This window comes from Halopiger thermotolerans, from assembly GCF_054654555.1.
Map to the genome: position 1 here is coordinate 1 of NZ_BAAIEU010000004.1, position 222358 is coordinate 222358.

Annotated in this window: 212 protein-coding genes and 1 pseudogene (1 of these 213 cut by a window edge); 109 read left to right on the plus strand and 104 right to left on the minus strand. The window is 67.7% G+C overall.

Going from position 1 to position 222358, the window contains the following annotated elements; genetic code table 11:
* Nucleotides 1-185: 185 nt before the first annotated feature.
* Nucleotides 186-1358: an ISH3 family transposase gene (locus ACYQ26_RS07665; RefSeq protein ID WP_459806326.1), complete on the minus strand. Its 1173-nt coding sequence runs from the start codon at nucleotides 1356-1358 to the stop codon at nucleotides 186-188.
* Nucleotides 1359-1432: 74 nt separating this feature from the next.
* Between ACYQ26_RS07665 and ACYQ26_RS07670 the strand changes: the two are divergent.
* Together ACYQ26_RS07670 and ACYQ26_RS07675 are read left to right on the plus strand one after the other, a co-directional pair.
* Nucleotides 1433-1639, plus strand: a pseudogene (locus ACYQ26_RS07670) (ATP-binding protein); the annotation flags it as partial.
* Between the two features lie 62 nt (nucleotides 1640-1701).
* The gene (locus ACYQ26_RS07675) at nucleotides 1702-2823 is read left to right on the plus strand and encodes a tRNA (guanine(26)-N(2))-dimethyltransferase (RefSeq protein WP_459808299.1); all 1122 of its coding nucleotides are present in this window, start codon (nucleotides 1702-1704) and stop codon (nucleotides 2821-2823) included.
* A gap of 97 nt (nucleotides 2824-2920) precedes the next feature.
* Here ACYQ26_RS07675 and ACYQ26_RS07680 read toward each other — a convergent pair whose 3' ends face one another.
* Nucleotides 2921-3220: a hypothetical protein gene (locus ACYQ26_RS07680; protein WP_459808300.1), complete on the minus strand. Its 300-nt coding sequence runs from the start codon at nucleotides 3218-3220 to the stop codon at nucleotides 2921-2923.
* Between the two features lie 109 nt (nucleotides 3221-3329).
* Nucleotides 3330-3530 (minus strand): hypothetical protein, encoded by a 201-nt coding sequence (locus ACYQ26_RS07685; RefSeq protein ID WP_459808301.1) that lies wholly within the window; start codon nucleotides 3528-3530, stop codon nucleotides 3330-3332.
* A gap of 146 nt (nucleotides 3531-3676) precedes the next feature.
* Between ACYQ26_RS07685 and ACYQ26_RS07690 the strand changes: the two genes are divergently transcribed.
* Nucleotides 3677-5080, plus strand: a complete 1404-nt coding sequence (locus tag ACYQ26_RS07690; protein WP_459808302.1) for a YihY/virulence factor BrkB family protein — start codon at nucleotides 3677-3679, stop codon at nucleotides 5078-5080.
* 269 nt (nucleotides 5081-5349) lie between these two features.
* On the opposite strand, the gene glnA is transcribed toward ACYQ26_RS07690, so the two are convergent.
* A complete protein-coding gene (gene glnA / locus ACYQ26_RS07695; protein WP_459808303.1) occupies nucleotides 5350-6705 on the minus strand; it encodes a type I glutamate--ammonia ligase in 1356 nt (451 codons plus the stop codon).
* 126 nt (nucleotides 6706-6831) lie between these two features.
* Here glnA and lrp (ACYQ26_RS07700) point away from each other — a divergent pair, with 126 nt between their 5' ends.
* Complete coding sequence (gene lrp / locus ACYQ26_RS07700; protein WP_459808305.1) at nucleotides 6832-7293, plus strand: HTH-type transcriptional regulator Lrp; 462 nt, start codon at nucleotides 6832-6834, stop codon at nucleotides 7291-7293.
* Nucleotides 7294-7344: 51 nt separating this feature from the next.
* On the opposite strand, the gene ACYQ26_RS07705 is transcribed toward lrp (ACYQ26_RS07700), so the two are convergent.
* The 4 genes from ACYQ26_RS07705 to thsB form a co-directional block, all read right to left on the minus strand.
* Nucleotides 7345-9264 (minus strand): ABC transporter ATP-binding protein, encoded by a 1920-nt coding sequence (locus tag ACYQ26_RS07705; protein ID WP_459808306.1) that lies wholly within the window; start codon nucleotides 9262-9264, stop codon nucleotides 7345-7347.
* 187 nt (nucleotides 9265-9451) lie between these two features.
* Nucleotides 9452-10606 (minus strand): sodium:calcium antiporter, encoded by a 1155-nt coding sequence (locus tag ACYQ26_RS07710; RefSeq protein ID WP_459808307.1) that lies wholly within the window; start codon nucleotides 10604-10606, stop codon nucleotides 9452-9454.
* A 139-nt stretch (nucleotides 10607-10745) separates the two neighbouring features.
* The gene (locus ACYQ26_RS07715; RefSeq protein ID WP_459808308.1) at nucleotides 10746-10889 is read right to left on the minus strand and encodes a hypothetical protein; all 144 of its coding nucleotides are present in this window, start codon (nucleotides 10887-10889) and stop codon (nucleotides 10746-10748) included.
* 321 nt (nucleotides 10890-11210) lie between these two features.
* Nucleotides 11211-12869, minus strand: a complete 1659-nt coding sequence (thsB, locus tag ACYQ26_RS07720; protein ID WP_459810721.1) for a thermosome subunit beta — start codon at nucleotides 12867-12869, stop codon at nucleotides 11211-11213.
* A gap of 311 nt (nucleotides 12870-13180) precedes the next feature.
* On the opposite strand from thsB, the gene ACYQ26_RS07725 reads away from it, so the two are divergent.
* The 9 genes from ACYQ26_RS07725 to ACYQ26_RS07765 all read left to right on the plus strand — a co-directional run bounded on the left by ACYQ26_RS07725 (nucleotide 13181) and on the right by ACYQ26_RS07765 (nucleotide 23796).
* Entirely contained in the window at nucleotides 13181-14116 is a 936-nt protein-coding gene (locus ACYQ26_RS07725; protein ID WP_459808309.1) for an NAD-dependent epimerase/dehydratase family protein, read from the plus strand.
* A gap of 108 nt (nucleotides 14117-14224) precedes the next feature.
* The gene (locus ACYQ26_RS07730; RefSeq protein WP_459808310.1) at nucleotides 14225-15418 is read left to right on the plus strand and encodes a lysylphosphatidylglycerol synthase transmembrane domain-containing protein; all 1194 of its coding nucleotides are present in this window, start codon (nucleotides 14225-14227) and stop codon (nucleotides 15416-15418) included.
* 23 nt (nucleotides 15419-15441) lie between these two features.
* Nucleotides 15442-16614, plus strand: coding sequence for an alpha-1 4-glucan-protein synthase (locus tag ACYQ26_RS07735; protein ID WP_459808311.1), 1173 nt, complete (start codon nucleotides 15442-15444; stop codon nucleotides 16612-16614).
* Between the two features lie 38 nt (nucleotides 16615-16652).
* Nucleotides 16653-17813 carry an extracellular solute-binding protein gene (locus tag ACYQ26_RS07740; RefSeq protein ID WP_459808312.1) on the plus strand — a complete coding sequence of 387 codons (1161 nt, stop codon included), beginning with the start codon at nucleotides 16653-16655 and terminating at the stop codon, nucleotides 17811-17813.
* Nucleotides 17810-19420: an ABC transporter permease gene (locus ACYQ26_RS07745; protein WP_459808313.1), complete on the plus strand. Its 1611-nt coding sequence runs from the start codon at nucleotides 17810-17812 to the stop codon at nucleotides 19418-19420. The genes ACYQ26_RS07740 and ACYQ26_RS07745 overlap by 4 nt, the downstream gene beginning before the upstream one ends.
* Nucleotides 19421-19472: 52 nt before the next feature.
* On the plus strand, nucleotides 19473-21521 hold the full coding sequence (locus ACYQ26_RS07750) for a DUF7846 domain-containing protein (RefSeq protein WP_459808314.1): 2049 nt from the start codon (nucleotides 19473-19475) through the stop codon (nucleotides 21519-21521).
* Between the two features lie 23 nt (nucleotides 21522-21544).
* A complete protein-coding gene (locus ACYQ26_RS07755; protein WP_459808315.1) occupies nucleotides 21545-22087 on the plus strand; it encodes a gluconate 2-dehydrogenase subunit 3 family protein in 543 nt (180 codons plus the stop codon).
* A gap of 92 nt (nucleotides 22088-22179) precedes the next feature.
* Nucleotides 22180-23226: a pentapeptide repeat-containing protein gene (locus tag ACYQ26_RS07760; protein WP_459808316.1), complete on the plus strand. Its 1047-nt coding sequence runs from the start codon at nucleotides 22180-22182 to the stop codon at nucleotides 23224-23226.
* A 93-nt stretch (nucleotides 23227-23319) separates the two neighbouring features.
* The gene (locus ACYQ26_RS07765; RefSeq protein ID WP_459808317.1) at nucleotides 23320-23796 is read left to right on the plus strand and encodes a DoxX family membrane protein; all 477 of its coding nucleotides are present in this window, start codon (nucleotides 23320-23322) and stop codon (nucleotides 23794-23796) included.
* A 44-nt stretch (nucleotides 23797-23840) separates the two neighbouring features.
* On the opposite strand, the gene ACYQ26_RS07770 is transcribed toward ACYQ26_RS07765, so the two are convergent.
* From ACYQ26_RS07770 to ACYQ26_RS07785, 4 genes are all read right to left on the minus strand, one after another.
* Entirely contained in the window at nucleotides 23841-24488 is a 648-nt protein-coding gene (locus ACYQ26_RS07770; protein ID WP_459810722.1) for a dolichyl-phosphate hexose transferase, read from the minus strand.
* 156 nt (nucleotides 24489-24644) lie between these two features.
* Complete coding sequence (locus ACYQ26_RS07775) at nucleotides 24645-26279, minus strand: GMC family oxidoreductase (protein ID WP_459808318.1); 1635 nt, start codon at nucleotides 26277-26279, stop codon at nucleotides 24645-24647.
* Between the two features lie 185 nt (nucleotides 26280-26464).
* Nucleotides 26465-27187: an SOS response-associated peptidase gene (locus ACYQ26_RS07780; protein WP_459808319.1), complete on the minus strand. Its 723-nt coding sequence runs from the start codon at nucleotides 27185-27187 to the stop codon at nucleotides 26465-26467.
* A 76-nt stretch (nucleotides 27188-27263) separates the two neighbouring features.
* Nucleotides 27264-27743, minus strand: a complete 480-nt coding sequence (locus ACYQ26_RS07785; protein ID WP_459808320.1) for an RNA-binding protein — start codon at nucleotides 27741-27743, stop codon at nucleotides 27264-27266.
* A 123-nt stretch (nucleotides 27744-27866) separates the two neighbouring features.
* On the opposite strand from ACYQ26_RS07785, the gene ACYQ26_RS07790 reads away from it, so the two are divergent.
* Nucleotides 27867-28175, plus strand: coding sequence for a DUF7562 family protein (locus ACYQ26_RS07790; RefSeq protein WP_459808321.1), 309 nt, complete (start codon nucleotides 27867-27869; stop codon nucleotides 28173-28175).
* A gap of 3 nt (nucleotides 28176-28178) precedes the next feature.
* Here ACYQ26_RS07790 and ACYQ26_RS07795 read toward each other — a convergent pair whose 3' ends face one another.
* Together ACYQ26_RS07795 and ACYQ26_RS07800 are read right to left on the minus strand one after the other, a co-directional pair.
* Entirely contained in the window at nucleotides 28179-28976 is a 798-nt protein-coding gene (locus ACYQ26_RS07795) for an ABC transporter permease subunit (RefSeq protein WP_459808322.1), read from the minus strand.
* A complete protein-coding gene (locus ACYQ26_RS07800; RefSeq protein WP_459808323.1) occupies nucleotides 28973-29887 on the minus strand; it encodes an ABC transporter ATP-binding protein in 915 nt (304 codons plus the stop codon). Before ACYQ26_RS07800 ends, ACYQ26_RS07795 begins: the two co-directional genes overlap by 4 nt.
* A 104-nt stretch (nucleotides 29888-29991) precedes the next feature.
* Between ACYQ26_RS07800 and ACYQ26_RS07805 the strand changes: the two genes are divergently transcribed.
* The gene (locus ACYQ26_RS07805; RefSeq protein ID WP_459808324.1) at nucleotides 29992-31290 is read left to right on the plus strand and encodes an RNB domain-containing ribonuclease; all 1299 of its coding nucleotides are present in this window, start codon (nucleotides 29992-29994) and stop codon (nucleotides 31288-31290) included.
* A gap of 33 nt (nucleotides 31291-31323) precedes the next feature.
* Here the strand turns inward: ACYQ26_RS07805 and ACYQ26_RS07810 are convergent, their stop codons facing one another.
* The 5 genes from ACYQ26_RS07810 to rtcA all read right to left on the minus strand — a co-directional run bounded on the left by ACYQ26_RS07810 (nucleotide 31324) and on the right by rtcA (nucleotide 37392).
* Complete coding sequence (locus ACYQ26_RS07810) at nucleotides 31324-31848, minus strand: GNAT family N-acetyltransferase (protein ID WP_459808325.1); 525 nt, start codon at nucleotides 31846-31848, stop codon at nucleotides 31324-31326.
* Between the two features lie 181 nt (nucleotides 31849-32029).
* Nucleotides 32030-33547 carry a dihydrolipoyl dehydrogenase family protein gene (locus ACYQ26_RS07815; protein WP_459808326.1) on the minus strand — a complete coding sequence of 506 codons (1518 nt, stop codon included), beginning with the start codon at nucleotides 33545-33547 and terminating at the stop codon, nucleotides 32030-32032.
* Between the two features lie 163 nt (nucleotides 33548-33710).
* Entirely contained in the window at nucleotides 33711-35060 is a 1350-nt protein-coding gene (locus tag ACYQ26_RS07820; RefSeq protein ID WP_459808327.1) for a hypothetical protein, read from the minus strand.
* A 122-nt stretch (nucleotides 35061-35182) separates the two neighbouring features.
* Nucleotides 35183-36136, minus strand: a complete 954-nt coding sequence (gene kdgK1, locus ACYQ26_RS07825) for a bifunctional 2-dehydro-3-deoxygluconokinase/2-dehydro-3-deoxygalactonokinase (protein ID WP_459810723.1) — start codon at nucleotides 36134-36136, stop codon at nucleotides 35183-35185.
* 122 nt (nucleotides 36137-36258) lie between these two features.
* Nucleotides 36259-37392: an RNA 3'-terminal phosphate cyclase gene (gene rtcA / locus ACYQ26_RS07830; protein WP_459808328.1), complete on the minus strand. Its 1134-nt coding sequence runs from the start codon at nucleotides 37390-37392 to the stop codon at nucleotides 36259-36261.
* 97 nt (nucleotides 37393-37489) lie between these two features.
* Here rtcA and ACYQ26_RS07835 point away from each other — a divergent pair, with 97 nt between their 5' ends.
* Together ACYQ26_RS07835 and ACYQ26_RS07840 are read left to right on the plus strand one after the other, a co-directional pair.
* Nucleotides 37490-38422 (plus strand): HFX_2341 family transcriptional regulator, encoded by a 933-nt coding sequence (locus ACYQ26_RS07835; RefSeq protein ID WP_459808329.1) that lies wholly within the window; start codon nucleotides 37490-37492, stop codon nucleotides 38420-38422.
* Nucleotides 38423-38732: 310 nt separating this feature from the next.
* Entirely contained in the window at nucleotides 38733-41414 is a 2682-nt protein-coding gene (locus ACYQ26_RS07840; RefSeq protein WP_459808331.1) for a valine--tRNA ligase, read from the plus strand.
* Nucleotides 41415-41429: 15 nt separating this feature from the next.
* Here the strand turns inward: ACYQ26_RS07840 and ACYQ26_RS07845 are convergent, their stop codons facing one another.
* Entirely contained in the window at nucleotides 41430-43592 is a 2163-nt protein-coding gene (locus ACYQ26_RS07845) for a sensor histidine kinase (protein WP_459808332.1), read from the minus strand.
* Between the two features lie 124 nt (nucleotides 43593-43716).
* Nucleotides 43717-44427 carry a DUF1405 domain-containing protein gene (locus tag ACYQ26_RS07850; protein ID WP_459808333.1) on the minus strand — a complete coding sequence of 237 codons (711 nt, stop codon included), beginning with the start codon at nucleotides 44425-44427 and terminating at the stop codon, nucleotides 43717-43719.
* A gap of 122 nt (nucleotides 44428-44549) precedes the next feature.
* On the opposite strand from ACYQ26_RS07850, the gene ACYQ26_RS07855 reads away from it, so the two are divergent.
* The 5 genes from ACYQ26_RS07855 (at nucleotide 44550) to ACYQ26_RS07875 (ending at nucleotide 49022) form a co-directional block, all read left to right on the plus strand.
* Complete coding sequence (locus tag ACYQ26_RS07855; protein ID WP_459808334.1) at nucleotides 44550-45365, plus strand: acetoacetate decarboxylase family protein; 816 nt, start codon at nucleotides 44550-44552, stop codon at nucleotides 45363-45365.
* A gap of 85 nt (nucleotides 45366-45450) precedes the next feature.
* A complete protein-coding gene (gene pdxS / locus ACYQ26_RS07860; protein WP_459808335.1) occupies nucleotides 45451-46368 on the plus strand; it encodes a pyridoxal 5'-phosphate synthase lyase subunit PdxS in 918 nt (305 codons plus the stop codon).
* Nucleotides 46369-46589: 221 nt separating this feature from the next.
* Nucleotides 46590-46733, plus strand: a complete 144-nt coding sequence (locus tag ACYQ26_RS07865; RefSeq protein ID WP_459808336.1) for a rubrerythrin-like domain-containing protein — start codon at nucleotides 46590-46592, stop codon at nucleotides 46731-46733.
* Nucleotides 46734-46757: 24 nt separating this feature from the next.
* Entirely contained in the window at nucleotides 46758-48071 is a 1314-nt protein-coding gene (gdhB, locus tag ACYQ26_RS07870; RefSeq protein WP_459808337.1) for a glutamate dehydrogenase GdhB, read from the plus strand.
* 168 nt (nucleotides 48072-48239) lie between these two features.
* Nucleotides 48240-49022: a hypothetical protein gene (locus ACYQ26_RS07875; protein ID WP_459808338.1), complete on the plus strand. Its 783-nt coding sequence runs from the start codon at nucleotides 48240-48242 to the stop codon at nucleotides 49020-49022.
* A 10-nt stretch (nucleotides 49023-49032) separates the two neighbouring features.
* On the opposite strand, the gene ACYQ26_RS07880 is transcribed toward ACYQ26_RS07875, so the two are convergent.
* The 4 genes from ACYQ26_RS07880 to ACYQ26_RS07895 all read right to left on the minus strand — a co-directional run bounded on the left by ACYQ26_RS07880 (nucleotide 49033) and on the right by ACYQ26_RS07895 (nucleotide 52394).
* The gene (locus ACYQ26_RS07880) at nucleotides 49033-49386 is read right to left on the minus strand and encodes a hypothetical protein (protein WP_459808339.1); all 354 of its coding nucleotides are present in this window, start codon (nucleotides 49384-49386) and stop codon (nucleotides 49033-49035) included.
* A gap of 24 nt (nucleotides 49387-49410) precedes the next feature.
* A complete protein-coding gene (locus tag ACYQ26_RS07885) occupies nucleotides 49411-50292 on the minus strand; it encodes a homoserine kinase (RefSeq protein ID WP_459808340.1) in 882 nt (293 codons plus the stop codon).
* A 58-nt stretch (nucleotides 50293-50350) separates the two neighbouring features.
* Nucleotides 50351-51622, minus strand: a complete 1272-nt coding sequence (locus ACYQ26_RS07890) for an MFS transporter (RefSeq protein WP_459808341.1) — start codon at nucleotides 51620-51622, stop codon at nucleotides 50351-50353.
* A gap of 157 nt (nucleotides 51623-51779) precedes the next feature.
* Nucleotides 51780-52394, minus strand: coding sequence for a DUF6149 family protein (locus ACYQ26_RS07895; protein WP_459808342.1), 615 nt, complete (start codon nucleotides 52392-52394; stop codon nucleotides 51780-51782).
* Between the two features lie 272 nt (nucleotides 52395-52666).
* Between ACYQ26_RS07895 and ACYQ26_RS07900 the strand changes: the two genes are divergently transcribed.
* Both ACYQ26_RS07900 and nrfD read left to right on the plus strand, forming a co-directional pair.
* Nucleotides 52667-53911: an NAD(P)/FAD-dependent oxidoreductase gene (locus ACYQ26_RS07900; RefSeq protein WP_459808343.1), complete on the plus strand. Its 1245-nt coding sequence runs from the start codon at nucleotides 52667-52669 to the stop codon at nucleotides 53909-53911.
* A gap of 356 nt (nucleotides 53912-54267) precedes the next feature.
* Nucleotides 54268-55608: an NrfD/PsrC family molybdoenzyme membrane anchor subunit gene (nrfD, locus tag ACYQ26_RS07905; protein ID WP_459808344.1), complete on the plus strand. Its 1341-nt coding sequence runs from the start codon at nucleotides 54268-54270 to the stop codon at nucleotides 55606-55608.
* Between the two features lie 92 nt (nucleotides 55609-55700).
* Here nrfD and ACYQ26_RS07910 read toward each other — a convergent pair whose 3' ends face one another.
* Nucleotides 55701-55850, minus strand: coding sequence for a DUF7557 family protein (locus ACYQ26_RS07910; protein ID WP_459808345.1), 150 nt, complete (start codon nucleotides 55848-55850; stop codon nucleotides 55701-55703).
* 356 nt (nucleotides 55851-56206) lie between these two features.
* Here ACYQ26_RS07910 and ACYQ26_RS07915 point away from each other — a divergent pair, with 356 nt between their 5' ends.
* The 3 genes from ACYQ26_RS07915 (at nucleotide 56207) to ACYQ26_RS07925 (ending at nucleotide 58530) form a co-directional block, all read left to right on the plus strand.
* The gene (locus ACYQ26_RS07915; RefSeq protein WP_459808346.1) at nucleotides 56207-56446 is read left to right on the plus strand and encodes a hypothetical protein; all 240 of its coding nucleotides are present in this window, start codon (nucleotides 56207-56209) and stop codon (nucleotides 56444-56446) included.
* 185 nt (nucleotides 56447-56631) lie between these two features.
* Entirely contained in the window at nucleotides 56632-57123 is a 492-nt protein-coding gene (locus tag ACYQ26_RS07920) for a chemotaxis protein CheD (protein ID WP_459808347.1), read from the plus strand.
* Between the two features lie 288 nt (nucleotides 57124-57411).
* Nucleotides 57412-58530, plus strand: coding sequence for an aminotransferase class V-fold PLP-dependent enzyme (locus ACYQ26_RS07925; RefSeq protein WP_459810724.1), 1119 nt, complete (start codon nucleotides 57412-57414; stop codon nucleotides 58528-58530).
* A gap of 29 nt (nucleotides 58531-58559) precedes the next feature.
* Here the strand turns inward: ACYQ26_RS07925 and ACYQ26_RS07930 are convergent, their stop codons facing one another.
* Both ACYQ26_RS07930 and ACYQ26_RS07935 read right to left on the minus strand, forming a co-directional pair.
* A complete protein-coding gene (locus ACYQ26_RS07930) occupies nucleotides 58560-58724 on the minus strand; it encodes a hypothetical protein (RefSeq protein ID WP_459808348.1) in 165 nt (54 codons plus the stop codon).
* Nucleotides 58725-58780: 56 nt separating this feature from the next.
* Complete coding sequence (locus ACYQ26_RS07935) at nucleotides 58781-59311, minus strand: hypothetical protein (RefSeq protein ID WP_459808349.1); 531 nt, start codon at nucleotides 59309-59311, stop codon at nucleotides 58781-58783.
* Nucleotides 59312-59499: 188 nt separating this feature from the next.
* Here ACYQ26_RS07935 and uvrA point away from each other — a divergent pair, with 188 nt between their 5' ends.
* Nucleotides 59500-62466 carry an excinuclease ABC subunit UvrA gene (uvrA, locus tag ACYQ26_RS07940; RefSeq protein ID WP_459808350.1) on the plus strand — a complete coding sequence of 989 codons (2967 nt, stop codon included), beginning with the start codon at nucleotides 59500-59502 and terminating at the stop codon, nucleotides 62464-62466.
* 126 nt (nucleotides 62467-62592) lie between these two features.
* Here uvrA and ACYQ26_RS07945 read toward each other — a convergent pair whose 3' ends face one another.
* The 3 genes from ACYQ26_RS07945 to ACYQ26_RS07955 form a co-directional block, all read right to left on the minus strand.
* Nucleotides 62593-63195: an OsmC family protein gene (locus ACYQ26_RS07945; RefSeq protein WP_459808351.1), complete on the minus strand. Its 603-nt coding sequence runs from the start codon at nucleotides 63193-63195 to the stop codon at nucleotides 62593-62595.
* Between the two features lie 220 nt (nucleotides 63196-63415).
* Complete coding sequence (locus ACYQ26_RS07950; protein ID WP_459808352.1) at nucleotides 63416-64234, minus strand: helix-turn-helix transcriptional regulator; 819 nt, start codon at nucleotides 64232-64234, stop codon at nucleotides 63416-63418.
* Nucleotides 64235-64336: 102 nt separating this feature from the next.
* A complete protein-coding gene (locus ACYQ26_RS07955; protein ID WP_459808353.1) occupies nucleotides 64337-64510 on the minus strand; it encodes a DUF1059 domain-containing protein in 174 nt (57 codons plus the stop codon).
* 179 nt (nucleotides 64511-64689) lie between these two features.
* On the opposite strand from ACYQ26_RS07955, the gene ACYQ26_RS07960 reads away from it, so the two are divergent.
* Nucleotides 64690-65724: a beta propeller repeat protein gene (locus tag ACYQ26_RS07960; protein WP_459808354.1), complete on the plus strand. Its 1035-nt coding sequence runs from the start codon at nucleotides 64690-64692 to the stop codon at nucleotides 65722-65724.
* Between the two features lie 4 nt (nucleotides 65725-65728).
* Here the strand turns inward: ACYQ26_RS07960 and ACYQ26_RS07965 are convergent, their stop codons facing one another.
* Entirely contained in the window at nucleotides 65729-66262 is a 534-nt protein-coding gene (locus tag ACYQ26_RS07965) for a hypothetical protein (protein WP_459808355.1), read from the minus strand.
* Nucleotides 66263-66493: 231 nt separating this feature from the next.
* Between ACYQ26_RS07965 and ACYQ26_RS07970 the strand changes: the two genes are divergently transcribed.
* From ACYQ26_RS07970 to ACYQ26_RS07980, 3 genes are all read left to right on the plus strand, one after another.
* The gene (locus ACYQ26_RS07970) at nucleotides 66494-66808 is read left to right on the plus strand and encodes a 30S ribosomal protein S24e (protein ID WP_459808356.1); all 315 of its coding nucleotides are present in this window, start codon (nucleotides 66494-66496) and stop codon (nucleotides 66806-66808) included.
* Nucleotide 66809: 1 nt separating this feature from the next.
* The gene (locus ACYQ26_RS07975; RefSeq protein ID WP_120243761.1) at nucleotides 66810-66944 is read left to right on the plus strand and encodes a 30S ribosomal protein S27ae; all 135 of its coding nucleotides are present in this window, start codon (nucleotides 66810-66812) and stop codon (nucleotides 66942-66944) included.
* A 78-nt stretch (nucleotides 66945-67022) separates the two neighbouring features.
* Nucleotides 67023-68696: a bifunctional N(6)-L-threonylcarbamoyladenine synthase/serine/threonine protein kinase gene (locus tag ACYQ26_RS07980; RefSeq protein WP_459808358.1), complete on the plus strand. Its 1674-nt coding sequence runs from the start codon at nucleotides 67023-67025 to the stop codon at nucleotides 68694-68696.
* Nucleotides 68697-68702: 6 nt separating this feature from the next.
* Here the strand turns inward: ACYQ26_RS07980 and ACYQ26_RS07985 are convergent, their stop codons facing one another.
* Complete coding sequence (locus ACYQ26_RS07985) at nucleotides 68703-68936, minus strand: YgaP family membrane protein (protein ID WP_459808359.1); 234 nt, start codon at nucleotides 68934-68936, stop codon at nucleotides 68703-68705.
* 123 nt (nucleotides 68937-69059) lie between these two features.
* Between ACYQ26_RS07985 and ACYQ26_RS07990 the strand changes: the two genes are divergently transcribed.
* From ACYQ26_RS07990 to ACYQ26_RS08010, 5 genes are all read left to right on the plus strand, one after another.
* The gene (locus ACYQ26_RS07990; RefSeq protein ID WP_459806279.1) at nucleotides 69060-70232 is read left to right on the plus strand and encodes an ISH3 family transposase; all 1173 of its coding nucleotides are present in this window, start codon (nucleotides 69060-69062) and stop codon (nucleotides 70230-70232) included.
* A gap of 265 nt (nucleotides 70233-70497) precedes the next feature.
* Nucleotides 70498-71154 carry a helix-turn-helix domain-containing protein gene (locus ACYQ26_RS07995; RefSeq protein WP_459808360.1) on the plus strand — a complete coding sequence of 219 codons (657 nt, stop codon included), beginning with the start codon at nucleotides 70498-70500 and terminating at the stop codon, nucleotides 71152-71154.
* A 286-nt stretch (nucleotides 71155-71440) separates the two neighbouring features.
* Nucleotides 71441-72226 carry a YqcI/YcgG family protein gene (locus ACYQ26_RS08000; protein ID WP_459808361.1) on the plus strand — a complete coding sequence of 262 codons (786 nt, stop codon included), beginning with the start codon at nucleotides 71441-71443 and terminating at the stop codon, nucleotides 72224-72226.
* Between the two features lie 19 nt (nucleotides 72227-72245).
* Entirely contained in the window at nucleotides 72246-73184 is a 939-nt protein-coding gene (locus ACYQ26_RS08005) for a DMT family transporter (protein ID WP_459808363.1), read from the plus strand.
* A gap of 93 nt (nucleotides 73185-73277) precedes the next feature.
* Nucleotides 73278-74036, plus strand: a complete 759-nt coding sequence (locus tag ACYQ26_RS08010) for an MOSC domain-containing protein (RefSeq protein WP_459810725.1) — start codon at nucleotides 73278-73280, stop codon at nucleotides 74034-74036.
* Nucleotides 74037-74040: 4 nt separating this feature from the next.
* Here ACYQ26_RS08010 and ACYQ26_RS08015 read toward each other — a convergent pair whose 3' ends face one another.
* A complete protein-coding gene (locus ACYQ26_RS08015; protein ID WP_459808364.1) occupies nucleotides 74041-74820 on the minus strand; it encodes a helix-turn-helix transcriptional regulator in 780 nt (259 codons plus the stop codon).
* A gap of 100 nt (nucleotides 74821-74920) precedes the next feature.
* Nucleotides 74921-75625, minus strand: a complete 705-nt coding sequence (locus tag ACYQ26_RS08020; RefSeq protein ID WP_459808365.1) for a YqjF family protein — start codon at nucleotides 75623-75625, stop codon at nucleotides 74921-74923.
* A gap of 157 nt (nucleotides 75626-75782) precedes the next feature.
* On the opposite strand from ACYQ26_RS08020, the gene ACYQ26_RS08025 reads away from it, so the two are divergent.
* The gene (locus ACYQ26_RS08025) at nucleotides 75783-76061 is read left to right on the plus strand and encodes a DUF5808 domain-containing protein (RefSeq protein WP_459808366.1); all 279 of its coding nucleotides are present in this window, start codon (nucleotides 75783-75785) and stop codon (nucleotides 76059-76061) included.
* A gap of 10 nt (nucleotides 76062-76071) precedes the next feature.
* On the opposite strand, the gene ACYQ26_RS08030 is transcribed toward ACYQ26_RS08025, so the two are convergent.
* Complete coding sequence (locus ACYQ26_RS08030) at nucleotides 76072-77154, minus strand: Gfo/Idh/MocA family protein (protein ID WP_459808367.1); 1083 nt, start codon at nucleotides 77152-77154, stop codon at nucleotides 76072-76074.
* Between the two features lie 133 nt (nucleotides 77155-77287).
* On the opposite strand from ACYQ26_RS08030, the gene ACYQ26_RS08035 reads away from it, so the two are divergent.
* Nucleotides 77288-77836, plus strand: a complete 549-nt coding sequence (locus tag ACYQ26_RS08035) for an XTP/dITP diphosphatase (protein WP_459808368.1) — start codon at nucleotides 77288-77290, stop codon at nucleotides 77834-77836.
* A gap of 36 nt (nucleotides 77837-77872) precedes the next feature.
* Here ACYQ26_RS08035 and ACYQ26_RS08040 read toward each other — a convergent pair whose 3' ends face one another.
* The 9 genes from ACYQ26_RS08040 to ACYQ26_RS08080 all read right to left on the minus strand — a co-directional run bounded on the left by ACYQ26_RS08040 (nucleotide 77873) and on the right by ACYQ26_RS08080 (nucleotide 88603).
* Nucleotides 77873-78367: a DUF7384 family protein gene (locus ACYQ26_RS08040; RefSeq protein WP_459808369.1), complete on the minus strand. Its 495-nt coding sequence runs from the start codon at nucleotides 78365-78367 to the stop codon at nucleotides 77873-77875.
* Nucleotides 78360-78542 (minus strand): hypothetical protein, encoded by a 183-nt coding sequence (locus ACYQ26_RS08045; RefSeq protein WP_459808370.1) that lies wholly within the window; start codon nucleotides 78540-78542, stop codon nucleotides 78360-78362. The genes ACYQ26_RS08040 and ACYQ26_RS08045 overlap by 8 nt, the downstream gene beginning before the upstream one ends.
* Nucleotides 78543-78620: 78 nt before the next feature.
* Nucleotides 78621-79895, minus strand: coding sequence for an ABC transporter substrate-binding protein (locus tag ACYQ26_RS08050; protein ID WP_459808371.1), 1275 nt, complete (start codon nucleotides 79893-79895; stop codon nucleotides 78621-78623).
* A gap of 195 nt (nucleotides 79896-80090) precedes the next feature.
* Nucleotides 80091-82763 carry a DNA mismatch repair protein MutS gene (gene mutS / locus ACYQ26_RS08055; protein WP_459808372.1) on the minus strand — a complete coding sequence of 891 codons (2673 nt, stop codon included), beginning with the start codon at nucleotides 82761-82763 and terminating at the stop codon, nucleotides 80091-80093.
* A 100-nt stretch (nucleotides 82764-82863) separates the two neighbouring features.
* Complete coding sequence (locus ACYQ26_RS08060) at nucleotides 82864-84375, minus strand: globin-coupled sensor protein (RefSeq protein ID WP_459808373.1); 1512 nt, start codon at nucleotides 84373-84375, stop codon at nucleotides 82864-82866.
* 338 nt (nucleotides 84376-84713) lie between these two features.
* The gene (locus ACYQ26_RS08065; RefSeq protein ID WP_459808374.1) at nucleotides 84714-85040 is read right to left on the minus strand and encodes a tRNA-binding protein; all 327 of its coding nucleotides are present in this window, start codon (nucleotides 85038-85040) and stop codon (nucleotides 84714-84716) included.
* Between the two features lie 90 nt (nucleotides 85041-85130).
* On the minus strand, nucleotides 85131-86114 hold the full coding sequence (locus ACYQ26_RS08070; RefSeq protein ID WP_459808375.1) for an LLM class flavin-dependent oxidoreductase: 984 nt from the start codon (nucleotides 86112-86114) through the stop codon (nucleotides 85131-85133).
* Nucleotides 86111-87484, minus strand: a complete 1374-nt coding sequence (gene thiD / locus ACYQ26_RS08075) for a bifunctional hydroxymethylpyrimidine kinase/phosphomethylpyrimidine kinase (RefSeq protein WP_459808376.1) — start codon at nucleotides 87482-87484, stop codon at nucleotides 86111-86113. Before thiD ends, ACYQ26_RS08070 begins: the two co-directional genes overlap by 4 nt.
* Nucleotides 87485-87592: 108 nt before the next feature.
* Nucleotides 87593-88603, minus strand: coding sequence for an AIR synthase family protein (locus tag ACYQ26_RS08080; protein WP_459808377.1), 1011 nt, complete (start codon nucleotides 88601-88603; stop codon nucleotides 87593-87595).
* A 125-nt stretch (nucleotides 88604-88728) separates the two neighbouring features.
* Between ACYQ26_RS08080 and ACYQ26_RS08085 the strand changes: the two genes are divergently transcribed.
* From ACYQ26_RS08085 to mutL, 4 genes are all read left to right on the plus strand, one after another.
* On the plus strand, nucleotides 88729-89235 hold the full coding sequence (locus tag ACYQ26_RS08085) for an SHOCT domain-containing protein (RefSeq protein WP_459808378.1): 507 nt from the start codon (nucleotides 88729-88731) through the stop codon (nucleotides 89233-89235).
* A gap of 149 nt (nucleotides 89236-89384) precedes the next feature.
* Nucleotides 89385-90494, plus strand: coding sequence for a putative sulfate/molybdate transporter (locus tag ACYQ26_RS08090; protein ID WP_459808379.1), 1110 nt, complete (start codon nucleotides 89385-89387; stop codon nucleotides 90492-90494).
* Between the two features lie 114 nt (nucleotides 90495-90608).
* On the plus strand, nucleotides 90609-91496 hold the full coding sequence (locus ACYQ26_RS08095; RefSeq protein ID WP_459808380.1) for a dihydrodipicolinate synthase family protein: 888 nt from the start codon (nucleotides 90609-90611) through the stop codon (nucleotides 91494-91496).
* The gene (gene mutL, locus ACYQ26_RS08100; RefSeq protein ID WP_459808381.1) at nucleotides 91493-93781 is read left to right on the plus strand and encodes a DNA mismatch repair endonuclease MutL; all 2289 of its coding nucleotides are present in this window, start codon (nucleotides 91493-91495) and stop codon (nucleotides 93779-93781) included. The genes ACYQ26_RS08095 and mutL overlap by 4 nt, the downstream gene beginning before the upstream one ends.
* A gap of 12 nt (nucleotides 93782-93793) precedes the next feature.
* Here mutL and ACYQ26_RS08105 read toward each other — a convergent pair whose 3' ends face one another.
* The 3 genes from ACYQ26_RS08105 to ACYQ26_RS08115 all read right to left on the minus strand — a co-directional run bounded on the left by ACYQ26_RS08105 (nucleotide 93794) and on the right by ACYQ26_RS08115 (nucleotide 96324).
* Nucleotides 93794-94402: a DUF6517 family protein gene (locus ACYQ26_RS08105; protein ID WP_459808382.1), complete on the minus strand. Its 609-nt coding sequence runs from the start codon at nucleotides 94400-94402 to the stop codon at nucleotides 93794-93796.
* Nucleotides 94403-94480: 78 nt separating this feature from the next.
* Complete coding sequence (locus ACYQ26_RS08110) at nucleotides 94481-96046, minus strand: sodium:solute symporter family protein (RefSeq protein ID WP_459808383.1); 1566 nt, start codon at nucleotides 96044-96046, stop codon at nucleotides 94481-94483.
* Nucleotides 96043-96324: a DUF3311 domain-containing protein gene (locus ACYQ26_RS08115; RefSeq protein ID WP_459808384.1), complete on the minus strand. Its 282-nt coding sequence runs from the start codon at nucleotides 96322-96324 to the stop codon at nucleotides 96043-96045. Before ACYQ26_RS08115 ends, ACYQ26_RS08110 begins: the two co-directional genes overlap by 4 nt.
* Nucleotides 96325-96539: 215 nt before the next feature.
* On the opposite strand from ACYQ26_RS08115, the gene ACYQ26_RS08120 reads away from it, so the two are divergent.
* The 3 genes from ACYQ26_RS08120 to ACYQ26_RS08130 all read left to right on the plus strand — a co-directional run bounded on the left by ACYQ26_RS08120 (nucleotide 96540) and on the right by ACYQ26_RS08130 (nucleotide 99517).
* Entirely contained in the window at nucleotides 96540-97400 is an 861-nt protein-coding gene (locus ACYQ26_RS08120; protein WP_459810726.1) for an ArsR/SmtB family transcription factor, read from the plus strand.
* Nucleotides 97401-97511: 111 nt separating this feature from the next.
* A complete protein-coding gene (gene dnaG, locus ACYQ26_RS08125; RefSeq protein WP_459808385.1) occupies nucleotides 97512-99038 on the plus strand; it encodes a DNA primase DnaG in 1527 nt (508 codons plus the stop codon).
* A 182-nt stretch (nucleotides 99039-99220) separates the two neighbouring features.
* Nucleotides 99221-99517, plus strand: a complete 297-nt coding sequence (locus ACYQ26_RS08130) for a hypothetical protein (protein ID WP_459808386.1) — start codon at nucleotides 99221-99223, stop codon at nucleotides 99515-99517.
* Here ACYQ26_RS08130 and ACYQ26_RS08135 read toward each other — a convergent pair.
* Both ACYQ26_RS08135 and ACYQ26_RS08140 read right to left on the minus strand, forming a co-directional pair.
* Nucleotides 99500-100579: a hypothetical protein gene (locus tag ACYQ26_RS08135; protein ID WP_459808387.1), complete on the minus strand. Its 1080-nt coding sequence runs from the start codon at nucleotides 100577-100579 to the stop codon at nucleotides 99500-99502. The two genes, ACYQ26_RS08130 and ACYQ26_RS08135, sit on opposite strands and share 18 nt — an antisense overlap.
* A gap of 77 nt (nucleotides 100580-100656) precedes the next feature.
* Complete coding sequence (locus ACYQ26_RS08140) at nucleotides 100657-102000, minus strand: DUF92 domain-containing protein (protein WP_459808388.1); 1344 nt, start codon at nucleotides 101998-102000, stop codon at nucleotides 100657-100659.
* Nucleotides 102001-102163: 163 nt separating this feature from the next.
* Here ACYQ26_RS08140 and ACYQ26_RS08145 point away from each other — a divergent pair, with 163 nt between their 5' ends.
* Nucleotides 102164-102775 carry an undecaprenyl diphosphate synthase family protein gene (locus ACYQ26_RS08145; protein ID WP_459808389.1) on the plus strand — a complete coding sequence of 204 codons (612 nt, stop codon included), beginning with the start codon at nucleotides 102164-102166 and terminating at the stop codon, nucleotides 102773-102775.
* A 24-nt stretch (nucleotides 102776-102799) separates the two neighbouring features.
* Here ACYQ26_RS08145 and ACYQ26_RS08150 read toward each other — a convergent pair whose 3' ends face one another.
* The gene (locus ACYQ26_RS08150) at nucleotides 102800-103138 is read right to left on the minus strand and encodes a hypothetical protein (protein WP_459808390.1); all 339 of its coding nucleotides are present in this window, start codon (nucleotides 103136-103138) and stop codon (nucleotides 102800-102802) included.
* Nucleotides 103139-103250: 112 nt separating this feature from the next.
* A complete protein-coding gene (uppS, locus tag ACYQ26_RS08155) occupies nucleotides 103251-104192 on the minus strand; it encodes a polyprenyl diphosphate synthase (RefSeq protein ID WP_459808391.1) in 942 nt (313 codons plus the stop codon).
* A 198-nt stretch (nucleotides 104193-104390) separates the two neighbouring features.
* Between uppS and ACYQ26_RS08160 the strand changes: the two genes are divergently transcribed.
* From ACYQ26_RS08160 to ACYQ26_RS08195, 8 genes are all read left to right on the plus strand, one after another.
* Nucleotides 104391-104798: a DUF5778 family protein gene (locus ACYQ26_RS08160; protein WP_459808392.1), complete on the plus strand. Its 408-nt coding sequence runs from the start codon at nucleotides 104391-104393 to the stop codon at nucleotides 104796-104798.
* Between the two features lie 183 nt (nucleotides 104799-104981).
* Entirely contained in the window at nucleotides 104982-105980 is a 999-nt protein-coding gene (locus ACYQ26_RS08165; protein WP_459808393.1) for a transcription initiation factor IIB, read from the plus strand.
* Between the two features lie 86 nt (nucleotides 105981-106066).
* Complete coding sequence (locus ACYQ26_RS08170; RefSeq protein WP_459808394.1) at nucleotides 106067-106735, plus strand: precorrin-2 dehydrogenase/sirohydrochlorin ferrochelatase family protein; 669 nt, start codon at nucleotides 106067-106069, stop codon at nucleotides 106733-106735.
* Nucleotides 106735-108066 (plus strand): glutamyl-tRNA reductase, encoded by a 1332-nt coding sequence (gene hemA, locus ACYQ26_RS08175; protein ID WP_459810727.1) that lies wholly within the window; start codon nucleotides 106735-106737, stop codon nucleotides 108064-108066. Before ACYQ26_RS08170 ends, hemA begins: the two co-directional genes overlap by 1 nt.
* Before the next feature lie 326 nt (nucleotides 108067-108392).
* Nucleotides 108393-109706, plus strand: a complete 1314-nt coding sequence (locus ACYQ26_RS08180; protein WP_459808395.1) for an NRAMP family divalent metal transporter — start codon at nucleotides 108393-108395, stop codon at nucleotides 109704-109706.
* A 289-nt stretch (nucleotides 109707-109995) separates the two neighbouring features.
* Nucleotides 109996-110280 (plus strand): 4a-hydroxytetrahydrobiopterin dehydratase, encoded by a 285-nt coding sequence (locus ACYQ26_RS08185; RefSeq protein ID WP_459808396.1) that lies wholly within the window; start codon nucleotides 109996-109998, stop codon nucleotides 110278-110280.
* Between the two features lie 100 nt (nucleotides 110281-110380).
* Nucleotides 110381-110764: an LWR-salt protein gene (gene lwrS, locus ACYQ26_RS08190; RefSeq protein ID WP_459808397.1), complete on the plus strand. Its 384-nt coding sequence runs from the start codon at nucleotides 110381-110383 to the stop codon at nucleotides 110762-110764.
* A 153-nt stretch (nucleotides 110765-110917) separates the two neighbouring features.
* Nucleotides 110918-111547: an HAD family hydrolase gene (locus tag ACYQ26_RS08195; protein WP_459808398.1), complete on the plus strand. Its 630-nt coding sequence runs from the start codon at nucleotides 110918-110920 to the stop codon at nucleotides 111545-111547.
* A 39-nt stretch (nucleotides 111548-111586) separates the two neighbouring features.
* On the opposite strand, the gene ACYQ26_RS08200 is transcribed toward ACYQ26_RS08195, so the two are convergent.
* Both ACYQ26_RS08200 and ACYQ26_RS08205 read right to left on the minus strand, forming a co-directional pair.
* On the minus strand, nucleotides 111587-112261 hold the full coding sequence (locus ACYQ26_RS08200; protein ID WP_459808399.1) for a helix-turn-helix domain-containing protein: 675 nt from the start codon (nucleotides 112259-112261) through the stop codon (nucleotides 111587-111589).
* A 104-nt stretch (nucleotides 112262-112365) separates the two neighbouring features.
* Nucleotides 112366-114228 carry a molybdopterin biosynthesis protein gene (locus ACYQ26_RS08205; protein ID WP_459808400.1) on the minus strand — a complete coding sequence of 621 codons (1863 nt, stop codon included), beginning with the start codon at nucleotides 114226-114228 and terminating at the stop codon, nucleotides 112366-112368.
* A gap of 140 nt (nucleotides 114229-114368) precedes the next feature.
* On the opposite strand from ACYQ26_RS08205, the gene ACYQ26_RS08210 reads away from it, so the two are divergent.
* Together ACYQ26_RS08210 and ACYQ26_RS08215 are read left to right on the plus strand one after the other, a co-directional pair.
* Complete coding sequence (locus tag ACYQ26_RS08210; RefSeq protein ID WP_459810728.1) at nucleotides 114369-115826, plus strand: MATE family efflux transporter; 1458 nt, start codon at nucleotides 114369-114371, stop codon at nucleotides 115824-115826.
* Nucleotides 115827-115903: 77 nt separating this feature from the next.
* Nucleotides 115904-116227 carry a hypothetical protein gene (locus tag ACYQ26_RS08215; protein ID WP_459808401.1) on the plus strand — a complete coding sequence of 108 codons (324 nt, stop codon included), beginning with the start codon at nucleotides 115904-115906 and terminating at the stop codon, nucleotides 116225-116227.
* Between the two features lie 15 nt (nucleotides 116228-116242).
* On the opposite strand, the gene ACYQ26_RS08220 is transcribed toward ACYQ26_RS08215, so the two are convergent.
* Nucleotides 116243-117904 carry a potassium channel family protein gene (locus ACYQ26_RS08220; protein ID WP_459808402.1) on the minus strand — a complete coding sequence of 554 codons (1662 nt, stop codon included), beginning with the start codon at nucleotides 117902-117904 and terminating at the stop codon, nucleotides 116243-116245.
* Nucleotides 117905-118057: 153 nt separating this feature from the next.
* On the opposite strand from ACYQ26_RS08220, the gene ACYQ26_RS08225 reads away from it, so the two are divergent.
* Complete coding sequence (locus tag ACYQ26_RS08225; RefSeq protein ID WP_459808403.1) at nucleotides 118058-118690, plus strand: DedA family protein; 633 nt, start codon at nucleotides 118058-118060, stop codon at nucleotides 118688-118690.
* 18 nt (nucleotides 118691-118708) lie between these two features.
* On the opposite strand, the gene ACYQ26_RS08230 is transcribed toward ACYQ26_RS08225, so the two are convergent.
* On the minus strand, nucleotides 118709-120010 hold the full coding sequence (locus tag ACYQ26_RS08230; RefSeq protein WP_459808404.1) for a molybdopterin molybdotransferase MoeA: 1302 nt from the start codon (nucleotides 120008-120010) through the stop codon (nucleotides 118709-118711).
* A 137-nt stretch (nucleotides 120011-120147) separates the two neighbouring features.
* Here ACYQ26_RS08230 and ACYQ26_RS08235 point away from each other — a divergent pair, with 137 nt between their 5' ends.
* The 8 genes from ACYQ26_RS08235 (at nucleotide 120148) to ACYQ26_RS08270 (ending at nucleotide 127137) form a co-directional block, all read left to right on the plus strand.
* Nucleotides 120148-120618: an Hsp20/alpha crystallin family protein gene (locus ACYQ26_RS08235; protein ID WP_459808405.1), complete on the plus strand. Its 471-nt coding sequence runs from the start codon at nucleotides 120148-120150 to the stop codon at nucleotides 120616-120618.
* Between the two features lie 66 nt (nucleotides 120619-120684).
* A complete protein-coding gene (locus ACYQ26_RS08240) occupies nucleotides 120685-122367 on the plus strand; it encodes an ABC1 kinase family protein (RefSeq protein WP_459808406.1) in 1683 nt (560 codons plus the stop codon).
* 108 nt (nucleotides 122368-122475) lie between these two features.
* Entirely contained in the window at nucleotides 122476-122853 is a 378-nt protein-coding gene (locus tag ACYQ26_RS08245; protein WP_459808407.1) for a hypothetical protein, read from the plus strand.
* 143 nt (nucleotides 122854-122996) lie between these two features.
* Complete coding sequence (locus tag ACYQ26_RS08250) at nucleotides 122997-124073, plus strand: enolase-like domain-containing protein (protein ID WP_459808408.1); 1077 nt, start codon at nucleotides 122997-122999, stop codon at nucleotides 124071-124073.
* A gap of 117 nt (nucleotides 124074-124190) precedes the next feature.
* Nucleotides 124191-125102, plus strand: a complete 912-nt coding sequence (locus ACYQ26_RS08255; protein WP_459808409.1) for a hypothetical protein — start codon at nucleotides 124191-124193, stop codon at nucleotides 125100-125102.
* Nucleotides 125103-125251: 149 nt separating this feature from the next.
* Nucleotides 125252-125626, plus strand: a complete 375-nt coding sequence (locus ACYQ26_RS08260; protein ID WP_459808410.1) for a translation initiation factor IF-5A — start codon at nucleotides 125252-125254, stop codon at nucleotides 125624-125626.
* Nucleotides 125626-126492: an agmatinase gene (gene speB, locus ACYQ26_RS08265; RefSeq protein ID WP_459808411.1), complete on the plus strand. Its 867-nt coding sequence runs from the start codon at nucleotides 125626-125628 to the stop codon at nucleotides 126490-126492. Before ACYQ26_RS08260 ends, speB begins: the two co-directional genes overlap by 1 nt.
* Nucleotides 126493-126717: 225 nt before the next feature.
* The gene (locus ACYQ26_RS08270) at nucleotides 126718-127137 is read left to right on the plus strand and encodes a DUF7344 domain-containing protein (protein WP_459808412.1); all 420 of its coding nucleotides are present in this window, start codon (nucleotides 126718-126720) and stop codon (nucleotides 127135-127137) included.
* 27 nt (nucleotides 127138-127164) lie between these two features.
* Here ACYQ26_RS08270 and ACYQ26_RS08275 read toward each other — a convergent pair whose 3' ends face one another.
* Entirely contained in the window at nucleotides 127165-128106 is a 942-nt protein-coding gene (locus ACYQ26_RS08275; protein ID WP_459808413.1) for an acetamidase/formamidase family protein, read from the minus strand.
* Nucleotides 128107-128270: 164 nt separating this feature from the next.
* On the opposite strand from ACYQ26_RS08275, the gene ACYQ26_RS08280 reads away from it, so the two are divergent.
* The 3 genes from ACYQ26_RS08280 to ACYQ26_RS08290 all read left to right on the plus strand — a co-directional run bounded on the left by ACYQ26_RS08280 (nucleotide 128271) and on the right by ACYQ26_RS08290 (nucleotide 131858).
* Complete coding sequence (locus tag ACYQ26_RS08280) at nucleotides 128271-129038, plus strand: Nif3-like dinuclear metal center hexameric protein (RefSeq protein ID WP_459810729.1); 768 nt, start codon at nucleotides 128271-128273, stop codon at nucleotides 129036-129038.
* A gap of 390 nt (nucleotides 129039-129428) precedes the next feature.
* A complete protein-coding gene (locus tag ACYQ26_RS08285) occupies nucleotides 129429-130580 on the plus strand; it encodes a hypothetical protein (protein ID WP_459808414.1) in 1152 nt (383 codons plus the stop codon).
* A 192-nt stretch (nucleotides 130581-130772) separates the two neighbouring features.
* Nucleotides 130773-131858 (plus strand): deoxyhypusine synthase, encoded by a 1086-nt coding sequence (locus ACYQ26_RS08290; RefSeq protein WP_459808415.1) that lies wholly within the window; start codon nucleotides 130773-130775, stop codon nucleotides 131856-131858.
* Nucleotides 131859-132383: 525 nt separating this feature from the next.
* Here the strand turns inward: ACYQ26_RS08290 and ACYQ26_RS08295 are convergent.
* The gene (locus ACYQ26_RS08295; RefSeq protein WP_459808416.1) at nucleotides 132384-133277 is read right to left on the minus strand and encodes an MBL fold metallo-hydrolase; all 894 of its coding nucleotides are present in this window, start codon (nucleotides 133275-133277) and stop codon (nucleotides 132384-132386) included.
* Nucleotides 133278-133435: 158 nt separating this feature from the next.
* Between ACYQ26_RS08295 and ACYQ26_RS08300 the strand changes: the two genes are divergently transcribed.
* Nucleotides 133436-134569 carry an NAD(P)/FAD-dependent oxidoreductase gene (locus ACYQ26_RS08300; RefSeq protein ID WP_459808417.1) on the plus strand — a complete coding sequence of 378 codons (1134 nt, stop codon included), beginning with the start codon at nucleotides 133436-133438 and terminating at the stop codon, nucleotides 134567-134569.
* Nucleotides 134570-134650: 81 nt separating this feature from the next.
* Nucleotides 134651-135265: an HAD family hydrolase gene (locus tag ACYQ26_RS08305; RefSeq protein WP_459808418.1), complete on the plus strand. Its 615-nt coding sequence runs from the start codon at nucleotides 134651-134653 to the stop codon at nucleotides 135263-135265.
* Nucleotides 135266-135322: 57 nt separating this feature from the next.
* Here the strand turns inward: ACYQ26_RS08305 and ACYQ26_RS08310 are convergent, their stop codons facing one another.
* The gene (locus ACYQ26_RS08310; RefSeq protein WP_459808419.1) at nucleotides 135323-135706 is read right to left on the minus strand and encodes a pyridoxamine 5'-phosphate oxidase family protein; all 384 of its coding nucleotides are present in this window, start codon (nucleotides 135704-135706) and stop codon (nucleotides 135323-135325) included.
* 174 nt (nucleotides 135707-135880) lie between these two features.
* On the opposite strand from ACYQ26_RS08310, the gene ACYQ26_RS08315 reads away from it, so the two are divergent.
* Nucleotides 135881-138235, plus strand: coding sequence for a sensor histidine kinase (locus ACYQ26_RS08315; RefSeq protein ID WP_459808420.1), 2355 nt, complete (start codon nucleotides 135881-135883; stop codon nucleotides 138233-138235).
* Between the two features lie 18 nt (nucleotides 138236-138253).
* Here the strand turns inward: ACYQ26_RS08315 and ACYQ26_RS08320 are convergent, their stop codons facing one another.
* On the minus strand, nucleotides 138254-138976 hold the full coding sequence (locus ACYQ26_RS08320; RefSeq protein WP_459808421.1) for a glycosyltransferase: 723 nt from the start codon (nucleotides 138974-138976) through the stop codon (nucleotides 138254-138256).
* A gap of 322 nt (nucleotides 138977-139298) precedes the next feature.
* Here ACYQ26_RS08320 and ACYQ26_RS08325 point away from each other — a divergent pair, with 322 nt between their 5' ends.
* Together ACYQ26_RS08325 and ACYQ26_RS08330 are read left to right on the plus strand one after the other, a co-directional pair.
* Entirely contained in the window at nucleotides 139299-139541 is a 243-nt protein-coding gene (locus ACYQ26_RS08325) for a hypothetical protein (RefSeq protein WP_459808422.1), read from the plus strand.
* 764 nt (nucleotides 139542-140305) lie between these two features.
* Complete coding sequence (locus ACYQ26_RS08330; RefSeq protein ID WP_459808423.1) at nucleotides 140306-143137, plus strand: glycoside hydrolase family 31 protein; 2832 nt, start codon at nucleotides 140306-140308, stop codon at nucleotides 143135-143137.
* A 169-nt stretch (nucleotides 143138-143306) separates the two neighbouring features.
* On the opposite strand, the gene ACYQ26_RS08335 is transcribed toward ACYQ26_RS08330, so the two are convergent.
* On the minus strand, nucleotides 143307-144344 hold the full coding sequence (locus ACYQ26_RS08335) for an LEA/WHy family protein (RefSeq protein WP_459808424.1): 1038 nt from the start codon (nucleotides 144342-144344) through the stop codon (nucleotides 143307-143309).
* Between the two features lie 141 nt (nucleotides 144345-144485).
* Here ACYQ26_RS08335 and ACYQ26_RS08340 point away from each other — a divergent pair, with 141 nt between their 5' ends.
* The 4 genes from ACYQ26_RS08340 to ACYQ26_RS08355 all read left to right on the plus strand — a co-directional run bounded on the left by ACYQ26_RS08340 (nucleotide 144486) and on the right by ACYQ26_RS08355 (nucleotide 148603).
* Complete coding sequence (locus ACYQ26_RS08340; protein ID WP_459808425.1) at nucleotides 144486-144920, plus strand: DUF2085 domain-containing protein; 435 nt, start codon at nucleotides 144486-144488, stop codon at nucleotides 144918-144920.
* Nucleotides 144921-144966: 46 nt separating this feature from the next.
* Nucleotides 144967-145404 carry an NINE protein gene (locus tag ACYQ26_RS08345; protein ID WP_459808426.1) on the plus strand — a complete coding sequence of 146 codons (438 nt, stop codon included), beginning with the start codon at nucleotides 144967-144969 and terminating at the stop codon, nucleotides 145402-145404.
* A gap of 331 nt (nucleotides 145405-145735) precedes the next feature.
* Complete coding sequence (locus tag ACYQ26_RS08350) at nucleotides 145736-147076, plus strand: FAD-dependent oxidoreductase (protein WP_459808427.1); 1341 nt, start codon at nucleotides 145736-145738, stop codon at nucleotides 147074-147076.
* A gap of 192 nt (nucleotides 147077-147268) precedes the next feature.
* Nucleotides 147269-148603, plus strand: coding sequence for a sodium:calcium antiporter (locus tag ACYQ26_RS08355; RefSeq protein ID WP_459808428.1), 1335 nt, complete (start codon nucleotides 147269-147271; stop codon nucleotides 148601-148603).
* 343 nt (nucleotides 148604-148946) lie between these two features.
* Here the strand turns inward: ACYQ26_RS08355 and ACYQ26_RS08360 are convergent, their stop codons facing one another.
* From ACYQ26_RS08360 to ACYQ26_RS08390, 7 genes are all read right to left on the minus strand, one after another.
* Complete coding sequence (locus tag ACYQ26_RS08360) at nucleotides 148947-150293, minus strand: hemolysin family protein (RefSeq protein ID WP_459808429.1); 1347 nt, start codon at nucleotides 150291-150293, stop codon at nucleotides 148947-148949.
* A 5-nt stretch (nucleotides 150294-150298) separates the two neighbouring features.
* Nucleotides 150299-152422 (minus strand): dipeptide ABC transporter ATP-binding protein, encoded by a 2124-nt coding sequence (locus ACYQ26_RS08365; RefSeq protein ID WP_459808430.1) that lies wholly within the window; start codon nucleotides 152420-152422, stop codon nucleotides 150299-150301.
* The gene (locus ACYQ26_RS08370) at nucleotides 152419-153339 is read right to left on the minus strand and encodes an ABC transporter permease (RefSeq protein ID WP_459808431.1); all 921 of its coding nucleotides are present in this window, start codon (nucleotides 153337-153339) and stop codon (nucleotides 152419-152421) included. The genes ACYQ26_RS08365 and ACYQ26_RS08370 overlap by 4 nt, the downstream gene beginning before the upstream one ends.
* Nucleotides 153336-154331 carry an ABC transporter permease gene (locus tag ACYQ26_RS08375; RefSeq protein WP_459808433.1) on the minus strand — a complete coding sequence of 332 codons (996 nt, stop codon included), beginning with the start codon at nucleotides 154329-154331 and terminating at the stop codon, nucleotides 153336-153338. Before ACYQ26_RS08375 ends, ACYQ26_RS08370 begins: the two co-directional genes overlap by 4 nt.
* A gap of 238 nt (nucleotides 154332-154569) precedes the next feature.
* Nucleotides 154570-156486, minus strand: a complete 1917-nt coding sequence (locus ACYQ26_RS08380; RefSeq protein ID WP_459808434.1) for an ABC transporter substrate-binding protein — start codon at nucleotides 156484-156486, stop codon at nucleotides 154570-154572.
* A 118-nt stretch (nucleotides 156487-156604) separates the two neighbouring features.
* Nucleotides 156605-157255, minus strand: a complete 651-nt coding sequence (locus tag ACYQ26_RS08385) for a helix-turn-helix domain-containing protein (protein WP_459808435.1) — start codon at nucleotides 157253-157255, stop codon at nucleotides 156605-156607.
* Between the two features lie 141 nt (nucleotides 157256-157396).
* Nucleotides 157397-158905 (minus strand): SLC13 family permease, encoded by a 1509-nt coding sequence (locus tag ACYQ26_RS08390; RefSeq protein ID WP_459808436.1) that lies wholly within the window; start codon nucleotides 158903-158905, stop codon nucleotides 157397-157399.
* 261 nt (nucleotides 158906-159166) lie between these two features.
* On the opposite strand from ACYQ26_RS08390, the gene ACYQ26_RS08395 reads away from it, so the two are divergent.
* Nucleotides 159167-159682 carry a DUF2391 family protein gene (locus tag ACYQ26_RS08395; protein ID WP_459808437.1) on the plus strand — a complete coding sequence of 172 codons (516 nt, stop codon included), beginning with the start codon at nucleotides 159167-159169 and terminating at the stop codon, nucleotides 159680-159682.
* On the opposite strand, the gene ACYQ26_RS08400 is transcribed toward ACYQ26_RS08395, so the two are convergent.
* Entirely contained in the window at nucleotides 159679-160506 is an 828-nt protein-coding gene (locus ACYQ26_RS08400; protein ID WP_459808438.1) for a GNAT family N-acetyltransferase, read from the minus strand. The two genes, ACYQ26_RS08395 and ACYQ26_RS08400, sit on opposite strands and share 4 nt — an antisense overlap.
* A gap of 222 nt (nucleotides 160507-160728) precedes the next feature.
* Between ACYQ26_RS08400 and ACYQ26_RS08405 the strand changes: the two genes are divergently transcribed.
* Nucleotides 160729-160959 (plus strand): DUF7860 family protein, encoded by a 231-nt coding sequence (locus ACYQ26_RS08405; protein ID WP_459808439.1) that lies wholly within the window; start codon nucleotides 160729-160731, stop codon nucleotides 160957-160959.
* Between the two features lie 89 nt (nucleotides 160960-161048).
* Here the strand turns inward: ACYQ26_RS08405 and lrp (ACYQ26_RS08410) are convergent, their stop codons facing one another.
* Nucleotides 161049-161510, minus strand: a complete 462-nt coding sequence (gene lrp, locus ACYQ26_RS08410; RefSeq protein WP_459808440.1) for an HTH-type transcriptional regulator Lrp — start codon at nucleotides 161508-161510, stop codon at nucleotides 161049-161051.
* 271 nt (nucleotides 161511-161781) lie between these two features.
* Here lrp (ACYQ26_RS08410) and hpt point away from each other — a divergent pair, with 271 nt between their 5' ends.
* Both hpt and ACYQ26_RS08420 read left to right on the plus strand, forming a co-directional pair.
* Nucleotides 161782-162336: a hypoxanthine/guanine phosphoribosyltransferase gene (gene hpt / locus ACYQ26_RS08415; protein ID WP_459808442.1), complete on the plus strand. Its 555-nt coding sequence runs from the start codon at nucleotides 161782-161784 to the stop codon at nucleotides 162334-162336.
* Between the two features lie 170 nt (nucleotides 162337-162506).
* Nucleotides 162507-163910 (plus strand): uracil-xanthine permease family protein, encoded by a 1404-nt coding sequence (locus ACYQ26_RS08420; RefSeq protein WP_459808443.1) that lies wholly within the window; start codon nucleotides 162507-162509, stop codon nucleotides 163908-163910.
* A 62-nt stretch (nucleotides 163911-163972) separates the two neighbouring features.
* Here the strand turns inward: ACYQ26_RS08420 and ACYQ26_RS08425 are convergent, their stop codons facing one another.
* The 3 genes from ACYQ26_RS08425 to ACYQ26_RS08435 form a co-directional block, all read right to left on the minus strand.
* Nucleotides 163973-164800: an SDR family NAD(P)-dependent oxidoreductase gene (locus ACYQ26_RS08425; RefSeq protein WP_459808444.1), complete on the minus strand. Its 828-nt coding sequence runs from the start codon at nucleotides 164798-164800 to the stop codon at nucleotides 163973-163975.
* Nucleotides 164801-164952: 152 nt separating this feature from the next.
* Nucleotides 164953-166443: an aldehyde dehydrogenase family protein gene (locus ACYQ26_RS08430; protein WP_459808445.1), complete on the minus strand. Its 1491-nt coding sequence runs from the start codon at nucleotides 166441-166443 to the stop codon at nucleotides 164953-164955.
* A gap of 161 nt (nucleotides 166444-166604) precedes the next feature.
* Complete coding sequence (locus tag ACYQ26_RS08435; RefSeq protein WP_459808446.1) at nucleotides 166605-167417, minus strand: helix-turn-helix transcriptional regulator; 813 nt, start codon at nucleotides 167415-167417, stop codon at nucleotides 166605-166607.
* 223 nt (nucleotides 167418-167640) lie between these two features.
* On the opposite strand from ACYQ26_RS08435, the gene ACYQ26_RS08440 reads away from it, so the two are divergent.
* Both ACYQ26_RS08440 and ACYQ26_RS08445 read left to right on the plus strand, forming a co-directional pair.
* A complete protein-coding gene (locus ACYQ26_RS08440; RefSeq protein WP_459808448.1) occupies nucleotides 167641-168639 on the plus strand; it encodes a DMT family transporter in 999 nt (332 codons plus the stop codon).
* Nucleotides 168640-168814: 175 nt separating this feature from the next.
* A complete protein-coding gene (locus ACYQ26_RS08445) occupies nucleotides 168815-169894 on the plus strand; it encodes a Vms1/Ankzf1 family peptidyl-tRNA hydrolase (RefSeq protein ID WP_459808449.1) in 1080 nt (359 codons plus the stop codon).
* Nucleotides 169895-170035: 141 nt separating this feature from the next.
* On the opposite strand, the gene rdfA is transcribed toward ACYQ26_RS08445, so the two are convergent.
* The 4 genes from rdfA to ACYQ26_RS08465 form a co-directional block, all read right to left on the minus strand.
* Complete coding sequence (rdfA, locus tag ACYQ26_RS08450) at nucleotides 170036-170683, minus strand: rod-determining factor RdfA (protein WP_459808450.1); 648 nt, start codon at nucleotides 170681-170683, stop codon at nucleotides 170036-170038.
* 285 nt (nucleotides 170684-170968) lie between these two features.
* Nucleotides 170969-172327 (minus strand): glycerate kinase type-2 family protein, encoded by a 1359-nt coding sequence (locus ACYQ26_RS08455; protein WP_459808451.1) that lies wholly within the window; start codon nucleotides 172325-172327, stop codon nucleotides 170969-170971.
* Between the two features lie 113 nt (nucleotides 172328-172440).
* Nucleotides 172441-173616 (minus strand): MFS transporter, encoded by a 1176-nt coding sequence (locus ACYQ26_RS08460; protein WP_459808452.1) that lies wholly within the window; start codon nucleotides 173614-173616, stop codon nucleotides 172441-172443.
* 110 nt (nucleotides 173617-173726) lie between these two features.
* The gene (locus ACYQ26_RS08465; protein ID WP_459808453.1) at nucleotides 173727-175982 is read right to left on the minus strand and encodes an NADP-dependent malic enzyme; all 2256 of its coding nucleotides are present in this window, start codon (nucleotides 175980-175982) and stop codon (nucleotides 173727-173729) included.
* A gap of 198 nt (nucleotides 175983-176180) precedes the next feature.
* Between ACYQ26_RS08465 and ACYQ26_RS08470 the strand changes: the two genes are divergently transcribed.
* The 3 genes from ACYQ26_RS08470 (at nucleotide 176181) to ACYQ26_RS08480 (ending at nucleotide 179991) form a co-directional block, all read left to right on the plus strand.
* The gene (locus ACYQ26_RS08470) at nucleotides 176181-176738 is read left to right on the plus strand and encodes a hypothetical protein (RefSeq protein ID WP_459808454.1); all 558 of its coding nucleotides are present in this window, start codon (nucleotides 176181-176183) and stop codon (nucleotides 176736-176738) included.
* Nucleotides 176739-176966: 228 nt separating this feature from the next.
* Nucleotides 176967-178118, plus strand: a complete 1152-nt coding sequence (locus tag ACYQ26_RS08475) for an acyl-CoA dehydrogenase family protein (protein ID WP_459808455.1) — start codon at nucleotides 176967-176969, stop codon at nucleotides 178116-178118.
* A 151-nt stretch (nucleotides 178119-178269) separates the two neighbouring features.
* Nucleotides 178270-179991, plus strand: a complete 1722-nt coding sequence (locus ACYQ26_RS08480) for an acyl-CoA mutase large subunit family protein (RefSeq protein WP_459808456.1) — start codon at nucleotides 178270-178272, stop codon at nucleotides 179989-179991.
* Nucleotides 179992-180049: 58 nt separating this feature from the next.
* On the opposite strand, the gene ACYQ26_RS08485 is transcribed toward ACYQ26_RS08480, so the two are convergent.
* Nucleotides 180050-180484, minus strand: coding sequence for a universal stress protein (locus ACYQ26_RS08485; RefSeq protein ID WP_459808457.1), 435 nt, complete (start codon nucleotides 180482-180484; stop codon nucleotides 180050-180052).
* A gap of 149 nt (nucleotides 180485-180633) precedes the next feature.
* On the opposite strand from ACYQ26_RS08485, the gene ACYQ26_RS08490 reads away from it, so the two are divergent.
* The 5 genes from ACYQ26_RS08490 to ACYQ26_RS08510 all read left to right on the plus strand — a co-directional run bounded on the left by ACYQ26_RS08490 (nucleotide 180634) and on the right by ACYQ26_RS08510 (nucleotide 184880).
* Nucleotides 180634-181434 carry an alpha/beta fold hydrolase gene (locus ACYQ26_RS08490; protein ID WP_459808459.1) on the plus strand — a complete coding sequence of 267 codons (801 nt, stop codon included), beginning with the start codon at nucleotides 180634-180636 and terminating at the stop codon, nucleotides 181432-181434.
* Nucleotides 181435-181536: 102 nt separating this feature from the next.
* Nucleotides 181537-182325 carry an SDR family oxidoreductase gene (locus ACYQ26_RS08495; protein WP_459808460.1) on the plus strand — a complete coding sequence of 263 codons (789 nt, stop codon included), beginning with the start codon at nucleotides 181537-181539 and terminating at the stop codon, nucleotides 182323-182325.
* Nucleotides 182325-182717, plus strand: coding sequence for a cupin domain-containing protein (locus ACYQ26_RS08500; RefSeq protein WP_459808461.1), 393 nt, complete (start codon nucleotides 182325-182327; stop codon nucleotides 182715-182717). The genes ACYQ26_RS08495 and ACYQ26_RS08500 overlap by 1 nt, the downstream gene beginning before the upstream one ends.
* Entirely contained in the window at nucleotides 182714-183547 is an 834-nt protein-coding gene (locus ACYQ26_RS08505; RefSeq protein ID WP_459808462.1) for a fumarylacetoacetate hydrolase family protein, read from the plus strand. The genes ACYQ26_RS08500 and ACYQ26_RS08505 overlap by 4 nt, the downstream gene beginning before the upstream one ends.
* 112 nt (nucleotides 183548-183659) lie before the next feature.
* Nucleotides 183660-184880 carry a threonine synthase gene (locus ACYQ26_RS08510; protein WP_459808463.1) on the plus strand — a complete coding sequence of 407 codons (1221 nt, stop codon included), beginning with the start codon at nucleotides 183660-183662 and terminating at the stop codon, nucleotides 184878-184880.
* A 42-nt stretch (nucleotides 184881-184922) separates the two neighbouring features.
* Here the strand turns inward: ACYQ26_RS08510 and ACYQ26_RS08515 are convergent, their stop codons facing one another.
* From ACYQ26_RS08515 to ACYQ26_RS08525, 3 genes are all read right to left on the minus strand, one after another.
* Nucleotides 184923-185570 carry a metallophosphoesterase family protein gene (locus ACYQ26_RS08515; RefSeq protein WP_459808464.1) on the minus strand — a complete coding sequence of 216 codons (648 nt, stop codon included), beginning with the start codon at nucleotides 185568-185570 and terminating at the stop codon, nucleotides 184923-184925.
* A 152-nt stretch (nucleotides 185571-185722) separates the two neighbouring features.
* On the minus strand, nucleotides 185723-185860 hold the full coding sequence (locus ACYQ26_RS08520; protein ID WP_013879705.1) for a hypothetical protein: 138 nt from the start codon (nucleotides 185858-185860) through the stop codon (nucleotides 185723-185725).
* Nucleotides 185861-186153: 293 nt separating this feature from the next.
* The gene (locus tag ACYQ26_RS08525; protein ID WP_459808465.1) at nucleotides 186154-186651 is read right to left on the minus strand and encodes a hypothetical protein; all 498 of its coding nucleotides are present in this window, start codon (nucleotides 186649-186651) and stop codon (nucleotides 186154-186156) included.
* A gap of 178 nt (nucleotides 186652-186829) precedes the next feature.
* Here ACYQ26_RS08525 and ACYQ26_RS08530 point away from each other — a divergent pair, with 178 nt between their 5' ends.
* Both ACYQ26_RS08530 and ACYQ26_RS08535 read left to right on the plus strand, forming a co-directional pair.
* Nucleotides 186830-187570 (plus strand): sugar phosphate isomerase/epimerase family protein, encoded by a 741-nt coding sequence (locus ACYQ26_RS08530; RefSeq protein WP_459808466.1) that lies wholly within the window; start codon nucleotides 186830-186832, stop codon nucleotides 187568-187570.
* Between the two features lie 169 nt (nucleotides 187571-187739).
* Nucleotides 187740-187955: a hypothetical protein gene (locus ACYQ26_RS08535; protein WP_459808467.1), complete on the plus strand. Its 216-nt coding sequence runs from the start codon at nucleotides 187740-187742 to the stop codon at nucleotides 187953-187955.
* A 3-nt stretch (nucleotides 187956-187958) separates the two neighbouring features.
* Here the strand turns inward: ACYQ26_RS08535 and ACYQ26_RS08540 are convergent, their stop codons facing one another.
* The 4 genes from ACYQ26_RS08540 to ACYQ26_RS08555 all read right to left on the minus strand — a co-directional run bounded on the left by ACYQ26_RS08540 (nucleotide 187959) and on the right by ACYQ26_RS08555 (nucleotide 192465).
* Entirely contained in the window at nucleotides 187959-189650 is a 1692-nt protein-coding gene (locus ACYQ26_RS08540; RefSeq protein ID WP_459808468.1) for a spermidine synthase, read from the minus strand.
* A 198-nt stretch (nucleotides 189651-189848) separates the two neighbouring features.
* A complete protein-coding gene (locus tag ACYQ26_RS08545) occupies nucleotides 189849-191048 on the minus strand; it encodes a redox-regulated ATPase YchF (protein ID WP_459808469.1) in 1200 nt (399 codons plus the stop codon).
* A gap of 146 nt (nucleotides 191049-191194) precedes the next feature.
* Nucleotides 191195-192169, minus strand: coding sequence for an ArsA family ATPase (locus ACYQ26_RS08550; protein ID WP_459808470.1), 975 nt, complete (start codon nucleotides 192167-192169; stop codon nucleotides 191195-191197).
* Nucleotides 192169-192465, minus strand: a complete 297-nt coding sequence (locus ACYQ26_RS08555) for a DUF7990 family protein (protein WP_459808472.1) — start codon at nucleotides 192463-192465, stop codon at nucleotides 192169-192171. Before ACYQ26_RS08555 ends, ACYQ26_RS08550 begins: the two co-directional genes overlap by 1 nt.
* A 73-nt stretch (nucleotides 192466-192538) precedes the next feature.
* Between ACYQ26_RS08555 and ACYQ26_RS08560 the strand changes: the two genes are divergently transcribed.
* Nucleotides 192539-193786, plus strand: a complete 1248-nt coding sequence (locus ACYQ26_RS08560; protein WP_459808473.1) for a CobW family GTP-binding protein — start codon at nucleotides 192539-192541, stop codon at nucleotides 193784-193786.
* 18 nt (nucleotides 193787-193804) lie between these two features.
* On the opposite strand, the gene ACYQ26_RS08565 is transcribed toward ACYQ26_RS08560, so the two are convergent.
* Nucleotides 193805-194014, minus strand: coding sequence for a hypothetical protein (locus ACYQ26_RS08565; protein WP_459808474.1), 210 nt, complete (start codon nucleotides 194012-194014; stop codon nucleotides 193805-193807).
* An 81-nt stretch (nucleotides 194015-194095) separates the two neighbouring features.
* A complete protein-coding gene (locus ACYQ26_RS08570; RefSeq protein WP_459808475.1) occupies nucleotides 194096-194416 on the minus strand; it encodes a hypothetical protein in 321 nt (106 codons plus the stop codon).
* A 109-nt stretch (nucleotides 194417-194525) separates the two neighbouring features.
* On the opposite strand from ACYQ26_RS08570, the gene ACYQ26_RS08575 reads away from it, so the two are divergent.
* Entirely contained in the window at nucleotides 194526-194750 is a 225-nt protein-coding gene (locus ACYQ26_RS08575; protein ID WP_459808476.1) for a DUF8107 family protein, read from the plus strand.
* Nucleotides 194751-194771: 21 nt separating this feature from the next.
* Here ACYQ26_RS08575 and ACYQ26_RS08580 read toward each other — a convergent pair whose 3' ends face one another.
* Nucleotides 194772-194999 (minus strand): DUF8007 family protein, encoded by a 228-nt coding sequence (locus ACYQ26_RS08580; RefSeq protein ID WP_459808477.1) that lies wholly within the window; start codon nucleotides 194997-194999, stop codon nucleotides 194772-194774.
* A gap of 178 nt (nucleotides 195000-195177) precedes the next feature.
* Here ACYQ26_RS08580 and ACYQ26_RS08585 point away from each other — a divergent pair, with 178 nt between their 5' ends.
* Nucleotides 195178-195786: a DUF8052 family protein gene (locus tag ACYQ26_RS08585; RefSeq protein WP_459808478.1), complete on the plus strand. Its 609-nt coding sequence runs from the start codon at nucleotides 195178-195180 to the stop codon at nucleotides 195784-195786.
* Nucleotides 195787-195927: 141 nt separating this feature from the next.
* On the opposite strand, the gene ACYQ26_RS08590 is transcribed toward ACYQ26_RS08585, so the two are convergent.
* From ACYQ26_RS08590 to ACYQ26_RS08605, 4 genes are all read right to left on the minus strand, one after another.
* Nucleotides 195928-197766, minus strand: coding sequence for a carbon starvation CstA family protein (locus tag ACYQ26_RS08590; protein ID WP_459808479.1), 1839 nt, complete (start codon nucleotides 197764-197766; stop codon nucleotides 195928-195930).
* Between the two features lie 385 nt (nucleotides 197767-198151).
* Nucleotides 198152-198430, minus strand: coding sequence for a hypothetical protein (locus ACYQ26_RS08595; RefSeq protein ID WP_459808480.1), 279 nt, complete (start codon nucleotides 198428-198430; stop codon nucleotides 198152-198154).
* Nucleotides 198431-198536: 106 nt separating this feature from the next.
* Nucleotides 198537-199676: a pyridoxal-phosphate-dependent aminotransferase family protein gene (locus ACYQ26_RS08600; protein WP_459808481.1), complete on the minus strand. Its 1140-nt coding sequence runs from the start codon at nucleotides 199674-199676 to the stop codon at nucleotides 198537-198539.
* A 57-nt stretch (nucleotides 199677-199733) separates the two neighbouring features.
* The gene (locus ACYQ26_RS08605; RefSeq protein ID WP_459808482.1) at nucleotides 199734-200453 is read right to left on the minus strand and encodes a class I SAM-dependent methyltransferase; all 720 of its coding nucleotides are present in this window, start codon (nucleotides 200451-200453) and stop codon (nucleotides 199734-199736) included.
* Between the two features lie 192 nt (nucleotides 200454-200645).
* Between ACYQ26_RS08605 and ACYQ26_RS08610 the strand changes: the two genes are divergently transcribed.
* Nucleotides 200646-203549 carry an MEDS domain-containing protein gene (locus tag ACYQ26_RS08610; protein ID WP_459808483.1) on the plus strand — a complete coding sequence of 968 codons (2904 nt, stop codon included), beginning with the start codon at nucleotides 200646-200648 and terminating at the stop codon, nucleotides 203547-203549.
* 51 nt (nucleotides 203550-203600) lie between these two features.
* Here ACYQ26_RS08610 and ACYQ26_RS08615 read toward each other — a convergent pair whose 3' ends face one another.
* Nucleotides 203601-204377 (minus strand): NAD(P)H-hydrate dehydratase, encoded by a 777-nt coding sequence (locus ACYQ26_RS08615; protein ID WP_459808484.1) that lies wholly within the window; start codon nucleotides 204375-204377, stop codon nucleotides 203601-203603.
* Between the two features lie 177 nt (nucleotides 204378-204554).
* Between ACYQ26_RS08615 and ACYQ26_RS08620 the strand changes: the two genes are divergently transcribed.
* The 3 genes from ACYQ26_RS08620 (at nucleotide 204555) to ACYQ26_RS08630 (ending at nucleotide 206399) form a co-directional block, all read left to right on the plus strand.
* Entirely contained in the window at nucleotides 204555-205193 is a 639-nt protein-coding gene (locus tag ACYQ26_RS08620; RefSeq protein WP_459808485.1) for a phosphoribosyltransferase, read from the plus strand.
* Between the two features lie 149 nt (nucleotides 205194-205342).
* Nucleotides 205343-206008, plus strand: coding sequence for an ERCC4 domain-containing protein (locus tag ACYQ26_RS08625; protein ID WP_459810730.1), 666 nt, complete (start codon nucleotides 205343-205345; stop codon nucleotides 206006-206008).
* 79 nt (nucleotides 206009-206087) lie between these two features.
* Nucleotides 206088-206399 carry a hypothetical protein gene (locus tag ACYQ26_RS08630; RefSeq protein WP_459808486.1) on the plus strand — a complete coding sequence of 104 codons (312 nt, stop codon included), beginning with the start codon at nucleotides 206088-206090 and terminating at the stop codon, nucleotides 206397-206399.
* Between the two features lie 93 nt (nucleotides 206400-206492).
* Here the strand turns inward: ACYQ26_RS08630 and ACYQ26_RS08635 are convergent, their stop codons facing one another.
* From ACYQ26_RS08635 to ACYQ26_RS08645, 3 genes are all read right to left on the minus strand, one after another.
* On the minus strand, nucleotides 206493-206699 hold the full coding sequence (locus tag ACYQ26_RS08635) for a DUF2196 domain-containing protein (protein WP_459808487.1): 207 nt from the start codon (nucleotides 206697-206699) through the stop codon (nucleotides 206493-206495).
* A gap of 103 nt (nucleotides 206700-206802) precedes the next feature.
* Nucleotides 206803-207219, minus strand: coding sequence for a peptide-methionine (R)-S-oxide reductase MsrB (gene msrB / locus ACYQ26_RS08640; protein ID WP_459808488.1), 417 nt, complete (start codon nucleotides 207217-207219; stop codon nucleotides 206803-206805).
* 69 nt (nucleotides 207220-207288) lie between these two features.
* Nucleotides 207289-207447, minus strand: a complete 159-nt coding sequence (locus ACYQ26_RS08645) for a hypothetical protein (RefSeq protein ID WP_459808489.1) — start codon at nucleotides 207445-207447, stop codon at nucleotides 207289-207291.
* Nucleotides 207448-207925: 478 nt separating this feature from the next.
* Here ACYQ26_RS08645 and ACYQ26_RS08650 point away from each other — a divergent pair, with 478 nt between their 5' ends.
* From ACYQ26_RS08650 to ACYQ26_RS08665, 4 genes are all read left to right on the plus strand, one after another.
* Nucleotides 207926-209197: an ornithine cyclodeaminase, nickel-pincer nucleotide-dependent gene (locus ACYQ26_RS08650; RefSeq protein ID WP_459808490.1), complete on the plus strand. Its 1272-nt coding sequence runs from the start codon at nucleotides 207926-207928 to the stop codon at nucleotides 209195-209197.
* A 68-nt stretch (nucleotides 209198-209265) separates the two neighbouring features.
* Nucleotides 209266-210897, plus strand: a complete 1632-nt coding sequence (locus tag ACYQ26_RS08655) for a bacterio-opsin activator domain-containing protein (RefSeq protein WP_459808491.1) — start codon at nucleotides 209266-209268, stop codon at nucleotides 210895-210897.
* An 84-nt stretch (nucleotides 210898-210981) separates the two neighbouring features.
* On the plus strand, nucleotides 210982-211992 hold the full coding sequence (locus ACYQ26_RS08660) for a phytoene/squalene synthase family protein (protein ID WP_459808492.1): 1011 nt from the start codon (nucleotides 210982-210984) through the stop codon (nucleotides 211990-211992).
* 98 nt (nucleotides 211993-212090) lie between these two features.
* On the plus strand, nucleotides 212091-212252 hold the full coding sequence (locus ACYQ26_RS08665; RefSeq protein ID WP_459808494.1) for a hypothetical protein: 162 nt from the start codon (nucleotides 212091-212093) through the stop codon (nucleotides 212250-212252).
* Nucleotides 212253-212281: 29 nt separating this feature from the next.
* Here the strand turns inward: ACYQ26_RS08665 and cruF are convergent, their stop codons facing one another.
* From cruF to ACYQ26_RS08680, 3 genes are read right to left on the minus strand one after another with little or no spacing between them, the layout of a single operon-like run.
* On the minus strand, nucleotides 212282-213184 hold the full coding sequence (gene cruF / locus ACYQ26_RS08670; RefSeq protein WP_459808495.1) for a bisanhydrobacterioruberin hydratase: 903 nt from the start codon (nucleotides 213182-213184) through the stop codon (nucleotides 212282-212284).
* The gene (locus ACYQ26_RS08675) at nucleotides 213177-214121 is read right to left on the minus strand and encodes a prenyltransferase (protein ID WP_459808496.1); all 945 of its coding nucleotides are present in this window, start codon (nucleotides 214119-214121) and stop codon (nucleotides 213177-213179) included. Before ACYQ26_RS08675 ends, cruF begins: the two co-directional genes overlap by 8 nt.
* Before the next feature lie 21 nt (nucleotides 214122-214142).
* On the minus strand, nucleotides 214143-215630 hold the full coding sequence (locus ACYQ26_RS08680) for a phytoene desaturase family protein (RefSeq protein WP_459808498.1): 1488 nt from the start codon (nucleotides 215628-215630) through the stop codon (nucleotides 214143-214145).
* A 260-nt stretch (nucleotides 215631-215890) separates the two neighbouring features.
* Here ACYQ26_RS08680 and ACYQ26_RS08685 point away from each other — a divergent pair, with 260 nt between their 5' ends.
* Together ACYQ26_RS08685 and ACYQ26_RS08690 are read left to right on the plus strand one after the other, a co-directional pair.
* Nucleotides 215891-217786 (plus strand): formate/nitrite transporter family protein, encoded by a 1896-nt coding sequence (locus ACYQ26_RS08685; protein ID WP_459808499.1) that lies wholly within the window; start codon nucleotides 215891-215893, stop codon nucleotides 217784-217786.
* A gap of 137 nt (nucleotides 217787-217923) precedes the next feature.
* Complete coding sequence (locus ACYQ26_RS08690) at nucleotides 217924-218631, plus strand: SDR family oxidoreductase (protein ID WP_459808500.1); 708 nt, start codon at nucleotides 217924-217926, stop codon at nucleotides 218629-218631.
* Nucleotides 218632-219052: 421 nt separating this feature from the next.
* Here ACYQ26_RS08690 and ACYQ26_RS08695 read toward each other — a convergent pair whose 3' ends face one another.
* On the minus strand, nucleotides 219053-219337 hold the full coding sequence (locus tag ACYQ26_RS08695; RefSeq protein ID WP_120243635.1) for a translation initiation factor aIF-1A: 285 nt from the start codon (nucleotides 219335-219337) through the stop codon (nucleotides 219053-219055).
* A 121-nt stretch (nucleotides 219338-219458) separates the two neighbouring features.
* Entirely contained in the window at nucleotides 219459-219974 is a 516-nt protein-coding gene (locus ACYQ26_RS08700; protein WP_459808501.1) for a hypothetical protein, read from the minus strand.
* A gap of 143 nt (nucleotides 219975-220117) precedes the next feature.
* Between ACYQ26_RS08700 and ACYQ26_RS08705 the strand changes: the two genes are divergently transcribed.
* The gene (locus ACYQ26_RS08705) at nucleotides 220118-220318 is read left to right on the plus strand and encodes a hypothetical protein (protein WP_459808502.1); all 201 of its coding nucleotides are present in this window, start codon (nucleotides 220118-220120) and stop codon (nucleotides 220316-220318) included.
* A gap of 56 nt (nucleotides 220319-220374) precedes the next feature.
* Complete coding sequence (locus tag ACYQ26_RS08710) at nucleotides 220375-220962, plus strand: nucleoside-triphosphatase (RefSeq protein ID WP_459808504.1); 588 nt, start codon at nucleotides 220375-220377, stop codon at nucleotides 220960-220962.
* A gap of 19 nt (nucleotides 220963-220981) precedes the next feature.
* Here ACYQ26_RS08710 and ACYQ26_RS08715 read toward each other — a convergent pair whose 3' ends face one another.
* The 3 genes from ACYQ26_RS08715 to ACYQ26_RS08725 form a co-directional block, all read right to left on the minus strand.
* Nucleotides 220982-221191 carry a hypothetical protein gene (locus tag ACYQ26_RS08715; RefSeq protein WP_459808505.1) on the minus strand — a complete coding sequence of 70 codons (210 nt, stop codon included), beginning with the start codon at nucleotides 221189-221191 and terminating at the stop codon, nucleotides 220982-220984.
* Between the two features lie 136 nt (nucleotides 221192-221327).
* A complete protein-coding gene (locus tag ACYQ26_RS08720) occupies nucleotides 221328-221780 on the minus strand; it encodes a DUF8009 family protein (RefSeq protein ID WP_459808506.1) in 453 nt (150 codons plus the stop codon).
* Nucleotides 221781-221806: 26 nt separating this feature from the next.
* Nucleotides 221807-222358, minus strand: the 3' portion of a protein-coding gene (locus tag ACYQ26_RS08725) for an adenosylcobinamide amidohydrolase (protein WP_459808507.1). 315 nt of this gene lie beyond the right edge of the window; 552 of the gene's 867 nt are visible here — the last part of the coding sequence; its start codon lies off the right edge, out of view; its stop codon occupies nucleotides 221807-221809.

Sequence of the window (222358 nt, forward strand, 5' to 3'; positions counted from 1 at the left end):
TTCCCGAACGTCGCTTCGTGAACTGTGCTGAGTCATGGACGAACAGAGTGAATGCCGGTGTGGTAACTGAGTGAACAGGAAGTAGAATCCACGCATGAGGAGAAGTGAAGTAAGAAGGCTGAGATACGCTGTTCTAGGCGAATGCTGTTGCTCACCAGGAGCTTGCCCAAGGCCGCGGGCTGGCGTCAGCCCGCGGCCGGCGCGTATGCTTCTGGCACACCTGTTCCGTTCATTTCGATCTCCCAAGTCCGCTCTAGCTCTTCCTCTAATGCATGTCTGATCCAGTCAGAGAACGTCTTGAACGTGAATTCCTCGGGCAGGTCGCGCCCGCCCCGCTGGGGGCGGGCGACGACCGCCCATCGAAGCACAAGCCAGAGGTTCTCCAACAGGAATCCAACCAGGACGAACGCGAAGCGGATGATTGGGTCTTGTGTCGTCGTTACCACTCGTGCTTGGCGAAATACACGGTAGCTCGTTTCGATCGCTGACCGTTTCCGATAGAGCCGTTCGACTTGTTTCGGCGTGCGATCGGCCAGATCGCACGCCACATAGCCTCGCACGACCTCGCCACTTTTCCCGCGATCTCCGGCGTGATATGACACAGCGACCGCGAGCGGGAATTCCAGTTCCCGCTCGCGGCCTTTGTACATCCGATAGGTTGTCATGTACGAGCAGTGCGTATCCAGCTTCTTCCTCATGCGCTTGCCCTTCTTTTGGACGGGAACGACAGTCGCAGCAACCTCCCGTGAGCGGCGCAGAATACGTTCGTTGTAGAAGCCGCGATCAGCCAACAGAAGCTCTATCTCGAAGGGATAGGCCTCGACGCGGTCGAGGACGCGCTCGACCGCGTCGGCCTCTTTCTCATCACTACGGACGTACGTCATCGCCAACGTCACTGGCTTTCCGTTCGAGACGAGATACGCCGTGCAGTACCGGTGGCACGTCGTTGTTCCGTCTTTCGCGTGCATGCGACAGAGTTCACCTTCTTCATCGGCGTACGTTCCGTGGTAGGGGTTATCGACGAAGTCAATGGAGACGATCCTCGACCGATCAGGGTCGAGGATCGTCATCGCTAACTCTCTGAGAAGGCGGTTAGCAACCCGCTCAAGCCACTCCCGGTTGAGCGTATGTAGCCAGTCCATGACAGTATCGTCACAGACAGCGTTGTCGTTGTCCTTGCACGTCTCCCAGATGGACGTCTGATTGACTGCTGCAAGAATGACAACAGCCCAGATATCGCCGGGATCGAGGGGCGAGCCCTCGATCCCTGGCAAGGGGAGCTGGCAGATGACGTCTTCCGCTAAATCTTTCACGTCCGAATCCGAAAGAACACCGTCTGGCTGAGGGATACTGAACACATTCACTCAACCAGACATCTTCCTCATGAGACCAACGCTTTAGCTCCAGCTCTCACACCAGTCGGGAAGTACCGATCTTCGAGGTGTTTCAGCGCCTACACGGTCGCGAGGAGTACGAGGGGACGGGGCTCGGACTCGCGCTGTGCCAGCGGATCGCCGAGCGCCACGGCGGCGACATCCGGGTCGAGTCGGAGCCGGGCGAGGGGTCGACGTTCTCGGTGACGCTGCCGGCCGCCGAACCCGACGGCTCGAACGCGCAGCTCCGCGAAACGAGCAGTTAGGGCGACTCGAGGCGGCCGACCGAGATCACGACGTTTTTCGACCGGCGCCGTCCAGGGGGAGTATGCGCGTCACCGAGGGCGGAATCGACCTCGAGGTCCCCGGCGAGCAGACCGAGGGCGTCGAGGAGTCGGTCTTCTACAATCCGCGCCAGGAGCTGAACCGGGATCTGACGATCGCGACGTTGCGGGCCTACCGCGAGCGCGAGCCCCGCGCCGAAACGTACCTGGACGCGATGACGGCCAGCGGCGTCCGCGGCGTCCGGGCGGCCGCCGACGGCTGGGACGTCACCTGCTGCGACGTCGACGCGGAAGCCGTCGACCTCGCCCGCGAGAACCTCGAGCGCAACGACTGCGCCGCTCGAGCGCGGGTCGAACACCGCGACGTCAACGCCCTCATGCACGACGAGGTCTTCGACGTGATCGACCTCGACCCCTACGGGACGCCGATGCCCTTCGCCGACGCCGCCTTCGCCAACGGCCGGGATCTGGTCTGCGTCACCGCGACCGACACCGCGCCGCTGTGCGGCGCGCACTTCAACAGCGGCGTCCGCTCGTACTCGGCGGTCCCGCGAAACACCGACTACCACGCCGAGATGGGCGTCCGGATCCTCATCTCGGCGCTCGCGCGCAGTGCGGCCCGGTTCGACGTCGGCGTCCAACCGCTACTGACCCACGCGACGAGCCACTACGTCCGGACCTACCTCGAACTCGAGCACAAGGCGACGTCCGCGGACGCGTCGATCGACGAGTTAGGCTACCTCTACCACTGCGAGGACTGTATGTACCGCGAGGCCGATCCCGGACTGATCGCCGACCCGATCGAGACCTGTCCCCACTGCGACGGCGACCGGATCCTCGCCGCCGGCCCGGTCTGGCTCGGCCCCGTCCGCGACCGGGAGTTCGTCGCCGCGGTCCGCGAGGAAATTCCCGACGACTTCGGCACCGCCGACAAGGGACGCGAACTCTGCGAGACGCTCGAGGCGGAACTCGACGAGCCGACCCACTACGACCAGCACAAGCTCTGTCGCAACTGGGGGTTGCCCGCCAACGCGATGGACGACTTCCTCGCGGATCTGCGCGCGGCGGGCTACGAGGCCTCGAGAGCGCACTACGGCGGGACGACGTTCAAGACCGACGCGAGCGTCGGGGAGATTCGGGCGGCGACCGAAGGCGGGCTCGAGTAACTCGAAGCGAGTTCGGCGGCGGCGCTCCGATACCGAACTGCCCGTGCGTTCCCGGTCACCGTGACGCGGCCGACCTGATTTCCGGGCCAACACTCCGCTAGTCGGCGGGATCGGTAGGGCTCTCGACTCCGTGGCGTCCGTACGCGTACGCGATCCACAGGAGGGTCCCGGGAAGGACGACGAATTTGACCCCATCGAAGACCAGCACGTAGTAGGTCACCGTCTGTCCGGGCGTGGCGAACTGCGGGAGCCATCCCGGCAGTCCCGAGCCGCCGATGTCGGCGAACGCTCCCGTCAACACTCGGTCGCCGAGCAGTACGACGGTCAACAGGAGTACGAACGCGGCCACCGGACGCCGGAGGTGCGGATCGTTGCGCAGCGAGTGAAGCAGGGACACGGTACCAACGTCTCGTTTGAGTGTGGCATATTCTTTCGGTGACCGCCGTAAACCGGCGATGGACGGTACGCGACGTTCGCACCCGCTGAGCGGCTGGATCGTCGTCAATCTAGGTGTCCTCGGCGTACAACCGCACGAGTCGACACTCGGGGCAGCAGACGCCCTGCAGCTTCGCCCGCTCTTTGAGGCCGAGTTTTCCCAGCAGTCCGTCGCGCTCGCCGGTCGCGATCGAGAGCCGCATGCTTTCGCCGTCGCGAACCGGCACCGGTTCCATCGTCACGCCGCAGTCGGGACAGCGTCGCTGCTCCATAGGTCCCGATCGACGTGACAGCGAAAAGTAGTTTCGGCGCGGCGTCGACTTCGCGAACCGACGCGTCGACGCCGTTCGCAGCCGCCTTTAGTGAGCAGGCTTGTGCCACACGGCCGCATACCTCGGTACCGATCGTAGTCCGGCCCGTGATCAACCGCAGCGAAGGGCTCGAGGTCGCACGGCGGATGACGACGCTCGCTCAAACCCAGCAGCTGACGCTGCTGGCGGCCGGCGTCGCCTTCTACGGATTCATCTCGCTCGTCCCGCTCCTGTTACTCGCGCTCGGCATCGCCGCGTCGATCGGGGGACAAGCGCTCGCGGTGCGGCTCACGGTCGCCGCGAGCGACGTGTTGACGCCGGCAGCGCGGGAGCTGGTCGCTGAGACGGTGCTGGACGAGACGGGCCGCCAGAGCGCGACGGTCGTCGGCGCGTTCGGCCTGCTGTGGGGCGCAAGTCGCGTCCTTCGCGGTCTCGATCGGGCCTTCTCGCAGGTCTACGGCACCGTCGGCGAGAAGTCGGTCATCGATACGATCTGGGACGCGACGATCGTCTTCCTCGTCATCGCGGTCGGGCTCGGGCTGGTCGGCGCCCTCGAGTTCGCGATTCGGTTCGCGCCGCTGGTCGGCCTCGAGTACCTCGGCTCGGTCTTTCTCGTGTTGGGATTGATCGCGACCTTTCTGCCGCTGTACGTCGTGTTTCCGGACGCCGACGTGGACGTGTGGGAAGCCCTGCCGGGGACGGTCGTCGCCGCGGTCGGCTGGTTCGTCCTGAGTCGGACGTTCTCGATCTACGCCTCCGTCGCGACGGATTACGTGGTTTACGGCGCCCTGGGAGCGGTCTTTCTCGTGCTCATCTGGCTATACCTCGGCTCGATCATCCTCTTGTTCGGCGCCATCTGTAACGCCGTCCTCGCCGACCGTGAAGTGGATCGGCAGCTACAAAGTCCCGGCCGTCGACAGATCCTGACAGAAGCGATGACTGACGACGCCACGGGTGCCGACGAGGGGGACGCGGACGCGACTGCGGGCGACGGCAACGGAACCGCCGGCGACGACTCCCGCCCTCGCGACCGCGACCTCGACTCGGACAGCGATCGTTCGAGCGCAGATTCGGGTACGGTCACGAGCACCACCGGGACCGAACCGCGAGACGCACGCAGCGCTCGCACGCGGGACCGTGCCGACGACCCCGAAGCGCTCCGCGAGGAGATCGAGCGCCTGCGCGACCGCGTCGAGGAGTTCGAGGACGACGTCGAGCGCCGAACCGTCGAGAAGGAGTCGCTCGAGAGCGAACTCAAACGCTACGTCCGGCGCCGCGTTCGCCGCGGTCACGCCCACGGCTGGGGGCCCTACCTCGTCCTGCTGTACGGGACGGCGATGGCCATCGCGGCGTTTTACTTCCTCGACGGTCCCTGGGCGATCCTCGCGATGTTCGTCGTCTGGACGTCGACGCTCGGCGTCTACGTCCTGATGGTGCTGTTCGGCGCCGGCCTGTCCCTGCTCGGCGTACCGGGTCGCCTCCGGAACTGGATCAGCGAACGACGGTCCTGAGGCCGCTTCGAGCCGTCTGCGTTCCCTCCTCCCGGATCCGCCGCTTCTCTCCCGTCCCGCTCGGTCGAACGCCTCGACCGTCCGGTACGCGTCGTTGCGTCAGTCGCTTTCGGTAGTGTCGTCGGGACAGCGCTGCTGCTGCGGTGCAGTGGGGATGATCGCCATACCAAAACCGCCAAACGAATCGACCCGACGCAAAATCGGAGCCCGGAGAGAACGGGGTCGGTCCCGGTATCAGCCGCGAGTCACGGAGTCGCGGCGCGGCCGCCTCAGAACTTCTCGAGGTAGCGGTCGAGTTCCCACTGGGAGACGTCGACGAGGTACTCCTCGAACTCCTGGCGCTTGGCTTCGACGAACTTGGGCGCGACGTGCTCGCCCAGCGCGTTGTAGATCGCCTCGTCGTTCTCGAGGGCGTCGACGGCCTGGCCGAGGTTCGACGGGAGCGTGTCGATGCCGTACTCCTCGCGCTTCTGCTCGTCGAACTCGTAGATGTTCTCCCGAACCGGGTCGGGGCACTCGAGGCCCTGCTCGATGCCGTCCAGTCCGGCGTGGATCATGACCGCGAGCGCGAGGTAGGGGTTACACGACGGGTCCGGCGAGCGCAGTTCGATCCGCGAGGCCGCGGGGACGCGAGCCGCGGGTTTGCGGATCAGCGCCGAGCGGTTGCGGTCCGACCAGGCGACGTAGACCGGCGCCTCGTAGCCCGGCACCAGGCGCTTGTAGCTGTTCACGGTAGGGTTCGCGACCGCCGTGATCGCCGGCGCGTGCTCGAGGATGCCGGCGGTGAAGGCGTGAGCCTCCTCCGAGAGGTTGAACTCGTCGTCCTCGTCGTGGAACGCGTTCTCGCCGTCCTCGGTGAACAAGGAGAGGTGCGTGTGCATGCCCGAGCCGTTGATGCGCGGAATCGGCTTCGGCATGAAGGTGGCGTGGTAGTCGTGCTGGGCGGCGATGGCGCGGACGACGGTGCGGAAGGTCGCGACGTTGTCGGCGGTCGCGAGCGCGTCGTCGTAGGTGAAGTTGATTTCGTGTTGGCCCTCCGCGACCTCGTGGTGGCTAGCTTCGATCTCGAAGCCCATCTCCTCGAGGCCGTAGATGATGTCGCGGCGGACGTCGCTGGCGAGGTCCTTGGGCGCGACGTCGAAGTAGCCGCCGGCGTCGTTCGTCTCGGTCGTCGCGCGGCCCTCCTCGTCCTCCTCGAACAGGAAGAACTCGGGTTCGGGCGCCGCGTTGACGGTGTAGCCCATCTCCTCGGCGCGCTCGAGGGCGTTCTTGAGGACCCGTCGCGGGTCGCCCTCGAACGGTTCATCCGTCGAGGTGTCGTAGACGTCGCAGATCATCCGGGCCGCGGCGCTGTCCTCGTCGTTGCGCCACGGCAGAATCGCGAAGGTGTCCGGATCGGGAACCAGACGCATGTCCGACTCCTGAATGCGGACGAAGCCCTCGATCGAGGAGCCGTCGAAGTAGATCCCCTCGGTGAAGGCCTTCTCGGCCTGTCGCGCCGGCACGGCGACGTTCTTGACTGTGCCCAGAATGTCGGTAAACTGCAGTCGGAGGAAGTCGACGTCCTGCTCCTCGATCTCGTCGAGTACGGCTTGTTCAGCCTCGCTGATGTTTCCGCTTGTCATCTTTCCAGTCGTCCTTCCCAAGAATCTCCGATACTAAAACCCTGCTGCTCCGAGCAAATATCCCCTCACCGCACTGAAACTGTATATTCGTAAATTTCTAAAGGCTAGGCTGAGTTGTTTGATGTGATGACCTACGAAAATCTCGATGCAAAACTAGTGAATGCCCTCCTCGGGGACGGCCGCGCGAGCCTCCGGAGCCTCGCCGAGGACCTGGACGTCTCCGTCACGACGGTCTCGAACCACCTCTCCGATCTCGAGGAGGAGGGCGTCATCGAGGGGTACACGCCGCGGCTCGACTACGACGCGCTCGGCTACGACGTCACGGCCGTCATCCAGCTGCAGGTCGAGGGTAACGCCTTACCCGACATCACCGACACGCTGCGGGACCACCGCCAGATGACCAGCGTCTACGAGGTCACGGGCGACTACGACGTCATCGCGATTGGCAAGTTCCAGGACACCGACGAGATGAACGACCACATCAAGCAGTTGCTGACCGATCCCGACATCAAGTCCTCGAACACCAGCGTCGTGCTCAACGCCGTCAGCGAAAACGAACAGTTCGAGCTCGACGTCGACGACACCTGATTACTGATCGTCCGCTCGTCCGCTCGAGTTCCGCACGATCGTCCGACCGTCTCAATCGTCGACGAGCGCCTCGGCGGCCGCCTCTCGGTCACCCGCTTGTGCGCGCCACAGCGTCGCGTACTGGCCGTCCGCCTCGAGCAGTTCCTCATGGGTCCCCCGCTCGACGATCTCGCCGTCCGCCATCACGAGGATGGTGTCGGCGTCCTTGACCGTCGACAGCCGGTGGGCGATCGCCAGCGTCGTCCGATCCTCGGTGAGTCGATCGATCGACCGCTGGATCAGCAGTTCGGTCTCCGTGTCGACCGCGCTGGTCGCCTCGTCCAGAATGAGCACCGCCGGATCGTCGAGGACGGTCCGCGCGAGCGCGATCCGCTGGCGCTGCCCGCCGGAGAGTTTGACGCCGCGCTCGCCAACGCGGGTGTCGTAACCCTCCTCGAGGTCCGCGATGAACTCGTGGGCCTGCGCGGCCTTCGCGGCCTCCCGGACGGCCTCGTCGGAGGCGTCAAACTGCCCGTAGCGGATGTTGTCCGCGATGGTGCCGTCGAAGAGGAACGTGTCCTGGCTGACGTAGCCGACCGCCGACCGGAGGTCCGCGAGCCTGACGTCCCGGACGTCGTGGCCGTCGATCTTCACCGACCCCTCCTGGACGTCGTAGAGCCGGAGCAGCAGTTTCAGCACCGTCGACTTGCCGGCGCCGGTCGGGCCGACCAGCGCGACCGTCTCGCCCGGCGCGGCCTCGAAGGAGACGTCCTCGATGACCGTCTCCGCGAAGGCCGTCCCGTCCTCGCTCGTGGCCCGCACCTCGCTGTCGGCGTAGCTAAAGGAGACGTTCTCGTATTCCACGCGGCCCTCGACGGGGTCGATGTCCGCGGGGTCCTCGGGGTCGTCGACGTGGACCGGGATGTCCATCAGCCCGAAGATGCGCTCGCTCGAGGCCTTGGCGTTCTCGTACTGGTCGACGATGCTCGAGACCTCCGCGAGCGGGTCGACGATCCGTTGGGTAAGGGTGAGGAAGATGACGAACTCCCCGACCGACAGCTCGCCGGTGAACGGCCCCGGCGCGGTGCCGACCGTCAGCCAGTAGCCGCCGACGAAGAAAGTCGCGGCGAAGGCGACGCCGGCAAGCAGTTCCATCCCCGGCCGGTAGAAGTAGCTCAGTTTGAGGACGTCCATCGTCCGCTCGAACAGGTTCTTCGAGGAGTCGCGCACCCGTTCGCGCTCGTAGGCCTCGCTCGAGGACGTCTTGGTCAGCGCCATGCCCGCGATGGCGTTCTCGAGGCGGGTGTTGAGCCGCCCGACCGCCGAGCGCTCGCGGACGTACCGCGGCTCGACGGCGCGCATGAACCAGATCGTAAAGGCGACCATCGCCGGCACCGCGAACAGCGTGACGACGGCCAGTTGCCAGTTCAGGTAGAAGAGCACGCCCGCGATGCCGCCGACCATCACGATGAGCCGCGCGGAGTTCATCAGCGCGTCGTCGAGGAATCGCTCCAGATTCTGCGTGTCGTTGTTGAGGACGGCCATGACCTCGCCAGTCTGTTTCTCGTCGAAGAAGGACATGTCCAGGCGCTGCATCTTCCGGAAGGAGTCGACCCGGACGGTGTGCATCACGTCGTGGGCGAACAGGTTGGCGGTGACGCCGTAGATCCAGGTCAGAACCGCCGTCGCGAGGAACGAGGCGACGATCGCGGCGACGGCGAACCGGAACTGCGGGATCGACTCGTCCGGCAACCAGGCGTTGGGGACGACCGGCAGTTCGAACGGGCCCGTCCCGACGAAGATCGCGTCGATGGCGGCCCCGAGCACTAACGGCGGCACGAGACTCGCCATGCGGGCGAGAAAGTTCGCGACCATCCCGATCGCGAAGTAGCCGAGTCGGCCCGGGGCGTACTCGCGGAACAACCTCGTCAGCGGTCGCTCGACGTCCTCGCGGTAGGCGTCGAACGGCGTCTCGTCGGTGTCGGCGCTCACGCCCCTGCGGTATCGGTTCAACCCATAAATTAGTAGCGTTGGCGGGAACGCGGGCCGCTTTTCGGCGCCCGTTGCGGACGGCGGATCGGGGCGATGTTCGGCTGGGGCGAACGGAGACGACCCGAGAAGCGAGAGGCGGCGGCGAAATCCGGCGACGGCCTCGAGCCCCGGACTCGCGCGCACCGGGTCACGCGGCGTAGTTGAACACCCAGTAGCCGGCGTACAGTGCGAGCAACAGTACGCCGCCGGCGCGGGTGACGCGGCTGCGAGCTAGCATCGCCGTCGCGACGAGCAGGCACGCGCCGAAGAACGGCCAGTGGACGGTCATCACCGCGCCGCCGGTGTCGACGGGGTGCAACAGCGCTATCAGGCCGACGTTCGCGGTCATGTAGAAGACCGTACTCCCGACGACGTTGCCGACGGCGAGGTGCGGCCGACCCTGCCGGACGGGCTCGAGGGTCAGCGCCAACTCCTCGATCGAGGCGATGAAGCTCAGGACCGTCGCGCCGAAGGCCAGCCCCGAGATGCCAAAGGCGACGAACAGGCGCTCGGCGCTGCCGACCGTGATGAACGAGCCCAGGGTCATCCCGACGGTCGCGAGGACGGCGACGCCGACCGTGACCCGACCGCTGTAGCCCTCGAGGTCGGGGACGAACTCGTCGAGGTCAAGGTCGAGATCGAGGTCTCGATCCGCGTCCGACTCCAGCGCCGACTCGCCCCGCTCGCCGTCGGCGACCGCCGGCGTCTCGCGGCCCGCGTGCGGGCCGTGTCCGTCCCCGTTGGTCACCAATGCGTCACCGGACGACTCGTTGCTCTCGGACTCGAGGTCGTCGTCGACGTCGATCGCTTCCTCGACCTCGCCGGAGAGCAGGTAGGTCGTCTCCGAGCGGCGCTCGTGCCAGAAGATGTACGCGAGCAGCGGAACGAACAGCGCCAGCAGCACCGCCCCGTACTCGGGGCCGATCGTCCCGCCCAGCGACATCGCGAACGCCGGGAGCGGAGCGAGCAACAGCATGGCGAGATAGACCCGCGGCACCTCCATCTCGAAGGGGACGAACACCCCCGCGAGGCCGAGCGCGACCGCGAGGACGAACAGCGACTCGCCGAAGACCGTCCCCAGCGCGAGGTCAGACAGCGAGACGACGGCGGCGGTCACCCCCAGCGCGGCGTTCTCGAGGTCGATCCCGGCCAGGATTACCGCGAGGAAAAAGCCCGAAATTCCGAGGGAGACGGCGCTCTGGGCGACCGCCTCGATGAACACCTCGACGCACCAGATGACCAGCACGACACCGACGAGAAAGGCGGCGCCAAAGAGCGCGATCTCGAGGCCCGGTGCGACCATGCCTCCACAAACGACGTCCGTCTACTTAGTTTTCCGACCGGTACGCGGTCGATCGTCGGTCTCGAGTACGTCGCTCGCCCGCTTCCTGTCGTGGTATCGTCGGGTTACCATACTGCGGCTCGCGACGCCCCGCATGCGATCACTGTCTGTACGCCAACAGCGCGACTCCGAGGACCAGAAACAGCAGCCCCCACCACAGCGAGTCCCCGGGGAGGACTTTGAGAACGAGCGTCACGATGCCGGAGGAGAGCAGGGACCAACCGAGGGTCGTTCGGTATGCCATGTGCGCCCTACGCCGTCCAGCCCAATAGGTCGTTTGAACGTCAGATCCGACGTGAGTCCGGCTGTGTGACGTTTCCAGACTGTTTCCTGAGACGAGCGACGGATCGACGTTTCCGATGACCCCCTCTCAGCCTCGACGCTATCCCGTCGGCGCAAAGACTCGGCGGTTCGGGAGTGGCGCCGTAATACAACGCGTGCGTCAGGAGAACGGAAACGGGAGCGAGAGCAAAGCGTCAGGACGTCGAGCCCCGTGGTGAGCGAGCGGTGCGATCTGCGAACGGCGAGTCGGCGTGGGGTAGGTGGCGCGTGCGACGGAGACGGCTTACATCATGCCGCCCATGCCGCCGCCCATGCCGCCCATGCCGCCGGCACCGCCGGGGCCGCCGGCTTCTTCGTCCTCGCCCTTGTCGGTCGAGAGGTCGCCGGCGGAGATGATGTCGTCGATCTTGAGGACCAGGTTCGCGGCCTCGGCGGCGGAGGTGACGGCCTGCTCCTTGGCGTGGGCCGGTTCGACGACGCCGGCCTCGTAGGTGTCTTCGACGTCGCCCGTGAAGACGTTCAGACCGGCTTCGATGTCGCCGTCCTCGTGGGCCGCGCGGAGGTCGACGAGCGTGTCGATGGAGTCGAGGCCGGCGTTCTCGGCGAGCACGCGCGGGACGAGCTCGAGCGAGTCGGCGAAGGCCTCAACGGCCAGCTGCTCGCGGCCGGAGACGGAGTCGGCGTAGTCGCGCAGGCGGCTGGCGAGTTCGACTTCGATGGCGCCGCCGCCCGCGAGGACGCGGCCGTCGGAGACGGTCTGGGCGACGACGTCGAGCGCGTCGTTGACGCCGCGCTCGAGTTCGTCGACGACGTGGTCGGTCGAGCCGCGCAGCAGGAGGGTGACGCCGTGGGCGTCCTCGCCCTCGATGTAGAACATCTCGTCCTCCTCGTCGCGGGTGACGTCACCGTGGCCGAGGTCCTCGGCGGTGGCGCTGTCGAGGTCGGAGACGACCGTCGCGCCGACGACCTCCTGCAGGAACTCGAGGTCGGACTTCTTGGCGCGGCGGACGGCGAGGATGCCCTCCTTGGCGAGGTAGTGCTGAGCCAGGTCGTCGATGCCCTTCTGGCAGAAGACGACGTCGGCGCCGAGGTCGGCGATCTGGTCGACCTTCTCGCGGAGCTGCTCCTCCTCGCGGTCGAGGAACTTCTGGAGCTGGTCGGGGTCCGTGACGGAGACTTCGGTGTCGACGTCGGTCTCCTCGACCTCGATGGGCTCGTTCAGCAGCAGGATGTCAGCGTCGGTGGCCTCGGTGGGCATGTTGTCGTGGACGGGGTCCTTGTCCACGATGCCGCCCTCGAGGAGGTCGGACTCGCCGGCGCTGCGGCCGGTCTGGGTCTCGATGTTGAGGAACTCGAGGTCGACGACGTTGTTGCCGTCCTCGTCCTCGACGGTGACCTGCTTGACCGCGTCGATGATGAGCTGGGAGAGGTGCTCCTTGTTGACCTCGGTGCCCTTGCCGGTCATCGAGGTCTCGGCGACCGAGCGCAGGAGCTCCTCGTCGTCGGTGTCGACGTCCTGCGCGATGTCGTCGATCTCCTCGCGGGCCTGCTCGGAGGCCATGTGGAAGCCCTTGATGATCGCCGTCGGGTGGATGTCCTGCTCGAGGAGGTCCTCGGCGTTCTTGAGGAGTTCGCCGGCGATCGCGACGGCCGTCGTGGTACCGTCGCCAGCCTCGTCCTCCTGCGTTTCGGCGACCTCGATGATCATCTCGGCCGTCGGGTTGTCGATGTCCATCTCCTGGAGGATGGTGACCCCGTCGTTGGTGATGGTTACCGAGCCCATCGAGTCGACGAGCATCTTGTCCATCCCCTTCGGGCCGAGGGTCGAGCGGACGGCTTCAGCGACCGCACGTGCGGCGCTGATGTTGTAGTCCTGCGCGTCTTTGTCCTTGACGCGCTGGGAGTCCTCGCTCATCACGATCATCGGCTGTCCCTGCTGCATTCGCTGGCTCATAGTCGGTCGAACCATTGATTGTGATTCTACATAAGTGTACCGTTCTCTCGAGACGAGTGTCCTCGCCGAAGCGTGCGATTGGAACCCGAAAACCACCGGAAAGCGTGCTGGTGTGCCCGAGATAGTGGGACGTGATACCACTCGAACAACTCCTGCAGGAGCCGGGGTTTCCCGCCATATTTAAGTATATTCGATTTGCGCGACGGGGTCGACGCCGCTCGAGCGACGCGACGGCGACGACGGCTCGACGCGTCGGCGTCAAAGCGAACAATTAACCTTCTCTCGCCGAACCCACCGGTATGACCGGTTTAGACGGCCGCGTTCTCGTGACGGGAGGAGCTGGGTTCATCGGCTCCCACCTCACCGAGCGCCTGCTCGCGGACGGCGCCGACGTGACGATCGTGGACGACCTCTCGAACGGCGCCGCCGAGCGCGTCCCCGATGACGCCGAACTCGTCGAGGCCGATCTGACGTCGATGTCGGCCGACGCGCTCGCGGCCCGCCTCTCGGACGTCGACCTCGTCTTCCACCTCGCAGCGTCGAAACGCGTCGACACCGACCGTCCACACGGCCAGTTCGAGGACAACACGCGGATGACCCGCACGCTGCTCGAGGCGATGGCAGACGCGAGTGTGACCGATATCGCCTACACTTCTTCCTCGACGGTCTACGGCGAGGCGCCGCGGCCGACGCCCGAGGACTACGCGCCGCTCGAGCCGATCAGCGCCTACGGCGCGAGCAAGCTGGCCGACGAGGGACTCCTTTCAGCGCGCACGCACAGCCACGACCTGACGGTGTGGAACTTCCGGTTCGCCAACGTCGTCGGCCCGCGCCTGCGCGGCGCGGTGATCCCCGACTTCATCGAGAAACTGCGAGACGATCCGGAGACGCTGACGATCCTCGGCAACGGCCGTCAGGAGAAGTCCTACCTCCACGTCGAGGACTGTCTGGACGCAATGTTGCACGTCGTCGAGCACGCCGACGCCGCGATGAACACCTACAACCTCGGCACGCGCACGACCACCTCCGTTGATCGGATCGCGGCCATCGTCGCCGACGAGATGGGCCTCGAGCCCGAGTTCGAGTACACCGGCGGCGAGCGGGGCTGGACCGGCGACGTGCCGAAGATGCGCCTCTCGATCGAGAAGCTCGCAGCGCTCGGCTGGGAGCCGTCGCTCTCGAGCGACGAGGCGGTGCGGCGGGCGACGCGGGAGATTCTTGCGGAACTGCGCTGACGTCCCGCCGTCGTTTTCTGTCGCCGGAATGTCTTTCGAGCACGCTCGAGGACCCCGTCCGATCGAGTTTTAGGTGGGCTTAAATATCTGGATGCGAAGCACTCGCGTATGCACGACGGCGGCGATGGGGAGACGTCGCGAGCGTCGGACGAGCGGTCGACGAGCGCCGCCGACGGCAGCGGGGACTTTCGAGCCGCGCTGACTCGCCGCCGGCTGACGGTCGCCGGGACGGTACTGGTCGCCCTCGCGCTCGTCGTCGCGGCCCGGCGACTCGACCTCGAGGCGGTCGTCGCCGACGTCGCGACCGCCGACCCGCGGCTGCTCGCCCTCGCGGTCGCCGTCTACGCCGTCTCGTGGCCGCTCCGGGGTCGCCGGTACGGCGACGTCCTGAGCGCGACGGGCCACCGTGCCGGGACGGGGCTGCTCACGGCGGCCGTCTTCGTCAGCCAGACGGCCAACCTCGCGATTCCGGCGCGGGCCGGCGACGCCACCCGCGCGTACGTGGTCAACGCTCGAGAGAACGTTCCGTACACGGCGGGGTTCGCTGCGCTGGCCGTCGAGCGCCTCTTCGATCTGGCGACGATCGCCGTGCTGGCCGGCGGGGCGACGGCATGGCTCGCGATCGGCGGGGACGTCGGGCCGCTCGAGATCGCCGCCGAGGCCGGCGGCGCGCGGGTCGCGTTCGTCGGCGCCGCCGCGGTGAGTACGGCCACCGCCGGCGTCGGCCTCGTCGTCGCGACGACCGCCCGCTCGCGCTACGGCTCGCGGATCGCCGCGCGGCTGCGGGCCCGCGTCGACGGGGCGCCGCGACTCGAGGGGGCGCTCGAGGCGGCGCTCCGCTTCGCGGGCGATGTCGGCGTCGTCGCGCGTCGCCCGCGGGTGCTCGCCGCCGTCGCCGGGACGAGCCTGCTCGTCTGGATGCTCGACGTGCTCACGGCCGTCATCGTCCTCGCGGCGCTGGACAGCGGCCTCGCGGTCGGCCCGCTGCTCGCGGTCGGCACGCTCGCGGTCAGCGTCGGGAACCTCGCGAAGGTGCTGCCGCTCTCGCAGGGCGGGGTCGGCCTCTACGAGGCCGCGTTTACGGCGCTGGTCGTCGGGCTGACGCCCGTCGGCGCGAGCGCGGCGCTGGCCGCCGCAGTCGTCGACCACGCGCTGAAAAACGGCGTCACGCTGGTCGGGGGCGGCGCGGCGGTCGCCGGGCTCGGAATCTCGATCTCGGACGCGACGGCTGCGGAGGCAGCCGCCACCGAGGCGACGGCCGACGACCGTCCGATCTCGAGCGAGGACCGACGGACTTTTTAGGTGTGCCTAAAAATCGGAGAGCAATGAGTCAGGACATCTGCGTCGTCGTACCGACGATCCGGGAGTACGAGTGCATGCGCTCGTACTTCGAGAACGCGCGCGAACACGGGTTCGACCTCTCGCGGCTGCACGTCGTGCTCGTGACCGAGGACTTCTGCGAGACCGACGCCATGGAGCGGCTGCTCGAGGAGGAGGGCGTCTCCGGCGAGGTCTTCGACGGGAGCCGCCGCGAGGAGTGGTACGCCGAGCACGGAATCGAGGAGTACGGCCACGTCGTTCCGGCGGCGAGTCACGCCGAGACGAGCTTCGGCCTGCTGTACATGTGGGCCCACGACGAGTTCGAGTACGGTTTCTTCATCGACGACGACACCCTTCCGCACCCCGAGGAGGACTTCTTCGGCACGCACATGGAGAACCTCGCCTTCGAGGGCGAGATCGAGGAGGTCTCCTCCGACGAGCAGTGGGTCAACGTCCTCTACCAGAACGCCGACGAGCACGGCCTCTACCCGCGGGGCTACCCCTACTCGGCGATGGGCGAAACCGTCGAGACGGACACGACCGAGATCGAGGGCGGACAGGTCGTCGCCTCGCAGGGCCTGTGGACCAACGTCCCCGACCTCGACGCCGTCCGCATCCTCATGGACGGCGACCTCGAGGGCCAGGCCCAGACCCGCACCTCGACGGACGACTTCGGCGACGACTTCGTCGCCGCGCGAGGCAACTACCTCACCGTCTGCTCGATGAACCTCGCCTTCCGGCGCGAGGTGATCCCCGCCTTCTACCAGCTTCCGATGGACGACAACGAATGGGACGTCGGCCGGTTCGACGACATCTGGTCGGGCGTCTTCCTGAAGCGCGCCTGCGACGTGCTCGGCAAGCGCATCTACAACGGCGCGCCGCTGTGCGAGCACAACAAGGCGCCCCGCAGCACCTTCGACGACCTCAACAACGAGGTGCCCGGCCTCGAGCTCAACGAACACCTCTGGCGGATAATCGACGACGCCGGGAGCGACGCCGACTCCTACGAGGCGGTCTTCGAGGCGATGGCTCGAGCACTCGTCGACGGCGACTGGTCGGACTACAACAACGGTGCGTTCTTTAATTACGTGGGCGAACACATGCTCGACTGGCTCGAGTGCCTGTCGGCGCTGTCGGCGCAGGCCGACGAACCCGTTCGGGTCGCAGCCGACCGTTAATCGTCACCTATAAGTTTTTAGGTTAGCCTAAACCAAATATGGACGACAGTGGTAACAACGCGATTTCGCGTCGGAAAGCGCTACAGATCGGATCGGCGCTCGGCGCGACCGCGGTCGCGGGCTGTTTGGATCGATTCAACGGCGGCGGAGAAAGCGCCGAGATTCCGGAGCTCTCGACGTTCCGCGGCTCCGGTGCGCTGGCCGAGGGTCGCCCCGCCCCGGGCGGGACGTCGATCGAGGAACTCCCCGATCTCTCCGGCGAACTCTCGCTCTACATCGGCGGCGGGGAAGGGGGCATCTACTACGAGTTCGTGAACATGCTCCAGGAAATTTACCCCGACTTCGAGGTCTATCCCAACGCCGACACGTCCTCGTCGCTGGCCCAGACGATCGTCGAAGAGGTCGACTCCGGCGCCGCACAGGCCGACGTCTTCTGGTCGATCGACGCCAGTTCGCTCGGGTTCGTCGCGGACAACGACGCCTACGAACCGCTGTCGGACGAGGCGGTCGGACCGGTCGCCAACGGCCAGTTCGTCGGCGACGACAACGCCTGGGCGGGCGTCGCCGGACGCGCCCGTGCGGTTCCCTACAATACGAACGAGCTCTCGGCGTCCGATATTCCCAGCACCGTTCAGGACTTCCCCGGGACCGAGGCCCTCCAGGGAACGATGGGCTGGGCGCCGACCTACGGCGCGTTCAAGTCGTTCGTGACCGCCATGCGCCTGATCCAGGGCGAGGACGCGACTCGCCAGTGGCTGGTCGACATGAAGGAGGCCGGGACCGAGCGATACGGTAACGAGTACGCCGTCTCGCAGAACGTCGCCAACGGCTCGCTCGCGGCCGGGTTCGCCAACCACTACTACGCGATGCGCGTCAAGAACCAGCAGCCCGACGCGCCGATTGATCTGGCCTTCACCGAAGGCGACGCCGGTGCCCTGATCAACGTCGCCGGTGCGCAGAAGGTCAAGGGCACGCAGCGGGGCGACCTCGTCGACAACTTCGTCCGCCACCTGCTGTCCGCGGAGGCCCAGGAGTACTTCACGACGGTCAGTTTCGCCTACCCGATGATCGAGGGCGTCGATCCCGTCGGCGGCCTCCCGTCGATCGCCGACCTGAACCCGCCGGAGATCGACCTCGCGGAACTGTCCGACCTCGAGCCGACCCTCGAACTGATGGAGGACGCCGGCGTCTCGGGATGACCCTCCGGAAGCGGCTCTCGAGGACGCTCGAGCGGGCCGCCGACGGCGACGACGCCGCCGGCGTCGGCCTCACGCTGCTCGCCGCGGCTCTCGCCGCCGTCCTCGTCCTTCCGCTCCTGTGGCTCGTCGTCGACGCCGCCGCCCTCGGCGGCCGGGCGCTCGAGCTCGCGGTCGCCCCTCAGACCCTCGAGGTGCTCGTCCGGAGCGTCGCGCTCGTGGCGGTCGTCACCGGCGCGAGCATCCTCGTCGGCGTGCCGCTCGCGCTGTTGACGGTACAGGGGTCGATCCCGTTTCCGCGATTCTGGACCGTCCTCGCCGCGCTCCCGCTCGCGGTGCCGAGCTACCTAGGCGCGTTCGCGTTCGTCTCCGCGTTCGGCCCGAACGGCGAGTTCGCCGATCTGCTGGCGCCGCTGGGGGTCGATTCGGTTCCCTCTATCTACGGATTCACCGGCGCCGCGTTCGTGCTGACCCTCTACACCTACCCGTACGTCTTCCTCACGACGCGGGCCTCGCTGCTCTCGCTCGACGGCTCGCTCGTCGAGGCGGCGCGGACGCTCAACGCCGGCCGCTGGGAGGCGTTCCGGCGGATCACGCTGCCCCAGATCCTGCCGGGGATCACCGCCGGCGCCCTGCTCGTGGCGCTGTACGCGCTGGCGGACTTCGGGACGCCCAACATCATGCGCGTCGAGGTGTTCACGCAGTTCATCTACGCCCGGTACAACGCCTTCGCCCGGGACTACGCCGCCCTGCTGTCGCTGCAACTGTTGACCGTGACGGCGGTCATCCTCGCCCTCGAGTCGCGCATCGGTGCCGACGAGTCCGGCGCCTACGAGAGCAGCGGCCACCGCGGCACCGCCGACCTCGCGCTCGGCCGGTGGCGGTACGCGGCGCTCGTGTTGCCCGCGGCGATCGCCCTGTTGGCGATCGCCCTGCCGATCGCCATCTTCGGGGTGTGGCTGGTCACGGGCGGTCCCGGCTACCAGATCGGTCGGCTCACCTTCGACTGGGAGTACGGATTCAACTCGGCGTACGTCGCCCTGCTGGCGGCGATCGCCTCGGTGCTGGTCGCCCTGCCGATCGCGATCGGGTCGGCGACGACCGACTCGCGGCTGGCGGCGCTGGCCGACCGCGCGCCCTACGTCGGCTACGCGACGCCCGGGATCGTGCTGGCGATCGCCCTGCTGAGTTTCACCCTCGACGTGCTGCCGGCGATCTACAAGACCGTGCCGCTGCTGGTGTTCGCCTACGTCGTCCGCTTTATGCCTCAGGCGATCGGCTCGATTCGAACGTCGACCCTGCAGGTGGACCAGCGGCTCGTGGAGGCGGCCCGCACGCTCGGGCGCTCGCGCCTGAACACGTTCCGGTCGGTAACGCTGCCGCTGATCCTGCCGGGCGTGGTGACCGGCGCCGCGCTCGTCTTCCTCACGACGATGAAGGAGTTGCCCGCGACGCTGATGCTTCGTCCGCTGGGGTTCGAGACGCTCGTCACCTTCATCTGGCGGGTCGAGGAGGCCGGACTGTACGGGCAGGCGGCGGTGCCGGCGCTCGTGCTGGTCGGCATCTCCGGCCTGTCGATGGCCGTCATGTTGACGCAGGAGGGACGGTGAGTCGATCGTGATCCGCGGCCGCACCCGGACCGAACGCACCGCAGAACGGACCGTGAACCGTCGGACCTGGCACGCCGCGGTCGCCGTCGTCGCCCTCGTCGGCGCCGTCGCCGTCTGGCTGCTCGCGACGGAAACGTTCCGGTACCACTCGCTCAACCACGACGAGGGCGTCTACCTCCAGCAGGCGGCGATGCTGCTGGACGGCCAACTATTCCTGCACCCGCCCGTCGAGGACGCCTTCCGCCCGTGGTTCTTCGTCGAGGACGGCGATCGACTCTACCCGAAGTACGCGCCCGTCCCCGCGGCGATCTTCGCGATCGGCGAACTGGTCTGGAGCTACCGGATCACGCTGCCGGCGATCGCCGCCGCGATCCTCGCGCTGGTGGCGCTGGTCGTCCGGGAGGCGTTCGACCGGCGAACCGGTATCGCGGCGGCCCTCGCCGTGCTCTGTTCGCCGCTGTTCCTGATCGACACGGCCGTCTTCCTTCCCTACGCGCCGACGACGATGCTCAACCTGGCGTTCGCCTACTGTTACCTCCGGGCCGACCGGGCGGACGACCGCCGCTGGGCCGCCGGCGCCGGCGCGGCGATCGGGCTGGCTTTCTTCGCGCGGCCCTACACCGCCGTCCTGTTCGCCGCGCCCTTTATCGTCCACGCCTGCTGGACCATCTGGCGCGATCCTCGAGCGGCCCTACCTCGCCAGTTCGCGACGGCGGCGCTCGGGCTCGCCGGGGTCGCGCTCGCGCTCGCCTACAACGCCGTCGTGACCGGCTCGCCGCTGGTGTTCCCCTACCAGGCGTTCGCCCCGCTGGACGGGCCCGGGTTCGGCCACCGGCAGCTCCTCGGCCACGAGGCCGACTACACCGTCGAACTGGCGCTGCGCTCGAACGCGCTGGTCCTGCGGACGTTCGCCGCCGAGTGGATCGCAGGCGGGCTCCTCGGTGCGGCGGTCGCCGCGGTCGGGTTCGCCGCGACCGTTCGGCGCGGACTCTCGCCCCAGCAGGCCGTCCTCGCTGGCGTCGCCCCGAGCGTCGTCGTCGGCAACGTCTTCTTCTGGGGCAACTTCAACATCCTCGGCGCCCTCGAGGTCGCCGACGACGGGTTGATCGCGACCCACGGGCCGTACTACCACTTCGACCTGCTGGTACCGTTCGCGGCATTCGCGGCCGTCGGCGCGCTGGCACTGGTCGATGCGCTCCGGCGAACGACCGAGCGACGACTGACGCCGCGGGCCGCCCGCGCAACGCTCGCTGTGGTGCTGCTCGTGAGCGCCCTTGCCGTCGGCAGCGTGACGGCGGCGAGCGTCGACGAGCAGGTCGACCGGAACGCGGCGGCGACCGACACCTACGAGCGGGTCTACGAGCCGCTCGAGGACGCGCCGGACGAGCGGTCGGTCGTCTTCCTCCCGACGCCGTACGGCGACTGGCTCAACCATCCGTTCCAGGCGGTCCGCAACGATCCCGACTTCGACGGACAGCGGGTGTACGCGCTGGACGAGCGACCGTTCGCCGTCGCCGACGCCTACCCCAACCGGTCGCTGTATCGGTTCGCGTACCGGGGGGCGTGGTCGCCGCACGCCGGCTCTCCCCAAGAGTCGCGGCTGCAGCCCGTCGAACACGTCACCGGCGACGCGGTGCGGTTGAACGCGACCGTCGCCGTCCCGGACGCGGCGTCGGGAATCACCGTCACCGTCACCACGGACGACGGCAGCGAAACGGCCGTCGCCCCGAACGCCTCGGGATCGACGAGTCTGCTGCTGACGGTCACGAACGATACCGTAGATGTACGGGGCGCGGACAGGGACCTCAACGCCTCGCTTCCCGTCGACGACCGCGAGGACGTCACGCTGACCGCGTTCGTCGACCGCGGCCCCGGGGGCAGTTACAGCTACCGGTTCGAGTTACCGGTTCGCACGGACGGCGACGCGGCCGAGGCGTTGACGCCCCGCGTCGAACGGTGTACCGCGATCCGCGACTGCGGCGGCGCGGCGGCGTACATCCCGGGCGAGTCGCCGAACGGCGTCGACGTCCGGACCGATCTCGTCGCGCTCGAGGCGAACGGCGATGGGACCGGCAATCGGACCGGAACTGCCAACGACTAAACCGCACTCACTCTACTATGGCCATGGAACTCACGCGACGGGACGCGATCGCGGCGCTCGGCGCCGCCGGTATCGCGGGCGGCGGCGCCCTCGCACTGTCGCGCTCGTCGTCCGACGACTCGTCGAACCGTTCGATCGCGGACGGCCACCTCGAGACGATGGTCGCCGCCGCCGAGGTGCTGTATCCCTCGACCGTCGACGGCGTCACCGAGTTCGTCGAGGCCTACGTCAGCGGTCGTGCGGCGGTCGATTCGGCGTGGGCCGGTGAGGTCGCCGACGCCGCCGCGTACCTCGAGGAGTACGCCGACGCGTGGTACGACGATTCGTTCGCGGCCCTTTCTCCGGACGAGCGCGACGCGGCGCTGCGGCGGATGGGCGCGGACGCGGCCTCGTCGAACCCCGACGGCGGCTCCGTCGAGCGGGTCCGCTACTACGTCGTCAACGAGTTGCTGTTCGCGCTGTACGCGTCGCCGACCGGCGGCGAACTGGTCGGCCTCGAGAACCCGCAGGGGTATCCGGGCGGGACGGACAGCTACCAGCGGGGGCCGTCCGGCTCGGCGGAGTGACGGTTCGTCGGTGAGTCGTCGATCGAACCCCGTCGCTGCGTATTTCAGGCACTACCGTTAGGGGCCGCCGCCCCGCCACGGACGCCATAGCGATGACGCCGCCGACGGACCGATGCGGACACGTCACGACCAGCAGCGGCGTCGGCGACGCCGGCGCGATCTGTTGCTACCGGCCGACGTGGAACGAGACCGACCGCTGCATCTGGCACACCGAGACCGTCGTCCCGACCCCGGCCTACGAGGAGCACGCGCCGGCCGCCGGCGAACGCCTCGACGGCGCGAACTTCCGCGAGGCGACGCTGAGCGGGACGTCCTTCCTCGCGGGCTGCTCGCTCGTCGAAGCGGACTTCACGGACGCGGTGCTGGACGGTGCCGACCTCTCCGGCGCGGACCTTCGCCGCGCCACGTTCCGCGACGTCGACGCCCACGGCACCTCCTTTCGCGGGGCGAACCTCCACGACGCGGCGTTCGTCTTCACCGACCTCCGGGACGCCGACTTCCGCGAGGCCCGGCTCTACCGCGCGGGCCTGACCGACGTCCGGCTCAACCTCGAGACCGAGTTCGGCGACCGATCGGTCTACGAGGACGAACTCGCCACGGCGTCGGGGGACGACGCGACGTCTCGGGCGGACTCCGTGCAGTGGGTGTATCGGGAGCTCCAGCGCCTCTACGCCGAGAACGCGTTCCCCGAGCTGGTCCACACGTACTATCTGCGCGAGAAGGACTTCCGGCGCCGGCGCGCCTGGCAGACCGGGAACTACCTGCAGGCGATCAAGCTTGCAGGCTCGCGGTGGGTCATGCGTTACGGGACGAGTCCGTGGCGGGTCGTCGCGACCTCGCTGCTGCTGATCGTCGTCTGTGCGATGTTGTACCCGCTGACGGGCGGCGTCCAGGAGGTCGGGACCGACAGCGCCGTCACGTACGCGATCGACGATCCCGCCGACACGCCGGGTCGCCTCATCGTCCGGGCGTTCCTCAAAAGCCTCTACTTCAGCGTCGTCACCTTCGCGACGCTGGGCTACGGCGACATCCAGCCGGTGGGCCAGTGGGCCCGCGCCATCGCGAGCATCGAGACGCTGCTCGGCTCGCTGTTGATGGCGCTGCTCGTGTTCGTCCTCACGCAGAGCGTGGAATCCTAACGCGGAACTGGCCCGCTCTCCATCTGTTCCACGGCCTACTCGGCGTTCGAGTCGCCCACCCCTTCTAAGTGCGTCTCGAGCGTACGTTCCTGTATGCTTGAGTCCCTCCGCCAGCGATCGGTGACCGACGGCGAAGCGACTGAGCGGTCCCCGACGAACAGTGAGGGTCCGGCTTCGAAACCGCTCTCTCGGACGACGGCTGTCCGGCTGGGTCGGCTGCTGTACGGCGGCGTGCTCGCGACGATGGCGGTCGACGGGCTGATGAACACCGAGGAGCGCGCCGAGTACGCGGCGGCGAAGGGGATCCCGATGCCCGGCCTCGCGAACATCGGGGCACATACGCTTTTGCTCGTCGGCGGAGTCGGCATCGCCCTCTGGCGGATTCCGGCGGTTGCGGCGAGCGCGGCCGCCGCGTTCTTCCTGGGTGTGACGCCGGCGATGCACGACTTCTGGACCGTCGACGACCCCGAGCAACAGCAACAGGAGATGATCAACTTCCTCAAGAACACGGCGCTGCTCGGGGGTGCGCTGGTGTTTCTCGGCGTTGCGAACGAACGTGAGCGCGAGTAGCGCAGGCCGCGAATCTGCGCTCCTGCCACCCGCACCGCCGACGCCTAGCGGAACCGCTCTTCGAGACAGACTTTGACGATCGATTTCGCGATCTCCGCGCCGCCCTGGATCGGGTCGAGCTTCGTCTCGCCGGCGCGCTCGCGGTACTCGATCGGGTGCTCGCGGACGTCGTAGCCCCGCATCAACGGCCGGATCAGCAGTTCAGCCGAGAGGCCGGTGTTCTCGGTCCACTCGATGGACTCGACGACGTCGCGGCGGTAGGCCCGCATCCCGGTCGTCGTGTCGTGGACGCGGGTGCCCATCAGGACGCTGGCGACGGCGGCGAAGGCGTGGTTGCCGAAGCGGTTGAACGCCGGCATCGCGTCGGCGCCGTGGTAGAGCCGGTCGCCGCTGACGACGTCGTACCCCTCGTTGATCAGCTCGAGGAACTCCGGAAGCTGTTCCATCGGGTAGGTGTCGTCGCAGTCGGTGGTCACGACGATCGGTCGGTCGGGCTCTAGGATCGCCGCGCGGACGGCGACGCCGTACCCCTGCGGGCGCTGCTCGATGACGGTCGCGCCGTGCTCGCGGGCGATCTCGGGCGTCCGATCCGAGGAGCCGTCGACGCAGACGACTTCGGCCTGTCCGTCGGTAACTTCGTCGATGTCCGAGAGTACCTTGCCGATCGCTTCCTCCTCGTTGTAGGTCCCCATCACGACGCTTACGTCCTCGAAGGTGTACTCGTCGCGATCGCCGTCGGTCTCTCCGTCTGCCGCCTCTGATTCGGTCCGTTTCCCGCTACTCATTGGCGGTACTCTCCGTCGGCCGCACTTATTTCTTTAGGTTCGCCTAAAAAATAGTCGCGGCGGTTACAGGTGCTCGTGAACGTGATCGGCCGCCTTCAGCGCGAGCGCCGCGATCGTCAGCGTCGGGTTCATCGCCCCGCCGGTCGGGAAGACGCTGCTCGAGGCGATCCAGCAGTTCTCGAGGTCGTGGGTCCTGAGTCGGGCGTTCACCACGCTCTCCGCGGGGTCCGCCCCCATCCGCGTCGTGCCCATGTGGTGGTAGGCCGGACCCGTGTTGTCGGGGCCGACCTGCCAGGTGATCTCGGCGCCCAGTTCCTCGAGGATCCGCTCCTGGATCTCGTTGACCCGCTCGATCGTTCGCAGCGCCCGATCGCCCACGTTCCAGTGGACGTCCGGCACCGGGTTCCCGCGGTCGTCGGTCGTCGACCGGTCGAGGCCGACGTAGCTGTCCTCGCGGGGGAGTTGCTCGATCAGCCCGCCCATCCCGATGTGGTTGCCGTATTCCGAGCGCAGGCGCTCGAGCAGGTCGTCGCCCCAGTCCTCGCCGGTCAGGGCCATCTCGACGGGCGAGGGGCCGTCGTAGTTGAAGAACTCAAGTTTGAACGGCGCCTGTTCCGCGTCGGCGTCGTCGTAGAACTGGTGGGACTCGCTGGTGAGAAAGCCGACGTGGTTCTGCCGGGTCCGTTCGTCGAGCACGCCGCCCATGCCGGCAAAGAGGTGGTCCATGAAGAACTTCCCGACGAGGCCGCTCGAGTTCGCGAGGCCGTCGGGGTAGTGGCTCGATTCCGACAGCAACAGCAAGCGCGGCGTCTCGACGCCGCCGCAGGCGACGACGAAGGCGTCGGCTTCCTGCCGGTGCTCCTCGTCTTCGGGCGTCGCGTAAACGGCCGCCTCGATCCGGTCGGGACCGTGCTCGAGTCGCTGGACCGGCGCGCGGTCGATCACCGTCGCCCCTTCCTCCTCGGCGCGCTCGACGTGGACCGTCGCGTCGTACTTCGCGCCGGCGGGACAGACCGGCTGACAGGTGCCGTAGCCGACGCAGGCGCTGCGGCCGTCGTAAGCCTCCGAGTTGCGCGCGTTCGGGACCGAGTGCATCGCGATCCCCAGCTCCTCGCAGGCCTCGGCGAACAGCGAGTCGCTGTATGAGGGCTCGAACGCGGGCATCGGGTGCGGTTCCTCGCGGGGCGGTGCGAAGGGGTTGTCGCTGGCGCCGGCGACGCCGAGTTCGCGCTCCGCCTCGGCGTAGTAGGGCCGCAAATCATCGTAGTCGATCGGCCAGTCGGCACCGACGCCGCGGGCGCTGGCGGAGTTGAAGTCGTCCTCGTGGAGGCGCATCACCATCCCCTGCCAGTGGAGCGTCGACCCGCCGACGCCCTTCACGCGGGCGTGATTCAGCGGGTAGAACCACTCGCCCGACGCCGCGTGGGCGTCCCGCTCGGGGTCGCCGTCCCAGACGTCCGGCCGGTCGTAGGCGGGTCTGATCGCTCGCTCCTGTCGCGCGAGCCGGTCCTCGGGATCGAACCGCGGGCCGGCCTCGAGGACGACGACCTCGCGACCCGCGGCGGCGAGCCTGGACGCGACGATTCCGCCGGCAGGGCCGGCGCCGATGACGCAGACGTCGGCGCCGTCGACCGGGGTCCGATCGACGCCGCTGGCGACCGGTTCGGCGCTCTCCGCGGGCGGTCTGTCCGCGTTCACGGCGTCCGCCTCCGCTGAACGATCGCGCCGTTCGGACGGGCGAGCACCGCGGTCGCGTCGCACCGTCTCCGTTCCATGCGCGAGGATTAGGTAGACCTAATCCTTATACTCGTTGGAACTGGAAGGCGGGTCCCGACGGGTCGCGCACATCGCCGCTGACCGGGACAAAATGCGGCCGGTACCGGTCAGGCCGTCTCGAGGGGCTCGAGCAGCGACGGCTCGTCGTTCGACGGATCGTTGACCGCCGTCGAGACCGGGTACGCCCGCATCTCGTCGGCCGGATAGGGCTCGAGCAAGCCCGCGGCCTTCGGATCGTCGGCGGTCAGCCACTCCCGCTCGCGGTCGGGTTCGAGGATGACGGCCATTCGGTGGTGGAGATCGGCCACGAGGTCGTTCGGCTCCGCGGTCAGGATGGTGAAGGTCTCGAGCGCGCCGTCGTCCTCGCTGTCGTCCTCGAGGCCGCCGCCGAAGGCGTCGAGGCCGGCCTGGGTCGTCCCGTCGTCGGGCTCCCAGCGCTCCCACAGGCCGGCCATCGCGAACGGCCGGTCGTCCTCGAGGGCGACCCGGTAGGGCTGTTTGCCGTCGCTCGTCTCCACCCATTCGTAGAAACCGTCCGCAGGAACCAAGCACCTGCGCTGCTCGTAGGCCTCGCGAAAACTCGGTTTCTCGTCGACGGTTTCGGCCCGCGCGTTGATCATCCCGCCGCTGTCGTCGTCGGCCCACGACGGCACGAGCCCCCACTCGAGTTGCTGGACCGTCTCGGGCGCATCGTCGGTGATGACGGGCAGTTCCTGGCCCGGTGCCGCGTTGTACCGAGGTTCGAACTCGCCGACCGAGTCGTCGACGGTGACGTCGAATCGGTCCTCGAACGCGTCGCGCTCGAGCGTCAGGGTATACCGTCCGCACATGTCCGTCAGTAGGGCGCCCGTCGTGAAACGTGTACTCGTTCGTCGGCCTCGACGGGGCGGCCCGGAGCGACCCGGATCAGCCGGTGAACTCGTAGAGTTCGTCGCCGACGTGGTGCAGCGAGTCGACGACCTTCCCCTCGTCGCCGACCATGTCGTCGCCCGGAACGCGGGCGCGGCCGATCGCCAGCACCTTCCCGTGGGACTCCTCGGCGATGATCACCAGATCGTCCGGCTCGATGTCGTCGGTCGCCTCCGTGATGCCGGGGCGCATCACGTCCGCGCCGTCGCTGACGAACGAGATCGCGCCGGCGTCGACCGTCACGAGCCGCTTGTCGGGCTCGTAGGCGTTGGCGCCTCGCACCGTCAGGAACGGCTCCTCGTCGAAGTACGCGACCTGCGGTTCGCCGTCGATGAGAACGACTTCCCAGTCGGTGTCCTCGAACTCGACGCGCTCGTAGGCGTCCCCCTCGGGCTCGACGCCGAGCTGGTCGGCGAGTGCGTCCTCGAGCGCCGAGACGGCGTCGCTCCGCAGGTGGTGGCGAGACTTGACCTCCATATCCGGGCCAACGGCCGGTCGGGAGATAAAAGACCCGTTCCGGCGACCGGTCGGACGGCCGGATACTCGCCCGCGAGCGAACGTGCGGCAATTGCTAAGTGACCGCACGGCGATGGTCCGACCATGTGGCCCTGGTCCTCTCGGAAGCAATCGACGACGGTCACGTGCCTCGCCTGCGGCGACGAGGTCACCCGGTCGATGGCCCGGGAATACGACAAGTATGGCAACCGCTGGGACCGCGAGGACAAGGAGTTCGAGTACCTCTGCAAGTCCTGCGATCGGGAGCTCTGTCACCATCCGCGGAACGAACTCGAGGACCTCCTAGTCGACCTCGAGGCCGGCGAGCGTGACCAGACGGCCTTTCTCGCAGGGTATATCGCGGCGGTCGAGGAACGGTACGGGCCGCTCGAGGAGCAGCGCGAGGAGAGTTGACGACTAGAGATCGCTCGTTTTGAACCGCCAGTAGCCGACCGCCGGCGCGAGGACGCACCAGCCGAGGAGGACGAGAGCGCCGAACGCCGACAGCGTGCGGTCGCCGCTCCCCCCGAGGGCGAGGCCCAGCGCTCGCTCGTACGCGACGCTCGGCGAGAGCGCGCCGACGTAGGGGTGCCACCACGGCCGTTGACTCGGCATCTCGAGGCCGTTGACGAGGAAGACGGTCGCGTCGGGGACGAACCGCCAGGCGAAGACGAACAGCATGAAGACGAGGAACGCGCCGATCGAGGCCCACGTCTGGTCCCGCGTCAGCGCCGAGAGGCAGGTCGCGATCGCGACGTAGGCGAGCCCGAGGACGGCCGCGGCGACGAGGTAGCCGCCCAGTTCCACGGCGGCCAGTTCGACCGAAAAAGCGAGCGTGACCAGCGCGGCCGCGAGGACGCCGACGACGAGCGAGACGGCGAGTACGACGTACCGCCCGAGATAGGTCCCGACGACGACGTCACGCCGGTCGTGGGGCAAGCCGAGCAACAGTGCGAGCTGGCCGTCCTCGCGTCGCTTGACGATCGCTGCGTAGGACAGCATGAGCGCAACGGCCGGCACGAGGACGATGCTGACGCCGCTGAGCAGCCCGACGAGGTTCGCCGGCTCCGCGTAGCCGGCCCGGGCCTGATCGACGTGCAGGTAGGCGATCAGCGCGAAGACGAGCGCGAACAGCGCGGCGTTCGAGTACAGCTGCCGGCTCCGGATCGCGTCGCCGACCTCCTTGCGCGCGATCAGCAGCCAGCCGCGGGTCATCGCGATCCCTCCGTGTAGGAGACGAACAGGTCCTCGAGCGACGCCTCGCCGGTCGTAAAGTCCCGGATCGTCCCGCCGGCGGTCCGGATCTCGTCGAGGACGGTCAGCTTCGCGTCCCGCGCGCAGGCGACCACGAGATTCCCGTCGCGAGCGACCACGGAGGAGACGCCCTCGAGGTCGTCGAGGGCGGGCGCGACAGTCTCGGGGTCCTCGCCGTCGGCCAGTTCGACCGTCAGTTCCGCGTCGGCGTTGGCCGCCGCGCGCAGCCCGTCGATCGTGTCGACGGCGACGAGTTCGCCCGCCCGGAGGATGCCGACGCGGTCGGCGACCGCCTCGACCTGCTCTAAGATGTGACTCGAGAAGAAGACGGCCGCGCCGCGGTCGCGTTCCGCGGCGACGATCTCGCGCATCCGGCGGACGCCGTGGGGGTCCAGTCCCGTCGACGGCTCGTCGAGGATCAGCAGGTCCGGTTCTCCGACGAGCGCCATCGCGAGCGCGAGCCGCTGGGCCATCCCCTTCGAGTAGTCGCTCGCGAGCCGGTCGCCGGCGCCCTCGAGGCCGACCCGCTCGAGCAGCGCGTCGGGGTCGTCGTCGGCCTCGTTGGCCTCGATCGCGTACTCGAGGTGTTGCCGGCCGGTCATCGTCTCGAAGGGCGCGAACCCCTCGGGGAGGATGCCGACGCGCTTTCGGACGGCGACGGGGTCGTCGGTGACGTCGCGACCGAGCACTTCGACGGTGCCGGCGGAGGGGTGCGCGTAGTGCAACAGGATATTGATCGTCGTCGACTTCCCCGCGCCGTTCGGGCCGAGGAAGCCGAACACCTCGCCGGGTTCGATCTCGAGGTCGATACCGCGGAGGGCGGCGACGTCGCCGTAGCGCTTGGCGACGCCGCGGAGGGCGATTGCGGACATCGTTTGCAATCGTGTTGTATCGGTAATAGGTTTTCCCATTAACAGGTTCGCGTCGGTTTCGCCGTCCCGACACGTCTTTGACCTTCACGTCCGTAGCCCACTCCATGAGCAACGACGCACAGGCCGAGGCCGGTACGGCCGAAGGCCAGGGCCCCGTCGAAATCTCCGAGGACCTCGCGCGCCACCTCGAGAACAAGCGCGAGGAGCTCTTCGAGAAGTTCGAGATCCGCGACGAGTTTCCCGCCGAGGTCCTCGAGGAGGCCGAAGCCCGAACCGACGACGTCCAGAACGAGATTCAGGAGGAGGTCGACGAACGAAAGGACCTCCGCGACCTGACGACTTGGACGACCGACCCGATCGACGCACAGGACTTCGACGACGCCCTCTCGATCGAGGAGCGCGACGACGAGTACGTCCTCTGGGTCCACATCGCCGACGTGACCCACTACGTCAACCCCGACACGGCGATGTGGGACGAGGCCGTCGAGCGTGGCAACACGGTCTATCTGCCGGGCTACACCATCCACATGCTGCCGCCCGTCCTCGCGGAGACCGTCTGCTCGCTGGTCCCCGAGGAGGACCGGCTGGCCCACACCGTCGAGATGCACCTCGACAAGGAGAACCTCTCCTACGAGAACATCGAGATCTACAAGTCGGTCATTCGATCCGACGAGCGGCTCACCTACACGCAGGCCGAGAACCGCCTCGAGGACCCCGACGCGCCCCTACACGAGGAGAACAAGCTCGTCTACGAACTCGCCGACCGGATGCACGAGCAGCGCAAGGAGGACGGCTCGCTCGTCCTGAACCCCTCGCGGGATCGGGCCCACACCATCATCGAGGAGTGCATGCTGAAGGCCAACAAGGCCGTCACGCACGAACTCATGTGGAACCGCGGCGTCGAGGCGATGTACCGCGTCCACCCCCAGCCCAGCCCCGACGAGTGGTCCGAGGCCCTCCGGGAGATTCAGGACTTGGACGGCGTCTCCATCCCCGGCGACTCGTGGGACGACCCGCGGAAGGCGGTCAACGCGACGCTCGAGGAGGCGCCGGGCCGCCAACTCGACAAGATCCAGTGGGCGGTGATGAAGGTGATGCCCCGTGCGAAGTACATGAACGATCCCTTCGGCGGCCACCACGCGCTGAACTTCGAGATCTACGGCCACTTCACCAGCCCGATCCGCCGACTCAGCGACCTGATCAACCACTGGATCGTCTACCAGAACGACGTCCCCGAGAACCTCGTGGAACTCTGTGACCGCGCCAGCGACAAGCAGAAGGACGCCGAGCAGTGCGAACGCGAGTACAAGCAGTTCCTCCAGGAGGTCGGCCTCGATCCGATGGCGGTCAACAACCGCGGGATCGAAGTGGTCGACGACGAGGAAGCCGAGAAGACGCTGTAGCCACGAACGTATCGTTCGCGGTCGGTCTCTCCATCACAGCGATTTTTCGTAGACGTACTCCTCGAGTTCCTCGCCCAGCCCAGTCTCGCGCGCTGCGAGTCGGGCGAAACCCGACGATTCGGCGAAGGAGCGCCCGACGTCGTTGTCCGCGAGCACCGCCAGCCGCACGCGATCGAACGAGCCCGCGAGGCGCGCCTCGAGGCGCTCGAGCAGCGTCGTGCCGACGCCCTCGCCCCACGCGTCGGGACGGACGTAGAACCGGGCCAGGTACGCGACCGAGTCGTCCTCGGGCCAGGGGACGGCGTGGGCGAAGCCGCGACACTCCTCGGGGCCGCCGCCGGACTCGTCGGGTTCGACGACGAGGAACTCGGCGTCGTCGCGCCCGATCACGTCGGCGATCGAGGACTCGAGGTCGCCGAGCGCGTACCACTCGTCGACGACCTCGTCGACCGTCCCGGGGCCGAGGATGTCGTCGTAGGCGGCGTGCCAGCTCGCCCGCGCCGCTTCGTGGATGGCCCACGCGTCGTCGGTGGTCGCCCGCCGGACCGCGTCAGTCACGGGCGGGTCTACCACCGCACCGACAAAAAGAACGCGGCCGGAAAGTGATCGTTTTAACGGGTGCTGATACGTTTAACGGAGTACTACAGAATCTCGTGGTTGTTTCTGCACGGTGTATGACAGGCGTCCCGACGGTGTGGCTGCGCCGCGAGAACGAACGACCGCAGCCGTTGGACCGCCGCTACAGCGACGGGTCGCGGCCGTCGGTGTCGCCGACGCACTGCTGGCGATCCTCAAGTTCGGAACAGGCCTCCCGAAAGAGGCCGTCCAGAATCTCGGGCGTCGTCGGGTGGTACGCCCGCTTGGGCAGGTCGCGGACGTCCAGCCCCATCTCGACGGCGACCTGCATCGTCTTGGCCATCACGTCGGCGTGGAGGTGCAGTCCCTGGTAGCCCAGCACGGCGCCGGTCTCGGCGCTGACGACCAGCGTCGCGCGCCCCTCGGGGTGGCCTTTGCTCTTGAAGACGCCGTCCGAGGACGCCTCGCGGGTGACGACGAACGCGTCCATCCCCGACTCGGCGGCCGTCGCCGGCGTGTGGCCGATGCGGACGAACGGGTAGACCCCCAGCCCCGAGAAGATCACGTGATGTGGGACGTTGGCGTACGGCTCGCATTCCTCGCCGCGAGCGTGGTGGACGATGTTCTCGCCGGCCGCAAAGCCCTGTTCCTTGGCGACGTGCAAAATCGGTTCACGGCCGTTGGCGTCGCCGACGACGAAGACACGCTCGTCGCTCGCGGTCTGCATCGTCGACCCGACCCATCCCTCGCCCGGCTCGAGGCGTGTGTTCTCGAGCCCCAGCCCCTCGAGGTTGGGGCGCCGACCGGTGAAACAGTAGAGTTCGTCAGCCTCGATCGCTCGCTCCGTCCCGTCCTTCCGTTCGACGACCATCCGGACGCCACCGTCCTCGGTCGGTTCGACGCGTTTCTCGTCTGTCTCGGTCAGCACCTCGATCCCGAAGTGGTCGCGGTAGAGGTCGAGCAGCGCGTCGCCGTAGGCGTCGTCCATGTCCTCGAGGGGCCGCCGGTCGTGCTCGATCACCGTCAGGTCGACGCCGCCGACCTCGCGCAGGTAGGGGCCGAACTCGAGGCTGACGTAGCCGTGGCCCATCACGATCCCCGAGTCGGGGAACGCGGTCGCGTCGAGGACGTCCGCGCTGGTCTGGAACGACACGTCCTCGATCCCCGGCAGGTCGGGGACGTTGACCACCGACCCCGTCGCGACGACGACGTAGTCGGGCTCGAGCCGCCGGCCGCTCCCCTCGAGTTCGAGCACGCGGTCGTCGACGAACCGCGCGGTGTCGTGGACGAACTCGACGCCCTCGCGCTCGGCCAGGTCGTGGACGTGGTTCCGGCGGTGTGCGGCGAACGTCGAGACGTGTTCGTCCTTCCGCGCGACGACGGCTTCGGGATCGACCGCGGGCGCGTCCTCGAGGCGGTCGTCGTGGCGCGCCTGGTAGCGGTGCTGGCCGGCCGAGAGGACGTCCTTCGAGGGCATACAGCCCCGCAGAATGCAGAGGCCGCCGCCGGGGTCGCCGTCGTCGATCAGCGTGAGTTCGAGGCCGTCGGCCGCGTCGGTTCCGTCCGCGCGCTCGTCCCCGTCCCCGTCCGTCCCCTCGAGTTCGGCGGCCCGATCGAGGAGTTCGTCGGCGGCGGCGACGCCGGCGCTCCCGTAGGCGCCGACGATGGCTACGTGGACCATAGGCTCGCTATGCTGTCGACGCAAAAATGCGTTCGTCCGCCGTTCCAGTGCTCGAGAACGGGGCAGGGCGGACTGGCGAAATCGCCGAAAGAAGGAGAACCGTCGAATGCGATTCGAACTCGGATTCGGCGCTCGGGCTCAGCCCTCGCTCGAGGGCTGGCGATCAGTCCTGCAGCCGTGCGAGCAGTCCGGCGATCGACAGCGCGACCGTCGCGACGCCGACGCCGAAGCCGGGGAGGCTGTCGCCGCCGCTCTCACCGCCGTCGCTGCCGCTTTCGCTGTCGGTCGTCTCGCCGTCGCTCGAGTCGGTTCCGTCGTCCGTGGTCCCGTCGTCCGAATCGGTCTCTCCGTCGGTCTCGTTGCTCGTGTTCGACCCGTCGTCGGTCGAGTCGTCAGTACTCGAGTCGGTTCCGTCGTCGGTCGTGTTCGACCCACCGTCGTCCGAGCCCGAGCCGTCGATCGTCGCCGTCCGCTCGGAGAAGTGGTTGAACGCGATGTAGACCGTCGCCTCGCCGTTCGCCTCAGCCTGCTGGGCGACCATGTACTTCGAACTGTCGGCGTTCTGCGTCGCCGCCTCGAGTTCGCTCTTCGAGTCGGCCTCGACGGCCGCCTCGCCGTCGACGGTCACGTTGATGTCCTCGAGGCTCCCGACGGCCTCCTCGGAGACGGTCGTGATGACGACCGTCCCCTGGCTGTGAGCGCGTTCGACGGTCATCTGGACCTCGCTCTCCGCGGCCTGCGTGACGTTGGCACTGATCTGCTCGCCGTAGGCGACCGCGCTCGTCGCGGTCTCGCCGTCGCGGTCCTCGACGTGGACCTCGGCGGCGGCCTTACCGTCGGCGATCAGCGACTCCTCGTACTCGGCGCTCTCGTCGCGCTCGCCGTCCTCGTAGGAACGGAAGGTCAGCGCTGCGTCGCTCGCGAGTTCGGCGGTGACGTCGCCCTCCTCGTTGACGGTCACGTTGCCGTCGCCGACGACGAGGAAGACGCCCTCGCGGCTACCGGTTTCGACGCGGACCTTGTCGCCGTCCTGTTCGGCCTTGGCGTCGGCGCCGAGCTCGGCCTGGACGTACTGGCTCTCGCCGCCGCTGCGGACGACCAGCGAGCCGCGCCGGTTGTCGTGGGCCGACAGCGTCGCGCCGCTATCGGCCTGCACCCGGGCGTTCGTCTCCGTCTTTGCGGCCAGCGACAGCCCCGCACCGCGCAGGTCCGTCATCGCCTCGAGGGAGACGTCGGCGCCGAGGCCGGCGGTCGCGTCGGCATCGCTCTGGGACTGGACCGCCACCGAGGAGAACGCCTCCTCGCCGTCGATCGTGTAGTTGGCGATGGCGTCGCCGTCGACCGCGAAGTCGACGTGGGTCCCCGCGTAGGCCTTACCCTCGGCGGTCGTACTCGATTCCGTTCCGCTGTCGGTCGTCGCTGCGCCCGCTGCACCGACGCCCGCGGCCAGTCCGATCGTACTCGCGGCCACGAGCAGTGCAACGAGCACTGTGGCTCCACGGTTCGCGTTCATTGCGTCCGGAGAATGCGAGAGGGACGTAAAGCGACTTGTGGCAAATCCGTCCAAATGACGGGTGCGCCCCCGTATACGGCGGGCCGATCTAATAATTCAGCTCACACGAGAGCACCGACCCGCTACCGCGAAATCGCCTTCGCACCCTCTTTGACGACCGTCTCGACCTCTTCCTCGGTGACGAGCGCGACGTCGCCCGGAATCGTCCGCTTGAGCGCGGCTGCCGCCGCGGCGTAGTCCAAGGCCGTCGGCACGTCGTCGCCCTCGAGTCGGCGGGCGATGAAGGTCCCGGTGAAGGCGTCGCCGGTGCCGATCGGCGAGACGGTGTCGGTCTCGTAGGCGTCCTGCTCGTGGACGACGTTGTCGTGCCAGCCGATCGCCCCATCGGCGCCGCGGGTGACGATGACCGTCTCGAAGTCGTACTGCGAGCCGAGCTGGTGGGCGATCTGTCGCGGATCGCCCTCGAGGCCGAGGACGTTCTGCGCGTCGCGGGCGGCGATGACGAGCACGTCGATCCCGGGGAACAGCTGCGTCAGCACCTCCTCGGCCTCCGCGGGCGACCAGAGCTTGGCGCGGTAGTTGAAGTCGAAGGCGGTCGTCGTCCCGCCCTCCTTGGCCGCTTTCAGCAGGTTCGTCGTCGTCTCGCGCAGCGTCGGCGAGAGCGCGGGCGTGATGCCGGTCGTGAAGAAGACCGTGGCGTTCTTGATCGCGTCGAGGTCGAACTCGCGGGTCTTCGCGGTCGTGACTGCGGCGTTTTGCCGGTCGTAGATGACGTTCGTCCCGCGGGGTTCGCCGGCCTGTTCCATGTAGTAGGTCCCCACTCGTCCCTGCGGGCTCCAGGCGACGTCGGTCTCGATGCCGTACTGGCGGAGCTTGCCGACGACCTGCCGACCCAGCGGGTTCTCGGGGAGCTTCGAGAGCCACGTCGCCGACGTGCCGAGCCGCTGGGCGGCGATCGCGACGTTGCTCTCGGCGCCGCCGACGTGGACCTCGAACTCGTCCGCGTCCTCGAGGCGCTCGCTGTCGGGCGGGGAGAGCCGCAGCATGGTCTCCCCGAACGAGACGAGATCGCTCACGGTACATCCCTCCATCGGGCGTGCGGATCGATCGGCGTCATAGGTCGGTCAACGGACGGGGCCGGTATAAGTCGTGTCGTTGTCACTCGAGGTTGCGCCGCCGCGACGTCTTGCGGGGACGGTTAGCGGCTCGCGGGCGGGTCGATGGAGGGGACGGCGGTCACCGTCGCGGGGCGGGCGTCGGTCGTCCCGCCGTCGCCGCCGTCGTCCTCGTCGAGATCGATCGACGCCCCGAAGTCCTCGAGCAACTCGCGACTCGCCGCGACGTGATCGGTTACTTCAGGCACGCGGACGCGTCCGCCCGCGATAGCGAGGAAGACGAGCAACTGGTCGGCCATGTGGCGATCCACCGGCGCCGCGTCATCGCGCTCGAGAAAGCGGTTCGCGGCGTCCGCCGCGTCCTCGCCGACGCGCTCGGCTGGTTTGCCGCGCTCGCCCAGCGCGGCAAAACCCGCGATGCCGGTGCCGTGGTCGAGCCGAACGACGAGCGCCGAGCCGGGGCTGGAGCTCGCCGCGGTGGTTTCGCACCGCTCCGCGGGCTCGATCTCATCGACTGCGAGCCGCTCGAGCGCTCCCTCGACCTGCCGGAACGCCACGTCCCTGTCGGCCAGCGACTCGGACTCCGTCGAATAGATCCGCAGGGCCTCGAGCGGCCCGCGCTCGGCGAGTTCGATCGGCTCGAGTTCGGAGGGGCCGAGGTGCAAGGTCGCGCGCCCGCCGCCGTCGGGATAGAACCCGCGGCGGTCGACCTCGCAGGCCGCGGTGAGCCCGTATCGGCGCAACAGTGGGAGCTTGACGCGCCGGAAGTAGTCCAGCGGCGGCGACCACTTCACGTCGGTTCCGCCGGTGGCGGTCACCCGCAGCGGCGACTCGAGGATCGTCGCGAGCGGCAGCAGGGCGTCGAACAGCAGCGTGACGCTGCCGGCGGTGCCGATGTCGACGGCGTACTCGCCGCCCTCGAGCTGCGGGTGTCGCCGGGCGTTCGAACGCGAGTCGGCTCCCGTCGAGAGCCCCGGATCGAACTCGACCGTCTCCGCGCCCACTTCCGCGCCCGAAACGTCGGCGTCGCAAATCTCGGCCATCGTCTCGAGCACCGCCAGATGCTGGTGGCGGAGGCCAGGCGTCGATCGATCGCCGCGGACGTGCTCGAGGCGGATGGCCTCGTTTTTCAGGACTGCGAGGCCGAGCGCCGTGCGGAGGAACTGCCCGCCCGCGCTCGAGCCGTCGAGTTCGCGGTCGACGTCGGTGGCCGTCATGCGAGGGGCTTGGGGCTCGAGTCCCGTAGCCGTTGTTCGTCGCCGCCGCGCTCGCTCGATCAATACTGTTAGGAGTCGGACGGCCCAATCCGGGCGTATGCAAACCCACATCGTCCCGGTCGGCTTCGACTACGACCGGCTGATCGCGCCGCTGGTGCGCGATCAGATCGACGTCGAGCGCGTCATCCTGCTCGAGGGGGCCGTCGGCAGCGAAGCCAACGTGGAGTACTCCCGGCGGCTCTCGGAGAAACTCGAGACGGACTTCCAGAACCTGCTGGGCGCGAGCACCGAGCGGTTCGTTCTGGAGGACGTCTACGACTACGACGAGGCCTTCGAGCAGGCCTACGACCTCATCACCGCCGAACTGGATCGGGGCAACGAGGTCTGGGTCAACATCGCCGCGATGCCTCGCACCGTCAGCTTCGCGTTCGCGACCGCCGCCAACTCGCTGATGGTCGAGCGCGAGGACGACCGCGAGCAGATCCACACCTACTACACCGCCCCCGAGAAGTACCTCGAGACCGAACTGGCCGAGGAACTGCGCGAGCAGATCGACCTGCTCGAGGACCTCGAGGCCGAACGTGAGCAAGCGGGGGGCAGCGAGGTCGCGGACGAGCGCATCGGGGATCGGCTCGAGAGCGCCCGCGACCTCCTCTCGGAGTTCGACGAGCGCGGGACGACGATCGGCGCGAAGGAGATCGACGGCAGCCACATCGTCGAACTGCCGGTCGCGTCCTTCTCGAACGTCAAACCCTTCGAGGAGCTCATCCTCTACAAGCTGGGTGAGGACGGCGAGTTCGATTCCGTCTCCGAACTGGCCGAATCGCTCGCCCGCGAACTCAACGAGGAGTACACCGACAGCTTCCGCTCGAAGGTGATCTACAACGTCGACCGCCTCGGGCCGGGCGGAAAGGGCTACATCGAGCGCGAGGAACACGGGAAATCCTACCGGACCCGGCTCTCCCGGATCGGCGAACTGTGGGTGCGCGCTCACTCCGATTCGGAAGCCGCGCTCGAGAGCGAGGAGTGATCGGTGCGGCCGGAGTGGAGACGACTCGCGCACGGCTCACGGCTTCGAGCGAACGCGAAACAGCTAACAGGGCCGGCTCGAGTATACTCGTGTATGTCCGCGCCAGTCGCGGTTCCGGCCGATCCGTTCGACGGCCCGCGCGACGCCGTTTTCGTAGGGGCCCCGTAGCCCCGCATACCAACCCCGTTTCGACGGATGTATTGTGGCGGACCAGAATTCACCGAGCAACGACCGGTATCACCATGGACAGTAGTCAATCCGACGCCGCGATCATGACGACGCATCGACGCCCGATTCGGGCGGTGAGAGCATGAGTATGGATCCGCAGCAGGAAGACGCAGACGCGAGCGACGACGGACCGAGCCTCGAGGGCGAGTACGACCCCGAAGCGGTCGAGACTCGCTGGCAGCAGCGCTGGGTCGACGAGGAGGTCTACGCCTACGAGAGCGACCCCGAACGGGACCCCAACACCCTCTACGCGATCGACACGCCGCCGCCGACGGTCTCGGGGAGCCTGCACATGGGTCACCTCTACGGCTCGACGCTACAGGACTTCGCCGCGCGATTCCAGCGGATGCACGACGGCGACGTCCTCTTCCCGTTCGGCTACGACGACAACGGGATCGCCAGCGAGCGGCTGACGGAGCGCGAACTGGACATCCGCCACCAGGACTACGAGCGCCGGGAGTTCCAGCAGCTCTGTCGCGAGGTCTGTCAGGAGTACGAGGCCGAGTTCACCGAGCAGATGCAGTCGCTGGGCACCTCGATCGACTGGACGAGCACCTACAAGACGATCGAACCGCGCGTCCAGCGCATCTCCCAGCTGTCCTTCCTCGACCTCTACGAGAAGGGACGGGAGTACCGCAAGAAGGCGCCCGCGATCTGGTGTCCCGACTGCGAGACGGCCATCTCGCAAGTCGAGATGGAGGACGACGAACGGGGCTCGCACTTCAACGACATCGCATTCGAGGTCGTCAGCGACGGGACGGACCGCGACGAGTTCGTCATCTCCACGACCCGACCCGAACTCATCCCCGCCTGCGTCTCCGTCTTCGTCCACCCCGACGACGACGAGAATCAAGATCTGGTCGGCGAGACCGCCCGCATCCCGATCTTCGGCCACGAGGTGCCGATCATCGCCGACGAGCGCGTGGACATGGAGAAGGGCAGCGGGATCGTCATGTGCTGTACCTTCGGCGACCAGAAGGACATCGAGTGGTACCAGGCCCACGACCTGCCGCTGCGGGTCGCCATCGACGAGTCCGCGACGATGACTGACCTCGCCGGCGACTACGAGGGCATGTCCACCGAAGAAGCCCGCGAGGCCATCGTCGAGGACCTCGACGAGGAAGGCTACCTGCGGGACCGCTGGGAAATCTCCCACACCGTCCAGGTCCACGAGCGCTGCGAGACGCCCGTCGAGTTCCGCGTCTCCAAGCAGTGGTACGTCGAACTCCTCGACCACAAGGAGGAGTACCTCGAGGCCGGCCGGGAGATGGACTGGTACCCCGAGAAGATGTTCACCCGGTACAAACACTGGATCGAGGGCCTCGAGTGGGACTGGCTGATCTCCCGCCAGCGCGACTCGGGGATTCCGTTCCCGGTCTGGTACTGCGCGGACTGCGACCACGAGATCATGGCCGCACGCGAGGATCTGCCGGTCGATCCGCTCTCGGACGAGCCGCCGGTCGATGCCTGTCCGGAATGTGGCCACGACGAGTTCGTCGCCGAGGACGACGTCTTCGACACGTGGGCGACCTCCTCGCTGACTCCCCTCATCAACGCTGGCTGGGACTGGGACGAAGAGAACGAGGAGTTCACGATGGAGAAGCCGGAACTGTACCCGTTCGATCTGCGCCCGCAGGGCCACGACATCATCTCGTTCTGGCTGTTCCACACCGTCGTCAAGTGCTACGAGCACACCGGCGAGGTGCCCTTCGACGCGACGATGATCAACGGCCACGTCTTAGACGAGAACCGCGAGAAGATGTCCAAGTCGAAGGGCAACGTCGTCGACCCCGACGATGTACTCGCGGACTACCCCGTCGACGCCGTCCGCTTCTGGGCCGCAAGCGCCGCGGTCGGCGACGACTTCCCGTACCAAGAGAAGGATCTGCGCGCCGGCGAGAAGCTCCTGCGCAAGCTCTGGAACGCCTCGAAGCTCACCGACACGCTCGCGCCGCGTGATCCCGACGAACCCGAAGAGCTTGAGCCGATCGACCGCTGGCTGCTCGCCGAACTCGACGACGCCATCGAGGAACTCACCGCCCAGCTCGATGAGTACGAGTTCGCGAAGGCACGCGACCGCCTGCGCACGTTCTTCTGGAACACCTTCTGCGACGACTACCTCGAGATCGCCAAGGGCCGCGAGGACAACCCCTCGACGCAGTACGCGCTGCGGACGGCCCACCGAACCTTCCTCGAACTGTGGGCACCGTTCCTCCCCCACGCGACCGAGGAGATCTGGCAGGCCGTCTACAGCGACGACCCCGCGAACCTCGAGGCCAACAGCATCCACGTCCGCGATTGGCCCGAGCCGCAGGGGTACGATGCCGACCTCGAGGCCGGCGAGACCGCGATGGAGGTCATCTCCGCGCTCCGTCGGTACAAAAGCGAGAACCAGCTGCCGCTGAACGCCGACCTCGAGTCCGTGTCCGTGTACGGGCCGATCGAGGGCTTCGAGGACGCGATCCAGAACGTGATGCACGTCCAGGAGCTGACGGTGCTCGAGGACGAGCCCGAAGTGACGACCGAGGTCGCCTCGATCGACCTCGACTACTCGACGCTCGGGCCGAAGTTCGGCTCGAAGGTCGGTGAGATCGATTCGGGGATCGAGAGCGGCGACTACGAGATCGATGACGAAGCGGGCGTGCTTCGCGTTGCCGGCGAGGAACTCGAGGCCGACCTCTTCGAGGTTGAGTACGAGCGTACCTACTCCGGTGCAGGCGAGATGATCGAGACCGAGTCGGCGGTCGTCATCCTCGAGGACTGACTCGCAGTCGTCTAGTTATTTTCCCGCGTCGTCGGCCGTCTCGGCCGCCGGAAGCGTAAACGAGAACGTTGTTCCCTCGCTGGGTTCCGAGTCGACCCGAATCTCGCCACCGTGGCGTTCGACGATGCGCCGACAGAGCGCGAGTCCGATTCCGGTCCCGGGGTGTTCCTCGCGGCTGTGGAGCCGCTGAAAGACTTCGAAGATACGATCCTGATCGGCGGGGTCGATGCCGATCCCCTCGTCGCAGACCGACACCTCCCACATGTCTCCTGATCGCTCGGCGCTGACCACCACCTGCGGCGGGTCGTCCCCGCTGTACTGGACGGCGTTGGTGAGCAGGTTCTGGAACACCTGCCGCAACTGACTGGCGTCGCCGTCAACGCGCGGCAGGTCCTCGACGATGATATCGGCGTCGCTTTCGTCGATCCGAACCTCGAGGTCTTCGCAGACGTCCGCGAGCACGTCGTTCAGGTCAACCGGTTCGAAGGGGTCGCCCTGCGTTTCGACCCGCGAGTACTCGAGGAGGCCGTCGATCATCTCGCGCATACGCTCGGCGCCGTCGACCGCGTAGTCGATGAACTCCGCGGCGTCCTCGTCGAGGTCGTCCGCGTACCGGCGCTCGAGCAGTTGCAGGTAGCTCGTCACCATTCGCAGGGGCTCCTGTAAGTCGTGGGAGGCGGCGTAGGCGAACTGCTCTAACCGTTCGTTCGAGGCCTCGAGTTTTTGCTCGTACTGCTTGCGCTCGGTGATATCGCGGAAGTAGACCGACAGGCCTGACTCGGATGGATAGACGGCAAACTCCAGCCAGGCGTCGAACGTCGCGGCTTCGATTTCGAAGCTGACCGGCTCCTGGGTCTCCATCGCCTGTTGATACTGCTCTCGGAAGAACGGCTCGACCGCGTCTGGAATCGTCTCCCAGACTGGCCGGCCGAGCAGTTCCTCCCGCGAGCGGTCCATGATCGCGGTCGCCTGGTCGTTGAGGTGGGTGTACCGCCACTCTTCGTCGAGCGCGTAGAACGCGTCCGAGATGCGCCCGAGGATCTCGCTCAACTCCGTCTCGAGTTCCGCCTTCCGCTGCTCGAGTTGGCGCTCGCGGGCCTTGAGCTCGGTCACGTCCTTCGCCGCGGTGACGATCCGCTCGATCTCACCGTCGGGACCGAAAATCGGCGCCGTGTTCACCCGGAAGTGGAGCCGCTCGCCGCTCGGCGGTTCGAAGACGAGTTCCTCGTCGAAGATCGGCTCGCCGGTCTCCAGCACGCGGGCGGACGTCGTCTCGCTCGAGTCGAGCAGATTTCTATCCTCGTCGTAGATCTTCCACCCGCCGGTGTCGACGGGGTTCTCGCGGAACTCCGCCTCGGTGAGCCCGAACGCCTCCTGCGCGCGCCGGTTCGCGCGGATCGTCTCCCGGTCGGCGGTCTGGACGGCGATCGCGATCGGCGCCGTCTCGAGCAGCTTTTCGGTCTGATCGTACTCCCGGCGGAGCTTCCGTTCGCGCTCCTTGCGGTCGGTGATGTCGTCGATCGTGAGGACGACGAGGTCGTCACCGTCGTCCCCCGCCAGCGGCGCGGCGGTGATCGACCGCCACCGCCGTTCGCCGTCGGCGCCGTCGACCTGACACTCGTAGTCGGCGACCGGCTCGCCGGCGGCGACGGCCCGCGCCCACGGTCGCTCGCCGCGCGGGATCGGCTCGCCGGCGGCGTCGTAGAGCGTCCACGCGTCGACGGCGGCGGCCTCGCGGTCCCCGTCCGGGCGCGGAAGCCGTTCGAACAGCCGTCCGTTCGTTCGCACGATCGTCCCGTCGGCCGCGACGACGGCGATCCCGACCGGCACGGTCTGGAGGATCCGCTCGGCGAGCGCGCCGTCGTCTCGTCGCCGTCGTCGATCTGCACGGTCGGCGGCCGGCGTCCCGTCCCGGGGCGTCCGTTCGCCTCGGCCGTCAGTCGGCCGCCCCGTCGTACGCGTCACGGGCCACCAGACGCGCGTCCCGTCGATCCGCTTCGTTCGAAGCTCGCCGCGCTCGGTCAGTTCGCCCAGCTTGGTCCGGACCGCGCGAGTGCGACACGCGAGCCGCTCGGCGACTTCCCCGGCCGTGATCGGCGCGTCGGGACTGTCTGATTCGGCGAGGGCGCACCGGACGTCCTCGAGCGTCACGTCCGGAGCGGGACCGGGAACTCCCATGGGACCCACCTAGACGCAGATCAATAAACGTGTGGCGCTCGGCCGGGCCCCGCGTCGGACGCCGACGGACCCCCGGCGGCGTCTCCGTTCGTCGTCGCCGTCGTGCGATTCGTGGTCGGACGCGTTACGAACGCGAGGCCGCCGCGGCCCCGTTCTCGATGCGGAGCGCGAGCTTCTCGGCGCGGATCGCGAGCGCGAGAAAGAGCGCGAGCAGCGTGAACGTCACCTCGCCGGCCGCGATGACGCCGAGCGCGTCCGCGCCGAGAAACATCGGCGTCTCGCGCGCGACGGGGATGAGCGTGTGGTGGGGCTCGCCGACGATCGGCACGAAGTAGTCGACGATCAGGTTGCTCCCATACCAGACGAGCGCGACGGCGACGGCCCACACGGGGAAGTCGGTGATCCGGTGGAGGACCAGCGCCTGGACGACCATCGCGAGGTGGCTCCAGAAGAGGAACTGGTACATCAGCGGGTGCAGGTAGCCGTAGGAATCGGCGAACGCGAGCAGCGTGTACGGCGTCCACAGCCCGAGAATGATGTTTCCGAAGAAGGCCAGCGCCGTGAGCCACGGCTGCTCGCGGCCCAGCTTCCAGCAGGCGATCGCCAGCGCGATCAGCAGCGTCGCCATCGGGCTGTCGGGCACCCACGGCCACATCGCGGCCGGCGTGGTCGCGAACTGCCCGGAGTAGTACCAGAAGCCGAAGGCCGTCCCCGCGAGGTTGATCGCGACGACCAGCCACGCGAATCGAAGCCCCAGGTCCTCGAGCGTCTTCGGTACGGGTGCGAGATACGTCGGCAGCGACTCGCGGTCCGGCAGCCCGGTCGACGTGCCCATTGTGTTCGTCCGGCGCGACGAACGGGGGGAGCAAAACGGTAGCGGTATCGGCGTCCGAACCCGGTACCGAGCCCCCGCGAACTATCGGGCTGGGCGTCGTCCGTCGGCCCGTTCCCTACTCTATGTCCGCCGATCCGCCATCCGTATTCGCCGATCCGCCACGCTCCGACCGCGACCGATCGCGCGTCCGCCTCTCGACCGGCCAGACGGTCTCGCTGCCGCTCGAGCTCTCGTTCGCGATGGGCGGGGTCGTCGTCCCCGCCCGCCGCCGGCGGCTCGAGGCGGTGCTGCCCGCAGGCCTCGAGCCGCTGACGATCGCGCCGGGAATCGGCTGCGTCGCGCTCGTCGGCATTCGGTATCGGCAGGTCGGCCGCGGCGACGGCGATGACGGCGCCGGCCTCGAGCCCTACGACGAGTTCGCCGTCATCGTCCCGGCGGTCCGCGGCGCCCGCACGTCCGTCCCGCTCGCGCAGGTCCTCGAGGACGAGGGCGAACTCGGCGGCTACGTCCACTGGCTCCCCGTCACGACCGACGCGTCGGTCGCGCTCGGCCGCGAGATCTGGGGGTATCCGAAGGAGCGGATCGCCCTCACGGTCGCCGACGGGCCGCGCGGGATTCGAGCCGCCGTCAGCGGGCGGGGTGGCGGCGACGGTACCGAAACCGGCGATGAACTGGCAGTTCGACTCGAGGTACCCCGCCCGCTGATCGGCGGTCGACGGCGCGACTGGACGCTTCGGAGCTACGCTACGAAGGACGGAACCCTCCGTCGCGCGCGGGCCCGAATCCGGGGCGAGATTACGATCGGGTCGCCCGTCGGCGCGAGCCTGTCGGTCGCGCCCGAACTGGCGTCCGAGGTGGGACTGTGGCAGCGTCCGCTCGCCCGCCTGTACGGCGCGGACGTTCGCGCGCGGCTGGAAGCGGGTGGTCCGATCGAGTGAGTTGACCGTCAGCCCGTCCGCCGAGTTGGGCGGTCAGATAGCCGTAAAGGACACGCGTAAGTGTGATCGATCCTAACGCCGCAGTATGTCAGATACCACCACTGACGCCGATCTCGAGGAACTGCGCCGCGGGACCGACCTCGTCAAGCGCGGCTTCGCCCGGATGCAGAAGGGCGGCGTCATCATGGACGTCGTCAACAAGGAGCAGGCCCGGATCGCCGAGGACGCCGGCGCGGTCGCCGTCATGGCGCTGGAAGCGGTGCCGGCGGACATCCGCAAGCGCGGGGGCGTCGCTCGGATGGCCGACCCCGCGGACGTCGAGGAGATCGTCGAGGAAGTCTCGATCCCGGTGATGGGCAAGGCCCGCATCGGCCACACGAAGGAGGCCCAGATCCTGGAGGCCGTCGGCGTGGACATGATCGACGAGTCCGAGGTGCTCACCCCGGCCGACGACGCCTACCACATCGACAAGCGCGAGTTCACCGCGCCGTTCGTCTGCGGCGCCCGGAACCTCGGCGAGGCGCTGCGCCGCATCGACGAGGGTGCGGCGATGATCCGCACGAAGGGCGAGGCCGGCACCGGTGACGTCAACCAGGCGGTCCACCACCAGCGCAACATCAAGGGCGCGATCCGGAAAATCGAGGGGATGACCCGAGAGGAGCGCGAGGCGTTCGCCCGCGAGATCGAGGCGCCCGCCGAACTGGTCCACGAGACCGCCGAGATGGGCCGCCTGCCGGTCGTCAACTTCGCCGCCGGCGGCATCGCGACGCCCGCCGACGCGGCGCTGATGATGCACCACGGCTGCGACGGCATCTTCGTCGGCAGCGGCATCTTCGGCGCGGAGAACCCGCCCGCGATGGCCGAGGCGATCGTCGAGGCGACGAACAACTGGGACGACCCCGAGCGGCTGGCCGAGATCTCGAAGAACCTCGGCAAGGGGATGAAAGGCGACGCGAACGCCGACCTCCCCGAGGAGGAGCGACTGCAGGGCCGCGGCGTCTAAGCCGGCACGCGTTCGTCTCCCTTCTGCGATCGCTCTCTGAATCGCCTTCGAATCGCTTTGTCCCGACGTCTCGAGACGTATTTTTCTCGTTCGTCACGGATTGTGAGAGCGCGCTGTGCCGGCGAAATTACGGCCTCTCAATGCCACCTTAATCCATATAAGGTACATTATGTCACATAATAGAATAAATACTATAAATATCCGTATCGTAGTCGGCGGTGATGTTCGACGCAACAGCGGGTTCCAAGACGGACTCCACGTACGAGTGTCTCCGGTGTGGGAAGCTCATCACGGCCAGCAAACATCCGGGGAACTGCCCGGAGTGCGGGGCGGGGATCCAGAACCGGGCGAATTCTCTCGAGTAAGCGTACCTATCGATATCGATCTACATGGCTTCGAACGCAACAGCGGCAGACGTACCTGCAGGGACGGAAGACGAGGAACCAGTCGACGAAGAATCGGCGCAGAAAACGGCGCTTCGGCAACTCGAGCACGCCGCGGCGCACCTCGAACTCGATCCGAACGTCGTCGAACGGCTGAAACACCCGGCGCACGTCCACGAGGTCAACGTGCCGATCGAGCGCGACGACGGCTCGCTCGAGGTTTACACGGGCTATCGAGTCCAGCACGATAGCGTGCGCGGGCCGTTCAAGGGGGGCCTTCGCTACCATCCCGAGGTCACGCGCGAGGAGTGCATCGGCCTCTCGATGTGGATGACCTGGAAGTGCGCGGTGATGGACATCCCCTTCGGCGGCGCGAAGGGCGGCATCGTCGTCGATCCGAAGGACCTGAGCGAGGCCGAAACCGAGCGACTCACCCGCCGGTTCACCGAGGAGATTCGCGACGCGATCGGGCCGAACAAGGACATCCCCGCTCCGGACATGGGGACGGACCCGCAGACGATGTCGTGGCTGATGGACGCCTACAGCATGCAGGAGGGGGAGACGATCCCCGGCGTCGTCACCGGCAAACCGCCCGTCGTCGGCGGCAGCGAGGGCCGCGAGGAGGCCCCCGGCCGCAGCGTCGCGATCGTCACCCGCGAGGCCTGCGACTACTACGACCGGCCCCTTGAGGAGACGACGGTCGCCGTCCAGGGGTTCGGCAGCGTCGGCGCGAACGCCGCGCGCCTGCTCGACGAGTGGGGCGCGACGGTCGTCGCGATCAGCGACGTCAACGGCGCCGCCTACGACCCGGACGGCATCCCCGTCCAGGAGATTCCGTCCCACGACGAGGAGCCGGAGGCGGTCACCGAGTATGCGAACGAGCGCGCTGACCGGATCATCACCAACGACGAGCTCCTGCAGCTCGACGTGGACGTGCTGATCCCGGCCGCGGTCGGCAACGTGATCACCGAGGCGAACGCCGACGACGTCCGGGCGTCGCTCGTCGTCGAGGGCGCGAACGGGCCGACGACCAGCGCCGCGGACGCGATCCTGACCGAGCGCGGCGTGCCCGTGATCCCCGACATCCTGGCGAACGCCGGCGGCGTCACGGTGAGCTACTTCGAGTGGCTCCAGGACATCAACCGCCGCTCGTGGTCGCTCGAGCGCGTCCACAACGAACTCGAGGCCGAGATGGAAGCGGCCTGGAACGCGGTTCGGACGGAGGTCGACGAGCGCGGCGTGACCTGGCGTGACGCGACGTACATCGTCGCGCTCGATCGGATCGGCAGCGCCCACGAGGCCCGCGGGCTCTGGCCCTGACGCGGTCGCTACTGGCCGATTGCTTTCTCGCTCGCGACCGGCCCGACGGCGTCGTCCGTCGAGAGCCGCGACTGCGGACACGCTGCGGTCGCCGGGCTCGGTACCGCGGACGCGGGACCCGGGAGCGGTAGGCGCGGTCGTTTTCTCCCCGCGAAGCGTATCCTCCCTATGAATAGCGCAGCGTCGGCGTCTCCCCTCGAGCAGTTGTTCGATCTCCTCGAACCGACCACCGAGCGGTTGCTCCGGGACGCCGACGGTGCGTCGGACGAGACGCTGTCGGCGACGGCGGCCGAACTGCTGGACGTCGTCACGGCACTCGAGGACGTCCTCGGGACGATCGACCTCGAGCGGCTCCCGGCGGCCGTCGACACGGCCGCGCTGGCGGATCTGGTCGATCCAGCGGGGATTCCGGCCGCGATCCTGGAGCGCGACCCTGACCTCGCGCTGGATCTCAGCACGCTCCGGCGCGCCGTGGTCCTGCGCGAACTGTGGAACAGCGTCGACCTCCTCGCGTTCCGCAGTGAGACGCAACAACTCAGGGACGAACTCGCAGACGTCGTCGACCTCGGGGCGCTCGAGGGCGCCGGCGGCGGGTCGCAGGCGATGGCCGACCTCGAAGCGTTCGTCGACGAGATCACGCCCGACGCGCGGAACGTCGCGATCCAGCAGCAGGCGACCGAGGGCCTCGAGCCGGCGCGGACCGCGGCCCTCGAGGCACACACGGCGCTCGCGGAACTCTACGAGTCCAACCAGCGCGGGACGGGCTACGCCGGTCGGCGGCCGGTATCAAAGAACCCGACGGCGGTATCGACGGTGCCGTACGGCCCGCTTCCTGCCGGCGTCTCGACCCGCGTTTCGACGGTGCCGGCGAACGTCCGGGGGACCAGCGTCGACGCGCTCCCGCGCGTTTACGCGCGTCGCTGGCCGAGCGGACGATCGACCCGCCGCTAACCCGCCGTCGTCACTCCCACCACGTCCGCAGCGGCGGTACTAGTCCGAACCGAATCGCCGCGAGCAGACCGAGGTACGAACTTACCGCCCCGACGCACAGCGATACCGCGACCGTCGGCGCGAGGTGTGCGCCGACTGCGGCGCCGCCGACCGCGAGCGCGAGCGACGCGAGTTGGACGGGCCACCGGTCCCAGTATCGCCTGATCCGATCGGGGTCACGAGCGGCGATCAGCTCGAACGCGATCGTCGCGGCGGCACCGCCGGTCAAATAGGAAATCGATAGCGACGCATCGACGAACAGCCCGATCGCGGCGAACGCAAGCAGGGCGATCAGCGCGAGCGCGGCGTCGGTTCGGGCACCCATCGATCCGCCTCGAGGCGCCCTCGGTCACTCCCGGTACAAGCGTGCGCCCTCGCCGATACGGGTCTGGTAGGCTCGGCTGTCGATCCCGACCGCGTCGAAGGCCTCGAGCATCGCCGACGCGACCGCCCGTTGATCCCGCCGGTGACAGACCGCCAGCACGCCCGGGCCGGCCCCGCTGACGGTGACGCCGGTGGCGCCCGCATCGAGGGCGGCGGTGCGAACCTGTTCGTAGCCGTCGATCAGGGCCGTCCGTTCGGGGGTGACGATCGCGTCCTCCATCCCGCGGCCCACGAGTTCGGGGTCGTCGCGGGTCATCCCGACGGTCAGCGTGGCGGCGTTCCCGACGGTGTCGACGACGTCCTCGAGGGCCGCGTCGTCGGGGACGACCTCGCGGGCGTCCCGGGTCGAGACGGTCGTCTCGGGGAGGCAGGCGACGACGGGGATCTGCGCGTCGACCTGCGTGACCCCGTCGTCGGTCGCGATGGTAAAGCCGCCCAGCAGCGAGGGGGCGACGTTGTCCGCGTGGGCCTCGCCGGAGACGAGCGCCTCGCCCTTCGCGGCGACGGGGACGAGCTCCTCGCGGGAGCGGCCGCGATCGTAGAGCTCGTTGAGCGCGACGGCCGCGGCGGCCGCGCTCGCCGCCGAGGAGCCCAGGCCCGAGGAGGGACGGACCCCCTTATCGATGTGGATACGGGCCGGCGCGTCGAGCGCCTCGGCGACCGCGCCGACGGTGTTTTTCGCCGGATCCTCCGGAATGTACTCGCTGCCGGCGCCGGTGACCGTGATCGTCGTTTCCGGCGCGCGTTCGACCCGAACGACGTCGGCGGGCGTACCGAGAGCGACGCCGAAGACGTCGAAGCCACTCCCGAGGTTCGCGCTCGTCGCTGGTGCCCGCACGGTGAGCATGGCGAGTGCTTGCCACAGTGCAGGCAAAAAGGTAGCGAACGACGGCGGCGAGCCCCCGTCAGTCGTCCGCTTTCGCGTCGACCGTCCGCTCCGGATCGACGAACCGGTCGAGGCCGGCGAGCAGCCCCGCCGAGAGGACGGTTCCGGCGAGCGCGAAGCCGGCGATCGTCAGGAAGAAGCCGGTCACGGAGAACGCGTCGAGGACGAACCCGCCGACGGCGATGCTCGCCGAGCCGATGCCGAACTCTCCGAGATAGGTGTAGCCGTAAGAAAGGCCGCGCGTGTCGGCTGGCGTGTAGACGGCGACGGCGTCCTGGTAGAACGGCTGGATCGCGAACAGGAAGAAGCCGAAGACGGCACAGAGCGCGACGATCGCGCCCAGCCCCATCTCCACGACGGGGACGAACGCGAGCGCGAGCACCACGAAGACGGCGAAAAGCGCCGCGAGCCCGCGCTCGGGGTCGACGCGATCGGTCAGCTTCCCGCCGGCGTACTGGCCCCCCATGCCGACGACCAGGAGGCCGACGTAGATGTAGCGGCTCGGCTCGATCCCCTCGAGGTCGGCCGGGATCGGCAGCCCCTCGATCGCGGGCAGACCGTGGAGGATCTCGGGGAGGTAGGTGAGCATCCCGCGGTAGTACAGCCCCTCGAAGGCGACGATGACGAAGACCAGCGCGAATGCGCTCGCGAACAGCGTCCGGGAGTTCGCGAGGAAATCGGACAGGGACAGGGCCTCGTCAGCGCTGGCGTCGACGTCGGCGTCGCCGTCGACGGCCGCGGTCGGATCGAACTCGGCCGTGAGTCCGTACAGCGCCGCGAGCAGTCCGGGGACCGCGAGGATCGCCGCGACGAGTCGCCACTCGAGGAAGATCAGCAGCGTCGCGGCGACGAACGGGCCCAGCGCGATGCCGACGTTGCCGGCGATGCCGTGCCAGGCGAAGACCGTTCCCCGTGCTTCGACGCCGGTGCTGATCAGCGAGAGGCCGGCGGGGTGGTAAACGCTCGCGGCGACGCCCCACAGCAGCAGGCCGACGGCGACGGCGTAGATCGAGGTCCCGACCGACAGGAGGAGGAAGGCGAGGCTCATCCCGCCGAGACAGGACAGAATGAGCCGCTTGGGACCGTACCGGTCGGCGAGGATGCCGCCGGGCAGGGCGCCGGCGCCGAAGGGCGCGTAGCCGAGCGCGACGATGAGGCCGAGCAGGGCGACGTCGACGTTGAACTCGTTCAGCCAGACGACCAGAAAGATCGGGATCGACGTTTCGAACCAGTGGACCAGCGCGTGCCCGGCCATCGTAAAGCCGGCTATCGAACGATCGTTCGCGTCCATTCCTCTGTGAAACCCCGGTTCTCCGGGTACTTAGCCGCTTGGGAGGCGCCGAAATCGGCCGGATCGTCGCGAGGAATCGCCGTCGGGAGCGTCGTCGGCCGCAGAATCGGATCAGAACTGGGCAGTGTCGCGACGCGACCGTCCGACGAGACGCCGTCTATGCGGCCGTCCGATCGTCCTCGGAATCGGCGTCGTCCTCGCCGACGCCGACCGCCTGCGAAACGTCGACGTCCGCGGGTTCGTCCTGTCCGCCGACGACGAGTTCGCCCTCGTCGTTCTCGACGTAGACGTCGTCGGCGAACCCGCCCTCGGCGTGGGGGTGCTCGGGGTCCTCGAGTTTCTCGGGCGTCGACGGCGCCTCGGGTAGCCCCTCCGGCGGCGCGAACTGGCCGAGCGGGTCGTCGATCGTAACGTCCCACCGCTCGAAGAACTCGCGGTAGCGCTCGTAGTGGTCCTCGAGTTCGTCGGCCGGGAACTCCATCATCTCCGTCCAGCCGTGGTTGTAGAAGTCGAAGTTGGCCTGAATGTGGGTAATCTCGCGGGCCTCGGCCTCGGAGTAGCCGTCCTTGAGCGCGCGCAGATAGGTGTCGACCGTCGCGTCGAACAGGCCGTCGAGGTGCTCCTTGCGCTCGTCGGCGTGGTCCGGATCCGCCTTCCCGAGGAAGACCTTCGTGTGGAGGCGGACGAGTCCCGATTTGGCGACCGAGCGGACGACAGGGGTCTCGAGTGCCTTTCGGGAGGCGAAGTGGCGCGCGTTCTGGCGAAGTTTCATACCCCGCCGTAAGGCGGGCGGCATAAAGAGCGGTTCGGACAACAGCGTAGGGACGGCGGCGATTCGAGCGCGCTCGCCTCGAGTCCCGTGACCGATCTCTGAGATACCGGCAACATTTCCGAATACAAATCGTCCCCCGATACGGTCCGTATAATCATAAGATTACGGGAACGGATTCGGTCGAACCGGACAATCGTTCGGACCGTTCAGCCGGCCAGTCAAAATAGACGAGATAGCAACCCACTTTAACCCGCATTACGAACGGTCCGGATATGACAGAGTACGTCATCATCGGTGACGGGATCTCTGGCAGTTCGGCTGCCGAGACCCTCCGGGAGGAAGATCCGGACGCGAAGATTACCGTCATCACCGATGAGGGGGAAGCACTGTATAACCGCATTCTGATCAAGGAACACGCGAAAGGGAAGCTTCCCGAGGCGCCGATCTCCATCCACGACGAGGACTGGTACGACGAGCGCGACATCGAACTCTCTCTGAATACCCACGTTACGTCCGTCGACACCGACGCGAAGACCGTCCACACCCACGAGGGCGAGGCGATCGGCTACGACAAACTCCTGATCGCGACCGGCGGGACGCCGACCCAGCTGCCGGTCGAGAACAGCGACGCCGAGGGCGTCCACCACTTCTGGACCTTCCAGGACGCACGGCGCATCCGCGAGGCCGCCGAGAACTCCGAGAAGGCGGTCATCGTCGGCGCCGGCCTGCTCGGCATCGACTTCGCGGCGGTCTGTGGCGCGCAGGGCATCGAGGGCAAGTACCTGATGCGCGGCGACCGCTGGTGGCGCTACGCGCTCTCCGGCGACGGCGCGGAGATCATGCACAACGGCATGCGCGAGAAGGGCGTCGAGCCCGTCTTCGACAGCGGCGTCGACCGCTTCGAGGTCGACGACGACGGCCACGTCGAAGCCGCGATCGATCCGAACGGCGACCGCTACGAGTGCGACTGGGCGGGCGTCGCCATCGGCCTGACGTTCAACACCGAGTTCCTGCGCGGCAGCGGCATTGAGCAGGACGACGGCATCGTCGTCGACGAGTACATGCAGACCAACCTCGAGGACGTCTACGCGGCCGGCGACATCACCCGCTTCTACGACGTGCTGCTCGGCGAGCAGGCCCAGAACGGCTCCTGGGGCTCGGCGAAGGAGCAGGGTCGCGTCGCCGCGGTCAACATGGCCGCCGACGCCGAGGAGGAGGAGTTCGAGTGGGTCTCCTCCTACTCCATCACGCACTTCGATTTCCCCTTCCTCTCCTTCGGCCACCCGACGCTTGGCGACGACCACGCCGAGCGCAAGTACAGCGACACCGAGTGGCGCCGCATCGCCTTCAAGGACGGCAAGATCGTCGGCGGCGTCCTCATCGGCGACCTCTCGCCCCAGAGCAAGTTCAAACAGCTGATGCGCGAACAGCGCGAGGTCGCCGATCAGAAGGAGGTCCTGCTCGAGAAGCAGGTCGACCTCGACGAGCTCGCGCCGGCGCAGGAACAGCAACAGTAACAGTAATACCAGAACCCGCCCGGCCGGCTCGGACTCCGACCGGCCGTCTTTTCGCCGCCTCCTGCACCGGTGCCGGCTCGACCCCGGAACGGACGTCGCCTATCCCGTCACCGATGTCGACGTTCGCGGCGAACCGAATCGCTTGCCGCTAGGCTCGCTCCATCACCGACGTCACGAGCGCACTGTTTTCCGTTGCGACGGGCGCCCCTTCAGAGCGATCGGGCCGGCTGGATCGGATCCGTGACGGACGATCCAGTACGGATCGGTGTCCCGGTTCCGCAGCGCCTATCGAATGCTTGCAAAAGTAACCGCCGAAACGATGTGACTGGCCGAGGTACTATGGGAGACCCTCGCATATGAGTACGAAAACGCCGAGTAGAGCGGACATCGTTCGTCCGATCCAGCGTCCGTCGGTGAAGTACCTCGTCGTAGCCGGGATCGCCGCCCTCGCGTTCGTCGTCTTTCTCATCGGCTGGGCCTACCAGCTCGAGGAAGGAATGGCCGTGACCGGGCTCTCGGACTGGGGGACCGGCGGCGGCGTCACGTGGGGAGTGTACATCGGCGCGTTCATCTGGTGGGTCGGGATCGCCCACGGCGGAATCATCCTCTCGGCGGCCGTCCGGCTGCTCGGGATGGAGCGGTACATGCCGATCGCTCGCCTCGCCGAATTGATGACGATCGGCGGCCTCTCGGCGGCCGGCTTTTACATCATCGTCCACCTCGGGCGCCCCGATCGGATGGTGACGAGCGTCGTCGGACACTACCACATCACGGTCAACAACTCGCCGCTGGTGTGGGACGTGACCGTCATCACGGCCTACTTCGTGCTGACGGCGACCTACCTCTCGCTGACGCTGCGGTACGATATCAGCCGACTGCGCGACGACCTGCCGGACGCCTTCGAACCGATCTACAAGATCCTGACGATCGGCTACACCGAGCGCGAGGACGAGATCGTCCAGCGGATGGTCTGGTGGCTCGCGCTGGCGGTCATCATCATGGCCCCGCTCCTGCTCCACGGCGGCGTCATCCCGTGGCTGTTCGCGCTCCTCCCGACCTATCCGCGCTGGTTCGGCGGCGTGCAGGGGCCGCAGTTCCTCATGATCGCGCTGACGTCGGCGATCAGCGGCGTGATCCTCATCTCCTACTCGTTCCGCCGCGCCTACGACTGGGAGCACATCATCACCGACGACATCTTCCGGGGACTGCTCATGTGGCTCGGCTTCTTCTGTCTCCTGTTCCTCTGGCTGCAGCTCCAGCAGATCACGACCGGGACGTTCTCGCCGCCCGTCAGTCTCTATCACACGTGGCACGCGGCGCTGTCCACGCCGGCCTACATCCTCTCGATGCTGCTGGTCGCCGGCACCCTCGCGTACATCTTCGCCCAGACGATCCGGCCGTCCCTGTTTTCCAAAGGGCGCGCCATCGTCGCCGCCATCGCGGTCCTCGCCGCGACCCTGACCGAGAAGGTCCTGTTCGTCGTTGAGGGGTTCCTGCACCCGGTGTTCGACATCTACGCCGCGACGCCCGGATGGTACGTGCCGAGCCTGATCGAACTCGCCTCGATTACCGGCACGATCGGCATGGTGACGCTGTTCTTCCTGCTCATCTCCAAGGTCGTTCCGGTGGTCGAACTCCACGCGGTCGAACACCTGCGAGCGGAGCACGACCACGAGGATACGGTGATGGAAGACTGATGGGAGGCTGAACCGCTACCGGTTCGCCGGCGGCGATTCCGCCGCTCCCGGCTCGAGTTTTCGGCGGTCTCGAGGATCGAGGATGCTGCGCCTTACTCCGAGTAGCCTTCCTGCAGGAACGTCCCTTCGGTCTCGTACATCGAGACCAACTCCTCGACGAACTCCTCGGGGGACTGTCCCTCCTCGCAGTGGCTCTCGAGTCGGTTCATGAGATCGTCGCTGAGTTCGAGTGTTCGAGTCATGGGTGTAACGTGTGGCGTGTGGTGGTCGGTTCGGCCTCCCGAGCGGGTCGCCCGGTCCGCCGCGTCGCGACGCGAGGCTACCGCCGTCGGCGGCGACGGTGGCGGCGGTAGCGGTGGCGGTGGCGGTGTCGATAGCGGTTGCACCCTCGGCGTCCGCCGGTCGGGAAGCCGCGTTTCACCTCCACGTCGGACGCGGGGTTAGTACTATCCCTCTGCAGGAACCGCACCCGTCGATCCGAACTCGGACTCGAGCGGCGGCTCCGACCGCGACCGACGCCGGCGGCCCGTCGGTCGACGGCGCCGGCCGGCAGCGGACGGGCCAGCGTTTACCCTCGACCTCCTCGTAGCCGTCGGGTATGACGGCACCGTTAACGGACGACGACGTCGGAAAGACGGTCGTCGACGCGGAGGGCAAAGAGCTCGGCATCGTAGCGAAAGTCGAAGGGTCCCGGGCCTACGTCGACCCGAACCCGTCGGTCGCCGAACACGTGCTGGCGTCGCTCGGCAAGGAAGGCGAGGACGAGGAGGACTACGTCGTCACCGAGGACATGCTCGAGTCGGTCGACGACGAGGTCGTCCTGCGCGGGGAACTCTGACCGGTCGGTCGCCGGCGGACGAAATCGACGGCGGTAGCAGCGTGCTCGATTTCACCGACGGCTATCACTGAACCCAACCGTTTACCCGGCGGCGCGGGGGTAACGGCCGGAAAGGCTACCACAGAGCAGCGGCCAGTATGCACTCAAGGGGCGGTCGGGGACGGGGCCGGAACCGAGGTGATTCCGTGGTCGACAGTGAATACGAGTGCATACCCGTCGGAGTCGCAGAGTACGCCGTCACCGGCGAGATCCGACCGCTGAAAACGAGCGGCGTGGGATCGTGCGTAGCGGTCGCGCTCCACGACCCCGAGCGCGGGGTCAGCGGCCTCCTGCACTTCATGCTTCCCGCGGCCGACTCGCGGGACCGCCCGGAACCCGACGCCAAGTTCGCCGACACCGGACTCGAGGCGATGCTCGACGACTTCGAGCGGGCCGGCGGCGTCGCCGACCGCTCGTGGGCGAAACTCGTCGGCGGGGCGACGATGATCGAGTTCAGCGGCCCAGGCCGAGCGATCGGCGATCAGAACGTGACCGCCGCGAAGGCGCTGCTCGAGTCCTACGGGATTCCGGTCCGCGCGGTCGAGGTCGGCGGCAGCGCCGGCCGATCGATCACGTTCGATCCGGGGAGCGGCGACGTCGTGATCAGGACCGCGGGCGGTACTATCGTTCGAAAGTAGCAGCGGCCGGGGGCAGAGCATGCGGACGTCCGCGTCGCATCGGCCGACGCGTCTTGGACCGAGTAGACAAGGTTTTGCTCGTTCGACCCGTGCCGTCTCGTGGAGCCAGGATCCCTGTCACACGCTCCATGGCTCCATTCCCCGGTTTATCACCCATTCTTCGTTCCTCGATCCCGATCTCGACCGTCCGGTACCCGTCAGGCTCGTTCGCAACTGTCGGGTGCCGTCCGCATCCGTGGAACGCCGCCAGAACGAACTCCCTCGAGCGCGAACCACGGCCCGATGGCGCTGGATCCGACGGCACTCCGCGAGACGATCCCCGGCATCGAGTCGGGCGTCTACTGCAACTGGGGCGCGAGCGGGCCGAGTCCCCGCCGCGTCGTCGAGGCGGCCGAATCGACCCTCGAACACCACGAGTACGCGGCCCCTGGCGAGGAGGGGATGTACCCCGCGGCCCTCGACGCCTACGACGAGGCGCGGGCGGCCGTCGCCGACCTGCTCGGCGCCGCGCCGGACGAGATCGCGCTGACCGAGAGCACGACCGACGGCATCAACCGAATCGCCGGCGCGGTCTCGAGCGACTGGGACGCGGACGACGTCGTCGTCCGCACCGACCTCGAGCACGCCGCGGGCGTCCTCCCGTGGCGGCGCCTCGAGCGCCAGCGCGGGATCGACGTCCGCGTCCTCGAGACCGAAGCGGGGCGACTCGACCTCGAAGACGTGAAGGCGGCCGCGGCCGACGCGTCGCTGTTCTGCGTGAGTTCGCTGACCTGGACCCACGGCACCCGGCTGCCGGTCGGGGAGATCGTCGACATCGCCCACGACGCGGGCGCGACGGTGCTGGTCGACGCCGTGCAGGCGCCCGGCCAGCGGCCCGTCGACGTCGCCGAGTGGGGCGCCGACTTCGTCGTCGGCGCGGGCCACAAGTGGCTGCTGGCCCCCTTCGGCTCCGGCTTCCTGTACGTCGACGAAGATGTCGCGTCGGCGCTCGTCCCGCCCGCAATCGGCTACCGCAGCGTCGAGGACCCCGAGGCGGCCGAGTATCAGTACGCGGCCGGCGCGCGGCGGTTCGAGGTCGCTACCGCGAGTCCAGCCCCGCACGCCGGCCTGGTCGAGGCGATCGACTGCCTCGAGGCCGTCGGCCTCGAGACGGTTCGGGATCGGATCGAAGGGCTCACGGAGCGTCTCAAGGACGGGATTCCGGACGAGCGCCTGTTGAGTCCCCGCGAGTTCGAATCGGGGCTGGTGACCGTCGACGTCGACGACCCCGAAGCGACCGTCGAGCGACTCGCCGAGCGCGATATCACCGTCCGTTCGCTGCCCTATCCGGACGCCGTGCGGGTCTCCGTCCACGCGGTCAACACGCCCGCAGACGTGGACGCGGTGCTCGAGGCGCTGTCGCCGTAGGTGTACGTCACTCGAGGATGGGAACGGGGTTAAGACGGATGCTGGTGGCGCAACTTCTCGGCGATCTGTCCCGGAACCTCGGTGCCGCAGTCCTTGCACTTCCAGGTCGGATAGACGCCCCCGCCTTCCTTGACGATGTCCTGGCGGAACTGGAGGGTCGCGCCGCAGAGGCATCTGTGGGTGGTCTGGGACATACGCGCACAGTACCGGACGAACGTATAAAACGTCTCCTGCGACCCGATGCGTTTCGTTACTCGGGTTCCGCTTCGGAGGTCTCCGATTCGTCCGATTCGGTGGCCTCGGCGGCCGCTTCGGCCAGCGTCTGCCGCTCGTCGAAGTACGCCGGCGCGTCCCGCTCGAGTTCGAACTCGACGACGCGGCTCATCGCCGCCCGCCCGTCGTCGGCCTCGGACTGCAACTCCTCGGCGAGTTCGGTGTAATCCGCGGCCAACTCCTGAAACGCCTGCATCCGCGCCTGCTTCGCCTCGACGACGGTCTGTTTCTCCTCGAGCGCCGCCGCCATCTCCTCGACGTCGTCGACGTCGACCTCGTCCGGGCCCGGCTCCGCCGTTGAGGTCGGGGTCGCCGTCCCCTCTGTGTTCGCGCTCTGGCCGTCCTCGAGCCGCGAGCGGATGTCCGCGACGGTTTCCTCGATCTCGTCCAGTAGCTCGTCGGCTTCCTCGCCCATGGTTTCGACCTGTCCCGAGAGGAGGCCGGCCTGGGTCCGACAGTACTCGACGAACTCGTCGACCGACAGATCGGGCTCGGTCTCGTCGCTCATGGCCGACCGTTCGTGCTTCCGTCCGAAGACGCTTTGGGCGTCTTGCAGTCCCGACTGCGGTAGGTGCTAGCAGCTACCGTCCGCTGCGGGTTTCAGACTCGTTAAGTTCCTCGGGCCACTGATACACCTACAATGAATCGGGTATCGAGTCGCGCGACCAGTTACTCACGACCTATCGCAAGCGAGACATGAGCAAGGACTACATCGAAGTCCGCGGTGCGGAGGAACACAACCTCAAGGACCTCGACGTGGAGATTCCCCGCGAGGAGTTCACCGTCGTCACCGGCCTCTCGGGCTCGGGCAAGTCCTCGCTCGCGTTCGAGACGGTCTACGCCGAAGGGCAACGGCGGTACATTGAGAGCCTCTCGGCCTACGCCCGGAACTTCTTGGGCCAGATGGACAAGCCCCAGGTCGAGACCGTCGAGGGGCTCTCCCCGGCGATCTCGATCGACCAGAAGAACGCCGCGAACAACCCGCGATCGACCGTCGGGACCGTCACCGAACTGCACGACTACCTGCGGCTGCTCTACGCCCGCGTCGGCACCCCCCACTGTCCGGAGTGCGGCCGCGAGGTCGGCGAGCAGAGCGCCCAGAACATGGTCGAGCGCATCCTCGAGCTCCCCGAGGGGACGAAGGCCAAGCTCGCGGCGCCGGTCGTCCGCGACCAGAAGGGCGCGTTCGAGGACCTGTTCGAGGAACTCGTGTCGGAGGGGTACGCCCGCGTCGAGATCGACGGCGAGGAACACGACCTCACGTTGGACGATCCCGATCTGGACGAGAACTTCGACCACACGATCGACGTCATCGTCGACCGCGTGAAGGTCTCGACGGAGAACCGCCCGCGGATCATCGACAGCGTCGAGACGGCGCTGGACGAGGCGGAGGGCGTCCTGAAGGTCATCCTCCCGGACCCGCCGGAGGAAGCCGCGGCGGACCTCGGCGAGGAGGCCCGCCGGACCGGCGCGCTCGGCGACGAGAGCGACGACGACGACGATCGGTTCGTCGTCGAGTTCTCGAAGGACCTCGCGTGCACCCACTGCGGCATCGACGTTCCGGAGATCGAGACCCGCTCCTTTTCGTTTAACTCGCCCCACGGCGCCTGTCCCGAGTGCGAGGGGCTGGGCGAGACCAAGGAGGTCGACGAGGACCTCGTCATTCAGGACGAGTCCAAGCCGCTGAAGGAGGTCTTCGAACCCTGGAGCTACAACCGCTCGTACTACCGCACGCGACTCGACGCCGTCGCCGAGCACTTCGACGTCTCGCTGTCGACGCCGTTCGAGGAGTTGGACGACGATATCCAGCAGGCGTTCCTCTACGGCACCGACGAGGAGGTGCTGTTCGAGCGCAACACGAAAAACGGCACCCGGCGCAAGCAGAAGCGCTTCGAGGGCGTCATCCCCAACCTCGAGCGCCGCTACGTCGAGACCGACTCCGACTCGACCCGCGAACACATCGAGGACTACATGTCGGTCACGGAGTGTCCGGCCTGCGACGGCACCCGCCTCAAGCCCGCCAGCCGCGCGGTGCTGGTCGACGGCACCTCGATCACGGAGATCAACGCGATGAGCATCGGCGACGCCTTAGCGCACTTCGAGTCGCTCGAGGCGGACCTGACCGAGCGCGAGAAGGTCATCGCCGAGGAGATTTTGAAGGAGATCCGCGCGCGACTCGGTTTCATGGTCGAAGTCGGCCTCGAGTACCTGACGCTCGACCGCGAGGCCTCGACCCTCTCGGGCGGCGAGAGCCAGCGCATCCGGCTCGCCACGCAGATCGGCTCCGGCCTCGTCGGCGTGCTGTACGTCCTCGACGAGCCCTCGATCGGGCTCCACCAGCGCGATAACGACCGCCTGCTGGACACGCTCGAGGAACTGCGCGACCTCGGGAACACCCTGCTGGTCGTCGAACACGACGAGGAGACGATGCGCCGCGCGGACAACGTCATCGATATGGGCCCCGGCCCCGGCAAGCGCGGCGGCGAGGTCGTCGTCAACGGCCCCGTCGATGAGGTCAAAGCCTGCGAGGACTCGATCACGGGCGACTACCTCTCCGGACGCAAGCAGATCCCCGTCCCCGAGGAACGGCGCGACCCCGACGGGGCCCTGACGATCCTCGGCGCCCGCCAGCACAACCTCAAGGAGCTGGACGTCGACATCCCGCTGGGTTGCTTTACGGCCATCACCGGCGTCTCCGGCTCCGGGAAGTCGACGCTCATGCACGAGGTCCTCTACAAGGGACTGGCCCGCGAGATGAACGACAACACGAGCGTCATTCCGGGCGACTACGACGGCCTCGAGGGCCTCGAGGAGATCGAGACCGTGCGCCTGATCGACCAGTCGCCGATCGGCCGCACGCCCCGCTCCAATCCCGCCACGTACACCGGCGTCTTCGACCACATCCGCGAACTGTTCGCTCAGACGAAGCTCTCGAAACAGCGCGGCTACGAGAAGGGCCGCTTCTCCTTCAACGTCAAGGGCGGCCGCTGCGAGGAGTGCGGCGGGCAGGGCACCGTCAAGATCGAGATGAACTTCCTCTCGGACGTGTACGTCCCCTGCGAGGAGTGCGACGGCGCCCGCTACAACGACGCCACCCTCGACGTCACCTACAAGGGCAAGACCATCGCGGACGTCCTCGAGATGTCCGTCGAGGAGGCCTACGAGTTCTTCGAGTCCTCGAGCCAGATCCGCCGGCGCCTCAAGCTCCTGAAGGACGTCGGGCTCGACTACATGAAGCTCGGCCAGCCCTCCACGACGCTCTCCGGTGGAGAGGCCCAGCGCATCAAGCTCGCCGAGGAGCTGGGGAAGAAAGACTCCGGCGAAACCCTCTATCTGCTCGACGAGCCCACGACCGGGCTCCACAGCGAGGACGAGCGCAAGCTCATCGACGTGCTCCACCGGCTGACAGACAACGGCAACACCGTCGTCGTCATCGAGCACGAACTCGACCTCGTGAAGAACGCCGACCACATCATCGACCTCGGCCCCGAGGGCGGCGAGAACGGCGGCGAGGTCGTCGCCACCGGCACCCCCGAGGAGGTCGCGCGACTCGACGACTCCCACACCGGCCGCTACCTGCGGGACCTGCTCCCGAAGGTGGACATCGAGGGCCCGCGCGGCGAGCGCGTCGAGCCGGTGACGGCGTCGATGGACGACGACTGACGACTCGAGCCCGATTCTCGCTTCTGCTCACGGTCCTGTTTTCGATCTACCGCCGCGCGGAACGGTGAGACACGGCGACTTCGGACGGTGCTCGAGGGCCGAGAAAAGGCGGTTCGTCGCCGCCGGTCAGTCGTCGCCCGCCGCTTTGACCGGCGTCTCTACCGAGAGTTGCACGTCCTGTCCGAGCGCGACGAGCGCGTAGACGGGCGCTCGGCGCGCCCACTCGTCGACGCGGTCCTCGTCGACGCCCTCGCCCTCGATCTCGATCTCCGCGGTCGTGTTCTCGAAGACGCCGTCGATCGCCTCGAGGTCTGCGAGTCCGAACAGGACGGCGGGGTCGAAATCGGTCCGGACGCGCGTCCGGAGGCGTTCGACGTCAACGCCGTTCGCCACGGCGTTGATCGTGATGCCGACGTTGATGCAGGCGGCCAGCGCCGAGAGCGCGACCTCGATCGGCTCCATCCGGTCCGTGCTGCCGGTCCAGCCGCCGGCGTCGAGTACCTCCTTCCACCCGCCGTACGGGATGGTGTACTCGCGGGTCTCGCGCGCGATCTCCTCGCCGCCGAGTTCGTAGCTGTCGATCTTCGCCAGGCTGTGCGCGCAGGTTCCCTCGTAGGTCGCCGCCGCCCCGAGTCCGAGCTGGACCGCGTCGGGATCGTCGGCCGCGTGGTCGGCGAACGCCGCGAACGTCTCGAGGTCGACGCCGTGTGTGTTCTGGTCTGGTGTCATGGGTCGTCTCTCCTCCCCACGAGAGCCGAGGCGCTCGCGGGTTAGCTAGCTATCTGACGCCGACTCGGCGCGCGCTGCCGGTCGCGCAGCCGGTGACCGGCGGTCGGACGTTGCCGTTCGACCGATGTTAGAGCGGATGGTGAAGACGGCGCAGAGCCGTTCCGAGACGTACAGCGTGCGGGCGGAACAGATCGAGTGCCTCGAGCGCGTCCCGAACGGCTCACGGTAGTTCGACCGTCAGCGGTCGCGCCTCGAGCCGCGCGGCCTCGTACCTTGATTCCGCCCACTCGCGGGCCGGCGGTGCGTCGGTGTCGACCAGCACGCAGACCGTCCCGCTGTCCCGCTCGTAACAGCTCACGGCGATCCGGTCGTCGAAGATCCCGATCCCGTACGGCGGTAAGTCGTCGTGGACGAACACCGCGAGGTTGCCGCTCTCGAACGGTTCCGAACAGTGGTCCGGGTACGTCTCGATGATGTACGCGGCGAGGTCGGGCGGATCGATGATCTCCGTCTCCATGCCGTCGACGATCCGCCGCCGGAGCACGTCCTTGCAGGGTTCGAACAGGGCGATATCGGTGCCGACGAACCGGAACGCGGTCGTCCGCCGGAGCAGCGACTCAAACCGGTTCACCGGGGCGTACGGGTCCGCGGGTCGGGCGACCGTCACGGTCGCGTCGGCGCACATCTCGAGCGTGAACCCGTGGTCCTCGCCCGGCAGCCGGTGCCAGACGTCGCGGAGCGCGCGCTCGGTTTCGACGCGAGCGATCACCTCCTCCATCGCGGTCGCGACGGCCGCCCCGAGCTGCGTCGCCTCGTACCGGTACCCCTCTCTGCGGATCCAGTTGCGGTCCTCGAACTCGCGGAGCGTGCGCCGGATCGTCGACGACGAGACGCCCGCCAGCTCCCGGAGTTCGGACCGGCTCCGCGGTCGCGCCGCGAGCGCGACGAGCGCCGCGACGCGGTGTTCGGAGCGCACGAGGTAGGCGATGTCGTCGATCGGCGACCCCGCGGAAGCACGGCTATTGGTAGCAGGGTCCATGAGAGGACTACTCGCAGCGCCGCTATAACTATTCGTTCGCTCGAGCGCGACGGTCGCGGTCCCCGGAAAATTGCCGAACGCGAATCGACGCGAACCGCGTCCCTAGACGGTTTGCATGTGCTCGCGCCGCAGGTCGTCGTCCGTGTACTCCTGTCCGTGAACCTCCTTCATGTGATTTCGAGCCAGTTCGACCGCTTCGTCCTCGTCCTCCGACTGGATGATGAATCGGCAATCGGCGGCCGCGTTCTCACAGTCGAGTCGGTGTGCTTGTGCCATGTGTCCTCGCCTCACGGTAGCTACGGGGTCGGGCGAGAGGTAGCTATCTGCTGCCGGAACGGCGGTGACTGGCGCTCGAGCGGCCGCTGCACGCCGGTCGCCCGCTGCGCGACGCTCGCGGTCGCGGCCCCGGACGCATTGGACCCACTTCGTTTGTACGAGCAGCCCGTAGCTCCGCTATGGCGATAGCGTACGTTGCACTCCGTGACCGCCTGCTCGTCTGTCGCGGCTCGGGAGCGGAAACCGACGACTGGACCGCGGAGTCGACCCTCGAGGGTCGCTCCCTCGAGTGCGTCGCAGCCTCCCCCGACGCGCCGGAGCGCGTCTTCGTCGGAACCTTTGAAGACGGCCTCCACCGCTCGAGCGACGGCGGCGAGACGTTCGAGCGCCTCGAGACGGACGCATTCGTCAGCGCGGCCGTCACGTCGCTGGCGATCAGTCCGCACGACCCCGACGTGATCTACGCCGGGACCGAGCCGAGCCGCGTCTACCGCAGCGCGGACGGCGGCGACTCCTGGACGCACCTCGAGGGCCTGACCGACCTCCCCTCCGAGCCGGAGTGGTACTTCCCGCCGCGGCCGCACACCCACCACGTGCGCTGGCTCGAGGTCGACCCGTTCGACCCCGACCGGCTCTACGTCGGGATCGAAGCGGGTGCGTTCATCTACAGCGCGGACGGCGGCGAGACGTGGCACGAACGTCCCGAGGGGTCGCGGCGGGACAACCACAGCATGGCGACCCACCCCGAGCGCGAGGGCCGTCTTTACGCGGCCGCCGGCGACGGCTACGCTGAGAGCGACGACGGTGGCGAGTCCTGGCGGCGGCCTCAGGACGGCCTCGAGCACACGTACTGCTGGAGCGTCGTCCCCCATCCCGCCGATCCGGATCGGGTACTCGTTTCGAGCGCGAGCGGCGCCTCAGCGGCCCACACGGCCGAGCGAGCCGAATCGTACGTCTACCGGCGGACGGCCGGCGAGGGGTGGCACCGTCTCGACGACCGCGGGATTCCGATGGGCGAGGGAGTCGTCCGAACGGTTTTCGACGCCCCTGCACTCGGCACGGACGAGACGGGCGACGGCGTCGTCTACGGCGTCAACAACCAGGGGCTGTTCGCCACCTCGAATTTCGGGGATCGGTGGCGCCCGGTCGGCATCGACTGGCCCGACGCGCTCGAGACGCAGGCGCCGCGCGGACTCGCCGTCGTGAACAAATAGGGCGTCAGTTGTGGATCGGCGTCCGGTCCGCGAGCCGACGCGGGACGGCGCCGCTGATCGTCGCGAAGGTCGCGCCCACGAGCAGGCCGTAGACGAGGTGGCCGCCGGCGAAGACGGCCGCGCCGAGCAACTCCGCCGCGAGTCCCGGGAGCGGGAGGAACGGCAGCGGGAGCGTCGCTACTCCGGCCTGGGCCACCGCAGCCGGGAGGATGAGCCCACCCGCAACGAGGCCGACTCCCGTTCCGAACGCGACGCCGGCGACGACGTATTCGTCGAACGACGTGACGAACTGCTCGATTGAGCGGCGCGAGACGACGACGGCGAACGCGATCCCGAACACCATGCTCACTGAGAGGTGGACGATCCACCCCGCGGCGACCGTCGCCGATCCGAGCAATGCGCCGAGGAGCTCGAACACGTCCGGGCCGAGCAGGAGCACGAGCCCCATGCCGACGCCGCCGACGAGCCCCGACAGCAGCCCGCCGATTACGATCTCGATGCCGGTGAGCCGTCGACTGTGTTTGGTTGTCTCTACCATGATTAGTGTTGCTCGCTCGAGAGGAATAACTCTAATTTCAGGCGCGGAGACGATTAACTACCATCGGTTTCGGCGGCGCTCGAGGGTCGCGGTCGTAGCGGAGGGCGAAAGGGCGGGGGCGACCCACGGCGATCGCAACCGTCGACGCCCGGAGCGAACTCGAGACGTCGGTGGCGGCTTCGAAATCCTTTTAGGCGCTACACGGGGATAGTAGGGTAACTGAGTGATATCATGGACGTCGACATCGTTTCCGAAGAGGACAACCCCATGTTGCACCGTACCGACGTGACCTTCGAACTGACCCACGACGACGCCACCCCCGAGCGCCTGCAGGTTCGGGACAGCCTCGCGGCGAAGCTGAACAAGAACGCCGACGAGGTCGTCATCCGCAACCTCAACACGAAGTTCGGCATGCGAAAGACCGTCGGCGAGGCCAAGGTCTACGAGTCCGCGGACTTCGCCCGCGAGGTCGAGCAGGACCACATGCTCGAGCGCAACAAGATCGGCGTCGAGGAAGAGGCGGACGTTGAAGCGGAGGAAGCATAAAATGGCGCGCTACGAACTCTACAACGACGACGGCAGCACGGACCGCGAGCAGTGCCCCCGGTGTGGCGACTCCTTCCTCGCCGACCACGGCGACCGCAAGCACTGCGGCAAGTGCAGCTACACCGAGTGGGAGTAACGCCCTCGAGGAGATTCTAATTCTCGCTCGCAGTCGATCGCGACGGTTCTGCGGGCGGGAGCGCAGTGATCAAGACACGTGAGTTCTACTACCCGCATTCTCGGAATCGAGGGCACCGCCTGGGCCGCCAGCGCGGCGGTGTTCGATTCCGCGACCGACGACGTATTCATCGAGAGCGACGCCTACCAGCCCGACAGCGGCGGCATCCATCCCCGGGAAGCCGCCGAGCACATGCACGACGCGATCCCGCAGGTCGTCGAACGGGCCCTCGAGCACGCCCGCGACACGTACGACGGCCCCGCGGACGAACCGCCGGTCGACGCCGTCGCCTTCTCTCGCGGCCCCGGGCTCGGCCCCTGTCTCCGGACCGTCGGTACGGCCGCCCGCGCGCTGAGCCAGAGCCTCGAGGTGCCTCTTGTAGGGGTGAACCACATGGTCGCCCACCTCGAGATCGGCCGCCACACCGCCGACTTCGAGTCGCCGGTCTGTCTGAACGCCAGCGGCGCGAACGCGCACCTGCTCGCGTATCGGAACGGCCGCTACCGCGTGCTCGGGGAGACGATGGACACCGGCGTCGGCAACGCGATCGACAAGTTCACGCGCCACGTCGGCTGGTCCCACCCCGGCGGACCGAAGGTCGAGGAGGCCGCGAAAGACGGCGAGTACGTGGATCTCCCCTACGTCGTCAAGGGGATGGACTTCTCCTTCTCGGGGATCATGAGCGCCGCCAAGCAGCGGTACGACGACGGCGTGCCGGTCGAGGACATCTGTTACTCGCTACAGGAGAACATCTTCGGCATGCTGACCGAGGTCGCCGAGCGCGCGCTCTCGCTGACCGGCAGCGACGAACTCGTGCTGGGCGGGGGCGTCGGGCAGAACGCCCGCCTGCGCGAGATGCTCGAGGAGATGTGCGACCAGCGCGGCGCCGCGTTCCACGCGCCCGAGCCCCGATTCCTGCGGGACAACGCCGGCATGATCGCCGTGTTGGGTGCGAAGATGTACGACGCCGGCGACACGATCGCGCTCGAGGACTCGACGGTCGACCCCAATTTCCGGCCGGATCAGGTACCGGTCACGTGGCGCGCGGACGAACCCGAGTTGGCAGCCGGACGCGGTGCCGGCGAGAGCGAACGACGGGTGCAGGGTGCCGAGGCTCTGGTCGACCTCGAGCCCGACGCCGGCCGCGTCACCAAACGCCGTGAGTCGAAGACCTACCGGCACCCGCAACTCGACGACCGGCTCCGACGCGAGCGGACGACCCTCGAGGCCCGCCTCACGAGCCTCGCCCGGCGCGAGGGCGTGCCGACGCCGGTGCTCTCGGACGTCGATCCGCAGGAGGCTCGACTGGAACTCGAGTACGTCGGCGATCGAGACCTCCGCGAGTCCCTGACCGTCGAGCGAGTTCGCGACGTGGGACGACACCTCGCGCGGTTGCACAACGCTGGGTTCGTGCACGGGGACCCCACGACTCGTAACGTGCGCGTTGATGGCGACCGAACCTACCTCATCGACTTCGGCCTCGGCTACCACACCGACCACGTCGAGGACTACGCGATGGACGTCCACGTCTTCGACCAGAGCCTCGTCGGCACCGCCGACGACCCCGAGCCGCTGCGCGAGGCGGTGCTCGAGGGCTACCGCGAGGTCGGCGACGAACGGGTCCTGGAGCGCCTCGAGGACGTCGAGGGACGGGGTCGGTACGTCCAAGATGAAGGCAAAGACGACGTCGAGGCCGACAGCGTGGACGCCTGACCCCGATCAGTTCACGTCACAGGCGTCGCCGCTCGTCGTATCGACGCCGAGCAGGTAGTTGCCGCCGCAGAACCCGGTCGCGACGTTGACGAGCAATCCGAGGCCAGCGATCCCCGCGATCGCGGCGCGTTCGGTCGCATCGTCCAAGTACGCCGCCGCTGCGGTGACGAGCAGCCAGACGCCGAGGACGCCGCGAGCGATGCGATCCAGTCCGCCGACGTTTCGAGTCGGTCGCTTCATCTCCATCCTCGAGTGGGACCGCCGACGGAGTAGCTGTGATGCCGAATATCGGTACTTCCCGACTGGTGTGAGAGCTGGAGCTAAAGCGTTGGTCTCATGAGGAAGATGTCTGGTTGAGTGAATGTGTTCAGTATCCCTCAGCCAGACGGTGTTCTTTCGGATTCGGACGTGAAAGATTTAGCGGAAGACGTCATCTGCCAGCTCCCCTTGCCAGGGATCGAGGGCTCGCCCCTCGATCCCGGCGATATCTGGGCTGTTGTCATTCTTGCAGCAGTCAATCAGACGTCCATCTGGGAGACGTGCAAGGACAACGACAACGCTGTCTGTGACGATACTGTCATGGACTGGCTACATACGCTCAACCGGGAGTGGCTTGAGCGGGTTGCTAACCGCCTTCTCAGAGAGTTAGCGATGACGATCCTCGACCCTGATCGGTCGAGGATCGTCTCCATTGACTTCGTCGATAACCCCTACCACGGAACGTACGCCGATGAAGAAGGTGAACTCTGTCGCATGCACGCGAAAGACGGAACAACGACGTGCCACCGGTACTGCACGGCGTATCTCGTCTCGAACGGAAAGCCAGTGACGTTGGCGATGACGTACGTCCGTAGTGATGAGAAAGAGGCCGACGCGGTCGAGCGCGTCCTCGACCGCGTCGAGGCCTATCCCTTCGAGATAGAGCTTCTGTTGGCTGATCGCGGCTTCTACAACGAACGTATTCTGCGCCGCTCACGGGAGGTTGCTGCGACTGTCGTTCCCGTCCAAAAGAAGGGCAAGCGCATGAGGAAGAAGCTGGATACGCACTGCTCGTACATGACAACCTATCGGATGTACAAAGGCCGCGAGCGGGAACTGGAATTCCCGCTCGCGGTCGCTGTGTCATATCACGCCGGAGATCGCGGGAAAAGTGGCGAGGTCGTGCGAGGCTATGTGGCGTGCGATCTGGCCGATCGCACGCCGAAACAAGTCGAACGGCTCTATCGGAAACGGTCAGCGATCGAAACGAGCTACCGTGTATTTCGCCAAGCACGAGTGGTAACGACGACACAAGACCCAATCATCCGCTTCGCGTTCGTCCTGGTTGGATTCCTGTTGGAGAACCTCTGGCTTGTGCTTCGATGGGCGGTCGTCGCCCGCCCCCAGCGGGGCGGGCGCGACCTGCCCGAGGAATTCACGTTCAAGACGTTCTCTGACTGGATCAGACATGCATTAGAGGAAGAGCTAGAGCGGAGTTGGGAGATCGAGATGAACGGAACAGGTGTGCCAGAAGCATACGCGCCGGCCGCGGGCTGAGGTCAGCCCGCGGCCTTGGGCAAGCTCCGGGTGAGCAACAGCATTCGCCTAGAACAGCGTATCTCAGCCTTCTTACTTCACTTCTCCTCATGCGTGGATTCTACTTCCTGTTCACTCAGTTACCACACCGGCATTCACTCCGTTCGTCCATGACTCAGCACAGTTCACGAAGCGACGTTCGGGAAGTACCGAATATTTCTGCGGCATTTATGTACTCGTTCGCCGAGACGTTTCACTGCACTGTCGAGTGCGACCGACACGAGCCATGAAGCGCGTTCGAATCACGTTACGTCCCGCCGAGGAGTACTCGCCGCCGATCTACGAACTGCTCGCCGGCGGCGCGAACTACCTCGAGCGAGCCCGCATCGTCAACTGGAACGTCTCGGAGCCGCCCACGACGTTCCTCCTGCGGCTCCGCGGCGACTACGAGCGATTCGAGGGAGTCCTCGAGGACCACGAGAGCGCCCGCGAGTACGAGATCCTGCCGCTGTCGGACCGGGAGTGTCACTGCTTCCTCGAGGGCGAGGTCTCCGCGGCCGCGCGGACGTTATTCGAGAACTTCACCCGCGGGACGCTCATGACCGTGCCGCCGATCGAGTGCAACCGGGACGGCAGCAACACGTTCACCATCATCGGCTCGGAGGGGGACATCCAGGCCGCGGTCGAGGACGTCCCGAGCGGCGTCGGCGTGACGGTCGACGCCGTCGGCGGGACCGCAGTCGCGCCCGAGCGGGTGACTGACCGCCTCGCGCCGCGACAGCGGGCGGCGGTCGAAGCCGCGCTCGAGTGCGGCTACTACGACGTTCCCCGCCGCGCCACGATCGAGGACATCGCCGACGAACTGGGTTGTGCGACTGCGACAGCGGGGGAACATCTCCAGAAGGCCGAAGCGGCGGTGATGGGGGCTCTGTTCGACGGCTAACGGATCGGGACCGTTCGACGGCCGGAGCGGACGGGGGCTACGGATCGCACCGCTGACTCGCCGCCGCGACGACGTCGAGACTCGCTTCGTTTCGACGGTTGCGATCGCCGCGAACGGTGGATACGTGCTTCCAGGTCGTGCGTTCCGGCGCGTCACCGTACGAGTAGTGACTGAGCTTCGAACGCTGCCCACTGCCTGGGCACCGCTCACCCGATAGCTCGAACTTCATTTAGCGGGTTGCCACCACGAGATAATATAACCTACACATAATTACTACTCGAACCTGATGTCGGACTTGACACGACTGTTTGAACAGGACGAAATCCAAACGCGATCAACGGATGGCACCCTTCCCGAATGGGCAGCGCGTCACTATCGAGAATTTCGCGACTCCATGTTTGCAGAATTCCACGGGGAGACGCCGTTCCCGTGCTATTTCGGCGTCGATTCTGAAGAAGAAGGGTGGCCACTGTACACGTTCTGTGACTCCATGACTGACGAGGAGTCGCTCTTCGCACTTTGCGACACGATTTTAGAGTATTTAAACATCTATCAGGACTACAGCGAACGGGCCTCGTTAGTGGTGTTCTTTAAACCTAGCGAGGAGCAGCTGACCGAAGAAGAGTACAACGAAATTTTTTGGGATATCCTCCAGTTCCTCCACGACAACGATTCCGAACCGTGGCCTGACGAGATCCCGACCGACCCGGATACACCGAAGTGGGAGTTTTGCTTCGGCGGGGAACCGATTTTTCCGACGTGCCGCGCTCCGTTTTACGAAAAGCGGAAGAGTCGGTTGAACCCCCACGGGTTAGAGATCACCGTTCAACCGCGCGCGATCTTCGAAGGAATCACGGCCGACACGGAGGCGGGTCAGCGGGCCCGTCGAATAATCCGCGAGCGCCTCGAAGAATACGACGACGTCCCCCCGCATCCCGATATCGGCAATTGGGGTGAAAAAGGCGATAGAGAGTGGAAACAATATATGTTACCGGAGCGTAACGACGAGAGCCATACCGACTGCCCGTTTGAGGTTCGAACTCCCCAGGTGACTTCCACAAATTCTCGATAACATACGCACCGATCCAATAATGTCTAAATACAAGAATATAGCGCTATTTCTCGTCCTTTCTATCATCTGGGGCGGATCGTACATCTCGATTAAGGCTGGCCTCGCGTACTTACCCCCGGCGACTTTCGCTGCTATCCGATACGATATCGCTAGTATCATCATGATCGGATACGTTGCGTTCAAATACGACTACTGGTACCCCAGAACGAAACCCGATTTCGTAGTGGTCGCTATCGGAAGTATCTTGATTATAGCGGCGTACAATTACCTCATCTTCATCGGCGAACAGAGCATCCCCGGAGCAGTAGCAGGAATCCTCGTGGGGCTCAATCCGATTTTTGCGACGATACTCTCGCGCGTTCTGTTACCCGACGAACGGCTCGATACTATCGGGGTCGTCGGACTGCTACTCGGGTTCGCTGGCGTCGCTCTCATCGCCCGTCCGACGCCGTCAACCCTCTTTTCGAGCGATATTATCGGAAAGACGTTCGTACTAGGAGCCGCAGCCTGCCTCGGCGGCGGTAGTGTTCTCACGCAACTCCCGGCTGATAAACAGCCGGTTCTGACGATGGAAGCGTGGTCAATGGGGTTCGGTGCAATGTTGCTCCATATTGCTGCCTTCATCCGTCCCGGAGACTCCCTCCGAATGGTCGACTGGACGTCCGGCGCCGTAGTCAATTTACTCTACCTGGCGGTCCTTTCGAGCGCGGTCGCGTATTTCATTTATTTCGATCTACTCGACCGCCTCGGACCGATAGAAATCAATCTCGTCGCGTACGCGGCCGCAGCATTCGGTGCGGTCATCGGATGGATCGTGCTTCAGGAACAGTTGGATATACTCACTCTCGTTGGATTAGGAACGATCTTCGGCGGATTCCTACTGGTGAAACGTCGCGAAGTCCGGGAGGAGCTACTCTACGCATCCTGGATACCGGTAAACGACCCGAACAAAAATTAACTCGAGAGGATCAGCAATACCGAAATGACCGAAATAACCCCGAAAGTTGACCGGATACGGGTGCACCCGATAAAGTAACTAGATCAGGTTGACATCACGCAGGCGAAGATCACGGCGAACGGATCGCTCACGTACGATCGAGAATACGCCCTCTTTGACGAAAACGATCGGTACGTGAACGGAAAGCGCGAACCGAAGATTCATCAAATCGAATCGGAGTTTGACCCCGCAACCAGTACGCTCACGGTATACGAGGTAACTAACGCGGAGCGATCCCGATACGATTTAACTAATCCAGCGGAGCGGACTGAGCTCGAAAACGTGTTGAGTGATTTCTTTGACTACTCGGTACGGATAAAACGTGACTCGGAAGGTGGATTCCCCGACGATACCGTTGCGTCCGGACCGACCGTCATCAGTCGATCAACGCTCGAAACGGTCTCGTCGTGGTTCGACGGAATCGATATCGACGAAATGCGCCGTAGACTGCGTCCGAATATCGAAATACGCGGCGTACCACCGTTTTGGGAGGATAAACTATATGCTGACAAATCACACGCCGTTCGATTCGCGATCGGCGGTGCGGAATTGTGCGGTTCGAATCCCTGCTCTCGATGTGTCGTTCCTACCAGAGATCCGGACACCGGCGAAGAGTACCCGGAATTCAAGAAAATATTCGTCCGACGAAGGAAGGAAACGCTACCGGAATGGGCCACCGAAGACTGGTTCGATCACTATTTCCGACTGATGGTTAATACGGCTGTTCCGCAGTCGGAGTGGAAGAAATCCATCGAGGTGGGGGACTCGGTTCGAATACTCGAGCGAACGGAAGGGAGCGTTCAATCGACCTGATCTCTTACGGCTCGATTTCGGACAGTTCGTTTGCTACCGAGCGGTATTCGCCGTACAACTCTTCCGCCCATTCACGGGTGGACGTAGCTTCGGATTCCAGCAGCGCTCGGATGCGTCCTTCGTCGTCGTACGCCGTAAGCGACACCTGATTATCGAAAAGGAAAATGCCGACGGGAATATCAGACTCGTAGGCGTAACAGTTGATGCCGTTTTGTCTCCACAACAGATTATGATCCGAGTCGATATAGTGACACGACTCACAGATCTCCTTCGATAAAATGAGTTCGTCGACTGCTTTTTCCGCTTTCGGAGTGTCGAAATACTGACCCAGGAACACCGTCGAAATCGTCGGGAGGATCGCCCGTACGCGAGTAGCATCATGTAAGGAGTCGACGAGGGCGTTCAACGGATTGTGTGGTTGGTGGGGTTCCGGCGTCGTAACCACGGCGCCCTCGAGCGTCTCAGCGGTAATTCCCGGTAGTTCGCCCGTCCATTCGAAGAACGGAGCGACGCTTTGTACCTGGCGAACTGAATCGACTGCAGCAGCGAACTTATCGAGGATCAGTCCGCCGACGAGCGTCGTTTCGTACCCCGCGTCAGTTCGCCGAACCCATCCCTTTTCTTCTAATTCGCTCACGTTCCGCTGAATCGTCGTTCGTGGAACGTCGAGTTGGTCCCTCAGATCTCTGATCTCCATCGGGTGCTCCCGGAGCGCCTTTAACACGTGGTACCGATGGATCGACCCGCTTAAAAACTCGATCGTCTCCCAACACTTCGGTGGCATTTAGTTATTTTACTAAACACCAGTACTAATTCCTGTTGGTGCCCGATCGGAGTAATCCGTAACTAGCCTCCGATAGCGTATCCATCGTTGTCCTCTCACGCTACGGATCGCACCGCTGACTCGCCGCCGCGACGACGTCGAGGCCCGGACTGTAGTAGTACGCGGGCTCGGACTCGGGCGGCGCGAACCCGTTCGCCGCGAGCAGCGTGTTCCGCTCGACGGTCGCGGTCGCCGGGTACAGCGTCCACGGCTCGTGGTCGACGTCGGTGTACCGAAGCGAGCCGTCCGGCGCCTCCGCGTAGAAGCGGTAGCGCTCGACGAGGAACTCGGCTAACGGGTCCTCGGGCGCCGCGAACGGCTCGCCCGTCGGCCGGTAGGTGGCCTCGTAGACGGCCGGCCGATCGCCGGGGTGTCGCCGTCGGCTCTCGAACCGCACGCCGTCGGCGGTCCGCTCGAGCGCGATTCGGGCGTAGTAGTACGGCAGATGGTGAAGGAAGCGCGCCCCGAGCACGCTCGCGATCCCGTCCGCGTCGAGGCTGAAGAAGTAGACCGCCGGCTCGCCGTCGCTGTCGTCGCGGGTGACGTACGTCCGGACGTTGATCTCCGGGAGCCGGACGCCGGCGCGCGCCGGCAGGCCGCGCGGGCGAACGGCGACGTTCGTAAACGGAATGACCGAGAGCCAGCCGCTTCCCTCGTGCGTGTCGACCGCCAACTCGTCCGGGAGGTGCGCCTCGAGCAGCTCGGCGTCGACCGGCCAGTTCTCGAACAGCAGGTGACGCCACCCCATCTCGAGCGGGAGGACCATACGAACCGGTTAGTACGCCGACGGGAAGCGTGTTTCCATCGCGGCACCAGCGAGTTTGACGCACTGCGCTCGAGGCCCCGAAACCGAACGGCGGCCCGCTTTCGCCTGCCGAGACGAGCACGCAATACTCTTGACAGGGGAGAACGTATCACCGCGCATGGCAGACAAACCGAGCTCCGGAGAGATCCTCGGAGTCCCGTACAACTTCGAACGGCCGAGCATCAGTCGCATGCTCTCGGCGCACTGGCAGCCCGGCGAAGGGATGCTCGTCGAGAAGCCGTTCGGCATCGGCTACACCCTGAACCTGGCCAACTGGCGGTCCTGGATCGTCGTCGCCGTCGCCGGCGCGCTCCTCTGGCAGGAACAGCAGGGCGCCGGCAGCGTCGACGAGGACCGCGAGGACGAGCCCGTCGAAGTCATCGTCGACGACGAGTAAGAGTAACGCGTCAGTCGACGGTAACCGGCACCGACGTTCCCTTCTCCGCGGACCGGTAGATCGCGTCGATCACGCGCTGGACGGTCAGCGCCTGCTCGATCGTGTTGAGCGCGGGTGGCTCGCCCGCGGCGACGGCCTCGAGGAACCGCTTGTCGCTGCCCTCCCAGCCGGTGTGGTCGAGCGCGCCCTCGGTGAGCGTCGCGTCCATGTTGTGGTCGGTCCCTTGCGTTCCGCTCCGGAAGATCGTCAGGTCCTCGCCGCCGAGCTCGAGTTCGGCGCCGGCCTCGGTGCCACGGACGACGAAGTCGTTCGTCTCGGCCTGGTTGGCGGCCCAGGTCACCTCGAGCGAGATCGTCCTGTCGCCGGCACAGCGGATCATCGCCGTCGCCGAGTCCTCGACGTCGAAGATCGCTTCGTCGGTCGCCTCGTACCAGTCGCCGGGGTCGACGTAGTCCTCGCGGTCGCCGAACTCGGTCCGCGTGACGGCGAAGACCTCCTCGACGGGCGGGTACTCCATCAGGTAGAGCGCGAAGTCGATGGCGTGGACGCCGATGTCGACGACGGCGCCGCCGCCGGAGAGCTCCGCGTTGGTGAACCACGAGCCGACGCCCGGAATGCCCCGCCGGCGGACGTAGTTCGCGTCGACGTGGGTGATATCGCCGAAGTACCCCTCGAGCTGGTAGTCTTTGAACACCGCGGCGGCGGTCGAGACGCGGTTGTGGAAGTTGACCATACAGAACCCCGGGGCGTCGACCGCGGCCGACGCGATTCGCTCGGCGCTCGCCAAGTCGTCCGCGAGGGGCTTCTCGCAGAGGACGTCGTAGCCGTGCTCCAGGGCGGCGACGACGGCCGGCTCGTGGAAGGCGTTTGGCGTCGAGACGGCGACGGCGTCGAGGGCCTCCGCCTCGTACATCGCTTCGAACTCCTCGTAGGTCGTCGCGTCGTACGCCCGCGCGAACTCCTCGCGCGTTTCGGCGACGACGTCCGCTCCTGCGACGACCTCGTGGCCGAACTCCTCGGCGTTGGTCGCGTGGGTCTGTCCCATGAATCCGAGTCCGACGACGCCGAGTCGGACGGGCGGTGACGTGCTCACCGGTGGGGATTTCTCGCGCGGCTCCGAAAACGTTCGCGTTGCGGCGCACCGCCGCCGCGGGCGACCGCCTGCGGTGGGCGCTCCGTCCGATCGACGGCTATATTCCCTCGGAGCACCCCGCCTCGCACAAGCCATGCTCGTTCGGTTCGTCACCGGCAACGAAGGCAAGGTCCGCGAGGCGCAGGAATACCTCGAGGGGATCACCGCCGTCAACCAGGTCGAGTACGACTACACCGAGGTCCAGAGCGACTCGCTTTCCGAGATCGCCGCCCGCGGCGCGCGCGAGGCCTACGAGGAACTGGGCGGCACGGAACCCGTCGTCGTCGACGACACCGGCCTCTTCGTCGACGCGCTCGAGGGGTTCCCCGGGCCGTACTCGGCCTACGTCGAGGACACCGTCGGCGTCGAGCGCCTCTGGAACCTCGTCAGCCAGGAGGAGAACCGCCGGGCGCAGTTCCGGACGGTCGTCGCCTTCGCGGACGGCGAACGGACGGAGACCTTCGAGGGGTCCGTGCGGGGGACGATCGTGGCCCCCCGCGGCGAGGGCGGGTTCGGCTACGATCCGATCTTCGAGTACGACGGGCGGACGTTCGCCGAAATGGGCGCCGAGGAGAAGAACGCGATCTCTCACCGCGGCCGCGCGCTCGAGGCGTTTTCGGAGTGGCTGGCGGAGTACCACTGACGCTGCGGCAGACCGCCGGCCGTCGGGCTCCCCGATTCAACGACGCGGATCCCGATCCGGCCCCGGATACTCGCCGCCTTCGACGGCTTCGTAGAGGCTCTCGGGATCGAACAGCTGCGCGAACGCGTCCGGCGGGCGGACGCTCACCGAGAGATGGGGCTGCATCGAGAGGCCGGCCGTCGCGGACCCGAGTCCCTCGTCGTAGGACAACAGGTGCGCCGCGCTCCCCCGGTAGGCGGACGCCAGCGCCGGGTGATCCTCGGGCGGGTGATCGACCGCGACCCGCTCGGCCTCGAGACGGGCCCGGTGGTCGGCCGCCAGGTCGGCGTCGGCCAGATCGGTCACGAGCCGCTCGGTCCGCTCGAGCAGGTGATCGCTCGCCACGAGGTCGATCCAGTCGTGGCGGCGGACGTGATCCAGCGCCGCGCGGGCGTCGCCGTCGACGAACAGGTCCGCCGCGAGCACGTCGGCGTCGGCGACGACGCGGGCGGGGTTCGGCCGGTCCGATTCGCGCTCGGCGGGCTCAGTCATCGTCGTCCTCCCGGTCTCGGGCTCGGTCGTCGCCCTTGAACGAGCCGTCGCCGTTCGTCTCGTCCGCGTCCTCGTTCGGCGGGTCGTCGCTCACCGCTCGCGCTCGGATCCGCTCGAGATCGACGTCGTAGCTCGCGGCGCGCTCGAAGAGGTCGCCCCAGCTCGTCGCTGTCATCGCCGGGTGTTGGAGCCGCGGGCAGAAAAGCGGCGTCTCTCGCCGCGGCGACGGCGATGGACTCCGCGCGGGCGACGCCTACGAGGAGAACGCGCTCAGGAGGTCGGCGGCGTGATCGTCGGGGCTGAAGTTCCCGAGGTAGGCGTCGATGGCGTTCTCCGCCTCGCCTCGTAGCTCCGGCCGGACTGCGGCCCCGTGGGCGATCGACGGCGGCTGTCCCTTGGCGTTTCGGAAGTCCTCGATCTGCTGCTGGAGGAACGGCGGGAACTGACTCTCGTCGACGTCGACTCGCGGCGGAATCGACCCCTTCAGGGGGTTGAACCGCTCCTGGGCGTCCGTCGAGCCGACGTAGCTGAGGAACGTCTTGGTGACCTCGGGCGTCGGGTTGTCCGCCGGGTAGGTAAAGGAGTCCATGTTGAGCGCGTACAATCCCTCGGTACCTGGGAACGGAACGTGGTTCCAGTCGTCCTCGTACTCGAACCCGTCGGCGTTCCGGTAGGCGCCGGCGGCCCAGTCGCCCTGGTGGATGAAGGCCGCGTCGCCGTTTATCACGCGCTCGTTGGCCGTCGTGAAGTCGATCGAGAAGTGGTCGTCCGGGAAGAACTCGCTGTAGTCGGCCAGCACCGCGAGGGAGTCCCGAACCGCCTGCTCGTCGTCGAACTCCCCGTTGATGAGCCGATCGTACGCCTCGGGCCCGGCCTGCGCGAGGAAGATCGTCTCCCAGAGCTGGAAGGTAGTGAACAGTTCGTTCGTCCCGTTCGCGAACGGCGTCGCGTCGGTGTTGTCCGCGACCGCCTGGAAGGCGTCGACGAGGTCCTCGGGTCCCTCGAGCGATTCGGGATCGACGCCCGCCTCCTCGACGACCGCGACGTTGTAGAACAGGTTGTTGATCCGGTGGATGTTCAGCGGCACCGCCACGTAGGTCCCGTCCGGCCGAGCGGCCGCCTGCGGGCCTTCGCGGTAGTTCTCTTTCATGTCGTCGTCCCAGACGTCGCCCTCGATGTCGCCTAAGTCCCCCGAGAACTGCAGGAGGTTGGCGCCGGGCCACTCCTGCCAGGTGCTCGGCGGATCGCCGTCCTGGAGGAGCGTCGTGACGACGCTCTCTAAGTTGTCGCGGGCACCGCCCTGGACGTCCTGCACGCCGAAGTCGACGTCGGGGTGGGCCTCCTGAAACCCTTCGACGAGCGCCCGGATGGCCGCCTGTCCGTCGCCTTCGGCCCAGCCGTGAAGCATTTTGAACTCCTGCTCCTCGGATAGCTGATCGAGACACCCGGCCGCACCGGCGAGTCCCGCCGCACCTGCCGCCTTCAGGAAGGACCGTCGTGGCCGCCCCCCGCTGTGTTTCCGTCCCATGGGTGAACAGTAACTATCACCTGCGTTATCATGCGGCCGTCTTAAGTGCTCTGGCAGCCCGGTTTCGGGCCGAACGGTGATCGGTATCGCGTTCGGTAATCGAAAACTACCGCTATGGCTGCGCTTCGGTTGCTCTGGGTTGCTATTGGTCTCCGATTTCAACCCTGCCCCGACCTCGAGCACGCCCCATTCCGTTCAGTCCTCGAGGCGCCGCTGGAGTTCCTGCACTTTTGACACTAACTCGATCGGCGGCGTCGTGTTCACGTCGATCGACTCGAGGTCCTCGAGGACGTCCTTGGCCTCCGGATCGACCGTCTCCTCGGTCGACGCGCCGGAGTCGTCGCCCGATTCGGGGCTTCCACCGTCCGCGCTCGCGGACCCCCGGAACTGCCCGCTCGAGAGGTCGAACACAGTCTGGACGGGCTCGCTGGAGCCGCCGCCCTTGGCTTCGATGGCCTTCTCCTCGCGCAGGCGCTCGAGGACCGTCCGCGCCCGGTCGACGACGGGGTCGGGAACGCCGGCCAAGTCGGCGACGTGGATGCCGTAGGAGCGGTCGGTGGGCCCGTCCCGCACCGTCCGGAGGAAGGTGACCTCGCCGTCGCTCTCGTCGGCCGCGACGTGGACGTTCGCGACGCGGGGGAGTTCCTCGGCCAGCCCGGTGAGTTCGTGGTAGTGGGTCGCAAAGAGCGTCTTGGCCTGGACCTCGTTGTGGAGGTACTCGGTGGCCGCCCAGGCGATCGAGATGCCGTCGTAGGTCGCCGTCCCGCGGCCGACTTCGTCCAGAATGACGAGCGACTCCTCGGTCGCGGTGTGGAGGATGTTCGAGAGCTCGCTCATCTCGACCATGAACGTCGAGCGGCCCTGCGCGAGTTCGTCCAGCGCGCCCACGCGGGTGAAGATCCCGTCGACGAGGCCGATCTCCGCTTCCTTGGCCGGGACGAAGCTCCCGATCTGCGCCAGCAGGACGATACAGGCGACCTGTCGCATATAGGTCGACTTCCCGGACATGTTGGGCCCCGTCACGACCAGGAAACCGCGATCCTCGTCCATCTCGACGTCGTTCGGCACGAACTCCGTGGTCTGCTCGACGACCGGGTGCCGGCCCTGATCGATCGCGAGGCGGTCGCCCCGGTGCAGATCCGGCTGCACCCAGCGGTTCTCGGCCGCGTGGGTCGCCAGACTCGCCAGCGCGTCGACGGTCGCCAGCGCCCGGCCCACGTCCTGCAAGAGTTCGGCCCGTTCGGCGACCTCCTCGCGCAGTTCCTCGAACAGTTCGTACTCTAAGTCGCCGCGTCGTTCCTCCAGCCGCAGGATCTCGCGTTCTTTCTCCTCGAGTTCCTCGGTGGTGAACCGCTTGGAGTTTTTGAGCGTCTTGATCTCCTCGTAGTGTTCGGGGACGCCGTCGGCTGCGGACTTGCCGACCTGGATGTAGTAGCCGTCGGTCTTGTTCCGGTCGACGGTCACGTGCGACAAGTTGTACTGGCGCTTCTCGCGCTCGGCGAGGGTATCGAGCCACTCCTGCACTTCCTCGTGGCGCTCGATCACCTCGTCGAGTTCCGGATCGTAGCCCCTCGTGAGGAGCCCGCCCTGAGTTACGGTCGACGGCGGGTCCTCGGCCAGCGCCTCCGCGAGCGTTTCCCGGAGGTCCGCGGCGGCCTCACGATCCGGCCGGTCGACGATCTCGGCGAGCGGCGAGTCGGCCAGATCCGGGTTCGACCGAATCGTCTCCGCGAGTTCCGGGAGGACGGCCAGCGTGTCTCGGACCGAGAGCAGGTCGCGAGCGTCGGCGCTGCCGTGGGTCGCCTTCGAGGCCAGCCGCGCTAGGTCGTAGGCCTCGCCGAGAACGTCCTGGATCTCGTCGCGGGCCAGCGCCGCTGTCGAGAGGGCGGCGACGCTCTCCTGGCGGCGCTCGAGCGTCTCGAGCGACCGCCGGGGCCGCTGGAGCCACTCCTTCAGGAGGCGGCCGCCGGCACTGGTCTCGGTGTGGTCGATCGTCCGGAACAGCGAGCCGTCGCGCTCGCCCTGCATGGTTTCGGTGAGCTCGAGGTTGCGCTGGGTGGTCGCGTCCAGCGTGACGTGGTCGTCGCCGTGGTGGGCCTGGATGCGGGTCATCGAGGCGAGCACCCCCGCGCCGGTCTCCTCGACGTAGGAGAGGACGGCCCCGGCGGCCGCGATGGCCGACTCGCCGACCGCCAGCCGCTCGACCGTTTCGGTACCGAACTGCTCGCGGACCGCGTGGTCGGCGCGCTTGGGGGCGAACGCCTCGGTCTCGTGGAGGGTCAGCGTCGCGTCGATGCGCTCACGAACCGTGTTCAGCAGGTCGTCGTCCGTCCGGGCGTTCGGTCCCGGCAGCACCTCGACGGGGTCGAACCGGTACAGTTCGGTCAACACGTCGTCGCCGTCGTCGGCTTCGGCGACGAGGAACCGGCCCGTCGTGACGTCCGCGAACGCGAGTCCATAGTCAGCGTCGCTCGCGGACGACCCCGATCCCGAGCCGTCGACGACCGCCGCGAGGTACTGCGCGTCGGCGTCGGTCGTCTCGAGCAGCGTGCCCGGCGTCACCACCCGCACGATCTCGCGGGCGTGGCCGGAGTCGGTCTCGTACTGGTCGGCGACGGCGACTCGGTAGCCACGCTCGACCAGGGCCTTGAGGTAGGGCGTCAGATCGTCGACCGGCACGCCGGCCATCGGATAGGAGGAGCCGTGAGAGGACTTCTGGGAGACCTTGAGATCGAGTTCGTCGGCGACGATCTCGGCGTCCTCGTCGAAGAACTCGTAGAAGTCGCCACACTGCATCGCCAGCAGATCCGCGTCGGTGTCTTCCTTGAGCGAGAGGAACTCCCCGACGATACCCGTCGCCTCTGTCATATACGCTCGAGGGTGTTCCGACGGGTAAAGTGCTACGGGTTCGGGTTCCGAACGGAGTCGCACCACCTGTTGGCGCTCGGTCCGTCTCGAGCGACCGGTCTCAGACGTCCGCGTTCTCCTGAACGTCCGCGAGCCGGTCGACTGCCTCTGTCACGGCCTGCACCTGCCGTTCGACGTCCTCGTTGACCGCGGCCAGCGATTCGACCTCGTCCGTGACCCGCTCGGCGTTCTCCATGACCTCGTCGGCCATGCCGGCGATCTCCTCGGTGCTCGCGGCCTGATCGTCCGTCGCGGTCGCGACCTCGTCGACGCCCGAGGCCGCCTCGCTGACGGCGGTCTCGATCTCTCCGAGGTTCTCGACCGTCTCCTCGACGAGGTCCACGCCGTCGTCGATCTCCGCGTTGGCTTCCTCGAGGCTCTCGACGGTCTCCTGGGTGTCCGCCTGGATCTGGTTGACCATCCGCTCGATGTTGGTCGCCTCCTCCTGGGACTCCTCGGCGAGGTTCTTGACTTCGTCCGCGACGACGGCGAACCCGTCGCCGGCCTCGCCGGCGGTCGCGGCCTCGATCGAGGCGTTCAGCGCGAGCAGGTTCGTCTGGTCGGCGATGTCGTTGATCACCTCGACGATCTCGTCGATCCGCTGGACGCCCTCGCGGAGCTGTTCGACGTCTTCGGTGACCTCGCCGGCCGCGTCCTGGACGCCCTCCATCTTGTCGATGGCCCGTTCGGCGGTCTCGGTCGTGTCGCCCGCGATCTCCTCCGCGCGCTCGGCGGTCGCGCTGACCTCCTCGGTGTTTGAGGCGATCTCCTCGACCGTCGCACTGAGATTCGACATCTCGCTGGCGATCTCGGCCGTCGACGACGACTGCTCGGTCGCGACGTCGTCGATCGCCCCCGTTCCCTCGCCGATCCGCTCCGTGAAGTCCTCGAGTTCCTCGACGGCGTCCTCGAGGTCCGCGCGGACCGACTCCCGCCGCTGGGTCATCGAGGCGAGTTGCTCCATGAAGTCGTCGACCTTCGAACCGATGACGAACTGCTGGTCCAGCACCGCCAGCCGGAGCGTCGAGAGGGTCCGCTCGACGGTTTCGTCGACGGCGGCCTCGACGGCCGCCGCGGTGTCCGTCTCCGCGTCCCCCGCATCGTCCTCGGCGGCCGTCTCCGCGTCCGGCGCGTACTCCGCCGCCACCTCGTCGCCGATCTCCTCGAGTAGCCGTTCGTAGTACACCATGTACGAGCCGACGTACTCGTTGAGCCCCGGCTCGACGAACAGGTCCGCGGGCGCGAACTCGGCCCGGCGCTCGAAGAAGGCGGGCCCGTAGTCGCCGTCGCCGAACGCCTCGAGGTACTGGCGGTGTTCCCGCTTGAACTCGGCCCCGCTGAGATCGGACTCGGCGAGCGCGTTGTCCAGCTTCCGCCGGGAGCGAACGTTCTCGTAGTACTCCTCGGCGAGGTCGTCGCTGACCCGCTCGAAGAGGTGTGCCTGTTCCTCGAGGCGGCGCTCGTCCTCGGGGCCGAAGCCGACGAACTCCTTCACTCGGTCGACGCTCGCCCGGTCGAACGACGTGCGCTGCGGCGCGCCGGCGTCGCCCCTCGCCTGCCCGTGCTGTGACATGGTCCAGAGAGGGCGCCTCGGTGCCATAAGTATTCTTGCCGGAGAATTATCCGATATCGGAACTCCGGTTCGATATCCCGCCGTTCGGTACCGTACGGCGAGAAAAACGTTCCGACTCGTTCGACTTCCCGAGACGTGTCGATAAATGATCAGTACTTGCCACCCCGAACGCGATCCAGGCGGTTCGCGATCTATCGACCCGAGTATGTCACGACCGGCCCGATCGGCTCGGACGTCGCCGCTCTCGAGGCAGCGGGACGACTCGAGCATCGGAGTCGGGAGTCGGCGATCGGTAACGCGGCGGCGGGCGACGCCGGCGAACCGCCGACCCGTCGCGGTTAGAACAACACCCCGCCCAGCGGCACGTCCTGCTCTGGTTCCACGAGGACCGGGAACTCGTCCTCGTCCGGGACGCCGACCGTCAGCGCCTCGGATTTGAAGCCGGCGATCCGGACCGAGCCGAGGTTCGTCGCGCACAGCACCTGCCGCCCCTCGAGTTCCTCGGGGTCGTAGTGGTGGTCCAGTTGCGCGGCGGACTGCACCTCGCCGTGCTCGCCGAGGTCGATCCGCAGCTTGGTCATCTTCGGCTTGTTCGCCTCCTCGAACGATTCCGCCTCGAGCACCTCGCCGACGCGGATTTCGACGTCGAACGGACTGTCGACCATGGCAGGTCGTGGCGTGGACGTACTCCCGAATAAGGGATGGGGTTTCGGAGCGGCATGGAAATCGTCCCGGCGCCGGATTCGAACGCCGCGCTACCGGAGTTGCAGTTCGTCGGCCAGCAGCGCCAGACTGTCGGCCTCGGGATCGGCTGCGTCGGGAACCACGAGCATGACCTCCTCGATGCCGGCGTCGGCGTACTCGGCCAGCGACTCGCGCACGTCGGCCGGCGTCCCGGTCGACGCCGTCTCGAGGTAGCCAGCGAGGAAGAACTCCCGCGGTTCCTCGGGCTCGCCCGGGAGGAACTCGGTGCGGAACTGCTCGCGCTTCTTCTCGGCCTCGTCGGTCGTCTCGCCGACGAACGCGAACAGTTCGGCGGATTTCGTGATCTCGTCGTACCGCCGGTCGTCGGCGCAGTGCTCGCGCAGGACCTCGAGTTTCCCTTCGAATCCTTCGGGCTCGAGCGTGCCGTAGTTCCAGCCGTCGGCCAGTTCGGCGGCGTAGGGGAGGGTGACGTCCTCGCCCCCGCCGCCGATCCAGATCGGCGGGTGCGGGTCTTGGACGGGCTGGGGTTCGCAGAACGCGCGCTCGAGGTCGACCTCGAGGTACTCGCCCTCGTGGCTGTAGGTGTCGTTCGTCCACAGCCCCTGCAGAATCTCAACGGTCTCGCCGAGCCGGTGGATGCGCTCGGCCGGCGGCTCGCGGAACTCGTAGCCGAAGCGGTCGTACTCGTCGGCGTACCAGCCCGCACCCAGGCCGAGCTCGAGTCGGCCGTCGCTGATCCGGTCGACCGTCGCGGCCATCTTCGCCAGCAGTGCGGGGTGGCGGTAGGTCTGGCAGGTGACCAGCGTCCCGAGGCGCATCTCGTCGGTCGCCTCGGCGACGGCGCTGAGGGTCGTCCAGCACTCGTGGGTCCCCCGCCGCCGGTCGCCGATCCACGCCTGGAAGTGGTCCTCGAGCCACGCCGCGTCGTAGCCGAGCCGTTCGGCCTCGAGGGCGGTCCCGCGGACCGTCGCGACGTCGGTACCGTACTGGGGGAGCACGAGGCCGACGTCCAACTCGAGGGCGCTCGCGCTCATCGCCCGTCACCCGCCGAAACTGCGGCGTGCAGCGCCAGCGTGCGCTCGATGAGCGCCTTCAGGTCCTCGGCGACGACCGTCACCGTCGCCTCCTTGCCGACGGCGCCGCGGTCGATCGCGGCGGCCGGCGGCTCGTCGCGGTCCTCGAACGCCTGCTGTGCGCCCCACTGCATCGTCTCTCCCTCGACGGCCGCGGTCTCCGTCGGCTCGTCCGACCGATCGTACTCGGCCACGTCCCACTCGAGGTCCTCGAGCGCGGCCTCGACGTCCTCGTCGAACCGGCAGTTGACGGCGAACCGGAGGTTAGGGAAGAACTCGCGGGCCGAAAGCAGGAACCGGGCGACGTGGCTCGAGGCGCCGAACCGCACCCCGCGGTTCGGCCGGACGCCCGACAGCGTCCGGGTCATCCGGCCCTCGACGGCCGCCGTCTCGTCGACGGCCTCGGCGTAGGGCGTCGCGCCGACGACGTTCATCCCCACCTCGGGGACCAGCGCGGAGACGTCGGCGTCGACGAACTCCTCGACGATCGCCTCGACTTCCTCGGCGGTGGCCTCGCGCGCGGCCTCGTTGCGCAGCGGCGCCATGTGATTGACCGCGCCGTGGCCCTCGCCGACGTCGTAGTAGTACCGCACCGCTCGCGCGAGGAAGTCCGTCGCGCCGCCGACGGCGTCCGAGAGCGGCTGCCCGTTTGCGAGCCTGGAGGCGATTGCGGCCGCCAGCGCGCAGCCGGAGCCGTGGGTCGCGTCCGTGCCGATCCGCGGGTGCTCGAAGGCCCGCACTTCGTCGGCGGTGACGAGCACGTCCCGAACTCGCTCGCCGGGGACGTGCCCGCCCTTTACGAGGACGGCGTCGACGCCGGTCTCGAGGATCTCCCGGCCGGCCTCGCGGGCGGTCTCCTCGTCGACGACCTCGATCCCGGTCAGCACCTCGGCCTCGTCGGCGTTTGGCGTCGCGACGGTCGCTTCCGAGAGGAGGTCCTCGTAGGCGCGCTCGGCCTCGGGCTCGAGCAGTCGATCGCCGGAGGTCGCGACCATGACGGGGTCGACGACCAGCGGGAACTCGAACTCGCTCGCCTTCTCGGCGACGAGTTCGACGATTTCGGTCGTCGCGAGCATGCCAGTCTTCGCCGCGGCGACGTCGAAGTCGCCGGTGACGGCCTCGAACTGGGCCTCGACCTCCGCGGTCGGCAGGACGAACGAACTCTCGACGCCGCGGGTGTGCTGGGCGGTGACGGCCGTGATCGCCGACGTGCCGAAGACGCCGTGGGCGGCCATCGTCGCGAGGTCGGCCTGGATCCCGGCACCGCCGCCGGAGTCGCTGCCCGCGATCGTCAGCGCGACGGGACGCGTATCGGGTGCTGGCGTTCTCATATCCGGTAGTATTTCTCGGTTATACAAATCGATGGTGGTGTACTGGGCGGACGCTCGTCGGACGCTCGACTCGAGCGGTGCGACCACGCCAACGCCTATCAGTCTTCGCTACTCGCTCGCAAGGTCGGCGTAGACGCCCCAGGAGTCGTCGCCGGCCGGGCGCTCGATCCGCTCGCCCGCCGCGTCGACCACGCCGGTTCCCGACTCGACGCGCCCGATCTCGGCGACGACGGTGTCCCGTTCCTCGAGCGCCCGCCGCACGTCGTCGACGCCGTCCGGATCGACCGCGACGAGCAAGGAGCCGCAACTGGTCGTCGCCCAGGGATCGATCTCGAGGGCCGCACAGACCTCGCGGACGCCGGGGCGCATCGGGACGGCCTCGCGATCGACGACGAACCGGGCGTCCGCACCGTCGGCCATCTCGTTCAACGCGCCGGCGAGGCCGCCCTCCGTCACGTCGTGCATCGCCCGCACGGGGCCCGCGGCGGCCACCGTGAGGGCGTCCCGGACGCAGTGGACCTCTGCGAGGCGTTCCTGTGCGTCGGCGAGCGCGTCGTCGGAGACGTCGATCGCATCGGGAAAGAGGGTACTTAGCAGGCCGACCGCCTCGACGGCGGGACCGGTCGTCAGCAGGAGCCGGTCGCCAACGCGTGCGCCGTCGGGGCGGACGATCTCGTCGAACTCGCCGACGCCCATCGCCGTCGCTGCGCCGATCCAGGGATACGAGGGATCGGAGTAGCGCGCGGTGTGGCCGGTGACCACCGAGACGCCGAGATCCGCACACTCCTCGTGGATCGTCTCCCAGACCGTCGCGAACTCGTCGTCGGTCATCGCCTCGGGGAGGGTGAAACAGATCGAGAGGTGCGACGGCGCCACGCCGCTGACGGCCACGTCCGCGAGGATCAGATCGAGGGCGAACCGCGCCGCCCGCTCGAGGCCCAGCGGCGGGAGGATCGAGATGGGATCGGTCGCGGTGACCAGGGCTTGGCCGCCGATCTCGAGGACGCCGAAGTCGACGCCGTGTTGGGGACCGAGCGCGACGTCGTCGCGATCCGCGCCGAGGTTGGACGCGACGTACCGTTCGAAGAACGTCCGATCGATTTTGCCGAGGTCGCTCACGCTCGGCCCGTCGCAGGGAGCGGTCTTAGCGGTGGTGATCCGTCGCCTCGAGACGTCGGAACAGATGACGCCGCCGCGGTCGGCACCGCGGTACGTTTAATTCGCCGCCGCACCAACGGTCGGATATGGTCTCTCGTCGCTGGCTGTACTTCGGCGGGTTCGTCGCGTCCGCGGTACTGCTGGTCGGCGTCGGCGCGTTCGCCGTGCTGGATGCGCTGTCGGTACTCACCGGCAGCGTCCCCTACGGCGAGGAGTTCGTCCTGCTGGCGATGATCGGCGAAGCCGCCGAGTGGATCGCGGCCGCGGTCGTGCTCGGACTGCTCGCGGTCCTGTTTCTCGCGGCGACCGTCGTCTCCGTCCTGCGCAGCGCCTCGCTCCCCCGGAGCGACCGGCTCGTCGCGCTCGTCGAACGCCTCGAGCGCGAGTACCCCGTCCTGCGGCAGTTCGACGTCGCGGAGAAGGTCGAACCGACGACGGCGGAACGGCGCGAGCAACTGACGGAGCGGTACGTCGACGGCGAGATCAGCGAAGCGGAGTTCGAGCGGGAGATGGAGCGGCTGATGGACGACGATCCCTCGGCCGAGACCTCGCCATCGGACGCCACGACGGTCGAAATCGAGGATCGGTCGTAGCGGCGTCGGTTCGTTCGCTATTCGGCGGACCGTGCACTGTCTCGAATCGTCCCCCGACGCCGTAACCGGTCGTGGTATCATTTTTCGCTCGAGAAACTTCGAACGGTTACGCAAAACGATCAAAAAGATCGCTCACGAAGCGGAGGTAGATGGCATACTCGTTCCGGGCGGTGGGCCGATCCGACCTCGAGTTTTCCCTGGGGGAACTGACGGGCGCGCTAGGGGATTCGATTACGGTGCTCCCGCTGCTGGTGGCGCTGGCCGCGACGACGAGCGTCTCGCTGCCCCACGTGCTGGTCGGCTTCGGGGTCTTCCAGATCGTCTGGGGGATCTACTACGGGATGCCGCTGTCCGTCGAGCCGATGAAGGCGCTGGTCGGGCTGGCCATCGTCGGCTCCCTCTCCTATCCCGAACTCGCCGCGGCCGGCCTCCTCGCGGGCGGCGTGCTACTGACGGTCGGCCAACTCGGCCTCGTCGGACGGGTTCAGCGGGTCGTCGGCGAGCCGGTCATCCGCGGCGTCCAGTTCGCCGTCGCCCTCCTGTTGCTCGAGTCGGCACTCGACCTCTCGCTCGGGAGCCCGGTCGTCGCGGGGGCCGGTCTCGCGGTCGTCGGCCTGCTCGCGATCGCGGGCTACCGCCAGTCCAGCGTGCTGGTCGTCCTCGCGCTCGGCGCCGCCGCGGCGGTCGCCGCGGCCGGCGTGCCGATGCCTCAAGCGCCCGAACTCGCCCTCTTTCCCGCGGGAACGCCCAGCGTCACGGCCGCGGCGCTTGAGGGGACCGTCGCCCAACTGGGGATGACCGTCGGGAACGCGGCGATCGCGACCGCCCTGCTCTGTGGCGACCTCTACGATCGGGACGTCTCGGCCGACGACCTCTCGACGAGCATGGGCGTGACCTGCCTCGCGGCGATCCCGCTGGGCGGTGTGCCGATGTGTCACGGCAGCGGCGGCCTCGCGGGCAAGTACGCCTTCGGCGCGCGGACCGGCGGGGCGAACGTCCTGCTCGGGATCGGCTACGTCGCGCTCGCGCTGGTCGCGACCGGCGCGCTGCTCGCCGCCTTCCCGACGGCACTGCTCGGGGTTCTGTTGGCCGTCGTCGCGCTCGAACTCGGCCGCGCGGCGTTCGAGCCCGTCGACTGGGACGACCTGTGGGCGCTCGCTTTGGTCGTCGGCGTCGGCGCGGTCGGCCTCGCAGTCAACGTCGGCGTCGCATTTGTCCTCGGTGCCGTCGCGTTCTGGCTGGTTTCCCGGGCGTCGTAGCTCGACGGTGCTCGAGCCCGGCTCGGACGGCTCCGTCCGAGTTTCGAGACGCTCTCCGAACCCGGACTGTCCCGGAGTGAATACGTTTTTGCGACCGCCGAGAGATGATCCGATATGGATCTCCAGCAGGACCTCGCGGGAATCACCTGTCCGGTCGCGACGCCGTTCGACGACGCGAACGAAATCGACGACGACGCCTTCACCGACCTCCTCGACCACCTCGTTTCGGGCGGCATCGACGCCGTCTTCCCGAACGGGACGACCGGCGAGTTCGCCAGCCTCTCGCCCGACGAACGGCGCCGCGTCCTCGAGCTCACGGTCGACCAGATCGACGGCGACGTGCCGGTCGTCGCCGGCGCGGGCGCGACCAGCGTCGCCGAGACGCTCGAGTACGTCGACGAGGCGGCGGAACTGGGCGCCGACGCCGCGGTCGTCGTCCCGCCGTACTTCCACGCGGCGAACGCGCCGGCCGGCAACGAGCGGTTCTTCGAGGCCGTCGCGGACGAGGCGTCGCTGCCGCTGCTGTTGTACAACATCCCGGCCTGCACCGGCGGCGAGATCGCCGTCGAAACCGTCGCGGCGGTCGCCGAGCACGAGAACGTGATCGGCCTGAAGGACTCGAGCGGCGACCTCGAGTACTTCCTCGCGGCGATGCGGGCGACGCCCGACGACTTCCTGCTGCTGCAGGGGTACGACGCCCTCCTGCTGCCGTCGCTGCGGATGGGCGCCGACGGCGGGGTGAACGCCCTGTCGAACGCCGTTCCGGAGGCCTACAGCGAACTGTACGAGACCGCCGAGAGCGAGCGCGGCGCGACGCTGCAGGACGCGATCGCGGACCTGTTCGAGGCCTGCGGAACCTACGGGTTCGCCCCGGCGACGAAGGCGGCCCTCGAGGATCGCGACGTAATCCCCAGCGACGCCGTCCGCCCGCCGCTGGTGACGGTGCCCGAGGACGGCCGCGAAGCGATCGAAGACGCGGTCGAGGGCGTGCTCGAGGCATGAGCGACGACGCTCGATCCGCGGACGCGGCGGACGTGGACGAGGCGGCGACGACCATCCGCCGCCTCGACGAGGACACCGTCGCCCGCATCGCCGCCGGCGAGGTCGTCGAACGACCCGCCAGCGCCGTCAAGGAACTCGTCGAGAACAGCCTCGACGCCGACGCGGACCGCGTCGACGTCACCGTCGAGGAGGGCGGCACCGAACTGATCCGGGTCGCCGACGACGGCCGCGGGATGAGCGAGGCGGACCTGCGCGCGGCCGTCCGCGAGCATACGACCAGCAAGATCGACGGCCTCGAGGACCTCGAGTCGGGCGTCCGAACCCTGGGATTCCGCGGCGAGGCCTTGCACACCATCGGCTCGGTCTCGCGGATGACGATCTGCTCGCGCCCGCGGGGCGCCGACGGCGCGGGGACGGAACTGGTCTACGAGGGCGGCGAGGTGACATCGGTCGAGCCCGTCGGCTGCCCCGAGGGGACCACCGTCGAGGTCGAGGACCTGTTCTACAACACGCCCGCCCGCCGGAAGTTCCTCAAGACGACGGCCACGGAGTTCGCCCACGTCAACCGCGTCGTCACCCGCTACGCGCTGGCGAACCCGGACGTCGCGGTCTCGCTGACCCACGACGACCGCGAGGTCTTCGCCACGACGGGGCAGGGCGACCTACAGGCCGCCGTCCTCTCGGTGTACGGTCGCGAGGTCGCGTCCTCGATGATCCGCGTCGAGGCCGACGAAGACGAACTGCCGCCGGGACCGGTCGACGCGGTCTCGGGACTTGTCTCCCACCCCGAAACCAACCGCTCGAGCCGCGAGTACCTCGCGACCTACGTCAACGGCCGCGCGGTCACCGCCGACGCGATCCGGGAGGGGATCATGGGCGCCTACGGCACGCAACTGGGCGGCGACCGCTACCCCTTCGTCGTCCTCTTTCTCGAGGTGCCCGGCGACGCCGTCGACGTGAACGTCCACCCGCGCAAGCGGGAGGTGCGGTTCGACGACGACGACGCGGTCCGCCGGCAGATCGACGCCGCGGTGGAGTCGGCGCTGCTCGAGCACGGCCTGCTCCGCTCGCGGGCGCCGCGGGGCCGGTCGGCGCCCGGCGAGGCGCGGATCAAACCGAGCGGCGGAGGCGATGGGCGGAGTCCCACGAGCAGTTCGGGAACGCAGCGATCGCTCGAGGGCGGCAGTTCGGCCGCGACCGACACCGGCTCCGACGGCGCCGCGAGCAGCGACTCGACGGGCACTGCCGAGTCGGGTGCCGAGCGCTCGAGCGTGTCCGAATCGGCGGGTGATGCGACGACGGTTTCGGACTCGCTCTCAGCGCCCGACAGCGGCGCGGAACCGGCGAGCGAGGAAGCGTCGCTCGCTGCGCGTTCGGACGGCTCGTCGCCGAGCGAGCGGTCGAACCGACCGGAGCGTACCGGCATCGAGGCCGGCGCGGCGTCGACGCCGACGTCTGATTCCGCGGACGAGTCGCCGTCGACGGAATCCGCGTCGAGTAGCCGCTCAAGTTCGCCCGAGTCGGACCGGAAGACGGGGTCGGGCGACGGTGCGGCCGCGACCGTCGACCGCACCGATCCTGACCGTTCGGACCGCAATTCGGGCCGCAAGTTCGACGGCCCGACCGAACAGCAAACGCTGACGGGGGAGGCCGCGACCGGCGACGGGACCGACTTCGACTCGCTGCCGCCGCTGCGGGTGCTCGGCCAGTTCGACGACACCTACCTCGTCTGCGAGACCCCCGACGGGCTCGCGCTGGTCGACCAGCACGCCGCCGACGAGCGGGTTAACTACGAACACCTGCGGGACGCCTTCGCCGACGACCCCGCCGCGCAGGCGCTGGCCTCACCCGTCGAACTCGAGTTGACTGCTGCCGAGGCCGAGGCCTTCGAGGGATACGAGGACGCCCTCGAGCGACTGGGCTTCTACGCCGACCGCGTCGACGACCGGACGATCGCCGTGACGACCGTGCCGGCGGTGCTCGAGGAGACCCTGGAACCCGAAAATCTGCGGGACGTTCTCACCTCCTTCATCGAGGGCGACCGCGAGGCTGGCGCGGAGACGGTCGACGCGCTGGCCGACGAGTTCCTCGGGGATCTGGCCTGCTACCCATCGCTGACGGGGAACACGTCGCTGACGGAGGGGTCGGTGGTCGACCTGCTCTCGAAGTTAGACGACTGCGAGAACCCCTACGCCTGTCCGCACGGCCGGCCGGTGATCGTCCGGATCGACGAGGACGAAATCGAGGAGCGGTTCGAGCGCGACTATCCGGGCCATCAGGGCTGAGTCTGCAGTCGGTTACTCGTCGTTCTCCGCTTGGCTTTCGCCGTCGCCCTCGAGATCGATCGTCTCGATCAACTCCGCGATCGTGTCGCGGTCGCGCTCCGGAGCGACGGCGTCCTCCGGGACGTCCACGGCGCCGTCCTCGAGCGGGAGGATGCCGCCGGCGACGCCGAAGTTCGCCTCGGTCGGCCAGACGGCGACGTTGGCTTCGGCGGCGATGCGGTCGTCCCCCTCGAGCGGATAGCTCACGTCGAGGACGTACCACTTGCCCGCTTCGCCGTTCGGCGCCTCGAACTCGAGGGTGTCGCGGGTGTCCTCAACGACCAGCCCCTCGTCCTCGACCGTATCGACGAACTGGTTTTTCGCCTTGGGCGCGGCCTTCTCGAAGACGGCCGACGGCGAGACGCCGATCGTCGACAGCGACGGCGAAACTGAGAGGTCGACGACGAACAGCGATCGCAGCGGGATCGCGCTCGCGGCGCGGTCGGCCAGCGCGGTCGGCTCGAGGGGTTCGTACAGCGTCGTTTCGGCGGTGATCGACGCGACCATCACGCTCGACTCGCCGGTTTTGGTTCCGGCGGGTCGCCACGCGTCGGCCAGCGACGACGGCAGATCAGCGGTCATCGCCGTCGGGTACGCGGGCGGTCCTTTTCGGTGTGTTGCTCTCCGGCGCCGGCTGCGAACGGAACCGGGCGGGAGCGGTTACTCCGCCCGCAGCCCGTCGAAGTAGATCGCCCGCCGCTCGTCGGCCGCCGGCGTCGTCACCAGCGAGACGCCGACGGTGAGGACGAGCCCGAGCGCCATGCCGACGAGGCCGGCCGTCCAGCCCAGGTACGTGCCGCGGAACACCATCGTGACGACGGCGATCAGCCCGGGCGAGAGGGCGCCGACGACCGGCACGACCGCGAGGGACTCGAGCGCGCCGACGATCGCCCCGACGAACAGGTTGCCGAGGTAGAACGCCTGGCTGCCGAGGATGCCGGCGGTGATGCCGGTGCGGGTCGTCCCCGGCCAGTAGAGCGCGACGATAACGGGCAAGGCGAGCTGTGCGAAGCCGCCGAAGGCCGCGTCGCCGATGTCAAAGAGCGGCGCGGGGCTGAGCAGGCTCGCGACGAACGCGCCGCTCGCGAAGACGACGACGCCGGCGCGGGCCAGCAGGTCCTCGCGACGGTCCGAAATCGTTCGGTCGACGAACGGCCGGTAGAGGTCCCGCGTGAAGTACGACGAGCCCGACAGCAGCATCGAGTCCGAGGAGGACATCATCGCGGCCATCGCGCCGGCGATGACGAGCGCGGCGAACCAGACCGGCGTATACTCGGAAAGCACCGCGGGGAGGACGTTGCCGTCCTCCGGCACCGAGATGCCGAGCCCGCGAGCCCACGCGCCGAGCATGAACGAGGGGACAAAGAGGAGGACACAGAGGATCGGCCACAGCGTAAACGATCGCTTGAGTACCGTGCGCGAGCCCGCGGCGAAGAACCGCTGGTTCACCTGCGGGAACATCGCGACGCCGAAGCCGATCGTGATCGCCGTCGAGAGCATCCACCGGGGCGTGTAGTAGTCGCTGCCTAAGGAGAGGAAATGCGCGGCGTCGTCGCTCGAGGCAAGTGCCGCCGTCGCCGCGCCGGGACCGCCGACTTCGGCCAGCACCCATAGCAGGGCGACCCAGGTCGTCACCAGCATAAAGGCGCCCTGCAGGGTGTCCGTCCAGGCGATCCCGCGCATCCCCGCGACGACGACGTAGAGGATCATGAACGCGGTGATCAGCCCCGCGCCGGCCGCGTAGGGGACCGCGCCGTCGGTCAGCGCCTCGAGCGCCGTCCCGGCGCCGACCTGCTGGAGCATGACGTACGGAAAGAGCCACAGCAGGCTGACGCCGGCGACGAGGCCCCGCAGGCGTTTCGAGGCGAAGCGATCGCCCAGCATCTCGCCGAGGGTGACGTAGCCTCGCTGGCGGCCTAGCAGCCACTGCTTGTAGCCGACGACGTACCAGAGGATCGCGAAGATGATCCCGTCCATCAGGCCCATCACGAGGATCCACTCGGGGCCCCGCGCGTAGGCGACGTTCGGGCCGGCGAAGAAGGTGAACGCCGACAGCAGGGTCGCGAACGTCGTAAAGAGGAGCACGACGGTGCCCAGCGTCCGGCTCGCGAGGTAGAAGTCCTCGGCCGTGCGGTCGGTCAGCCGGTAGGCGACCAGCCCGACGGCCAGCGCCAGCAGGAGGTAGCCGACGATGATGCCGAGCTGCAGCGGCAGCGTGGCCGTCACGGCGCATCACCGCCGGACGGCGGGCGAGCGTCATCGCGGGTCGCTTGCGGGCTACTCGAGGCGTCCGACCGCGACCGCGGCTCGATTCCCAGCCCCCACGCCCGCTGGGAAAAGTACCAGAAGATCAGCGACGCGAGCCCCATCCAGCCGACGTGCCACCAGAGCCACACCGGGAGGCCGGCGACGGTCGCGTCGTTTCCCCAGAGGAACCACGGGATCGCGAGCGCACAGAGGCCAACTGCGACCGCGAGCCAGCCGATGAGTTCGAGTCCACGCATATCGGCGCTCGGTATTCGACGTGGGTAATTGTTTCGTTCGACACCCAATATTGAAGACGTTCGTTCTTCAAGCGCGCGGATAGTCGACCGTCGATCCTCCGTTGCAGTCGGCGACGGCATCCCGGCGCCGGCCGGCGGTTCCGGTAGCTAAAAGATCCCTTTCAGGTAGGAAAAGGAGTATAAGTGTCGGAGAGAGAATGCTATCCGACCCTGATATGGCCCGTCTGTTCCCCTTCCGCTCGGAGACGTCGACAGAGGAGGGCCACCCCCGAATCGTCGAACTCGAGGGGGAGGACGCCGACGCGGTGTTCAGCGCGCTCTCGTCGACGACCGCTCGCCGGATCTACGCGCAACTTGACGAGGAGCCGGGGACGCCCAGCGACGTCGCCGACGCCGTCGACTCCTCGATTCAGAACGTTCGCTACCACCTCGAGAAGCTGGAAGACGCCGGCCTTGTCGAGGTCGTCGACACCTGGTACTCCTCGCGGGGCAACGAGATGAGCGTCTACGCGGCGACGGACGGGCCGCTGATCGTCACGAGCGACGAGTCGACGGCCTCGAAGCTCAAAGCGGCGCTGTCGCGGCTGCTCGGCGGGATCGGCGCGCTCGCCGGCGGCAGCCTGCTCGTCCAGTACGGGCTGACGCGGCGGTTCGGAGCGGCCGGCGATGCTGGGGGCACCGGTGGCGCCGGTGGCGCGTCGCCGTCGGAGACCGAGCAGAGCGCCGACGGCGAGACGCGGGACGGCGGCAACGGCGCGGACGAATCGACCGTGGACGCCGACGGGTCGGACGGCGCCGACGGTATGTCGATCGCCGAGGAATCGCCCGACGGCGGGTCCGGCGGCGCCGAAAACGCCGCCGGGACGAGCGGCGACTCGGCGCCCGACGTCAACGAAACGTACGACGCCGCGCCGGACGGCGGCAACGAGGCCCTCGAGAACGCGGCCGACGGCGGGGCCGAGGCGGCGGACGCCGTCCTGCAAACGGTGCCGCCGGGTTTGCTCTTTTTCCTCGGCGGACTCGCGGTGTTGCTCGCGGTTACCATCTACTGGTACTGGTATCGCCCCGCGTACTAGTCGGACGGTTCGCATGTCAACAGCTATTTGCCCGTCACGACCCACATTCGTACCAAACGGTCTCTGCACGCCTCTCGCGTCACCGCCTCCCCGGCCGGGGACAGATCTCCAATGGAAGACACCTCGAAATACCTCATTCACGCGGACGTTACGGCTGACGGGGTCGTCGAGCGGAGCGACGTCGTCGGCGCCGTCTTCGGGCAGACCGAGGGTCTGCTGGGCGACGAACTCGATCTCCGCGATCTCCGCCAGTCGAAGAAAGTCGGTCGCATCGACGTCGAAATAACCAGCACCGCCGGCCAGTCGCACGGCCACCTCACCATCGCGACCAGCCTCGACAAGGTCGAGACCGCGACGCTCGCCGCCGCCCTCGAGACGATCACCCGGATCGGCCCCTGCCGCGCCGACCTCGAGGTGACCGAGATCGAGGACGTCCGGGCCGCGAAGCGCAAGGAGGTCGTCGACCGCGCGAAGGAACTGCTGCACACGGCCTTCGACGACAGCGTGATGACCTCCGAGGAGATCCTCGCGGAGGTCCGCCAGCACGTCCGCGTCGAGGACATCACCGAGTACGAGGGGCTGCCCGCCGGGCCGCGGGTCGCCGAGAGCGACGCGATCATCGTCGTCGAGGGGCGCGCGGACGTCGTGACGCTGCTCAAGTACGGCGTCAAAAACGCCATCGCGGTCGAGGGGACGAACGTCCCCGACGCCGTCGCGGAGCTTACCCGCCACCGCACGGTCACCGCCTTCCTCGACGGCGACCGCGGCGGCGACCTCATCCTCGAGGAGCTCTCGCAGGTCGGCGACATCGACTACGTCGCCTTCGCCCCCGCCGGGGAGTCGGTCGAGGAGCTCGACCACCACCAGCTGTTCGCCGCGCTGCGGAACAAGGTTCCCTACGAGACGGTTTCGGGGTTGAACGAGCCTCGCGAGGCCGTCGCCGCGACCGACGGGAGTACGACGCCGGCGCCGGCGCCGGACGCGACCGACACGGCCGACGAGACGACCGACGAAACGAACGGCGGCGACGCGAGCGACGCCCTCCCGCACTCGCCCGCGATCGACGGGACGCGGTCGGCCCGCGAGTACGAGTCGACCGGCTCCGATCCGACGCAGTCGCTCGAGTCGGGCGCGGTGAGCGACGCGCAATCGGCAGCGGACGCGAGCGGCGGCGCCGAGCTCGAGGGCGAGACGCAGCCGGCGCCCGCACACGGTCGGGAACCCACGGAGACTGCCGACTCGGCGGCGGAGGCCGGGGCCGAAGCCGAGACCGAGTCCCAGTCCGAGACGGACGATGCGGACGCGACCGACCTCGAACCCGAACCGACGACCGTCTACGAGCACGCCACTGACGTCATCCGGGAGAACTCCGGCCGCGTTCGATTCCTCGATGCGGACGGCGCGGCGATCGACGACGCCGACGCCGGCGAGGCCTACGACGCCCTCGAGAGCCTCGAGACGGTTCCGACGACGGTCGTCCTGGACGGCATCCTTTCCCAACGACTGCTCGATCTGGCGGCCGACCGCGGCGTCGATCGGATCGTCGCGGACGCGCTGGGCCAGTTTACCAAGCGACCGACCGACGTTCGGATCCACGCGATCGACGACGTCGCTGAGGAACCGCCGACCGACAACTGATCGGCCGTACCGGCGGTCGTCGACGCGGCCTCTCGAGATCGATCGAATAAAACCGAGTGCGGATCGCGGCGTCGCGGGGAACCGCACATATTCGCAGCGTTTTGCCCCTTGCCGTGTGCATTCGTGGCGCAGAGCGTCCGGAGGCCGGGATATTGATATGCGAGCCACAGCAAGGTGCGGTAATGAGTCCACCACCGGCCGCCGCGCTCGCACTCCTCGGTATCTGGGTGCTCGCAGTATTCTTCGTGACGAACGAGGCGGGGTACGCGCAACTGCGCTCCGACGCCGACGGCGTCGTTACCGTTCCCGAGTCCGGGCACGAATCCGACTCCGCGACTCCCGAGGCCGACGCGGACGCTCGAGCAGACGCCAACTGGAACGACTCGAGCGACGAGACCGCGCCTGACCCGGTCTCGGATGCCGGTCAGAAGCAGGACTCGAATCCGTCGCCTACCGTTCGATCACCGGCCGACGACTGATCGGCCGTCGAACGCCGCCTCGAGTCCGGCCGCAGCCAGCTGCGCCTCGAGCAGCGCGCCGGTCGCGACGTCGGCATCGATGGCGATACCCGGCCCGCGCCGCTCGACGCGGACCGAACCGATCCCGTCGGCGTCGGTCGCGAGCCCCTCGACTCTCTCGCGAACGGTTGCGACCGATAATTCTTCGTCGCCGACGAGTCCGTACGTGACCTCGCTCTGACCGGCGTCGGGGTCGATCGAAACCGAGGCGCCCAGCGCCGTCGCGCGCTCGAGGATCGGTGTGAGCGATCGGGAGTGGCGGCCGTCGGCGAGCACCGACCGAATTTTCGCCCGCGTGTCGGCGTCGAGCGCCGCGGTTACGGTCAGATCACCGGTTTCGTTTCCGTCTCCGTCGAGGACCGCCCCGACGGCGGCCGCGGGCGAACCGTTGCGGGCCGATGCGGGCCCTCGAACGGCTGCGGCCCGGTTCGACCGCTGAACGACGGTATCGACGCGGGCAAGTCCGTTCGCGGACGGCGAGCCACCGTCCGAGCGGCCGGCGATCGGCCGTCCCTGTCGCCCCGTCTCGTACCCGACGACGACCGCGGAGTCGGTCACGCCGACGGCGAACGGACCGTCGCGGGTCGCGTAGCGGTCGACGCCCTTTCGCTCGCCGACCGCGGCGAAGCCGCGGCGTCGCAGGATCGATCCGACGGCGTCGGCGGCGATCGATCCGGTCGCGACGACCGTTCCCCCGACGAGGCCGCCGTCGGCGACGCGGCCGGTGCCGGTAACTGACGCGACATCCGCGAGCGAGAGCGCGCCGAACCCGTACCCGTGCCCGAGTCCGAGCCGCCGATTGAACGTCTCGACGACGGGGCTGATCGTCGCGGGCTGGCCCGCAGATTGGATTGCAGTTCGATTCGCCTCGAGCGCCACTGTCGCCGCCCCGCGCGTACTCTCGCCGTCTCTCGCGTCCGCGTCGGCGGACCGCGCCGCTGCGCCGCCGGCGGCGCCGAACAGCGCTGTCCCGCCGGCGACGAGTCCCGCCGCCGATCGAAGAAGCGACCGTCTCGAATCCATACCCCGTCTCCGAGGGGGCGCTATAAAAACGGGGTTCGGCGTTTTCCGAACCGGAAAACGAGCCGAGAGGCCTCGGGTCAGCCGAACACGGCAAAGGAGAGCACCAGCAGCGCACAGACGATCGCGCCGGACAGCGTCGCGAGGAAGTTCACGCCCTGATTGCCCAGCAGCGTCCCCTCGAGGGTCGCCCCGAGGAGGCTGTCGACGGTCATGCCGACGAAGCCCGCGGCGACGATGATCGCCGCGCCGGCGACCCCGACCTCGGGGAACAGGACGTACGAGATGCCGGCGACGACGGCTGCGCCCGCGAGGCCGGCGAGTTCGCCCTGCCAGGTGACGCCGCCGTCCGTGCCGGGTTCGACCGGTTCGAGGGTGGTGATCAGCCGCGGCGTCTCGAAGACGCTGCCGATCTCGCTCGAGAGGGTGTCGCTCATCGCGGCCGCGAGCGAACCGGTAAAGGCGAACAGGAACACGACGGGTTCGGGATCGCCGGGCAACAGCCCCTCGGAGCTGGCGGCGTAGCCGAGCACGGCGGCGATCGCGACGGCCGCGTTGCCGAGCACGTTCCCGCTGCCGCGCGCACCGTCGTTGTCCTCCGCGACGCCCAGTTCCGCCTTGCGCTCGTAGCGGAACTTCGTCGAGAGGCCGCCGATCGCGAAGAAGGAGACGAGCACGACGAACCAGCCGTAATCGCCCAGCACGATCGTCAGCAGACAGAGGAGCACGCCGGTGAGCATCCCCGCGACGGAGGCGGTATCGAGCGCGTACGCGAGGTAGCCGACGCCGACGGTCACCGCCAGCGCGGCCGCGATCTCGACCGTCCCGAGGGCCGGCTCGAGCTCCGCGAGCAGCCACAGCAGGAAGCCGACCGCGAGCATGACGACGGGATCGTCGTACAGCAGGAGCACGTCCCGCAGCAGGGCGCCGAGCAACGCGCCGCTGGCCGCGAGAAAGACCATCGTCGGCAGCGCCGCCTCGAGCGACGGGCCGAGTGCCGTCCCGTCGATAGCGGCTGTCGCGACCTGTCCGACGACCGCGGCGACCGTCGCGACGACCGCGAAGACCGTCACGCGGGCGACGTCGTGGTCGGTGCGTAGGCGAGCGACCCGCTCGCCGAGGTTCCCGTAGCCCAGCAGGAAGACGGTGCCGACGAAGACTTCGGTCGGCATCGAGGCCCGCACGCTGATCAGTCCGAGCGCGACGATCGCGAGGACGAACGTGATGAGGCCGTAGAGGCGGCCGTCCTCGTAGTCGCCCGGATAGGCGAGGAGATCGAACAGCGGACCGTCGGTGACGGCGGCGGACCCCAGGAGGACGACCGCAGCGATCGCCGCCGCGACCTGCGGACCGAAGAGCGGAACGACGAGCGCGAGCGTACACAGGGCCGCGAAGACGCCGGCTCGCCGGACGGGTGCTGTCACGATACCGGAGTCTTTCTGTCGGGTTTACTTGAAGGTTCCCGAACTCGCCGCAGCGGACGTTTCGACCGTGTCAGTAGGTCTCGAGCGAAACGCGACCTTCGAATCCCGTCACGATGCGACCCAACCCGTAACCGGTATGGTTTCGGACCGGAAAGCGGGACGCGTGGGACTGTACGAACGGTACCTCGCCCTCCGAATCCGCCGCCACGACGCCGCCCCGCCCGAGCACGTCGCCCTCGTCATCACCGAGCGCGACCTCCTCGAGGAGGGGGCCTACGAGACGCTCACCGACTTCTTCGAGTGGGCGTTCGCGTACGCCTCTCGGGTGACGGTCTACGTGAGCGTCCTCGACGCCGACGCGATTCCGACGCTGCGGCGCGAACTCGAGTCGATCGACGGCCCGGACGGCCGCGAGGTCGCGGTTCGGGGCCCCGATGACCGGACGCCGGCGGACGCGCCGATCCAGATCGGGATCGGCCTCGGCGGGAAACACGAGTTCACGAGCGCCGTGCAGACGCTCGCGGAGAGCGTCGACGCCGGCGAACTCGAGCCCGCGGCGATCGACGACGAACGGGTCGAGGAACACCTCGTCTTTCCGTCGGAACCCGATCTCGTCATCAAGACCGGCGCCGAACGGCTCTCGGATTTCATGATCTGGCAGTCGGTCTACTCCGAACTCTACTTCACCGACGTCAACTGGCGGGACTTCCGCGAGCGGGACTTCCTGCGGGCGGTGCGGGAGTTCTGCAATCGGTCGCGGCGGTTCGGCCGCTGATCGGTTCCGGGTCGGCGGCGACCGCTACCAGTCGTCTCGAGTCGATCCAGTGTCGTCGTGACCCCAGCCGCTGTCTCTGTTTCTGTCCCTGTCCCACCCGGTCGCGTCCGCGTCTCGTCGCTGGTCGTCCGCCCCGTCCGCGCCCTCGTCGATATCGACGTCGTCGTAGATGTCGATGTGATGGACTGCACCGGGCGAGAGCAATCGATTGCCCTCAACCTCGAGCCAGCCGTTCGGGTGGATCAGGACGGGGCCTTCATAGAGCACGTCGTCCTCGTCCGTCCCGTCGTAGATGACGACGTCCTCGTACGCCTGCGTTGCCCGACCCTGTCGCGTCGGCGTGAACAGTGTCGACGGATCCATTACCGGATGTGGTTCGGCTATTGACAAAATAGTCGGGGGCGCTGCCGGCAGCGCTTCGATCGAAAACTCGTCGAGTCGGAACGGCGATACCGGACGAATTGAACTGCCGGTTTTAGTCAGCTACCGGCTCGTTACCCTCGAGGTCCTCGCCGACGCGGAGTTCGTCCTCCGGCGGACGTTCGTTCGTCGGCAGGGAGTCGCGGAACCGCTCGACGATCGAGCGGGCTTCGGTGAGCTCGGCCTCGCTGACCGCGCCGAGCAGGGCCAGCGCCCGCCGGGCGCGGGTCCGCCGCCACGATTCCTTGCGGTGTTCGTAGGTCCGGATCCCGCGGAGGAAGTCGGCCTTCGAGAACTCCGGCCAGTAGGGCGTACAGAAGAAGACGGCCGCCTCGTTGCCGTTGGCGTGCCACGGCAGGAAGTTCGAGGTCCGCTCCTCGCCGGCGGGCCGAATGATCAGATCGACGTCGCGAACCGGCCGGTCGTACAGCCGCCGTTCGATCGTCTCGACGTCGATCTCTGCGGGCTCTAAGTCGCCGGCGTCGACGTCGCGGGCGACGCCGCGGGCGGCCTCGAGCAGTCGCGACCGGCCGCCGTAGGCGAGCGCGATGTTGAGGACGAACCGATCGTAGTCGCGGGTGCGCCGTTCGGCGTAGTCGACGGCCTCCTGCACTCGTTCGGGAAGCATCTCGATTTCGCCGATCGCGCGGATGCTGACCTCGTTCTCGTGGACGCGGTCGGCGTCGGCGAACTCCCGCAGCTTTTCACAGAGGAGATCGAACAGTGCCTCCTTCTGCTCGGCCGGTCGATCGAAGTTCTCAGTCGAGAACGTGTAAAGTGTCAGTTCCTCGACGCCGATCTCCTGGCACCACTCGAGGACCTGTTCGGTCGTCTCGGCGCCCGCACGGTGGCCCTCGTGGGGCTCGTCGCCGTTCTGCCGAGCGTATCGTCGGTTGCCGTCCTGAATCACCGCGATGTGTGTCGGCGCGCCGGAGATCTCTCTGGCCAGCAGGCGCTCGTAGGCCGCGTCGACGCGCTGACGGAGCCACCGCTTCATCGGTCGATTTGAAGGGACCGATGACTATGTGTCTTGTGTGTTACTCCACGGCAGGAAACGGGTCCGTCTGCTGAGGTCTCCCGTCGAATGGTACCGCGTCACGACCGATCGAACCGTCCGAAAAGACCCGCCAAACGACCCGTTCGCCGCTCGACGGAATCGTGACGGCTATCTGTCCGGCGGCTCTCGGTGCGGCTAATGGCTGACGCGATCGACGACGACCTCTACCAGCGCACCAAGGCACTGCTCGAGCCGGGCGACATCGAACTCAACGCCGCCGTGGTCCACACCGACTACAGCGGCCAGGAAGACGTCCAGATGATGCAGGCGACGATCGACATCGGCGACATCGTCGCCGAACACGCGGGGTACGATCCGAAGGACTGCTACGTCTACTCGGGCAACGACGACCCCGACTTCTCCTCGAACCAGCACCAGGGACTGACCCTGGAGGACGAGGAGTTCGTCTGGGAGTGCCAGCAGCTGCTGCGCGAGGGCAGCTTCGACATCGTCATCTACTACGAGGCCAGCGCCGACCACGCGGCGATCCTCGAGGACATCCGCGAGCTGGGGTACGACGTGACGGGCGTCGAGGGCTCGGAGTAGCGACGTAGCGACCGTTCCGCGGTCGGATCCGTACGATTCGGCCCGGTATCCACACCGATTACGGCCTCGGAACCAAGTATCGGAAGCCGGTTCTCACGCTGTGGGAATCCACCCGTCGTACATAGGGTTACTCTGGCAACCGTTGACTAGCAGCGCCGCTCGACGGTCCCTGCGCACGTACCCATGACTAAACAGATCGCCACCGCGACCGACGGTCGACCGCCGCAGGAAGTAGCGTCCGACGTCTCGACCGGCGAGACCGAATCGGCCGAAACGTCGGTCCAAGCCACGTGTCCGGAGTGTAGCGGCCGGATCCACCACGACGCCGAACACGGCGAACGTGCGTGTACGGAGTGTGGGCTGGTGCTCGACGACGACGAACTCGACTACGGACCCGAGTGGCGGACCGGCGACGACGGGGACGCCGACGAGCGACGGCGCGTCGGCGCACCGCTCACCGAGCGGCGACACGACAGGGGGCTCAGTACGACGATCGGCTGGCGCAACGAGGACGCGTACGGCAACGAACTCTCCGCGCGCAAGCGGGCGCAGCTCCGACGGCTTCGGACGTGGGACGAGCGGTTCACCGCGAAGACCGCCCAGGAGCGGAACCTGAAACACGCCTTCGGCGAACTCGAGCGCATGGCGTCGGCGCTGGACCTGCCGGAGCCGTGTCGCGAGACCGCGGCCGTCCTCTACCGCCGCGCCGTCGACGAGGAACTGCTGCCCGGCCGCTCGATCGAGGCGGTGGCGACCGCCTGCCTCTACGCGGCGGCCCGCCAGCACGGGACGCCGCGGACGTGGCCCACCTTCGAGTCGGTCAGCCGCGTCGAGATCGGCCGCGTCCAGCGCGCGTACCGGTACCTCTCGCGGGAACTCGGCCTCGAGATCGCCCCCGCCGATCCGCTGCAGTACCTCGGGCAGTTCGCGTCGGCGCTGTCGATCAGCGACGAGGCCGAACACGTCGCCCGCGAGATCCTCGAGACCGCGAAGGGCGAGGGGATCCACGTCGGAAAGAGCCCGGCCGGACTGGCGGCGTCGGCGATCTACGCCGCGGCGCGGTTGACGAACGAACGGGTCACCCAGAAGACCATCGACGAAGCGACCGGTGTCAGCGAGTTCACGATCCGGAACCGGTACCAGGAGTTGCTCGACGCGTACGGTCCACACGCCGAGTGCTAGGTCGAGACCCGCAGTCGTCGGTAACGCGTCCGAATGCCAACACTGAAGACGACCACCGCCCGACGGTCGACAACCTCACTCGCTCGATGATTCCACTCCTCCACGATTTCACCGACGAAACGGTGCTCGTCGTCGGCGGCGGCCCCGTCGGCGCGCGAAAGGCCCGCCGGTTCGCCCGCGAAGCCGCGGTCGTCGTGATCAGTCCCGACTTCGCGGACCGGGAGTTCGGCGGCGCCGAACTGATCCGGGCCGCGCCCGCCCCCGACGAGATCGAGGGCTGGCTCGAGCGGGTCGACCCCGCGCTGGCCGTCGCCGCGACCGACGACGCGGCCGTCAACGACGCCCTCGAGGCGGCGGCTCGCGACCGGGGAATCCTCGTCAACCGCGCGGATCGGGCCGGCGGGCGCGACGCGGGCAGCGTCGTCGTTCCCGCGACCGTCCGCGAGGACCCGGTCGTCGTCTCGATCTCGACCGGCGGGACGGCGCCAGCGCTGAGCAAGTACCTCCGACGGGAACTCGAGGAGACGCTGGACGGCGCCGGCGACGTCGCGGCGTTCTGCGACGAGCTGCGGTCGGAGCTCAAATCGCGGGACGTCTCGCCGAGCCGGCGTCGAGAGATCGTCACGGATGCCGTCAATTCTCCGGACGTTTGGACAGCTTTACGTAGCGGTACTTCCAATACTCGTCAAGTGATTGAGGACGTGCTGAGCGAGGAACTATCTTCGTATCCATCTTCGGGAGGTGAGCGCGCGTGATCCCGTCGGGGGTCGTCACGGGCGCGCGGGTGACCCACGAGAGCGGCACCGTCGACGACCTCGCGGCGGCCAGTCCGGACGAGCAGGCGGCCGCCGTGTCGCAACTGTGCGCCGTCCCCGATGTCGAGGAGGCCTACGTCCTCTCGACGTGTAACCGGGTCGAGGCCTACGTCGTCAGCCCCGACGCCGCGGTCGGCCGGGCCGCGCTCGAGGAATTTTTCGCCGCGGTCGACGACGACGCCGTCGTCCACACCGACCACGACGAGAGCCTGCGGCACCTGCTGCGGGTCGCGGCCGGCCTCGAGTCGGTCGTCCTCGGCGAGGACCAGATCATCGGTCAGGTCCGGACGGCCTACGAGGACGCCCGCGACGCCGGCGGCATCGGCTCGATGCTCGAGCCGGCCGTCACGAAGGCGATCCACGTCGGCGAGCGCGCCCGCACGGAAACCGAGATCAACGAGGGCGTCGTCTCGCTGGGGTCGGCCGCGACGAGACTCGCCGCCGCCGAGATCGCGCTCGAGGGCGCGAGCGGACTGGTCGTCGGCGCCGGCGAGATGGGCCAACTCGCCGCCCGCAGCCTCGTGGACGCGGGCGTCGACGAGCTGGTCATCGCGAACCGGACCGTCTCGCGCGCCGACCACCTCGCCGCGGAACTCGAGGTCGACGCCGCGCTCGAGGCGGTGCCGCTGGAGGCCCTCGAGACGGTCGCGACCGACGCCGACGTCGTCGTCGCGGCGACCGGGAGCGAGGAGCCGGTGCTGGAACCGCACCACCTCGAGCCCGAGACCGACGGCGGCACGGCAACCGACCGCGTCGTCGTCGACCTCGGCCAACCCCGGGACGTTGATCCGACCGCCGACGACCTCCCCGCCGTGGCCGTCTACGATCTGGACGACCTCGAGTCGATCACCCAGGAGACCCGCGAGCAGCGCGCCGACGCCGCCCGCGAGGTCGAGGCGATGATCGACCGGGAGTACGACCTACTCTGTGACCAGTACAAGCGCGCCCGCGCCGACGAGGTCATCGCCGCGATGTACGAGTCCGCCGAGCGGATGAAAGAGCGCGAACTCGAAACGGCGCTCTCGCGGCTCGACGAGGACCTCTCGGCGGAGCAACGCGAGGTCGTCGAATCGATGGCCGACGCCCTGGTCAGCCAGCTGCTCGCGCCGCCGACCAAGAGCCTGCGACAGGCCGCCGCCGAGGACGACTGGAGCACGATCAACACCGCGCTCCAGCTGTTCGATCCCGACTTCGAGGACTCGGGGCCGCCGTCGCTGCTGGCCAACGCCGAACGCTCCGATCTGCGGATCGGAACCGCCGACGACGATTAACCGGTTTCTGCGGCCGACCGTCCACGACTCACGCCGTCGAATCCCCGCCTCGAGCGTGGAGTCTCCCTCGACTCGAGTTCGATCCGCCGACGGCGGATTCGCTACGCTACCGTGACCCACATTCTATCGAAACGATTACGGGTTCTACTGCTGAACATCTTCCTGCGGTTGTCGCTCTCGTGCGGTTTACCCGACTATAGACGTCGTGTTCGTGGTGATCATACCGATGACACGTACGTACGAAAGCGGTACGGCGCACGAGTTCAGTGGCACAGTGACGGACGATCGGTACGACGCCGACTCCCGGGTCCGGGAGGTGGTCTCGCATGAGTAGCCCGACGAGATCGCGCCCCCGGCTGGCCGGCGACCGGTTCGTCCCGATCGCGGACTTCTTCGATCGGTTCGGGCTCGCGTTCGTGATGGTCGCCAGCTACTTCGGCTCGGGATCGGTCTTCATCATGAGTTCCGCCGGAGTCCAGTTCGGCTACGCGATGGCGTGGCTGATCGGACTGGCCATCCTCCTGGGCATCATGGCGCAGGACATGAGCGCCAGAGTCGGCATCTTCGGCGACTCGCTCGGGCAGTTCACGCGGCGCAAGCTCGGTCAACGGGGCGCGACGGCGCTGCTGGCGTTCGTCTCGATCGGGTGTCTCCTCTGGGGGCTCGAGCTGACCGCCGCCGTCGGACTCGGCACCTCCATCCTGCTCGAGAGCGTCGGGATTTCGATCGGGTGGATGCCCCTCGCGGTCCTGACGGGGGTCCTGTCGGCGGTCGTCGGCCTGCTGCGCTACGACCTCATCGAGTACCTGATGGCCGGGATGATGATCCTGCTGTTCGTCGGGTTCGCGGTGGTCGCGGTCGCCGGCGATCCGGACCCGATCGCCGTCGCGGCGGGCGCCGTCCCGAACGGGACGTTCCTCGAGCCGGGCGGACTGGCGCTCACCGCCGGGATCCTCGGTACGACGGCGCTCTGGCCTAACTTCTTCCTCGAGTCGCTGTTCGTCGACGAGAAGGGGTGGACCAGCGCCGCCGACCTCCGGGACGTGCGCACCGACCTCGTCATGGGGTACGTGCTCGGCGGACTGGCCTCGCTCGCGATCCTCGTCGCCACCGCGGCGGTGCTCCGGCCCGCCGGTGTCACCGAACTCGAGTCGTTCATCACGCCGGGGCGGGCGCTGACCGACGTCCTCGGCACGTGGGCGATGGTGCTGTTCCTCGGCGGGACGCTCGTGGCCGCGTTCAACAGCATCATCCCGATCCTCTGGTGTCCCGCGTACATCCTCCACGAGGCTCGAGGGAAGGAGATCCGCTCGTCCGATCCGCAGGAAGCGCGGCGATCGTTCCGCGTCGCCTTCGCGGGCCTCTGTCTGCTGAGCGGGCTCTCGCCACTGATCCACGTCGGCCTCGGCCTGAGCGTGATCGATATGATCATCCTGTTCCCCGCCTGGAACGGCGTGTTCGGCCTGCCGATCGCCGCCGTCCTGCTGTTCTGGGCGGTCAACGACAGGGAGACGATGGGCGAGCACGTCAACTCGCGGAAGCAAAACGTCGCGAACGCGGTGCTGGTCGCCCTGTCGGTGATCCTCGCCGCGAGTTCCCTGCAGGACGTCGTCGGCGCGATCCTCGGCGGCGGCATCTGACCAGCGTCGCGGCGGGATCGATTCCCGGTTCGCGGCGGTACCGAGCCCGCTCTCGGGTCGTCGCTGACTTCGGACCGCCGCGAAAGACGCGTTTCTCGACGTCGTTCACGGCCGTTTCTCGTTCTCGGTCCGTCCTCGGACCGCACCGCTCGCAGCGGCGTTCGCGGCTTTCGATCCTCGTTTCAGCACGCTTTTCCCGGACTCGCCGGCTGAACGCAGCGAACCGGCGGAATTACCGGCCGTCGCGACCGGCACAACCATTATTTGAGTGGCCTTCGTTCGGTCGGCCATGGGCGACCTACTGTCCGACGACGAGATCGAGGCGGGACTTCCCGACGACTGGACGCGCGAGGGCGACGAGATCGTTCGCACCTACGAGTTCGACGAGTACCTCCGCGGCGTCAACTTCGCCCAGATGGTCGGCGAGATCGCCGAGTCGCAGTTCCACCACCCGGAGATCGTCATCCGCTACAAGGAAGTCGAGGTGCGGCTCACCTCCCACGAGGAGGGCGGCATCACCGAAGACGACCTCGAGATGGCGGAACTGATCGAATCCGAGCGGAACGCCGAGTAATCGGGCGCTCGGCGTCCGCGAGCCGACGATCGGGACGCCCGCGCACGCTCACGCACCCGCTCGACTCGCGTTCACGTTTCGCGTTCACCCCCACGCACCCATGGACGGCGCATACGTCTTCTCGGTCGACGTTCGCCTCGAGCCCGCTCGGCCGGGGATCCGCCTCGAGCCGAGCAGCGCAGCGACGACCGTCACGGTCTTCCGCGAGGCGCCGGCGCCGGGCACCGAGGGGTGGCTGTTCTTCCGGAATACGCTGTGGCGCGGCGAGGTCGCCGACGAGGAGTACGCGCGCCAGCTCGCCGAGGAGTGGCTCGACCAGCCCGTCGAATCGGTGTCGTTCCGGGAACTGCAGGTCGACGAGGAGTATTTCGACGCGCTGAAGGCCGAAATCGCGGCCGACCTCGAGGCGTTCAACGCCGATTCCGTCTCGGAGGTGCTCTCGAAGTATCTCGGCTCGAGCATTCGCGTGACGGATTCGTCCTGACCGCTCTCGATTTGCCGTTCGTTCCTGTCACTTCTATCACGCTCGTTTACCTCTCGTTCGCCTCTGATCGCCCCCGCTCCCGTTGGCGCTCCCGTTCTCGAGGGGGTCACGACCGGTACGCATTTACTCGCGAATCACGTACTGCTGTGTCCGATGGTCTCCGAGTACGACTTCTGGTTGCTCGATCTCGACGGCACCCTGGTCGACGTCGAGTGGTCCTACACCCGGGACGTGTTCGACCGGGTCGGCGACCGGCTGGGGCGGGAGTTCACCGATCGGGAAGCCGAGATCCTCTGGAACGGCCTGACCGGCTCGCGGAACCGACAGCTCCGGGAGTGGGGCATCGACCCCGAGGCGTTCTGGGAGGTGTTCCACGACGAGGAGGATCCCGAGGTCCGAGCCGAACAGACCTACCTCCACGATGACGCCGCGTTCGTCGGCGACCTCGAGGCGCCGGTCGGCCTCGTCACGCACTGTCAGGAGTTTCTCGCCGAGCCGGTGCTGGACAACGTCGGCATCCGGGACTGGTTCGACGCGCGGCTGTGCTGTACGGAGGAGACGGGCTGGAAGCCCGATCCGGAACCCGTCCGGTCGGTCATGCGCGACCTCGGCGTCGCGCACAACGGGCACCAGGGCGTGCTCGCGGGCGACGGCGCCTGCGACGTCGGCGCGGCCTGGAACGCCGGCCTCGACGCGATCCACGTCGAGCGACTCGGCCACGACCGGCGCGGCCGGTGCGTCCTCGGAGACTACCGCGTGCGGTCGTTCGACGAACTGTTCTGAGCGGTCCTCGCTTCTCGGCTTCTCGACCTCTCGCTTCGGTTACGAACCGTCCACCAGCGACGCCTCTCCGTTCGACTGGAGTTGCTCGTCGACCAGCGTCTCGTAGGCCCGGCGGAACCGCTCGGAGAGCGCCTGGTGGGAGATCCCCAGTTCGTCCGCCAGCTCGGCCATCGAGATGGCGCGCGGAATCTCGAAGTAGCCGTACTCGAGCGCGGCCTCGAGGGCTTCCCGCTGTTGGGGCGTGAGCCGGCTGCTGGCCTCCGCGTGCGTCGCGACGTCGCTCACGTCGGTGAGCCGCCGGAGGTCCGCGTTGACGCCGCGGTCGACGAGCCGATCGTAGGCGTCACAGAGGGTGTTTCGGTCGGCGAACCGGGCGCGGACCTGCCACCAGCCGTTCGAGCCCCGCGCCTCGAGCAGCGAGCCGCCGTCCGCGAGCAGCGCGTCGCACAGTCGTTCGGGTCCCGCCCCCGCGACGAAGTCGACGTCGAACAGGTGGCGGGCCGGCGTCTCGACGAGCAGTTCGTACGTCTCGACCTCGGGATCGGAATCGAACGCCGTCTCGGCGCGCGAGCGGCCGACGCCGGCGACCCAGATACTGGGCGGCGTCTTCGAGACGGCCGACTCGAGTTCGAACGCGGCGTCGGGCGCCTGCTCGAACGCCGTCTCGAGGAGCGTGTCCGCGGCCGGCAGCCGAAGCTCGGCTATGGTAGCCATCGAGCGTCGTACACCGTCGCGGACTAAAAACCGCTGTTGTGCGGCCGCTGACTGTCGGATTCGTTGATCCGTCGTGTCAGCCAGTCGCAATTCGCCCCGCCCGATCACCGGGTCGACACGTCGTCTGCGTCCGCGAGCACCCGCTCGAGGTCGTCGACGCCGCCCTTGTCGATCCGGTCCGGGTTCGCCACGACGCGCACCGACTGCGTGCCGACCGGAACGAAGGCGAGATCGAGCCGCTCGGCCGTCTCGCGCAGCCCGAGGCCGGCGTCGGCGTCGCCGGCGATCACCTTCCGGGCGGGGCTCTCGTGGGCGCGCAGCCCGAGGTCGAAGCCCTCGATGGCGTCGACGATCTCGCGCCGGTCGACGCCGCGATCCTCGGCCAGCTCGGCGACGGCCGCGCCGAGGCTCGTGCGCAGCCCGGAGTCGGTCGTCCGGTTGACGAAGCGAAGGTCGCGGTCGACCAGATCGGCGAGGTCCTCGATCTCCTGCGGGTTGCCGGCGCGCGTGATCAGTCCCCAGTCGCGCTCCCAGCGGCCGAGTTCGACCGCGTCGACCTCGCGGTCGACCGGCCCGGCGACGACGGCGACGTCGGGCACGCCCTCGCGGAGCCGCCGCAGCGCGGGCCGGGAGCCGACCGAGAGGTAGCGCGGGTTCTCGAGGCGGTCTAACAGCCGGTTCAGCGTCGGGTCGTCCTCGCCGACGCCGAGCAGGGTCGGCGCCCGGACGTCCGGCGAGAACAGCTGGACGTCGACGGATTCGCCTGCCTCGAGGTAGTCGGTCTCGGGCGGAACCTCGACGACGCCGTCGGCTTCGGCGAGGCTGGTGGTCGCGCCGGAGCCCTTGTCGACGGGATAGACGAGGGTGTCGCCATCGCCGTCCGTAACGAGGCCGACCGGCATCAGCCGCATTCGGCCCTCGCCGTAGCGCTCCTCGCGGGCCATCCGCCCCGTCACGGTCGCGGCCTTGGGTTCCGGAATGCCGGCCGCCTCGCGGATCGCCGGCGCGACGAAGGTCCGGAAGACCATCATCGCGGAGACGGGGTAGCCCGGGAGGCCGACGTACGCCGAATCCTGCAGGCGGCCCACGAGCATCGGTTTCCCGGGCTTGACGGCGACCCCGTGGAGCAGCAGTTCGCCCTGTTCCTCGATGACCCGGTAGATGACGTCGACGGCGCTCGCGCTGGTCGACCCCGAGGAGAGCACGAGGTCGCATTCCTCGGCGGCCTCACGGAGGATCCGTTCCATCTCGTCTTGCTCATCGCCGGCGTGGGGGTAGAGCACTGCCTCGCCGCCGGCGTCCTCGACCCCCGCGGCGATCGTGTAGCTGTTGACGTCGTAGATCTCCCCGCGGTCGCTGTCGACGTCATCGCCCGGCCGGACGAGTTCGTCGCCCGTCGAGACGATGCCGACCGTCGGGCGGCCGCGGACCGGCACCTCGTCGACGCCAAGCGCCGAGAGCAGGCCGATGTCCCGCGGCGTGATCCGCGTCCCGGGCCCGAGCGCGCGCTCGCCGGCCGCGACGTCAGCGCCGGCGAACATGACGTTGTCGCCGGGTGCGACGGACGTTCGGACCAGCACGTCGTCGCCGTCGGTGTCAGTTCGTTCCACCGGCACCATCGCGTCCGCCCCGTCGGGCATCACCGCCCCCGTCGAGATTTCGGCCGCTTGCCCCTCCTCGAGTTCCACCTCGGGCTCCTCGCCGGCGTGTACCTCGCCGACGAGTTCGAGGCAGGCGGGGTCGGCCTCGTCGGCGCCGAACGTGTCCCGGGCCCGGAGGGCGTAGCCGTCGAGGGTCGCCCGGTCGAATCCGGGCACGTCGAGTTCGGCGTCCAGCCGCGCGACGAGGACGCGCCCGCGGGCGTCCTCGAGGGGGACGCGTTCGACGCCGGCCGTCAGCGACAGCGAGTCGATCGCCTCGCGCGCCTCCGCCGGGGAGGCGAGATCGCGAAACTCCTTGCGGTCCATACCGGCCCTTCGGGGCCGGAGGCTAAAAACGTCGGTCGAACCGCTCGCGGTCGGAGCCGTGCAAATATTCCGGGAGGTGAAGATCTTTGTCGGGGGATCGCGAACGGCCCGGCGTGGCTTTTCGCTGGCGCTGGAGCGACGTGCCGAACCCGTTCCGGTGGCTCCTGCTGGCCGTCGGCTACGCGCTTGCGCGGGCCGGGATCGTCGACGCCGAGCGCGTCGAGCGGACGACCGATCTCGCCTGGCCGCGGATCGTGACCGGGATCGCCCGGATGTCCAAGTCCGCGGCGGACGTCGCGATGGTCGGGATGGCCCTCGGACCGACGGCGATCGGCGGCGTCGGCCTCGCGACGCCCTACTGGGGGATCGGCTTCGCGTTCGGCGGCGGGATCGCCGGCGCGACCATCGGCCTCGTCTCCCAGCGGTACGGCGCCGGCGCCGACGAGGACCTCTCGCGGGCGGTAACGACGAGTGCCCTGATCGTCGCGGCGCTCGCGGTGCCGCTGGCGCTCCTATTCCGCACGATGCCGGAACGACTGATCGCGCTCGTCGGCGACGACCCCGACTCGATCGCCTACGGGACCCGCTACCTCCGGACCGTCGCCGTCGGCCTGCCGTTCGCGGCGCTGAACCTCATCGGCAGCCGGACTCTCGTGGGGGCTGACGACGCCTGGACGCCGATGGTCCTTCGCGCCGGCGGTGCCATCGTCAACGTCGCGATCAACGCGGTCCTGATATTCGCGTTCGGGATGGGCGTCGTCGGCGCGGCGATCGGAACTGCAGTCGCGAACGTGCTCGTGCTCGCAGCCTTTACCGTCGGGCTCACTACCGGTCGACTACCGCTGATCGGCGAGTTCCCGGTGACGGTCGACCTCGCGGCGCCTCGCGCGACGCTCGAGGAGGTCGGGAACGTCCTCAGCATCGGGACGCCGCTGGCGTTCACGAACATCGCCCGGCGGGCCGCCCAGTTTCCCATGCTCGCGCTCGTGGCGCTGTTCGGGCCGAACGTACTGGCCGCGTACATCGTCGCCCGGCGCGTCCGCGGGCTGATGAACACGCCCGGCTGGGGGTTCTCGCTGGCCTCCTCGAGCCTGGTCGGCCAGGAACTGGGCACCGGCGACGAGGTCGACGCCGACACCTACGGCCGCGAGGTGCTCTGGTTCGGTACCGCCGTCTACGTCGTTACCGGCGCGTTCGTGCTGGTCTTCGCCGAGCAGGTCGGCCGCATCTTCGTGGACGATCCGTCGATCCTGCCCACTGTGACGTCGTTCATCGCCGTCGCCTGCGTCAGCGTCGTCTTCCTCGGGATCAGCAGCGGTGCGACCGGCCCGCTGCGGGCCAGCGGCGACACGAGCTGGCCCTTCTACGGGCAGGTGCTCGGCCGCTACGTCTTCGCGATTCCCGTCACCGCGCTCGGCGTCTACGCCGTGCCGCTGCCGTACCTCGAGGCCGTGACGCCGCTGGGGATCGGGACCCTCTACGCCGCGTTGATCCTCGAGACGCTCGTGCCCGCCGCCGTCACCTACTACCGGTTCGAGGCGGGCCACTGGAAGGCGATCAGCCGGACCTACCGTCCCGAGTCGTCGCCGGGCGACTAGCCCGTCCCCCGTCGGCCGCAGTTTATAAATGAACGACGATGAGTGATTTTTTAGGACCGAGCGTCGAACCGCATGGTATGGCTACCCATGGCTTTCAGGACGGGGGGACAGCGGGCGCGTCGCTACCCGAGGCGGTGCCGTTCGATCTGCCGCATCTGACTCGGCTGAGCTGGGAACTCGGCTCGCGGGTCGTCGACGACGAGGAGGCGACGCTCCACAGCGAGTGGGAGCCGGCGGGTAGCATGTGGCGGCTGTCGATCTTTCGGGTGACGAGCAACACCGTCGTCATCCGCGTCCGAACGCCCGTCGGGCGGGAGCAATTCTACGGCGCCGCGCAGTTGGATCTCGAGTCGGCGCTGCCGGCCCTCGAGTCGGACTCGCAGTGGCGGCGACTCGAGTAGCGGCGCCGCTCGGCGTCACGAGGCGTCGACGGTCCGCTCGAACTCCCGGATCGTCGCGTCGCTGCCGGCGACGATGACGTCGTCGTCGGCGTCGACGGTCGCGTGTTCGTCGGTCCGTATCGTTCCGTCGCGCACGATGCCGACGACCGTCCAGCCCCGTTCGGTGTCCCGCCGGAAGTCGAGCAGCGAGTCGCCGACGAACGGCGCGGCGTCGGTGCGGACGATCCGAATCTGGCTCGTCGGATCGACGACGCGCTCGCCGTGGACCTCCGCCGCGACCAGCCGCGCCGACGTCTGCTGGACGGAGAGCACGTAATCGGCCCCCGCTTTGAACGCCGGCGTCACCTTTCCGGTCTCGGTCACGCGAGCGAGTATCTCCACGTCGTCCGAGAGCGACCGCGCCGTCGCGATCGTCAACAGCGCGCTCGCGTCGTCGTCGACGGTCACGATCAACGCGCTCGCCTCGCCGAGGTCGGCCGCCCGGAGCGTTCCCGGTTCAGTGATATCGCCGACGATATCGGGCTCGAAGACCGCGTTCGCGGTCCAGTCGACGGTCGTCACCGAAACGTCGTCGGGGAGCGCGTCGACGGCGGCCGCGCCGCCTTCGCCGGCGCCAGCGACGAGGATCCGTTCGTGTCTCGCCGGGGACGACGGCCGGACGCCGGCTACCTCGCTCGAGACGTCGTCGATCACTCCAGCGGGTCCGGCGACGACCAACACGGTGTTGGGCGTCAGTCGAGTGTCGCTCGACGGCGACAGGCGGAGCACGCCGTCGAACCAGCCGCCGACTAGGGTGAGTTCCGGGTGGTCCGCGACCGGTGACTCTCCGAGGCGAACGCCGTGCAGCGGACTCTCGCGCCGAACGAGGATCTCTCGAACCGTGATCGACTCCTCGTCGTCGGTGTTCTCGAGCGCGACCGGCGTGGTCGCCTTCTCGGCGAGCCGGCGCCCGATGAGCGCGTGCGGCGCGACGGCTCTGTCGACGCCGATCTCGGTCAGCGCCGCGTCGTGGCGCGTCGACTCCGTGAAGCTGATCGTCCGCAGATCCGGGTTGGCCTCCAGCGCCGTTAGCAGGATGCTCGCCGTCCGTTCCTCGGCGTCGGTGATCAGCAGGGACGCGTCCCGGATCATCGCCCGCTCGAGGTCCGCCAGGTCTTCGGGGTCGCCGTGGATCGCCTGATAGCCGTCGTCGGAGAGCCGCTTCGCCTCCTCCTCGTCGGACTCGATGAGGACGTAGTCGGTGTCGAGCTCCTCGAGTTCCTCGAGCAGGACGTCGGTGTCGCGGCGGTACTCCGCGACGACGACGTGGTCGTCCTTGGCCGTCAGCCGGTCGTCCAGGTGCAGCGGCGTGCGCTCGAACAGCGGGATGACCAGCACCCGGAGGGCGACGAACCCGATCAGGACGCCGGTCACCTGAATCCAGATCATCAGCAGGTTCATCGCCGGCGTCGTCCACGGCGCGTCCGCGCCGAATCCGGTCGTCGTCATCGTCTCGGTGACCGTCTGCACCGACCGGAAGATCGACTGTGGCCGGTTCTCGAGCCGGGCCATGCCGAGGTTGTACACCACCGCGTAGAAGACCACGACCGAGACGACGCCGACGGCGTAGAGGAGCACCAGCCGGTGCCGGCGCGTCAGGTCCGACGGGTGCAGTCCCTCGAGTTCGAGGTCGCGCATGCGGCCGTCCGTCGTACTACCGGGCCGGTCCCTCTAAGTGCTCGGTCGGAATTCCCAACCCCACACTCGCGGACGCGGCGTCGTGCCGGCCGCCACGACCCGCCCCGAATGCGCCGACCGAACAGTGATACCCGCCCCGTTCGTAGCCCGGCCATGGCCGAGCTCGGAACGACCGCACTGCGGTTCATCCAGCTGTACGGCCCGCTCGCCCTGCTGCTGTTCACCTTCCTCGAGACGTCGATGCTGTTCCCCCTGTTCCCGAGCGAGGTCGTCGTACCGGCCGCGGCCGCGCTGTTGATCGCCGATCCGCTCTCCTTTCTCGTCTTCGTCGGGGCGGCGACCGCCGGCGGGACGGTCGGCGCCTTCGTCCCGTTCTACGCGTTTCGCGGCCCCGGCTCGAGCGGCCTCGAGCGGTTCCGGGAGTGGATCAACGTCTCGAAGGACGCGACCGAGCGCGGACGGCGGTGGTTCCGCCGCTGGGGGACGTCGTCGGTCTTCTGGGGACGATTTCTCCCGGCGCTGCGGTCGGTCGTCTCGATCCCCGCGGGACTCGCGGGCATGGGGACGATCCGCTTCGGCGCCTACACGGCGGTCGGCACCGCGCTGTTCTACGCGGCCGTCGGGGCGGTCGTCTACTACGGACGGCAGCGATCGCTGTTCGCGGCCGCGGCCGCCGTCGCCACCGACCGGCCGGCGCTCACCGCGGCGGTCGCGGTCGGCGCTCTCGCCGTCGGCGCCGTGATATTCGGGGAGTATAGACGGCGCGAACGCGGCTCTCAGGGATAGCCTATTCCCATCCCGACGTTACGGGTTGACTTCCCAGTCCTCGACGGCGACCGTCTCGCCCTCCGGGATCCCCTCGCGGCCGTCGTCGACGACCACCCAGCCGTCGGCCAGCGCGACGCTCGAGAGCACGCCCGAACCGCTGGCCCGCGTCGGCGTCGCCGCGAACCGCGGTTCGCCCTCGTCGATCTCGTCGGGGTCGCGCTCCTCGAGTTGCACCCGCGCGAACGTCCGGGTTCCAGGTTCGCTCGGAATCTTACGCTCGAGGACCGCCTGCGTCGTCGGGTGGGGATCGGGCTCGGTGCCCTCGAGCCAGCGCAGCGTCGGCCGGAGGAACTGGACGGCGTTGACGATGCAGGCGACGGGGTAGCCCGGCAGCGCGAGCACCGGCGTCTCCTCGACGATGCCGAGACAGACCGGGTGGCCGGGTTTGAGCCCGACGCCGTGGACGAGCACCTCGCCCAGGTCGTCGATCACCTCCGGCAGCAGGTCGCGTTCGCCGACCGAGGAGCCGCCGGTCGTGACGACGACGTCCTTCGTCAGGTCGCGCTGGATGGCCACCCGCAGCGAGTCGGGATCGTCGGTAACGACGTCCCGATAGGTCGCCCGCGCGCCCCACCGCTCGGCCAGTCTCGAGACGGTCAGCCCGTTCGTCTCGACGACCTCGCCGGGGCCGGGATCGCCCTCGACGAGTTCCTCGCCGGTCGGGATCACGCCCACCGTCGGCCGCTCGGCGACCGCGACGCGGTCGTACCCGGCCGACCGAATGAGGCCGAGATCCGACGGGCGGAGCCGGTGGCCCGCCTCGTAGAGGCGCTGGCCCTCCGCGACGTCCTCGCCGATCGGCGCGACGTTCTCGCCCTCCGCGACGGCGTCGCCGACCTCGAGTTCGCCGGCCGACTCGAGTTCTTCGACCTCCTCGATCATCACGACGGCGTCGGCGCCCTCGGGCAGCGCGCTGCCGGTGTGGACGCGCGCGGCGGCGCCGGGCTCGACCGACGCGTCGGCGCCGATTCCCTCGGCGATACGCAACACCTCGGGCGAGCGGTCGCTCGCGCCGAACGTGTCCGCGGCCCGGACGGCGTAGCCGTCCATCGCCGCCCGCCGGTAGTGGGGGACGTTCCGCGCGGACTCGAGGGGCGCGGCGAGGGTGCGCCCGTCCGCGCGCTCGACGTCGACGGTCTCCGTGCCGGTCGCACACGGCTGGTCGTCGTCTGCGGGCCGACGCTCCGCGATCGCTTCCCTGAGAATCCGGCGCGCCTCGTCGACCGGCGTCCGTACCTTGAACCCGGCCTCGGTGCGCTCGCTGTCGGCTCCCTTCATACTCTGAACCGGGGTGTCGGAGGGCAAAAGCGTAGGGGGGACTCCGCCGTCGCCATCGCGGCGTGACCGATTGGGACGTGCTATCGCACCACTGCGGTACCGCGGCCTTTTTCGTATCGGCGTTCGAACCAGTAAGCATGTCAGCGCTCCGCGACGCGTTGCGGGATCTCTCCGACGACGTCTTCTTCGATCTGCTCGAGAGCGACGACCGGTACCTGCTGGTCCTCGACGTGCCGGGCGTCACCGCCGACTCGATCGACGTCGCGATCGAGGGGGGCCGCCTCTCCATCGACGCCCAGCGGCGGAAGGACCTCCCGGACGACTACCGCTATCTCGAGGAGAACCGATCGCTCTTCTTCGACGTCGAACTGCCGCTTCCCGACGACGCGGTCGAAGCGGACCTCGACGCCGCCGTCGACCGGGGCGTGCTCGAACTCTCGATTCCGAAGCGGACCGGGGACGGCGAGACGACGATCGACGTCGTGGAGGGGACGATCCGCGACGGCGAGGACGAGAGCGAGAGCGAAGACGAGGACGAGGACGCTGAGAACGCAGGCGCCGACCCCGACGCAGACCCTGAACCCGAATCCGACCCCGAACCGAGGTGACCGAGACTGGTATCGCTTCGCGCGTACCGGCGGTTCGTCGTCGTCGCCTGGCAGTTCCTCCCGCTGTTGCTCGCGTACGCCCGCGATCGCCACCGCTTCATCCTGTTCGGTTCCGGCCGGCGGGTCGACCCCGAGACCCACCGCGAGCGCGCGGAGGTGCTGCTCGAGTCGCTGCTGACCCTCGGGCCGACGTTCATCAAACTCGGCCAACTGCTGTCGACCCGGCCGGACATCCTGCCCCCCGAGTACATCGACGTCCTCTCGGCCCTGCAAGACGAGGTGCCGCCGGCCGAGTGGAGCGAAGCGAAGCGGGTCCTCGAGGCGGAACTCGGCCCCGTCGAGGACCGGTTCCTCGAGTTCGACACCGACCCGATCAGCGGCGCCAGCCTCGGGCAGGTCTACCGGGCGCGGATCGATCCCGACGCCGCGGAGTGGGACGGGAGCGACGGCGGGCCGGCGACCGTGCCGGACGGCGGCGACGGCCAGCCGGGACAGGAGGTCGCGGTGAAGATCCGCCGCCCCGACATCGAACCCCTCGTCGAGGCCGACCTACGGGTGATCCGCTGGTCGCTGCCGCTCGTGATGTTCTTCGTCGACGAGTCGCGGTCGTTCTCGCTCGAGAACCTCGCCGACGAGTTCTCGCGGACGATCCGCGAGGAGATGAACTACGAGCGCGAGGCGGAGATGCTGACCGAGATCCGCTCGAACTTCGCCGGCGACGACCGCTTTCGCATCCCCGCGGTCGCCGAGAGCCACTCCGGCCCGCGCGTGCTCACGATGGAGTACATCGAGGGGACGAAGATCAACGACCTCGAGGAACTCGAGCGCCGGGGGATCGACCGGACGCGGGTCGCGGAGAATCTGGAGCGGGCGTACCTGCAGATGATCATGGACGACGGCGTCTTCCACGCCGATCCCCACCCCGGAAACCTGGCGGTGACCGACGAGGAACAGATCGTCTTCTACGACTTCGGCATGTCGGGCCGGGTCGACCCGTTCATCCAGGAGAAGATCATCGAGTTCTACGTCGCCGTCGCCAACCGGGACATCGACGGCATCCTCGACGCCCTGATCGAGATGGGGACGCTCTCCCCCGACGCCGATCGGGGCGTGATGGCCGAGGTGATGGAACTGGCCATTCAGGACGCCCGCGGCGAGACGCTCGACCAGTACCGCGTCCGCGGCATCGTCGGCCAGATCGAGGACTCGATCTACGAGTTCCCCTTCCGGCTGCCCAAGAACCTCGCGCTGGTGTTGCGGGTCGCGACCGTCGTCGAGGGGGTCTGTGTCACGCTCGACCAGGAGTTCGACTTCATCTCGACCGCCACGGACTACCTCACCGAGGAGGGCTACCGCGAGGAGTCGATCCGGCGCTACGTCCGCGAGTCCGCCGAGCAGATCCGCCAGTCGGGCGAGTCGTTGACCCGACTGGCCCCCAAAGCCGAGAAGACGCTCGATCGACTCGACCGGGACGACCTCTACGTCCGCATCGGCGTCGAGGACTCCGACGACGTCTTCGCCAAGTTCGCGAAGCGGCTGATCTACGGCATGCTGCTGACGATGTCGCTGTTCTCGATGGGCGTCCTCTACGCCCTCGAGGCGCCCAGGGCGTCGGTCGTGGCGGCCGTCTTCTCGGTCGTCGTCATCGTCCAACTCTACCGGTCCTTCCGCAAACCCAGATCGACCCGCGCGCGTCCGCAGTTCACGCGGCAGAACCTGCGACAGCGACGCCAGCAGCGCGAGGAGTGACCGCTGGTCGCCTGCCCCGTGGTTTCGCTCCGGTGCTCGCCGCTGCAATGGTCTTGTTTAAATTCTCGACGAGACAGGCTTTAAGTACTGTATATGCCATCGAAGTGTATGAATCGGCGTCGTTTTCTCGCCATTGCTGCGACCGGATCTTTGGCAGGTTGTACAGAACTGTACGGAAGCGAGGAGAATGGCCGCCTCGATCTCACCGTCCAAAACGAGCGTCCCGAACCGGTGACCGTTCAAGTGGTAGTTGCCGGTGAGGACGGAACGACCTACGAGGAGGAGTCGGATCGACTCGAAAACAGCGTCAGTCGTGCCTTCGAAGTCATCGTCGGGAGAGATGGACGACACGAAGTAACTGTTTCTGGCGACGATTTCCGCGGGGAACTCGCCTGGAATGCCGGAACGTGCAGGCTCTTCGACGGGAGTGTCCGCGTGACAGACGAAGCTGTTGCGGTCGCTGGCGAGTGTGTCGATCAACGGTAACGCTTTCGTAGGTCCAATCCGTGGCAGCGTTCAGTCATCGTGTTGCGTTCACGCTTTGTATTCAGCACGCAATCCCTGTCAAATCTTGACTGATTCAACAGAGTTGCTGCAACCTACTTTTCCCTGGCATCCGATGTGGACGTATGGAGTACGATCAAATCGCGGACCTCTCCCTCGAGATCGACGCCGTCGAAACGAAGCGCCTCGAGCGCGAGACCTCGAGCGACTTCACCCGCGTCACGACCGAATTCACACTTTCCGGTCCCAGTCTCGACGACGGTGGAACGACCGTCGGCCGCGGCGAAGACGTCACCTACGAGACCGCCGACCACGACCGGCTGGCCGAGGCCGGGCTGCCCGACCTCGCCGGCGAATACACAATCGCATCGTTCTCGGAGCGTCTCGCCGACCTCGACCTCTTTCCCGGCGGTGCGCCCGACCGCGAGGTCTTCCGGAACTACCGGCGCTGGGGCCTCGAGAGCGCGGCGCTGGACCTCGCACTCCGCCAGAACGGGATCGACCTCGCGAGCGCGTTCGACCGCTCGCTCGAGCCGGTCCGGTTCGTCGCGAGCACCCGGTTGGGCGATCCGCCGACCGTCGACCGCCTCGAGCGACTGCGCGCGGCGAACCCCGACCTCGAGTTCAAGCTGGATCCGACGCCGGAGTGGGACGCGGCGCTCGTCGAGGACATCGTCGACGCCGTCGGTCGGGACGCCGTCCGGATCCTCGATCTGAAGGGCCACTACGAGGGGACCGAGGTCGACACCCCGCCGGAGCCGGCACTGTACGAACTCGTCCTCGAGGCGTTCCCCGAGGCGGTGATCGAGGATCCAGCCCTGACCGACGAGACGCGGCATCTGTTCGAGGATTCCGCCGTCCGCGAACGAGTCTCCTGGGACGCGCCGATCCACGGCCTCGCGGATGTCGAGGCGCTACCGTGGGAACCGGAGTGGCTAAACGTCAAACCGTCCCGGTTCGGCTCGCTCGAATCGCTCCTCGAGACGATCGCCTACTGCCGGGAGCGCGATATCGCGATGTACGGCGGCGGCCAGTTCGAACTCGGGGTCGGTCGCGGACAGCTTCAGCTGCTGGCCGCGCTGTACTACCCGGACTCGCCGAACGACGTCGCGCCGGGCGCGTACAATGACCCCGACGTCGCCGACGGACTGCCAGGGAGTCCGCTCGAGCCGCCGGCCGACGCGGACGGGTTCCGGTGGTAGCGGTCGATCCGAGCACCTCCGGTGAGAGCGGTCACACCGTGTCCTGGATTCGTTCTCGAACGCGAAACGCGGCGGGAATACTGATAGTCCCGCGCTCGAAATTCGCGCTCGATCCGGATGAACGGAGTGACGATCCTCGTCACGGCGCTGGTGGTCTTTCACGTCGTCGTCATCGCCGTGGCCGCGATCGTGACCGAACGCCGAAAGCGGACGTTCCGACACCGGTTTCACGTGCCGATTCGGCCGATCGGCGCAGCGTGGCTGGCGGCGTTTTTCGGCTGCGTGCTACTGGCGCTCGTCGGCGACCCGCCGTTCGATCCGTCGTGGAGTCGCGGCGAGCTGCGAGCCGCCTGGGGATGGGGACTGTTGCTCGTCGGCGGAATCACCGTCGGTTTCGCGGCGATCGTCGCCGGACTGTACGTCTGCCGGCGCATCCTGCGACTTCGTACCGGAGGGATCGAACCGCCCGGCGACGTCGTCGTAACCGGACGTGCGCTCCCGGCCGACGGGACCGAGCCGGAACCCAGTCCCGTCTTCGAACGACCGGCCGTCTGCTGGACGTGGCTGCTCGAGGCGAAGGACCGATTCGGGGTCGACAGCGATTGGACGCATGAGCGGGCAGGGTCGGGCGGTGTCCCGCTCCGCGTCGAGTCCGACGCCGCCGACGTCGCCGTGACGGTCGATCCCGCCGATGCACGCGTCACCGTTCCGCGCTCGGATTCGACCGTTCGGTCGCCGGACGCGCCGGCGCCCGGCCGACTCGACCGAGTGGCGGATACCGACATCGGCGGCTCCGAACACCGGTACAGCGAGGGGACGGTCGCACCGGGAGGAACCGTCACGGTCGTCGGCGAGGCCGACGCCGACGGCCGCATCGTCGACGACGCCCGCGAGCCGTGGCTCGTCGGCGGCGACCGATCGACGGTCCGTCGCCGGCTCCGGCGCCGCGTGGCCGCCTCCGTCGCTGGCGGTGCGGTCTGTCTCGGAATCTCGCTGCGTCTGTACTTGTCGTGGCTGCACCTGTATTGAGTCGGCGCGCCGCGTCGAAGTCCACCTCGGGCCGACCGCAGTGCCCGCTCGAGACGAGCGACGCGAAAACGGAGCGGCCTGTTAACGGACCGCTTACGGCCGGAGCGTATTCCAAACGGTTTATGGCCGTCGGTTGATTACGCCGGGACATGGCGAAACAGCAGACCGAAGTTCGCGACCTCCAGGAAGGCAGCTACGTGATGATCGAGGACACGCCGTGTAAGATCAACTCCTACTCCACGGCCAAGCCCGGCAAACACGGCAGCGCCAAGGCCCGCATCGAGGCCGAAGGCGTCTTCGACGGGAAGAAGCGCTCGCTCTCCCAGCCCGTCGACGCGAAGATCTGGGTCCCGATCATCGAGCGCAAACAGGGCCAGGTCGTCTCCGTCGACGGCGACGACATGCAGGTCATGGACCTCGAGACCTACGAGACGATCACGATGCGCGTCCCCGACGACGCCGACGTCTCCCCCGACGAGAACATCGAGTACCTCGAGATGGAAGACCAGCGGAAGATCGTCTGATGTTCCCCGGGGCGGCTGACGAACGCGAGGGGACCGATACGCGAGGCCGCGAGGCTGACCGTGGAGGCGCGAACTTCGTGGTCGTCGGTGCGCCCCTGGACGCCACGACGACCTTTCAACCCGGGACCCGATTCGGGCCCCGCCGGATCCGTTCTTTTGCCGAACCGTTCGACGACTACGACCACCGGACGGACCAGCACTTCTCCGAGCTCGGCGTCGTCGACCACGGCGATGTCCGCGCGTGGGACGACCTCGAGGAGTACCTCGAGTACCTGACGAGCACGCTGCGCGAGGCCGTCTGGAACGACGCCGTGCCGCTCCTTTTGGGCGGCGAACACACCGTCTCGCTGGCCGGCGCCCGCGCCGTCGAGCCCGAGGTGTTCGTCTGTCTGGACGCCCACCTCGACCTCTACGACGCCTACGACGGCAACCCGCTGTCCCACGCCGCCGTCACTCGACGGATCCTCGAGGACGTCGCGTCCGTCGACGAGGCGATCGTTTTGGGCGCGCGAACCGGCAGCGAGGCCGAGTGGGACCGGGCCGACGCGGACGACGTGACCGTCGTCCCGCCCGAGGAGGTCGGCGCGTTCGCGCGCGAGGACCTCGCGGATCGCGTCGCCGACCGCGAGGCCTACCTGAGCGTCGACATCGACGCCGCCGATCCCGGCTACGCGCCCGGTACGGGGACCACCGAGCCGTTCGGTCTCGAGCCGCGCGAGCTGCGCGATGTCGTCCGCACCGTCGCCCCGCACGCCGACGGCTTCGACGTCGTGGAAGTCAACGACCGCGACGACGGTCAGGCCGCGTCCCTGGCCGGCAAGCTGGTTCGGGAGTTCGTCTTTTCCAACGCCGCCGAGCGGCTGTGAGCCGCCGCGGCTGAGAGTTCGGAGCCGCGCTGGTGTCCGCCGGTCTCGATTCGACACGTCGCTCTCGAGTCCACCGTAGCGTCTAGTCGGGATGTCCGCCGCGAATCTGCCAGCGGCAAACCAGTCGACAGCGACTACAGTGTCGGATCGCGGACTGTCACGTACTGTGATTTCCCCTACTAGTTAGGGACAACAATTGGGCACGCAGTCGCCAAACTGCGAGCAATGACAGCGTCGCAACCATCCGAATTCGACCTCGAGACCGCCTACGCGCTGCTGGCACACCCCCACCGCCGGCACCTGCTTCGGTCCGTAGCACCGGACGAGCAGCGCTCCGTCGCCGACCTCGTCGAGGAGATCGTCGCCCGAGAGCGCTCCGGCCCGGTCGAGGCGATCGATCACTCCGTCCGCCGCCGGATCAGAATCGAACTCGTCCACAACCACCTGCCGCGGCTCGATCATCACGGCGTCGTCGACTACGACCGCGAATCGAAGGACGTCACGCTGACGGCGCCGATCGATCCGGGCGAGGTCGACGGCGACGAGGACAGCGACACTGGCAGGATCGACGAGATCGGCGTGACCGGCGAACTCGACGAATCCGACGCAGCCGCGGCGATCCTCGAGCGGATGATCGACGCCTGATCGCCCGGACGACCGACCCCGCCGCGCTCAGAACGGCGACGACAGGTACTCCTTGGGGATCGCGTTTCGGACCGTCACCAGCGGATCGACCACCTGGCTGATCTCGAGACCACCCGTCAGGCTCGAGAACAGGTACGCGTCAGTGTCGTCGAAGCCGTGCTCCGCCGCAAGCAGGTCGACCGCGTCCCGATTCGCGAGTCGGCAGGCTTCCTCGAGCGTCTCGGCGCTGGCGATCGGCTTCCAGGCGTCGGCGGTTTCGACGAGCGGGCGCTCCAGATCGACTGTGGCCTCGTCGCCGTCGATCACGTCGACCGTGACGTCGATCTCCGTGGCGACCTCGGCGCCCGTCCCGCACATCTCGCCGTCGGCCATGGCCGCCTTGCAGTCGCCCATCGCGAGCATCGCGCCCTCCTGAAAGACGGGGAAGTAGACGGTGTTGCCGCCCGTCACGTCCGTCGTGTCCAGGTTCCCGCCGTGGTCGTGAGGGACGAGGGTCGTGTACGACTCCGTTGCGGGCGCGACGCCGATCGTTCCGATGACGGGTTCGACCGGGACCTCGAGGTCGTCGAAGGCGATCGTCGGTTCCCTGCCGCCTTCGCCGTCCTCGCCCGCCTCCGAGACCGGCGTGATCCGCGTCCGCGGCGCCTCGATGTCCTCGTCGCCGTCGAGCAGCCCGAACCCGTCGATGGTGACGACGCGGCCCCGGTCCTCGGCGAGCCGAACGTCCTCGATCTCGACGCGCAGGACGTCGCCCGGCTCGGCGCCCTCGACGCCGATCGGCCCCGTCGCGGCGTTGACCTCCTCGGGGACCGCCTCGATCACGTCGGACTCGGTCTGGATCGCCCCGTCGAGGCTGTCCCGCGTCTCGATCGTCAGTTCCGCGCCCGGTTCGACGGTCTCGACCGCCTCGAGATCGGGCGCGAACTCGTATATCGCTCCGTCCTCGTGGGAAACCCTGCGACGCGACATGCTCGAGCGTACGGCCGGACGCGTGGTAAATCGAATCCTCCCCCTATGCGATTGCCGCGGAACACCGCCGTCGCGACGAGTCGTCGCTATCGCGGTCGATCCCGTCGGAACCGCAACCGCAAGCATACAAGCCCCGGGCCGCCTATCCACGGCCGACCATGACCATGGACCTCTCGGAATTCACTGCACGGCTCGACGAGGAGTTGCGCCACGACGACTACGCCGACCTCGACGCCAGCGCGAACGGCCTGCAGGTCGGCCCCGACGAGGCCGACCTCGAGCACGTCGCATTCGCCGTCGACGGCGTCGAGGAGACCTTCGAGCAGGCGATCGACGCGGGCGCGGACGCGCTGGTCGTCCACCACGGCATCTCCTGGGGCGGCTTCGACCGCGTCACCGGTCGCACCTACGACCGGATCGCGCCGCTGATCGAGCACGACTGCGCGCTGTACGTCTCGCACCTTCCGCTGGACGGCCACCAGGAACTGGGCAATGCCGCCGGCGTCGCGGACGTGCTCGCGCTCGAGGATCGCGAGCCGTTCGGCGAACTCGGGCCCGAGTACATCGGCCAGCGCGGCACCGCGAGCGAGCCCTACACGGCCGACGACCTCCGCGAGCGCCTCGAGAGCGAACTCGTGACGGGCGATCACTCCGTGCGGGTGCTCGACTTCGGCCCCGACGAACTCGAGGACGTCGCGATCGTCACCGGCAGCGGCACCGACTGGCTCGACGAGGCCGTCGAGAGCGGCGCGGACGCGCTGGTCACGGGCGAGGGGAAACAGAAGGTCTACCACGAGGCGCAGGAGGCCGGCATCACCGTCGCGCTGGCGGGCCACTACGCGACCGAGACGTTCGGCGTCCGGTCGCTGCAGGAACTGGTCGAGAACTGGGGCCTCGAGACGAGTTACCTCGAGGTGCCGACGGGGCTGTAAGCCGGTCCTGACGCGCGTAGGGGCCGGATTGCGTCGTGCGCTCGGTCGAACGGTCCGGTTTACGCGCTCGGTTTCGGGGCGTTCGGTTACCGGTCGACGACGGTTCCGGCCGTCGCCGTCTCCCGCTATCGGCTCGTTTCCGCTCGTACGGCCCGACTTCTCGAGGTGCGATCGATGGAAGGCGGTTCGTAGCGTCCGCTAGTGGCCGGTTTCACGGCCGCTCGAGCGCGCCCTCGAACTGTTTCGATTCGTGACTTTCGGAGCGAACTGACGGTACGCTCGGTAGTAGTGTCGTGTCGTTCGGTAGTTCACTGATTACAAACCGTCCGTCTCTCGGAGTAGTCGTCACTCACCGGGCCGGCGAGGACGCCGGCGACCGGGAGCGAACCTATGACCGACGAACGCACCATCTCCAGACGGGACAGTCTCAGGGGTATCGCGACGACCGGCGCGCTCATCGGCGGCGCCGGCCTCGGCATCGGAACGGTTAGCGCCGGCGAAAACGGCGGTAACGGCAGCAACGGTAGCGGCGGCGACGGCGGCGACATGCCGCTCTACGAACGCACCGCCTTCCAGGGATGCCACTCCGTGTTCGTGCTCTTCGAGAGCGCGGACGAGCTGCCGACGAGCCTCTGGATCCGGACTTACAATGCGGAGCGGGACCGAGCCGAGAACGTCGTGCGGCCGGTTCTGCCCTCCAACGTGTACGTGTACCCCTCGCGGTTCGGCGAGTACTACGTCGCCGAGTTCAACGCCTTCCAGTTCTACGACCGCACGGCCGGCAGCGGCGACAAGGTCCTCTCGGTCACCTACGACGGCGAGACGACCACCAATCCGAACTGCGGCGAGCAGTCGGGCGACGACGGCGGCGAGGACGACGAGAAGAACCACGACAAGAAGCACGCGAAGAAGAAAGGCGGGCACGCCAAGCGGAAAAAGAAGAAAGAGAAGGGCCACGACGACGGCGACAACGGTGGTAGCGGCGACGACGGCGCTGGTGACGACGACCAGGGGACGATCGACCTCGGCGCAATCGACCTCGAGGCCGTCTGCGTCGACGACGAAACCGGCATGGCCCGGTTCCGCGTCGAGAACGAAAACGACGCCGCGATCAGCGTCCGGTACAACGTCTACGGCGCCGACCGCGGCGGCTCCGTCGGCGTCCAGCCCAACAGCGCGACCTACTTCGATGTCCACGGGACCACGTCGGACGGCATGGTGACCCTCGACCTGCTCTACGAGGACATCGTGCTCGACACGCAGGCGGCCAACACCGAGGAGCAGTGCATCCCGCGCGACGACCTCAACCTGTTCCTCGACAGCGTCGATCCTGAGAACGACGAGGCGACGTTCTACGTGATGAACTACGACGAACCCGCCCGCAGCGTCGTCGTGCGCTTCCCCGGCACGGACGTCCAGGAGATCATCACCGTCCCCGCCAACGGCTCGCGGTACTTCACGGTCTCGGCCCCCGACGGCGACGTGACGGCCGCGATCTTCTACGAGGGCGTGGAGATCGACTACGAGCCGAGCGGCGACTGACGCTCCGTCCTCGTCCGGATCGGACAGTATTTCGGATGCGATCGGCTCTTTTTGACCGCTGCTCGAGACCAATAGGTGTCCGTCTCGAGTCCTCGAGTTTTCGAACCCTCGAGTAGTCACACGCGGATCCTCGAGTCGAATCGCGCGGCGCGAACCGCGGCGTTCAAACCGCTGGCTCGCGGACGCGTTGACATGAGCGACGAGCACGATTCCGGGACCGACGGCGACGCGTCCGGCGAGGCCGGCGCGGACGGCGACGACCGCGACCACCACGGCCACCGCGAGCCCGACCGCGAGACCTTCTCGCACGATCCCGTCGGCCACGCCGAGGCCCGCGCGGGGATGACCGTCGGCGAACTCGCCGACGAGTACGGCAACGCGGGCGTCGGCGCCGCGAACCTCCACGAGGCGGTCGACGTCACTGAGGCGATGTTCGACGACGACGTGACCGTCTTCTTCGGCCTCGCGGGCGCGATGGTTCCCGCGGGGATGCGCCGGATCGTCGCCGACCTGATACGAGACGGCTACATCGACGTGCTGGTCACGACCGGCGCGAACCTCACCCACGACACCATCGAGGCCATCGGCGGCAAGCACCACCACGGTGAGGTCCACGCCGAGGGCAAGACCGAGCGCGAACACGACGAGACCCTTCGCGACGAGGAAGTCGATCGCATCTACAACGTCTACCTCCCCCAGGAGTACTTCGCGACCTTCGAATCGCACCTCCGCGAGGAGGTCTTTCCGGTGCTCGAGGAGGAGGGCGTCGTCTCCATCCAGCGGCTCACCGAGGAACTGGGCCGCGCGAACGCCGAGGTCAACGAGCGCGACGACGTCGAGGAGGAAGCCGGCATCGCCGCGGCGGCCTACGAGAACGACGTGCCGATCTACTGTCCCGCCGTTCAGGACTCCGTGCTCGGCCTCCAGGCGTGGATGTACTCCCAAACGTCGGACTTCTCGCTGGACGCGCTGGCCGACATGACGCCGCTGACCGACATCGCGTTCGATGCCGACGAGGCCGGCGCCTTCGTCGTCGGCGGCGGCGTTCCGAAGAACTTCACGCTGCAGACGATGCTGGTCACGCCCGACGCCTACGACTACGCCGTCCAACTCACGATGGACCCCAAGCAGACCGGCGGGCTCTCCGGCGCGACGCTGGACGAAGCCCGCTCGTGGGGCAAACTCGAGAAGGACGCCGACAACGTCTCGGTGTACGCCGACGCGACGATCACGCTCCCGCTGGTGGTGGCCGCGGCGCGGGAACGGCTCGAGGAATAGCGGAGTAGCGTTTCTCACCTGCTCGGCTCATCTGGACGGGGCCAGAACCTCGCGGCGGACGCCGACAGATGCCGACGATGGACGCCGAGTGATGCCGACGACGGCAGTGGCGCGCTGTCGGGTGACCGAGCGAACGCGAGGGCACGCGACGATACTCGCGAGGGATGAACGAGGGAACGACGTGACCGAGTGAATCGGCTGGGGAGGACGTGGAAATCCCCGTTGCCACGGTAGCAGAAGGGACAATCGGTTTGCTTCGCCGCTCGCTCAGTTCGCCCGCAGACTGTCACTCCTTCCTCACACTTGATACCGTTACCGGACGCTGCTATCGCGGCTCCACGGAGTTGCCACGCCCTCCCCAGCCGCTTCGCTCACTCGCGCCGCTCGTTCGCTCACCCCTCGCACGACTTCGCGTCGCGGTTCGCCGCCGCTCACCGCGACACAGCGCGCGCCACCGCACGGCCATCGTCGATATCGGATCGGTGACTCGAGCCGCGCTGAGTAATTAAAGGCGAGTCGAGCCGGTCACTCGTCCCGGCCCCGCGACTCGAACTCGAACGTCTCGCCGTGCTCGAGGTACTCGACCCGGTCCTCGAGCCCGGCCTTCTGGACGGCGGCCTTGAAGTTCGACAGCGGCGAGCGGAACACCTCGTAGTCGTTGTAGTGGATCGGAATCGCGGTGTCGGCGTCGATCAGATCGACGGCCTCGACGCCCTGCTGGGCGTCCATCGTCAGCAGGACGCCGAGGATGCGGGTTCCGCCGAGGTGGAGCAAGGCGAGGTCGACCTCCGGATACCGCTCCGGAATCTCCGCTAAGGCGTCGTAGACGAGCGTATCGCCCGAGACGTAGAGTCGCAATAGCGGCGGCTCGTCCGGGTCGGCGTCATCCGGGCGGAACTCGAGCATGCTGCCCATCACCGGCGGCAGCCCCTTCGCGACGACCGGCGGGCCGTGGCGGCCGGGCATCGCGGTGATCGACAGCCTGACCTCCCCCTTCCGAATCCGACACTCCTCCCAGGTCTCAAGCGGGTAGGTTTGGTGAAATCCCTTCGCCTCGAGTTCTTCGGCGGCGTGGGGGGTCGTCACGATCGGCAGGTCCTTGTCGAGTTCCGCCTCCGCGACGCGGTCGAAGTGGTCGCCGTGGTAGTGCGACAGGAGGACGAAGTCGATCGGCGGCAGTTCGTCGATGTCGATTGCGGGATCGGTCCGGCGGCGGGACTTGATCCCGTAGCCGAGGTGGACGTGGTCCCCGCCGTGGAGGAAGTTGGGGTCGGTGAGGATCGTGAACCCGGCGTACTCGAGGACGATCGTCGCGGTGCCGACGAAGAAGATCGATCCGCTCTCGAGGTCGGCGGCCTCGTCTTCGTCTTCGCCTTCGGCGACGGGTAACTCGAGGTCGACGGACTGGAGCTGACTCATGGATGCGTCTCCACCGCGGACCCGTTTCAAGCCCTACCCGGACTCCGCGAGACTACAAGCGAAGGTGACACGAGGCGGCGTAGCGCCCGACTGGCACTCGAGACCGTGGCCGCATATGCACGCTTCGGACTCAACCCGCTGGGACTCGAACTCGAGCTATGACGACGGACCCACCCGAGTACGAGGTCGCCGTTGTGGGAGGCGGTCCCGCCGGCCTGACGACCGCGCTGTACGCGATCAGGCTCGGCCACCGTACTGCCGTCTTCGAGAAGGAGGGCGGCCGGCACGCGGCGGTCTCCCACGTCCACAACCTGCTTGGCGTCTCCGAGAACGTCTCCGGCGAGCAACTGGCGACCCACGCCGTCGACCAGTTCGAGCACTACGGCGGCGACTTCTATCCCGACGCGGTCGAGTCCGTGACGCGGCCGGACGGCGGCGAGGACGGCGACGGAGGCGACGGACCCCGATTCCGCCTCGAGGCCGCCCACGCCACCGTCGACGCCGAGCGGGTCGTCTTCGCGACCGGCTTCCGCGACCGCAGTCCGGACGTCCCAGAACTCGAGCGGTTCACGGGGCGCGGACTCCACTACTGTCTGCATTGCGACGCGTACTCGCTGGGGGACGGCCCCGTCTTCGTCCTGGGACACACCGAGAGCGCGGCCCACGTCGCGATGACGATGCTGAACTTCACCGCGGACGTCGACCTCCTGCTGGACGGTCGCGAACCCGAGTGGGGCGAGGAGACGGACGCGCAACTCCGCGCCCATCCGGTCGAGCGAATCGAGACGGCCGTCGTTTCGGCCTACGAGGACGAGACCATCGCCGAGGACGAACCGCCGTGGCTCGGCGGCCTCTCGTTCGGTGACGGCACCGAGCGGGACTACCTCGGCGGCTTCGCGATGTACGGCTCCTCCTACAACGCCGACCTCGCCGCTGACCTGGGCTGTGAATTGGGCGACGACGGCGCGATCGACGTCGACGAGCGCCGGGAGACCAGCGTCGACGGCGCCTACGCCGTCGGCGACGTCACCCACGGCCAGAACCAGACCACCATCGCCATCGGCGACGGTGCCTACGCCGGACTGGCCGTCCACAAGGATCTGCGGCCGTTTCCGAAGTCCGTCGACGAACTCGAGGCGCGGGGCGCCGACGTGGACGGTGACGGGACAGCCGCTGAGGACCTCGATCTCGAGGTGCCCGGCTGCTCGGCGCAACTGCGGGCCCAGATGCGCCGCGTTCGCGACCTCGAGACGCATCCGGGGCTCCGGGGGCCGTCCCCGGGTCGTGAGTGACGCCGCGTCCGGTCTCGACTCCCCGGTTCGCCCTGTTGTGTCAAGGTATTGTTTTTATTGCTGGCGTTAGAAGACGACGGCATGACGGCGATCGTCTTCGACGTCGACGGAACGTTGCTCCGCTCCGACCGGCCCTATCGGGAGCTCGTGGCCGACGCGATCGAGACCGTCCGCGGCGACGCGCCCGCGGCGTGGCTCGACGCGTACGAGGAGGCGTTCTTCGAGTCTTTCTTCGCGTTCGAGCCGGAGCCGGTGGAACGAGCCTTCGATCGGATCGACGGCTGTTCGGATCCCGAACCGTACGCGACGGCGCTGCTCGAGGCCGAGATCGAGGCGCTGTCGCCGCCGGACGGCGCCCATGACGACCTCGAGCGGCTGGCCGCCGCCGAGGACGTCGCCCTCGGCGTGCTCACCAACGGCGTCCGCGACTGGCAACTCGCGAAGCTCCGGGCAGCCGACCTCGCGGAGTACTTCGACGCCGTCGTCGCCTCCTACGAGGTCGGCGCCCACAAGCCGGCGACGGAGCCGTACCGCGTGCTCGAGGAGCGGCTGCCGGCGGATCGGTACGCGATGGTCGGTGATAGCGACGACGACATCGACGGCGCGGTCCAGGCCGGCTGGACGCCGCACCGGTACGACGGGGGTGGCTTCGGCGACCTGCCGGCGGCGGCCGTCGGCGTCGAGGCCGATCGGTAGAGCAGTAGATCAGTCACCCAGTCGCCGAGTTGCCCGGTCACTGAGTCGCTCGGTCGCTCAGTAGGTCCGGTACGTTGTCGAGCCCACCTCGATCCGGACGAGCGTGTTGTCGGCGTAGGCCTCGGGGTCCGCGTCGTACTTCGCGTTGATCCGGCGGCGGGCGTCGGTCGTCTCGCCCTCGTCCTCGACGATCGTCGCCGTGCCGAGCAGCGTCACCATCCACTCGGTCTTCCCCGCGTCGTCCTTCTGAACCGACAGGGAGACGCGCGGGTTCTCGCGGATGTTCGCCAGCTTCCGCCCCGTCGTCACGAGCTCGACGACGCCGTCGTCGTAGCGGTACCAGACCGGCGCGACGTGCGGTCGGCCGTCCGCGCACGTTCCGAGGTGAGCCATCAGCGGCTCGCTCTCGAGGAGCCGTTCCGCTTGGGATGGGACCGTCATCGACAGTGACAGTGCCGACGGCGACGCCAAAAAGCGCCGTCCCTATCGACGTTCGCTGGGCCGTCGCCGAACCGACCGGCGCGTCGGCACGTCGATCGAATGTCGGATCGGTTACCTGTAGCCGGACGGTTTATTAGCCGAACGGCCGACGTCCCCGTATTCACCGACTTCGCCATGACTGACGCGCCCGCCGCGACGACGCCGGAGCCGGCCGACCGACCGATTGCGGTCGGATACGTGGAGACGAACCCGCCGACGACCGAGGTTGTTCGCCGAGCCCTCCGGGATCGCATCGATCGGGTGACGGTCGCGTCGATCCCCGACGCGGAGCGAGCGGTCGACCGCGCCGGGACGGGGACGATCGACTGTCTCGTGATCGGCGCCGCTCCCGGGCGCGACGTCCCCGCGCTCCTCGAGCGGATCCGGACGGCGACCCCACGACTGCCGGTCGTCGTCCTTACCGACGGTCGCGACGAACCGCTCGCGAGCGCGGCGCTCGAGGCCGGCGCGACCGCCTGTCTGCCGGCGGCGAGCGTCACCGAGGACGGCGGCGACCGACTCGCGATCCGGGTCGAGCGAGCGGTATCGCGGGCGGCCGAGCGCCGGGAACTCGAGGCGACCGCGGCCCAGTTTCGGGCGTTTACGGAGAACGCGTCGTTCGGAGTCGTCACTGCGACTGCGGACGGGATCGTCCAGTACGCGAGCGACGCCGTCGAACCCCTGCTCGGCTACGACCCTGCGGACGTGATCGGCGAGCCGTTGACGACGCTGATCCCGGCCGACTACCGGGCGGATCACCGCGAGGCCTTCGCCCGATATCGACGGACCGGCGACCGGCAACTCGAGTGGGACTGGATCGAACTGCCCGGGCGCCACGCCGACGGGCACGACGTCCCGCTCGGCATCTCCTTCGGCGAAGCCGTCGTCGACGGCGACCGGCTGTTTACGGCCGTCCTCCGGGATCTCACCGACCGGCGGGCGCTCGAGCGCGAGCGCGAGACTATCCTCGATCGGATCGCCGACGCCTTCGTCTCGCTCGACGAGGACTGGACGTTCACCTACGTCAACGATCGCGCGGTCGAACTGCTCGAGCGTCCCCGGGAGGACCTGCTGGGCGAGCGCCTCCACGCGGCGGTGCCGGACTTCGCGGAAACCGACGCGGCGCGGCAACTCGAGGAGGCGTTCGAGACCCAGTCCGCGACGACGGTCACCGACTTCTTCCCGTCGCCGGGCTGTTGGTTCGAGGTGCGCGCCTATCCGGCCGACGACGGCGTCTCGCTCTTTCTGACCGACGTCACCGATCAGGTGCGGGCGGAACGGAACCTCGAGGCCAGCGTGACGGCGCTGGAGTCGCTGTACGACATTTCGACACGTCAAGACGCTTCGCGCGAGTCGAAGGTCGACGATCTGCTCGCGCTCGGCCGGGAGTACCTCGAGTTACCGTACGCGTTCCTGACCCGGATCGACGCGGACGAGGAGACCCAGACGGTCGTTCAGTCCCGCGGTTCCCATTCGCAGCTACAGCCCGGCGACTCCTGTCCGCTCTCGCAGGCGTACTGCCGGAAAACGATCGAGGCGGATGCGCTGGTCACCGTCGCGGACGCGCCCGACGAGGGGTGGATCGGCGATCCGGCCTACGAGACGTTCGAACTCGGTAGTTACATCGGCGCAAAAGTGGCTGTCGACGGCGAGATCTGGGGGACGCTCTGTTTCGCCTCGAGCGACCCGCGCGAGGGCGACGGCTTCTCCGAAACCGAACGGACGCTGGTCAAACTGATGGCCAAGTGGGTTAGCTACGAAACCGAACGCGAGCGCTCGCGGGCCGCCCTCGAGCAACAGAACGCCCGCCTCCAGGAGTTCGCCAGCGTCGTCAGCCACGACCTCCGAAATCCGCTGAACGTCGCGCAGGGGACGCTCGACCTCGCGCTCGAGGGTGACGAGTCGCAACTCGAGGAGTGCGAGCGGGCGCTGGACCGCATGGAGCGGCTGATCGAGGACCTGCTCGCGCTCGCCGAACAGGGGGCGACCGTCAGCGATCCGGACCCCGTCTCCGTCGCCGAGGTCGCGACGAAATCGTGGGCGATGGTCGAGACGGACGGCGCCGCGCTCGAGGTGTCGGTGCCGGCGGACCGTCGGGTTCGAGCCGACGCCGACCGGCTCCAGCAACTCTTCGAGAACCTGTTTCGGAACGCGCTCGAGCACGGATCGCCGGGGGAGGCACCGCGAGAAGCGGACGCCGATAGCGACGGCGATACCGACGCCGGTGCCGCCCTCACCGTCACCGTCGGCGCACTTGAGGACGGCTTCTACGTCGAGGACACGGGCGAAGGGATACCTCCCGACGAGCGAGACCAGGTGTTCGAGACCGGCTACACGACCGCGACGGACGGAACCGGGTTCGGACTGAGCATCGTCAACCGCATCGCGCAAGCCCACGGCTGGGCGGTCGAGGCGACCGCGGGACAGGCCGGCGGTGCCCGGTTCGAACTGACGGACGTGTCCGAATCCCGCCGCTCGGAGTCGGCGTAAGGCGGCCGAGCGGCCGCCCTATCCGTACCGACCCCAACTCGCTCGAATCCGCTCGAGATCCAGCCGGAGGTAGTACGTCAGCGTCCCCGTGAGGCCGCGCCGGTCGATCCGACGGCCCGACGTTTCGACCAGCGGTTCGGGATAGTAGCCGGTCGGGTGCGTCCGCGCGAGCCGCCGGCTAAACGCCGTATCCTCGTTGGGAACGTCGGGGAAGCCACCCGCGTCCTCGAACGCACGACGGCGGACAAGGAGGTTGAACCCCGGCAGGATCGGCCGCTCGAGGCGCGGGAAGACGTAGTTGATCGTCGCCTCCATGAGCTTCGCGCGTCGGGGACCGGTGATCCGACAGCGCGAACTCGCCGCTGCGAGGCCGGTAGCTGCCGCGTACCCGAGCAGTCCGGTCAGGTAGTCCGCCCGTACCCGCGTGTCGGCGTCGATGAATGCGAGCCAGTCGCCGCTGGCGCGCCGGGCGCCGTAGTTTCGACCGGCGGCGATGCTCGTCCCCGGCCCCTCGAGCACCGTCGCGCCGTACTCGCGGGCGATGGCGGGCGTCGCGTCGCTCGAGTCGCCGTCGACGACTAGCACCTCGTACTCGTAGGCGGTATCGAGGCCGGCGAGGCTGGCGAGCGTCCCGCGCAGGTAGTCGGCCTCGTTGCGCGCGGGGACGACGAAGCTCACGTCCACGGGCTCGTCGTCGCTCGGCGTCGTCGCGTCGTCGGCTTCGCGGAGTTCGCTCGCCATGTCACTCGAGACTCGATGCGTGCGGGCTTAGTGGTGCGGGCTTCGGTCGCCGTGTTCGCTCGGCGTACGCTCGAGGACCGCTTGCGTGCAGTTTGCCGGTCGGCATTCGACCACAGCAGTTGCGCACGAATGTGGTTCGGTGACGTGACACGATCGTGGATTATAGAACATGAACTTTTATGATGGACGAGCCAGTAGCGTTCGGTACAGATGTCGGTCGTACACGTACGCGCAGCAGCCCCGAAACGCCGAGCCACGTCTGCATCGCCCACCGACGATCCGTCCACCCGTACACCAACACTCGACTCAGACCACGACCGACATGACGACACGAACTCACACCCGACCCCAGACTCAGACCCGAACCGACGCCGAATCGACCCCCGCACCCGCGACTGAGCGATCGACTCGCCCGTCCTCGAGCGCAACGCCCGCGAGCGACCCCTCGGCGAATCGGCCGTCCGGCACCGACCGTGCGCCGGCGATGTTTTCCCGCCGGAACACCGATCGCCTCGAGAACCTCATCGACGAGTGGAACGCCGCGTTCGCCTCCGGCGGCTCGTAACTTAGGTCTGCGATCCGAACCGAATCACGCCACACTAATCCAAATTGTCTTGGACTCGAGTCCCGTAGCCTCGCGTGGCCGATGACGATGCACCCGCTCCGAGCCGGACTCGGCACCCGGCGACGACGAGCCCTATGAGTGCCGAGGCCACTGCTTTACACGCGTCCCAGGGCCGACACTGATCCTCTGAGCCGATGTCCCAACTGGCTTTGAGAACCGTTCTAACGCTAGAAGAGCCACGCCGTCGGCGATGAGCGGCCGATCGCAAAGAGGACGACGAATGTGAGTGGCGATCCCACACTCGAGCCGATCCATCGCCGGAAGTGCGGAGTGAGGCAGACAGTGGAATAGATCGTGCTGTCCCCACCAAGCCAGTACCCGGAAGAGATGCCGGCGAGCCCGTAGAGACAGACGAGCAACGCCACGCCGTACGAGAGCAGCGCACCGATACCCATGGACTGGACCGAACCGACGAGACCGACGACGGAACCTGCGGTCGTGCGTGTCGGTTGCGGTGGCGGTCGTTTTCCGTTGTCGGTTCGCCCGCTGTCGGCTCGCCTGCCGTCGGTTCGTCGAGGGACCATTGAACCGAGCGTCGGCGGTCAGATCGCGTTCTTCTCTCGTCGGCTTCGATACCGGACCAGAGATCGAGCGCTCGAGCGAGCAGCCACATCTCGATATGACTGACGAAATTGTACGTAAAATATACTATGAATTTGAACCTAGAAAAATCTTAATACAAACTGTAGTAAATTTATATAGTGATGTCTAGGAAGATATCACGATTTGCGACTCGGCGAACGGTGCTGCAAACGTCGGCCGCGCTGTTGGCTGGGAGCGCGCTCGCATCGTCGTCAGCTCGCGCCGATCACTACGACTCGAAGATCCACTACGAACCGGACCTCGACGAGGACAACCTACAGGACCTGTCCGTTCGGGGCTACGACGTCCTCGAGGACGGCGTGAGGGTCGACCTCGGCGAGTACGATGGCTATGTCCGGCTGTTCGCCGACGACCTGGCTCGCGTCTCGATTGTCGAATCCGGCGGGGAGGAGTACGAGTCCCGCGGGATTGCGAAGGGACGAACCGAGTGGAATGCGCCCGAGTTCACCGTTGACGAAACCGACGAACGCATCGCGCTCGAGACCGAGACGATCACGGTCGAGATCAACAACGGTCGCTTCGGCGTCAGGTTCCTCGACGACGAGGGGACCGTCGTCAACGAGGACTACCTCGAGAAGGGATCGTCGGGCTACGAGGACGGCAAACCGTACGCGTACAAGAAAACCGATGCGGACGAGGCCTTCTACGGGTTCGGCGAACAGCCCGGCAACGAACTCAACAAACGAGGCGAGAAGCTCGAGCACTGGAACACGGACCAGTATGCCTACGGTGCGGACAACGACTACGTCTACACGTCCATTCCGTTCTTCGTCGGCGTGAAAGACGTCGGCGCCTACGGAATCTTCTTCGACGATCCCTACCATTCCGTGTTCGAGATGGCGACCGAGTCCGACGACTATTACTCCTTCTTCGCCGACGGCGGCCAGCTAACCTACTACTTCGCCTACGGCCCCGAGATCGAGGGGGTACTCGAGCGGTACACGGAGCTGACCGGGACGATGGAACTGCCGCCGAAGTGGGGGCTCGGGCTCCACCAGAGCAAGTGGGAGTACACCCCGGAGGAGATCGTCGAGACCGCTGAAACCTACCGCGAGAAGGGGATTCCGCTGGACGCGATGCACTTCGACATCGACTACATGAACGAGTATCGCGTCTTCACCTGGGACGACGAGTACCGCGAGGCGCTCCGGCGCGTCGAGTCGGTACCGGGGATCAGAACGGTCGCCGTCAACGACCCCGGCGTCGCCGCGGTGGAATCGTACGATCCGACGGCCGATGACTCGCCTGACGACTCGTCCGGGGACGGGAGTTCGTACGGTGATGAGTCCGAAGGCGATACGACTGACGATGGGGCCGACAGCGACAAATCCGACGGCGACGATTCAGCCGCCGACTCGCCCTACGCGGAGTCGCCCGATACTGGCACGCAGGAGGACGGTGTTTCCCTCACGACCGATATCCCGGACGATCACACTCGGTACGACGTCTACATCGAGGGGACGGAAAACGACTACTGGGTGAAAAACGCCGACGGCGAGACCTTCGTTGGGCGAGTCTGGCCGGACGAGACCGTCTGGCCCGATTTCGCTCGATCAGAGGTCCGTTCGTGGTGGGCCGACCAACACGACGTGCTGTTCGAGGCCGGGATCGACGGGATCAAAAACGACATGGCCGAGCCCGCGGTGTTCCAGGAGAACGAGAAGTACGACTGGACGATGCCGGTCGACAACGTCCACGGGACCGGCGAGGAGACGATGCTCCACGAGGAGTATCACAACATGTACGGCTTCGACATGGCCAGGGCCGCCCACGAAGCCTACGACCGCTACAAGCCCGACGAGCGGCCGTTCCTGTTGAATCGCAACCTGTACGCGGGCGGACAGCGCTACGCGGCGCTGTGGACCGGCGACAACGTGAGTTCGTGGGCTCACCTGCGCAAGTCGATCCCAATGCAGCTGAATCTGGGGCTGTCGGGACTGCCCTTCGTCGGCCACGACATCGGGGGGTTCGTCGGCCGGCCCAGTCCCGAACTGTTCGCCCGGTGGATCGAACTGGGCGCGTTCGTCCCCTACTGTCGGAATCACGCGGACAGCCACACCAAGGTCGGCGACGGGGAGCCGCGGAATCAACACCCGTGGACGTTCGGCGAGGACATCGAGGAAATCAGCAAGCGGTACCTCCGGCTGCGCTACCGGTTGCTTCCCTACCTCTACAACGAGTTCCGCGAGGCCAGCGAAACGGGCAAACCCGTCCAGCAGCCGCTGGTGTTTCACTTCCAGGAGGACGAACGTGCCCGCGACGTCGACGATCAGTTCATGTTCGGCGACGACCTGTTGATCGCACCAGTCCTCGAGGCGGGCGCCACCGCTCGCGAGGTCTATCTCCCCGACGGCGAGCAGTGGGTCGACTACTGGTCCGGCGAGTCGTACGACGGCGGACAGACCCTCACGGTCGACGCGCCGCTCGATCACCTGCCGATCTTCGTTCGGACGGACTCCATCCTCCCGATGCGGGAAGTCCAGCAGTACACCGGCGAGCAGCCGCTGACGACGCTGGTCCTCGACGCGTACGTGGACGACGAAGCGACGTACTCGTTCTACGAGGACGACGGCGAGAGTCGCGCCTACGAGGACGGCGAGTACAACGTGACCGACTTTACCGTCTCGGCGACGCCCGGTGGCGTCGTCACGTTCGAACACGAGTCGGTCGCCCGGAACTACGAGGACTCGCAGTTGTCGTCGTACGTGCTGCAACTGGATCGGTCGGAAGCGCCGCGGAAGGTCCAGGCGGCGTCGACGAAGTACGAGGCCGTCGACGACGCGGCGACCGTCAAAGCCGAACCCGAGACGTTTACCTACAGCGAATCGAAGGATGCCGTTCTTGTGCATGTCCCCGCAGACGAAGACAAGGCGGTGAAACTGTTCTTCAACGGCAACGGACACCGCGGAAACGCCGGGAACGGGGGCGTGTGATCGGACGTTCGGCGTGCTGACCCTCTGTTCGGGCACCGCGTGATCCATCGCGAGCGGCGCCCAGTCGGCGGCACTTTCGCATCTCGAGGCGTGCGAGGCGCGCGAGACGACCGTAGCGACCGGGTGACCATGACGGCCGGTGCCGTCGGCGCTCGAGGCGCCGGTCGTCTCAAGAGCGCCTCGTCGTAGCGACGTCGCCGACGAACTGCGGCTCGGAGACGGCCGCCCTATCGTCCTCACCTCGGCCGCCGTCTTCGCCGACCGCGGCGTCGGTCCCGCTCTCGTTCGCCGAGCCGAACAGGTCCGTCCGGAACGTCCGCTGATAGGAGATGAAATCGAGCGGGAGGGTCCGCTCGACGCCGGCGTACTCGACCGTCGCGTTGAAATCGACCGTCAGGTTCGAGGCGCCGCCGTTCCGGCGGTGGGTCACCCACCACTCGTCGAGTTTGGAGTTGTCGATCGTCGCGTTGGCGGCGATCGTCCGCGTGCTATCGGGCGCCAGCACGGTCTGTTGGGCGGCGACGCCCTCCCCGACGACGATCCCGTTCATCCGCACCGTGTACGCGATCTGCGTGATCGGCACCGGGAGCGACAGGGAGTTTGTCACCGTCGCCGACGCCTCAATCGGCGTCCGTTCGACGGTGGCGTTCCCCCACCGCGCGTCGGTTTCGTTGACGACAAACACCGTCTGATTGAACCCCCGGAACCGCTGGGTTTCGTTCATCTCCAGGGGTTCGAGCAGGTCCGTCTGCACGGTTCGGGTACGCGTCAGTCCCTCGGCCGGGATTCGGACGCCGCCGTAGTCGACGACGACGCTGGGATCGACCCGGACCGTCGTCGTCTCGTCGTTTTCGATGTGGGAGGCCCACCACCTCGGGATGTCGTCGTTGTCGATCCACGTCGAGACGACGATCGTGTCTTCGTTGCCCTCGAGGCTGACGCGCCGTTTCCGTTCGTCCGCGACCTCGATGTCGTTCAGCGACACCGTATAGGAGAGATCCGCCGCAGCGTCGCCGAGGCGGAGCAACAGCGGGTTGTCGATGGCCACTTCCGACTCGACCTCGGTCCGATTCTCCGTGACGGCACCCCAGTCGTTGTCGACCGATTCGACCTGCGGCCGATCCACCGCGACGGCGCCGTAGGCCACGGTCGCGACGATCAGGACGATCACCACGAACGTCACGATCCACGTTCTCCGCCGCACCATTTACCGTCGTTTCCACGCCGTCGCAGTTCCACCGTCGCGTTACTGATTCAAGCCGTTGAAGTCGGGACGGACGGCGATCAGGTCCCGTCGGCGACGCAGATATCCAGCAGATTCATACCGGCTCTCCGTGAGTCACGTCCCGTGAAGGTCGATCGTGCGGAACTCCGAGCGGGAGTGGCCGAAACAAGGCGATACCTCCTCTCGCACCACCACCCGTCGGAGTACCACCGCTGTTATTCGCCCCGCATCGGCGGTCGGCGAGTCCACATTTGCGCGCGCTGTCTGGGCGTCTATCCCGGTATCGCGGTGGGCGTCCTGACCGCACTGTTCCTCCTGAACGACGTCCCGCTGGCGCTCGTCGCCGTGCTGCCGCTGCCGGCGCTCTGCGACTGGGCCCTCACCACGTTCCGTCCCGCTCGAGGGTACAATCCCGTCCGGACCGCGACCGGGGCGCTGCTCGGCTGCGGCTACGGGCTCGGTCTGGCGCTCCTGCTACTCGAGGGACGACCGGTCGTGCTCGCAATCGGCGTCGGCTACGCGGCGCTGGCTGGCGCATTGCTCGCTCGCGCTCCGTAAACGGGCAGATATTTAGGATAACTGTGTGAGGTATTCCGACACCGATATGAAACACTGTAGTAACTGCGGCGAACAGATCACCGCCGACGCGGAGGTCTGTACCCACTGCGGCGTCAATCAGACGATCTCGCTCGAGGGGAGTTACGAGGAGCGATCCGAGAACGAGAAGTACTGCGTGGACTGCGGCACCCTGATCAACAAGCAGGCAGAACTCTGCCCGGACTGCGGTGTTCGACAGCCGTCGGTCGACGGCGGCTCGGCGAACTCGGACAAGGTCGCGGCGGGGATTCTGGCGTTGCTGGTCGGCGGCCTCGGAGCGCACAAGTTCTACCAGGGGAACGTGACGCTCGGCGTACTCTACCTCTGTTTCTTCTGGACCGGCATTCCTGCACTCCTCGGTCTGGTCGAAGGAATTCTCATGCTGATAGCCGACGACGACGAGTACGAGAAGAAGTACGCCGACGGCAGCCTGTTCGGCCGCTAATCCGTCCGAGAAAGTTGGCTATCGGAACCGCCTGCGCGAACTTTCGCCAGCGGGGATATAAAAACTCGCTCCGAGCGGCGAGCCTCGACGCCGCGTAATCGGTGCCGGACGGCGACGGTGGAGCCGAACTCGATAGTCCAATTTCGGCCGTGAGACACCGCACGCGGACTGACGGCCGCGATTCCCGACGGTCGGTCGCCGATCCGCGTTCGAAACCCCACGTTCGTATCGTCGATACCCGATTTCGTCAATCATCGATGCGCAGCGCGAAAAAATATGAGTTATCCGTACGGAGTGCACTGGTCGAAACGGATACACTACGCAACCAATCATGTCTGGCAAATATGACCTCGTAATCGTCGGCGGCGGCATCAGCGGCGCATCTCTCCTGTACACGACCGCGAAGTTCTCCACGATCGACTCGATCGCGCTGATCGAGAAGGAGCCGGAGATCGCGGCGATCAACTCCCACCACACGAACAACTCCCAGACGCTTCACTTCGGCGACATCGAGACCAACTACACGCTCGAGAAGGCCGAGGAAGTCAAGGAGGGCGCCGAACTGCTCGCGGGCTACCTCGAGAACTACGACCCCGACCGCGAGATGCACGACAAGCGCAGCAAGATGGTGCTCGGGGTCGGCAAGGAGGAAGTCGCCAAGCTCGAGCGACGCCACGAGGAGGAGGGCTTCGGCGACCTGTTCCCGAAACTGCAGGCGATCGGCCGCGAGGAGATCGCCGAGTACGAGCCGAAGGTCGTCGAGGGTCGCGACCCCGACAAGGAGATGCTCGCCCTGCAGACGCCGGACGGCTACGTCGTCGACTACGGAATGACGACCAAGTCGTTCGTCGACGAGGCCCGCGAGGAGTCGAACGTCGACGTCTACACCGGCACCGCGGTCAAAGACATCACGCCGACGCTGGACGGCTACACGATCGAGACGACGAACGGGCGGTTCGACTGCGACGCGACCGTCGTCGCGGCCGGCTCGCACAGCCTCCAGTTCGCGAAGGAACTGGGCTACGGCCAGGACAAGGTCCTGCTGCCGGTCGCCGGGAGCTTCTTCCTGGCTGACGACCTCCTGAACGGGAAGGTCTACACGCTCCAGATGAAGAAACTGCCCTTCGCGGCGGTCCACGGCGACGCGGACGTCCACGACCAGTCGATCACCCGATTCGGTCCGACCGCGAAGCTCGTCCCGACCCTCGAGCGCGGCCGGATCTCGACGGTCGGCGACTTCCTCGACGTGTTCGGGCTGAACGCGGCGGCGTTCCTCAGTTACGCGAACATCCTCGCCGACCGCGTCCTGCTGCCGTACGTGCTCCGGAACCTCGTCTACGACCTCCCCGAGGTCGGCCCGCGGCAGTTCCTCCCGCACGTCCAGAAGGTCGTCCCCAGCGTCGAACTCGAGGACATCGAGCGCGCGAAGGGCTACGGCGGCGTCCGCCCGCAGATCGTCGACACGAAGAAGAAGTCCCTGGACATGGGCGAGGCGAAGATCGTCGGCGACGACATCATCTTCAACATCACGCCCTCGCCGGGCGCCTCGACCTGCCTGAAAAACGCCATGCGTGACACCCGCCAGATCCTCGAGTTCCTCGGCGACGACTACGAGTTCGACGAGGACGCGTTCCGCTCGGAGACGATCGACAACTTCCCGCGCGCGAACTGAGACCTCCGACTCCGCGGTCGAGTCGTCCGTCTGTCCGTCCCTTTCGGTCCGGTTCCACGACTCGAGCGGCTGCGCCGCCCGGTAACCGGCAGTCGCAGGCCCGACCGCCATCGGTACGGGAATCGTATCGTCGTCCGATCGGGTCACGTTTCGGGTCTGCTCTGAGACGACGCGCCAGATCACCCCACACCCATGAGACGACGACCCCTCGGCGCCCTCGCCGCCGCGATCGCACTGACGCTTCCCTGGATCGCCGTCCTGGGGGATACCGGCATCCTTCCCCACCTCGAGACGCTCGGGACGGTGGCCGTCACCGGGCTGGCCGTCCTCGGTTCCGCCTTCCTGCTCGCGTGGGCCGCCGAGACTGCCGAAAAGGACGTTCCACAAGCGTTCGCGATCGCCGTGCTCGCCGTCCTCGCGGTCGCCCCCGAGTACGCCGTCGACGCCCTCTACGCCTGGAACGCGGGCGTGTTCGCGGGCACCGAACGCGGGGTCGAGGCCGGCAACCTCGCCGTCGCCAACATGACCGGCGCGAACCGCATCCTCATCGGCATCGGCTGGGCCGGCGTCGCCCTCTTTACGATCTTCCGGTCGGGCGCGTCTGCCGATCCGGCAGTCGAGGATCGACCCGGGATCCTCTCGGACGTCGTGACGCTCGACCGCGAGATCGGCCTCGAGATCGTTTTCCTACTGTTGGCAACGCTGTGGGCGTTTCTCGTCCCGCTGAACGGCGGAATCGACATCCTCGACATGGCGGTTCTGGTCGGGCTCTACGTCTGCTACATCGCGGTCATCCTGCGGGGTGAGGTCGAACCCGACACGGACCACGTCGGCGTGCCGGCCTACCTCCAGCAGTTCTCGAAACCGGGCCGAATCGCCACCGTCCTCGTCCTCTTTGCCTTCTCCGGCGCGATGATCTTCACGGCCGTCGAGCCGTTCGCCCACGGCCTCGAGGAACTCGGCGAGAGCGTCGGCATTCCCTCCTTCTTCATGATTCAGTGGATCGCGCCGCTGGCCTCTGAGGCGCCGGAACTCATCGTCGTCGTCTACCTCGTGAACAAGGCGCGCTCGACGGCGGGCTTCAACGCCCTGATCTCCTCGAAGCTCAACCAGTGGACGCTGCTGATCGGGACGCTCGTCGTCGTTCACTCGATCGCGCTGGGCCAGTACGGCGTCCTCGAGTTCGACTTCAAGCAGTCGGCCGAGATCTGGCTGACCGCAGCCCAGTCGTTCTTCGCCATCTCCCTGCTGATCCGCTTCGAGATCTCCGTGAAAGAGGCCCTGGCGCTGCTCGGGCTGTTCCTCTCGCAGGTGTTCCTCGAGTTCGCGATCATCCGTGAGTTTGTGGCGTTCCCATTCACGAGCACCGACGTTTTGCTCGCCTACAGCGTGATCTACGTCGTCCTCGGGCTGGTGCTGTTCGTCCGGCGGCGTCACGCGTTCGTCCGACTCCTCCGGCGAACTGCAGGAACGGTCGGCGACGCGATGTCGATCGGCGGAGCCAAACCGCAGAGTACGGACGATTGACGACCGACGAGCAACGACTTCCGACCGACGGAGCACCGTCAGATGCTTTCAGTTTCGCTCGGACTACTCGCCGGCCCGATACCGGGCAGCTGACGCTGCTCCCCGATTCGACGCTCCGTCCCACGACCGCGGTCGCCCTGGCGCTGACCCACTTCTTCGCCGGTCGGCTGGGCGTCGGCGGCCGAATCCCCCGTAGCCGGTAGCTCTCCGCCGCCGGCGGCGTCTCGGGCCGCGGGCGCAGCGGGGGACGCCGTGCTCCTGCTGTTCGTGTAGCTCGAGCGGCGCGACGTCTCGGGAGGGCAGGACCGACGCTTCGCACGCGACGGCATCCACAGCCGGTCGCTCAGTCCGACGCGGCGATTCCAGCCTCGGCGGGCGGTGATTCAATCGATTTGGTCACGCGGACGCGAGTGATGCGCGCGTCGTCGACGGCTTCGACGGTCAACGCGACGCCGTCGTAGGCGAACGTCTCGCCGGCGTCGACCAGCCGGCCGGCGCGGTTGAACACGAAGCCGGCGATCGTTTCGAACTCCTCGCCCTCCGGAAGGTCAACGCCGATCGCGTCGTTGACGGCTTCGATAGTCACCTCGCCGTCGACCCGCGCCGTCCCCTCGTCGAGGATCTCGATCGGGTCGTCCTCCTGCGCGTCGAGGATCTCGCCGACGACCGTCTCGACGATGTCTTCGGTCGTGACGATCCCTTCCGTCGTCCCGAACTCGTCGACGACGATCGCCTGCTCGACGCGGCGCCGCCGAAGCTCCCGGAACAGGTCGTCGACCTGTTTGCTCTCCGGAACCTGCAGCGTCTCCTCGAGGTAGGCCTCGAGCGAATCGCCGCTCGGGTCGCCGTCACGGTCACGGGCGCCGCGAACGAGGTCGCCGAGTTCGACGACGCCGACGACGGTGTCCAGGTCGCCCTCGTACACCGGCAGTCGGGCGTGGCCGCTCTCGAGGCACTTCGCGACGGCCTCGTCGACGGTCGCCGACCGTGGGACGGCGGTGACGTCCAGCCGCGGAGTCATCACTTCCTTCGCGATGGTGTCGCCGAACCGGAACACCCGCTGGAGCATCTCGCGCTCGTCGCGGTCGATGACCCCCTCGCTCTCGCCGGTCCGGATGAGTTCGCGGAGTTCGTCGCGGGTCACGTACGAGGATTCGACGGCGGTGCCGCCGACGACACCGTTGATGAGCCGCGTTAGCCGGTCGAACGTGACCACCAGCGGGTACAGCGCGTACGCCGAGAGCCGGAGCGGTCGGGCGACGGTCAGGGCCCACGACTCCGTGTTCTCGACGGCGTAGGACTTCGGCGCGCTCTCGCCGAACAGCAGGACGACCGCCGTCACGCCGAACGTCGCCGCGAGGACGGCTCGCCCTTGCGCGAGGTACATTCCGAGCAACCCCGTCGCGATCGACGACATCGCGACGTTGACGAGGTTGTTCCCGACGAGGATCGTCACCAGCAGCCGGTGCGGATCGGACTGCAGCTCACGGACGGTCTCCGCACCCGGCGCACCGTCCTCGACGAGCGCCTCGATCCGGTGCTGTGCCAGCGAGAACATCGCCGTCTCCGACGAGGAGAAAAACCCCGACAGGAGCAACAGCGCGCCGAGCGTCGCGACGCCGACGGCGGTCACGAGCCCCCTCGGCGGATCGATCCCGACGAGCGCCGCCGCGACCGTCGCGACCCGCATAGGCGTCAGTCACCCACCGAATCGGTGTTCGCCGAGGCGGGGAACTCGTCGTCGTCGGCGTCGACGTCGGGACCGGGTGTGGGCGCGTTCGCGGCGGTCGGCCCGCTCCCGTCTTCCGGGAAGTAACACGCCGCCCGGTGGGTCTCGTCGCCCGCCTCGTCGATCGCCGGTTCGCCCTCCCGACACTCCGCCTGCGCCTTCGGACACCGCGGGGCGAACGCACACCCCGAGGGCAGGTCGACCGGGTCCGGCGGCTCGCCCTCGAGCAGGACGCGCGTCCGGTCGACGGTCGGATCCTTCTCCGGCGCGGCCGACAGCAGCGACGCGGCGTAGGGGTGCTTGGGCTGGGTCGCGACCCGATCGACGTCGCCCTCCTCGATGATCCGTCCGAGGTACATGATCGCCAGCCGATCCGAGACCTGCACCAGGCTCGCGAGGTCGTGGGAGATGTAGACGATCCCGATGTCTTCGGTGTCGGCCAGCTCCCGTAGCAGGTTCAGCAGGTTCACCTTCAGCGAGACGTCCAGCATCGACGCCGGCTCGTCGCAGATTAGGAAGTCCGGGTCGAGTACCAGCGCCTTGGCGACCGCCACGCGCTGGCGCTGGCCGCCGGAGAGTTCGTGGGGGTACTTGTCGAGGAACTTCTCGGCGGGGGTCAGCCCGACCTTCTCGAGGGTCTCGACGATGGCTTGCTCGCGCTCGTCGGTGCGGTAGTCGTGGATCGTCAGCGGCTCGCCGACGAGCTTCCGAACCGTCTGGCGCGGGTTCAGCGAGTCGAACGGATCCTGGAAGACGATCTGAACCTTTCGGCGGAACTCTTGGAGGTTTCCGTCCCGATAGTACTCGTAGGGCTCCCCGTCGAACACGAGGTCGCCGCCGGTCGGCTCCTCGAGCAGGGCCATCGTCTCGCCGAGCGTCGACTTCCCGCAGCCGCTCTCGCCGGCGACGCCGAGCACCTCCGAGCGCCGGACCGACAGCGAGACGCCGTCGACGGCCTTCACGGCGTCGGGTTCCTCGCCGCGGAACTTGTCGACCAGCGACTGGCTCTGCTCGTAGTACTTCTCGAGGGCGTCGGTCTCGAGGATGACCTCGCCCCGGTCGGAGTCGGCGCTCCCGTCGTCGGGGATGTCCCACGTCTCCGGGTCGCCGGCGTCCCGCCGCAGCTGGGCGGCCTCCTTGACGCGGTGGCAGGCCGACCGGTGGTTGCGGTTGGGGAGGTCGACCGGCTCCGGGTGGGACTCCCCGCACTCCTCCGTGGCGAACGGACACCGGTCCCGGAAGACGCAGGCCGCCGGCTCCTGGTTCAGGTTCGGCGGCGACCCCGGGATCGCGACCGGATCCCCCTCGTCTTCGTCGATCTCGGGGAAGGAGTTCTTCAGCCCCATCGTGTACGGATTCGTGGGGTTGACCAGCACGTTGTCGACGCTGCCCTGCTCCATCACCTTCCCGCCGTAGAGGATCGACAGCTCGTCGCAGGTCTCGGCGATGACGCCGATCTCGTGGGTGATAAGCAGCAGCGAGCTGTCCATCCGCTCCTGAATCTCGAGGATCTTGTCGATGATCTTGTCCTGGACGATGACGTCCAGCCCGGTCGTCGGCTCGTCGGCGATGATGAGGTCCGGCTCGAGGGCCAGCGCCATCGCGATGGTGACCCGCTGGCGCATCCCGCCGGAGAACTCGTGGGGGTAGTCGTCGATCCGGTCCGGATCGAGGCCGACGATTTCGAACAGCTCGCGGACGCGGTCGCGCGCCTTGGCCTCGGAGACGTTGCGGTGGGTGTGGATCGCCTGCGCGATCTGGTCGCCGGTCGACATCACGGGATCGAGCGAGTCCATCGCGCTCTGGGGGATGTAGGCGATGTCCTCCCAGAGGACGTCGCGGCGTTCGGCCTCGGAGAGGGCGGTGAGGTCCGTCCCCTTGAACTCGATGGTCCCGCGTTCGACGGTCCCGTTCCCCGGGAGCAGTCCCAGCAGTGCCTCCGCGACGGTGGACTTCCCGGATCCGGACTCGCCAGCGAGGCCGTAGTTGACGCCCTCGTCGATGCTGAAGGAGACGTCGTTGACGGCGTGGACCGGTTCGTCGTCGGTTTCGTACGTGACTTTGAGGTCATTGACTTCGAGTAGCGTCATTGTTCGGTCTGGATTTCGGGGTTGATGACTTCCTCGTAGGCGCGGCCGATGAGGAACACCGAGGTGGTTATCGCGGCGATACCGACGGCGGGCGGGACCACCCACCACCACGCGACGCGCATGTTGCCCGACGCGAACACCTGGCGGAGCATCCGGCCCCAGCTGGTCATCGTCGGGTCGCCGAAGCCGAGGAAGGCCAGGCTCGCCTGCGCCGCGATCGCCCAGGCGACGCCGTAGGCGGTGTAGAGGAATCCGATCGGCAGGACGTTGGGCGCGACGTGGTACAGCATCGTCCGCAGGTCGCTCGCGCCGCTGGCGCGGGCGGACTTGACGAAGGTTCGCTCGCGGACCGACAGTACCTCCGAGCGGACGACCCGCGCCGGCATCTTCCAGAGGAAGGCGGCGATGATCGCGGTGATCAGCCAGATGTTCGGCGTCATGAAGGTCAGCAGCAGCAGCGCCATCGGCATGAACGGCAGCGAGAACGTCAGGTCGGTCAGCCGCATTAGGAGCTCGTCGACCCAGCCGCCGTAGTAGCCGCTGACGACGCCGACCGTGAAGCCGAGCGCCCCCGTCGCCAGTCCGCCGAACAGTCCGACGATCAGCGTCGGGCGCGCGCCGGCGAGGAACTGGCTCAGTACGTCCTTGCCGTACGCCGTCGTGCCAAAGACGGCGTCCGCACTCGGGGCCGCCAGCCGGAGGACGGAGCCGGACCCGTCGCGGACGGTGTGCTGGATCGGGTCGTGGGGCGCCAGGTACGGGCCGAACACTCCGAGGAACACGAACGAGGCGACGACGAGCATCCCGCCGAACGCCAGCCGATCCTGCCGCAGGAACGCGAGCTGGTCGCGGACGAGCGTCCACAGCGCGCCGGCCCGGTCGGACAGCGCCGTCCCGGAGTCGGTCTCGGTGCTCATGCCGACTCACCTCCGCTCGCCGACACCGTCGGATCGAAGTACGCGTAGAGGACGTCTGCCGCGAGGTTCGCGACGATGACCGCGAGCGCCATGATGAAGACGGCCGCCTGCACCAGCGGGTAGTCCTGCTGCTCGATGGCCAACACGAGTTCGCGGCCGATGCCGGGCCAGCTGAAGACCACCTCGAGCAGGATCAGGCCCTGGAAGATCATCCCCAGGCGGAGCGTGAAGTACGTGAGGATCGGCAGCATCGAGTTCCGGCCGGCCCGGACCAACTGCTGGGTCTCCGAGAGCCCCTTCGCGCGGTGGAGTTTGAGGAACTCCGAACCGCGCTTCTCGACGACGCCGTTGCGCGCCAGCAGCAGGAAGTCGCCGCTGTAGTAGAGCACGGCCACCGCGAAGGGCAACATGTAGTGGTGCAGGAAGTCCAGCGAGACGAACGTCTCGACGTAGCCGTCGGGCGTCGCCCGGATCGATCGCATCCCCAGCGCGGGCACCAGCTCCAGGTTGTACGCGAAGACGATGATGAAGAAGATCGCCGTGATGAACACCGGCGTCGACCGCAGCATCGTCGTCGAGACGATGCTGAACTTCTCGAGGCGGCTCCCCCGGTTCCAGCCGGCGTACATGCCCAGCGCCGAACTCAGGACCGCCGTCGTCACCAGCGCCGGCACGAGCAGGATCAGGGAGTTGAACAGCCGCGGCCCGAGCACGTCCCAGACGGGTTGACTCCGGAGGATGGAATAGCCGAACTGGAACGTCAGCAGGCTGCTGATGTAGTTGACGTACTGCACCCAGATCGGCTGATCGAGGCCGTACATCGCCCGTATCTCGTCGATCTGGTCCTGAGTGAGGTTCCCCGAGGTCACGAGCGCCTCGAAGGGGCTTCCCGGGAGGAGCCGGAGCACGACGAAGATGACCGAGACCGCGATCAGCGTCAGCAGGACGGAGATCGCGAGTCGCTTGGCCAGGAACCGCTGGAACTTCGTCATCGGTCACCCTCCGCGTTTGCGATCGCACTGCCGTTCGCCGACCGCCCGCTCGAGCCGGTGTCCCGGTGGAGCGTGCGCTCCGCTCGAGTCGGCGTGCGGTCGGGTGTTCGATTCGTCTCGGGTGCCGTTCGCATCCGTGCGACCGACGCCGGTGCCGTCGCCGGACGGCTCCCTCGTCGCACGGTTCGCGAACCGCCGTTCGTCAGCCGTGGTAGTCGTCTCGATTGCATGGTCGTCCTCACGAGAAATCAGGTTGATCGAGTTCGTCGCGGCGCTTGTTGGTGTTCTCGGGCTGGACTCGTTCGACGAACGCCGCCCAGGCCTCGCCGTTGGGGAAGCGCAGATTGCCGTCGCCGTCCCACGTGTAGCCCGCCCGCTCGAGGATCGCCCGCGCCTCCTCGACGTCGTAGCCGTACTCGGTCGTCTCCGGGTTGTGCCACTGCGTGAGTTCCGAGATCGGGTTCTCGCCGGTCGGGACGGTCCCCTGGCCCTGCAGGAAGTCCTCGACGAACCCCCTCGAGTCGACGGCCCTCGCCAGCGCGACGCGGAACTCCTTGTCCCGCACCAGCGGGCAGGAGAACATGAGCTTCGTGTCCAGCGGGGCGTAGCTCCCCGTCGACATTTTTTCGATTCCGTCGGTGTTGGCCGCGCGGTCGGCCTGCAGGTCCGAGAGGTTCGACCCGATCGCGTCGATGTCGCCGCTCTGCAGTGCCCCGATCAGCGCGTCGACGTTGCTCACGTTGATCCAGATCACGCTCTCGACGCCGGGCCCGCGCTCGGCCTGCTCGCCCAGCGCGTCGGCCCGCCAGTCGTCGTCGAACATCCAGTGGTCGTCGTTTCGCGACGCTTCGAACCGCGTCCCCTGCTCCCAGTCCTCGAACTGGAAGGGACCGGTGCCGACGGGTTCGTCCGGGTTGTACTGGGAGGGGTTGTCGACGTCCTCCCAGCGGTGCTTCGGCAGGATCACGCTCCGAACGACCCGCTGAGTCATGAACGACGCGTCGGGGTTCTTCAGATTGAACCTGACCGCGTGGTCGCCCAGCACTTCGACCGACTCGATGGGTTCGTAGAACGGCACCTGGCTCGTCGAGGACTTTTCCTTGTACAGTTCGACGGTGAACTTCACGTCCTCGGCGGTGAACGCCTCGCCGTCGTGCCACTCGACCCCCTCGCGGAGCTCGAGTTCGACGGTCGTATCGTCGACGAACCCGCCGCCGGTCGCCAGCGCGGGCACCACGTCCAGATCGGGCGTCGCGTCGAACAGCCCGTCGTAGATGAACGTGAGCCGCTTGGCCTCCGCCCCGCCCGCGGCCCACGGCAGGTTCAGGGAGTTCATCGACGTGGTGACGCCCTTGACGTAGGTTCGAGTGTCGGTTTCGGGCTGGAGGTTGACCTCGGTCCAGACGAACGAGTCCAGCGTCGGCCCGTTGCCCGGCGTTTTCACGTACCCGCTCCACTTCCGGGTGTTCACCGCGGTGATGATCTCGGGGAACAGCGTGATGAGCCCCCCGACGTCCTCGGCGAACAGTTCCTGGGCCCGATCGACGAGTTCCTCCCGCTTCTCCCGGTCGGTCGTCCGGGCCTGCTCGGTGAGCACCTCCTGCAGCTCGGGGTGGTAGTAGTTGTCGTAGTTCGAGAGCGACCCCTCGGTCCGGCGCATCAACAGCGGGTTCGGATCGAGCCCCCGCTGCGGGTCGGGACCGTGCGTGCTCATCGAAACGATCGCCTCGAGCCCCTTTGCCGTCCAGCTCTGCGCGTACAGCTGGTTCAGCGGTCGATCGTTGAGCTCGACGGCGATCCCCAGGTCGTTGAGCCCGCGCTTGACCATCAGCGCGTGCTCGCGCATCCAGGGATCGTCCTCGCTCGAGAACTCGACCGGCACCGGATCGAGCACCGCGCCGGCCGTCGCGCTGTACTCCAGCGGCGGCGAGTCGGCGTCGACGGTCTCCCACTCCCGCCAGTACTGCGTCTCGACGGTCTCCGGAACGTCGTCGGGGACGTCCGGCTCGAGGCCCTCTCCGCGGCTCGCGCTACACCCCGCGAGCGCCCCCGCGGCACCCGTCGCGAGCGTCGCGGCGGTCGCGGCGAGGTAGCCCCGGCGCGTCGTCCCGGCGCCGTCGGCCGTCAATTTATCATCATTTTCTCCTTGCGACATCCACCCCCACGTTACCGCCTATCTAGGATGATTGTTCCCCCGATACCGGGCGATAGCTATTATTCTTTAAAACGGGGCAAGAACTATCGGCCCGATTTGGAGCCGAATCGGTCGCCAGTCACTCGCGGGGCCCGTAGATGAGTTCCAGCAGCGTCCGCTCGGCGGTCCGCAGTCGCTCGTTGAGCGTCGACTGGGACACGTCGAGGTCGGCCGCGAGTTCGGTCTCCGAGACGTCCCGGGGCACGTCGAAGTAGCCGCTGTTGTAGGCCGTCTCGAGGACCGCGAGCTGGTCGTCGGTGAGCTTCGAGACGAGGACCTCCGTCAGTCGGCCGCTGTCGAGGGGCTCGCCGGGCTCCTCGTCTCGGGCGACCGACAGCAGTTCGAACTCGCCGAGCGTCTCCTGCACCTCGTCGGCCATCGACCGGAACTGGTCCCAGTCGCGCGCGGTCGTCACGACTTCGAACCGGTCGTTCTGCAGGACGATCCGGTTCGGAATGACCTCCTGTCGCAGAATCAGGCTCAGAATGAAGGGGTACGACTCGTTCGCGAGGATCGCGAGCCGACGGATCTCGAGGTCCGCCGACGCGGTCGGGATCTCGCTCTCGTAGTACAGCGACGCGCCGGAGATGCCCTCGAGGGCGGTCTCAGGGTCGAAGTCGCCGTCGACGGCGACGGTCAGGGATTCGATCCACGTGCCGTCCTCGACGTAGAACGCGTTGTCGAGTTCGATGCTCCGGACGTCGTCCAGCGCCCGATGTAACTTCGCCATCACGCCCGTCGGTACCGTCGTGAACTCGACGCGTAGAATCGGAGACCCTCCTTACGGGCAAGACGCCGCCCGGCTCATATATACCTCACGTTTACCGGAACCGGCGGCGCTCACCGCCGTCTCGAGGGGACCGAAACCGCGTCAGGTCACCAGCGGCCAGTAGACGAGCCACGAGAGGGCGGCGACCGCGGCGGAAAGTCCCATCGTCACTAGCCCGAACGCGGCGATATCGCGGTGCGAGAGCGGGCCGCGGTCCATCGACACCAAGACTGCGGTCGTGTTGAACGGCAGGATCGTCGTCGAGCCGACGACCAGCAACACGCTCAACGCGAGCGACAGGCGGTCGAGACCGACGGCATCGGCGAGCTCGAGGACGATCGGAAGCGCGACGACGATCGCGGCCGAGCCGGTCGAGAACAGCGTCCGAACGCCGACGGCGAGGCCGAGCAGGACGGCCGCGGCCTGCCAGTCGGCCAGCGCCGCGAACGGGATCCACCGGGTCAACCCGTCGACGAGCGCCGAGATCACCCCGGTCGTCCGCAGGACGTCGAGGATCGACAGCATCGCGCCGATGAGAAAGAGAATCCCCCAGCTCGTCTCCGCAATATCCTCGGCCGTGATGACGGCCACGGACGGCAGCGACAGGACCGCGACGGCCGCGACGGCGGGGAGTATCGTCGGGATCCCGACGAACGAGCCGAGGATCCAGGCCGCGACCGTCCCGACGAGGACGGCGCCGACGATCCGCTGGTCGCGGGTCAGCGGCGCTGCTCCGTCGTCGTCCGCTGCGGCCGAAAGCTCGTCTCCGTCCGCCCCGCTCGAGGCCCCGGCGCCGCCTGATCCCCCGGCGCCGTCGGACTCCAACCGGCGGTCCGCGCTCGCTTCGAGCGCCCGGGCGTCGCCGATCCGCGCGAACAACCCCGCCGCGACGGTCGCCGCCGCGTACAGGACGAGCGTGGGCGGCCCCATGAGGACGGCCCACTCCACCCACGCGATCGGGCGCATCGTCTCCGAGACGATCTCGGCGGTCACGAGCGCCATGCCGCCGCCGGTCATTAGCCCCATCGAGGCGATCGGGTTGACGTGGCCGAGGACGAGAAACGCCCCGCGCTCGAACCCGGTTTCGGCGTCCGACCCGAACGCGGCCCCGACCCGCTTCACGATCGGCACGAACGTCACGGCTCGAGCCGTCGCCGACGGCATCACGAGCGCCAGCGCGAGCACGCTCCCGGCGACCGCCCGAAGCGCTCGCCCCGGCGTCCGCCGGGCGGGCAGGAGTCGCCGCGCAAGTTGCCGATCCAGACCAACCCGCGCTGTGGCGTCGCCCAGTAGCAGGAGCGCGAGCAGGAAGAACACGAGCGTCGACGTGAAGCCGGCCGTCGCCGTAGCGAACGAGTCGACGGCCCCGAGCGCGAACAGCAACGTGACGCCGAGCACGCTGGACACGACGTACGGTACGGGCCGGGCGAGCCAGAGCACGAGCGCCGACAGGAAGACCGCCAGCGCGCGCTGTCCCGCGACGGTCAGCGACGGTGGCGAGGGCGCCAGGACGCCGATCGCGAGTATCCCCGCGGCCGCGAGCAACCCCGCCGTTTGCACCGAGAGCGCCCGTTCGATCGTCCCCGCCGCCTCGTCGACCCAGCCGCGCATTACCGCCACCGTCGCCGTCCCGGCTGAAGAATCTGGTGTCGGCCGCAAAATCGTGCGGGCCCTCGCTCGAGCCGCCGCAACGAGCGATTACGCCACCGAGCCGCGATCGGTCCCGAGTCGCCTCGAGCGCCGATCCACTCGCTCGAGCCGTAAACCGCCGTTAAGCGACGCCGTTGCCCTCGAGTGGATCGCGACGCGTCGTTGCGGCCCCGGTCGCGCGCGAGCGGGAGCGTTATATCGGTCGGCTGTAAGTCTCCGACTATGAGAATTCGACGCCCACGCCGGCCGCGGCAGTTCCGGCTCGCGGACTCGGCCCAGCAGATCGTCGGCGGGTTCCTCCTCGCGGGGCCGTTCGTGGTCACCGAGGAGGTCTGGACGCTCGCCAAGAGTATGAACGGCTGGCAGACGCTCGGGATCGTGATCGTCGTGTTCGGCATCGGCTACGGCGCGCTGTACGCGGCGGACACGACCCGCGACGTGGACGAGGAACAGGAGGTCGCCGGGATTCCGCTCCGGTTCATTTCACTCATGCTCGTCTCGTTCGGCTCCGTAACGGTGCTCGCGTTACTGTTGGACGCCCCGGACGCGTTCATTCAGGACGGCACATCGACCCGCGAGGTCGTCGTGACAACGTTCACCGCCGTCAGCGTCGGCTCGGTCTTCAGCGTCGTCGGCGCGGCGACGGCCGACAGTCTCTTCTCGAAACCGGACTCGAACAACGGCAACGGGACTGGCACCGACAACGGAACCGACACCTGCAACGGACTCGACGATTAGAGATACGAGTCGTCGTAGGACTCCCCCGACCGGGACGCGTGGGAGTTCCCGCAGTCGCCGCACTCGAGGCGGTCCATGTTGTCCAGCGAGATGTCGAGCGAGCCGCAGTTCGCGCAGTAAAAGCCGAACTGCTCGGAGAATTCCGCGTCCTCGTAGGCCGCGTAAAAGGACGACGCGGTCCCGGATTCCTCCTCGTCGCGAGCGATGTAGACCGTCTCACCGCCGTCCGTCGTCGCCGTCAGTTGCCCCTCGCGCTCCTCGGTCTCGGGGAACGCGCCCGCTTCGGCGTCCTCGTCGCCCGCCTCGCTCGGCAACTCGAGGTCCGCGTCGGGGTCCGCGTAGACGTACTTCACGAACGACTCCTCGGCGATCTCGACCCGCCGGTCGCCCTCGTGTTCGAGGCCGAACCGCTCGACGAACTGGTGGCCCTCGGTGTTGGCCTCGAGGACGGTGACGCAGACGTGATCGGCCCCCCGATCGCGGAGGGCGTCGGTCGCGGCCTCGTACAGCGCCGTGCCGATGCCGCGGCCGCGGTGCTCGGGGTCGACGAACAGCCAGTTGAGTTCGCCCCACTCGCCGTCGCCGACGAGGCTGCCCTCGACGAACCCGGCGATCGCCTCGCCCTCGATGTCTTCGCCGGTTTCGGCGATCAGTAACACGGTCTCGTCGTCGCCGAGCTTTCCGTCGACGACCTCGTCGCTCAACTCCGTCTCGGTGATCGCGTCGATCTGGCCGGGGCTCAGCCTGAACGTGGTCGTCATCGAACTGTCCACGACCGCTCGGATCCGCTCGGCCTCGTCCGGTTCCGGCTCCCGAATCTCCATACGGACGCTTCGGCGCCAATCCGGATAAGCGAGGTGCCGGCGCGAACAAGCGAACGAGCGCGCTTCCGGGGAACTCGACGCGTCTCGTCGTCGGCCCTCGAGCACCGGGCGGCGTCGATTGACCCGTCGCTCGCGGAACAGTATCGTCTCCGCTCGGTTCCGCTGCCCGACCGGCGAGCCGGGGACGAAACTGTTAATTCGATGGATCGTTCTGCCTTAGCTATGCAACGGCGCTACGGCGATCTCGATTACTCCTTGCTGACGAAAGCGGGGTTCCTGTTCGGAATCGGATTGCTCGCGGTCGGCGGCGGTGCCGAACTCGTCGGTCACGCGGTCGTCGGCGACCTCCCCGGCTGGGAAGATAGACTCCTCACCTACTCCGAGGGGCTCGGCATCCTCATCGCCTTCTTCTCGGTGTGGATCTTCGGGATCTACCTTCCGCTCACCGAATAAGCCGTCCCGGTCCGATTCGACCGCAACTACGACCCGAATCGGCGGTATCGATCAGCGACGAACGGAGCGACCGACTGACGGAACGTCCGCTAGTCGTCTGCGCTTTCCAGTTCGAACTGCTGGTTCTCGGCGACCTGGTTGAGGACGACGCTCGTGTTGGACTGGTTGATGTCGGGATCGGTCAGCAGTTCCTTGATCTGGTCGTTCATGTCGTCGGTGTCCTGGAACTTACCGATCGCGATGACGTCGTAGTCGCCCGTGACCTCGTAGACGGAGATCATCTGGTCGTGCTCTCGGAGCGTCTCCGTGATCTCGGGGAGGGCGTTCCCCTCGGCTTTGAGCTGCATGATCGCCGTGACGTCGTAGCCGACCGCGTCGTAGTCGATGATCGGCGTGTAGCCCTCGACCACGCCCTCCTCCTCGAGGTCGGAGAGGTGGTTCGAGACCGTCGTGACGGAGACGTCCAGCTCCTCCGCGAGGCTGCGCAGGCTCGCGCGGCCGTTGCCGAGCAGTTCGTTGACGAGATCGGCGTCGAGATGTTCGTACGTCATGCCGTTGAGTAGATCGCTTCCACTACTAGATGTTTACGAATATTCAGTTTTTTGCGCCGATTACTATCTCTCTCAGATCCGCGGGCGTATATATCGGGGTCGGTGCCAGCTTTCCGAGCGCCGCTCGGACATCCGGCCGATCGGATCCGTCCCACCCGCAGTGCGTCACTGGTGACGACGGCGAGTGGGGCGGAGCACGAGGGCAGGGCCGAGCGCGAGGGGGAGACGACGAGAACGAACGATTTTTGCCTCGATTTTCCGAACCGGCAGTATGGAGCGGCTCCTCGAGTCCTTAGACGACGCACCGATCATCGACAAGGACGGCTACGAGTACCTCGTCCACCCGATCAGTAACGGCGTGCCGCGGCTCGACCCCGACCTGCTGCGCGAGGTCGTCGTCGAGGTCATGCGGACGATCGACCTCGACGTCGACAAGATCGTCGCCCCCGAGGCGATGGGCATCCACCTCGCGACCGCGCTCTCCCTGCAGACCGACATCCCGCTCGTCGTGATCCGGAAACGCGAGTACGGCCTCGAGGGCGAGGTGTCGCTCCACCAGGAGACGGGCTACTCGGAGTCGGAGATGTACATCAACGACATCGAGGACGGCGACCGGGTCGTCATCGTCGACGACATGCTCTCGACCGGGGGGACGCTGGCGGCGATCTGCGGGGCCCTGGACGACATCGGGGCCGAGATCGTCGACATCGTCGTCGTGATGCGGAAGGTCGGCGAGTCGGCGATGGACGACACGCCGTACGAGGCGACGAGCCTCGTCGACATCACGGTCGAAGACGGCGAAGTGACTGTCCACTCGACGCACTGAGCGCTGCGACCCGGCGGCCGTCGACCGGGAACGGCGACTACGAACGGACCGATGTATGCACCTCTCTGCAATTCGTGGTCAAGAATGTGCATACTATGTGGCTCCCGGGCCGCGCTATGGGCTCGTTTACGAAACTTTTTATGCAGCCCTCTGCAATCTGGCGCCCATAGATGGCAACCGACTCCGACGGGGGGATTCAGCTCGAGTACGGTCTCGACGAGAAACCGCCGCTACCGAAATCGATCCTGCTGGGGCTCCAGCACGTCGCGGTGATGATCGTGCCGGCGACGGCGGTGGCCTACGTCGTCGGGGGCGAGGTCGGCCTCGGTCCCGATACGGCCTATATCGTCCAGATGGTCCTGCTGTTTTCGGGGCTGGCGACGATGATCCAGGCCTACACCGTCGGCCCGGTCGGCGCGCGCCTGCCGATCGTCATGGGCTCGAGTTTCACGTTCGTGGGGGCGTCGATCTCGATCGGGCTGGACTACGGGATGGCCGCCGTCTTCGGCGCGATCCTCGTCACGGGCTTTCTTGTCGAGGGGCTGATCGGCTGGCAGTTCAAGCGCATCAAACCCTTCTTCCCGCCGCTGGTGACCGGCCTCGTCGTCGTCATCATCGGCCTCTACCTCATTCCGGTGGCGATGGACTACGCCGCCGGCGGCGCGGGCGCGTCCGACTTCGGCGCGCTGTACCACACCGGTCTGGCCGCGCTCGTGCTGGCGATCGCCGTCGGCCTCAACATGCTCACTCGGGGCGTCACCCGACTGCTGTCCGTGCTCGTCGCCATCGCCGTCGGCTACGCGGTCGCCGTCGCGGTGACGTTCGCGACCGGCCTCGAGCTCGTCGACTTCTCGCCGGTCGGCGAGGCCGCGCTGGTCGCCTTCCCCGAGCCCACCCGCTTTGGCTTCGAGTTCGAGCCGATCGCGATCGCCACCTTCGCCGTGCTCTTTCTGGTCTCCGCGATGGAGACCGTCGGCGACATGTCCGGCGTCACGGCCGCGGAGGGCCGGAATCCGACCAACGAGGAGTTCCGCGGCGGGCTGTTCAACGACGGCCTGCTGAGTTCGGTCGGCGCCGTCTTCGGCGCGTTCCCGATCACCTCCTTCTCGCAGAACGTCGGCATCGTCAACTTCACGGGCGTGATGAGCCGCCACGTCGTCGGCATCGGCGGCCTGTTCCTCGCCGTTCTCGGCCTGAGCCCGACGGTCGGCGCCGCCGTCACGACCATCCCCAGCGCCGTCTTCGGCGGCGCCGTGTTGCTGATGGCCGGGATGGTCGCCGCCAGCGGCTTCCGCCTGATCGTCACCCACGCCGACCTCGACCGCCGGAACACGGTCGTCGTCGCCGTCTCGCTGGGGCTCGGCCTCGGCATCGCGACGACGCCCGAAGCGCTCGCCGGCCTGCCCGACGCCGCGGAGACGTTCTTCGGCCAGCCGGTCATCGTCACCGCGCTCTCGGCGCTGGCGCTCAACACGTTCGTCCCCGGCGAACAGAGCCCGCTGTTCGACGCCGTCGCAGACGCGGACGGGACGACCGGCTCGGCCGACGCCGCGACGGCTCCCACCGACGACTAACAGCGTCGCTTCGGTTTCGTCGTTCGAATTTCTGAGAAAAAGAACGTCGCGTTCCCCGCCCGTCAGAGGATGCTGTACCCGCCGTCGACGTACAGCAGGTGGCCCGTCATGTACTCGGCGTCGTCGCTCGCTAGGAACAAGTACGGCCCGGCGATGTCCTCCGGCTCCGCCATCCGTCCCATCGGGATGTCCGTCCCGACCTCGCCCTCGTGCTCGAGCGGGTCCGGAATATCGGCGTCCTCGAGAATGAGTCCCTCGTCCCGCGAGCGGGCAGGGCCTTCGGCGCCAAACGCCGTCTTCACGATCCCCGGCGCGACGGCGTTGACCTGGATGTCGTAGGGAGCTAACTCGAGCGCGGCCACGCGCGTGAGCATCATCACCGCGCCCTTCGAACTGTCGTACATCGAGTGGCCCAGTTGGGCGTACTCGGAGCTGATCGAGGCCGTGTTGACGATCGTCCCCGGCTCGTCCCGGTCGAGCATGTCCCTGGCGGCCGCTCGGGTACCCGCGAGGACCCCCTGCACGTTGATCTCGAGGAGCCGGTCGAACGTCTCGAGGTCGGTCTCGAGCACCGAGCCGTGGCGGTAGATCGCGGCGTTGTTGACCATCACGTCGACGCCGCCGAACTCGCGGGCGGCCTCGATGACGGCCGCGACGTCGTCGGAGTCGGTGACGTCGGTTTCGACGAAGGTCGCCCGACCGCCGGCGTCCTCGATGCGCTCGTGGGTCGGCGTCGATTCGCCCTCGCGTTTAGGCTCCTCGCGAACGTCGGCGACGATGACCGTCGCACCCGCCTCGCCGAAGCGTGTCGCGACCTCGCGTCCGATGCCCGATGCGCCGCCGGTCACGATCACCGTCTCGTCGTCGAAGTCGTACGTTAACGCGCCCATATGTCAAATGAGACGACGGTTCTCTTAGCTGTGGGGGATATCGGGCGACCGTGGACCGGCGGCGGTCACCGGCCGACCTGCCCGTCCCGACCGGCCGGGATCGCAGCGCGAAGCGGGCCGCTTAGAAGGGCTACTCTCGTGCTCGTGAAGGCTTAGAAGGGATACTCCCGCGGCTCGTGCTGGATCGAGACCCACTTCGTCTCGGTGATCTCGCGGAGGAACGCGTCGCTGTTGTACGACCCCATTCCCGAGGCACCGATGCCGCTGAAGGGGACGTGGGCCTCGTCGTTGATCGGCTGGTCGTTGATGTGGACGTTCCCGGTCTCCATGCGGTCCGCGATGTCCTTCGCGACCTCGAGGTCGCCGGCGTGGACGGCGCCGGAGAGGCCGAACTCGGTGTCGTTGGCGATCTCGACGGCCTCGTCGACGTCGGAGAACGGGATGACCGGCGCGATCGGGCCGAAGTGCTCGTTGCACGCGGCGGCCATGTCGTTGGTCACGTCCGAGAGGACCGTCGGTGCGACGACCAGCGAGTCGTCGACCCCTTCGACCGGAACCGTCTTGCCGCCGGTCTCGAGGGTCGCGCCCTGGTTAACCGTCTCCTCGACGTACTCGAGGATCTCGTCGCGCTGGGACTCGTCGATGATCGGACCGACGACGGTGTCCTCGTCGTGGGCGCTGCCGACCGGAAGTTCCTCGGCGCGCTCGGAGAGGCGCTCGACGTACTCGTCGTAGATGTCCTCGTGGACGATGTGGCGGTTGATCGAGATACAGACCTGCCCCTGGTGGACGAACGAACCGAACGTCGCGCCGTCGAGCGCCCGCTCGAGGTCGGCGTCGTCGGTCACGACGAAGGCGTTGTTGCCGCCCAGTTCCATCGCGGGGACGGCAAGGTTCTCGCCGGCGAGGCTGGCGACGTGCTGGCCGACCTCCGTCGAGCCGGTAAACGCCACCACGTCGCTCTCGGGGTGGCTCGCCACGCGGTCGCCGATCTCGCTCCCGCGGCCGGTGACGACGTTGAGCACGCCGTCGGGGAGGTCGGTTTCCTCGAACAGCTTCGCGAACAGCAGCCCGCCCGTGATCGGGGAGTTCGTCGACGGCTTGAGCACCACGCTGTTGCCCGCGGCGATGGCGGGCGCGACCGCCCGCATCGAGAGGTTCAGCGGGAAGTTCCACGGCGAGATGACCGTCACCACGCCCTTGGCCTCGCGCTGGACGATGTTCTCCTTCCCGGGGATGTTCGAGGCGGCGTGTTCGCCCTTCATCCGCCGCGGGAGCGTCGCGGCCTCGGTGGCGTGGTCGCCGGCGATGTGAATGGACGTCTCGCCCATGATCCGCGTCCCGCCGACTTCGTGAGCGAGCAGTTCGACGATCTCCTCGCTGTGTTCCTCTACGGCCTCGTGGAACTGCCGAATGACCTCGGCTCGCCGGGCCGGCGGTTGGTCCTTCCACTCCTCCTGCGCGGCGGCGGCCGCCTCGTAGGCCGCGTCGACGTCGGCCTCGACGCCCGCGGGAACCTCCGCGACCGTCTCGCGGGTCGACGGATCCTCGACCGCGATCGTCTCCTCGCTCTCGCCCGTGGTCCACTCGCCGTCGATGTACTGGACGTCCCAGTCGGCCTCGATAGAAATGCTGTCGACCATACGTTTACCAGTTGGTAGAATAGCGTAAAAGGGATTCGGCCGGCGAACACGCCGCCGGCTTCGAACCCTTCTCGGCGCTCGAGGCCGGACGGGATGGGGGCGCAATGCTGTTCGCGGTCCGCCCGTCGCACCGTCGAACGCCGCTCGAGGCCGGCGTGCCGTCAGGACGACAGCGCGTCGGCCTCGAGCGGCTCGGCTCCCTCCCAGTAGTCGGCGAACGTCTCCCGGGCCCACGCGCGGATCTCGTCGTCGTCGCTGTCGATCGACGCCCGTAGGATTCCCTGCTCGTCGCGCACCAGGAGGTAGACGACGTCGTCGATGATCATCGCCGCGAGCGGGATTTCGTCGTCGTAGATGCGGACCGTCGCGCGATCGGTCTCGAGCAGTTCCCGCAACTGCGTCCGCAGCGCGGAGTCGTCCGCGAGCGCGTCGATCGCGTCCCGCGAGAAGACGCCCTCGAAGGTCTGCTCGCCGGTCGCCGCTCGCTCCTGGACGGTGGTCAGATTCTGCTCGTTGAAGGCGTGCGAGACCGCCCGGACCTCCGTCGCGTCCTCGAGCAGGTCGAGCAGGCGCTGCAGCGGTGCGTTCGGTCGGGTCTGGCTCGGAACGGTGATTCGCGCGTCCGCCAGCCGCCGGATGTCGAACCCGAACGTCTCGGTCGGCAGATACTCCACGATCCCGCGCAGCCGCCGCTCGGTCTCGAGGATGTCCTGCAGGTCGGTGAAGCCGGATGCGACGAGCTGGCCGGTCGCCGTCGCGGCGTACTCGCTACCGTCGCGTTCGATCCACGACCGGTCGGCGAAATCTCCCAGAATCCGGCCGAGCGTCGCCTGCGACGCGCCCGTCTCCTGGGCCAGTTCGGTCCGCGTGTACCGGCCCTCCGAGAGGAGCCGGAGCACGTCGACGCGGTTCGCCGAGAGCGCGAGGAACTCGATCTCCTCGAGGGCCGATGCCGACGGGTCCGTCGCGTTCATACGGGTACTCGAGTCCGCCGCGGTAAACAGTTTTCCCCCCGTGAAATAATTTCACGACGTGAAAGAGTGTAACGCCGTCTTGCATATTTCTTGCCGTGAAATATTTTCTGAACAAAACTATCCCCCTTGCACCCCTATGGATAGATATGCTTCTCACGCGCGCCCCTCCGACGCCCCGTCAGGCGTCCCTCCTGCACGCATCGGACGTCGAGGTGATCGCCTCGTGGAGATAGATCGCCGAACGGCCGCCTTCTTCGTCCTCTCGAGTCTCTTCTTCGGGGGGACGTTCGTCGCGGCCAAAGCGGGACTGGAGTTCTTCCCGCCGCTGCTGTTCGTCGCGCTGCGGTTCGACGTCGCGGCCGTCCTCATGGCGGCGTACGTCGCCGTGACGGTCTCGCGCGACGAGATTCTGCCGACGACCCGCGGCGACGCGCTGGGGATCGTCGCGACCGGCGTCTTCGTGATCGGGCTGTCGAACTCGCTGCTGTTCGTCGGCCAGCAGTACGCGACCAGCGCGGTCGGGTCGATCGTCTTCAGCCTCAACCCGATCCTGACGCCAGTGTTCGCGGCCGTGCTGCTCTCTAACGAGCGCCTTTCGGCCCGCGGCGCGGTCGGGATGGTGCTGGGTCTGCTCGGCGTCGCACTCGTCGTCAGCCCCGACCCCGCGAACCTGCTGGGCGGCGACGCCGTCGGGAAGGCGATCCTGTTCGCCGGCGCGGTCAGCGCCGCGCTCGGCGCCGTCCTCATCCGCCGCGCCGACGCGACCGTCTCGAGCACGGTCCGGATCGCGTGGGGACTGCCCCTCGCCGCCGCGCTCTCGCACGGCTTCTCGGCGCTGGCCGGCGAATCGGCCGCGTCGATCGCGTGGACCCCGGGTGCGATCGCGGCGCTGGCGTACGTCAGCGTCTTCGCCGGCGTCCTCGCGTACATCGCCTACTTCGCCCTGCTCGACTCGACCGGCGCGATCCGCGCGAACCTGATCTTCTACGTCGTGCCGGCCGTCTCGACGCTCGGCGGCTGGGCCCTGCTGGACGAGCGCATCGCGCCCTCGGCCGCCGTCGGCTTCCTGACGATCTTCGCCGGCTTCGCGGTGCTGGGCAGCGAATCGATCGACGTCCGGTCGCTGCTGCCCGGCCTCTCGTTCGACGTGCCGGTCGGCTCCGAGGTCGACGACGAGCGCGCCGCGCTCGAGGAGGAACCGCGCGGCTACCGCTCGGACTAACTCGGTTCCGTTCCCGCGTCCGCATCGGGTCCCGCCGTCGGTCGATTTCTCGAGGCGCTCGAGGCAGTTCGCACTTGAGAGCGCCAGCAGATTCCTCAACCCGGTTCCCGGCCTACGCCGGATACCGTCGATCACTGGTGACGAGCACCGCCGGTGCGTCGACGACCCTGCTAGTATGTCGATGGCAAACTACGAACTCCACGACCGACTCGATCGTCTCTCCTCGGCCGACGCCGACCGCGATATCCTCGTCACGCTGGCGGTCCCCCCGGACGAATCGATCGGCGAGGCCCGCCAGCCGGTCGAAACCGACTACGCCGAGGCGAGCCAGCTCGACGAACAGTCGTTCCCGAAGCCGCTGACCGACGCCCTCGAGACCGTCCGCAGCGAACTGAACGACTACGAAGAGGTCCCCGAACACGGACTGGCCATCTACGCCGGCGCGCCCGACGGCGACCTCGTGACGGCGGTCTTCGACGACCTCCCCGCGCCGATCGACGAGTCGATCTACGAGCACGGCAACGAGTTCGACCTCTCGCCGCTGGAAGGCGTCGCCGAACCCGAGTCGACCTACGGGCTGCTCGTCGTCGAGCGCGGCGCCGCCGCGCTGGGCCGACTCGACGACAGCGACGTCGAACCGATCGAGACGCTCGACAGCGACGTCCCGGGCAAGTCCAGCGCCGGCGGCCAGTCGGCCGAGCGGTTCGAGCGCGACCGCGAACGGCAAAAGCGGGAGTTCTTCGACGAGGTCGCCGAGCGCGCCGCCCTCGAGTTCTGCGAGACCGGATCGGTCGACGGCGTCCTGCTCGGCGGCACGACCGGCACGGTCGAGGACTTCCGCGAGGAGGCCGACCTCGATCACCGCCTCGAGGATCGCCTCGTCGGCGAGTTCGCGGTCGAGTACGCCAGCGAGCAGGGCCTTCGGCAACTCGCGGAGAAGGGCCAGCCCGCAATCGACGAGCGCGACCGGCGCGACGCCCGCGATGCCCTCGAGGACTTCTTCGAGGCGATCCGCGACGACGACGAGGCCGTCGCCTACGGCGTCGACGAGGTCGACGACGCCCTCGAGTACGACGCGGTCGAAACGCTGCTGCTCTCGACGGCGCTCGAGGGCGAGCACCTCCGGGCGTTCGGCGACCGGGCGACGGACCAGGGCGCCGACACGGTCGTCGTCCCCGACGATTTCCCGGACGGCAACCGCTTCGCCGAGGCCTTCGACGGCGTCGGTGCGCTGTTGCGGTTCGCGATTGAGTGAGCCGGCGGGTCAACTCCGACGCGACCACCCAATCTCCGACCTACCAGACTGCCCATCATCATTCGAATGTGGTAGTTCGTCAGCTATCGGGGCCGCAATCGCTCTTTCGAATCTGCGAAACCGACGTCGAAGGAGTCGCGATTACTCCGCGGCGTCCGCGCTCCGCTGACAGTCGCAGCCGCCCTGCTCGAGCAGATCCTGCACCGTGTACTGGGTTCTACACTCCTCGCAGGTCACCGTCACGTTGACGAGCACGTTGAACTCCCCGATATCGAGGACGTCGCCGCGCTCGAGCTGGGCGATCGTGTCCTCCGTGACGGCCGCGGTCCGGTTCCGGAGCGCGCCGAGCTTGTCCCGGCTCCGCTCGAGTCGCTCCTCGTCGCTGGGGGACTCGAGCGAGGCCTCGAGGCAGCCGGTCAGGTGGTTGTAGACCGTCTGGTGGGAGACGAAGTCGCCCTCGACGTCCTCGATCGGCACCGCGTCGCGCTCGAGTTCTTTGCGCGTCTGGACGCGCGTCCCGCTGCTGACGTCGTCGCTCGTGAGCAGCCGGTAGGTGTTCTCGACTTCGCCGTCCTTGTACTGGAGGCCGGCCTCGTCGAGGGCCGCGGCGAGCACGCGCTGGTTGACGTGTTCCGCGAGGTCGCGAGTGCTGTAGCGATCGTCGGTCTCGTCGGTCCAGTAGCGGACGAGTTCGTCGTCGAGTCCGGTGAGGTCATACCGGTCGGCGATGCGTCCGACCTTACAGCCGCACGCGTCGCCGGCGCGGTCGTCGGGCTTCGTTTCGGTCACTACCCCAGCCTACCGGGCGTCGCTAAAAAAGGTTTCCGCACGGCGGCACGTTTACAGCAATACCGACGTAATCGGCCGGCCCCGTTCGACGTCGCGATCGGCTGCGTGTCCGACTCCGGACGCGGCCCGGCTGCGATCGTTTCGCCGGCCGATTTGTGATACTGAAAGTGATACTATCGCCGTCGTATCGAGTTTTGTATGTAATGGTCGAACCGCAAGCGAGGACGCGTCTCGAGAGCGTCGAGCCGCGAGTTCGAACGGTCGTCGGCGCGGTGCAGTCCCCCGTCACTCCGCGGGGTCGACGACGATCACGCGGAGGTCGTTGACGTTCGTTCCCGTCGGCCCCGTTCTGAGCAGGGCGTCCGCGTCGTCGAGGGTCGGCAGCGCGTCGTTGCGCTCGAGCGCGTCGCGGCCGTCCGCCTCGGGTACCGTCGTCGCGTCCGCGATCGCGCCGGCGGCGTCGGTCGCCCCGTCGATCCCGTCCGTATCGACGCTCGCGACGACGACGCCGTCGGCCTCGAGCCCGAGCGCCCCGCTCAGGACGAACTCCTGGTTCGGTCCGCCGCGGCCGTGGTCCTCGCCGAGCGTGACCGTCGTCTCACCGCCTGAGAGCAGAACCGCGGGCGGCGACGCCGGCCCGCCGGTTTCGCGACACTCCTCGGCGATCGCGACGTGAGTGAGCGCGGCCTCCCGCGCCTCGCCGCGCACCCCCGCCGCAAGTACGAGCGGCTCGTACCCCCGCTCCGCGGCAGCTTTGCGGGCCGCCTCGAGCGCCGTGCGCCCACTCCCGAGCACATGTGCGCTCGTCCGCTCGAACGCCGGATCACCGGCAGTCGGCGTCTCCGGGCGCTCGCCGCGCGCGCCGGTCTCGAGGTGGTCTCGGACCGCCGCCGGCACGTCGAGGGCGTACCGCTCGAGCACCCCGAGTGCGTCGTCGTACGTCGACGGGTCCGGGACGGTGGGGCCGCTGGCGATCACGCTGAGATCGTCGCCGACCACGTCGCTGAGGACGAGCGTCGCGACGGTCGCCGGCGCCGCGGCGCGGGCGAGCTGCCCGCCCTTGATCGCCGAGCAGTGTTTGCGGACGGCGTTGATCTCGTCGATCGTCGCGCCGCAGGCGAGCAGTTCCTCGGTGACCGCCTGCAAATCGGACAGCGACAGCGGCTCGGCGGGGGCTGCAAGCAGGGCGCTGCCGCCACCGGTGAGCGTCGCGATCACGAGGTCGTTCTCGTCCGCGCGCTCGGCGATCTCGAGCACCCGTTCGGCGTGTTCGACGCCCCGCTCGCTGGGTATCGGGTGATCGCCCGCCAGCACGTCGACGGCGTCCGTCTCGCTCGGATCGTCCGTAACCACGGCGCCGTCGGTCAGCCGACCGCCGAGTTCGCCCTCGAGCGCCGTCGCGAAGTGGCCCGCGGCGTTGCCGCCGCCGATCAGGAAGACGTCCTCGTACTCCTCGAGGTCGTACTCGGCCGTCGTCCCGTCGACGGCCGTCACGGCGAGGGTTCCACCGTGAACAGCGATCGTCTCATCGACTCGTACGGCCGGATGGGCGGCCTCGATTCCCGCACGCAGGCACTCGAGGGCCACCTCGCGGGCGTCGGTCTGCGCGAGCGCGTCGTGGTTCTCGAACCGGACGTCGACCATGCGACTCCGTACCGTAGAGAACCGCATGTATCTATCGTCCGTTCGTCGAGCGCCCTCGCTTCTCGAACGGGCTGCGTCTCGAGCCGACGGGATTTCGTATAGCGGATAGAGATTTAATACCTGAGATCGAGAGCTCGATTGGACGCCAGCAAACCGAGGACGATCGCCAGCAGCGCGGCCAGCGCGCCGAAAGAGACGGCCCAGCCGGCGCGGTCGGCGACGAACCCGACGGCGATCGAGCCCGTGGAGGCGACGATCATGTAGACGGTCCGCACCAGCCCGAAGCCGGCGCTCTGCTCGGCTTCCGAGAGGTGATCCATGAACCGGGGGAAGACCGCGGCGCCCCAGCCCATGCCCGTTCCCAGCAGCGCGATGCCGGCAATGAGTACCTGGAGGCCGGAGCCGACGACGAGCAGCGTGAGCCCCGCGATAGCGGCCGCTGCACACAGCAGGATACCGAGGTCGCGGCCGAAGCGGTCGGCGATCCGCCCAACGCCGATCTGGAGCACCCCCTGCACGATGAAGTACGTGGCGAACATGGCCCCGGCCGTCGTCGTCGCGTACTCGTGGTACGCGACGAAAAACGTCGGCAGGAACGAGGCCAGTCCCTGCCACGTGAAATCGAAGACGATGGCGATGACGCCGGTGTAGACGATCGACGGCCGGGTTAGCAACTCGAGCATCGGCCCCGGCGAGAGGCGGTCCCGGAGAGGCTGATCGGGCCGGCGCGGATCGGTCGGACGGACGCGCCATGCGAAGAGGACGGCGGCCGGCGCGGCGACGGCGGCCGTGATCGCGACGGCCGGCCGCCAACCGTACCGGACGGCGATCCAGGAGACGGCGACCGGCGTCACCAGCCCCGCGACCGGCGCGCCGGCGTTGTGGATGCCGACCGCCGTCCCGAGGTCGTCGTACGTCCGGGTGAGCAGCGCCGTCGCGACGCTGTAGTGGAGGCCGGCGGCGGCGCCGAGCAGGATCGTCCCGAGCACGAAGACGGCGAAGTGCGGCGCGAAGACGACGAGCAGACTCGTCGCGCCGGTGCCGCCGACCGACGCTAAGATGATACGTCGCTCCCCGTACCGGTCGGCGAGGACGCCGCTCGGGTACTGCGCGAGCGCGTACGCGAGCCACATGCCCCTCAGCGCGGTTCCGACGAAGGTGTTCGAGACCCCGAACGCGTCGGTGATCTCGGGGACGACCGGACTGAACGCCAGCCGTCCCACCATCGTCGCGAAGAAGGCGAGCGTACACAGCGCCAACACGGTATCGCGGTACCGCCAGTCCACCATGCGACGGTTCCCAGTCCCCTCTCGAGCCGGCAGTATCTGTCGGCCCGGATCAGCGTGTGAGACTTCTGTTCGCCGACTGGACTCGAGTTCGAGAACGCGCGACGCGCCGGCTACTCCGAGCGCTGGGCTTCGACCGTCGCGACCGCCGCCAAGTTCACGATGTCCCTGACCTCGTCGTCGCGCTGGAGGACGTGGACGGGCTCGGCCATCCCGGCGAGCATCGGGCCGACCGCCTCGGCGCCGCCGAGTCGCTGGAGCAGCTTGTAGGTGATGTTGCCCGCCTCGAGGTTCGGCAGGACGAGCACGTTCGCCGGCTCCTCGAGGTCGGCGAACTCGTAGGTACCCTGCAGGGTCTCCTCGACGACGGCGGTGTCGGCCTGCATCTCGCCGTCGACGGGGAAGTCGACCGCGGGGTCGTCCCGGAGGATCTCGGCCGCGCGGCGGGGTTTGCGGGTGCCTTCGTTGTCGACGCTGCCGAAGTCGGAATACGACAGCAGGGCCGCGCGGGGCTCGACGTCGAACCGCCGGGCGATGTCGGCCGCGTGCTGGGTCACCTCCGCGAGCGTTTCCGCGTCGGGGTCCTGGTTGACCGTCGCGTCCGCGAGGAAGACGACTCGATTCTTGAACGTCAGCATGTAGACGCCGGCGGCGTGGGCGACGTCCTCGGCGGTGCCGATCACCTGCAGGAGCGGCCGCAGCGCCGACGGGTAGTGGTGGGTCAGCCCCGTCAGCATGGCGTCGGCGTCGCCCTGCTCGACCATCACCGACGCGAAGTAGTTGCCGTCCTCGATGAACTCCGCGGCCTCCGTCCGGGTGATTCCCTTGCGCTTGCGCCGCTGATAGAGGGCGTCGACGTACTCCTCGTACTCGCCGGTCTCGGGATCGACCACCTCAGGATCGAACTCGAGGCCGAGTTCGCCGGCCGTGTGCTCGATCTCCTCGCGGTTCCCGATCAAGACCGGGTCGGCGATCCCCTGCTCGCGGAGCTGGTAGGCCGCGCGGATGATCTTCTCGTCCTCTCCCTCCGCGAGCGCGAGCCGTTTGGGATCGCTTTGGGCCTTATTCAGGACGACGCGCATCATCTCGCGGGACTTGCCCAGCCGAGCCTCGAGTTGCTCGACGTAGGTGTCGACCTCGAGGTCAGTGCGGGCGACGCCGGTGTCGATCGCCGCCTGCGCGACGGCCGGCGCGAGTTCGAACAGCACGCGGGGGTCCATCGGCTTCGGGATGATGTACTCGGGGCCGAACTGCAGGGGCTGGTCGCCGTAGGCCTTGCGCACGGCGTCGGGGACGTCTTCCTTCGCGAGGTCGGCCAGCGCCTCCGCGGCGGCGACTTTCATCGCCTCGTTGATCTCGGTCGCGCGGACGTCCAGCGCGCCGCGGAAGATGAAGGGGAACCCCAGCACGTTGTTGACCTGGTTCGGGTAGTCCGAACGACCGGTCGCCATAATGACCGTGTCGTCGCGGGCCGATTTGGCCTCCTCGTACCCGATCTCTGGCGTCGGATTCGCCATCGCGAAGATGATCGGATCCGAAGCCATCGAGCGGACCATCTCCGGCGAGACGATGCCGCCGGTCGAGAGGCCGACGAAGACGTCGGCGCCCTCGATCGCTTCCTCGAGTCCGCCCTCGGGAACGTCCTTGGCGAACTCGCGGTTGTAGGCGTTCAGCTCGCCGGCTTCCGCCCGCTCGGTGGTCAGAATCCCGTCGATGTCGACCATCGTGATGTTCTCCTTCTGCACCCCCAGCGAGACGTAGAACCGGGCCGTCGCGACCGCCGCCGCGCCCGCGCCGGCGAAGGTCACCTCGAGATCCTCGAGGTCTTTCCCGGCGATCTCCGTCGCGTTCAGCAGGGCGGCGCCGCTAATAATGGCGGTGCCGTGCTGGTCGTCGTGGAACACGGGGATGTCCATCCGCTCGCGCAGGCGCTCCTCGATGACGAAACACTCGGGCGCCTTGATGTCCTCCAGATTGATCCCGCCGAAGGTCGGCTCCATGCCGGCGACGGAGTCGATAAAGTCGTCCGGATCGTCGTGGTCGAGCTCAACGTCGAAGACGTCGATGTCGGCGAAGCGCTTGAACAGCACGCCCTTCCCCTCCATGACGGGTTTCGAGGCCTGTGCGCCGATGTCGCCCAGGCCGAGTACCGCTGAGCCGTTCGAGACGACGCCGACGAGGTTGCCCTTGACCGTGTAGCGGTAGGCCTCGTCTGGGTCCTCGTCGATCGCCCGACAGGGGCCGGCCACGCCGGGCGAGTAGGCGAGGCTCAGCTCCCGCTGGGTGTTCGTCGGCTTCGTCGTCCTGATCTCGAGTTTCCCGGGCGGGCGCTCCGCGTGGTACTCGAGGGAGTCGTCTTCGAGTGACATACCGTCCGTTTCCAGTATGCGGGCAAAAACGTATGGGGTCGCGTCGATATATGGAACGGACCGTCGGCCGATCCCGGTTTCGGTGGACGTTCGGCCGGCAAGCCGGGGAAAACGCTCCAGAACGTCCCGATTCGGGTTCTCGGCGCCACGGCTGTTGCAGGCACCAGTCGCTTGGCTCGGATCCGACTACCGCTACGCATGCCCGAGTTCACGGACGACGACCGCGGGAAGCCCGTCGAGAACGCCAACGGCGACCGAGTCGGGACGATCGAGACGGTCGAGGGCGACGTCGCCTACGTGCGGCCGAACGCGGACGCCGTGGATTCGATCAAGTCTTCGATCGGCTGGGAGAGCCGCGCCGACGAGTCGCTGCCGCTCGACCGCGAGGCCGTCGCCGAGGTCACCGACGAGGCGGTCCGGCTCGAGGGGGCGCTGCTCGATCGAGTGCGGGCCGAAAGCGAAGAAAGCAGCGGCGCGGCGGGAAGCGCGAGCGGGATGGACGAGACGGACGCCTCGGAGGCGACGGAAGACGCCGAATCGGCCGCGAACCAGGGTCTCTCGGCGGATCCGTCCGCGATGACTGACGACGCCTCCGGGTTCGAAGTCAATCCCGACGACGTGGACGACGAGTTCGACCGGAACGACGCGGCAGTCGACCCCGACGAGGACGCCCAGCCGACCGACGCGGCCGTGGAACCGGACGACGAATTCGACCGGGACGACGCGGAAGTCGAGCGCGGCGAGGACGAACCCTGACCCCCGTGACCTTCTGTCCGCGCTATCGGCCGACGATGCGATCGACGGCGATCGGCGAACTCGAGTCGAGACCGCGCACCGTCGCCGCTCGTCGAAGCGCGGATCGGCCCTCTCGAGCGCGACCGATCGTATCGTAAACTGAATACTGCTATAGCAAAGCTACGGGTTGCAGCCTCGAGTCCCGTCCTCGCCGGCACGTTTACCACTGCGGCCAGCAATATTTGCCACATGTCGCTTTCACCGGAGCAGGAACTCGTCAGGGACAGCGTCCGGGAGTTCGTCGAGCGGGAGGTCCGGCCCGTCGCGGCGGAGGCGGACGCGAACGAGGAGTTCCCCGAAGACGTCTGGGACGGCCTCGCGGAACTCGATCTCACCGGCCTCGAGGCCCCCGAGGAGTACGGCGGCTTCGACGCCGATCCGCTGACGGCGAGCGTCGTCTACGAGGAACTCGCGTACGGTCACCTCTCGCTGGCGACGGCGCTGTCGGTGCACTCGCTCGCGACGGCCTGCATCCGCGAGTTCGGCTCCGAGGCCCACATGGACGAGTGGCTCCCCGAGATGGTCGACGGGCGACCGGTCGGGGCGTTCGCGCTGTCGGAACCCGACGCCGGGTCGAACCCGGCCGAGATGAGTACCACCGCTCGGCTCGACGAGGACGCGGGCGAGTACGTGATTAACGGGACGAAACAGTGGATTACGAACGGCGAGCGCTCCGGCGTCGTGATCCTGTTCGCGAAGGTGGCGGGGGAGTCAGACGAAAGTGCGAACGACAGCGACGCGATCACCCAGTTTCTCGTTCCCAAGGACGCGGCGGGCCTCGAGGTCGGCAAGAAGGAGGACAAACTCGGACTGCGGGCCAGCGACACGACGACGCTGGTGTTCGACGACGTCCGGATTCCGGCCGAGAACCGGCTGACCGAGGTCGGGAAGGGGCTGAAGGCCGCGTTCTCGATCCTGACCGGCGGCCGGATCGCGATCGCGAGTCAGGCGGTCGGGCTCGCGCAGGCGGCGCTGGACGACGCCCTCGAGTACGCGACCGATCGCGAGCAGTTCGGGCAACCGATCGCCGACCACCAGGCGATCGCGCACAAGCTCGCGGAGATGCAGACGCAGGTGCAGGCGGCCCGGCTCCTCGCTCGCGACGCGGCGCGGAAGAACGAGGGCGACGACGTCGATCCGATGGCCGCGAGTATGGCCAAGTACTTCGCCAGCGAGGCGGCGGTCGACGTGACCAACGAGGCCGTCCAGATCCACGGCGGCTACGGCTACACGACGGATTTCGACGTCGAGCGCTACTACCGCGACGCCAAGGTGACGACGATCTACGAGGGGACCAGCGAGATTCAAAAGGAGATCATCGCGCGGGAACTGCGGGAGTGATAGTCAGGCCGCTCCTCGAGATGCCGCTCGATCGCCGTCTCAAGCCGGATCGAACCCGCCATCCGAAATGGACGGGTCCGTTCGTTCACGGCCATTCCTGTCGTGTGGTGTGGTACCAACACTTTAGGCTCGTCCCGTCGTCCTCCCTTGCATGTTCGATCAGGACGACCTCGCGGACATCCGCGAGGAGCGCGAGCGGTGGGAGGCGGAGACGCTCGAGCCGGCCCTCGAGCGCCACGGCGAACGGCAGGAGCGGTTCGCGACGGTCTCGAACCACGAGGTCGATCGGCTCTACACGCCCGAGGACATCGCGGACTTGGACTACGAGGAGGACCTCGGCTTTCCCGGCGAGCCGCCCTACACCCGCGGGCCGTATCCGACGATGTACCGCGGGCGGACGTGGACGATGCGCCAGTTCGCCGGCTTCGGAACTGCCGAGGAGACCAACGAGCGGTTCCACTACCTCATCGACGAGGGCCAGACGGGGCTGTCGACGGCGTTCGACATGCCGTCGCTGATGGGGATCGACTCGGACCACCCGATGAGCGAGGGCGAGGTCGGCAAGGAGGGCGTCGCGGTCGACACCCTCCGCGACATGGAGATCCTGTTCGACGGGATCGACATCGGCGAGGTCTCCACGTCGTTCACGATCAACCCCTCCGCGCCGGTGATCTACGCGATGTACGTCGCGCTGGCCGACCGCCAGGGCGTCCCCCGCGACGAAATTCGGGGAACGCTGCAGAACGACATGCTCAAGGAGTTCATCGCGCAGAAGGAGTGGGTCATCCCGCCCGAACCGTCGCTCGAGGTCGTCACGGACACGATCGAGTTCGCCGTCGCGGAGACGCCGAAGTTCCACCCGATCTCGATCTCGGGCTACCACATCCGGGAGGCCGGCTCGACGGCCGCCCAAGAGGCCGCCTTCACGCTCGCGGACGGCTTCGCGTACGTCGAGGACTGCCTCGAGCGCGGCCTGGACGTCGACGAGTTCGCGCCCCTCCTCTCGTTTTTCTTCAACTCGCACAATTCGATCTTCGAGGAGATTGCAAAGTTCCGCGCGGCGCGGCGGGTGTACGCCCGCACTATGGAGGATCGGTACGGCGCGGCGAAAGCGGAGTCGAAGCGGATGAAGTTCCACACGCAGACAGCGGGCCAGTCGCTGACCGCTCAGCAGCCGCTGAACAACATCGTTCGGGTCACGATTCAGGCGCTCGCGGGCGTGCTCGGGGGAACCCAGTCGCTGCACACCAACAGCTTCGACGAGGCGCTGGCCCTGCCCAGCGAGGAGGCGGTTCGGGTCGCGCTGCGAACCCAGCAGATCATCGCCGAGGAGTCCGGCGCGGCCGACATCGTCGACCCGATGGGCGGCAGTTTCGCGATCGAGAAGCTGACCAACGAAATGGAAGAGCAGATCACGGCGTACCTCGCGGAGATCGAGGAACTGGGCGACGGCTCGCTCCGGGACGGCGTCCTCGAGGGGATCTCGGGCGGCTACTTCCAGCGGGAGATCCAGGACGCCAGCTACGAGTACCAGCAGCGCGTCGAGCGCGGCGAGGAGGTCGTGGTCGGCGTCAACAAGTACACCATCGAGGAGGACACCTCGCCGGAGATCCTCCAGATCGACGAGACGACCCGGGAGCGCCAACTCGAGCGCCTCGAGTCGGTCAAGGACGAGCGCGACGACGAAGCGGTCGACGCGGCGCTTTCGGCGCTGGCGGACGCGATCGCGGACGACGGGGGTGAGGGCGGGCGCGACGAGAACGTCATGCCGTACATCGTCGACGCCGTGAAGGCCTACGCGACGATGGGCGAGATCATGCAGGTGTTCGAGGACCGCTACGGCGCGTACCGGGAGGAGGTGACGCCGGCGTAGTGGCCGGCGGACTCGAGAGGGGAGAAAGGACGGCAGCGAGCGTGAGCGGAGACGAGCGTTACTCCGTTTCGTGGACCACCACCACGGTCATGGGTGCCCGCCGCACGACTTTCTCGGCGACGCTCCCGAACAATAATCGGCTGGCTCCCCGTCGCCCGTGGCTGCCCATCACGATCTGATCGAAGCCGTTCTCGATCGCGTAGTCGACGAGTTTCTGGGCTGGCTCCCCCTTCTCTATCGCCGTCTCGAGGGAGCGATCGGCGGCCGCCGCGGTTTCGCCGGCCTCCTCGAGGAGGGCACGGGCCTGTGCCTCCGCCCGTTCGCGGCCCGGAAAGTTGTCCTCCGACTCGACGAATAGCGTCCAGTAGCCCTCTGGAAGCGGGATGACGTGGACTGCGGTGATTGCCGCTTCGGGAAACTCCTCGAGCGCGTACCGAAGCGCCGCCTTCGCCTGCGGCGAGTCGTCGTACGCGACCATCGTTTTTCGAGCCATGCGTATTCATACCATTCCGGGCGGCTTAACCCAGTCTTCTCCGCAGCCGGTACTACCGTCCGCGGAGACTGTTGCTCGTCCGTCCGCGACCGACGTACTCGCGTAGCCGGCACGACTACTAAGGAACTGCTCGTGTTACGAATCTCGGCATGACCGAAACACCTCCCGATCGAGACCCCGAGGGCGCCGTCGACGTCGACGGCCCGGCGGACGCGCAGGCGATCGTCTTCGTCCACGGCGCCGCCATGACGCGAAAGATGTGGCTGCCGCAGCAGCGCGACCTCGCCGGCGAGTACCGCGTCGTCGCGCCCGATCTGCCGGGCCACGGCTCGCGCGCCCGCGAGCAGTTCCGGATGGAACCCGCGATAAGCCAGCTTCACGACGCCCTTCGAACCCACACCGACGGGACGGCGATCCTCGTCGGCCTCTCGCTGGGCGGCTACGTTGCGACGGAATACGCCCACCGCTATCCGTCGAACGTCGACGGGCTGGTGCTCTCGGGCAGCAGCGTGAACCCGGTCCGCGGAATGGGGGTCATGACGCGGGCGACCGGCGGCCTGACGCGGCTCCTGACGAAGCCGGACATCGGCAAGCGCGCCGGCGAGCGGTTCGCGACGCGGTGGGTTCGCAACCGCGACCTGCCGCCGGATATCGAGCGGGAGATCATCGACGCCGGCTTCTATCCGAAGCAGTTCGGCGACGCGGGGCCCGACATTGCGGGCAAGGACTTCCGCTCGGCGCTGTCGACCTACCCCGGACCGACGCTGATCCTGAACGGCGAGAACGACAAACTCATGCGCCGCGGCGAGCGGGAGCACGCTCGAGCGGCTCAAGACGGACGAATCGAAGTCCTCGCGGGCGCCGGCCATATCTGCAACCTCCACCGGCCGCGAACCTACACTGAGCGGGTGCGGAACTTCGTCCAGCAGCGGGTGCCGACCGAGCCGTAGCGACGCGAACCGTCGCCAGCGGCAGCCAGCGCCGCCGTTCCGGCCGGCCGCGTTACCGCAACGCCAATCTTTTTCGTCCTCTCGTGGGCGATTACGAACGATATGGACCTACAGATCGACGGCAACGCGGCGCTGGTAACGGCATCCTCGAGCGGGCTGGGCAAGGCGTCCGCGAAGGCGCTGGCCCGCGAGGGTGCAAACGTGGTCATCAACGGCCGCGACGAGGATCGACTCGCCGACGCGAAGGCCGAAATCGAGGACGTCGCGACCGGCGAGGTCGTCGCCCAGCCGGGCGATCTCACCGACGAAGACGACATCGAGCGGCTCGTCGAGACGACCGTCGACGAGTTCGGCGGCCTCGACCACCTCGTTACGAGCGCTGGCGGCCCGCCGTCGGGTCCGTTCCTCGAGACCGACGACGAGGACTGGTACGAGGCCTACGAACTGCTCGTGATGAGCGTCGTCCGACTGGCCCGCGAGGCCGAGCCTCACCTCAAGGAGGGCGAGAACGGAACGATCGTCAACATCACCTCCCGGAGCGTCAAGGAGGCCATCGACAACCTCGTGCTCTCGAACTCGGTCCGGATGAGCGTCATCGGCCTCGAGAAGACCCTTTCCCAGGAGTTCGCCCCCGACGTGCGCGCGAACGCGGTGCTACCCGGCCCCCACGAGACCTCCCGGATCGAGGACCTCGTCGAGCAGGCCGTCGAGCGCGGCGAGTACGACTCCTACGAGGAGGGCCTGGAAAGCTGGGCGACCAACCCGCTCGAGCGCGTCGGCGACCCGATGGAGTTGGGCAACACCGTCGCGTTCCTCTCCTCGCCCCAGTCCGGCTTCATCAACGGGCAGAGCATCGTCATCGACGGCGGGACGACCGGCTCGAACCTATAATGGAGCCCGTCGAGTTCGACGACGCCGAGACCTACGAGCCCGACGCCGACTGGCGGCGCGCGGCGCTGGCCGGCAGCGACCGCTTCTCCTTCGAGTGGTTCGAGAAGCCGCCGGGCCACAGCTCGCCGATGCACGACCACGAGAACGAGCAGGTCTGCCTCTGCCTCGAGGGCGAGTTGACGGTCGCCACTGAAGACGACGAAGTGACCCTCGAGCGGTACGACTCCGTCTGGCTCGACGCCTGGGAGTCCCACCGGGTCGAGAACACCGGCGACGAGCGCGCGGTCGGGCTCGACGTGTTCGCGCCGGGTCGCTCGTTCGACTTCTGGATGGACCGCGAGGACGGAGACGAGACCGCCGAGGACGACGAAACCGCCGGCGGGGACGCGTGAAGTACCTCGCTCGCACCCTCGAGGGGCGGCCGCTGCTGGGCGACGACGAGGGATTCGTCCCCCTGTCGGCCGCAGCGCCGGAACTCGAGACCGTTTGCGACGCCCTGCCGTGGGCCGCGGCGGGGACGCTGCCCGACGTCGACGATGCGCCCGCCGACAGGATCGACGCCGAGGGCCTGCAGTTCGGCCTCCCGCTCGAGCGCGACCGATTCGGCAAGCTGTGGGGCATCGGCCTCAACTACGCCGAACACGCCGGCGACTTAGACGAGCAACGTCCCGGCGAGCCGGTGAGTTTCATGAAGCCCTCGAGCGCGCTGGTCGGACCGGGCGGCCCGATCCGACTGCCGCCGACCGAGCGGAGCGAGCGGGTGACGGCGGAGGCCGAACTCGCCGTCGTCGCGGGCCGGCAGTGCCAAAGCGTCGACGAGGGCGCCGTCGACGACGTGATCGCCGGCTACCTCCCCGTCATCGACATGACCGCGGAGGACGTGCTGCAGCGCAACCCGCGATTCCTGACGCGAGCCAAGAGCTTCGACTCGTTCCTCGTCGTCGGACCGACGATCGCCGTTCCCGAGCCCGACGACGGACTCGCGCTCGAGGAGCTGACGGTCCGGACGGTCGTCGACGGCGAGGTGGCCGCCGAAAACGCGGTTCGAAACATGCTGTTCCCGCCCCGCGAGATCGTCGCGTTCCACTCGGGCGTGATGACCCTCGAGCCGGGCGATCTGTTCAGCACCGGCACGCCCGGCGCCGAGCCGATCGAACCGGGCGATCGAGTTCGTGCGGACGTCGAGCGGATCGGGTCGGTCGAGGCGCCAGTCGTGCGCTAACGCTCGGTCGACGGACCGACCGAACCGCTGGCGTGGACGCCGCGGGACCGAACGACCGCTCGCCGACGACGACCGAACACTGTTTTAGGGCCCCGCAGCGACGCTCACCGTAATGGATCGACGGGTCCGCTGCTACGACTGCGGGAACGCGTACCGCCTCGAGGAGCGTCAACGCTGTGCGTGCGGCGAACCGCTCTGGTTCGACACCGACACCGACGCCGACGCCGACGCGGCAGCCTTCGAGTGGCCGGACGACGACTGGACCGCCGGAATGTGGCGCTACGAGGACGCACTTCCCGTCGCCGCCACCGCCTCGGAGCCGGTCGGTCCCGTTCCCGGCGCGACGCCGCTCGTACGGGCCGAGCGACTGGACGAGTACGCCGGCTGTCGCCTCTCTCTGAAGCCGGAGGGACAGAACCCGACGGGGAGCTTCAAGGACCGCGGGACCGCGGTCGGCGTCGGGTACGCGGCCCGAGCCGACGACGACTGGATCGGCACCGTCTCCCACGGCAACATGGCGCTGAGCACGAGCGCCTACGCCGCCGCTGCCGGCCTCGAGGCGGCGGTCTTCGTGCCGGCCGACACCCCGACGGAACGGCTCGAGTTGATCGCACGCCACGGCGCGCGGATCTTCCGCGTCGAGGGCGATTACGGCAGGCTGTACGCGAAGACGCTCGCGCTCGACGCCGACGGCGGCCGCTTCGTCAACTCGGATACGCCGCTGCGGGTCGCTGGGCAGAAGACGGTCGCGTACGAAATTCTCGAGCAGTTCCGGCCGACTGCGCCGGACGCGATCGTCCTCCCGGTCAGCAGCGGCGGCCAGGCCAGCGGCGTCTGGAAGGCGCTCCGGGAACTCGAGGCGGCGGATCTGCTGGCACCCGAGGACGTCCCGCGGCTCTACCTGGTCCAGGCGGCCGCGTGCGATCCCATCGCGACGGCCTTCCGCGAGGGTCGGGAGTCCGTCTCGGCGATCGACCCGGGAGAGACGATCGCCGTCTCGATCGCCAACGCCGACCCGCCCAGCGGCACTCGCGCGCTGACGGCGGCCCGCGAGACCGGCGGCGCGGTCGTCTCCGTCCCCGACGAGGCGACCCGGGAGGCGATGGATCGGCTGGCGACGACTGCTGGACTCTCGGTCGAACCCTCGAGCGCCGTCGCGGTTGCCGGGGTCCGCGAACTCTCCCGACAGGGCGAGCTCGAGGCGGACGAGGCAGTCGTCGCGATCCTCACCGGCTCGGGGTACAAGGAGCGGTACGAGGTCGACGTCGAGTCCCGAACGCGGACGATCGACCTCGAGGCGGTCGAGCGGGAACTCGCCGCCGCCCTCGAGTGACTGCTCGTCGCCTCGAGTACGGCAGCGGACGGGTCCCGTCGATCAGTCGTCACCCGAGCCGATATCGTGGTCGTGCGCCTCGAGCGCGAGCGTCTCCGAATCGAGCGTGTAGTACCGCTCCCAGGCCGGTGCGAGGCTCACGACGCGGGTCCCGGCGATTTCGGCTTCGCGGTGTTTGTGGTGGTGCCCGACCAGACAGAGGTCCGGCCCGATCGCCGCGAGGAGGTCGTCGACGTGCTCGCAGCCTGGATCGTAGCCGTAGGAAAGGAGCCCGGTCGGCGCCTCGTGGGTGAGGAAGACGTCGACGTCCTCGAGTTCGCGCGCTCGCGCGACGTCCTCGCGGGTGAAGTGGCGGCGGCGCTCGCCCGCGAGTTCCGATCGCGGCAGGTCGTACTTCGTCGGCGCGTAGTTGCCGGAGAGGCCGGCCACTCGCAGCCCGTCGACCGTCGCGGCCGTGCTCGCGAGCAGGTGGACGTTCGACTCGCCGAACGGCCGCTCGTTCGCCCGCATCGACTCAATGACGTCGAAGTCCTCGTTGTTGCCCGCGATGAACCACGTCGGCGCCGGCAGGTCGTAGTGCTCGAGGTCGCCGACCTGGAGGACGCGGTCGGGGTCGACCCGCTGGTAGAGTTCGAGCAGCGTCTCGCGCCGCGCCGGATCGGCGGCGTGGGCGTCGCCGAGGACGAGCATGGCGGCGGTACGGTTCCGACGCGGATAGCGTCGTCGTTCGACCGTGCGGACGGAGCGGTGCGCTCGGACGGTACGCTATCGACACAGTCGGTCGCGAAGACGCCGAGGCGACTGCGACCGCACACCGGCGGGTAACCGTGCGAGGAGCGCCGTTAACTCCCCGCGGCCCCGTCGTAACTCGGGCTGGCCCGGAGCGGGCCGCCGCAGTCCGGGCAGCGCGCCCGGTACGAGACGGGATGGACCTCGGATTCACACTCCTCACATTCGTAGTGGTTTTCGTATCGCTTCATTCGTAATCTACCCACAAACGAAAATGATAGTGGTACGTATAATACTTTTCCCGACTATTCGTCCAGTATATGTCTGCCTATTCGTACGCGACTGAGAAGACCGTGTCGGTGACGTCGTTCAGGCCGTCCGGATCGAGTCGTGCCGGCAGTGACGGGCTACCGCGCAGGGGTACGCGATTCGACGGCAAAAGTGTGTGGGTTGGTATCTCATACCTCGGGTGGTGGCCGTGGGATAGCGGCGGTGCGTGAGAGTGAATCCGTGCGAGGATAGCGTTCCGAACCGCGATGTGGCGTTACGCTCGCCGCGCCGTCGATCCGATTTCGAAGATTTCGGCGTAGAGCCCGTCCGCGAGCCGGTCGAGGTTCTCCTCCGCGTCGGTCGCGTCCATCGTATCGTCCATCCCCTGCCACTCGATCGACAGTTTCGTGATCGGTGCCAGCGCGACGCCGCCGATGACGACGTCGCCGTGGGGCGTCTGGACGGTCCACTCGGTTCGCATCCCGTTCGACGAGCGCGTCACCGACTCGACGTCGCCGCCGGCGTCGACCCACCGCTCGACGAGTCCGTCCGTGATCCGACGCAGTTGTCGTTCGCCCAGCAGATGGACTGCGGTCCCACCGGCCGCGAGAATTACGAAGGCGACGATCGCGAACGGGACGCCGCCGTACGGGATGTTTACGGACGCCGCGAGCCCCGCCGTCGCGACGACCAGCCCGAGCACCCGGACGTCCACGGCGGTCGGCACCGTGCCGCTCCACTCGCCGCGCTGCGACGATTTCTCGAGTTGCATATCGGGTCTCCGTCCGACCGGCCGATAGCGGTTCTCCTGCGTCACTGTGCGCTTTAAGTGAGCGAAAGCGGGCGGCCTCGAGGCGGCCGTTCCGTTTCCTCCGCGGACCAATTCAGTCGGCTGTCACGAACGCGAGTGTGTCATCAATTTTATTTGGTGATGTATTGCTTCTCAAGGTATGGTTCGGACTGCCGTTCAACTGTACTCGCTGCGCGACATCGACGCACCGCTGCCCGATATCCTCGATCTGGTCGGCGAGACGTCCTTCGACGGGGTCGAGTTCGCGTTGCGCATTCGAGCCGACGAGACCGACGTCGAGGCGGTAATCGACGCCCTCGAGCGAAACGATCTCGAGGTCGCCGCGGCCCACGTCGGCCTCGACGACCTCGAGGACGACTACGACGCGGTAACGGAGCTGTATGGCCGCCTCGGCTGCGAGACGCTCGTCGTGCCGTGGCTCGAGCCCGAACGGTTCGCGTCCGAGGAATCGATCGCCGAGGCGGCCGAGCGACTGTCGGCCGTCGCGGACGAGCTCGCGGCCGACGGGTTCGACCTGCAGTACCACAACCACGATCAGGAGTTCGTCTCGCTGGGCACCAAGACAGGGCTGGACGAACTGCTCGGGCGGGCCGAAACCGTCGGCTTCGAGATCGACCTCGGCTGGGCGCGGGCGGGCGGCGCCGACCCCGTCGCGGTCGTCGACCGGTACGCCGACCGGATCTCGCACGCCCACTTCGCCGACGCCGACAGCGAGACGATGACCTGCGTCGAACTCGGCGAGGGCGACCTCGACGTCGAACGGGCCCTCGAGGCCGTCCGTCGCGCCGACGTCGAGTGGTACATCTACGAGCACGACAACCCCGAGAACCCCCAGGAATCGATGGCCCACGGGGCCGAGACGCTCGAGTCGTTCCGGTAGTCCGTCGACGCGATTGCTGTCGCGGATCGAATATTCGATCGCGCACTCGAGTTCGGTTCGATCGTGTGCTCGAGTTCGAACCGACGACGGTCGCGGCCGTATAAAGAGTGCATGGGTGAAGTCGGAGCCCTATTTTCCGCGAGCCCGTCGGGTCACATCCTACGACCGTATGTCTCGAGAGTACGTAAACGACCTCCGGTGGGGCTGGAAGTGTCCGCGGTGCGACGAGGACGCGACGGTGACGAAAGATCCCCGCTCGGGGACGTTCCGGTGGGAGTGTCCCGACGACTCGTGTCCCGCCGTCGGATTCGGGTTCCCGTCCCGTCGAAAGGCACGTCTCGCGCTGCGGGAGTACCGCGAACGGTACAAAAACATCTACCGCTGACGGTCAGGCCGCGCCCGTCGGAGCGGGCCGGGACCCGTCGGTTTCCGCTTCGGTCGCCGGTGACGGCGGGCCGAGCCCCTCGAGCGACGGTGCGCCGATCGCGGCCGGCGCCGCGGGTTCGGTGTCGGCGACCGACTCGTTCGTTCCGTTTCCGGCCGTCTCCTCGACGACGTACCGCTGGCCGAGCATCGGGTCGAGCAGCCCGTTGACGCCGCCGCGGTCGTCGCGAAGGACCGGCGCGTCGTCGGTATCCGGCTCGGCCATCCGGTTGGCGATCGCCCCCGAGAGATCGACGCCGAGATCGCGCGCGTCGTTTCGCCGCTGGAGTTCGGCGGTCGACAGCTCGGTTCCGTTCTTCGTCGCGACGACCTCGATGTTCTGGATGGCGTCCCGCTCCGAGGTACGGAAGCTGTAGACCTCGGGGAAGACCTCGTCCATCGTCCGGTACTGCGCGCGGTAGAACGCGCCGGCGGAGCCGCTGGGCGCCGAGATGACGTTCGCGTACAGCATGCCGTCCTCGCTCAGCCGGTCCGACGCTAACTCCATGAACTCCGCGGTCGTCAGGTGGAAGGGGACCTGATCCTTCTTGTAGGCGTCGAGGACGATCAGGTCGTAGGTCTCGTTGGTCCGCTCGAGGTACTGGCGGCCGTCGCCCGTGTGGACGGTCAGGTTCTCGCTCTCCTCGAGGCCGAAGTACTCCTTGGCGGCGGCGGTGACCGTCGGATCGATCTCGACGACGTCGACGGTCACGTTATACCGCTCCTCGAAGTCCTGCGGGCCCGTGTATCCCCCGCCGCCGATGAACAGCACGCGGTCGATCTCGTCGGGGTCGTCGGCCATCAGCATCGGGAGGTGGAAGTACTTCGTGTAGGTGAAGACGTGCCGATCGGGGTCCTCGAGGTCCATCGCGCTGTGGCGGGCGTCGTCTAAGTACATCGTCCGCACGTCGCCGTCGTCGACGACCTCGAGTTGCTGCTGGTAGGCGGTGGTGGTCTCGTAGACGACGTCGCCCCGGTAGTCGAGCGCGATCGGGCCGCCGCCGGCGGCGACGACGAGCAGGGCTGCGACGACGACCGAGGCGGCCGTCGGTTTCCGCGGGAGCGACGGCGCCTCGATGGCCAGCGCCGTCGCGACGAGCATGAGCCCGAACAGCAGTCCGATCTGGCCGATCGTCAGCAGCGGGATCAGCACGAACGTCGTCGCGCCCGAGCCGACGATGCTGCCGATGGTCCCGAGCGCGTAGACGTGGCCCGACGCCTCGCCGGTCCCCTCCTTCGCGGAGAGTTCGGCGGCGTAGGGGCTGATAAAGCCCAGCAGGTAGGTCGGCGGGCCGAACAGGACGATCACCGACGGCAGGGCGGCGTACCGCGCCGGGAGCGCGAGCGTCGACGTCCCGACGACCAGCAGGTCGTTCGCGTAGATCACGACGCCCATGTAGACCGCCGTGCCGAGCAGAATCCAGCTCATCTCCCGGAGCGTCGCGCTGGCGGCGCGCTTGCCGCCCTGCCAGTAGCCGAGACTCAGGGCGGCGAGACAGACCGTGAGGATGCCGCCGACGGTGTAGATGTGGCTCCCGTACTGCGGGGCGACGATCGGGAGCGCGAGGATCTCGATGCCCATGCTCGTGACGCCCGACACGAACACGGCGAGGCCGGGTTTCGAGGGCCGATATGACGCGATGGTCCGTCGGTCCATCACGCGAGGGGACGTGATCCTCGGGTGAGTACTTGTCGCCTCCGCACACAGTCGTCGCTCGAGACGCGGCGACCGCGACCGTCTAACATCGAGGAACAGCCTCCAATCACCCGAATCGCCGCCCCAGAGTGGACGACGGCACGGGCGAGCACGAAGCGACGGCGGGCGACGACTGCCGGAGAAGCGAGGGCGAAGCACTCAGTTCGTCGTGATGACTTCGATGACGTCCCGCGGCTCGACCTCGTAGTCCTTGCCGAGTTGCCGGTTCGTCCGGCAGTCGATCGCGTGCAGGAAGCCGTCGCCGATGTCCGAGTGAAGGCTGTACGCGAAGTCCTCCGCGGTCGAGTTCGGCGGGATCAGGTAGCAGTCGGGCAGCACCTCGCCGCGCTCGTTGCCCAGCCCGTTCGCGCCGCCGGGGAACACCGGGACGACGCCGAGCACATCGAACAGCGCCGTCTCGAGGGCCGCCTGGACGCCCGTCGCGCCGTACTCGTCGAGGAAGTCGCGGATCTGCTCGAGGCCTTGCTCCTGTTCGCCCGAGATGTCGCCCGTGATCTCGAAGTCCGCGTCGCCGGGCCGGTAGTCGACGACGCCGGCCTTGTCGGCCGACTTCAGGGCCTTCTCCGCGTGGGCGCTGCAGGGGACGAACGTCAGGTGGTCGTAGTCGGGGTCGGCCGTGATCTCCGCGTAGTTTTCCTGGGCCTCCGGGAGGTCCATCTTGTTCGCCGCGACGACCATCGGCTTGGTCTCCTTGCGGATTTCGCGGGCGAGCTCGAGCTTGTCCTCGTCGTCCCACTCGTCGGGTTCGAAGCCGATATCGACCCGGCGGATGAGCCGTTTGATCTCGTCCTCGTTGGTCTTGAACGCGCTCATCTGTTCGGCGAGTTCCTCCTCGACGGCGTCGTCCTCGGTCGTGTACCCTGACTCGTAGCGTTCGATGCCCTTCTCCAAGATGCCCAGATACCACTGGTCGAGTTCTTCCTCTAAGAAGTCGATGTCTTTGCGCGGGTCGTGGTCCTCGGTGGGTTCGCCCTCGAGGTCGGTCTGGCCGGAGAAGTCGACGACGTGGACGAGCACGTCGGTCTCGTTTAAGTCGGTGAGGAACTGGTTGCCAAGCCCGGCACCCTCGTGAGCGCCGGGGATGAGGCCGGCGACGTCGACGAGCTTCGTCGGGACGAACCGGGTGCCGTCGTCGCAGTAGCCGACGTTGGGGGTACACTCCTCGTCGAACTCGGGGGCCGCGCAGTCGACCCGGACGTAGGCCTCGCCGACGCTGGGGTCGATGGTCGTGAACGGGTAGGCCCCCTCGGGCACGTCGTTCATCGTCGCCGCGTTGAAAAAGGAGGACTTGCCGACGGACGGTTTGCCGACCAGTCCGATCCGGTAACTCGTACTCATTAGCCGTCCCAGGAGCGGCCCGATTAAACGCGTTTCCTTCCGCCGAGGGTGTGTCACGAGAAAACACGACGGTGTATCGCTCGGTCGGTCGGACACGTTGTTCAGTTCGAGCGAGGTGGGTAGCCCGAGCCGGCGGCCGACTCGAGTCAGACGTGGGTCGGCGGTTCGGCGGCCGTCTCGATGGCGAGTTCGGCGGCCACGTCCTCGAGGAGGTCGCCTTTGACCTCCGAACTCCGCCAGCCGATCTCGGCGACCAGCGGCGGTTCGAACTCGGAGCGGATCGTCTCGAGGCGCTCCCGCTCGGTCTCGACGCGCTCGCGGAGGTAGCGCGCGCCGCGGCCGTTCTCGTCGGGATCGGGCGCCGGCGTGAGCTTGTTGGCCACGAGTCCGCGGACCGGGAGGTCCTTCTCCCGCAGGTCGTCGATCGCGCGTCGCGTCTCGTTGAGCGACAGTTCGTCGGGGTTCAACACGAGGAAGAACGCGGCGTCGTCGTGCAGCGCCGCGCCGGCGAACTCGAAGAACTCCTTGCGCTCCTGCAGTCGCGCGAGGACGGGATCGCCCTCCATTACGCGTCGCGGCTCGTTGTTGCCGACCGCGGCCTTCTCGAAGAGGTCGATGCTCGTTCGCCGCTTGTGCATCAGTCGGTCGATCCACCCCTCGAGCAGGTCGGGCAGCCCGAGCAGGCGGAGGGTGCTGCCCGAGGGCGCGGTGTCGAAGACGACCCGGTCGTAGTCGTCGGCGTTGTGCATCACCTCGATGAACCGGTCGAACAGCGCGGACTCGTAGGCCCCCGGCGTCCCGTGGGCCATCTCGAGTTGCCGGTTGATCTCGTTGACCATCGAGGCCGACACCTGTTCGGAGAGGTCCTGCCGGATCTCGTCTAAGTGCCGGGTGACCTCGTCCTCGGGATCGATCTGCATGGCCTCGAGTCCCTCGATCCCGTCGACCGGCCGGGGCGAATCGTCGAACGGCTGGTCGAAGACGTCCGTGACGGAGTGGGCGGGGTCGGTCGAGACGACGAGCGTGTGGTGGCCGTCGCGGGCGCACTTGAGTCCGTAAGCACACGACACCGTCGTTTTGCCGACGCCGCCCTTGCCGCCGAAGAAGACGAACGGCTCCATCAGAAGTGGTACTGCTGGCCCTTTCGTTCGAGGTACGTGCCGCGGTCCCACAGCCGCCGCTCCCAGGCCTCGAACTCGTCTTCGAGGTACGGCAGCAGCTCCGCCGTGTAGTACGAGACCGGCGACGGAATGCCGAAGGCGTCGGGGAAACACGCGAGGATGAAGGCGTCTTCGGTGTCTTCCGCTTCCTTCTCGATCTTCTCGTAGGCCGGGTGCGAGATCATCCCGTGGTAGAGGCCTCGCAGCCACTCCTCGAGCGTCTCGCGGTAGGATTCGATCCGGTCTGACAGCTCCATATCCGTACCTCGGTAGTGAGTGCTAAAAACTCTCATGATCGGTTTGAAGTCAGTTCGGTCCCACCGTTCAGGTATGGAAACGGGTACGGCCGACGCCATTCCGGTGACGATTCTCTCCGGCAGTCTGGGCGCGGGGAAGACGACGCTTTTGAACCACCTGCTCTCGAACGCCGGCGACCGGTCGCTGGCGGTGCTGGTCAACGACATGGGCGAGGTCAACGTCGACGCCGAACTCGTCGCCGAGGGCTCGGAACTCGAACTCGACGACGGCGTCGCAGAGCTCTCGAACGGCTGCATCTGCTGTGAGCTGCAAGACGACCTCGAGACCGCCGTGGTCAGGCTGGCCCGCGATCGCTCGTTCGATCACCTGATCGTCGAGTCGTCGGGCATCTCCGAGCCCGCGCCCGTCGCGCGCCTGTTTACGACCGAGTCGCGGGTCGCGGCGCTGTACGACGTCGACACGCTCGTGACCGTGCTCGACACGCCCGCCTTCCTCGAGGCCTTCGGCGGCGAGGGGACGCCCGAACGCCGCGGTGACGAGGACGACCGGCCGCTGTCGGACCTGCTCGTCGAACAGGTCGAGGTCTCGAACCTCGTCTTGCTCAACAAGGCCGATCTCTGCAGCGAGGCCGACCTCGAGGAGGCCGAGGAACTCGTCGTCGCGCTCCAGCCCGACGCCGAGACGATCCGCACGGAGTTCTCGGCGGTCGATCCTGACCGGCTGCTCGGTGCGGACCTGTTCGATCCGAACCGAGTCAACGATCTGCCGGGCTGGAAGCGGGCGCTCGAGTCGGCCGAAGACGATCACGGACACGACGGCGACGCGCATGATCGCGCCGAGAGCGGGGATCACCACGACGACCACCGCGGCCACCACCACCCCGACGAGGTCTACGGCGTCTCGTCGTTCGTCTACCGACGCCGCCGGCCGTTCCACCCCGATCGGTTCGCCGCGTTCCTCGAGGACCTTCCCGCGGAAATCGTCCGTGCGAAGGGGACCGCCTGGATCGCCGATACCGAGATGCGCGTCGCGATCGCACAGGCCGGCCCCTCGATCAGGGCCACCGCACAGGGCCCCTGGATCGCGAGCCTCCCTGAGGTCGAGCGCGACATGTACCGGTCGAACCGCCCGAACCTCGAGTGGCACGACGAACACGGCGATCGGCGGACGGAACTGGTGTTCATCGGCACCGACTACGACGAGGCAGCGCTGCGAGAGCGGCTCGAGGACGCGCTGGTCACCGACGCGGAGTGGCAGGCGGACCTCGAGGGGCCGTTCCCGGACGACCAGGGCGAGGAGGTCGTCGTCCGCGAGCCCTGACCGGCTTCCGATCCCCTCTCAACACGCGCAGTCCCGGCCGGTCGAGCGCTCGAAGCGCATCTCGGCGCCGCAGTCCGGACAGACGGGCTCCCCCTCGAGGTCGACGTCCCTGATCCGGACGGCGCAGTCGTCACACCAGTAGGCGCCCGCGGAGCCGTCGTCTGGCCGCCCCGTCGACGCGGACGCAGGTGCGGTCAGCGCCGATTTCACCGAATCGATGAGTCCCATACGTGGTCGTTCGGTCGGCGGCCACTAATATCGTGCGACTGTGTGTCACAGACGCACGACCGAGAGTCGGCGCCGCTGCGCTCAGCCGACGACGAGCGGCACGGCCAGCGCGACGAGCAGGGCCCCGAGGATCGGGATGAGATAGAACACCCGCTGTGCGCGGACCACGGCCGCCACCTCGCGGTCGAGTTCGGGACGCGCGGTCCAGATCTGGCGGTAGAAGGCGGTGATAGCAGCGACGGTGAAGACCGCGACCGAGAGCGCGATCGCCGCCTCGAGCGGGAGTCCGAGCGCCTGTCCGTACAGCGGGCCGAACGACAGCAGGACCATGAACGTGAGCCCGACGACCACGACGAACGGCACCGGATCGACGGGGACGCCGTCCCGATTGCGGAGTTGCATACCCGTCGTACGGACTCGCGCGACAAAGCGTTAGACCGTGCGGTTTCCGGCCCGACCGGCGCGGTCCCGGGCGGCGAAGCTATAAGTGGCGGTGCCGCCGTCTCCCTGTATGAACGACGAGGACTCCGACTACGAGGGGTTCGAGGCCGGCGCGTCGTCCTCGCAGGGGGACCCGCGAGTCCTGCTCGCGATGAACGCCGTCCTCTCGACGCTGTTCGGCTGGACGATCGTCTGGGGGCTATCGTTTCTGGGTTTCCTCGAGTTCGGCCTCATCAACGTCGCCACGGCGGCGATACTGCTGTTCGCGGCGACGTATCTCGTGACGATGTCCTGACCGGCCGCTCGCGGCCGGCGGTCAGCGCCCGTAAATGAGCCGGCGGCCGAAGTCGTCGATCCGGTCGGTCACGCGGCCGACCCACGCGCCGGGCGAGACGCGCCGGAGCGTCTCGTCGTCGACCTCGATCGCGTTTTCGCCGAACGGGTCGCGAGCGCCGCCGTCCTCGTCGTCCTCGTCGCTCGAGGCGACGTCGACGACCGTCGACATCGAACACCGGCCGCAGGCCTCGGTCCGTTTGCCTCCCATGCGAATCCCTTACACGAAACTACGTCTCCGGCGGCTAAAACTTACCGCCCGGCGTCCACCGACGAGTATTTCATATCCCGAGCGCAACCGGCGGTATGCGAAACCGAGTCATGGATTCGAACGGAACCGACCCGACGACGGACCGCGACCGAACCGACCCGCGGCCGATCCACGCACGATGAGCGACAAGCGGACGCCGGCGGAGCTGCCGGCCGAAATCCGCGAGGCGGTGCCCGACTGGGAGGACGAGTACCTCGACCGGGTGTCCGACCGACTGCTGTACAACTACGACCTCGAGAAGGACCACCGGGTCGGCGGCGAGCGCTGGGACCTCTACGGGGAGATGCGCGTCCGCAGCCAGAAGCAGTTCTTCCACCCGGCGCTGTCCTACGCCGACCACGAGGCCGAGGAGTACCTCTTCGCCCGCCGCGAGTCGCGGCCGACGGTCGCGGAACTCGAGCGGCTCGTCGACCTCGGCCACGACCTCGCGGACGAGTTGGTCGTCCCCGACGAGGAACACTTCGGGACGGACTTCTCGTTCGTCCTCGTCGCGAACGAGATTCCCGACGACGTCCGCGCGTTCGTCGAGGGCTTTCGCGATCGCACCCTCCTGAAGTTCGGCTATCACGGCCACTACGAGGTGAACCTCGTCGTCGTGGTGCCGGACGAGGAAGACCACGTCGCCAGCGAGGCCGCCGACGTGGCCGAGGCGTTTACCCTCTGGGACGACGTGACGACGCCCGACGAGGGCCTTCTCTCGCGGTTCGCCAAGCGATTCTGGCAGTGAGCGCGGTCGCGACGGTTCGTCGGCGACACGTCACGGACGTCTGAGCGTCTGCGCGTCGATCGGTGTCGGCACGCGTTCGGTACTGTCGGCACTATGGTCGTAACGACGGCGAAAAAACGAATCGCGGCGGCGACGAAGGCGTCAGTCGTCGCCGGGTTCGGCGGCTGGCGTCTCGGGGCCGCGCCGGACGCGGCTGATGTTCTGGTAGCCGAGTTTGACGAGCGCGAGCGCCAGCCCGATGAGGGTCAGTCCGAGCGCCATCTGCACGATCGAGGAGAGCGTCGCCTCGATCGATCCCGCCCCGCCCTGAATCAGGTTCAGGTAGAGGTTCTCGTAGAACACGAGGATCGAGAGTCCGAGGACGGTGATCGTGACCATGACCGCCATCGGGACGCCGGTCGAGACGAGCTGTTTGCTGTCGTCCCAGTTGGCCAGCCAGACGGTCGCGGTCAGCAGCGCGAGCGCGGCCAGCAGCTGGTTCGCACCGCCGAACAGCTGCCAGAGGACGACCCACTGGCCGGAGACGACGAGCAGGTACGCGGGCACGATCTGCACGATCGGGTTCGTGTACCGACCGCGGGCGATCGATCGCAGGTCCGCGTTCAGTCCCGTGTCGGTCCGTCCCGCGGGCGTACCGACGATCTCCTCCATCATGTACCGGCCCAGACGGACGGCCGTGTCGGTCGAGGTCAGCAGGAAGCTACAGAGGACCAGCGCCATGAACACGGCCCCCGCGGTCTCGGGAATGCCGAAGCTCGTGAGGATGATGCCGCCGCCCGAGGCGAAGTTCGGCAGGGCGGCGCCGATACCGCCGCTCGCGTCGGGGGCACCCCACACGGCGAGCGTCGAGAGCGCGACCGCGGCGAGCAGCCCCTCGCCGAGCATCCCGCCGTACCCGATCAGGCGGGCGTCGGTCTCCTTGTCGAGCTGCTTGGCGGTCGTCCCGGAGGAGACCAGCGAGTGGAAGCCGCTGATCGTCCCGCAGGCGATCGTGATGAAAAGCAACGGGAACAGCGGCGCGTAGCCGGCCGCCTCGACGCCCCAGAAGCCTTCGAACGCGCCGAGGGAGCTGTCGATGACGAGCGGTTCGGACGACGTTCCGAGGAACGTCCCGACGATGATCGCGAGGATCGCACCGCCGACCCCGGCGTACAGCAGGAACGACGACAGGTAGTCGCGCGGTTGGAGCAGCACCCAGACCGGAAGCGCGCTCGCGACCGCGGCGTAGAGCATGACGATCGGGATCCATCCCGCCGTGTTACCGCCGAGCGCGCCGGCGCCGGGCACCCAGCTCCCGTCGCCGCCGAACAGCACGATCGTCCCGGCCGGGTAGTCCCCGGCGAACAGCGCGAGCGGGTACTCGAGCCCCACCCAGACGGCCGCGAAGACCCCGACGACGAACACGACGGTCCCCGGGATGAACGGGCCGTTGAACTGGTAGAGGTAGACCCCGAAGGCCAGCGCCAGCGCGATGTACAGCAGCGACGCCGTCACCACCTGCGGGTAGGCGTTGAAGACGATCCCGACGACCAGCGCGAACACCGCCACGACGAGCACGATCGTCAGGAACGCGAACCACAGCAGCATGTTCTTCCCGCTCTCGCCGACGTACTCCCCGATTATGTAGCCGATCGACTTCCCCTCGTGTCGGAGGCTACCCGACAGCGAGACGAAGTCGTGGACGGCCCCCATCAGCGGGTTCCCGATGGCGATCCACAGCAGCGCGGGCACCCACCCCCAGATCGCGCCGGCCGTGATCGGTCCCACGATCGGCGCTCCACCGGCGATACTCGAGTAGTGGTGCCCTAACAGCACCGGTTTCTTCGACGGAACGTACTCCTGCCCGTCTTCGTACTTGTGTGCCGGCGTTTCCCGGTCAGGATCGAGTTCGACGAACTGAGTGAGGTACCTCGAGTACCCCACGTACCCCGCCGTGAACGTGACCAGTACTGCGGCGATGATCCATATTACCTGTGTCATAGTATGTCCATCCAACCAAGGGTGTGCGATAACCTTAATAGTTATTTATTCCCGTCCTGCAGATTGGAAGAATTCTATACATACGGGCCGTTTCTCTGTGAGCTGGAAACCACTACTTATATCGAGTGGTAGTTACAGCAAACGTCGGCGGTCGGGTCAGACTGACCGGGTTTCGTTCTGATTTCGGCGTGCTACGGATCCTCCTGCCACACCGTCGTTCGAATCGGTCGGCCGGTCATCACCCCGCCGTTTCGAATCGTCGGATAGCCCTTCGTCGCCGTCGTGGAGTTACCGAGGGAAACGGAGGGGACGGCTCGAGGAAGGGACGAAAAGTGAGTGCAGAGCCGGTACCGGCGCCGATCGCGTCCGCGGGCGATACGATCCGTTAGCCGCTGACGGCCTTCCAACTCCAGCCGGCCAGCGCGAGCCAGGCGAGCACGAGCACGGCGAACACGCCCCACTGCTGGGCCTGCGTCTCCGCGATGGAGCCGAGCAGGTCCACGAGGCCGGTCGCCTGCATCAGCGCGATCGCGAGCAACAGCAGGCCGAAGATCGCGACGGTGGCGAGCGCGATCCAGTTGCGGATCATCCACTGGTCCTCGTGTTTGGCCTCCTTCTTCGTGTTCGTCGGTTTCTTCGTCGGCTCCCGATCGGGCTCTGACATGTGCGAGGGTAGCGGCGACACGCGGGAAACGGTTCCACCTGCAGGTTCCGGCTACGCGTTCATGCCGGCGTCGCACCCGTCACCGACGGCGAGCGCGCCCGCGCCGTCACTCGAGGACCGCCTCGAGCGCGTCCATCGTCTCGTCGACCTTCTCGAGACGCGCGTTGTGGCCCATGTGGCCCACGCGGAGAATGTCGTCCTCGAGGTCGCCCAATCCGGTGGTGAGGACGATATCGTGCTCCTCGCGCAGCCGGTCCTGCAGTTCTTGCGCTCGGCCGTCGACCTCGAGCGCGGTGACGGTCGGTGAGGCTGCATCCGTTTCGGGATAGAGCTCGAGGCCCAGCTCCGCCGCCCGTTCGCGACACCGCTGGGCCGCTTCTGCGTGGCGCTCGAAGACGTTCTCGAGGCCCTCCTCGAGCAGCAGGTCGGTCGCGGTCTCGAGGCCGGCGACGTTCGCCGAGAGGTGAGTGTAGGGGAACCACTCCACGTCCTCGTCGGCTGCGTTCCGCCAGGGCTCGAGGTTCGTGTACAGCGACCGGGTTTCGACGGCCTCGATGCGCTCCCAGGCGCGGTCGCTGATCGCGCAGGTCGTCAGCCCCGGCGGCGCGCTCAGGCACTTCTGGCTCGCACCCAGACAGACGTCGATCCGGTCGGTCGGAACGGGTGTCCCGCCGACCGCCGAGACGGCGTCGACGATCGAGATGACGTCGTGGTCCTCGAGCGCCTCGAGGATGGGCTCGAGGTCGTTCAGCGTCCCCGTCGGCGTCTCGCAGTGAACCATCGTCGCGAGGTCGAACGGCTCGCCGGCGTCGGCGGCGCGCTCGAGTTCTGTGCGGACGGCCTCGACTTCGAGGGTCTCCCGCCAGGGGAACTCGCAGGTGACGGCCTCGCCGCCGTAGTCCTCGACGAAGTCGGCGAAGCCGTCGCCGTAGAGGCCGTTCGAGAGACAGAGCACCCGGTCGCCTTCCTCGAGCAGCGAGGCGATGGCGGCCTCGAGGCCGAGGATGCCCTCGCCGCCGAGGACGACGACGTCGCGGTCGGGGAGCGGGTCGTCGGCGCTCGCGGCCGCGCCGGCCGTCCCGCCGCCCGCCGCGTAGATCCGCTCGAGGTTGGCCGTCAGCGACCGATAGGTCTCGAAGAACTCGCTCTCGACGTCGGGGTTCGGCGTCGGCTCGGCCATCCGCTGGCGAACCGCGGTCGGAACCTCGGTCGGTCCGGGGGTCATCCGCAGTCGATCGTCGCTCATACCGAGAGCCGGGACGCGCGACCCGATAAATCCCGGCGGCTTCGGGCCCGCGCCGCTTCAGCGCAGTCCGCGACTTCCCAGCCCGAGTCCGTCCCGCTCCCGGCGCAGCGTCCCGCGAACGACCGGCGACACCGGAAAGAACCCGAACTCGAGGCGCTCGATTTCCTCGACGCCGAACGCGTCGTGGGCGGCGAACAGCGAGATCGTCTCTCGAGTGAGGTTACACCCGCCTGACGCTCGGCTCCAGAGCGGGTTCAGCAGATTCTGGCCGGTTCCGCGCCAGCCGTCGTTGCCCACGTGCTCGAGGAACCGAAACTCGCCGCCGGGCCGCAGGACGCGGGCGATTTCCGCCAGCGCGGCGTCGGGGTCCTGCACGGTGCAGAAGACCAGCGCCGAGATGACCGCGTCGAACGAGTCGTCGGGGTAGGGCAGCGACTCGGCGCGGGCGTCCCGCAGCTTGACGGACAGGCCCGCTTCGCGGGCCGTCTTCGCCGCCCGGCTGCGCATGTTGGGGTCCGGTTCGATCGCGTGATACGCGAGGTCGCTCGCGGCGCCGTCGGCCACATAGGGAAACATCGCCCCGCCTCCCGGCCCGATCTCGAGGACCCGGCCCGAGAGGTCCCGCGCGAGGTACTCGCGGTGGGGCCGGAGCAGTATCGAGTCGGGAAGCAGGTCGTAGAGCGCGGCGAAGACGGGGTGGTCGATGTCGTTTGCATCGGTGTCGGTGTCGGTCTCAGCGTCGGTCTCGACTGCCGGTCGAGTCGTTTGCTCCGCCATGAGCGATCGTCCCACGGGCACGGTATTCAGTGTACGCCGCCGAGCGGCTCCCGATATAACGGGGACCCTCGACACCCTTTTTGCCCTCGCTCCCGTCTCTTGTTTCGACGAGTACCGTTCGGAACGGAGAGTCCGCCCGCCGAAGCCGAGAATCCGTATCCGTCCGGACCGCCGGGCGATCGGAGGGAATTCATGAGCAAACAGCTATCTACTCACACCGGCCACCGTCCCGCATCCGACGACGGACGCCGATTTACGTCTGCACAGTCGAACGTCGATATCCGTGGTCTGCCCGAATCGGTCGACAGCCACGACGACAACGACCACTACGCCCTGATCTACGAGGACCGACGCCAGCAGTTCGAAACCGTCATTCCGTTCATTCAGGAGGGACTCGAGCGCGGCGAGCAGTGTCTCTACGTCGCCGACGACAACACCGTCGACGAGGTCCTCGAGGCGATGCGAACCCGCGGTATCGAGGTCGACCGCGCCCTCGAGTCGGGGGCGCTCGCCGTCTACACGGCCGCGGACACCTACCGCCGGACCGGCGAGTTCGATCCCGAGGCGATGCTCGAGTTCTGGGAGGACGCCCTCGCGGAGGCGACGGACGACGAGTTCACCGGAGTCAGGGCGGCCGCCGAGATGACGTGGGCGCTCGACGACGACGGGACGGACCTCGACGACGTCTGCGAGTACGAAGAACTCCTCAACCCGATTTACGACGGCGAGGACTACGCAGTCCTCTGTCAGTACAACCGGAACCGGTTTCCGGCGGAGATTCTCCACGACGTTCTCAACACCCATCCGTTTCTCGTCTACGGCGACGCGACCGTCTGTCGGAACTTCTACTACACCCCGCCGGCGGAGTACTTCGGCGAGGACCGCCCCTCGCGGGAACTCGATCGGAAGCTCGCGACGCTCGCCGATCGGGCCGACGCGCGAACGACGATCGAGGTCCGCGAGCAGTACCAGCGGGAGCTCTACGAGACGATCGCGGACCCGGCCGCGTCGCTCGGCGAGAAAATCGAGAACCTCCTCGAGTTAGGGCGCCAGCGGCTCGATCTCGAGATCGGCTACTTCACGGAAACCCGCGGCGAAGGGAGGTTCGAAATCGTGGAAGCCGTCGGCGATCACAACCGCATTCGGGCGGGAGTCACCGACTCGCTCTGCGACACGTACTGCGAGAAGCTGCTCGCCTCGCCCGGGACGATCGCCGTGCGTGACGCGGCCGAGGTCGGATGGACCGACGACCCCGCCTACGAGCGGTTCGGCCTGGACGCGTACTTCGGCACGACCGTCCACGTCGGCGGCGAGGAGTACGGGACGCTCTGTTTCGCCTCCGAGCGGCCGCGGAACGTCCCGTTCACGGACGCCGAGCGGACGTTCCTCGACCTGATGGGACAGTGCGTGGAGTACGAACTCGAACACCGGCGGCGCGAGCGGTTCCTCCGGGAGAGTTACCGGATCACGGCCGATACCACCTGCAACTTCGACGAGAAACTCGAGCAACTCCTCGAGTTGGGCCGGGAGCGGTTCGGCCTCGAGATGGGCGGGCTGAACCACCTCCCGTCGCGGGGCGGCGAGTTCCGCCTGGAGCTGGGCGTCGGCCTCGGCGTCGACCCCGACGAGGAACTGTGGTCGGATCCGGGGTACGGGTGCTTCTGCCGCCGAACTATCGAGGCCGACGAGCCGGTCGCCATGGCGGACGTTCGCGATACCGACTGGGAAGACGACGCAATTCACCGCGAGTTCGGGTTGACGAGCTACATCGGGACGCGAGTGGTGGACGGATCGACGCCGTACGGGACCCTCTGGTTCGGGAGTACGGAACCGCGCGACCGGCCGTTCTCCGATACCGAGCGGACGTTCATCGAGCTGATGGGCCAGTGGATCAGCTACGAGCTCGAGCGCGAACAGCGCGAACACCACCAGCAGACGCTGAGCCGGATCGCCGCCGATCCCGACCGGTCGTTCGAGGCGAAGCTGGACGACCTGTTCGAACTGGGCTGCGAGCGGTTCGACCTCGAGCTGGGCGGGATGGCGAAAGTCGATCCGGCGTCCGATTCGTTCACCGTGCAGGCCACGAACGGCGACCACGAGCACCTCGAGCCCGGCGCGGAGGCGCCGCTCTCGGAGACCTACTGTCGAGCCACGAGCGACGAGCGGGTGACGGACGTCACCGATCCCGAACGGGCCGGGTTCGGCAACACCATCGCGTACGACGAGTTCGGCGTCGAAACCTATCTCGGCACCCGCATCCAGCTCGAGAACGAGCCCGATCGGACGTTCTTCTTCGTGTCGACTGACTCGCGCGACCGGGCGTTCACGGACGCCGAACGGACCTTCCACCGGCTCATGGCCCAGTGGATCCAGTTCGAACTCGAGCGCACCCAGCGGGAACGGGCCCTCGAGGAGTCCAACGAGCGCTTAGAGCAGTTCGCCTACGCGGCCTCCCACGACCTGCAGGAACCGCTCCGGATGGTCACGAGCTACCTCCAGTTGCTCGAGCGGCGGTACGGCGACGCCTTCGACGAGGACGGCGAGGAGTTCCTCGAGTTCGCGGTCGACGGCGCCGAGCGCATGCGCGAGATGATCGACGGACTGCTGGCCTACTCCCGGGTCGAAACGCAGGGCGATCCGTTCGAACCGGTCGACCTGGACGCCCTGCTCGACGACGTCCGGGAGGATCTGCAGATCCAGATCGACGAGACCGGCGCGGAGATCGCGGCCGCGCAACTGCCCCGCGTGTCGGGCGACGCCAGCCAGTTGCGGCAGGTCTTCCAGAACCTGCTCGAGAACGCGATCACCTACAGCGGCGACGAGCCGCCGCGGATCCGCGTCGACGCGACCCGCCGCGGGCGGGAGTGGGTGCTCTCGGTCGAAGACGACGGAATCGGTATCGATCCGGCGGATCAGGATCGGGTGTTCACCGTCTTCGACCGGCTCCACAGCCGCGAGGAGTACGAGGGGACGGGCATCGGCCTGGCGCTCTGTCAACGGATCGTCGAACGCCACGGCGGCGACATTTGGGTGGATTCGGAACCCGGCGCGGGCTCGACGTTCTCGTTTACGCTGCCCGCAGTGGACGAGCAGTAATCGGCCGCCGTCCACCATCCGCCGTCTCCCCTTCCCTCCCCTCCCTCTCCGTCACCGAATCGTATCCGGAATCCGATCGATCACGTCCGTCGCGAGCACGCCCGGCCCGAACTCGGCCGTCGCCAGTTCGCCGCTCTTGCCGAGGATCCAGGCGCCCAGTTCCGCGGCCTCCGTCCGCTCCATCCCCTGACCCAGCAGCGACGCCGTGATCCCCGCGAGCGTGTCGCCCGTTCCGGCGACCGTCAGCGCCGAGGTCCCCGTCTCGTTGTGCAGTCGCTCGCCGTCCGCGACGATCTCGTCCACGCCGCCGGTCAGCGTGATCACCGCGCCCGTCTCCTCCGTGAACGTCTCGAACGAGCCGTAGGCCTCGTGGATCGGATCGTCCTCCGAGCCGCTGGGCGTGAGGATCGCGTTCGAGAGGTCGGCGCTGAGTGCGGGTTCGATCGCGAGCGCGTCGATGACGACCGGCACATCGACGCCGTCGATGGTCTCGCAGACCGCCTCGGTCTCCGCGTCGACGAGCCCGGGACCGATCACAAGCGCGTCGGCCCACTCGCAGACGTTGTAGGTCTGCTCGACGGCGTCGTCGTCGAACCGCTCGCCGGCGTAGTAGCTCGCCAGCAGGTTCGGCGAGTGGCTCGCGACGATCTCGTAGATGTTCTCGGAGACGAGCGTCCGGACGTGGTCGGAGCCGGTCCGCAGCGCCGCCATGCCGACGATCGCCGGCTGGTTCGGGTAGTCGATGCTGCCGCCGACGACGGCGACGCGGCCGCTGTCCTCGCCCGACTCCTCGGAAATATTCGAGAGCGTACGCTGGAGTCGTCCCATACGTCACTTCTCGAAGCGGGACGGGTAGCGATTCGGCAGGCGTGTTCCGGTCCGGTCCGGTCCGGTCCAGTTGCCGGGACGCGATCGCCGGTACTCGAGGCCGCGTCCCGCGCGCCGCGTCTATCGCCCGTCGTGTGCTGCGGTAACGCATAGGGTCTGGACCGCCTATACCCGACCATGTTCGACGATCGAACCGAGGCGGGCGATCGACTCGCGGCCGAACTCGAGCGGCGGGGCGTCGAGGCCGACGTCGTCCTCGGCATCCCGCGGGGCGCCCTGCCGGTCGCGCGGCCGGTCGCGGACGCGCTCGGGGCCGACCTCGACGTCGTCGTTGCCCGAAAGATGGGGGCACCGAACAACCCGGAACTGGCGCTCGGCGCGGTCGCCAGCGACGGCAGCGTCTGGTACAACGACGACCTCATCGACCGACTCGGCGTCTCGGACGACTATCTCGAGGAGATTCGCGAGGAGGAGGCCCAAAACGCCGCCGAGAAAGCGGACCGGTACCGCGATTCGCCGGGGTTGCCGTCCCTCGAGGGGAAACGGGTCCTCGTCGTCGACGACGGCGTCGCGACCGGCGCGACCGCGACGGCGTGTCTCCGGCAGGTGCGGGCGGCTGATGCCGACTCCGTCGCACTGGCGGTACCCGTCGGCTCGCCCCAGTCCGTCGCGGAACTCGAACGCGAGGCCGACGAGGTGATCGCGCTCGAGACGCCCGAGAACTTCCGCGCGGTCGGGCAGTTCTACCGCGAGTTCGGGCAGGTGACCGACGAGGAGGCGATCGGCTACCTCGAGGGGGTCGGCGGCGGGTCCTAGCCGGAATCGGATCTCGCGGCGTCCACCGGGCGCTCGTCTCGAGTCGGATTTTCGCGCAGGCGCCGCGAAGACGCGAGGACACGAGGGCGCAAACCGCGGACGGGAACCGATACCCGTTCCCGTCTCGAGCCCCTCCGTCCCGTATGGGTATGCGCGTCGCCGTCACCGTCGACGACCGGGAGCCCGCCGGCCTCGTCGAGGCCGTCCGCGAGCACCCCGACGTGACGGAGGTCGTCGTCGACCGGCTCCCGTCGGGCGACATCGCGATCGACTCGATCGGCTTCGAGCGGAAGACGCCCCGCGACTACGTCAGCACCGCGATGGGTCGCTCCGGGCCCGACCTCGAGGAGCAGGTCGCGCGGATGGCCGACTCCTACGACCACTCCTACGTCCTCCTCGAGGGCGACTTCCTCGACCTCGAGTCGCTGCGGACGGCCGTCTCGCCCGAGTCGATCCGCGGCTCGATGGCCTCGATCACGGCCCGCCACGAGGTGCCGGTCGTCCCCTGCACCGATCGGAGCCGGCTGGTCGACTTCGCGATCCGACTCGGCCGGAAACACGTCGAGGATCCCTCGAGCCGGCGGCTCCCGGTCGGCGCCGTCGCGAGCCGCAGGGAACCGACGACCAAGCGCATGTATGGCTGCATCGACGGCATCGGCCCCGAACTGGCGGCCACGCTCTACGAGCGGTATCCGACCGTCGAGTCACTGCTCGAGGCCGATCTCGAGGAGCTCACGCGGATCGACGGCATCGGCGAGACGCGGGCGGAGACGATCTACGCGGCGTTTCGGAGCGCGGACGATTCGGAGCGGTAACGGCCGTTCGATCGCGAACCCCGCTGAGCGAACAGATCAGCTCGATAAAATATTTGGTCGAAACGGTGCGCGTATCCGTATGGTCTTTCCGGCGGACTCCGATAGCGGACTGCGGGAGATCGGTTTCGGACTGTTGTGTCTCGCCTCGACCGCGGCGATACCGGTCGCTCAAGTCCTGTCACTGGTTGGTTTTGATACGACGGGGTTCGATCGATACGTTCCCGGTGTCGTGATTTACACGGTGGTTCCCGCCGCGCTGGTGACCGCCGTCCCGGCAATCGTCGCTGTGCGAGTGTTCAGCGGCGAGCGGGCGCTGTTGTATTCCGCCGGCGTCCTCGTCGCCGCTGGTATCGGTTCGTCGGTCACCGCGCAGGCCTTCGTTCTCGGTTGATGACGCCTGTCGACTTGTGGTCGAACTGCCGCGACGAAGACGCGACGGACCGGACCGAGACGACGGTACGCGGCGGGATCGCAGTTCGACCGGTTACTCGTCCGCGACGACCGACTGCACGTGCCCGACGACGCCGCTTTTCAGTTCGACCTCCGGCCCCTTCGGATCGTCGCCGTAGATCGTCCCGACTTCGCCGACGATCGGCTCCTGGTCCGCTGACTCGACGTCCTGATCGCCCTGGACGATCCGGACGGTGATTCCCTGACGGAGCTCCTCGGCGGAGGGTCGTTCGTTCGACATACGGGTGGTGGTCGGCCGAGTGCGTCGAAAAGAATGCTGCCTGCACTCGCGTCGCCCGGCCAGCGCCTCGTACCGGCTCCGTTCGCGCCGCCTCGCGATTACGTCACTCGTCGTCCTCGAACTCGAGGGCGACGCTGTTGATGCAGTAGCGCTTGCCCGTGGGTTCGGGGCCATCCTCGAAGACATGGCCGAGATGGCCGCCGCAGTTGGCACAGAGCACTTCGGTGCGGCGCATGCCGTGGCTGGTGTCGAGGCGGGTCTCGACCTTCTCTTCGTCGACGTCGTAGAAGCTGGGCCAGCCGCAGCCCGATTCGAACTTCGTCTCGGAGTCGAACAGTTCGGCGCCGCAGGCCGCGCAGGCGTAGCTGCCGTCTTCCTTGTGGTCGACGTACTCACCGCTGAACGGCGCTTCGGTGCCGGCCTCGCGGAGGATGCGGTACTCCTCGTCGCTGAGTCGCTCGCGCCACTCCGCGTCGCTTTCCGGCAGGTCGTCCGCGGTGGGTTCTCGCTCGGATTCCATACCCCGTGTACGGGCGTGGCGTTCAAGAGTCTGTCCGCGCGGCGGCGCCGTCGCGTCGCCGCGACGATCTCACCGTCGCGTGATTACGTCCGTGCTCTCGCAGTTCGGACACTGCGTCATCCGCCCCAGTTTCGGGACTTCGAGTCGGACCCACGCATCGTCGCCGCCCGGGGCCTCGAAGCCGCAGTTTCGACACCGCGAGAGCGCCGTGGCTGTGTCGGTGACCATACGAGATGGTATGCCATCGAGTGGCATATAGGTTGCTCCGCGATCGTCGCAGTGGAATCGGGGAAGGAAGGGGGAGCGTGTGACGGCGTTCGGTGCGAGTCGGGCGCCATCGCCCCGGTCGACTCGAGCCGCCGGTCACTCGGAGATCTCCTCGTCGTCCCGCCGCTCGCCGCGGATCGGTCCGACCGGTTCGTCGCCGGCGTTCCCTCGAGCGCGTCGCGTCGGCCGACGGCCGGTGGTTCGATCGCCGTCGTGACAGGTGCGACGGCGGCCGACCGCCGGCGAGTTGCACGCGCGTGCGATCTCCGTCGGAGGAGTCCACGACCCCGTACAAAAGTGTTTGCTATGGTATCATATCACGAATGATGAAACTAACCGTTTCGAGACGATCGGACCGCTCTCGGTCGCCGCGAACGGCGCGAGGCCGACCCGGTCGAAAACCTTCACTATCTTAGGCCGTCCCGTCTAACTCCCCCCAATGACAGTTGCGCGCACGGTCGAACTCGAGGGCCACATCATCGATTCGGGGACGATGGGGCACTGTTTCGGCATCGTGATGGACATGGGCGGCGAGTTCGAGGTCGAGGAGTTCGAGGTCGGCCGCCACAAGCACGCCGAGACGTACTGCCGGATGACCGTCATGGCCGACACGGAGGAGGACCTGCGGGCGATCCTCCACGAACTCAACCAGCAGGGCGCGACCGTCACCGACCCCCGCGACGCGACGCTCGAGGAGGCGCCCGAGGACGGGGTCGTGCCGGTCGATTTCTACTCGACGACGAACCACCCGACCTACGTCCGGGTCGACGGCGAGTGGGTCGAGGTCGAGGATCCGGAGATGGACTGCGCGCTCGTGGTCGAGCGGACTGAGCCGGAGGATTCGCAGAGAGCCGGCGACGCCGGCGAACCGGACGGCGATTCGCCGCGGGTTTCCACCAAGGTCCTGAACGCCGTCGAGGCGGGCGATCTGGTCGTCACCGGCGAGACCGGCATCCGCGTCGAACCGCCCGAACGGCCCCGCGACGGCGGCGGCTCCTTCGGATTCATGCAGGGCGGCGTCTCGAGCGAGCGCCCCTCGAAGTCGCTCATCGAGGAGATCGCCGACGAGATGCGCGAAGTCCGGGAGAACGACGGGAACGTCCTCGCGGTCTGTGGCCCGGCGATCGTCCACGCCGGCGGCCGGGACGCCCTCGCGGAGCTGGTCGGGGCCGGCTACATCGACGCGATCAGCGCCGGTAACGGGTTCGCCGTCCACGATCTGGAGCGGGACCTGTACGGCACCTCGCTGGGCGTCGACACGGAGAACCTGGAGCACCCGCGGGAGGGGCACAAACACCACATCTACACGATCAGCGAGATCGCTCGCCTGGGCGGCATCGAGGAGGCCGTCGAGGAGGGCGTCGTCGACGAGGGCGTGATGTACGAGTGCGTCGCGAACGACGTCCCCTTCGTGCTGGCTGGCTCGATCCGCGACGACGGCCCCCTGCCGGACACGATCACCGACTCGATCGAGGCCCAGAACGCCATCCGCGAGCAGGCCCACGAGGCCGACCTCGTGCTCATGCTCTCGACGCTGCTGCACTCGGTCGCCGTCGGCAACTGCCTCCCCTCGACCACCAAGACCGTCTGCGTCGACATCAACCCCGCCACGGTCACCCAACTGCTCGATCGCGGCAGCGCGCAGGCGATCGGGATGGTCACCGACATCGGCACGTTCATCCCGATGCTCCGGGACGAACTGCTCGAGTAGGGACCGACGGCACAGGAGCTGATCCGCGCCGGGTTCGTTATTACGGTTCGCGTTCGAACTGTTCGGTAATGGAACGGGACGCACTCGCCGCCGCCGCCCTCGAGACGCTCCCGATCACCGTCGCGGTTCTCGACGGCGACGGCGAGATCCTCCTGACGAACCAATCGTGGCACGAGTTCGAAGCCGTCGAGACGACCGACGACCACGTCGGCGTCAATTACGTCGCGACCGCCGCGAGGGACGCGGACGACGACGAGTACGCCCGGCGTGCGACCGACGGGATCGAGTCGGTGCTCGAGGGCGACCGCGACTCGTTTTCGATGGAGTACCCCTGTCACTCGCCCGAGCAAAAGCGCTGGTTCATGATGCGGGCGAGCCGGTTCACCGTCGACGGTGCGGTGCGGGTTACCGTCGTCCACCTCGATATCACCGACCGAAAGCTGGCCGAGATCGCCGCCGAGGAGTCCGCCGAGCGCGCCCGCGAGCGACACCGCGCGCTGGTGCACGTCCTCGAGCGCGTCGACGGCCTCGTCCGCGAGGTGACCGACGCCGCGGTCGGCGCCGGCAGCCGCGACGAGATCGAGCGGCGGGTCTGTCGCCGACTCGTCGACACTGACCCCTACGTGCTCGCCTGGATCGGCCGCGTCGACGTGACGACGCGGCGGGTCTCGCCCCGCGAGTGGGCCGGCCGGGACGACGTCCCCCTCGAGGACGACGACCTCGTCCTCGACTCGGACGAGACGCACCCGGCCGTCCGGGCGCTCGAGGCCGAGGAGCCACACGTGATCCAGGACCTCGACGAGTTCGACGACGCCGACCGCTGGTGGCCGACCGGCGCGGGCGACCGCTTCCGCTCGGTCGCCGCGATCCCGCTGACCTACGGCGACGTCACCTACGGCGTGCTCGCCCTTTTCGCCGCCGAGCCGGCGGTCTTCGACGAGCGGGAACTGCCGATCCTCGAGTCGCTCGCGGAGACGGTCTCGACGGCGCTGAACGCGATCGAGGCCCGCCGCATGCTGACGACCGAGACCGTCGTCGAACTCGAGGCGACGATCGAGGATCCGTCGCTGTTCGTCGCGGAACTCGCCGCAGCGCTGTCGACGACGGTCATCTACCGCGGGCTGACCTACGACGAGGGCGGCACGCCGCTGGCGTTCTTCCGCGTCGAAACGGCCGACGCCGACCGCGCCGTCGACGCTGCAACTGCCCTCGAGGACGTCGCAGCCGCGTCCGTGCTGACCGAGTACGAGGACAGCGTCGTCCTCGAGTTGGCCCTCGACGGGGGCGTCATCACCGCGCTGGCCGACCACGGCGCCGTGATCCAGCGGTTCGACGCCGACGATCGGGTGCTCGATCTGGCGCTGGAGCTGCCCAACGGTCAGGCGGCCCGCTCGGCGTACGACCTGCTCGAGGCGCGGTACGACCGCGTCGAACTGCGCAGCTACCACGAGACGGACCAGCCGACGCGGACCCCGCGGGACCTGCAGTCGACGATCGAGACCAAGCTGACGGACCGCCAGCAGACGGCGCTGCGGAAGGCCTACTACGCCGATTACTTCGACTGGCCCCGCGGCGTCTCCGGCGAGGAGCTGGCCGAATCGATGGGCGTCTCGCGGTCGACGTTCCACCAGCACCTCCGGGCCGCACAGCGAAAGCTGCTCGAGGAACTGTTCGCCGGCGACCCCACTAGTGAGGCCTAGGTATTTTATATTCATCTGTCGTTGTCAGACATCCGACGGTCGGTGACGGTTGCGTTCGCGTCGTCGACTCGGTCGAAGTTAGCAATGCAACGGGAACACATCGACGCCGGCAAGGCCATCCAGCGACGGACGGGGAAGACGTTCTATCTTGCGACCAAATTCCTGCCGGAGCGGGTTCGCCACGCGACGCACGTCCTCTACGCGTTCTTCCGCATCGCCGACGAGGTCGTCGACGACGCCGAGGGCGTGCCCCCCGAACGGCAGCGGGCCGAACTCGAGTCGCTGCGCGGGCAGGCGCTCGGCGAGGTCGAGCCCGAGGATCCCGTCCTCGAGGCCTTTCAGGAGCTCCGGCGGGAGTACGACATCGACGACGCGACGGTCGACGAGTTCGTCGACGCCATGGTGACCGACATCGAGACGAGCCGGTACGAGACCTACGCCGACCTCGAGTCGTACATGCGCGGGTCGGCGGCCGCGGTCGGCGTGATGATGACCGCAATCATGGACCTCGAGCCCGACGCGGAGGCGACCGCGCTCCCCCACGCCCGGAGGCTCGGCGAGGCCTTCCAGCTGACCAACTTCCTGCGGGACGTCCGCGAGGACGTGCTCGAGCGCGACCGGATCTACCTCCCCCAGGAGACGCTGCGGCGACACGGGGTCTCGAACGACGAGATCGAGCGCCTCGAGTACTCGGAGTCGTTCGCGGCGGCGATGCGCGAGGAGCTTCGCCGCGCGGAGGATCTGTACCGGGAGGGCGTCGCGGGCATTCGGGACCTCCCCGAGGACTGCCAACTGCCGGTGCTGCTGGCGGCCGTGCTCTACGCCGAGCACCACGCGCTGATCCGACGTCAGGAGTACGACGTGCTCTCCGCGGAACCGTCGCTGTCGACGACGCGGAAGCTGTGGTGTCTCGCGAAGACGCGGTGGCACTGGCAGTGGTCTCGCGACCCCGAGGCGGTCTTCGAGCGCGTCTCCGCGGTGCCGGCGCTCGAGTCGGACGCGGAGACCGACTCCGAACTCGGGCCCGGCCCCGAGCCCGATCCCGATCCCGAGCCGCGCGGGCCCGAGCGCGGCGACGGGCTCCCGACGCGATGACGCTATCGAGCCCGCTCGCGTCCGAAATCGGGACCGCCTATCAAAGCCCGTGATATAGTGGACTCCCTTTCGTGTGGCCGCAGTGACTACATTCGGATATGGCCGAAAGCACCAGTTCAGGTCCGTTCGAAGTAACGGAGCACGACCAGGAGTTCGTCCGCACCGCCGCGGTCTCCCTGGGCGTCTGGCTCACGCTGACCCTCCTCGCCGTCGGCGTTCTGCTCGTGGCCGGCGACAGCATCACGAGCGTCTTCCTCTGACGTTCGAGGGCGCTGTCGGCTCGGAACTGCTACCCGCTCGAGAATGCCGTTCGCACCATCGTCCAGTCGTAGCGATCGGTGCTAAACAGGCCGACGCAGAACAGCCCCGCCATGGCCGCGGCGATCCAGTTCCCGTACAGCAGGTCGATCGCGCCCCACAGCAGCACGAAGCTCACCAGATCGTCCAGCGCGAACTCGCAGGTCCGGACGCGCTCGAGCAGCGCCGCCCGATCGAAGGCCAGGTCGACGAGCGCGACGGCGACGGCGCCCGAGAGGAGCCAGCCCCGGTAGTTCGAGAGCGGAACGCCGTAGTAGCCGCCCGTCTCGTAGCGCCAGAAGCCGATCGCGACGGCGCCCGGATCGAGGACGAGGTCGACCGCGACGACGGCGGCGACGGCCACCGGGAGCCTGACCGACGCCCGCTCGAGCCCGCGCGGCCACCACCGCTCGAGCACCAGCAGCGAGAGCAGATAGGCGTTCAGCGCGAGCGGGATGAAAAACAGCGGGAGCGCGAGCGGAATCTCGCCGCCCAGCATCGGCCCGAGTTCGATCCCGTACTCGAAGGCGCCGTAGGGCCAGTCGGTCCGTACCCCGACGGTCTCGATCGCGTAGGTGTAGGCCGTCAGCAGGCCGAGACAGGCGAGCGCCTGGCGATCGATCCGCGGCAGGAGGCCGACGATCAGCGGCGACCGCATCACCGCGGTGCCGACGAAGATCAGCAACGGATTGTACGCCAGCGGCGCCGGGAGCAGGTCCTCGGCGCTCGCAACCAGCAACAGTGCGCCGACGACGGGGAAGACGACCGCGATCGTGAACCGGTTGTCTCGGATCAGGGTCTCGAGGCGGCGCTGGACGGCGGTACGCGTCTCGCCGTGTTCCGCGTACGCAGCGGGGCCGCCCGCATCGCGCGCGTCGGTCCCGCTGCTATCCATGGACGACCCTCCAGAGTCCTCCCATCGTCAGCGCCGCGCCGACGACGGTGTTGATCGCCGGGAACCACCAGTAGGCGCGGTCGACCGCGACGCTCGAGGAGACGATCGCCCCGATTAGGGCGGGATAGACGAGCATGACGGCGCCGAGGCGGACATCGACGGCGGCAAAGGCGAGGGCGCTGCCGAGCCAGCACGCGCCGCAGTAGGCGTAGGTGCGCCGTTCGCCGAGCACCGTCGCGGTCGTCCGGATCCCGGTCGCGCGGTCAGGTTCGATGTCGGGGATCGCGGAGAAGGTGTGCATCCCCATCGCCCACAGCCAGGCGCCGAGGACGGCGATCGCCGGCGGCTGGGCGCCCGCAACGGCGGCGTAGGCCGCCGCGCCCGGCGCGACGTAGAGTCCGTTCGAGACCGAGTCCAGGATCGGCGTCGTCTTGAACCGGACCGGCGGCGCGCTGTAGCCGGCCCCGAGCAGCAGGAAGGCGACGAGCCAGGGCCAGACCGTAGGCGATAACAGCGGCGCGAACGCCAGCGGGAGCGCCGCGCAGACCCCGACCGCGAGGGGGACGTACCGCTGGCCGCGGTACCGCGCTTCCTTCTCGTCCTTCTTGGGGTTGGCGGCGTCGATCTCGCGGTCGTAGACGTCGTTGATCCCGTAGAGGAAGACGTTCGCCGGCAGCAGGAAGTAGGCGAACAGGACGACCGACGCCGGCGTGACGAGGTCCGCTCGCGACTCCGCGGCGTAGGCGACCCCGACCAGCACCGGCCCCGCGAGGTAGAGCCAGAACCGCGGCCGCGAGAGGACCAGCAGGTAGGCGAGTCGGCTGCGGAGGCCGGCGTCGTCCGTCGTCCCGGTGCCGCTCGAGGACCGCGCGTCTCGGTCGCCGCTCGAGGGCTGCGAGTCGCGATCGCCGGCGTCGCGATTCAGATCGTCGGTCATCGGTTCGCTCTCCCCGTTCCGCTAGTCCCGTTCGTAATCGGAAAGCACCTTCTCCGCGGTCAGCTCGCCGCTGATGAGACACATCGGGACGCCGATCCCCGGCGTCGTGTCGCCGCCGACGAAGTAGAGGCCGTCGACGGCCTTCGAGCGGTGGGGCGGCCGGAAGAGCGCGGTCTGGCGGAGCGTGTGGGCCAGCCCGAGCGCGGTTCCGTCATAGCTGTTGTACCGGTTCGCGAAGTCCTCGACGCAGAACCGCTCCTCGACGACGATCCGGTCGCGGAGATCCGTCCCGGTGTAGTCGGCGATGTCGCCCAGAATCTTGTCGCGGTACCGCTGGCGGATCTCGGGGGTGTCCTCGAGGCCGGGCGCGATCGGCACGAGGACGAACAGCGCGCTGTGGCCGTCGGGGGCGACGTCGTCGTCGGTCTCGGAGGGAACGCAGACGTAGTAGGCCGGGTTATCGGGCCACTGGGGGTCCTCGAAGATCTGGTCGAAGTGGTCCTCCCAGTCGGTCGGCAGGACGAGCGTGTGGTGGGCCAGGTCGTCGACGTCGCCCTCGACGCCGAGGTACAGCAGGAACGCGGAGGGGGCGTAGGTTCGGGACTCCCAGTAATCGGCGTCGTAGCCGCGCCGTTCGGGCGGCAACAGGTCCTGCTCGGTGTGGGCGTAGTCGGCGTTACTGATGACCAGATCCGGTCGGAGCTGGCCGTCGGGCGTCTCGACGAGGAAGGCACCCTCTCGTCCCTTGATCTCCGTTGCCGGCCGGTTCGTGTCGTACTCGACGCCGAGTTCCCGGCCCAGGTCCGCGATTGCGTCGACGGCCGCGGCGACCCCGCCGTCGGGGTACCAGACGCCGAGGTTAAAATCGACGTGGCTCATCAGGTTGTACAGCGCTGGCGTATTCTTCGGCGAGCCGCCGAGGAACACCAGCGTGTACTGCATGATCTGCTGGAGCTTCGGGTGGTCGAAGTAGTTCTCGACGTGGCCCTGCATCGAACCCAAAAGCGAGAGCCCGCGAGCCTGGCGTGCCACGTCGAGATCGAGGTAGTCCCGCAGACGCGGCCGGTCCTCGTAGACGAAATGTTCCATGCCGACCTCGTAGTTCTCCTCGGACTTCTCGAGGTACCGCTCTAAGGCCTCGCCCGCCCCGGCCTCGTACTCCTCGAAGACCTGCTTGGTCCGCTCGAGGTCGGGCGTGATGTCGACCTGATCGCCGTCTTTGAAGAAAATCCGGTAGTGGGGATCGAGATGCGTGAGTTCGTAGTAATCGGAGGGCGTCCGGTCGAAGTCGGCGAAAAATCGCTCGAAGACGTCCGGCATCAGGTACCACGAGGGTCCCATGTCGAACCGAAAGCCCTCGCGCTCGAGGTGACTCGCGCGTCCGCCCAACTGCTCGTTTTTCTCGATCACCCGGACGTCGGCGCCCGCGTCGGCGAGGTAACACGCCGTCGAGAGGCCGCCGACGCCGGCGCCGATCACGACGACGGACGAACCGGCCAGCGATTGCATAAGTAGCCGTGACTATCGGCGACCTGAAAAACGTACGTCATACATACGTCGGGTTCCGGCCTCGTTTGCCGTTTGTCGGCCGCGTTCCGGCGGTCGTAACGCGGCCGTCGCCCGACTCGAGGGCGGGGTTGCGTTCTGTCTCTGATTCGAGTCCTATCTGAACGTGTGTACGCGAAATTCGCCTCGAAATCGAATCTGTTTCGGAATATAACCGTCGAAAATGCCAACATCTTAGTTCTTCAACCGACTCGTCCCCCGTAATGGCTGATCCCGAACCCGAACCCGAACGCTCTCCGCCCCCTCGAGGGGACGAGGACGGCACCGATTCCGGCCAGCGGACGCAGGCGGAGTCGGCCGACTCGTCAGCCGAGCAGGGCACGGCCGTTCGAGACGCCGTCGAACGATCAAGACACGGCGCCCCGGCGGTCGGCTCGGTCGTCCGCGATCGATTCTCGTCCGACGAGGTCTTCCAGCGGATCGTCGCGGCCGCCGACGAGGAGGTCACGTCCGGCAACCGAGAACTGTTCTTCAGCGGACTGGCCGCCGGCTTCGCGATCACGATCACGTTTCTGCTGTACGCCTCGCTGTACGGCGCCACCGACGGCGATCCGATCCTAAGTTCGCTGCTGTACCCGCTCGGGTTCATCTACATCATCATCGGCGGCTACCAGCTCTACACCGAGAACACGCTGCCGCCGGTCGCGCTGACCCTCGAGCGGCTGGCCAGTCTGCCGATGCTGCTTCGCCACTGGACGATCGTCCTCGCCGGCAACTTCGCGGGCGGCGCTCTCGGTGCGGCCGCGCTCACCTGGGGCGGGGTCTTCGACGACGATGCGGCGTACGCAGCGATGTCTATCTCCCGACACGGCATCGAGACGTCGTGGTCGCAACTGTTCTTCAAAGCGGCGTTCGCGGGACTGATCGTCGCCGGCGTCGTCTGGGTGACCTTCGCCTCTCGCGATACGATCTCCCGTCTGGTCGTCGTCTACCTCGCCTTCCTCGCGATTCCGCTCGGCAACCTGTTCCACGTCGTCGTCTCCTTCACCGAGATGCTCTATCTGGTCTTCGCCGGCGAACTCGCCGTCCTCGTCGGACTGACCGACTTCGTGCTCCCGGTGTTGCTCGGCAACACGCTCGGCGGCATCCTGCTGGTGACCGTCGTCAACTACTATCAGACCAGCGAGGAGCGCCTCGAGTCCGCGCGGTTCGACGGCATCGAACGCCGGCTCACCCCGAAGGAGTGGACGTTCGGGAGCCTCGCCGGCCGGTCGTACGTCCCGCTGATCGACACCGCGGAAACGACGGCGCCCGAGGACGACGAGACCTACCGGATCGTGGTTCCGATCGCCAATCCCCGGACCGAACGGCCGCTGGTCGAGTTCGCCGCGACGCTCGCGAGCACCCACGAGCAGGCGATCGTTCACGTCGAGCACATCGTCCAGACGCCCGGTAGCTCGGCGACGGCCGACAGGCAGCGCGAGCGGATCGTCTCCGAGTCGGAACGACTGCTCGAGGACCTCAGTGCGACGGTCACCGGACACGACGTCGACTGCCAGACGTCGACGGTCGTCACGCACCGATCGTTCGAAGAAATCTTCGACACCGCCGACCGCGAGCACGCCGACCTCGTGTTGATGGCGTGGGACGAGAACACGCTGTGGAGCGCCGCGCGGGCCGAACGGCCGCTCAACGAGTTGACCACCAAGCTCCCCTGCGACTATCTCATCCTGAAGAACCGCGGGATCGACACCTCGCGGCTCCTCCTGCCGACGGCCGGCGGCCCCGACTCCGACCTGAGCGCGACGGTCGCGCGCACGCTCGCCGATACCGTCGGCTCCGACGTGACCCTCCTCCACGTCGTCGACGGCCCCGAGGAATACGACGACGGCGAACGGTTCCTCAAGGAGTGGGCCGTCGATCACGACCTGTCCGACGCCGAGATCGTTGTCGACGATTCGGGCGACGTCGAGGACGCGATCTGTCGCGCGGCCGACGATCACACGATGATCCTGATGGGGGCGACCGAACGCGGCCTACTCTCGCGGCTCGTCACGAGCACGCTGCACCTGGACGTCATCAACGACGTCGACACGTCGGTGTTGCTCGCGGAGCGGCCGACCGATCGCAGCCTCTACGATCGGCTGTTCGGTCGCTGAGAGCGCCAACTCGGTAATCGGATTCGACCGACGACCGACGTACGCCGCCCTGAACGTCGAAGTCACCGACCGAAGCCGACGGTCGGTTCCGACATCGTTGGGGATAGCTTTCAGTCCCGTCCGACCGTACGCGAGGTATGTCCGAACTGACAGCCGTCGTCACCGGCGGCACGCGTGGTATCGGTCGCGCCGTCGCCGGCGCGTTCGCGTCGGCGGGCGCGACGGTCGTCGTCGGCGCTCGAGACGGCGCGGAGGTCAACGCGACCGTGGCGGCGCTCGAGGACGCGACGGCCGAGACCGCGACCGCGGCGGGCCTCCGAACCGACGTTCGCGACGAGTACGACGTCGAGCGGTTCCTCGAGACGGCCTCGAGAGCGGGACCCCGCAGCGGCGTCGACGTCGTCGTCCCTGCGGCCGGCGTCTATCACGGCGAACCGGGAGAGACGCCGACGGACGGCGAGTCGTATTCGGCGTTCGACGACCACTGGCGAACGAACGGGCGCGGCGTGTTTGCGACGATTCGGGAGGCACTGCCCCATCTGAACGACGGCGCGCGCGTACTCGTACCGACCGGGTCGGTCGCCCGCGAGCCCGCGGCGGGATACGGCTCCTACGCGATTTCGAAGGCGACCGCAGAGGCCGTCGCTCGCGGGTTCGCCGCCGACACCGACTACGTCGTCGGCTGTCTCGATCCCGGACAGGTCGCGACGGACCTGGCGGGCGACGCCGGCCGAGATCCCGACGACGTCGCGGGGCTGTTCGTCTGGGCGGCGACCGAGGCCGACGCGGCCGACCTCGACGGGTCGGTGCTCGGGCTGCGAGAGTGGAAACGCGCGACGCGATAGGCGACCGATCGGTACCGAACGGTGACCGTCGTCGCAATAATTAACTCAGTTTCGAATCCGAGTACATTTACAAACCCGGATCGCGTACGGTGAAACGATGCCGGAAGTCACCGTCTCGGAACGACTGTACGAAAAGCTCGAGGAACAGGCCGACGAGTCCGTCGAAGACGCGCTGTGGGACATGATGCACCAGACACAGCGCGGCTACCACTGACGGTCGGCCCCGAGTGATTCGACGCGGTGACGGTGCGGCTTTTCGCGGCGCCGACTCGAGGCCAGCGGCTGGTTCGGTGACGCGACTCGCTACGGGAGCTACAGGAGCGGTGCGTTCGCTGTCGCGGCCGACTGCACGCGCGCAGTGGCGCCACTAGCGGGTACTCTCGAGAGAAAGCGACGAAATTAGTCGTAACGGCGACCGCTATCAGTCAATGTGACCTTCGCGGCGGAGCTGGTCCGCGTCCTGGCTGGTGTAGCGCCACTCGATCGTGGCCTTCTCATCCTGCCAGTCCCAGGGTTCGGCGACGACGATGTCGTCTTGCTCGATCCAGGTGCGGTACTTCATCCGACCCGGAATACGGCCCAGGCGCTCCTCGCCGTCTTCACAGCGGAGTTGAACGTGGTTTCCACCGAGGTGTTCGGTGACGACGGCGAATACTTCATCGTTGTTGGGCATGCGGAGGTTCCGACGCCCGGAGTTTTCTGTCACAATATCACTACGCACCGAAGACGTTTAAAGGGTTGGAGAGTCGTGGTAACGTATCACTCGATGCCGAAAATCCGTTTTCGAGACCCGGGGTTCGGCACAACGAGCGTCGACGGAGTGCCGGTCACAGTTTGCGGTCCGAATCCGGGTTCTCGAGATCCCACAGCAGCTCCGGCAGGAACGCCTCGAGGTTGTCGATGACCCGCCGCTCGCTGACGTTCAGGCCGTCGCAGTGGTCGTGGGCCGAATCGCGAATGTCGACGTGGAGGTCGCCGTCCTCGCGCCAGACGCCGAGCGGGAAGACCGAACACCGCGTCGGTTTCCAGTCCTCCTCGAGGTGCAGCGAGCAGAGTCCGTCCTCCCGGAGAAAGGCGCAGGCGCAGCCGTCGTCGGCGACGTGCTCGTCGTGGGCTTTCTCCTCCCGGGTGACGAACTTCTCGCCGCGGAAGTCGGTCGTCGTCTCCGCGAGGTTCGCCCGCTGGGCCAACTCGAGCAGGTCCCGGTCGTAGAGCAAGACCCCGTGGTAACAACACCAGGTGCAGTCGTCGACGCACTCGAAGGTGAGGTCGGGATCGAACTCGACGACGACCTCGCGGTCGGGGTAGACTTCCACGCGGCGAGGGGCCTCCTCGGTGCTCACGTCCGGTCGAAGGGGGGTCGGGCTGAAGTGCCTTTCTACCCGGTATCGATCGGCCGCGATCGCGGGCGTGGCTGGGATCGGACGGTGTGAACGTGGCATATGCAACCCCGATCCGTTTTCCGTTGCTCGTCCTCGCTCTATCTATGACAGCCACGTCCGACCGCACGAAACTGCTGAAAAACGCCGGCGTCGTCACGACGCTCATCGACGCCGTCATGGAGTTCGCGAAGGGACGACCGAAGAGCGGCGCCCTCCTGCTCGGCTCCGCGGCCGTCTCCTCGCGCGTTCCCGGCTTCGGCACCGCCGTCTCGCTCCTGCTCCGGGCCTACCGCCGATTCCGATAGCGGGTCGATCGCGGCCGGGAAACTCTCGGCCCTCGAGGCCCTACCGGCCGGTACGCATGCCCGACCGCGAGTTCGCCACCGCCACCGCCACCCCCACCAACGCGCTCGTCACCGGTCCGCCGCGAAGCGGCAAGACGACCGCGCTCGAGCGGACCGTCTCCCGACTTCGCGATCGGGGCCTCGCGGTCGGCGGACTCGTCAGTCCGGAGATCCGCGAAAGCGACGCTGACGAGGAAGCGAGTCGACGCGTCGGCTTCGAAATCGCCGCTCTCTCGACCGATCGCCGGGCGACCATGGCCCACGTCGACCGCGAGACCGGCCCCCACGTCGGCAAGTACCGCGTCGACGTCGCGGCCGTCGGCCGGGTCGCGGGCGCGGCGCTCGAGCGCGCTCGCGGCGAGGCCGACTGCATCGTGATCGACGAAATCGCGCCGATGCAACTCGAGAGCGAGCGGTTCGTCGTCGAAACCCGACGCGCGCTCGAGTCGTCGGTGCCCGTGCTCGCGGCAGTCAAGGCCGACGCCACGAACGGGTTCCTCGGCGAGGTCAAGTCGCGTCCCGACGTCGCGACGTACGAGGTCGACCCGTCGACGCGGGACGAACTGCCCGGCCGGTTGGTCGAGTGGGTGCTGGCTCGCCGCTGACCGGCCGCGCTCCCGCTTCTCACTCCTCGAGCACGAGATACGTCCGCGCGCCGCAGTGCTCGAGGGAGACGCGATCGGTCGAGACGTTCGCGCGGACGAACTCCTCGATCCCGGCCGTCGGGAGGTCGGTCACGTCGATGCGACGACGCCGCTCGGCGGTCGTCACGGTCCCTTCGCGTCGGCTGTCCACCTCGCTCCGGTCGTCGGCCGCGTCTACGATCAGTGCCATACCTCTCAATCGGACAGACGGTACGTCAAACCGATCCGTCCGGAGTGAAAGTGAAAGTGCAGGACGGACGGCGCCTCTCCTCTGGATCCGCGCCGCGGACCCTGTCGCGACGTCCCCGTCGGCGCTGCCGGACGACTCAGCCGAGTCGTTTCACCTCAACCCGGTGGGGGCCGTCGTCGGTCTCGAGCGTCACCGTCTCCGCGACGGCGGTTTCGGCCCGCTCCTGCCACTCCTCGACGGCCTCGGCGTGGCGCTTTCGGAGACGTTCAGCGTCGGCGTCGTCCAACTCCTCGACGCTGTCCGTCGCGAGGTCGGCGAACTCGTCCTCGAGGTGGGGATACGCCGCCAGGACGTCGTCGTCGATGACGTCCTCGGGCGAGACGTGGACGGCCCCGGTCACCGGCGTATCGTCGACTCGGTAGACGTGAATCCGCGCTCGCATCCGGCCGTGAAACGGCGGCGTCACGCGGAGGACGGCCTCGCCGGGATTTTCCTGCCCGTAGGCGTACGCGTTGACGGCGTCCTCCGGCGAAACGGCGAGCGAGCGGATTCGCGTCGGATCGCTCTCGTCGGCTCCGTCCCCTGCCATCGCTGAGCCGTTAGTCACGAACGCATTTAATCGCCCTGCCGGGGTTCGTCCGCCGGTCGAAACACGGTCGCGCGCACGTCTGTAGAGACGCCGTGGGTCGCCGCCTCGATCGACGGTGGCACCGCCGTTTCCGTCCCCGCGTAATGCGAGCGAAGCGACGCCCGAACGGCCTCGCGGACGCAGGCCCGCGTCGCCGCTCCAACTGCGGTTCCCGAGCCCGAGAACGGGACGGACGGACCCGACGGATCGTGGCCGACAACGACCGCGTCCGTCGTGGTGCCGGGAAAGCCGGTCTCCGCGAGCAGCGTCGCGGCCTTCGCCTCCGCGGCGACGGCGATCAGATTCGCCAGCGCGCCGGGCTCGAGGGCCCGCGTCGTACCGACGATGAGGTTGACGGTGCCGGTTGGATCCGGTTCGGTGCTCGAGTCCGAGCCCGACCCCGGTCCCGTGTCCGCGTCCGTCGGCACCGCGTCGCCGTCGGCGTCGGGGGCCATCGGCAGCGCCGCCGGATTCGAGATGCCGGCGGTGGCGTAGACCGTCACCGGGCCGCACCGCGCGCCGCGGGCGTCCTCGAGGTC

What these genes read in the sequence shown, in the direction of transcription:
- ACYQ26_RS08710 (WP_459808504.1), top strand. Translation starts at nt 220,375, where the DNA reads ATGCCCGACCGCGAGTTCGCCACCGCCACCGCCACCCCCACCAACGCG.
- ACYQ26_RS08515 (WP_459808464.1), bottom strand. Translation starts at nt 185,570, where the DNA reads ATGCTCGTCCTCGGCGACGCCCACGCCGCCGATCCGGCGCGGCGCGAG.
- ACYQ26_RS08200 (WP_459808399.1), bottom strand. Translation starts at nt 112,261, where the DNA reads ATGGCTACCATAGCCGAGCTTCGGCTGCCGGCCGCGGACACGCTCCTC.
- ACYQ26_RS08015 (WP_459808364.1), bottom strand. Translation starts at nt 74,820, where the DNA reads ATGCCACCGAAGTGTTGGGAGACGATCGAGTTTTTAAGCGGGTCGATC.
- ACYQ26_RS08195 (WP_459808398.1), top strand. Translation starts at nt 110,918, where the DNA reads ATGGTCTCCGAGTACGACTTCTGGTTGCTCGATCTCGACGGCACCCTG.
- ACYQ26_RS07755 (WP_459808315.1), top strand. Translation starts at nt 21,545, where the DNA reads ATGGAACTCACGCGACGGGACGCGATCGCGGCGCTCGGCGCCGCCGGT.
- ACYQ26_RS08715 (WP_459808505.1), bottom strand. Translation starts at nt 221,191, where the DNA reads ATGGCACTGATCGTAGACGCGGCCGACGACCGGAGCGAGGTGGACAGC.
- ACYQ26_RS08285 (WP_459808414.1), top strand. Translation starts at nt 129,429, where the DNA reads ATGACCGACGAACGCACCATCTCCAGACGGGACAGTCTCAGGGGTATC.
- ACYQ26_RS07910 (WP_459808345.1), bottom strand. Translation starts at nt 55,850, where the DNA reads ATGACTCGAACACTCGAACTCAGCGACGATCTCATGAACCGACTCGAG.
- ACYQ26_RS07965 (WP_459808355.1), bottom strand. Translation starts at nt 66,262, where the DNA reads ATGGTAGAGACAACCAAACACAGTCGACGGCTCACCGGCATCGAGATC.
- dnaG (WP_459808385.1), top strand. Translation starts at nt 97,512, where the DNA reads ATGGAAGACACCTCGAAATACCTCATTCACGCGGACGTTACGGCTGAC.
- ACYQ26_RS08245 (WP_459808407.1), top strand. Translation starts at nt 122,476, where the DNA reads ATGAATCGGCGTCGTTTTCTCGCCATTGCTGCGACCGGATCTTTGGCA.
- ACYQ26_RS07815 (WP_459808326.1), bottom strand. Translation starts at nt 33,547, where the DNA reads ATGGTCCACGTAGCCATCGTCGGCGCCTACGGGAGCGCCGGCGTCGCC.
- ACYQ26_RS07890 (WP_459808341.1), bottom strand. Translation starts at nt 51,622, where the DNA reads ATGGACGCGAACGATCGTTCGATAGCCGGCTTTACGATGGCCGGGCAC.
- ACYQ26_RS08720 (WP_459808506.1), bottom strand. Translation starts at nt 221,780, where the DNA reads ATGGCAGGGGACGGAGCCGACGAGAGCGATCCGACGCGAATCCGCTCG.
- ACYQ26_RS08530 (WP_459808466.1), top strand. Translation starts at nt 186,830, where the DNA reads ATGGTTCGGACTGCCGTTCAACTGTACTCGCTGCGCGACATCGACGCA.
- ACYQ26_RS08320 (WP_459808421.1), bottom strand. Translation starts at nt 138,976, where the DNA reads ATGGCGAGCGAACTCCGCGAAGCCGACGACGCGACGACGCCGAGCGAC.
- ACYQ26_RS08675 (WP_459808496.1), bottom strand. Translation starts at nt 214,121, where the DNA reads ATGACCGACGATCTGAATCGCGACGCCGGCGATCGCGACTCGCAGCCC.
- ACYQ26_RS08330 (WP_459808423.1), top strand. Translation starts at nt 140,306, where the DNA reads ATGTCTAGGAAGATATCACGATTTGCGACTCGGCGAACGGTGCTGCAA.
- ACYQ26_RS08220 (WP_459808402.1), bottom strand. Translation starts at nt 117,904, where the DNA reads ATGCGCGACCTCGAACTCGAGGGACTGCACCCGTCGGACCTGACGCGC.
- ACYQ26_RS08400 (WP_459808438.1), bottom strand. Translation starts at nt 160,506, where the DNA reads ATGGAGATTCGGGAGCCGGAACCGGACGAGGCCGAGCGGATCCGAGCG.
- ACYQ26_RS08090 (WP_459808379.1), top strand. Translation starts at nt 89,385, where the DNA reads ATGGCATACTCGTTCCGGGCGGTGGGCCGATCCGACCTCGAGTTTTCC.
- ACYQ26_RS08275 (WP_459808413.1), bottom strand. Translation starts at nt 128,106, where the DNA reads ATGTCGCGTCGCAGGGTTTCCCACGAGGACGGAGCGATATACGAGTTC.
- ACYQ26_RS08180 (WP_459808395.1), top strand. Translation starts at nt 108,393, where the DNA reads ATGAGTAGCCCGACGAGATCGCGCCCCCGGCTGGCCGGCGACCGGTTC.
- ACYQ26_RS07710 (WP_459808307.1), bottom strand. Translation starts at nt 10,606, where the DNA reads ATGGTCGCACCGGGCCTCGAGATCGCGCTCTTTGGCGCCGCCTTTCTC.
- ACYQ26_RS07725 (WP_459808309.1), top strand. Translation starts at nt 13,181, where the DNA reads ATGACCGGTTTAGACGGCCGCGTTCTCGTGACGGGAGGAGCTGGGTTC.
- ACYQ26_RS08560 (WP_459808473.1), top strand. Translation starts at nt 192,539, where the DNA reads ATGGAAACGGGTACGGCCGACGCCATTCCGGTGACGATTCTCTCCGGC.
- ACYQ26_RS08705 (WP_459808502.1), top strand. Translation starts at nt 220,118, where the DNA reads ATGACAGCCACGTCCGACCGCACGAAACTGCTGAAAAACGCCGGCGTC.
- ACYQ26_RS08465 (WP_459808453.1), bottom strand. Translation starts at nt 175,982, where the DNA reads ATGTCACTCGAAGACGACTCCCTCGAGTACCACGCGGAGCGCCCGCCC.
- ACYQ26_RS08255 (WP_459808409.1), top strand. Translation starts at nt 124,191, where the DNA reads ATGAACGGAGTGACGATCCTCGTCACGGCGCTGGTGGTCTTTCACGTC.
- ACYQ26_RS08345 (WP_459808426.1), top strand. Translation starts at nt 144,967, where the DNA reads ATGAAACACTGTAGTAACTGCGGCGAACAGATCACCGCCGACGCGGAG.
- ACYQ26_RS08325 (WP_459808422.1), top strand. Translation starts at nt 139,299, where the DNA reads ATGACGACACGAACTCACACCCGACCCCAGACTCAGACCCGAACCGAC.
- ACYQ26_RS08295 (WP_459808416.1), bottom strand. Translation starts at nt 133,277, where the DNA reads ATGAGTCAGCTCCAGTCCGTCGACCTCGAGTTACCCGTCGCCGAAGGC.
- ACYQ26_RS07950 (WP_459808352.1), bottom strand. Translation starts at nt 64,234, where the DNA reads ATGGACCCTGCTACCAATAGCCGTGCTTCCGCGGGGTCGCCGATCGAC.
- ACYQ26_RS08395 (WP_459808437.1), top strand. Translation starts at nt 159,167, where the DNA reads ATGAGAATTCGACGCCCACGCCGGCCGCGGCAGTTCCGGCTCGCGGAC.
- ACYQ26_RS08430 (WP_459808445.1), bottom strand. Translation starts at nt 166,443, where the DNA reads ATGGTCGACAGCATTTCTATCGAGGCCGACTGGGACGTCCAGTACATC.
- ACYQ26_RS08215 (WP_459808401.1), top strand. Translation starts at nt 115,904, where the DNA reads ATGGCTACCCATGGCTTTCAGGACGGGGGGACAGCGGGCGCGTCGCTA.
- ACYQ26_RS07835 (WP_459808329.1), top strand. Translation starts at nt 37,490, where the DNA reads ATGCAAACCCACATCGTCCCGGTCGGCTTCGACTACGACCGGCTGATC.
- thiD (WP_459808376.1), bottom strand. Translation starts at nt 87,484, where the DNA reads ATGAGAACGCCAGCACCCGATACGCGTCCCGTCGCGCTGACGATCGCG.
- ACYQ26_RS08095 (WP_459808380.1), top strand. Translation starts at nt 90,609, where the DNA reads ATGGATCTCCAGCAGGACCTCGCGGGAATCACCTGTCCGGTCGCGACG.
- ACYQ26_RS07790 (WP_459808321.1), top strand. Translation starts at nt 27,867, where the DNA reads ATGTGGCCCTGGTCCTCTCGGAAGCAATCGACGACGGTCACGTGCCTC.
- ACYQ26_RS07865 (WP_459808336.1), top strand. Translation starts at nt 46,590, where the DNA reads ATGTTCGACGCAACAGCGGGTTCCAAGACGGACTCCACGTACGAGTGT.
- ACYQ26_RS07770 (WP_459810722.1), bottom strand. Translation starts at nt 24,488, where the DNA reads ATGGGGACCTACAACGAGGAGGAAGCGATCGGCAAGGTACTCTCGGAC.
- ACYQ26_RS08680 (WP_459808498.1), bottom strand. Translation starts at nt 215,630, where the DNA reads ATGCAATCGCTGGCCGGTTCGTCCGTCGTCGTGATCGGCGCCGGCGTC.
- ACYQ26_RS08590 (WP_459808479.1), bottom strand. Translation starts at nt 197,766, where the DNA reads ATGACACAGGTAATATGGATCATCGCCGCAGTACTGGTCACGTTCACG.
- ACYQ26_RS08060 (WP_459808373.1), bottom strand. Translation starts at nt 84,375, where the DNA reads ATGTCACAGCACGGGCAGGCGAGGGGCGACGCCGGCGCGCCGCAGCGC.
- ACYQ26_RS08205 (WP_459808400.1), bottom strand. Translation starts at nt 114,228, where the DNA reads ATGGACCGCAAGGAGTTTCGCGATCTCGCCTCCCCGGCGGAGGCGCGC.
- lrp (WP_459808305.1), top strand. Translation starts at nt 6,832, where the DNA reads ATGACCTACGAAAATCTCGATGCAAAACTAGTGAATGCCCTCCTCGGG.
- ACYQ26_RS08350 (WP_459808427.1), top strand. Translation starts at nt 145,736, where the DNA reads ATGTCTGGCAAATATGACCTCGTAATCGTCGGCGGCGGCATCAGCGGC.
- ACYQ26_RS08335 (WP_459808424.1), bottom strand. Translation starts at nt 144,344, where the DNA reads ATGGTGCGGCGGAGAACGTGGATCGTGACGTTCGTGGTGATCGTCCTG.
- ACYQ26_RS07895 (WP_459808342.1), bottom strand. Translation starts at nt 52,394, where the DNA reads ATGAAACTTCGCCAGAACGCGCGCCACTTCGCCTCCCGAAAGGCACTC.
- mutS (WP_459808372.1), bottom strand. Translation starts at nt 82,763, where the DNA reads ATGACAGAGGCGACGGGTATCGTCGGGGAGTTCCTCTCGCTCAAGGAA.
- ACYQ26_RS07845 (WP_459808332.1), bottom strand. Translation starts at nt 43,592, where the DNA reads ATGGGAGTTCCCGGTCCCGCTCCGGACGTGACGCTCGAGGACGTCCGG.
- ACYQ26_RS07945 (WP_459808351.1), bottom strand. Translation starts at nt 63,195, where the DNA reads ATGACACCAGACCAGAACACACACGGCGTCGACCTCGAGACGTTCGCG.
- ACYQ26_RS08685 (WP_459808499.1), top strand. Translation starts at nt 215,891, where the DNA reads ATGGCTGATCCCGAACCCGAACCCGAACGCTCTCCGCCCCCTCGAGGG.
- ACYQ26_RS08375 (WP_459808433.1), bottom strand. Translation starts at nt 154,331, where the DNA reads ATGACGAAGTTCCAGCGGTTCCTGGCCAAGCGACTCGCGATCTCCGTC.
- ACYQ26_RS08665 (WP_459808494.1), top strand. Translation starts at nt 212,091, where the DNA reads ATGGCCGAAAGCACCAGTTCAGGTCCGTTCGAAGTAACGGAGCACGAC.
- ACYQ26_RS07735 (WP_459808311.1), top strand. Translation starts at nt 15,442, where the DNA reads ATGAGTCAGGACATCTGCGTCGTCGTACCGACGATCCGGGAGTACGAG.
- ACYQ26_RS08385 (WP_459808435.1), bottom strand. Translation starts at nt 157,255, where the DNA reads ATGGCGAAGTTACATCGGGCGCTGGACGACGTCCGGAGCATCGAACTC.
- ACYQ26_RS07970 (WP_459808356.1), top strand. Translation starts at nt 66,494, where the DNA reads ATGGACGTCGACATCGTTTCCGAAGAGGACAACCCCATGTTGCACCGT.
- ACYQ26_RS07740 (WP_459808312.1), top strand. Translation starts at nt 16,653, where the DNA reads ATGGACGACAGTGGTAACAACGCGATTTCGCGTCGGAAAGCGCTACAG.
- ACYQ26_RS08455 (WP_459808451.1), bottom strand. Translation starts at nt 172,327, where the DNA reads ATGGTCGACGTCCGGTTCGAGAACCACGACGCGCTCGCGCAGACCGAC.
- ACYQ26_RS08540 (WP_459808468.1), bottom strand. Translation starts at nt 189,650, where the DNA reads ATGGACCGACGGACCATCGCGTCATATCGGCCCTCGAAACCCGGCCTC.
- ACYQ26_RS08420 (WP_459808443.1), top strand. Translation starts at nt 162,507, where the DNA reads ATGGCAACCGACTCCGACGGGGGGATTCAGCTCGAGTACGGTCTCGAC.
- ACYQ26_RS08065 (WP_459808374.1), bottom strand. Translation starts at nt 85,040, where the DNA reads ATGGTCGACAGTCCGTTCGACGTCGAAATCCGCGTCGGCGAGGTGCTC.
- ACYQ26_RS07765 (WP_459808317.1), top strand. Translation starts at nt 23,320, where the DNA reads ATGCTTGAGTCCCTCCGCCAGCGATCGGTGACCGACGGCGAAGCGACT.
- ACYQ26_RS08525 (WP_459808465.1), bottom strand. Translation starts at nt 186,651, where the DNA reads ATGCAACTCGAGAAATCGTCGCAGCGCGGCGAGTGGAGCGGCACGGTG.
- ACYQ26_RS08005 (WP_459808363.1), top strand. Translation starts at nt 72,246, where the DNA reads ATGTCTAAATACAAGAATATAGCGCTATTTCTCGTCCTTTCTATCATC.
- speB (WP_459808411.1), top strand. Translation starts at nt 125,626, where the DNA reads ATGTTCCCCGGGGCGGCTGACGAACGCGAGGGGACCGATACGCGAGGC.
- ACYQ26_RS08225 (WP_459808403.1), top strand. Translation starts at nt 118,058, where the DNA reads ATGGCCGAGCTCGGAACGACCGCACTGCGGTTCATCCAGCTGTACGGC.
- ACYQ26_RS08185 (WP_459808396.1), top strand. Translation starts at nt 109,996, where the DNA reads ATGGGCGACCTACTGTCCGACGACGAGATCGAGGCGGGACTTCCCGAC.
- ACYQ26_RS08490 (WP_459808459.1), top strand. Translation starts at nt 180,634, where the DNA reads ATGACCGAAACACCTCCCGATCGAGACCCCGAGGGCGCCGTCGACGTC.
- ACYQ26_RS07760 (WP_459808316.1), top strand. Translation starts at nt 22,180, where the DNA reads ATGACGCCGCCGACGGACCGATGCGGACACGTCACGACCAGCAGCGGC.
- ACYQ26_RS08160 (WP_459808392.1), top strand. Translation starts at nt 104,391, where the DNA reads ATGGCTGACGCGATCGACGACGACCTCTACCAGCGCACCAAGGCACTG.
- ACYQ26_RS08300 (WP_459808417.1), top strand. Translation starts at nt 133,436, where the DNA reads ATGACGACGGACCCACCCGAGTACGAGGTCGCCGTTGTGGGAGGCGGT.
- ACYQ26_RS08600 (WP_459808481.1), bottom strand. Translation starts at nt 199,676, where the DNA reads ATGAGCGACGATCGACTGCGGATGACCCCCGGACCGACCGAGGTTCCG.
- ACYQ26_RS08085 (WP_459808378.1), top strand. Translation starts at nt 88,729, where the DNA reads ATGGTCTCTCGTCGCTGGCTGTACTTCGGCGGGTTCGTCGCGTCCGCG.
- ACYQ26_RS08135 (WP_459808387.1), bottom strand. Translation starts at nt 100,579, where the DNA reads ATGGATTCGAGACGGTCGCTTCTTCGATCGGCGGCGGGACTCGTCGCC.
- ACYQ26_RS08000 (WP_459808361.1), top strand. Translation starts at nt 71,441, where the DNA reads ATGTCGGACTTGACACGACTGTTTGAACAGGACGAAATCCAAACGCGA.
- ACYQ26_RS08380 (WP_459808434.1), bottom strand. Translation starts at nt 156,486, where the DNA reads ATGTCGCAAGGAGAAAATGATGATAAATTGACGGCCGACGGCGCCGGG.
- ACYQ26_RS08425 (WP_459808444.1), bottom strand. Translation starts at nt 164,800, where the DNA reads ATGGGCGCGTTAACGTACGACTTCGACGACGAGACGGTGATCGTGACC.
- ACYQ26_RS08555 (WP_459808472.1), bottom strand. Translation starts at nt 192,465, where the DNA reads ATGGAGCTGTCAGACCGGATCGAATCCTACCGCGAGACGCTCGAGGAG.
- ACYQ26_RS07795 (WP_459808322.1), bottom strand. Translation starts at nt 28,976, where the DNA reads ATGACCCGCGGCTGGCTGCTGATCGCGCGCAAGGAGGTCGGCGACGCG.
- ACYQ26_RS08520 (WP_013879705.1), bottom strand. Translation starts at nt 185,860, where the DNA reads ATGAAGCGATACGAAAACCACTACGAATGTGAGGAGTGTGAATCCGAG.
- ACYQ26_RS07685 (WP_459808301.1), bottom strand. Translation starts at nt 3,530, where the DNA reads ATGGAGCAGCGACGCTGTCCCGACTGCGGCGTGACGATGGAACCGGTG.
- ACYQ26_RS07780 (WP_459808319.1), bottom strand. Translation starts at nt 27,187, where the DNA reads ATGTGCGGACGGTATACCCTGACGCTCGAGCGCGACGCGTTCGAGGAC.
- ACYQ26_RS08580 (WP_459808477.1), bottom strand. Translation starts at nt 194,999, where the DNA reads ATGGGAGGCAAACGGACCGAGGCCTGCGGCCGGTGTTCGATGTCGACG.
- thsB (WP_459810721.1), bottom strand. Translation starts at nt 12,869, where the DNA reads ATGCAGCAGGGACAGCCGATGATCGTGATGAGCGAGGACTCCCAGCGC.
- ACYQ26_RS08250 (WP_459808408.1), top strand. Translation starts at nt 122,997, where the DNA reads ATGGAGTACGATCAAATCGCGGACCTCTCCCTCGAGATCGACGCCGTC.
- ACYQ26_RS08500 (WP_459808461.1), top strand. Translation starts at nt 182,325, where the DNA reads ATGGAGCCCGTCGAGTTCGACGACGCCGAGACCTACGAGCCCGACGCC.
- ACYQ26_RS08230 (WP_459808404.1), bottom strand. Translation starts at nt 120,010, where the DNA reads ATGAAGGGAGCCGACAGCGAGCGCACCGAGGCCGGGTTCAAGGTACGG.
- ACYQ26_RS08130 (WP_459808386.1), top strand. Translation starts at nt 99,221, where the DNA reads ATGAGTCCACCACCGGCCGCCGCGCTCGCACTCCTCGGTATCTGGGTG.
- ACYQ26_RS08635 (WP_459808487.1), bottom strand. Translation starts at nt 206,699, where the DNA reads ATGTCGAACGAACGACCCTCCGCCGAGGAGCTCCGTCAGGGAATCACC.
- hpt (WP_459808442.1), top strand. Translation starts at nt 161,782, where the DNA reads ATGGAGCGGCTCCTCGAGTCCTTAGACGACGCACCGATCATCGACAAG.
- ACYQ26_RS08545 (WP_459808469.1), bottom strand. Translation starts at nt 191,048, where the DNA reads ATGAGTACGAGTTACCGGATCGGACTGGTCGGCAAACCGTCCGTCGGC.
- ACYQ26_RS08105 (WP_459808382.1), bottom strand. Translation starts at nt 94,402, where the DNA reads ATGACCGCTGATCTGCCGTCGTCGCTGGCCGACGCGTGGCGACCCGCC.
- ACYQ26_RS08360 (WP_459808429.1), bottom strand. Translation starts at nt 150,293, where the DNA reads ATGCGGGTCGCGACGGTCGCGGCGGCGCTCGTCGGGATCGATCCGCCG.
- glnA (WP_459808303.1), bottom strand. Translation starts at nt 6,705, where the DNA reads ATGACAAGCGGAAACATCAGCGAGGCTGAACAAGCCGTACTCGACGAG.
- uvrA (WP_459808350.1), top strand. Translation starts at nt 59,500, where the DNA reads ATGAGCAAGGACTACATCGAAGTCCGCGGTGCGGAGGAACACAACCTC.
- ACYQ26_RS07915 (WP_459808346.1), top strand. Translation starts at nt 56,207, where the DNA reads ATGACGGCACCGTTAACGGACGACGACGTCGGAAAGACGGTCGTCGAC.
- ACYQ26_RS08370 (WP_459808431.1), bottom strand. Translation starts at nt 153,339, where the DNA reads ATGAGCACCGAGACCGACTCCGGGACGGCGCTGTCCGACCGGGCCGGC.
- ACYQ26_RS08510 (WP_459808463.1), top strand. Translation starts at nt 183,660, where the DNA reads ATGGATCGACGGGTCCGCTGCTACGACTGCGGGAACGCGTACCGCCTC.
- ACYQ26_RS08625 (WP_459810730.1), top strand. Translation starts at nt 205,343, where the DNA reads ATGCGCGTCGCCGTCACCGTCGACGACCGGGAGCCCGCCGGCCTCGTC.
- ACYQ26_RS07840 (WP_459808331.1), top strand. Translation starts at nt 38,733, where the DNA reads ATGAGTATGGATCCGCAGCAGGAAGACGCAGACGCGAGCGACGACGGA.
- ACYQ26_RS08020 (WP_459808365.1), bottom strand. Translation starts at nt 75,625, where the DNA reads ATGGTCCTCCCGCTCGAGATGGGGTGGCGTCACCTGCTGTTCGAGAAC.
- ACYQ26_RS07805 (WP_459808324.1), top strand. Translation starts at nt 29,992, where the DNA reads ATGAGCAACGACGCACAGGCCGAGGCCGGTACGGCCGAAGGCCAGGGC.
- ACYQ26_RS08040 (WP_459808369.1), bottom strand. Translation starts at nt 78,367, where the DNA reads ATGACTGAGCCCGCCGAGCGCGAATCGGACCGGCCGAACCCCGCCCGC.
- cruF (WP_459808495.1), bottom strand. Translation starts at nt 213,184, where the DNA reads ATGGATAGCAGCGGGACCGACGCGCGCGATGCGGGCGGCCCCGCTGCG.
- ACYQ26_RS08585 (WP_459808478.1), top strand. Translation starts at nt 195,178, where the DNA reads ATGAGCGACAAGCGGACGCCGGCGGAGCTGCCGGCCGAAATCCGCGAG.
- ACYQ26_RS07900 (WP_459808343.1), top strand. Translation starts at nt 52,667, where the DNA reads ATGACAGAGTACGTCATCATCGGTGACGGGATCTCTGGCAGTTCGGCT.
- ACYQ26_RS08165 (WP_459808393.1), top strand. Translation starts at nt 104,982, where the DNA reads ATGACTAAACAGATCGCCACCGCGACCGACGGTCGACCGCCGCAGGAA.
- ACYQ26_RS08170 (WP_459808394.1), top strand. Translation starts at nt 106,067, where the DNA reads ATGATTCCACTCCTCCACGATTTCACCGACGAAACGGTGCTCGTCGTC.
- ACYQ26_RS08280 (WP_459810729.1), top strand. Translation starts at nt 128,271, where the DNA reads ATGGACCTCTCGGAATTCACTGCACGGCTCGACGAGGAGTTGCGCCAC.
- ACYQ26_RS08610 (WP_459808483.1), top strand. Translation starts at nt 200,646, where the DNA reads ATGAGCAAACAGCTATCTACTCACACCGGCCACCGTCCCGCATCCGAC.
- ACYQ26_RS08690 (WP_459808500.1), top strand. Translation starts at nt 217,924, where the DNA reads ATGTCCGAACTGACAGCCGTCGTCACCGGCGGCACGCGTGGTATCGGT.
- ACYQ26_RS08595 (WP_459808480.1), bottom strand. Translation starts at nt 198,430, where the DNA reads ATGTCAGAGCCCGATCGGGAGCCGACGAAGAAACCGACGAACACGAAG.
- ACYQ26_RS08660 (WP_459808492.1), top strand. Translation starts at nt 210,982, where the DNA reads ATGCAACGGGAACACATCGACGCCGGCAAGGCCATCCAGCGACGGACG.
- ACYQ26_RS07995 (WP_459808360.1), top strand. Translation starts at nt 70,498, where the DNA reads ATGAAGCGCGTTCGAATCACGTTACGTCCCGCCGAGGAGTACTCGCCG.
- ACYQ26_RS07880 (WP_459808339.1), bottom strand. Translation starts at nt 49,386, where the DNA reads ATGGGTGCCCGAACCGACGCCGCGCTCGCGCTGATCGCCCTGCTTGCG.
- ACYQ26_RS08570 (WP_459808475.1), bottom strand. Translation starts at nt 194,416, where the DNA reads ATGCAACTCCGCAATCGGGACGGCGTCCCCGTCGATCCGGTGCCGTTC.
- ACYQ26_RS08460 (WP_459808452.1), bottom strand. Translation starts at nt 173,616, where the DNA reads ATGGTGGACTGGCGGTACCGCGATACCGTGTTGGCGCTGTGTACGCTC.
- ACYQ26_RS07855 (WP_459808334.1), top strand. Translation starts at nt 44,550, where the DNA reads ATGTCCGCCGATCCGCCATCCGTATTCGCCGATCCGCCACGCTCCGAC.
- mutL (WP_459808381.1), top strand. Translation starts at nt 91,493, where the DNA reads ATGAGCGACGACGCTCGATCCGCGGACGCGGCGGACGTGGACGAGGCG.
- ACYQ26_RS07800 (WP_459808323.1), bottom strand. Translation starts at nt 29,887, where the DNA reads ATGTCCGCAATCGCCCTCCGCGGCGTCGCCAAGCGCTACGGCGACGTC.
- ACYQ26_RS08655 (WP_459808491.1), top strand. Translation starts at nt 209,266, where the DNA reads ATGGAACGGGACGCACTCGCCGCCGCCGCCCTCGAGACGCTCCCGATC.
- ACYQ26_RS07960 (WP_459808354.1), top strand. Translation starts at nt 64,690, where the DNA reads ATGGCGATAGCGTACGTTGCACTCCGTGACCGCCTGCTCGTCTGTCGC.
- ACYQ26_RS08365 (WP_459808430.1), bottom strand. Translation starts at nt 152,422, where the DNA reads ATGACGCTACTCGAAGTCAATGACCTCAAAGTCACGTACGAAACCGAC.
- ACYQ26_RS08405 (WP_459808439.1), top strand. Translation starts at nt 160,729, where the DNA reads ATGCAACGGCGCTACGGCGATCTCGATTACTCCTTGCTGACGAAAGCG.
- ACYQ26_RS08445 (WP_459808449.1), top strand. Translation starts at nt 168,815, where the DNA reads ATGTCGATGGCAAACTACGAACTCCACGACCGACTCGATCGTCTCTCC.
- ACYQ26_RS07935 (WP_459808349.1), bottom strand. Translation starts at nt 59,311, where the DNA reads ATGAGCGACGAGACCGAGCCCGATCTGTCGGTCGACGAGTTCGTCGAG.
- ACYQ26_RS08535 (WP_459808467.1), top strand. Translation starts at nt 187,740, where the DNA reads ATGTCTCGAGAGTACGTAAACGACCTCCGGTGGGGCTGGAAGTGTCCG.
- ACYQ26_RS07985 (WP_459808359.1), bottom strand. Translation starts at nt 68,936, where the DNA reads ATGAAGCGACCGACTCGAAACGTCGGCGGACTGGATCGCATCGCTCGC.
- ACYQ26_RS08475 (WP_459808455.1), top strand. Translation starts at nt 176,967, where the DNA reads ATGTCGCTTTCACCGGAGCAGGAACTCGTCAGGGACAGCGTCCGGGAG.
- ACYQ26_RS07820 (WP_459808327.1), bottom strand. Translation starts at nt 35,060, where the DNA reads ATGAACGCGAACCGTGGAGCCACAGTGCTCGTTGCACTGCTCGTGGCC.
- ACYQ26_RS07875 (WP_459808338.1), top strand. Translation starts at nt 48,240, where the DNA reads ATGAATAGCGCAGCGTCGGCGTCTCCCCTCGAGCAGTTGTTCGATCTC.
- ACYQ26_RS08355 (WP_459808428.1), top strand. Translation starts at nt 147,269, where the DNA reads ATGAGACGACGACCCCTCGGCGCCCTCGCCGCCGCGATCGCACTGACG.
- ACYQ26_RS07930 (WP_459808348.1), bottom strand. Translation starts at nt 58,724, where the DNA reads ATGTCCCAGACCACCCACAGATGCCTCTGCGGCGCGACCCTCCAGTTC.
- ACYQ26_RS08270 (WP_459808412.1), top strand. Translation starts at nt 126,718, where the DNA reads ATGACAGCGTCGCAACCATCCGAATTCGACCTCGAGACCGCCTACGCG.
- ACYQ26_RS08575 (WP_459808476.1), top strand. Translation starts at nt 194,526, where the DNA reads ATGAACGACGAGGACTCCGACTACGAGGGGTTCGAGGCCGGCGCGTCG.
- pdxS (WP_459808335.1), top strand. Translation starts at nt 45,451, where the DNA reads ATGTCAGATACCACCACTGACGCCGATCTCGAGGAACTGCGCCGCGGG.
- ACYQ26_RS08070 (WP_459808375.1), bottom strand. Translation starts at nt 86,114, where the DNA reads ATGAGCGCGAGCGCCCTCGAGTTGGACGTCGGCCTCGTGCTCCCCCAG.
- ACYQ26_RS07955 (WP_459808353.1), bottom strand. Translation starts at nt 64,510, where the DNA reads ATGGCACAAGCACACCGACTCGACTGTGAGAACGCGGCCGCCGATTGC.
- msrB (WP_459808488.1), bottom strand. Translation starts at nt 207,219, where the DNA reads ATGGAATCCGAGCGAGAACCCACCGCGGACGACCTGCCGGAAAGCGAC.
- ACYQ26_RS08495 (WP_459808460.1), top strand. Translation starts at nt 181,537, where the DNA reads ATGGACCTACAGATCGACGGCAACGCGGCGCTGGTAACGGCATCCTCG.
- ACYQ26_RS08615 (WP_459808484.1), bottom strand. Translation starts at nt 204,377, where the DNA reads ATGGGACGACTCCAGCGTACGCTCTCGAATATTTCCGAGGAGTCGGGC.
- ACYQ26_RS08565 (WP_459808474.1), bottom strand. Translation starts at nt 194,014, where the DNA reads ATGGGACTCATCGATTCGGTGAAATCGGCGCTGACCGCACCTGCGTCC.
- ACYQ26_RS07715 (WP_459808308.1), bottom strand. Translation starts at nt 10,889, where the DNA reads ATGGCATACCGAACGACCCTCGGTTGGTCCCTGCTCTCCTCCGGCATC.
- ACYQ26_RS08045 (WP_459808370.1), bottom strand. Translation starts at nt 78,542, where the DNA reads ATGACAGCGACGAGCTGGGGCGACCTCTTCGAGCGCGCCGCGAGCTAC.
- ACYQ26_RS08115 (WP_459808384.1), bottom strand. Translation starts at nt 96,324, where the DNA reads ATGCGTGGACTCGAACTCATCGGCTGGCTCGCGGTCGCAGTTGGCCTC.
- lrp (WP_459808440.1), bottom strand. Translation starts at nt 161,510, where the DNA reads ATGACGTACGAACATCTCGACGCCGATCTCGTCAACGAACTGCTCGGC.
- ACYQ26_RS08605 (WP_459808482.1), bottom strand. Translation starts at nt 200,453, where the DNA reads ATGGCGGAGCAAACGACTCGACCGGCAGTCGAGACCGACGCTGAGACC.
- ACYQ26_RS08650 (WP_459808490.1), top strand. Translation starts at nt 207,926, where the DNA reads ATGACAGTTGCGCGCACGGTCGAACTCGAGGGCCACATCATCGATTCG.
- ACYQ26_RS08150 (WP_459808390.1), bottom strand. Translation starts at nt 103,138, where the DNA reads ATGGATCCGTCGACACTGTTCACGCCGACGCGACAGGGTCGGGCAACG.
- ACYQ26_RS08315 (WP_459808420.1), top strand. Translation starts at nt 135,881, where the DNA reads ATGACTGACGCGCCCGCCGCGACGACGCCGGAGCCGGCCGACCGACCG.
- ACYQ26_RS07745 (WP_459808313.1), top strand. Translation starts at nt 17,810, where the DNA reads ATGACCCTCCGGAAGCGGCTCTCGAGGACGCTCGAGCGGGCCGCCGAC.
- ACYQ26_RS08290 (WP_459808415.1), top strand. Translation starts at nt 130,773, where the DNA reads ATGAGCGACGAGCACGATTCCGGGACCGACGGCGACGCGTCCGGCGAG.
- ACYQ26_RS08645 (WP_459808489.1), bottom strand. Translation starts at nt 207,447, where the DNA reads ATGGTCACCGACACAGCCACGGCGCTCTCGCGGTGTCGAAACTGCGGC.
- ACYQ26_RS07885 (WP_459808340.1), bottom strand. Translation starts at nt 50,292, where the DNA reads ATGCTCACCGTGCGGGCACCAGCGACGAGCGCGAACCTCGGGAGTGGC.
- ACYQ26_RS07675 (WP_459808299.1), top strand. Translation starts at nt 1,702, where the DNA reads ATGCGCGTCACCGAGGGCGGAATCGACCTCGAGGTCCCCGGCGAGCAG.
- ACYQ26_RS08235 (WP_459808405.1), top strand. Translation starts at nt 120,148, where the DNA reads ATGTCAGCGCTCCGCGACGCGTTGCGGGATCTCTCCGACGACGTCTTC.
- uppS (WP_459808391.1), bottom strand. Translation starts at nt 104,192, where the DNA reads ATGAAGCGGTGGCTCCGTCAGCGCGTCGACGCGGCCTACGAGCGCCTG.
- ACYQ26_RS08630 (WP_459808486.1), top strand. Translation starts at nt 206,088, where the DNA reads ATGGTCTTTCCGGCGGACTCCGATAGCGGACTGCGGGAGATCGGTTTC.
- gdhB (WP_459808337.1), top strand. Translation starts at nt 46,758, where the DNA reads ATGGCTTCGAACGCAACAGCGGCAGACGTACCTGCAGGGACGGAAGAC.
- ACYQ26_RS08485 (WP_459808457.1), bottom strand. Translation starts at nt 180,484, where the DNA reads ATGGCTCGAAAAACGATGGTCGCGTACGACGACTCGCCGCAGGCGAAG.
- ACYQ26_RS08050 (WP_459808371.1), bottom strand. Translation starts at nt 79,895, where the DNA reads ATGGGACGGAAACACAGCGGGGGGCGGCCACGACGGTCCTTCCTGAAG.
- ACYQ26_RS07975 (WP_120243761.1), top strand. Translation starts at nt 66,810, where the DNA reads ATGGCGCGCTACGAACTCTACAACGACGACGGCAGCACGGACCGCGAG.
- lwrS (WP_459808397.1), top strand. Translation starts at nt 110,381, where the DNA reads ATGGACGGCGCATACGTCTTCTCGGTCGACGTTCGCCTCGAGCCCGCT.
- nrfD (WP_459808344.1), top strand. Translation starts at nt 54,268, where the DNA reads ATGAGTACGAAAACGCCGAGTAGAGCGGACATCGTTCGTCCGATCCAG.
- ACYQ26_RS08620 (WP_459808485.1), top strand. Translation starts at nt 204,555, where the DNA reads ATGTTCGACGATCGAACCGAGGCGGGCGATCGACTCGCGGCCGAACTC.
- ACYQ26_RS08035 (WP_459808368.1), top strand. Translation starts at nt 77,288, where the DNA reads ATGCTCGTTCGGTTCGTCACCGGCAACGAAGGCAAGGTCCGCGAGGCG.
- ACYQ26_RS08480 (WP_459808456.1), top strand. Translation starts at nt 178,270, where the DNA reads ATGTTCGATCAGGACGACCTCGCGGACATCCGCGAGGAGCGCGAGCGG.
- ACYQ26_RS08550 (WP_459808470.1), bottom strand. Translation starts at nt 192,169, where the DNA reads ATGGAGCCGTTCGTCTTCTTCGGCGGCAAGGGCGGCGTCGGCAAAACG.
- ACYQ26_RS07730 (WP_459808310.1), top strand. Translation starts at nt 14,225, where the DNA reads ATGCACGACGGCGGCGATGGGGAGACGTCGCGAGCGTCGGACGAGCGG.
- ACYQ26_RS08435 (WP_459808446.1), bottom strand. Translation starts at nt 167,417, where the DNA reads ATGAACGCGACGGACCCGTCGGCATCGGCCCTCGAGGAGATCGAGTTC.
- ACYQ26_RS07850 (WP_459808333.1), bottom strand. Translation starts at nt 44,427, where the DNA reads ATGGGCACGTCGACCGGGCTGCCGGACCGCGAGTCGCTGCCGACGTAT.
- ACYQ26_RS08390 (WP_459808436.1), bottom strand. Translation starts at nt 158,905, where the DNA reads ATGCGCGGCTGGGTCGACGAGGCGGCGGGGACGATCGAACGGGCGCTC.
- ACYQ26_RS07785 (WP_459808320.1), bottom strand. Translation starts at nt 27,743, where the DNA reads ATGGAGGTCAAGTCTCGCCACCACCTGCGGAGCGACGCCGTCTCGGCG.
- ACYQ26_RS08120 (WP_459810726.1), top strand. Translation starts at nt 96,540, where the DNA reads ATGGCCCGTCTGTTCCCCTTCCGCTCGGAGACGTCGACAGAGGAGGGC.
- rtcA (WP_459808328.1), bottom strand. Translation starts at nt 37,392, where the DNA reads ATGACGGCCACCGACGTCGACCGCGAACTCGACGGCTCGAGCGCGGGC.
- ACYQ26_RS08305 (WP_459808418.1), top strand. Translation starts at nt 134,651, where the DNA reads ATGACGGCGATCGTCTTCGACGTCGACGGAACGTTGCTCCGCTCCGAC.
- ACYQ26_RS08260 (WP_459808410.1), top strand. Translation starts at nt 125,252, where the DNA reads ATGGCGAAACAGCAGACCGAAGTTCGCGACCTCCAGGAAGGCAGCTAC.
- ACYQ26_RS08470 (WP_459808454.1), top strand. Translation starts at nt 176,181, where the DNA reads ATGCCCGAGTTCACGGACGACGACCGCGGGAAGCCCGTCGAGAACGCC.
- ACYQ26_RS08310 (WP_459808419.1), bottom strand. Translation starts at nt 135,706, where the DNA reads ATGACGGTCCCATCCCAAGCGGAACGGCTCCTCGAGAGCGAGCCGCTG.
- ACYQ26_RS08025 (WP_459808366.1), top strand. Translation starts at nt 75,783, where the DNA reads ATGGCAGACAAACCGAGCTCCGGAGAGATCCTCGGAGTCCCGTACAAC.